The sequence below is a fragment of the Microbacterium amylolyticum genome, assembly GCF_011046975.1.
In the GTDB taxonomy this organism is placed as follows: domain Bacteria; phylum Actinomycetota; class Actinomycetes; order Actinomycetales; family Microbacteriaceae; genus Microbacterium; species Microbacterium amylolyticum.
In genome coordinates this window covers 57672-280769 of record NZ_CP049253.1, presented here as the reverse complement: position 1 = coordinate 280769, position 223098 = coordinate 57672, and the positions used below count along the sequence as shown (strand labels likewise).

Annotated in this window: 231 protein-coding genes, 7 tRNA genes, 1 other RNA gene and 5 pseudogenes (2 of these 244 running past the window's edge); 84 read left to right on the top strand and 160 right to left on the bottom strand. The window is 64.0% G+C overall.

The window, feature by feature from the left end; translation table 11 throughout:
* The 3 genes from valS to G6N81_RS01490 form a co-directional block, all read left to right on the top strand.
* On the top strand, positions 1-482 hold the final stretch of the coding sequence (gene valS, locus G6N81_RS01500) for a valine--tRNA ligase (protein WP_165132145.1). 2083 nt of this gene lie to the left of the window's left edge; only the last 482 of its 2565 coding nucleotides appear in the window; the start codon falls outside the window, past its left edge; the stop codon is at positions 480-482.
* 5 nt (positions 483-487) lie between these two features.
* Positions 488-739, top strand: coding sequence for a hypothetical protein (locus G6N81_RS01495; RefSeq protein ID WP_165132142.1), 252 nt, complete (start codon positions 488-490; stop codon positions 737-739).
* 71 nt (positions 740-810) lie between these two features.
* A complete protein-coding gene (locus G6N81_RS01490) occupies positions 811-2847 on the top strand; it encodes a M3 family metallopeptidase (RefSeq protein ID WP_165132139.1) in 2037 nt (678 codons plus the stop codon).
* 86 nt (positions 2848-2933) lie between these two features.
* Here the strand turns inward: G6N81_RS01490 and clpX are convergent, their stop codons facing one another.
* From clpX to G6N81_RS01460, 6 genes are all read right to left on the bottom strand, one after another.
* Entirely contained in the window at positions 2934-4205 is a 1272-nt protein-coding gene (gene clpX / locus G6N81_RS01485; RefSeq protein WP_165132136.1) for an ATP-dependent Clp protease ATP-binding subunit ClpX, read from the bottom strand.
* Between the two features lie 118 nt (positions 4206-4323).
* The gene (locus G6N81_RS01480) at positions 4324-4980 is read right to left on the bottom strand and encodes an ATP-dependent Clp protease proteolytic subunit (protein WP_165132133.1); all 657 of its coding nucleotides are present in this window, start codon (positions 4978-4980) and stop codon (positions 4324-4326) included.
* Positions 4981-5003: 23 nt separating this feature from the next.
* Positions 5004-5597 carry an ATP-dependent Clp protease proteolytic subunit gene (locus G6N81_RS01475; RefSeq protein ID WP_165132130.1) on the bottom strand — a complete coding sequence of 198 codons (594 nt, stop codon included), beginning with the start codon at positions 5595-5597 and terminating at the stop codon, positions 5004-5006.
* A 148-nt stretch (positions 5598-5745) separates the two neighbouring features.
* Positions 5746-7086 (bottom strand): trigger factor, encoded by a 1341-nt coding sequence (gene tig / locus G6N81_RS01470; RefSeq protein ID WP_165132127.1) that lies wholly within the window; start codon positions 7084-7086, stop codon positions 5746-5748.
* 72 nt (positions 7087-7158) lie between these two features.
* A tRNA-Pro gene (locus G6N81_RS01465) sits at positions 7159-7232 on the bottom strand.
* Between the two features lie 212 nt (positions 7233-7444).
* Positions 7445-7515, bottom strand: a tRNA-Gly gene (locus tag G6N81_RS01460).
* A 287-nt stretch (positions 7516-7802) separates the two neighbouring features.
* Between G6N81_RS01460 and G6N81_RS01455 the strand changes: the two genes are divergently transcribed.
* Entirely contained in the window at positions 7803-8285 is a 483-nt protein-coding gene (locus G6N81_RS01455) for a Dps family protein (protein WP_165132124.1), read from the top strand.
* 53 nt (positions 8286-8338) lie between these two features.
* On the opposite strand, the gene G6N81_RS01450 is transcribed toward G6N81_RS01455, so the two are convergent.
* The 4 genes from G6N81_RS01450 to G6N81_RS01435 are packed head-to-tail and all read right to left on the bottom strand — an operon-like array spanning position 8339 to position 12610.
* Positions 8339-9847 carry an amidohydrolase gene (locus tag G6N81_RS01450; RefSeq protein WP_165132121.1) on the bottom strand — a complete coding sequence of 503 codons (1509 nt, stop codon included), beginning with the start codon at positions 9845-9847 and terminating at the stop codon, positions 8339-8341.
* Between the two features lie 11 nt (positions 9848-9858).
* Complete coding sequence (locus tag G6N81_RS01445; RefSeq protein ID WP_165132118.1) at positions 9859-10848, bottom strand: Fpg/Nei family DNA glycosylase; 990 nt, start codon at positions 10846-10848, stop codon at positions 9859-9861.
* Positions 10849-10852: 4 nt separating this feature from the next.
* Entirely contained in the window at positions 10853-11350 is a 498-nt protein-coding gene (locus tag G6N81_RS01440) for a ribose-5-phosphate isomerase (protein ID WP_165132115.1), read from the bottom strand.
* 45 nt (positions 11351-11395) lie between these two features.
* A complete protein-coding gene (locus G6N81_RS01435; protein WP_241245020.1) occupies positions 11396-12610 on the bottom strand; it encodes a ferrochelatase in 1215 nt (404 codons plus the stop codon).
* A gap of 140 nt (positions 12611-12750) precedes the next feature.
* Here G6N81_RS01435 and pepN point away from each other — a divergent pair, with 140 nt between their 5' ends.
* Both pepN and G6N81_RS01425 read left to right on the top strand, forming a co-directional pair.
* The gene (gene pepN / locus G6N81_RS01430; protein ID WP_165132109.1) at positions 12751-15324 is read left to right on the top strand and encodes an aminopeptidase N; all 2574 of its coding nucleotides are present in this window, start codon (positions 12751-12753) and stop codon (positions 15322-15324) included.
* A complete protein-coding gene (locus tag G6N81_RS01425) occupies positions 15324-15731 on the top strand; it encodes a globin (RefSeq protein WP_165132106.1) in 408 nt (135 codons plus the stop codon). Before pepN ends, G6N81_RS01425 begins: the two co-directional genes overlap by 1 nt.
* A 4-nt stretch (positions 15732-15735) precedes the next feature.
* Here the strand turns inward: G6N81_RS01425 and G6N81_RS01420 are convergent, their stop codons facing one another.
* A complete protein-coding gene (locus G6N81_RS01420) occupies positions 15736-16557 on the bottom strand; it encodes an acyl-CoA thioesterase (RefSeq protein ID WP_165137561.1) in 822 nt (273 codons plus the stop codon).
* 108 nt (positions 16558-16665) lie between these two features.
* Here G6N81_RS01420 and G6N81_RS01415 point away from each other — a divergent pair, with 108 nt between their 5' ends.
* Positions 16666-17331 carry a DUF8185 domain-containing protein gene (locus tag G6N81_RS01415; protein ID WP_165132103.1) on the top strand — a complete coding sequence of 222 codons (666 nt, stop codon included), beginning with the start codon at positions 16666-16668 and terminating at the stop codon, positions 17329-17331.
* Here G6N81_RS01415 and sufU read toward each other — a convergent pair.
* From sufU to G6N81_RS01400, 3 genes are all read right to left on the bottom strand, one after another.
* Positions 17288-17761, bottom strand: coding sequence for a Fe-S cluster assembly sulfur transfer protein SufU (gene sufU, locus G6N81_RS01410; RefSeq protein ID WP_165132100.1), 474 nt, complete (start codon positions 17759-17761; stop codon positions 17288-17290). The two genes, G6N81_RS01415 and sufU, sit on opposite strands and share 44 nt — an antisense overlap.
* Entirely contained in the window at positions 17758-19011 is a 1254-nt protein-coding gene (locus G6N81_RS01405) for a SufS family cysteine desulfurase (RefSeq protein WP_165132097.1), read from the bottom strand. The genes sufU and G6N81_RS01405 overlap by 4 nt, the downstream gene beginning before the upstream one ends.
* A gap of 83 nt (positions 19012-19094) precedes the next feature.
* Entirely contained in the window at positions 19095-19553 is a 459-nt protein-coding gene (locus tag G6N81_RS01400) for an acyl-CoA thioesterase (RefSeq protein WP_241245019.1), read from the bottom strand.
* A gap of 333 nt (positions 19554-19886) precedes the next feature.
* Between G6N81_RS01400 and G6N81_RS01395 the strand changes: the two genes are divergently transcribed.
* Genes G6N81_RS01395 through G6N81_RS01385 form a run of 3 tightly spaced genes read left to right on the top strand, consistent with a single transcriptional unit; the run spans position 19887 to position 23068 of the window.
* The gene (locus G6N81_RS01395; RefSeq protein ID WP_165132091.1) at positions 19887-21200 is read left to right on the top strand and encodes a quaternary amine ABC transporter ATP-binding protein; all 1314 of its coding nucleotides are present in this window, start codon (positions 19887-19889) and stop codon (positions 21198-21200) included.
* Positions 21197-22090: an ABC transporter permease gene (locus G6N81_RS01390; protein WP_165132089.1), complete on the top strand. Its 894-nt coding sequence runs from the start codon at positions 21197-21199 to the stop codon at positions 22088-22090. The genes G6N81_RS01395 and G6N81_RS01390 overlap by 4 nt, the downstream gene beginning before the upstream one ends.
* A gap of 57 nt (positions 22091-22147) precedes the next feature.
* Positions 22148-23068 (top strand): glycine betaine ABC transporter substrate-binding protein, encoded by a 921-nt coding sequence (locus G6N81_RS01385; RefSeq protein ID WP_165137558.1) that lies wholly within the window; start codon positions 22148-22150, stop codon positions 23066-23068.
* Positions 23069-23130: 62 nt separating this feature from the next.
* Here the strand turns inward: G6N81_RS01385 and ettA are convergent, their stop codons facing one another.
* The 3 genes from ettA to msrA all read right to left on the bottom strand — a co-directional run bounded on the left by ettA (position 23131) and on the right by msrA (position 26082).
* Positions 23131-24813: an energy-dependent translational throttle protein EttA gene (ettA, locus tag G6N81_RS01380; protein WP_165132087.1), complete on the bottom strand. Its 1683-nt coding sequence runs from the start codon at positions 24811-24813 to the stop codon at positions 23131-23133.
* Positions 24814-24868: 55 nt separating this feature from the next.
* A complete protein-coding gene (locus G6N81_RS01375; RefSeq protein ID WP_165132085.1) occupies positions 24869-25468 on the bottom strand; it encodes a single-stranded DNA-binding protein in 600 nt (199 codons plus the stop codon).
* Between the two features lie 68 nt (positions 25469-25536).
* The gene (gene msrA / locus G6N81_RS01370; protein ID WP_165137555.1) at positions 25537-26082 is read right to left on the bottom strand and encodes a peptide-methionine (S)-S-oxide reductase MsrA; all 546 of its coding nucleotides are present in this window, start codon (positions 26080-26082) and stop codon (positions 25537-25539) included.
* Between the two features lie 155 nt (positions 26083-26237).
* Between msrA and G6N81_RS01365 the strand changes: the two genes are divergently transcribed.
* The 6 genes from G6N81_RS01365 to G6N81_RS01340 all read left to right on the top strand — a co-directional run bounded on the left by G6N81_RS01365 (position 26238) and on the right by G6N81_RS01340 (position 28270).
* Positions 26238-26310: transfer RNA gene (locus G6N81_RS01365), tRNA-Arg, on the top strand.
* Positions 26311-26389: 79 nt separating this feature from the next.
* Positions 26390-26968, top strand: a complete 579-nt coding sequence (orn, locus tag G6N81_RS01360; RefSeq protein WP_241245018.1) for an oligoribonuclease — start codon at positions 26390-26392, stop codon at positions 26966-26968.
* 36 nt (positions 26969-27004) lie between these two features.
* A tRNA-His gene (locus tag G6N81_RS01355) sits at positions 27005-27077 on the top strand.
* Between the two features lie 58 nt (positions 27078-27135).
* Positions 27136-27477 carry a metallopeptidase family protein gene (locus tag G6N81_RS01350; RefSeq protein WP_165132081.1) on the top strand — a complete coding sequence of 114 codons (342 nt, stop codon included), beginning with the start codon at positions 27136-27138 and terminating at the stop codon, positions 27475-27477.
* Entirely contained in the window at positions 27468-27791 is a 324-nt protein-coding gene (gene clpS, locus G6N81_RS01345; protein ID WP_378731004.1) for an ATP-dependent Clp protease adapter ClpS, read from the top strand. Before G6N81_RS01350 ends, clpS begins: the two co-directional genes overlap by 10 nt.
* Positions 27788-28270, top strand: a complete 483-nt coding sequence (locus tag G6N81_RS01340) for a DUF2017 family protein (RefSeq protein WP_165132079.1) — start codon at positions 27788-27790, stop codon at positions 28268-28270. Before clpS ends, G6N81_RS01340 begins: the two co-directional genes overlap by 4 nt.
* A 19-nt stretch (positions 28271-28289) precedes the next feature.
* Here the strand turns inward: G6N81_RS01340 and G6N81_RS01335 are convergent, their stop codons facing one another.
* The 12 genes from G6N81_RS01335 to gatC all read right to left on the bottom strand — a co-directional run bounded on the left by G6N81_RS01335 (position 28290) and on the right by gatC (position 40576).
* Positions 28290-28736 (bottom strand): nucleoside/nucleotide kinase family protein, encoded by a 447-nt coding sequence (locus G6N81_RS01335; RefSeq protein ID WP_241245016.1) that lies wholly within the window; start codon positions 28734-28736, stop codon positions 28290-28292.
* Positions 28737-28858: 122 nt separating this feature from the next.
* Positions 28859-29185 carry a hypothetical protein gene (locus tag G6N81_RS01330; RefSeq protein ID WP_165132077.1) on the bottom strand — a complete coding sequence of 109 codons (327 nt, stop codon included), beginning with the start codon at positions 29183-29185 and terminating at the stop codon, positions 28859-28861.
* A 17-nt stretch (positions 29186-29202) separates the two neighbouring features.
* Positions 29203-30465, bottom strand: a complete 1263-nt coding sequence (dinB, locus tag G6N81_RS01325) for a DNA polymerase IV (RefSeq protein WP_165132075.1) — start codon at positions 30463-30465, stop codon at positions 29203-29205.
* Between the two features lie 76 nt (positions 30466-30541).
* Positions 30542-31165 (bottom strand): YesL family protein, encoded by a 624-nt coding sequence (locus G6N81_RS01320; RefSeq protein ID WP_165132072.1) that lies wholly within the window; start codon positions 31163-31165, stop codon positions 30542-30544.
* Complete coding sequence (locus tag G6N81_RS01315) at positions 31162-32466, bottom strand: arabinan endo-1,5-alpha-L-arabinosidase (protein ID WP_165132069.1); 1305 nt, start codon at positions 32464-32466, stop codon at positions 31162-31164. Before G6N81_RS01315 ends, G6N81_RS01320 begins: the two co-directional genes overlap by 4 nt.
* Before the next feature lies 1 nt (position 32467).
* Positions 32468-33430, bottom strand: coding sequence for a carbohydrate ABC transporter permease (locus tag G6N81_RS01310; RefSeq protein ID WP_165132066.1), 963 nt, complete (start codon positions 33428-33430; stop codon positions 32468-32470).
* 7 nt (positions 33431-33437) lie between these two features.
* Positions 33438-34382, bottom strand: a complete 945-nt coding sequence (locus G6N81_RS01305; protein WP_206527886.1) for a carbohydrate ABC transporter permease — start codon at positions 34380-34382, stop codon at positions 33438-33440.
* A gap of 58 nt (positions 34383-34440) precedes the next feature.
* A complete protein-coding gene (locus G6N81_RS01300) occupies positions 34441-35763 on the bottom strand; it encodes an ABC transporter substrate-binding protein (protein WP_165132063.1) in 1323 nt (440 codons plus the stop codon).
* A gap of 227 nt (positions 35764-35990) precedes the next feature.
* Positions 35991-36974, bottom strand: a complete 984-nt coding sequence (locus G6N81_RS01295) for a glycoside hydrolase family 3 protein (protein ID WP_206527885.1) — start codon at positions 36972-36974, stop codon at positions 35991-35993.
* 277 nt (positions 36975-37251) lie between these two features.
* Positions 37252-38766, bottom strand: a complete 1515-nt coding sequence (gene gatB / locus G6N81_RS01290; protein WP_165132057.1) for an Asp-tRNA(Asn)/Glu-tRNA(Gln) amidotransferase subunit GatB — start codon at positions 38764-38766, stop codon at positions 37252-37254.
* Entirely contained in the window at positions 38766-40277 is a 1512-nt protein-coding gene (gene gatA / locus G6N81_RS01285; protein WP_165132054.1) for an Asp-tRNA(Asn)/Glu-tRNA(Gln) amidotransferase subunit GatA, read from the bottom strand. The genes gatB and gatA overlap by 1 nt, the downstream gene beginning before the upstream one ends.
* Positions 40277-40576: an Asp-tRNA(Asn)/Glu-tRNA(Gln) amidotransferase subunit GatC gene (gene gatC / locus G6N81_RS01280; RefSeq protein WP_165132051.1), complete on the bottom strand. Its 300-nt coding sequence runs from the start codon at positions 40574-40576 to the stop codon at positions 40277-40279. Before gatC ends, gatA begins: the two co-directional genes overlap by 1 nt.
* Before the next feature lie 298 nt (positions 40577-40874).
* Here gatC and G6N81_RS01275 point away from each other — a divergent pair, with 298 nt between their 5' ends.
* Positions 40875-41312 carry a MarR family winged helix-turn-helix transcriptional regulator gene (locus G6N81_RS01275; protein WP_165132048.1) on the top strand — a complete coding sequence of 146 codons (438 nt, stop codon included), beginning with the start codon at positions 40875-40877 and terminating at the stop codon, positions 41310-41312.
* A gap of 29 nt (positions 41313-41341) precedes the next feature.
* Here G6N81_RS01275 and G6N81_RS01270 read toward each other — a convergent pair whose 3' ends face one another.
* From G6N81_RS01270 to G6N81_RS01240, 7 genes are all read right to left on the bottom strand, one after another.
* On the bottom strand, positions 41342-43054 hold the full coding sequence (locus tag G6N81_RS01270; protein ID WP_241245015.1) for a long-chain-fatty-acid--CoA ligase: 1713 nt from the start codon (positions 43052-43054) through the stop codon (positions 41342-41344).
* 124 nt (positions 43055-43178) lie between these two features.
* Positions 43179-44702 (bottom strand): sodium/proline symporter PutP, encoded by a 1524-nt coding sequence (putP, locus tag G6N81_RS01265; RefSeq protein WP_165132045.1) that lies wholly within the window; start codon positions 44700-44702, stop codon positions 43179-43181.
* A gap of 168 nt (positions 44703-44870) precedes the next feature.
* Positions 44871-47288 carry an NAD-dependent DNA ligase LigA gene (ligA, locus tag G6N81_RS01260; protein WP_165132042.1) on the bottom strand — a complete coding sequence of 806 codons (2418 nt, stop codon included), beginning with the start codon at positions 47286-47288 and terminating at the stop codon, positions 44871-44873.
* A 37-nt stretch (positions 47289-47325) separates the two neighbouring features.
* On the bottom strand, positions 47326-48429 hold the full coding sequence (gene mnmA / locus G6N81_RS01255; protein WP_165132039.1) for a tRNA 2-thiouridine(34) synthase MnmA: 1104 nt from the start codon (positions 48427-48429) through the stop codon (positions 47326-47328).
* A gap of 9 nt (positions 48430-48438) precedes the next feature.
* A complete protein-coding gene (locus G6N81_RS01250; protein WP_165132036.1) occupies positions 48439-49614 on the bottom strand; it encodes a cysteine desulfurase family protein in 1176 nt (391 codons plus the stop codon).
* A 7-nt stretch (positions 49615-49621) separates the two neighbouring features.
* Positions 49622-50581 carry a tetratricopeptide repeat protein gene (locus tag G6N81_RS01245; RefSeq protein WP_165132033.1) on the bottom strand — a complete coding sequence of 320 codons (960 nt, stop codon included), beginning with the start codon at positions 50579-50581 and terminating at the stop codon, positions 49622-49624.
* Between the two features lie 64 nt (positions 50582-50645).
* Complete coding sequence (locus tag G6N81_RS01240; protein ID WP_165132030.1) at positions 50646-52487, bottom strand: DUF8094 domain-containing protein; 1842 nt, start codon at positions 52485-52487, stop codon at positions 50646-50648.
* A 183-nt stretch (positions 52488-52670) separates the two neighbouring features.
* Between G6N81_RS01240 and G6N81_RS01235 the strand changes: the two genes are divergently transcribed.
* Positions 52671-53720 (top strand): AI-2E family transporter, encoded by a 1050-nt coding sequence (locus G6N81_RS01235; RefSeq protein WP_165132027.1) that lies wholly within the window; start codon positions 52671-52673, stop codon positions 53718-53720.
* Between the two features lie 3 nt (positions 53721-53723).
* Here G6N81_RS01235 and G6N81_RS01230 read toward each other — a convergent pair whose 3' ends face one another.
* The 9 genes from G6N81_RS01230 to rpsB all read right to left on the bottom strand — a co-directional run bounded on the left by G6N81_RS01230 (position 53724) and on the right by rpsB (position 60524).
* Positions 53724-54452, bottom strand: coding sequence for an alpha/beta hydrolase (locus G6N81_RS01230; RefSeq protein WP_165132024.1), 729 nt, complete (start codon positions 54450-54452; stop codon positions 53724-53726).
* A 14-nt stretch (positions 54453-54466) separates the two neighbouring features.
* On the bottom strand, positions 54467-54754 hold the full coding sequence (locus G6N81_RS12655; RefSeq protein ID WP_165132021.1) for a hypothetical protein: 288 nt from the start codon (positions 54752-54754) through the stop codon (positions 54467-54469).
* 9 nt (positions 54755-54763) lie between these two features.
* Entirely contained in the window at positions 54764-55555 is a 792-nt protein-coding gene (locus G6N81_RS01220; protein WP_241245014.1) for a lytic transglycosylase domain-containing protein, read from the bottom strand.
* A gap of 55 nt (positions 55556-55610) precedes the next feature.
* Positions 55611-56168 carry a DivIVA domain-containing protein gene (locus G6N81_RS01215; protein WP_165132018.1) on the bottom strand — a complete coding sequence of 186 codons (558 nt, stop codon included), beginning with the start codon at positions 56166-56168 and terminating at the stop codon, positions 55611-55613.
* A 26-nt stretch (positions 56169-56194) separates the two neighbouring features.
* The gene (locus G6N81_RS01210) at positions 56195-57214 is read right to left on the bottom strand and encodes a phosphatidate cytidylyltransferase (protein ID WP_165132015.1); all 1020 of its coding nucleotides are present in this window, start codon (positions 57212-57214) and stop codon (positions 56195-56197) included.
* The gene (gene frr / locus G6N81_RS01205) at positions 57214-57768 is read right to left on the bottom strand and encodes a ribosome recycling factor (protein ID WP_165132012.1); all 555 of its coding nucleotides are present in this window, start codon (positions 57766-57768) and stop codon (positions 57214-57216) included. Before frr ends, G6N81_RS01210 begins: the two co-directional genes overlap by 1 nt.
* Before the next feature lie 83 nt (positions 57769-57851).
* Positions 57852-58601 (bottom strand): UMP kinase, encoded by a 750-nt coding sequence (pyrH, locus tag G6N81_RS01200; protein WP_420901783.1) that lies wholly within the window; start codon positions 58599-58601, stop codon positions 57852-57854.
* 121 nt (positions 58602-58722) lie between these two features.
* The gene (gene tsf, locus G6N81_RS01195) at positions 58723-59550 is read right to left on the bottom strand and encodes a translation elongation factor Ts (protein ID WP_165132006.1); all 828 of its coding nucleotides are present in this window, start codon (positions 59548-59550) and stop codon (positions 58723-58725) included.
* A gap of 122 nt (positions 59551-59672) precedes the next feature.
* A complete protein-coding gene (rpsB, locus tag G6N81_RS01190; RefSeq protein ID WP_165132003.1) occupies positions 59673-60524 on the bottom strand; it encodes a 30S ribosomal protein S2 in 852 nt (283 codons plus the stop codon).
* A gap of 171 nt (positions 60525-60695) precedes the next feature.
* Here rpsB and G6N81_RS12535 point away from each other — a divergent pair, with 171 nt between their 5' ends.
* From G6N81_RS12535 to G6N81_RS01180, 3 genes are read left to right on the top strand one after another with little or no spacing between them, the layout of a single operon-like run.
* Positions 60696-60833, top strand: coding sequence for a hypothetical protein (locus G6N81_RS12535; protein WP_206527883.1), 138 nt, complete (start codon positions 60696-60698; stop codon positions 60831-60833).
* Positions 60830-61327 (top strand): murein hydrolase activator EnvC family protein, encoded by a 498-nt coding sequence (locus G6N81_RS01185; RefSeq protein ID WP_165132000.1) that lies wholly within the window; start codon positions 60830-60832, stop codon positions 61325-61327. The genes G6N81_RS12535 and G6N81_RS01185 overlap by 4 nt, the downstream gene beginning before the upstream one ends.
* A 9-nt stretch (positions 61328-61336) precedes the next feature.
* On the top strand, positions 61337-62239 hold the full coding sequence (locus tag G6N81_RS01180; protein WP_165131997.1) for a tyrosine recombinase XerC: 903 nt from the start codon (positions 61337-61339) through the stop codon (positions 62237-62239).
* Positions 62240-62266: 27 nt separating this feature from the next.
* Here the strand turns inward: G6N81_RS01180 and dprA are convergent, their stop codons facing one another.
* The 7 genes from dprA to rplS all read right to left on the bottom strand — a co-directional run bounded on the left by dprA (position 62267) and on the right by rplS (position 67616).
* Positions 62267-63433, bottom strand: a complete 1167-nt coding sequence (dprA, locus tag G6N81_RS01175) for a DNA-processing protein DprA (RefSeq protein WP_165131994.1) — start codon at positions 63431-63433, stop codon at positions 62267-62269.
* Positions 63430-64965 carry a YifB family Mg chelatase-like AAA ATPase gene (locus G6N81_RS01170; RefSeq protein ID WP_165131991.1) on the bottom strand — a complete coding sequence of 512 codons (1536 nt, stop codon included), beginning with the start codon at positions 64963-64965 and terminating at the stop codon, positions 63430-63432. The genes dprA and G6N81_RS01170 overlap by 4 nt, the downstream gene beginning before the upstream one ends.
* Positions 64962-65324, bottom strand: a complete 363-nt coding sequence (locus tag G6N81_RS01165) for a YraN family protein (RefSeq protein WP_165131988.1) — start codon at positions 65322-65324, stop codon at positions 64962-64964. Before G6N81_RS01165 ends, G6N81_RS01170 begins: the two co-directional genes overlap by 4 nt.
* A 101-nt stretch (positions 65325-65425) precedes the next feature.
* Positions 65426-65749 (bottom strand): DUF2469 family protein, encoded by a 324-nt coding sequence (locus G6N81_RS01160; protein WP_165131985.1) that lies wholly within the window; start codon positions 65747-65749, stop codon positions 65426-65428.
* 38 nt (positions 65750-65787) lie between these two features.
* Positions 65788-66456: a ribonuclease HII gene (locus tag G6N81_RS01155; protein ID WP_165131982.1), complete on the bottom strand. Its 669-nt coding sequence runs from the start codon at positions 66454-66456 to the stop codon at positions 65788-65790.
* On the bottom strand, positions 66453-67190 hold the full coding sequence (gene lepB, locus G6N81_RS01150) for a signal peptidase I (RefSeq protein WP_241245013.1): 738 nt from the start codon (positions 67188-67190) through the stop codon (positions 66453-66455). The genes G6N81_RS01155 and lepB overlap by 4 nt, the downstream gene beginning before the upstream one ends.
* A 78-nt stretch (positions 67191-67268) precedes the next feature.
* Positions 67269-67616 (bottom strand): 50S ribosomal protein L19, encoded by a 348-nt coding sequence (rplS, locus tag G6N81_RS01145; protein ID WP_165131976.1) that lies wholly within the window; start codon positions 67614-67616, stop codon positions 67269-67271.
* Between the two features lie 254 nt (positions 67617-67870).
* On the opposite strand from rplS, the gene map reads away from it, so the two are divergent.
* The 6 genes from map to G6N81_RS01115 all read left to right on the top strand — a co-directional run bounded on the left by map (position 67871) and on the right by G6N81_RS01115 (position 74855).
* Positions 67871-68656: a type I methionyl aminopeptidase gene (map, locus tag G6N81_RS01140; RefSeq protein ID WP_165131973.1), complete on the top strand. Its 786-nt coding sequence runs from the start codon at positions 67871-67873 to the stop codon at positions 68654-68656.
* Positions 68657-68803: 147 nt separating this feature from the next.
* Positions 68804-71383, top strand: a complete 2580-nt coding sequence (gene nirB / locus G6N81_RS01135; protein WP_165131970.1) for a nitrite reductase large subunit NirB — start codon at positions 68804-68806, stop codon at positions 71381-71383.
* Positions 71380-71772 (top strand): nitrite reductase small subunit NirD, encoded by a 393-nt coding sequence (gene nirD / locus G6N81_RS01130; RefSeq protein WP_165131967.1) that lies wholly within the window; start codon positions 71380-71382, stop codon positions 71770-71772. The genes nirB and nirD overlap by 4 nt, the downstream gene beginning before the upstream one ends.
* Position 71773: 1 nt before the next feature.
* Entirely contained in the window at positions 71774-73027 is a 1254-nt protein-coding gene (gene cobA / locus G6N81_RS01125; protein WP_165131964.1) for a uroporphyrinogen-III C-methyltransferase, read from the top strand.
* Positions 73024-74160, top strand: a complete 1137-nt coding sequence (locus G6N81_RS01120) for a uroporphyrinogen-III synthase (RefSeq protein WP_165131961.1) — start codon at positions 73024-73026, stop codon at positions 74158-74160. Before cobA ends, G6N81_RS01120 begins: the two co-directional genes overlap by 4 nt.
* Entirely contained in the window at positions 74157-74855 is a 699-nt protein-coding gene (locus tag G6N81_RS01115; protein ID WP_165131958.1) for a sirohydrochlorin chelatase, read from the top strand. The genes G6N81_RS01120 and G6N81_RS01115 overlap by 4 nt, the downstream gene beginning before the upstream one ends.
* An 18-nt stretch (positions 74856-74873) precedes the next feature.
* Here G6N81_RS01115 and moaA read toward each other — a convergent pair whose 3' ends face one another.
* From moaA to modA, 4 genes are read right to left on the bottom strand one after another with little or no spacing between them, the layout of a single operon-like run.
* Positions 74874-75929: a GTP 3',8-cyclase MoaA gene (gene moaA, locus G6N81_RS01110; protein WP_165131955.1), complete on the bottom strand. Its 1056-nt coding sequence runs from the start codon at positions 75927-75929 to the stop codon at positions 74874-74876.
* Positions 75930-75978: 49 nt separating this feature from the next.
* On the bottom strand, positions 75979-77112 hold the full coding sequence (locus G6N81_RS01105) for an ABC transporter ATP-binding protein (protein WP_165131951.1): 1134 nt from the start codon (positions 77110-77112) through the stop codon (positions 75979-75981).
* Positions 77109-77915: an ABC transporter permease gene (locus tag G6N81_RS01100; RefSeq protein WP_165131948.1), complete on the bottom strand. Its 807-nt coding sequence runs from the start codon at positions 77913-77915 to the stop codon at positions 77109-77111. The genes G6N81_RS01105 and G6N81_RS01100 overlap by 4 nt, the downstream gene beginning before the upstream one ends.
* 38 nt (positions 77916-77953) lie before the next feature.
* On the bottom strand, positions 77954-78688 hold the full coding sequence (gene modA, locus G6N81_RS01095; RefSeq protein WP_165131945.1) for a molybdate ABC transporter substrate-binding protein: 735 nt from the start codon (positions 78686-78688) through the stop codon (positions 77954-77956).
* A 45-nt stretch (positions 78689-78733) separates the two neighbouring features.
* On the opposite strand from modA, the gene G6N81_RS01090 reads away from it, so the two are divergent.
* From G6N81_RS01090 to G6N81_RS01065, 6 genes are read left to right on the top strand one after another with little or no spacing between them, the layout of a single operon-like run.
* The gene (locus tag G6N81_RS01090; protein ID WP_165131942.1) at positions 78734-79807 is read left to right on the top strand and encodes a ThiF family adenylyltransferase; all 1074 of its coding nucleotides are present in this window, start codon (positions 78734-78736) and stop codon (positions 79805-79807) included.
* Positions 79804-81021, top strand: a complete 1218-nt coding sequence (locus G6N81_RS01085; RefSeq protein WP_165131939.1) for a molybdopterin molybdotransferase MoeA — start codon at positions 79804-79806, stop codon at positions 81019-81021. Before G6N81_RS01090 ends, G6N81_RS01085 begins: the two co-directional genes overlap by 4 nt.
* A 17-nt stretch (positions 81022-81038) precedes the next feature.
* Positions 81039-81524, top strand: coding sequence for a cyclic pyranopterin monophosphate synthase MoaC (moaC, locus tag G6N81_RS01080; RefSeq protein ID WP_165131936.1), 486 nt, complete (start codon positions 81039-81041; stop codon positions 81522-81524).
* Between the two features lie 43 nt (positions 81525-81567).
* On the top strand, positions 81568-82131 hold the full coding sequence (gene mobA / locus G6N81_RS01075) for a molybdenum cofactor guanylyltransferase (protein ID WP_165131933.1): 564 nt from the start codon (positions 81568-81570) through the stop codon (positions 82129-82131).
* A complete protein-coding gene (locus tag G6N81_RS01070; RefSeq protein WP_165131930.1) occupies positions 82128-82385 on the top strand; it encodes a DUF6457 domain-containing protein in 258 nt (85 codons plus the stop codon). The genes mobA and G6N81_RS01070 overlap by 4 nt, the downstream gene beginning before the upstream one ends.
* A complete protein-coding gene (locus G6N81_RS01065) occupies positions 82382-82615 on the top strand; it encodes a MoaD/ThiS family protein (RefSeq protein WP_165131927.1) in 234 nt (77 codons plus the stop codon). The genes G6N81_RS01070 and G6N81_RS01065 overlap by 4 nt, the downstream gene beginning before the upstream one ends.
* 38 nt (positions 82616-82653) lie before the next feature.
* Here the strand turns inward: G6N81_RS01065 and G6N81_RS01060 are convergent, their stop codons facing one another.
* From G6N81_RS01060 to trmD, 3 genes are read right to left on the bottom strand one after another with little or no spacing between them, the layout of a single operon-like run.
* The gene (locus tag G6N81_RS01060; RefSeq protein WP_165131924.1) at positions 82654-83082 is read right to left on the bottom strand and encodes a molybdenum cofactor biosynthesis protein MoaE; all 429 of its coding nucleotides are present in this window, start codon (positions 83080-83082) and stop codon (positions 82654-82656) included.
* Entirely contained in the window at positions 83075-83584 is a 510-nt protein-coding gene (locus G6N81_RS01055) for a MogA/MoaB family molybdenum cofactor biosynthesis protein (protein ID WP_165131921.1), read from the bottom strand. The genes G6N81_RS01060 and G6N81_RS01055 overlap by 8 nt, the downstream gene beginning before the upstream one ends.
* A complete protein-coding gene (gene trmD, locus G6N81_RS01050; protein WP_165131918.1) occupies positions 83581-84267 on the bottom strand; it encodes a tRNA (guanosine(37)-N1)-methyltransferase TrmD in 687 nt (228 codons plus the stop codon). The genes G6N81_RS01055 and trmD overlap by 4 nt, the downstream gene beginning before the upstream one ends.
* A gap of 188 nt (positions 84268-84455) precedes the next feature.
* Between trmD and G6N81_RS01045 the strand changes: the two genes are divergently transcribed.
* Genes G6N81_RS01045 through G6N81_RS01030 form a run of 4 tightly spaced genes read left to right on the top strand, consistent with a single transcriptional unit; the run spans position 84456 to position 90197 of the window.
* Complete coding sequence (locus G6N81_RS01045; protein WP_165131915.1) at positions 84456-85865, top strand: MFS transporter; 1410 nt, start codon at positions 84456-84458, stop codon at positions 85863-85865.
* 46 nt (positions 85866-85911) lie between these two features.
* Positions 85912-87450: an FAD-dependent oxidoreductase gene (locus G6N81_RS01040; protein WP_241245095.1), complete on the top strand. Its 1539-nt coding sequence runs from the start codon at positions 85912-85914 to the stop codon at positions 87448-87450.
* A complete protein-coding gene (locus tag G6N81_RS01035) occupies positions 87447-89546 on the top strand; it encodes a molybdopterin oxidoreductase family protein (protein WP_165131909.1) in 2100 nt (699 codons plus the stop codon). The genes G6N81_RS01040 and G6N81_RS01035 overlap by 4 nt, the downstream gene beginning before the upstream one ends.
* A 39-nt stretch (positions 89547-89585) precedes the next feature.
* The gene (locus G6N81_RS01030; RefSeq protein WP_165131906.1) at positions 89586-90197 is read left to right on the top strand and encodes a hypothetical protein; all 612 of its coding nucleotides are present in this window, start codon (positions 89586-89588) and stop codon (positions 90195-90197) included.
* Positions 90198-90207: 10 nt separating this feature from the next.
* On the opposite strand, the gene G6N81_RS01025 is transcribed toward G6N81_RS01030, so the two are convergent.
* From G6N81_RS01025 to G6N81_RS00995, 7 genes are read right to left on the bottom strand one after another with little or no spacing between them, the layout of a single operon-like run.
* Complete coding sequence (locus G6N81_RS01025) at positions 90208-92613, bottom strand: DEAD/DEAH box helicase (RefSeq protein ID WP_165131903.1); 2406 nt, start codon at positions 92611-92613, stop codon at positions 90208-90210.
* A gap of 30 nt (positions 92614-92643) precedes the next feature.
* Complete coding sequence (gene tatC / locus G6N81_RS01020) at positions 92644-93471, bottom strand: twin-arginine translocase subunit TatC (RefSeq protein WP_165131900.1); 828 nt, start codon at positions 93469-93471, stop codon at positions 92644-92646.
* Between the two features lie 6 nt (positions 93472-93477).
* Positions 93478-93735: a twin-arginine translocase TatA/TatE family subunit gene (gene tatA / locus G6N81_RS01015; protein ID WP_206527882.1), complete on the bottom strand. Its 258-nt coding sequence runs from the start codon at positions 93733-93735 to the stop codon at positions 93478-93480.
* A gap of 36 nt (positions 93736-93771) precedes the next feature.
* Positions 93772-95757: a helix-turn-helix transcriptional regulator gene (locus G6N81_RS01010; protein ID WP_165131897.1), complete on the bottom strand. Its 1986-nt coding sequence runs from the start codon at positions 95755-95757 to the stop codon at positions 93772-93774.
* Complete coding sequence (locus G6N81_RS01005; RefSeq protein WP_165131894.1) at positions 95754-96704, bottom strand: hypothetical protein; 951 nt, start codon at positions 96702-96704, stop codon at positions 95754-95756. Before G6N81_RS01005 ends, G6N81_RS01010 begins: the two co-directional genes overlap by 4 nt.
* A 9-nt stretch (positions 96705-96713) precedes the next feature.
* Positions 96714-97745 carry a tRNA (adenine-N1)-methyltransferase gene (locus tag G6N81_RS01000; protein WP_165131891.1) on the bottom strand — a complete coding sequence of 344 codons (1032 nt, stop codon included), beginning with the start codon at positions 97743-97745 and terminating at the stop codon, positions 96714-96716.
* Positions 97742-98392: an HAD family hydrolase gene (locus tag G6N81_RS00995; RefSeq protein ID WP_165137537.1), complete on the bottom strand. Its 651-nt coding sequence runs from the start codon at positions 98390-98392 to the stop codon at positions 97742-97744. The genes G6N81_RS01000 and G6N81_RS00995 overlap by 4 nt, the downstream gene beginning before the upstream one ends.
* A 127-nt stretch (positions 98393-98519) precedes the next feature.
* Between G6N81_RS00995 and G6N81_RS00990 the strand changes: the two genes are divergently transcribed.
* Complete coding sequence (locus G6N81_RS00990; RefSeq protein WP_241245012.1) at positions 98520-99368, top strand: PAC2 family protein; 849 nt, start codon at positions 98520-98522, stop codon at positions 99366-99368.
* Positions 99369-99437: 69 nt separating this feature from the next.
* On the opposite strand, the gene G6N81_RS00985 is transcribed toward G6N81_RS00990, so the two are convergent.
* Genes G6N81_RS00985 through G6N81_RS00970 form a run of 4 tightly spaced genes read right to left on the bottom strand, consistent with a single transcriptional unit; the run spans position 99438 to position 103170 of the window.
* Positions 99438-100280 carry an undecaprenyl-diphosphate phosphatase gene (locus G6N81_RS00985; RefSeq protein WP_165131888.1) on the bottom strand — a complete coding sequence of 281 codons (843 nt, stop codon included), beginning with the start codon at positions 100278-100280 and terminating at the stop codon, positions 99438-99440.
* A 38-nt stretch (positions 100281-100318) separates the two neighbouring features.
* A complete protein-coding gene (locus G6N81_RS00980; RefSeq protein WP_165131885.1) occupies positions 100319-101614 on the bottom strand; it encodes a M20/M25/M40 family metallo-hydrolase in 1296 nt (431 codons plus the stop codon).
* A 36-nt stretch (positions 101615-101650) separates the two neighbouring features.
* The gene (locus tag G6N81_RS00975) at positions 101651-102439 is read right to left on the bottom strand and encodes an ABC transporter permease (protein ID WP_165131882.1); all 789 of its coding nucleotides are present in this window, start codon (positions 102437-102439) and stop codon (positions 101651-101653) included.
* Entirely contained in the window at positions 102436-103170 is a 735-nt protein-coding gene (locus tag G6N81_RS00970; protein ID WP_165131879.1) for an ABC transporter ATP-binding protein, read from the bottom strand. Before G6N81_RS00970 ends, G6N81_RS00975 begins: the two co-directional genes overlap by 4 nt.
* Positions 103171-103309: 139 nt before the next feature.
* On the opposite strand from G6N81_RS00970, the gene G6N81_RS00965 reads away from it, so the two are divergent.
* From G6N81_RS00965 to G6N81_RS12920, 4 genes and pseudogenes are all read left to right on the top strand, one after another.
* Positions 103310-104434, top strand: a complete 1125-nt coding sequence (locus G6N81_RS00965; protein ID WP_165131876.1) for a sensor histidine kinase — start codon at positions 103310-103312, stop codon at positions 104432-104434.
* The gene (locus G6N81_RS00960; RefSeq protein WP_165131873.1) at positions 104431-105078 is read left to right on the top strand and encodes a response regulator; all 648 of its coding nucleotides are present in this window, start codon (positions 104431-104433) and stop codon (positions 105076-105078) included. The genes G6N81_RS00965 and G6N81_RS00960 overlap by 4 nt, the downstream gene beginning before the upstream one ends.
* A gap of 136 nt (positions 105079-105214) precedes the next feature.
* Positions 105215-105717, top strand: a pseudogene (locus G6N81_RS12925) (alanine:cation symporter family protein); the annotation flags it as partial.
* Positions 105718-105787: 70 nt separating this feature from the next.
* Positions 105788-106303 (top strand): alanine:cation symporter family protein, encoded by a 516-nt coding sequence (locus tag G6N81_RS12920; protein WP_378730950.1) that lies wholly within the window; start codon positions 105788-105790, stop codon positions 106301-106303.
* 575 nt (positions 106304-106878) lie between these two features.
* Here the strand turns inward: G6N81_RS12920 and G6N81_RS00950 are convergent.
* From G6N81_RS00950 to G6N81_RS00930, 5 genes are all read right to left on the bottom strand, one after another.
* The gene (locus G6N81_RS00950) at positions 106879-107796 is read right to left on the bottom strand and encodes a DUF1963 domain-containing protein (RefSeq protein WP_165131870.1); all 918 of its coding nucleotides are present in this window, start codon (positions 107794-107796) and stop codon (positions 106879-106881) included.
* Between the two features lie 39 nt (positions 107797-107835).
* Entirely contained in the window at positions 107836-109095 is a 1260-nt protein-coding gene (locus tag G6N81_RS00945) for a hypothetical protein (RefSeq protein ID WP_165131867.1), read from the bottom strand.
* Between the two features lie 243 nt (positions 109096-109338).
* Positions 109339-109815 (bottom strand): peptidase inhibitor family I36 protein, encoded by a 477-nt coding sequence (locus G6N81_RS00940; protein WP_165131864.1) that lies wholly within the window; start codon positions 109813-109815, stop codon positions 109339-109341.
* A gap of 78 nt (positions 109816-109893) precedes the next feature.
* Entirely contained in the window at positions 109894-110889 is a 996-nt protein-coding gene (locus G6N81_RS00935) for a hypothetical protein (protein ID WP_165131861.1), read from the bottom strand.
* Positions 110882-111385 carry an RNA polymerase sigma factor gene (locus tag G6N81_RS00930; RefSeq protein ID WP_165131858.1) on the bottom strand — a complete coding sequence of 168 codons (504 nt, stop codon included), beginning with the start codon at positions 111383-111385 and terminating at the stop codon, positions 110882-110884. The genes G6N81_RS00935 and G6N81_RS00930 overlap by 8 nt, the downstream gene beginning before the upstream one ends.
* Before the next feature lie 239 nt (positions 111386-111624).
* Here G6N81_RS00930 and mobF point away from each other — a divergent pair, with 239 nt between their 5' ends.
* The gene (mobF, locus tag G6N81_RS00925; protein ID WP_165137531.1) at positions 111625-115077 is read left to right on the top strand and encodes a MobF family relaxase; all 3453 of its coding nucleotides are present in this window, start codon (positions 111625-111627) and stop codon (positions 115075-115077) included.
* A gap of 9 nt (positions 115078-115086) precedes the next feature.
* Here the strand turns inward: mobF and G6N81_RS00920 are convergent, their stop codons facing one another.
* The 3 genes from G6N81_RS00920 to G6N81_RS00910 all read right to left on the bottom strand — a co-directional run bounded on the left by G6N81_RS00920 (position 115087) and on the right by G6N81_RS00910 (position 116736).
* Positions 115087-116139: a zeta toxin family protein gene (locus G6N81_RS00920; RefSeq protein WP_165131855.1), complete on the bottom strand. Its 1053-nt coding sequence runs from the start codon at positions 116137-116139 to the stop codon at positions 115087-115089.
* Positions 116136-116423, bottom strand: a complete 288-nt coding sequence (locus tag G6N81_RS00915; RefSeq protein ID WP_165131852.1) for a hypothetical protein — start codon at positions 116421-116423, stop codon at positions 116136-116138. The genes G6N81_RS00920 and G6N81_RS00915 overlap by 4 nt, the downstream gene beginning before the upstream one ends.
* Positions 116424-116514: 91 nt before the next feature.
* Positions 116515-116736, bottom strand: coding sequence for a helix-turn-helix domain-containing protein (locus G6N81_RS00910; protein WP_206527880.1), 222 nt, complete (start codon positions 116734-116736; stop codon positions 116515-116517).
* A 96-nt stretch (positions 116737-116832) separates the two neighbouring features.
* Here G6N81_RS00910 and G6N81_RS00905 point away from each other — a divergent pair, with 96 nt between their 5' ends.
* Complete coding sequence (locus G6N81_RS00905) at positions 116833-117399, top strand: helix-turn-helix domain-containing protein (RefSeq protein WP_165131849.1); 567 nt, start codon at positions 116833-116835, stop codon at positions 117397-117399.
* Positions 117400-117454: 55 nt separating this feature from the next.
* Positions 117455-118627, top strand: coding sequence for a tyrosine-type recombinase/integrase (locus G6N81_RS00900; RefSeq protein ID WP_165131846.1), 1173 nt, complete (start codon positions 117455-117457; stop codon positions 118625-118627).
* Here the strand turns inward: G6N81_RS00900 and G6N81_RS00895 are convergent.
* The 3 genes from G6N81_RS00895 to G6N81_RS00885 form a co-directional block, all read right to left on the bottom strand.
* A tRNA-Leu gene (locus tag G6N81_RS00895) sits at positions 118609-118694 on the bottom strand. The two genes, G6N81_RS00900 and G6N81_RS00895, sit on opposite strands and share 19 nt — an antisense overlap.
* 119 nt (positions 118695-118813) lie before the next feature.
* Positions 118814-119908 carry a VIT1/CCC1 transporter family protein gene (locus G6N81_RS00890; protein WP_165131843.1) on the bottom strand — a complete coding sequence of 365 codons (1095 nt, stop codon included), beginning with the start codon at positions 119906-119908 and terminating at the stop codon, positions 118814-118816.
* A 142-nt stretch (positions 119909-120050) separates the two neighbouring features.
* Positions 120051-121802: a DEAD/DEAH box helicase gene (locus G6N81_RS00885; RefSeq protein ID WP_241245011.1), complete on the bottom strand. Its 1752-nt coding sequence runs from the start codon at positions 121800-121802 to the stop codon at positions 120051-120053.
* A 110-nt stretch (positions 121803-121912) separates the two neighbouring features.
* On the opposite strand from G6N81_RS00885, the gene G6N81_RS00880 reads away from it, so the two are divergent.
* Positions 121913-122740: an SGNH/GDSL hydrolase family protein gene (locus tag G6N81_RS00880; protein ID WP_165131837.1), complete on the top strand. Its 828-nt coding sequence runs from the start codon at positions 121913-121915 to the stop codon at positions 122738-122740.
* 5 nt (positions 122741-122745) lie between these two features.
* Here G6N81_RS00880 and G6N81_RS00875 read toward each other — a convergent pair whose 3' ends face one another.
* Entirely contained in the window at positions 122746-123570 is an 825-nt protein-coding gene (locus G6N81_RS00875; protein ID WP_165131834.1) for a TrmH family RNA methyltransferase, read from the bottom strand.
* A 68-nt stretch (positions 123571-123638) separates the two neighbouring features.
* Here G6N81_RS00875 and G6N81_RS00870 point away from each other — a divergent pair, with 68 nt between their 5' ends.
* The 4 genes from G6N81_RS00870 to G6N81_RS00855 all read left to right on the top strand — a co-directional run bounded on the left by G6N81_RS00870 (position 123639) and on the right by G6N81_RS00855 (position 126811).
* A complete protein-coding gene (locus G6N81_RS00870) occupies positions 123639-124490 on the top strand; it encodes a Sir2 family NAD-dependent protein deacetylase (protein ID WP_165131831.1) in 852 nt (283 codons plus the stop codon).
* 15 nt (positions 124491-124505) lie between these two features.
* Positions 124506-125072 (top strand): histidine phosphatase family protein, encoded by a 567-nt coding sequence (locus G6N81_RS00865; RefSeq protein WP_165131828.1) that lies wholly within the window; start codon positions 124506-124508, stop codon positions 125070-125072.
* A 30-nt stretch (positions 125073-125102) separates the two neighbouring features.
* Entirely contained in the window at positions 125103-126230 is a 1128-nt protein-coding gene (locus tag G6N81_RS00860; RefSeq protein ID WP_241245010.1) for a polysaccharide deacetylase family protein, read from the top strand.
* Between the two features lie 101 nt (positions 126231-126331).
* Positions 126332-126811: an Lrp/AsnC family transcriptional regulator gene (locus G6N81_RS00855; protein WP_165131825.1), complete on the top strand. Its 480-nt coding sequence runs from the start codon at positions 126332-126334 to the stop codon at positions 126809-126811.
* Between the two features lie 9 nt (positions 126812-126820).
* Here G6N81_RS00855 and G6N81_RS00850 read toward each other — a convergent pair whose 3' ends face one another.
* Positions 126821-127696 carry an alpha/beta fold hydrolase gene (locus G6N81_RS00850; protein WP_165131822.1) on the bottom strand — a complete coding sequence of 292 codons (876 nt, stop codon included), beginning with the start codon at positions 127694-127696 and terminating at the stop codon, positions 126821-126823.
* A gap of 307 nt (positions 127697-128003) precedes the next feature.
* Here G6N81_RS00850 and G6N81_RS00845 point away from each other — a divergent pair, with 307 nt between their 5' ends.
* Positions 128004-128735, top strand: a complete 732-nt coding sequence (locus tag G6N81_RS00845) for a 3'-5' exonuclease (RefSeq protein WP_165131819.1) — start codon at positions 128004-128006, stop codon at positions 128733-128735.
* Positions 128736-128759: 24 nt separating this feature from the next.
* On the opposite strand, the gene G6N81_RS00840 is transcribed toward G6N81_RS00845, so the two are convergent.
* The 4 genes from G6N81_RS00840 to smc form a co-directional block, all read right to left on the bottom strand.
* Positions 128760-129623 carry a hypothetical protein gene (locus tag G6N81_RS00840; protein WP_165131816.1) on the bottom strand — a complete coding sequence of 288 codons (864 nt, stop codon included), beginning with the start codon at positions 129621-129623 and terminating at the stop codon, positions 128760-128762.
* Between the two features lie 17 nt (positions 129624-129640).
* Complete coding sequence (locus G6N81_RS00835) at positions 129641-130141, bottom strand: hypothetical protein (protein WP_165131813.1); 501 nt, start codon at positions 130139-130141, stop codon at positions 129641-129643.
* Between the two features lie 87 nt (positions 130142-130228).
* Positions 130229-131365, bottom strand: a complete 1137-nt coding sequence (locus tag G6N81_RS00830; protein ID WP_241245009.1) for a class I SAM-dependent methyltransferase — start codon at positions 131363-131365, stop codon at positions 130229-130231.
* Positions 131362-134901: a chromosome segregation protein SMC gene (gene smc / locus G6N81_RS00825; protein ID WP_165131810.1), complete on the bottom strand. Its 3540-nt coding sequence runs from the start codon at positions 134899-134901 to the stop codon at positions 131362-131364. Before smc ends, G6N81_RS00830 begins: the two co-directional genes overlap by 4 nt.
* A gap of 540 nt (positions 134902-135441) precedes the next feature.
* Between smc and G6N81_RS00820 the strand changes: the two genes are divergently transcribed.
* Positions 135442-135741, top strand: a complete 300-nt coding sequence (locus G6N81_RS00820) for a hypothetical protein (protein ID WP_165131807.1) — start codon at positions 135442-135444, stop codon at positions 135739-135741.
* 88 nt (positions 135742-135829) lie between these two features.
* Positions 135830-136903, top strand: coding sequence for a GNAT family N-acetyltransferase (locus tag G6N81_RS00815; protein WP_165131804.1), 1074 nt, complete (start codon positions 135830-135832; stop codon positions 136901-136903).
* A gap of 6 nt (positions 136904-136909) precedes the next feature.
* On the opposite strand, the gene cofD is transcribed toward G6N81_RS00815, so the two are convergent.
* Together cofD and G6N81_RS00805 are read right to left on the bottom strand one after the other, a co-directional pair.
* Positions 136910-137878, bottom strand: coding sequence for a 2-phospho-L-lactate transferase (gene cofD / locus G6N81_RS00810; protein WP_165131801.1), 969 nt, complete (start codon positions 137876-137878; stop codon positions 136910-136912).
* Positions 137863-138312: an RbsD/FucU domain-containing protein gene (locus tag G6N81_RS00805; RefSeq protein WP_338143998.1), complete on the bottom strand. Its 450-nt coding sequence runs from the start codon at positions 138310-138312 to the stop codon at positions 137863-137865. The genes cofD and G6N81_RS00805 overlap by 16 nt, the downstream gene beginning before the upstream one ends.
* A gap of 163 nt (positions 138313-138475) precedes the next feature.
* Here G6N81_RS00805 and G6N81_RS00800 point away from each other — a divergent pair, with 163 nt between their 5' ends.
* A complete protein-coding gene (locus tag G6N81_RS00800; protein ID WP_165131795.1) occupies positions 138476-138778 on the top strand; it encodes a putative quinol monooxygenase in 303 nt (100 codons plus the stop codon).
* A 66-nt stretch (positions 138779-138844) separates the two neighbouring features.
* Here the strand turns inward: G6N81_RS00800 and mutM are convergent, their stop codons facing one another.
* The 6 genes from mutM to G6N81_RS00770 are packed head-to-tail and all read right to left on the bottom strand — an operon-like array spanning position 138845 to position 144016.
* Positions 138845-139747, bottom strand: coding sequence for a bifunctional DNA-formamidopyrimidine glycosylase/DNA-(apurinic or apyrimidinic site) lyase (gene mutM, locus G6N81_RS00795; RefSeq protein WP_165131792.1), 903 nt, complete (start codon positions 139745-139747; stop codon positions 138845-138847).
* The gene (gene rnc, locus G6N81_RS00790; RefSeq protein ID WP_165131789.1) at positions 139740-140447 is read right to left on the bottom strand and encodes a ribonuclease III; all 708 of its coding nucleotides are present in this window, start codon (positions 140445-140447) and stop codon (positions 139740-139742) included. Before rnc ends, mutM begins: the two co-directional genes overlap by 8 nt.
* 17 nt (positions 140448-140464) lie before the next feature.
* On the bottom strand, positions 140465-140674 hold the full coding sequence (gene rpmF, locus G6N81_RS00785) for a 50S ribosomal protein L32 (RefSeq protein WP_165131786.1): 210 nt from the start codon (positions 140672-140674) through the stop codon (positions 140465-140467).
* A gap of 2 nt (positions 140675-140676) precedes the next feature.
* Positions 140677-141231 carry a YceD family protein gene (locus G6N81_RS00780; RefSeq protein ID WP_378730928.1) on the bottom strand — a complete coding sequence of 185 codons (555 nt, stop codon included), beginning with the start codon at positions 141229-141231 and terminating at the stop codon, positions 140677-140679.
* Between the two features lie 56 nt (positions 141232-141287).
* Positions 141288-141788: a pantetheine-phosphate adenylyltransferase gene (gene coaD / locus G6N81_RS00775; RefSeq protein WP_165131783.1), complete on the bottom strand. Its 501-nt coding sequence runs from the start codon at positions 141786-141788 to the stop codon at positions 141288-141290.
* A 56-nt stretch (positions 141789-141844) separates the two neighbouring features.
* Positions 141845-144016: an ATP-dependent DNA helicase RecG gene (locus G6N81_RS00770; RefSeq protein WP_165131779.1), complete on the bottom strand. Its 2172-nt coding sequence runs from the start codon at positions 144014-144016 to the stop codon at positions 141845-141847.
* An 85-nt stretch (positions 144017-144101) separates the two neighbouring features.
* On the opposite strand from G6N81_RS00770, the gene rsmD reads away from it, so the two are divergent.
* Positions 144102-144659 carry a 16S rRNA (guanine(966)-N(2))-methyltransferase RsmD gene (gene rsmD, locus G6N81_RS00765; RefSeq protein ID WP_165131776.1) on the top strand — a complete coding sequence of 186 codons (558 nt, stop codon included), beginning with the start codon at positions 144102-144104 and terminating at the stop codon, positions 144657-144659.
* Here rsmD and thiL read toward each other — a convergent pair.
* Entirely contained in the window at positions 144656-145642 is a 987-nt protein-coding gene (gene thiL / locus G6N81_RS00760) for a thiamine-phosphate kinase (RefSeq protein ID WP_165131773.1), read from the bottom strand. The two genes, rsmD and thiL, sit on opposite strands and share 4 nt — an antisense overlap.
* An 85-nt stretch (positions 145643-145727) precedes the next feature.
* Between thiL and G6N81_RS00755 the strand changes: the two genes are divergently transcribed.
* The gene (locus G6N81_RS00755) at positions 145728-146234 is read left to right on the top strand and encodes a DUF3515 family protein (RefSeq protein WP_165131770.1); all 507 of its coding nucleotides are present in this window, start codon (positions 145728-145730) and stop codon (positions 146232-146234) included.
* Between the two features lie 33 nt (positions 146235-146267).
* Here the strand turns inward: G6N81_RS00755 and G6N81_RS00750 are convergent, their stop codons facing one another.
* From G6N81_RS00750 to G6N81_RS00715, 8 genes are all read right to left on the bottom strand, one after another.
* On the bottom strand, positions 146268-147353 hold the full coding sequence (locus tag G6N81_RS00750) for a D-alanine--D-alanine ligase family protein (protein ID WP_165131767.1): 1086 nt from the start codon (positions 147351-147353) through the stop codon (positions 146268-146270).
* Positions 147259-148365, bottom strand: a complete 1107-nt coding sequence (locus tag G6N81_RS00745; protein ID WP_165131764.1) for an NAD(P)H-dependent glycerol-3-phosphate dehydrogenase — start codon at positions 148363-148365, stop codon at positions 147259-147261. Before G6N81_RS00745 ends, G6N81_RS00750 begins: the two co-directional genes overlap by 95 nt.
* The gene (locus G6N81_RS00740) at positions 148362-149111 is read right to left on the bottom strand and encodes a lysophospholipid acyltransferase family protein (protein WP_241245008.1); all 750 of its coding nucleotides are present in this window, start codon (positions 149109-149111) and stop codon (positions 148362-148364) included. The genes G6N81_RS00745 and G6N81_RS00740 overlap by 4 nt, the downstream gene beginning before the upstream one ends.
* 2 nt (positions 149112-149113) lie before the next feature.
* Positions 149114-150475: a UDP-N-acetylglucosamine 1-carboxyvinyltransferase gene (gene murA / locus G6N81_RS00735; RefSeq protein WP_165131758.1), complete on the bottom strand. Its 1362-nt coding sequence runs from the start codon at positions 150473-150475 to the stop codon at positions 149114-149116.
* Positions 150476-150551: 76 nt separating this feature from the next.
* The gene (gene leuD / locus G6N81_RS00730) at positions 150552-151148 is read right to left on the bottom strand and encodes a 3-isopropylmalate dehydratase small subunit (RefSeq protein ID WP_165131755.1); all 597 of its coding nucleotides are present in this window, start codon (positions 151146-151148) and stop codon (positions 150552-150554) included.
* A gap of 2 nt (positions 151149-151150) precedes the next feature.
* The gene (leuC, locus tag G6N81_RS00725; RefSeq protein ID WP_165131752.1) at positions 151151-152617 is read right to left on the bottom strand and encodes a 3-isopropylmalate dehydratase large subunit; all 1467 of its coding nucleotides are present in this window, start codon (positions 152615-152617) and stop codon (positions 151151-151153) included.
* 204 nt (positions 152618-152821) lie between these two features.
* Positions 152822-153826 (bottom strand): TerC/Alx family metal homeostasis membrane protein, encoded by a 1005-nt coding sequence (locus G6N81_RS00720; protein WP_165131749.1) that lies wholly within the window; start codon positions 153824-153826, stop codon positions 152822-152824.
* Positions 153827-154039: 213 nt separating this feature from the next.
* A tRNA-Glu gene (locus tag G6N81_RS00715) sits at positions 154040-154112 on the bottom strand.
* A gap of 198 nt (positions 154113-154310) precedes the next feature.
* On the opposite strand from G6N81_RS00715, the gene G6N81_RS00710 reads away from it, so the two are divergent.
* Positions 154311-154955 carry an MBL fold metallo-hydrolase gene (locus G6N81_RS00710; RefSeq protein ID WP_165131727.1) on the top strand — a complete coding sequence of 215 codons (645 nt, stop codon included), beginning with the start codon at positions 154311-154313 and terminating at the stop codon, positions 154953-154955.
* Between the two features lie 6 nt (positions 154956-154961).
* Here G6N81_RS00710 and G6N81_RS00705 read toward each other — a convergent pair whose 3' ends face one another.
* Positions 154962-155381 (bottom strand): LysR substrate-binding domain-containing protein, encoded by a 420-nt coding sequence (locus G6N81_RS00705; protein ID WP_241245094.1) that lies wholly within the window; start codon positions 155379-155381, stop codon positions 154962-154964.
* Positions 155382-155398: 17 nt separating this feature from the next.
* On the opposite strand from G6N81_RS00705, the gene G6N81_RS12915 reads away from it, so the two are divergent.
* Entirely contained in the window at positions 155399-155839 is a 441-nt protein-coding gene (locus tag G6N81_RS12915) for an alpha/beta hydrolase fold domain-containing protein (protein WP_165137514.1), read from the top strand.
* 123 nt (positions 155840-155962) lie between these two features.
* Here the strand turns inward: G6N81_RS12915 and G6N81_RS00695 are convergent, their stop codons facing one another.
* From G6N81_RS00695 to G6N81_RS00685, 3 genes are all read right to left on the bottom strand, one after another.
* Complete coding sequence (locus tag G6N81_RS00695) at positions 155963-156994, bottom strand: CNNM domain-containing protein (RefSeq protein ID WP_165131716.1); 1032 nt, start codon at positions 156992-156994, stop codon at positions 155963-155965.
* Positions 156991-158373: a hemolysin family protein gene (locus tag G6N81_RS00690; RefSeq protein WP_165131693.1), complete on the bottom strand. Its 1383-nt coding sequence runs from the start codon at positions 158371-158373 to the stop codon at positions 156991-156993. The genes G6N81_RS00695 and G6N81_RS00690 overlap by 4 nt, the downstream gene beginning before the upstream one ends.
* A gap of 154 nt (positions 158374-158527) precedes the next feature.
* Positions 158528-159064, bottom strand: a complete 537-nt coding sequence (locus G6N81_RS00685; RefSeq protein ID WP_165131690.1) for a TetR/AcrR family transcriptional regulator — start codon at positions 159062-159064, stop codon at positions 158528-158530.
* A gap of 90 nt (positions 159065-159154) precedes the next feature.
* On the opposite strand from G6N81_RS00685, the gene G6N81_RS00680 reads away from it, so the two are divergent.
* On the top strand, positions 159155-160600 hold the full coding sequence (locus tag G6N81_RS00680) for an MFS transporter (RefSeq protein ID WP_241245006.1): 1446 nt from the start codon (positions 159155-159157) through the stop codon (positions 160598-160600).
* Here the strand turns inward: G6N81_RS00680 and G6N81_RS00675 are convergent.
* Positions 160545-161021, bottom strand: a complete 477-nt coding sequence (locus G6N81_RS00675; protein WP_241245005.1) for an EamA family transporter — start codon at positions 161019-161021, stop codon at positions 160545-160547. The genes G6N81_RS00680 and G6N81_RS00675 overlap by 56 nt on opposite strands.
* A 22-nt stretch (positions 161022-161043) precedes the next feature.
* Here G6N81_RS00675 and G6N81_RS12820 point away from each other — a divergent pair.
* Both G6N81_RS12820 and G6N81_RS00670 read left to right on the top strand, forming a co-directional pair.
* A pseudogene (locus G6N81_RS12820) lies at positions 161044-161097 on the top strand (hypothetical protein); the annotation flags it as partial.
* A gap of 103 nt (positions 161098-161200) precedes the next feature.
* Positions 161201-161635, top strand: a complete 435-nt coding sequence (locus G6N81_RS00670) for a LysR substrate-binding domain-containing protein (protein ID WP_241245004.1) — start codon at positions 161201-161203, stop codon at positions 161633-161635.
* 100 nt (positions 161636-161735) lie between these two features.
* On the opposite strand, the gene G6N81_RS00665 is transcribed toward G6N81_RS00670, so the two are convergent.
* The 8 genes from G6N81_RS00665 to idi are packed head-to-tail and all read right to left on the bottom strand — an operon-like array spanning position 161736 to position 168432.
* Complete coding sequence (locus tag G6N81_RS00665) at positions 161736-162908, bottom strand: ferrochelatase (RefSeq protein WP_165131684.1); 1173 nt, start codon at positions 162906-162908, stop codon at positions 161736-161738.
* Between the two features lie 26 nt (positions 162909-162934).
* Positions 162935-163795: a prenyltransferase gene (locus tag G6N81_RS00660; protein ID WP_165131681.1), complete on the bottom strand. Its 861-nt coding sequence runs from the start codon at positions 163793-163795 to the stop codon at positions 162935-162937.
* On the bottom strand, positions 163785-164084 hold the full coding sequence (locus G6N81_RS00655) for a lycopene cyclase domain-containing protein (protein ID WP_165131678.1): 300 nt from the start codon (positions 164082-164084) through the stop codon (positions 163785-163787). The genes G6N81_RS00660 and G6N81_RS00655 overlap by 11 nt, the downstream gene beginning before the upstream one ends.
* Positions 164081-164410, bottom strand: a complete 330-nt coding sequence (locus tag G6N81_RS00650) for a lycopene cyclase domain-containing protein (protein ID WP_165131675.1) — start codon at positions 164408-164410, stop codon at positions 164081-164083. Before G6N81_RS00650 ends, G6N81_RS00655 begins: the two co-directional genes overlap by 4 nt.
* The gene (gene crtI, locus G6N81_RS00645) at positions 164407-166026 is read right to left on the bottom strand and encodes a phytoene desaturase family protein (RefSeq protein ID WP_165131672.1); all 1620 of its coding nucleotides are present in this window, start codon (positions 166024-166026) and stop codon (positions 164407-164409) included. Before crtI ends, G6N81_RS00650 begins: the two co-directional genes overlap by 4 nt.
* The gene (locus G6N81_RS00640; RefSeq protein ID WP_165131669.1) at positions 165951-166823 is read right to left on the bottom strand and encodes a phytoene/squalene synthase family protein; all 873 of its coding nucleotides are present in this window, start codon (positions 166821-166823) and stop codon (positions 165951-165953) included. Before G6N81_RS00640 ends, crtI begins: the two co-directional genes overlap by 76 nt.
* On the bottom strand, positions 166820-167863 hold the full coding sequence (locus tag G6N81_RS00635; RefSeq protein ID WP_165131666.1) for a polyprenyl synthetase family protein: 1044 nt from the start codon (positions 167861-167863) through the stop codon (positions 166820-166822). Before G6N81_RS00635 ends, G6N81_RS00640 begins: the two co-directional genes overlap by 4 nt.
* Positions 167860-168432: an isopentenyl-diphosphate Delta-isomerase gene (idi, locus tag G6N81_RS00630; protein ID WP_165131663.1), complete on the bottom strand. Its 573-nt coding sequence runs from the start codon at positions 168430-168432 to the stop codon at positions 167860-167862. The genes G6N81_RS00635 and idi overlap by 4 nt, the downstream gene beginning before the upstream one ends.
* Before the next feature lie 80 nt (positions 168433-168512).
* Here idi and G6N81_RS00625 point away from each other — a divergent pair, with 80 nt between their 5' ends.
* Positions 168513-169115 carry a MarR family winged helix-turn-helix transcriptional regulator gene (locus G6N81_RS00625; protein ID WP_241245002.1) on the top strand — a complete coding sequence of 201 codons (603 nt, stop codon included), beginning with the start codon at positions 168513-168515 and terminating at the stop codon, positions 169113-169115.
* On the opposite strand, the gene G6N81_RS00620 is transcribed toward G6N81_RS00625, so the two are convergent.
* Positions 169104-169673 (bottom strand): NUDIX hydrolase, encoded by a 570-nt coding sequence (locus G6N81_RS00620; RefSeq protein WP_165131660.1) that lies wholly within the window; start codon positions 169671-169673, stop codon positions 169104-169106. The two genes, G6N81_RS00625 and G6N81_RS00620, sit on opposite strands and share 12 nt — an antisense overlap.
* A 150-nt stretch (positions 169674-169823) precedes the next feature.
* Between G6N81_RS00620 and G6N81_RS00615 the strand changes: the two genes are divergently transcribed.
* Together G6N81_RS00615 and G6N81_RS00610 are read left to right on the top strand one after the other, a co-directional pair.
* On the top strand, positions 169824-171191 hold the full coding sequence (locus G6N81_RS00615; protein WP_165131657.1) for a DUF308 domain-containing protein: 1368 nt from the start codon (positions 169824-169826) through the stop codon (positions 171189-171191).
* Between the two features lie 64 nt (positions 171192-171255).
* Entirely contained in the window at positions 171256-171648 is a 393-nt protein-coding gene (locus G6N81_RS00610; RefSeq protein ID WP_165131654.1) for a DoxX family protein, read from the top strand.
* 49 nt (positions 171649-171697) lie between these two features.
* Here the strand turns inward: G6N81_RS00610 and ilvC are convergent, their stop codons facing one another.
* The 6 genes from ilvC to G6N81_RS00580 all read right to left on the bottom strand — a co-directional run bounded on the left by ilvC (position 171698) and on the right by G6N81_RS00580 (position 179162).
* Entirely contained in the window at positions 171698-172723 is a 1026-nt protein-coding gene (gene ilvC, locus G6N81_RS00605; protein WP_165131651.1) for a ketol-acid reductoisomerase, read from the bottom strand.
* A gap of 47 nt (positions 172724-172770) precedes the next feature.
* Positions 172771-173277 (bottom strand): acetolactate synthase small subunit, encoded by a 507-nt coding sequence (ilvN, locus tag G6N81_RS00600; protein ID WP_165131648.1) that lies wholly within the window; start codon positions 173275-173277, stop codon positions 172771-172773.
* A 2-nt stretch (positions 173278-173279) separates the two neighbouring features.
* A complete protein-coding gene (locus G6N81_RS00595) occupies positions 173280-175085 on the bottom strand; it encodes an acetolactate synthase large subunit (protein WP_165131631.1) in 1806 nt (601 codons plus the stop codon).
* 52 nt (positions 175086-175137) lie between these two features.
* Complete coding sequence (gene ilvD, locus G6N81_RS00590; protein WP_241245001.1) at positions 175138-176859, bottom strand: dihydroxy-acid dehydratase; 1722 nt, start codon at positions 176857-176859, stop codon at positions 175138-175140.
* A gap of 75 nt (positions 176860-176934) precedes the next feature.
* A complete protein-coding gene (gene otsB, locus G6N81_RS00585) occupies positions 176935-177729 on the bottom strand; it encodes a trehalose-phosphatase (protein WP_165131628.1) in 795 nt (264 codons plus the stop codon).
* Positions 177726-179162 (bottom strand): alpha,alpha-trehalose-phosphate synthase (UDP-forming), encoded by a 1437-nt coding sequence (locus G6N81_RS00580; protein WP_165131608.1) that lies wholly within the window; start codon positions 179160-179162, stop codon positions 177726-177728. Before G6N81_RS00580 ends, otsB begins: the two co-directional genes overlap by 4 nt.
* Positions 179163-179261: 99 nt before the next feature.
* Between G6N81_RS00580 and G6N81_RS00575 the strand changes: the two genes are divergently transcribed.
* Positions 179262-179537 carry a hypothetical protein gene (locus G6N81_RS00575; protein ID WP_165131605.1) on the top strand — a complete coding sequence of 92 codons (276 nt, stop codon included), beginning with the start codon at positions 179262-179264 and terminating at the stop codon, positions 179535-179537.
* A 43-nt stretch (positions 179538-179580) separates the two neighbouring features.
* On the opposite strand, the gene G6N81_RS00570 is transcribed toward G6N81_RS00575, so the two are convergent.
* The 10 genes from G6N81_RS00570 to G6N81_RS00525 form a co-directional block, all read right to left on the bottom strand.
* On the bottom strand, positions 179581-180600 hold the full coding sequence (locus G6N81_RS00570) for a LacI family DNA-binding transcriptional regulator (RefSeq protein WP_165131602.1): 1020 nt from the start codon (positions 180598-180600) through the stop codon (positions 179581-179583).
* Between the two features lie 41 nt (positions 180601-180641).
* The gene (locus G6N81_RS00565; protein WP_165131599.1) at positions 180642-181898 is read right to left on the bottom strand and encodes a D-arabinono-1,4-lactone oxidase; all 1257 of its coding nucleotides are present in this window, start codon (positions 181896-181898) and stop codon (positions 180642-180644) included.
* 70 nt (positions 181899-181968) lie between these two features.
* Complete coding sequence (locus G6N81_RS00560; protein ID WP_165131596.1) at positions 181969-182949, bottom strand: arabinan endo-1,5-alpha-L-arabinosidase; 981 nt, start codon at positions 182947-182949, stop codon at positions 181969-181971.
* A 17-nt stretch (positions 182950-182966) separates the two neighbouring features.
* Positions 182967-184478 carry an arabinosylfuranosidase ArfA gene (gene arfA, locus G6N81_RS00555; RefSeq protein ID WP_165131593.1) on the bottom strand — a complete coding sequence of 504 codons (1512 nt, stop codon included), beginning with the start codon at positions 184476-184478 and terminating at the stop codon, positions 182967-182969.
* Positions 184479-184494: 16 nt separating this feature from the next.
* On the bottom strand, positions 184495-185430 hold the full coding sequence (locus tag G6N81_RS00550) for a carbohydrate ABC transporter permease (protein WP_165131590.1): 936 nt from the start codon (positions 185428-185430) through the stop codon (positions 184495-184497).
* Positions 185430-186347, bottom strand: a complete 918-nt coding sequence (locus G6N81_RS00545; protein WP_165131587.1) for a carbohydrate ABC transporter permease — start codon at positions 186345-186347, stop codon at positions 185430-185432. Before G6N81_RS00545 ends, G6N81_RS00550 begins: the two co-directional genes overlap by 1 nt.
* A 73-nt stretch (positions 186348-186420) precedes the next feature.
* Entirely contained in the window at positions 186421-187749 is a 1329-nt protein-coding gene (locus G6N81_RS00540; RefSeq protein ID WP_165131584.1) for an ABC transporter substrate-binding protein, read from the bottom strand.
* Positions 187750-187899: 150 nt separating this feature from the next.
* The gene (araA, locus tag G6N81_RS00535) at positions 187900-189405 is read right to left on the bottom strand and encodes an L-arabinose isomerase (protein WP_165131581.1); all 1506 of its coding nucleotides are present in this window, start codon (positions 189403-189405) and stop codon (positions 187900-187902) included.
* Between the two features lie 26 nt (positions 189406-189431).
* Positions 189432-190103, bottom strand: coding sequence for an L-ribulose-5-phosphate 4-epimerase (locus G6N81_RS00530; RefSeq protein WP_378732000.1), 672 nt, complete (start codon positions 190101-190103; stop codon positions 189432-189434).
* Between the two features lie 42 nt (positions 190104-190145).
* The gene (locus G6N81_RS00525) at positions 190146-191753 is read right to left on the bottom strand and encodes a xylulokinase (protein ID WP_165137502.1); all 1608 of its coding nucleotides are present in this window, start codon (positions 191751-191753) and stop codon (positions 190146-190148) included.
* A gap of 314 nt (positions 191754-192067) precedes the next feature.
* Between G6N81_RS00525 and G6N81_RS00520 the strand changes: the two genes are divergently transcribed.
* From G6N81_RS00520 to G6N81_RS00510, 3 genes are all read left to right on the top strand, one after another.
* A complete protein-coding gene (locus tag G6N81_RS00520) occupies positions 192068-192244 on the top strand; it encodes a hypothetical protein (protein ID WP_165131575.1) in 177 nt (58 codons plus the stop codon).
* A 91-nt stretch (positions 192245-192335) separates the two neighbouring features.
* Positions 192336-192818, top strand: coding sequence for a hypothetical protein (locus G6N81_RS00515; RefSeq protein WP_165131572.1), 483 nt, complete (start codon positions 192336-192338; stop codon positions 192816-192818).
* Between the two features lie 232 nt (positions 192819-193050).
* Positions 193051-194175, top strand: coding sequence for an HNH endonuclease (locus G6N81_RS00510; RefSeq protein ID WP_206527878.1), 1125 nt, complete (start codon positions 193051-193053; stop codon positions 194173-194175).
* Here the strand turns inward: G6N81_RS00510 and G6N81_RS00505 are convergent.
* A complete protein-coding gene (locus G6N81_RS00505) occupies positions 194142-195194 on the bottom strand; it encodes a DNA cytosine methyltransferase (RefSeq protein ID WP_241245000.1) in 1053 nt (350 codons plus the stop codon). The genes G6N81_RS00510 and G6N81_RS00505 overlap by 34 nt on opposite strands.
* A 289-nt stretch (positions 195195-195483) precedes the next feature.
* Complete coding sequence (locus G6N81_RS00500) at positions 195484-195642, bottom strand: hypothetical protein (protein ID WP_165131566.1); 159 nt, start codon at positions 195640-195642, stop codon at positions 195484-195486.
* Between the two features lie 14 nt (positions 195643-195656).
* On the opposite strand from G6N81_RS00500, the gene G6N81_RS00495 reads away from it, so the two are divergent.
* The 4 genes from G6N81_RS00495 (at position 195657) to G6N81_RS00480 (ending at position 199117) form a co-directional block, all read left to right on the top strand.
* Positions 195657-196040, top strand: a complete 384-nt coding sequence (locus G6N81_RS00495) for a hypothetical protein (RefSeq protein WP_165131563.1) — start codon at positions 195657-195659, stop codon at positions 196038-196040.
* The gene (locus G6N81_RS00490) at positions 196033-196683 is read left to right on the top strand and encodes a YPYG domain-containing protein (protein ID WP_165131560.1); all 651 of its coding nucleotides are present in this window, start codon (positions 196033-196035) and stop codon (positions 196681-196683) included. The genes G6N81_RS00495 and G6N81_RS00490 overlap by 8 nt, the downstream gene beginning before the upstream one ends.
* A 124-nt stretch (positions 196684-196807) precedes the next feature.
* Complete coding sequence (locus G6N81_RS00485; RefSeq protein ID WP_165131557.1) at positions 196808-197878, top strand: tyrosine-type recombinase/integrase; 1071 nt, start codon at positions 196808-196810, stop codon at positions 197876-197878.
* Positions 197879-198016: 138 nt separating this feature from the next.
* Positions 198017-199117, top strand: a complete 1101-nt coding sequence (locus tag G6N81_RS00480; RefSeq protein WP_165131554.1) for an IS1249 family transposase — start codon at positions 198017-198019, stop codon at positions 199115-199117.
* Positions 199118-199232: 115 nt separating this feature from the next.
* Here G6N81_RS00480 and G6N81_RS00475 read toward each other — a convergent pair.
* Positions 199233-199308 (bottom strand) — tRNA-Lys (locus tag G6N81_RS00475).
* 151 nt (positions 199309-199459) lie between these two features.
* Between G6N81_RS00475 and G6N81_RS00470 the strand changes: the two genes are divergently transcribed.
* Positions 199460-200470 (top strand): LacI family DNA-binding transcriptional regulator, encoded by a 1011-nt coding sequence (locus G6N81_RS00470; RefSeq protein WP_241244999.1) that lies wholly within the window; start codon positions 199460-199462, stop codon positions 200468-200470.
* A 123-nt stretch (positions 200471-200593) separates the two neighbouring features.
* Here G6N81_RS00470 and G6N81_RS12640 read toward each other — a convergent pair.
* Positions 200594-200905, bottom strand: a pseudogene (locus tag G6N81_RS12640) (alanine:cation symporter family protein); the annotation flags it as partial.
* A 99-nt stretch (positions 200906-201004) separates the two neighbouring features.
* On the opposite strand from G6N81_RS12640, the gene G6N81_RS00460 reads away from it, so the two are divergent.
* The 5 genes from G6N81_RS00460 to G6N81_RS00440 all read left to right on the top strand — a co-directional run bounded on the left by G6N81_RS00460 (position 201005) and on the right by G6N81_RS00440 (position 205178).
* Entirely contained in the window at positions 201005-201814 is an 810-nt protein-coding gene (locus G6N81_RS00460; protein ID WP_165131551.1) for an inositol monophosphatase family protein, read from the top strand.
* Between the two features lie 89 nt (positions 201815-201903).
* Positions 201904-202329, top strand: coding sequence for a hypothetical protein (locus G6N81_RS00455; RefSeq protein WP_165131548.1), 426 nt, complete (start codon positions 201904-201906; stop codon positions 202327-202329).
* A gap of 157 nt (positions 202330-202486) precedes the next feature.
* Entirely contained in the window at positions 202487-203107 is a 621-nt protein-coding gene (locus G6N81_RS00450) for a GntR family transcriptional regulator (RefSeq protein WP_165131545.1), read from the top strand.
* 38 nt (positions 203108-203145) lie between these two features.
* Positions 203146-204492, top strand: coding sequence for a PQQ-binding-like beta-propeller repeat protein (locus tag G6N81_RS00445; RefSeq protein ID WP_165131542.1), 1347 nt, complete (start codon positions 203146-203148; stop codon positions 204490-204492).
* 29 nt (positions 204493-204521) lie between these two features.
* Positions 204522-205178 (top strand): PepSY domain-containing protein, encoded by a 657-nt coding sequence (locus G6N81_RS00440; RefSeq protein WP_165131539.1) that lies wholly within the window; start codon positions 204522-204524, stop codon positions 205176-205178.
* 154 nt (positions 205179-205332) lie between these two features.
* Here G6N81_RS00440 and ssrA read toward each other — a convergent pair.
* The 3 genes from ssrA to G6N81_RS00425 form a co-directional block, all read right to left on the bottom strand.
* Positions 205333-205702: a transfer-messenger RNA gene (gene ssrA / locus G6N81_RS00435) on the bottom strand.
* 114 nt (positions 205703-205816) lie between these two features.
* A complete protein-coding gene (locus G6N81_RS00430; RefSeq protein ID WP_165131536.1) occupies positions 205817-206026 on the bottom strand; it encodes a helix-hairpin-helix domain-containing protein in 210 nt (69 codons plus the stop codon).
* A gap of 8 nt (positions 206027-206034) precedes the next feature.
* Complete coding sequence (locus tag G6N81_RS00425) at positions 206035-207789, bottom strand: GNAT family N-acetyltransferase (RefSeq protein ID WP_165131533.1); 1755 nt, start codon at positions 207787-207789, stop codon at positions 206035-206037.
* Positions 207790-207838: 49 nt separating this feature from the next.
* Between G6N81_RS00425 and G6N81_RS00420 the strand changes: the two genes are divergently transcribed.
* Positions 207839-208627 carry an alpha/beta fold hydrolase gene (locus G6N81_RS00420; protein ID WP_165131530.1) on the top strand — a complete coding sequence of 263 codons (789 nt, stop codon included), beginning with the start codon at positions 207839-207841 and terminating at the stop codon, positions 208625-208627.
* Positions 208620-209060: an alternative ribosome rescue aminoacyl-tRNA hydrolase ArfB gene (gene arfB, locus G6N81_RS00415; RefSeq protein WP_165131527.1), complete on the top strand. Its 441-nt coding sequence runs from the start codon at positions 208620-208622 to the stop codon at positions 209058-209060. The genes G6N81_RS00420 and arfB overlap by 8 nt, the downstream gene beginning before the upstream one ends.
* Position 209061: 1 nt before the next feature.
* On the opposite strand, the gene G6N81_RS00410 is transcribed toward arfB, so the two are convergent.
* The 4 genes from G6N81_RS00410 to G6N81_RS00395 form a co-directional block, all read right to left on the bottom strand.
* Positions 209062-209430, bottom strand: coding sequence for a hypothetical protein (locus tag G6N81_RS00410; protein WP_165131524.1), 369 nt, complete (start codon positions 209428-209430; stop codon positions 209062-209064).
* 320 nt (positions 209431-209750) lie between these two features.
* Positions 209751-210356 (bottom strand): DUF4166 domain-containing protein, encoded by a 606-nt coding sequence (locus G6N81_RS00405; RefSeq protein ID WP_241244998.1) that lies wholly within the window; start codon positions 210354-210356, stop codon positions 209751-209753.
* Between the two features lie 49 nt (positions 210357-210405).
* A complete protein-coding gene (locus G6N81_RS00400) occupies positions 210406-210555 on the bottom strand; it encodes a dihydrofolate reductase family protein (RefSeq protein ID WP_165131518.1) in 150 nt (49 codons plus the stop codon).
* A gap of 81 nt (positions 210556-210636) precedes the next feature.
* Positions 210637-211200: a dihydrofolate reductase family protein gene (locus G6N81_RS00395; RefSeq protein WP_165131515.1), complete on the bottom strand. Its 564-nt coding sequence runs from the start codon at positions 211198-211200 to the stop codon at positions 210637-210639.
* 100 nt (positions 211201-211300) lie between these two features.
* On the opposite strand from G6N81_RS00395, the gene G6N81_RS00390 reads away from it, so the two are divergent.
* The 4 genes from G6N81_RS00390 to G6N81_RS00375 all read left to right on the top strand — a co-directional run bounded on the left by G6N81_RS00390 (position 211301) and on the right by G6N81_RS00375 (position 214090).
* Entirely contained in the window at positions 211301-211645 is a 345-nt protein-coding gene (locus G6N81_RS00390) for a hypothetical protein (RefSeq protein WP_165131512.1), read from the top strand.
* 3 nt (positions 211646-211648) lie between these two features.
* Positions 211649-212092 (top strand): winged helix-turn-helix transcriptional regulator, encoded by a 444-nt coding sequence (locus G6N81_RS00385; RefSeq protein ID WP_165131509.1) that lies wholly within the window; start codon positions 211649-211651, stop codon positions 212090-212092.
* A 766-nt stretch (positions 212093-212858) separates the two neighbouring features.
* Positions 212859-213104, top strand: a complete 246-nt coding sequence (locus G6N81_RS12630; protein WP_165131506.1) for a hypothetical protein — start codon at positions 212859-212861, stop codon at positions 213102-213104.
* Entirely contained in the window at positions 213101-214090 is a 990-nt protein-coding gene (locus G6N81_RS00375; protein WP_165131503.1) for an SRPBCC domain-containing protein, read from the top strand. The genes G6N81_RS12630 and G6N81_RS00375 overlap by 4 nt, the downstream gene beginning before the upstream one ends.
* 213 nt (positions 214091-214303) lie before the next feature.
* Here G6N81_RS00375 and G6N81_RS00370 read toward each other — a convergent pair whose 3' ends face one another.
* The 15 genes and pseudogenes from G6N81_RS00370 to G6N81_RS00300 all read right to left on the bottom strand — a co-directional run.
* Positions 214304-215056 carry an alpha/beta fold hydrolase gene (locus tag G6N81_RS00370; RefSeq protein WP_210007957.1) on the bottom strand — a complete coding sequence of 251 codons (753 nt, stop codon included), beginning with the start codon at positions 215054-215056 and terminating at the stop codon, positions 214304-214306.
* Between the two features lie 366 nt (positions 215057-215422).
* Entirely contained in the window at positions 215423-216247 is an 825-nt protein-coding gene (locus tag G6N81_RS00365; RefSeq protein ID WP_206527877.1) for an alpha/beta fold hydrolase, read from the bottom strand.
* Positions 216244-216546 (bottom strand): HigA family addiction module antitoxin, encoded by a 303-nt coding sequence (locus tag G6N81_RS00360; protein ID WP_044496365.1) that lies wholly within the window; start codon positions 216544-216546, stop codon positions 216244-216246. Before G6N81_RS00360 ends, G6N81_RS00365 begins: the two co-directional genes overlap by 4 nt.
* Positions 216533-216813 (bottom strand): annotated as a pseudogene (locus G6N81_RS12865) (type II toxin-antitoxin system RelE/ParE family toxin). The gene G6N81_RS00360 and the pseudogene G6N81_RS12865 overlap by 14 nt, the downstream one beginning before the upstream one ends.
* 149 nt (positions 216814-216962) lie before the next feature.
* Positions 216963-217427 carry a P-loop nucleotide/nucleoside kinase family protein gene (locus G6N81_RS00350; RefSeq protein WP_241244997.1) on the bottom strand — a complete coding sequence of 155 codons (465 nt, stop codon included), beginning with the start codon at positions 217425-217427 and terminating at the stop codon, positions 216963-216965.
* A 279-nt stretch (positions 217428-217706) separates the two neighbouring features.
* Entirely contained in the window at positions 217707-218246 is a 540-nt protein-coding gene (locus G6N81_RS00345; RefSeq protein WP_165131494.1) for a GNAT family N-acetyltransferase, read from the bottom strand.
* 144 nt (positions 218247-218390) lie between these two features.
* A complete protein-coding gene (locus G6N81_RS00340; protein ID WP_165131491.1) occupies positions 218391-218873 on the bottom strand; it encodes a hypothetical protein in 483 nt (160 codons plus the stop codon).
* A gap of 92 nt (positions 218874-218965) precedes the next feature.
* A complete protein-coding gene (locus tag G6N81_RS00335) occupies positions 218966-219424 on the bottom strand; it encodes a GNAT family N-acetyltransferase (RefSeq protein ID WP_165131488.1) in 459 nt (152 codons plus the stop codon).
* Positions 219421-219741, bottom strand: a complete 321-nt coding sequence (locus tag G6N81_RS00330; protein ID WP_165131485.1) for a HigA family addiction module antitoxin — start codon at positions 219739-219741, stop codon at positions 219421-219423. The genes G6N81_RS00335 and G6N81_RS00330 overlap by 4 nt, the downstream gene beginning before the upstream one ends.
* Complete coding sequence (locus tag G6N81_RS12815) at positions 219716-219793, bottom strand: hypothetical protein (RefSeq protein WP_277602645.1); 78 nt, start codon at positions 219791-219793, stop codon at positions 219716-219718. Before G6N81_RS12815 ends, G6N81_RS00330 begins: the two co-directional genes overlap by 26 nt.
* A 251-nt stretch (positions 219794-220044) precedes the next feature.
* Positions 220045-220749, bottom strand: coding sequence for a GNAT family N-acetyltransferase (locus tag G6N81_RS00320; RefSeq protein ID WP_129590763.1), 705 nt, complete (start codon positions 220747-220749; stop codon positions 220045-220047).
* Between the two features lie 153 nt (positions 220750-220902).
* Complete coding sequence (locus G6N81_RS00315; protein WP_241244996.1) at positions 220903-221493, bottom strand: uridine kinase family protein; 591 nt, start codon at positions 221491-221493, stop codon at positions 220903-220905.
* Positions 221493-221612: pseudogene (locus G6N81_RS00310) on the bottom strand (HigA family addiction module antitoxin); the annotation flags it as partial. The pseudogene G6N81_RS00310 and the gene G6N81_RS00315, both read right to left, overlap by 1 nt.
* A 235-nt stretch (positions 221613-221847) precedes the next feature.
* Positions 221848-222444 carry an OmpA family protein gene (locus tag G6N81_RS00305; protein ID WP_165131479.1) on the bottom strand — a complete coding sequence of 199 codons (597 nt, stop codon included), beginning with the start codon at positions 222442-222444 and terminating at the stop codon, positions 221848-221850.
* On the bottom strand, positions 222441-223098 hold the 3' portion of the coding sequence (locus G6N81_RS00300; protein ID WP_165131476.1) for a hypothetical protein. The gene runs 77 nt beyond the window's last position; the window shows 658 of its 735 coding nt (coding positions 78-735); its start codon lies beyond the right edge, outside the window; it ends in the stop codon at positions 222441-222443. Before G6N81_RS00300 ends, G6N81_RS00305 begins: the two co-directional genes overlap by 4 nt.

Below are 223098 nucleotides of genomic sequence, written 5' to 3'. Positions count from 1 at the left end.
AGGTATCCGAGTCGTTCTTCTGGACGTTCTGCGATGACTACCTTGAGCTTGTCAAGGAACGCGCTTATTCGGGCGGAGAGGCGGGGGCATCGGCCGCGGTAGCACTGCGGTCCGCCCTGTCGACCCTTCTTCGACTGCTCGCCCCCGTCGTCTCGTTCGCAGCGGAAGAAGCGTGGAGCTGGTTCCAGGACGGTTCGGTGCACGTCTCAGGGTGGCCAGAGCCCACATCGCTCGGCGGCGATCCTGCCATTCTGCAGGCCGCGTCTCAGGCGCTCATCGGAATTCGTCGCGCGAAGACCGAGGCAAAGGCATCCCAGAAGACGCCCGTTGCGACGGCCGAAATCACCGCCCCTGCCGCGCACATCGCTCTGCTTGATCAGGCGCGAGACGATCTGCGCGCCGTTGGGCGCATCTCGGAGCTTCTCCTCAGCGAGGGCGACGAGTTCCAGGTCTCGAAGATCCTTCTCGAGGAACAGGAGTAACCATCATGCAACTCGGAACACGTTGGCAAGCGGGCGGAACTCCGCCAAAGTCGGTTCCCGCCGACCTGCTCGAAGCGATCAGTCGCGTCGAGGCAACGCTCCCGCAGGCGGCCAGCCTCAACGCGGGCGCTCCCATGCCCATGTGGACGCTCACCTGGCTCGAGGGGCGGCCCGTGGTCGAGCTGGACAGCGGCATTGAGCTGTCCGTCGACGCGGAAGGCGCGATCACGGCGTCTCGATTCGACCCGATGGACTGAACTCCCCTCAGATGGCCCTTTCGCGCGCGGCGCGGAGGGGCCATCTGCGTTTCGGACCATAGTCTGCCCTGATGACCAGCTCTCATCCTCTGCTCGCCACAAGCGAGCTGCCGTACGGACTGCCCGACTACTCCGCGATCGATGACGCCGATTACCTTCCAGCGTTCCGTCAGGGCTTTGCTGAGCGCGAAGCCGAGATCGCCGACATCGCGAAAAGCGCCGAGCCCGCAACGTTCGAAAACACCCTGGAGGCTCTCGAGCGCTCCGGTGAGTTGCTCGAGCGGGTTGCGCATGCGTTCTTCACCGTCAGTTCGGCCCATGCCACGCGCGCCATTCAGCAGATCGACGAGGCCGTGGCCCCTCTCATGGCCGCGCACAACGACCGCGTTCTGCTCAACTCGGCGCTGTACGAGCGCATATCATCTGTTGCCCGTCAGCTCGATGATCTCCCGCTGACGGACGAGCAGCGCCGCCTCACGACCCGCTGGCACGAGAAGATGACGCGTGCCGGAGCGGCCCTGGGGGTGGAGGCCAAACAGCGCCTCACGTGGATAAACGGTCGCCTCGCCGAACTCACAACGACCTTTGAAAAGAACCTCCTGGCCGACACCAACGAGCTTGCCGTGCTCTTCGATGACGTCGCCGATCTCGACGGACTTTCGGCGAGTGAGTTGTCCTCGGCACGCGACGCGGCATCAGCGCGTGGCATCGCCGATGGCTATCTGATCACGCTCCCTCTCTTCACCGGGCATCCGCTTCTCGCATCGCTCACACGCGCGCAGTCGCGAGAACGCATCCTCGCCGCCTCACGCGCTCGTGGATCGCGCGGCAACGACAACGACAACTCCGCCGTGCTCTTGGAGATCGTCCGCCTGCGTGCCGAACGCGCCGCGCTGCTGGGATTCGATACGCATGCCGCGTACGTGACTGCCGGCGAGACCGCACAAACGCCAGAAGCCGTCCGCACACGCCTCCGCGAGCTCGCGGCTCCGGCAGCGCGCAATGCCCAGGCCGAGAAGCGTGACCTTGAGGCGATCGCCGGCCGAAGCATCGATGCGCACGACTGGACGTTCTTCACCGAACAGGAGCGCACACGGCGTTTCGACGTCGACGCGGCTGCCCTGCGCCCGTGGTTCGAGGCGGAGCGCGTTCTCTGGGACGGCGTTTTCTACGCCGCGCATCGGCTCTACGGGGTCACCTTCATCGAACGACACGATCTGCCGGGCTATCACCCGTCGGTGCGGTTCTTTGACGTTCTCAACGAGGACGGCTCACCGCAGGGGATGTACGTGCTAGACCTCTTCACCCGCGACACGAAGCGCGGCGGGGCATGGATGAACTCGATCGTGGCGCAGTCCCATCTGCGGGGCACGCTTCCCGTTGTCGTCAACAATCTCAACGTTTCCAAGCCCTCGGGAGACGAACCCGTTCTGCTCACGCACGACGAGGTGGAAACGCTTTTCCACGAGTTCGGACACGCCCTGCACGGTCTGTTTGCCACCGTCACCTACCCGTTCTTCGCCGGCACCGCTGTGGGTCGGGACTTCGTTGAATTCCCGAGCCAGGTGAATGAAATGTGGGTGATGCACGCCGACGTCTTGCCGCACTACGCCAAACACGTCACAACGGGCGAACCTCTCCCCCACGACGTTATCGAGCGGCTGACGAACATGGGCCCGTTCGGCCAGGGATTCGCGACAAGCGAATACCTCGCCGCCGCATGGCTCGATCATTCCTGGCACTCCGTGACACAGGAACAGGCTGAGAAGATCGACGACGTCGCCGCATTCGAGGCGGCAGCCCTCGCCGACATCGGTCTGGACGAACCCGCCATCCCAAGCCGCTACTCGTCGACGTACTTTCAGCACATCTTTGCGGGCGGCTACAGCGCCGCCTACTACTCGTACATCTGGAGCGAGGTTCTCGACGCCGACACCGTTTCCTGGTTCGAAGAAAACGGTGGTCTCACCCGTGAAAACGGAGATCGCTTTCGGCAGCGACTCCTTGGCGTTGGCGGGTCGAAGGACCCTCTTGAGGCGTACCGCGACTTCCGCGGGCGCGACGCGAAAATCGATCCCCTGCTGAAGCGTCGAGGGCTCGAGGCTTAGGAATCAAACAAGCCTCACCTCGCGGAAGGGGTGGTTCTCCCTTCCGCGAGGCGAGGCTTTCGCGTTCGGCACCCGCTTCCGTGACGCTATGCGCTCTTGCGGCGCTGCCGCAACGCAATCGCCGGCGGAGCGCCGTCAACAACGGCCGCTCGTGTGACAACCACCTTGGCCACCTCGTCGTTGGACGGAATCTCGAACATGATTGGTCCGAGGACGTCTTCCAGAATGGCGCGCAGACCGCGCGCACCGGTTTTCCGGTCCACCGCCAAATCAGCGATGGCCAAAAGCGCCTCGTGCTCAAAATCAAGGTCAACGCCATCGATCGCGAACATGCGCTGATACTGCTTGACCAGCGCATTGCGTGGCACCGTCAGAATGTCGATCAGAGCGTCCTGATCGAGAGGCTCCACCGCCGCGATCACAGGAAGGCGGCCGATGAACTCGGGGATCAGGCCAAACTTGTGCAGGTCTTCTGGCCGCACTTCGCTGAAGAAGTTCTCGTTGTCGTTCTTTGACTGCAGCGGTGCTCCGAAACCAACACCGGCTCGCCCAACGCGCGAGGACACGATGTCTTCGAGGCCGGCAAACGCTCCGGCGACAATAAACAGAACATTGGTCGTGTCGATCGAGATGAACTCTTGATGAGGGTGTTTGCGCCCGCCTTGCGGCGGAACCTGCGCCGTCGTTCCCTCAAGAATCTTGAGAAGGGCTTGCTGCACGCCCTCGCCCGACACATCGCGCGTAATCGACGGATTCTCGGCCTTACGCGCGACCTTGTCGATCTCATCGATGTAGATAATCCCCTGTTCGGCGCGCGCAACGTCGTAGTCCGCCGCCTGCAGGAGTTTCAGCAGAATGTTCTCGACGTCCTCGCCGACGTAACCCGCCTCGGTGAGTGCCGTGGCATCGGCAACGGCGAAAGGAACGTTCAGACGTTTCGCCAGCGTTTGCGCGAGGTACGTCTTTCCAGAACCGGTGGGACCGAGCATCAAAATGTTGCTCTTGGCGATCTCGACGTCATCAGCCTTGTCATCGGCTGAGCGCAGTTCATTGCCCACGCGGATGCGCTTGTAGTGGTTGTACACCGCAACAGCCAGCGCACGTTTTGCGACATCTTGGCCGACGACGTACTCCGCCAGGAAATCAAAAATCTCCCGTGGTTTGGGCAAGTCGAATTCAGCGACCTCGTCGTCGTTATGCGACTCCGCCATGCGTTCTTCGATGATCTCGTTGCACAACTCGACGCATTCGTCACAGATGTACACGCCGGGACCGGCGATCAACTGCTGAACCTGCTTCTGGCTTTTGCCGCAGAACGAGCACTTGAACAGGTCGGCGCTTTCGCCGATGCGTGCCATGCGATCACTCCTCCGGGGACGGGGCGTTCTTCCAGGCTAGTGGTTCCCCCCGACAAACGAGGAAGGTGCCCCACCCGACGCGTGCGTGTCGAATGGGGCACCTTCCGAGATAGCGTACTCAGCTCTGCGGAGTGCGCTTACGGCTGTTCAACACCTGGTCAACAAGACCGTACTCAACGGCATCATGCGCCCCGATGATCTTGTCGCGATCGATGTCCTTGTGAATCTCAGCAGCCGACTTGCCGGTGTGCTTGGCCATCGTGTCTTCCAACCACGTGCGCATGCGCATGATCTCAGCAGCTTGGATCTCGATGTCGGACGCCTGGCCGTGACCGGCCTGTCCCACCGAGGGCTGGTGCATGAGGATACGCGCGTTGGGCAGAGCAAGACGCTTACCCGGCGCACCGGCGGCGAGCAGAACAGATGCTGCAGACGCTGCCTGACCGAGAACAACCGTCTGAATCTCGGGCGAGATGTACTGCATCGTGTCGTAAATCGCCGTCATCGCCGTGAAGGAACCGCCAGGCGAGTTGATGTACATGATGATGTCGCGATCGGGATCCTGGCTCTCAAGAACCAAGAGCTGGGCCATCACGTCATCAGCCGAAGCATCGTCAACCTGCACGCCGAGGAAGATCACGCGATCTTCGAACAGCTTGTTGTACGGGTCCTGGCGCTTGAAGCCGTAGGCCGTACGCTCCTCGAACTGCGGGAGGATGTAACGGCTGGAGGGAATCTGGAGACCCTGCGGGGTCTGCGCGTACGGAGTGTGCATCGTCAGAATCGTCCCTCTTCTTCTTAGTTCGACCCGCGGTCGGTTCCGCCGCCGCCAGCGACGTCGGTTGCCGACTCGCGGATGTGATCAACAAAGCCGTACTCGAGCGCCTCTTCCGCCGTGAACCAGTGGTCGCGATCGCCATCTTCGTTGATCTGCTCGATGGTCTTCCCCGTCTGCGCAGCAGTGATCGCTGCGAGGCGGTTCTTCATCGAAACGATCAGCTCTGCCTGCGTCTGGATGTCGCTCGCCGTTCCACCGAAACCGCCGTGCGGCTGGTGCAACAGGACACGGGCGTTGGGCGTGATGTAGCGCTTGCCCTTCGTGCCGCTCGTCAGGAGCAGCTGGCCCATTGAGGCGGCCATGCCGATACCGACGGTGACGATGTCGTTGGGAACAAACTGCATCGTGTCGTAAATTGCCATGCCGGCCGTGATCGAGCCACCGGGCGAGTTGATGTAGAGGAAGATATCCTTTTCGGAATCTTCGGCGGCGAGAAGCAGGATCTTCGCGCAGATCTCATTTGCATTGTCGTCGCGCACCTCCGATCCCAGCCAGATGATGCGGTCTTTCAGCAGCCGATCGAAGACACTCTGTGCCATCAGCGGTTCAGCCATTCTCACTCCATTCGGGTGTGCGTCGAATACGACACTACCGGCGCGTTCACGGCCCCTAGCGCGTGTTCGCCGTGGGCATATCACTGTCCCTATCAACAGCGAGAGGGCCGCGCACCTGATGGTGCACGGCCCTCTCGAATGACGGGTGTTACTTCGCCTCGTCAGACTCCTGCTCGGCGCTGTCGTCAGCTGCTTCTTCGGCGTCGTCGTCCTCTGTGGGCACGAAGCCCGCAAGGTCAACAACGTCGCCGTTGGTGTCGACGACCTCGGCCTTGCCGAGAACGATCGCGATGGCCTTGTTGCGCGCAACGTCGCCCATGATCGCCTGCAGCTGGTTGCCCTGCTGCAGCGCCTGGATGAAGTCCTGCGGGCTCATGCCGTACTGGCTCGATGCCTGGATGAGGTAGTTCGTGAACTCCTCCTGCGACACCTGAACCTCGAGGTCCTTGGCGATGCGGTCGAAGAGCAGCTGCGTGCGGAACTGCTTTTCGCTGGAGGCCCGCACCTCTGCGCGGTGCTCGTCGTCCTCGAGACGGTTCTCCTGCTCGAGGTGGCGGTTGACCTCTTCTTCGATGACCGACTCGGGAACGGGGATTTCGGTAGCCTCGATCAGCTGCTCGACGAGCTTGTCGCGTGCGGCGGAGCCCTGTGTGAAGGTGCTCTTCTGCTTCGCCTGCTCGGCAAGCGACTCACGCAGCTCGGCAAGCGTGTCGAACTCGCTGGCCATCTGTGCGAAGTCGTCGTCAGCCTCGGGAAGCTCGCGCTCCTTGACGGCCTTCACCGTGACCGAAACCTCAGCCTCGGCGCCGGCGTGCTCGCCGCCGACAAGCTTCGAGCGGAACGTCGTTTCCTCACCAGCGGTGAGCGAATCGATCGCATCGTCCGTGCCTTCAAGGAGCTCGCCCGAGCCCAGCTCGTACGACACACCCTCGGCGCGGTCAATCTCGGCGCCGTCGATCTGTGCGATCAGGTCGAGCTCGACGAAGTCGCCCTTGGCTGCGGGACGGTCAACGGGCACGAGCGTGCCGAAGCGAGCACGCAGCTCATCGAGCTCTGCGTCGATCGCGGACTCGTCGACCTCGATCGCGTCAACGGTGACCGTGACGCCCTCGAGCGCGGGAAGATCAAACTCAGGCGCCACATCAACTTCGATGTCGACCTCGAGGTCGCCCGAGAAGTCCTTCTCTTCGGGCCATGCCGTGATGTCGGCCTGCGGGCGACCGAGCAGCTGCAGCTCGTGCTCAGCAACGGCCTCGCGGAAGAACGTGTCAAGGCCCTCGTTGACAGCGTGCTCGATAACGGCGCCGCGACCCATCCGCTGGTCGATCAGGGGAGCCGGAACCTTGCCCTTACGGAAACCGGGGATCTCGACGTTGCCGGCGATGTGCTCGTAAGCGTGCTCGATGCTCGGCTTGAGTTCGTCGGGCGTGACCGTGATGTGCAGCTTGACCCGCGTGGGGCTGAGCTTCTCGACGGTGCTGTTCACCATGCTGGTTCGCTTCTCCTTGTTGCGGACCCGCGGCGGAACTGCGTCGCGGGCGAGGTCTGGGGTGGGCCGTTGTCGGGGCGACAGGATTTGAACCTGCGACCTCCCGCTCCCAAAGCGGGCGCTCTACCAAGCTGAGCTACGCCCCGCGGTATCCACATACGGGAACACGAAACGGCCTCGACGAGTCTAGCTGACGCGACCGGACCTTCTTCACAGCAACCAACAGTCCGCGCCTGTGCATTCCTGGTGAGGACCCCTCCCCCTCGCCGCAGGCGGCACGGGGCCCGCGGGAAAACCCACGGAAAAGGGAACGGGACCTGGGAAGGAGCAAGAGCTCCGACCCAGGTCCCGTCATGCGAGGGGATGACGGGAATCGAACCCGCGTGACCAGTTTGGAAGACTGGGGCTCTACCATTGAGCTACATCCCCGCATGCTGTTCGTGAACAACGAGATGATGCTATCGCATGGTCGCCGACGAGTTCGAATCGACCAGACCCCCTGGCATGTCGCGCTCGGCGAGAACAGCACTGATCGATGCCCCGAAAAGCGCGTTGAGGTGAGCTTCTCCTCACTGAGGCAAGGCTAGGTTTTCCCTGATGATCAGCTGATTCAGTGGAGGCTCTCCTTGGTTGCACTCCGCCAAAACCGGAGTACCGTTGATATCAACCCAGAGGAAGAACACCTCAGGCAGAGACCTCAGCAGATTGGAGCTCCTATGAGCACTTCGACGATCGCCACAACAGCAGCCGACCCGACCGTGGCCGCCGCAGCATCGCAGTTCCTCTCGCCCGTTGTTCTTGGGCTTCAGGGACTGACACTGAACGGCAAGCAGGCGCACTGGCACGTGCGCGGCGCGAACTTCATCGGCGTCCACGAGTTCCTCGACACCCTCGTCGGACACGCTGGGGGCTGGGCAGACGAGGCCGCTGAGCGCATCGTTGCTCTGGGCCTGCCCATCGACGCCCGTGCCCAGAAGGTTGCCGAGAAGGTTCCGTCTACGGGCGCGCCCGCCGGCTTCGCGCAGTCGGACGATGTCATCGCGGGCATCGTCAAGGACATCGACGCGGTCATCGCGGATCTGGACGCCGCGATTGATGGTCTCGACGAGATCGATCTCACCAGCCAGGACATCGTGATCGGCATCAAGGCCGGACTCGAGAAGGACCGCTGGTTCCTGGTCGCTCACGTCGCCGCGTGATCTGACGACACGAAGGGTGGTGCCGGAATTTTCCGGCACCACCCTTCGGCGTTTTAGCCCGTATGTGTGAGGCATCCGGCGATCATGGTGGCCGCCACGGGCATCGCGCGGAGACGCTCCCTGTCAGATGTCAGCGGATCGGCCGCCACAATCGCCAGGTCGGCAACGGTGCCCGGTTCGATGCGCTGAGGATCCCCCGACCCGCCCAACGTCGATGCGGCGAGAGCCGTTCGCGCATCAATCGCCTGCTCCGGCTGCCACGCGGGACGATGATCGTCCGTGCGATACACAGCCGCCGCGATCTGAGCCCACGGGTCGAGAACGGACACCGGCGCATCGGAGCCAAAGAGCAGACTCACACCTGCGTCACGCATCGTCACGAACGGATACGGCATAGCCGGCTGCTGAGACCAGAACGCGTCCGTGAGATCGCGGTCATCCACGAGATGCTGCGGTTGCACGCTGGCTTCAATGCCGAGGCGCGCGAATCGGGGAATGTCTGTTGCGTGGACAAGTTGCGCGTGTTCGATCCGCCCCGGAACCCCCGCGCGGGCGAAGGCGTCGATCGCCGCTGTATTCGCCCGGTCACCGATCGCGTGAATCGTGGTCTCGATGCCGTGAACCGCAGCGCGGACAACCGCGTCCGTCATCTGGTCCGGCGCCGTGTTCAGCGCTCCGTGATGGCGCGGATGTCCGGAATATTCGCCGGAGGTTGCCGCCGTACGCGTGCCGAGAGAGCCATCACCAAAAACCTTCTGCATCCCCATCCGCACAAAGGAGTTGCCCTCCAGAGGGTCACCGGTTCTCAGGCCCTGCGCGATCGCGGTGTCGAGATGCTCGGGATAGACGTTCGAAAAAACCCTGAGCCCATCCCATCCCGCAGCAGCTCGTCGTCGCCAGGGAACGTGGTTCTCGCCGAACTCGAGATCCCAGATGCCGACGACCCCGCGTGCCGCTGCACGTGCCGCGGCGCGGGAATGGGCGGCGTCTGCCGTGAGCGGCTCGACATCGTCAAGGTGGTCGATCAGGGCGAACGCCGCTGTCTCACGGAGCACTCCCCCCGCATCGGGCGTGATTCCCTCTCGTCGAAACGCTGCTGAGTTCATCCACACGCCGTGAACATCGAGGCTCAGCAGGTAGGTAGGAACCTCGCCCGTTGCAGCGTCCAGAACAGCACGCGTCGCCGTCGTGTCCCACAGCGCGTCCCGCCAGCGCGAGAGAATCCGGCGCCCGTCCGGCTGCGGTGCAATCGTCGCGGCGAAGGCAGCGGCCTCTAGTGCGGAACGTGCGTGTTCGACAGAGGGACGTGTCGAGGCGAGCGACCACTGCAAAAAGTGAACGTGATGATCCCACAGCCCGGGGATCAACCAGTTCCCTTCGCCATCCAGAACACGGCCCCGATGACGAATGTTTCCGGCAGGCGCGATATCGGCAATGCACCCGTCGGCGATCCAGACGTCAAAGACACCATCGGCAAGTGCATCGGGGTGTACAAGCAGCTCTCGCCCTTCTCCGGCCACACGCACGTTGGTGATGACGTCCACCCCGTCTCGAATGTCCATAGGGCGTCCTTTCACGTCTGGCAGGTGGGGCACCAGTAAAGCTTGCGCGCCTGCATCTCCTCGAGCACGATCTCCGTGCCACAGACCCGGCACGGAAGCCCGGCTCGGTGGTATACCCAGTGGCGATCGTCCCTGCTCGCCATCGCGGAACGCCAGGCTTCTCCTGTCAGACCGTCCATGGTCATCATCTGTCCCGTGTCGACGCCGATGCGTAACAGGTGAGACCAGTCGCGCCACATCCGACGCAGAACATCCGTGGGGACATTTTTTCCCGGTGTGTGCGGGTTCGTCCCCGCCCGGAAGAGCATCTCCGCGCGGTACACATTGCCGATTCCACTGACAACGGACTGATCCATGAGGAGCTGACCGATCGCGACACTGCGCCGGTGCGCTGAGGCGACGAAACGCGCCTCGCCTTCTGCCTCATCGCCCACGAGCGGATCCGGTCCGAGTCGGGCGAGAACGGCGTCGATCTGCTCCGGCGTTTCCACCGCGCACGCTGTCGGCCCGCGCAAATCGGCGCACGTGGTGTCGGTCATCATTCGCGCCCGGACCTGACCCACAACCGGCGGAGGCCACTCGGAACCGTCGTCGCTAAGTCCCTTGGTCTGTTCAGACATACGCACGTGAACGCGCGTTTTGCGAGGCGCCCCGATCGATGTCAGCGAGTTCTCCCCCGCGTCGTCGTAAATCGGATCGGTGCCGCGCTGGTTCGTCTGCCCCATACGTCCGTTCGCGGACGCGATGGTGGGATCGATCAGGATGTCTCCCGAGAAATCCCATGCGCCGTACAAGCCGAGATGCACGCGCAGCCACCTGTCGCCCTCGAACTCGAGAAACATCTGCTTACCGACCGCCATGGCACGCGTCATCGTACTTCCGTCGATGAGCGCAGCGCCGTCAGCGAAGCGCCCCTGCGGACTCGAAACGCTGATGGCCCGCCCCACGAAGTTCCGCTCGAACTGCCGCGCGATGCGGTGGACGGAATGTCCCTCGGGCACCGAACTAGCTCCGAACGCGCGGGGCGGGGCTGTCGACCAGCTCTCCCGTGCGCTCGTACGCACCCACCTGCTCGATACGTCGGACGTGACGTTCTTCGCCGGGGAACGGCGTCGCCACAAAACGGTCGACGAAGAGGAAGACCTCTTCGACCGAGTGCTGACGGGCGCCGATCGAGATCACGTTTGCGTTGTTGTGCTCACGAGCCAGTTCGGCCGTGGAGACGTTCCACACCAGAGCCGCGCGAATTCCTTCAACCTTGTTCGCCGCAATCTGCTCACCGTTTCCGGAACCGCCGAAGACGATACCCAGCGCTTCCCGCCCGGCGCGCTGATCAGCGACAACGGCCTGAGCCGCACGAATGCAGAATGCGGGATAGTCGTCGAGCGCGTCGTAGTCGACGGGTCCGTGGTCGATGACTTCGTGCCCCTGGGCAACAAGGTGGTCCTGCAGCTCAGTGGAGAAATCGAGGCCGGCGTGGTCGGTGGCAATGTGAAGACGCATGAGAGTGATTCTTCCGTATTCGGAGGTGCCGCGCGGAACGACGTGTCACGGTGCGACGCCGGCGGCGGCCGGCCGGAAATCGATCTGCGAATGCGCGCAGTCGCCTGGCCGCGACACGTCGTACCACGGGCCAAGGTCCGTGAGATGGGGGCGTTCCGCCGCGGGGGTTCCCTGAAGCCGTTCCTCGATGAGATCGACGAGACCGGCCACATACGCGGGGTGGATGCCCGGGGTGGGGGTACGCATAAACGCCAGCCCCGCTTCTTCGGCGCTCTGGCGCGCCTCGGTGTCGAGGTCCCAGAGGACCTCCATGTGATCGCTGACGAAGCCCAGCGGGACAACCGCAACGGCAGTGATGCCCGAGGCCGGGAGCTCGGAAATCACGTCGTTCACATCCGGCTCGAGCCAGGGCTGTGACGGCGGTCCGGAACGCGACTGGTAAACGAGATCCCAGCCGACGCCTTCTGAACCGAGGATCTCCTCGCGGAGGCGAGCCATGATGTACTCGGCGACCGCGCGATGCTGCGCCACGTACGCGCCGCCCTCCCCGAACTCCCTGTCGCGTGGGCCGGAGAGCTCCGCGTCAGCCGTAGGGATCGAATGCGTTGAGAACAGCACGCGGATCTCGTTCCCCGCTCGCCCCTCGGCGAGCCAGTTCTCAACCGCGCTCTTGACCCCCTCGTAGAACGGCTCAATGAATCCCGGGTGGTCGAAAAACAGACGGACCTTGTCGATTGTCACGGGGTCATCGCCATGCCCCAGGCCCGTTCCGCCGTCGTTCTGGCCCAGAACGCGCGCGAAATCCTCGCGGTACTGCCGGTCGCTCGAATACGAGCTGTAGGCACTGGTCGCCATCGCCAGGAGGGTGCGGTGCCCATCAGCGGCGGCCCGCTGCACGGCATCCTCCAGGAACGGATGCCAGTTGCGATTTCCCCAGTAGACAGGGAGCCCCAGGCCACGGCGCGCAATCTCCTGCTCCATCGCTGCCAGCAGCTGACGGTTCTGCTGGTTGATCGGACTGACACCACCGTGCTGGCGATAGTGAGTGGCCACCTCTTCGAGTCGCTCATCGGGAATCCCGCGTCCGCGCGTGACATTTCGCAGATACGGAATCACGTCGTCCTGGCCCTCGGGCCCCCCAAAACTCGCGAGGAGAATCGCGTCATACGACACCGGTTCTTCGACGAACGGGCTTCCGTCAGCGGCGGCGACGGACGAATAAAGGACGGTGCTGTCGGACTTCTGCGCCTCGGTGCTCACCGTTCCATCCTCGCACCAGACACAGGCGGTCGGCTCAGGACACAACCAGCTGAAAGCTCAAGGTCGTAGGCTGTACCAGTTGCCCGGGGCAGGTCACTGCACGGGCGGATCCCCCGATACGACTTTTGGGAGCAGCAACAGTGCCTGGAGAGAACCTCACTCGCCGCGAGGCGGAGGAACGCCGCGCCGTCGTCGATACCCGCAGCTACGAGGTCGCACTCGACCTCACCAAGGGCGCGGAGGTGTTTGGATCGCGCAGTGTCGTTCGATTCGGTGCAACGCCCGGCGCGAGCACGTTTATCGACCTGATCGCGAGCGATGTGCGGGAGGTGACGCTCAACGGTCGCGAAATCGAGCCGTCGACCGTGTACGCGGACTCGCGCATTCGCCTCGATGACCTCGCCGCCGAGAACGAGTTGATCGTCGATGCCGACTGCGCGTACACGAATACGGGCGAAGGACTTCATCGATTCGTCGACCCTGTCGATGACGAGGTCTACCTCTACACGCAGTTCGAGGTACCGGACTCACGTCGCGTCTTCGCCGTGTTCGAACAGCCGGACCTCAAGGCCACGTTCCAGTTCACGGTGACCGCTCCGAAGGAGTGGAAGGTTGTCTCGAACCAGCCAACGCCGGAGCCGATCCCTCACGAAGAGGGCGGAGCCGCCACGTGGGGCTTCGAGCCGACGCCTCGCGTCTCGTCCTACATCACCGCGCTTGTGGCCGGTCCGTACGAGGAGGTGCGTGACGAGCTCATCAACAGCGAGGGACGCACGATTCCCCTCGGCGTTTTCGCACGCAAGAGCCTCTGGCCGTACATGGATTCCGACTACATCTTCGAGAAGACGAAGCAGGGCTTCGCCTACTTCGAGACGAAGTTCGGCGTCGCGTATCCCTTCGCGAAGTACGACCAGCTTTTCGTCCCCGAGTTCAACGCGGGCGCCATGGAAAACGCGGGCGCCGTCACCTTCACGGAGGCCTATGTCTTCCGCAGCAAGGTGACGGACGCCGTGAAGGAACGTCGCGTTGTGACGATCCTCCACGAGCTTGCGCACATGTGGTTCGGCGATCTGGTCACGATGAAGTGGTGGAACGACCTCTGGCTCAACGAGTCCTTCGCGGAGTGGGCATCGACGATCGCCACCGCAGAGGCAACCGAATGGACGGGAGCCTGGACCACGTTCAACGCCATGGAGAAGACCTGGGCGTATAAACAGGACCAGCTGCCGTCGACGCACCCCATCGTCGCAGAGATCAATGACCTCGAAGATGTGCAGGTGAACTTCGATGGCATCACCTATGCCAAGGGCGGCTCCGTCCTGAAGCAGCTTGCCGCGTACGTCGGCATCGATGCCTTCTTCCAGGGCGTGGGAGCCTACTTCCGCAAACACGCCTTCCAGAACACCACCCTCCCCGACCTCCTCATCGAGCTCGAGCGCACAAGCGGCCGAGACCTGAGCACGTGGACGGCCAAGTGGCTCGAAACAGCCGGTGTGAACACTCTCACCCCCGTGATCGATGATGACGTGGATGGAAAGATCACCCGTTTCGCGGTGATGCAGACGGCACCGGCCGACTACCCGACAATCCGCCCGCACCGTATGGGAATCGGTTTTTACGACCGCCGCGGCGGACAATTGGTGTGCACACATCACGTCGAGGTCGACATCGACGGCGATCTCACGGAGGTCTCCGAGCTGAAGGGCCGCCGCCGACCGGACCTGGTTCTGCTCAATGACGGCGACCTGGCGTACGCAAAGATCCGTCTCGATCAGAACAGCCTCGGCACGGCGATTGCGCACTTGGCAGACATCGCCGACCCGCTGGCGCGTTCACTCGTCTGGGGCGCCGCATGGGACATGACGCGCGACGGCGAAATGGCAGCGCGCGACTATATCGACCTCGTTCTGCAGGGAATCGGCTCAGAAACCGAGTCGACAACGATCCGCACCACACTCGCCCAACTGCGGCTCGCGGCCAATGACTACGTCACGCCCGAAACGCGCGACGCCCAGCGCTCGCGCGTTGCGACGGCCCTGTGGAGCCTGCTCCAGCAGGCGGTTCCCGGAAGCGATCTGCAGTTGCAGTTCGCGACGGCCTTCGCCGCTGCCGCATCGCGCCCCGAGCACTGGGAGAACGTTCGCGCGCTCCGGGACGGAACGCTCGTCATCGAGGGGCTGGACATCGACACCGATCTGTCGTGGCAGCTTCTCGTCTCACTTGCTGCGGGCGATGCCGTCTCTCCCGCAGAGATCGATGCTGCTCTGGCGGCTGACAACACCGCGAAGGGCGCCGAGTTTGCGGCACAGGCACGGGCCGCGTTGCCCGGCGTAGACGCCAAACAGGCCGCGTGGGCGTCGCTCATCGATTCCGACGCACTCCCCAACACGGTCGTTCGCGCAACGGCCGCGGGCTTTACCCACCCGGCGACACGAGCCGATCTCGAGCCGTTCGTCTCGCGGTACTTCGACATGGTGATTCCGGTGTGGGAAGGACGCTCCTTCCAGATCGCGTCGTATCTGATCGAACTGCTCTACCCCGCCGAGCTGGGCGGGGCGGCGCTGCGCGACACGACACGCGCGTGGCTCGCCGAGAATGCGACTGCCCCCGCGGCGCTGCGCCGGATCGTGGCAGAAAACCTCGCGGGCGTTGAGCGCGCCCTGACCGCGCAGGCGCGCGACGCGGACGCCGCCGACGAAGACGACGACGCCTAATGGTGCAGATTCAGCCGTCGGGCGACCACCAGACCAGCTTCTATGAGCAGGTCGGTGGGCGACCGACGTTTGCGAAGCTCACTCGCGTCTTTTACCGTGAGGTCGCGGCAGACGAGGTGCTCAAGCCGATGTACCCGGAAGAGGACCTCGGGCCGGCCGAAGAGCGGCTGCTGATGTTCCTCGAACAATACTGGGGCGGGCCGACCACCTATGGCGAGCAGCGCGGGCACCCGCGCCTGCGCATGCGTCACATGCCGTACAAGATCAATCCTGATGCGCGCGATCGCTGGCTCCGCTGCATGCGCGTTGCGGTTGACGAGCTGGAGTTGTCTCCCCTGCACGAGTCCACGCTGTGGGATTATCTCGAACGTGCGGCTCTCGCGATGGTGAATACCTTCGAAGATTGATCTATCAGGGGTAATCCGGCGTGCGCACCATGGTCTCCTGCGCGACGCTCGCCACGAGCTCACCGTTTCGGGAGTAGATGCGTCCGGTATTCATCCCCCGTCCGCCCTGAGACGTTGGCGACTCGGCGGCATAAAGCAACCATTCGTCCACACGCGCCGGCCGGTGCCACCAGAGCGCGTGGTCGAGACTGGCCGTTCGCAGCCCCCGCGTCCGCCACGGAACACCGTTTGCGCGAAGCGTGGCCTCCTGAATCGTGAAGTCGCTCATGTACGCCAAAACGGCGCTGTGCAGCCGCGGGTCGTCTGCCAACGGCTGCCGAATCCGCATCCACGTCGCCTGATCAGGCCGAACCTCATCGACCTCGAAATAGATACTCCCCCCGACGTGCCGAGACTCGATCGGACTCCGTCGCAGGAGCCCCGCCCTCTCCCCGAGAACGTCCTCAGCCGAACGCAGTTCTTCCGGGGCGGTTACGTCTGGCATCGCCAGCTGATGCTCCATGCCCGGATCGATGTCCTGGAACGACGCGATCGCGCTGAATATCGGGGTCGCATTCTGCGATGCCTGGACCCGCCTGCGGGAGAAGGAACGTCCGTCGTGGATACGCTCCACGGAAAAATCGATGGGAATCTCGACACTTCCTGGCCGGAGGAAGTACCCGTGGAGCGAATGAGGAAAGCGATCGTCCGCGACAGTCCTCATCGCTGCGGCGACGCCCTGGGCGACCACCTGTCCGCCGAAAACACGGCCATTCGGCATCGGATGCGAGATGCCCGTGAACGTATCCTCTCCCGTGCGCTGAATGTCAAGCACCCCCAGCAGCATCGCTATCGGATCGCTGGGCAACTCTGCTTCGGCCACGTCGTCTCCTCATCACCGGTCGCGGTGCAATACACGGATATTCCGCATCGTCACGCCACTAGTCTAGAAAGGATGACTGCGCGATTGGTTTTAGCGGATGCCCCGTCGGCCCAGGACGCCCTAACGTTCGCCGGACGAGCGGCCAGAGTGTCCGATGAGGGCGTGCGGCTGCAGGCAGACCGCGGTGTGCTCGCCATGACCGCCGCGGCGCTCGCCCCCAAGGGCCTGCTGGACCGCACGCCGACGATTCTGGCGATGCGTATCCTTCACGCAGACCCCGAGCTGCAGTGTGACCTCGTAGTCACCAGCCTCACCGAGAGCGACGACCCGTCCCAGCTCTCACTCCCGGATCAGGCCATCGCCCCGGCATGGGCAGGAATTGCGCCCCCACGCTCCGGCTGGTCGCGTGCCGGCGAACTCCCGGCGGCGACGCTCGCCAATCGCGCGCAGTGGGGCATTGCGGCCGTTGCGCACCAGGTCCCCACCGATGCAGGAGAAGACGCCGTGCGCGCCATCCGAGGATCGGTCTGGGGAGCGCCCGACGAGGAACTCGACGGTCTGCCGCTCGGCGTGGCCTTTGCGGCGTTCTCCTTCGGTTTCATCGCCGGCGAAGAACAGGCTCAGGTCTCAACGGCAGGACGATGGACGCGAATTTCGTTGACCCGGGGACACATTCTCTCGCGGGGGCCCGCTGTTACCGGGATGACGCAGATTCGTTCGACGGGCCCTGTTCGTTAACGGAGGCTTCTTTGAGGTCGGCTTCGAAGGCGACCCAGGCAAGCATGGCGCACTTGACGCGCATGACGTATTTCGCCGTGTTCTGGAATGCCGCGGCGTCGCCGAGCGCCTCCGAAGGTTCGACCTTGCCTCGTGAGCGCATCATGTCGCGAAACTCATCGATGCGCGCCTGGGCGTCCTCTACGGTCTGACCGAGCAGAAGCCCGCTCATCATCGAAGCCGATGACATCGAGATACTGCACCCGTCGCCGTCCCACTCCAGACCAGACACGTGTCCATCGGTGATGGTGATTCCCATTGTGATCTCGTCACCGCACGACGGGTTCAGTTCGTGGTGGGTAAAAGGGTGCCGGGCCGGGTCGCCCTTGCCCTCGGGGTGCTTCGCGTGATCCAGGATCAACTCCTGGTACATCGCTTCAAGGCCGCTCATCGATCCACTCCAAAAAATGCTCGGACATCGCCCAGCGCGCTTTCGAGCGCGGCGACGTCATCCAACGTCGTGTATACGGATGCACTCGCGCGCGTTGTCGACGGCGTTCCGAGCGCACGGTGAAGAGGCTGCGCACAGTGGTGCCCCGTGCGCACGGTGATGCCCTTATCGTCGAGGAACTGTCCGACATCGTGCGCGTGCACACCCTGCACCATGAAGCTCACAAGCGCCGCACGGTGCTCACCGGCGGCGGGACCGACAAGAGACACCCCGGGGGTGCGTTCGACGACATCAACGAGAGCATGCGCCATCTCGGTTTCGTGCGCGGCAACCGCACCCATGCCGAGCTCGTCCAGATAAGAGATCGCTGCTCCAAAGCCAATTGCTTCTGTCACTGGCTGTGTGCCCGCCTCAAACCGCTGCGGTGCCGGGAGGAACTCGGCCTTCTCCATCGTGACGGTTGTGATCATCGATCCCCCTGTGCGCGCAGGAGGAAGCATGTCGAGAAGCTCAGCGCGTCCGTACAACGCGCCAATGCCCGTCGGCCCGAGGGCCTTATGCGAGGAGAAAGCGGCGAAGTCCACTCCGAGCTCACCGAATTTCACACTCATGTGCGGAACGGATTGGCAGGCGTCGAGAACCGTGACCGCTCCGACGGAGCGCGCAATCTCGACGATGTCGGCGACCGGCGCCACAAAACCCGTGACGTTCGACACGTGGGCGAAGGCGATAACGCGCGTACGCGCAGAAACGACCTGGCGCAGTCCATCGAGTGTCCAGAGTCCGCGCTGATCAACGGGCGCCCAGCGCAAAATTGCACCGGTCTTGGCCGCAAGCCGCTGCCACGGAATGAGATTCGCGTGGTGCTCCGCCTCGGTCACGACGATCTCGTCACCCGCACGAAGAGCGAAACGGTCGTCGCCCAACCCTGCAGAGGAATCCGCCATCCCGAGCGCGATGACGTTGAGGGCGTCGGTTGCGTTCGATGTCCAGACGATCTCGCGCTCGCCGGCGCCGACGAAGCGAGCAACGGCCTCGCGGGCTTCTTCGAAAGCCCAGGTAGCCTCGCCCGTTGCCATACTGGAGCCACGGTGTACGGCGGCGTAGTCTTTCCGCGCAAACTCGGCAGAAGCGTCGATCACCCGGGCCGGACGTTGCGCCGTCGCCCCGGAGTCGAGATAAACCGCGCCAGGGTCCGCGGAAAAATAGGGGAAGTCCGCACGGAGGGCGGATCCGGGAGTCATAGCCATGCCAGCTCTCCTTGAACGTGCGAGGTGTCGACACTCCATCCTCCCCTATCTCGGCGGTGACGGTCGCGTCATGACGGGAGTTCTCAGCGGCGCGTGAACGCGATCGGCTCGCCGAGATATCGCGACCACGCCTCGCGAACAGGATCCGGCAATCGAACGGGCCGCCCCGTTTTCTGAAGAACCAGGACGAGGGTCGACGCGGCACGCGCGAACAGCACCTCTGCCGCGGCATCACGCACCTCATACATCAGCTGGGCAGACGAGCCACCGAGCTTCGAAAACCACATCTGCACATCGAGTGGCTCCTGCAGATAGGGAATCGGAGCGAGATATTCGAACTCATTCCGGACGATCAGAGTGAAGAAGGGACCGAGATCGCCCACCATCAGCTGCGGTGTGAACACCGCAGTGTCACGGCGTCGCTCAAGATCCTCGTGTTCCCAGAAGGCACGAACCCGCGCTTCTTCGAGTAGCTGAGCGAACGTCGCGTTGTTGACGTGTCCGAAGGCGTCCTGGTCTCCCCAGCGGAGGTGCACGGGCACATGAATACGGCATGTCACGGGTGGTTGTGTCCTCACGATTGCATAACGTCCCGCTTGTGCGAAGCACCGCGCGATTGTCGTCCTGATCGCCGGATTCTACGGCACGTGGCCAGGTCCCACGGCCTCACCTCGGCGGCCTGAAGACCGGCAACAGCCCGATGAACGAACATTTTCGGGACCAAGGGCCGTTATTGTGGAGATCATTCGAGGTGCCTTGCGTAACCCGGCTACCTCCCCTCATGAGGCGACGCGTCCGACACGACCCCGTGGGGTTGCCCATCCCGACGATGAGGGTCGAGCGCGCGCATTACGCCCGCGGCATGCGCTCGTCATATGGAGAACGTGACCGAACACGATAATGACGTGCTCGTGCGCGCCGAGGGCCTGTACAAGGTTTTTGGCAAACGCCAGCAAGAATCGGTGGAGAAACTGCGACGCGGAGCGTCGCGGGATGATCTCGACGGGGCAACCGCTGCCGTCATCGATGCCTCCTTCGAGGTGAAGCGCGGCGAGATCTTCGTCGTGATGGGGCTGTCCGGATCGGGCAAGTCGACGCTGATTCGCATGATCAACGGACTGTACGACGCCACAGCGGGCTCGCTCGAGATCGACGGTCAAAACATCATCGACATGCCGGACAAGACGTTGCGCGAGATCCGACGCGACCATGTGGCGATGGTGTTCCAGCACTTCGCGCTACTTCCCCACCGGACGGTTGCCGACAACGTGGCGTACCCGCTGGAGCTTCGCGGCGTGGAAAAATCCGTGCGCCAGGCACGAGCACACGAGATTCTCGATCTTGTCGGCCTCACCGGCTGGGGGCAGAAGCTCCCCAACCAGCTTTCCGGCGGAATGCAGCAGCGCGTTGGCATCGCACGTGCGCTGGCAGCCGACACCGACATTCTGCTCATGGACGAGGCCTTCAGCGCGCTGGATCCGCTGATCCGTCGCGAGATGCAAGATCAGCTGCTTGAGCTCCAGAAGGACCTCGGCAAGACGATTATCTTCATTACGCACGACCTCAACGAGGCCATGTATCTCGGCGACAGAATCGCCGTCATGCGCGATGGCCGAATCGTTCAGGTGGGAACGCCCGAAGACATTCTCACGGACCCCGCGAACGACTATGTCGAGCAGTTCGTCCAGGACGTCGATCGCGCACGCGTGCTTACGGCGGCCAATGTGATGGAAAAAGCGCGTCCCGTCATCAGCGTCAAGGACGGCCCTCGAACAGCACTTCGCGCGATGCGCGATCCATTCCTCGGCGCAGCGTACGTCGTCGACGCCGATCGCCACATTGTTGGCATGATCACCGATCACGATGCCATGCGCCTGGTCCAGAAGGGCGAACGCACCCTGACCTCTCGCATCACGCCGATTTCGTCGGCTGTCGTTCGCGACTCCGACGTACTCATGGATATCTTCGTCCCCGCCGTTGAAGCGCCTCTGCCTCTCGCCGTGATCGACGATGAGGATCGCCTTGTCGGCGTCATCCCGCGCATCACCCTTCTCGCAGCGCTCGGCCCGGGACCGAACGCAACGGAGGAGATCACGCTGCCCACCGCTCCCCTGTCGAACGCGATCATCGACGAGGTTCTCGCCGAACCGGATACCGGCTCGGCCGAAGAAACGGAGATCACACGATGACGACCGACATGCTCCGCATTCCCGTCGGACGGTGGGTGTCGGACGGCTTCGATTGGCTGGCCGACAACGTTTCGTGGCTGTTCGACTTCCTCAAGGTCGTCATGGGCTGGCTCCTGGGCGCGGTTGTCGACGGCCTTCTCGCCGTTCCCTTCCCCGTCCTCATCCTGCTGGCCGCGCTCATCGCGTGGATCGTTCGTTCTTGGCAGCTCGCTGTTGGCACAGTCCTGATGTTCATGCTCATCGTCGCGATGGACAAGTGGGAGCCCGCGATGCAAACGCTGGGTCTCGTCATCGTGGCGACTGTGGTTGCCCTGGCGATCGCGGTTCCGATCGGTATCCTCGCAGCCCGGAACGATGCAGTCAGCTCCTTCATCCGGCCCGTCATGGACTTCATGCAGACGATGCCCGCTCTTGTATGGCTGATCCCTGCCGTGACGTTCTTCTCGATCGGCTTCGTCCCCGGAATGTTCGCCACCGTGATCTTCGCGCTGCCGCCAGGAGTGCGGTTCACGGAGCTCGGAATTCGCGGCGTCGACCAAGAGACCGTCGAGGCCGGAAAAGCCTTTGGTGCAACGCCCGGTCAGATCCTGCGCGGCATTCAGCTCCCCCTCGCAACGCCGACCATCATGGCTGGCGTCAACCAGGTCATCATGCTGGCATTGTCGATGGCCGTCATGGCCGGATTCGTCGGCGCCGATGGTGCGGGAAAGCTGGTGATCGAGGCCCTCGCAACACTCCGTATTGGGACCGGCGTTGAAGCGGGTCTCGCGATCGTTGCGCTGGCGATCTACCTCGACCGTGTCACGGCCGCTCTCGGCACTCCCGCCGACTACCCCCATTCCCTCCTCGGCATGCGGCGCAGCCGCCGTCTCGCGCGCGCCGAGGCATAAAGACCTCCCACCCACAACGCCGCTGATACAGCGGAGAACGAGAGGACACATCGCATGATGACGCGACGCAACACCACGAAGATCGGTGCCATTCTCGGCGCCGGTGCACTCGTCTTCACCCTCGCCTCCTGCGCAACGGATGACGCGCCCGCAGGCCCAGATGACAACGGCACCGCCCCCGGAGCTGCCGGGACGATCACCCTCGGCTTCATTCCCTCCTGGACGGACGGTCTCAGCACCGCCTACCTCCTGGAGAACCAGCTCACGAAGCTCGGCTACAACGTCGAGATGCAGACACTCACCGAGGCGGGCGTTCTCTACACGGCCCTCGCCGGCGGCGACGTCGACATCTACCCCTCGGCGTGGCCTGAGCTGACGCACGCCGAGTACATGACCGAGTACGAGGGGCAGATCGAGGATCTCGGCGCCTACTACCAGGGCGCGAAGCTGACGATCGCCGTTCCTTCGTACACCGACATCGACTCGCTCGAGGACCTGACCGGCAACGCCGACATGTTCGACGGCCAGATCATCGGCATCGAGCCCGGAGCAGGCCTCACGGCTCAGACTGAGAACGTCATGATGCCCGAGTACGACCTGACCGACGACTACGACCTCGTCACTTCGTCGACCGGCGCGATGCTCGCCGAGCTGCGCTCGAAGATGAACAACGAAGAAGACGTCGCGGTCACGCTGTGGCGCCCGTTCTGGGCGTACGGCGAGTTCGATCTGAAGGACCTCGCAGACCCGAAGGGCGCCATGGGCGACCCCGAGGCTCTGCACTTCCTCGGAACCGCCGGCTTCGCTGACGAGTTCCCCGAGGCCGCGGAGTTCATCGCGGGAATCGCCCTCGATGACGAGGCATACGCCTCGCTCGAGGACACCGTTGTGAACCAGTACGGCGAGGGCGAAGAGGCCGAGGCTGTCGCCGCATGGTTGGCGGACAACCCGGGTGCCTTCGAAACGCAGATCGACTAGTCGATAACAAAAAAGGGTCTTCCGGGAGCAGCTTCTCCCGGAAGACCCTTTTTCGTGTGCTCTTAGTCGCGCGTGAGCTTACGGTGCGTCATGCGATGCGGGCGCGCGGCATCGGGGCCGAGGCGCTCGATCTTGTTCTGCTCGTAGGCCTCGAAGTTACCCTCGAACCAGTGCCAGTAAGCCGGCTTCTCGTCCGTGCCCTCGTAGGCAAGGATGTGTGTCGCGATGCGGTCGAGGAACCAGCGATCGTGTGTCACCACCACGGCGCAACCCGGGAACTCGAGCAGCGCGTTCTCAAGAGACTGCAGCGTTTCGACATCGAGGTCGTTGGTGGGCTCGTCGAGCAGGAGCACGTTGCCACCCTGCTTGAGCGTGAGCGCGAGGTTGAGACGGTTGCGCTCACCGCCGGACAGCACACCGGCGCGCTTCTGCTGGTCGGGTCCCTTGAACCCGAACTTCGAGACGTAGGCGCGAGACGGCACTTCGGTCTTGCCGACCATCATCACGTCGAGGCCGTCGGAAACAACCTCCCACAGCGTCTTGTCGGGATCGATACCGCCACGTGTCTGGTCAACGTAGCTGAGCTTGACCGTCTCTCCGATGCGGAGGTCACCGCTGTCAAGCGGTTCGAGGCCGACGATCGTCTTGAACAGCGTAGTCTTACCCGCTCCGTTGGGGCCGATGACGCCGACGATACCGTTGGGCGGAAGACTGAAGGTGAGACCGTCGATGAGGACGCGGCCGTCGAAGCCCTTCTGAATGTTCTTCGCCTCGATCACGATGTTGCCCAGGCGCGGTCCGGCGGGAATCTGAATCTCGTCGAAATCGAGTTTCTTCGTACGCTCGGCCTCGGCAGCCATCTCTTCGTATCGAGCCAGACGGGCCTTCGACTTCGCTTGACGCCCCTTGGTGTTCGAACGCACCCACTCGAGCTCGTCCTTGAGGCGCTTTTGCAGCTTGACATCCTTCTTGCCCTGGACGTTGAGGCGTTCCGCCTTCTTCTCGAGGTATGTCGAGTAGTTACCCTCGTACGGGTACAGCCGACCGCGGTCGACTTCGGCGATCCACTCGGCGACGTGATCGAGGAAATACCGGTCGTGGGTGATCGCGATCACCGCGCCGGGGTACTTCTGCAAGTGCTGCTCCAGCCACAGCACGCTTTCGGCGTCGAGGTGGTTGGTGGGTTCGTCGAGCAGCAGCAGGTCTGGCTTTTCGAGCAGGAGTTTGCAGAGCGCAACACGGCGTTTTTCACCACCGGAGAGGTTTGCGATCTGCGCGTCTCCCGGCGGGGTACGCAGCGCGTCCATCGCCTGGTCCAGCTGCGCGTCCAGATCCCATGCGTCAACCGCGTCGATGGACTCCTGAAGAGTGCCCATCTCGGCCAGAAGGGTGTCGAAATCGGCGTCGGGCTCGGCCATCATCGCCGAGATCTCGTTGAACCGGTCGACCTTTCCCTTGATGTCGCGAACGCCGTCCTGCACGTTCTCCAGCACCGTCTTCGATTCATCGAGCTCGGGCTCCTGCAGAAGGATTCCGACCGTGAAGCCGGGCGTGAGCGCAGCGTCGCCGTTAGACGGCTGATCGAGGCCCGCCATGATCTTCAGGATTGTCGACTTGCCGGCACCGTTCGGGCCGACCATACCGATCTTCGCTCCGGGCAGGAACGACATCGTCACGTCGTCGAGAATCAGCTTGTCGCCCACCTGTTTGCGGGCGCGGACCATTTGGTAAATGTACTCAGCCATGTCACCAAATAGTCTACGGGGCCGACGGATCAAATCCGAGAGAGCGTCCTGCGGATCAGTAGGGAACTTCGTCGGGCACGAAGGCCTCCTGCCCGGGTTCGCGCGCCGACCAGTCTCCGCCCTCCGACGTCACCTGAGGCTCGGACACGTCCGTAGCCGCGGACGTCTGATGTTCGTATCCGGGCGATGTCTCGCCGGGGGCAACGGTGGGCACGAGCGAAGCCACTGCCTCGCGGGACGCCGCAGGCGCCGTCACGATGGGAGCGAACCGCAGATCCAGACCGATCGCGTCGGCTGTCACCTCCGCGTCGGTTCCGCTGCGTTCCCCCGCTTCCCAATCGCGCATCTTCAGCGAGCCGGCAACAACAACGCGTTGCCCTTTGCGAAGCGACGCCGCGGAGTGCTCAGCCAGCTTCTTGAACGCCGAAACGGAGTACGCGTTGACCGATTCTTCGTACCAGTTGCCCGTCTCGGCGTCGCGGCGCCGATTCGACGTCAGCACGCGAAAAGCGATCACGGCGTCGCCGGATTTTGTCTGCCGCTGAACCGGGTCAGTGGCAATGTTGCCGACAATCGTGATGGATTCTGGCATCAGGTGTCCTCTCGTCGCGACGAGGCGCCGTGTGCGCCCGCCGAAGACAGCCTGCAGAAACATCCATGCCACCTGGGCGACAGGTGTTGCCCAGGTGGCACAGTGTCGCGATGATCGCGGGTGTGAATGCCCTACTTCTTCACGTAAGAAGAGAACGCGGCGCGAACTTTGTTGACCTTCGGCACAGCAACGGCGAGGCAGTATCCCTGCCCCGGGTTCTTGCGGAAGAAGTCTTGGTGATGTTCTTCCGCTTCCCAGAACGCCCCGAGCGGCTGGATCGTCGTGACGATGGAGCCTTCCTCAGCGCCGATCGGCGCATCCCACAGCCCGCTTGCCCGCTCACGGGCCGCCTCAAAGAGGGACTTCTGCTCATCGTCCGCGTAGAACATGGCGCCGCGGTACTGCGTTCCCGTGTCAGCGCCCTGCCGGTTGAGCTGGCGGGGATCATGCATGGTAAAAAATGCGTCCAAGATCACATCAGCGGGAATCTCGTCGGGATCAAACGTGACCTTCACCGCTTCTGTGTGCCCCGTCGTTCCCGTGCACACGAGCTCGTAGCTGGGGTGTTCCGCCGAGCCGCCCGTGTACCCCGAAACGACGTCATGAACACCGCGCAGCGCGCGGTACGCGGCGTCAAGGCACCAAAAACATCCACCGGCCACCACAAAAGTCTGCATGTCGTCCTCCCTGTCACTCCTCTGGGCGTATGCCCTCGTCTCAACGCTACGCCTGTCGGCGAGGCCGAGGGCGCGATGGCTGAACACCGTGCCACCGCGGTGCTTTTCTGTCTCTTCCATGATCCTCACCGCGGACCAGATAAGCTGTTCGGCGGCCCCCAGTAGCTCAGTGGACAGAGCAGCGGATTTCTACCCCGTTGGCCGGGTGTTCGAATCACCCCTGGGGGACTGATCGCAGCACGCGGAGAGAAAGAGCGCGAACGTGGGAGCTTTAGAGAACGACAGACTCGTTTGGATCGACTGCGAGATGACGGGGCTCGATCCCTCACGCGATGAAATCGTCGAGATCGCCGTTGTAATCACGGACTTCGACCTCACCATTCTCGATCCCGGGCTTCAGCTCGTGATCAAGGCATCCGATGCGGCGCTCGGGCAGATGAACGACTTCGTCGCAAACATGCACGCGACGAGCGGGCTCGATCGTGAGATCCCCCACGGCATCGCGCTGGCCGAAGCCGAGCAACAGGTGCTCGCCTACATCAAGCGATTCGTTCCGCAGGAGCGCAAGGCGCCGCTGGCCGGAAACACGATCGGCACGGATCGCATGTTCCTTGCGACACATATGCCCGAACTCGATGGGTACCTGCATTACCGCAATGTCGATGTGTCCAGCATCAAGGAGCTGGCCCGCCGATGGATGCCGCGGGTCTACTTCAACGCGCCCGAGAAAAACGGTGGGCATCGTGCACTCGCCGACATTCTCGAGTCAATTCGCGAGCTCCAGTACTACCGTGTCGCCGCCTTTTTGCCTGATCCCGGCCCCACTTCGGAACAAGCTAAAGCAATTTCTGAGAATGTGGTGAACAGCTTCGGCTCTGAGGTGTGACAAGATAGTTCAGTTGCCTCGCACAGCGGGGCCACGGTGGCTATAGCTCAGTCGGTAGAGCGCCTGGTTGTGGTCCAGGAGGTCGCCGGTTCAAGCCCGGTTAGCCACCCGATATGAGTTCGGGAAACTTCTCACACACACCTGAACGACCCTCGTCGCCCCTGTCCATGGAAAGGGAGCGTTTCGAGGCAATCGTTGTGGAGGAGCTCGATCAGCTCCCCGACGAGATGATCGACGGACTCGACAATGTTGTTTTCGTCGTCGAAGATCGTCCTGAGGACGGTTCTCTCGATCTCCTCGGCCTCTACGATGGCTTCGCCCTGACGGAGCGTGGCAGGTACGGCATGGGAGAACTTCCTGACCGCATCATCGTCTACCGCGAGCCCCACCTCGCGCAGTGCGAAACGGAGCAGCGTCTCCGAGACGAGATTCATACGACTCTCGTCCACGAGATCGCTCACTTCTACGGAATCGACGACGACCGACTTCACGAACTCGGATGGGCATGACAGCATCGAACACGACGATGGTGTTCGCCTCGCCCGCCACTGACGAAGAGACGGACAAACTCGCCGCCTCCGACCCCGCCGTCCCCTGGCAGACCGTCGTGTGGGACGATCCCGTTAATCTCATGAGCTACGTTGTGCGCGTCTTTCGCGAGTACTTCGGTTTCTCACACGAAAAGGCCACCCAGCTCATGCTGGCAGTGCACAACGACGGCCACGCCGTTGTCGCGGAAGGGCCGCGCGAGCAGATGGAACTGCACGCACAGGCAATGCACGACTATGGCCTTTCGGCCACGGTAAGGAAGGCACCGCGATGAGCGACCGTCTCGTGATCCTCACCCTGACGCGCATTGAGGCAACCCACCTTCTTGACCTCGTGAACCAGTTCTCGGAACTGGTCACAGAACAACCTGCAGGAGATCCCGGCCTTGGCAGGCTCACCCCCGACGTGTATCCCGACGACGCTCAGGCATCACGGGAGTTTCAACACCTCACGCGGGGCGAACTCCTGGGGCGTCGCTCACACGACGCCAGCATCGTCAAGCGTGACCTCGAACGTATCGAACACGCTGACATGCACGAGGCGCTCACACCGGTCGATGTTCCTATCGACGGAGAGAGCCTCGAACCGTGGCTCCGGACGCTTGCTGCCCTCCGGCTGGTCATCGCCAGCCGCCTGGGGGTAGAAACAGGCGCCGACCACGATGAAGAAGACCCCCGCTTCGGTCTCTACGACTGGCTCGGGTATCGCCTCGAGGGCCTCGTTCAGGTCGCGGAGCAGCAGAACGACAACTGACGCCTCTTCCGGGTGGCGCCTACTCAGGCGCGAGATCGGAAGAGAGCGCCGGGTCGATCCGCATGTCCGCGAGCCCCGCGGGATTGTGCGCGGCGATGTGGGCTGATTCCTGCGCCGCCCACCGGTCCCACTGGGACCGCATCGCGTCGCCATCGCGATCACAGGCCCTTTGGCGACGCACAGCAGGATCCTCGTCCATCCAGATGGACGCGTCGGCAGCGGAAGCCGACGCCGCGGTGAGTGCACCGCAGCCCTCGACGATCAGCGGTATCGTCTCGTCGATGACTGCCGCTTCTTCTCCCCACTCGTCTCGGGTCCAGTCCCAGCGACGATAGGTTGCCCGCTCCCCCGCTGCGTGCAACCGCACGAGCCTCGCGGCCTCCTCTGTCGCATATGAGAGACCATCCCAGCCCGGGTAGATCTCGTCGAGGGAGACAAGTCGCGCGTTGAGACGGCCGGCGAGCATCCGGGCCAGGGTTGTCTTTCCGGCCCCGCTTCTGCCGTCGATCACTACGGTTCGGGCCCCGTGCACAAGCCGAACGGCCGCCTCCAGGACGTCATCCGGAGCGGCCGTTCGGTGGTGTCGTGCTAGCGCTTCTTCTTGAGGCATTTGATGACGTGGCCCAGCGCGCTGCCCGATACACAGACGAACGGCGTCAGCACGAGCAGGAGCGTGATGATGTTCGGGGCGAAACGGAACTCTGACCCACGACGCACGTACGCGCCAACGGGAACGGAAAATCCGCCACCGCCACCCCCTTCATTTCCTGTCGAATCCGCCCCGCCGCCGAAGCCGCTCCAGGCTGCCGCAACGGGGAGAACCTTGACGCCGTCGAGATCCTGCTGCTCGCCGTAGCTCGCTTTCACGCCGAGTGTGCTGGTGATCTTGCCGAGTTCGATCGCGATATGAGGCATGCGTCCACCGTACCGCGTCAGTCACTTGTCTCGGGTGGTCGCGTGTGCGCCGGAAGGTGACGGGCGCGCCGCTGACGGGTTAAGAATGCGGCGCGCGTGACTGCTCCGACGCCGAATCGTTCACTGGCTCGATCCAGCGCTCCGTCCACCTGCCGCCACTCGCCGTCGTCGTCCCACAGGGCTGCGGCGGACATACCGGCGGGCGTAAGCCGTTCTGCGCGCACGCCGATGAGGCGAACGGCCCCGCGAAGTTCCACTCCGTCGAACAGTTCCCGCGCCGCCGTTCCCAGACGTTGGCCGACGTCGGTCGGCTCCGCAAGCTTGCGCGACCGCGTCATCGTGGTGAAGTCACTCAGGCGCACTTTGATCGCGACGCCGTGGGCCTCAACACCGGCGTGACGGAGCCTCACGGCAACGCGATCGGACAGGCGGAGCAGCTCAGCGCGCAAAAGCATGGTGTCAGAGATGTCCTCATCGAACGTTTCCTCATGGGAGATACTCTTCTCGACCCGGGAGGTTTCAATCTGACGGGCGTCCCGCCCACACGCAAGGTCGAGAATGCGGCTGGCCTGCGTCGGTCCGAGAGCACGGGTGAGAACAGCAAGAGGAGTCTCCCGGACATCTCGGATCGTGTGGATCCCCCGGGAGGCGAGCGTCTCGGCAGCCTTCGGTCCGACTCCCCACATCGCCCCCGCCGGGCGCGGATCGAGAAACTCCTGTGTTCGCGCCGCGGGGACAACAAGAAGGCCATTCGGCTTTGACAGCGTCGACGCCATCTTCGCGACGTGTTTCGTGGCAGCAGCGCCGACACTGCACGTGATGCCCACCTCGGCACCAACTTGCTCGCGAATCAACTGGGCGACGCGCGCGGGGCTCCCCCAGAGCCGCCGAACACCCGATACGTCGAGAAAAGCCTCGTCAATCGACAGCGGTTCCACGAATGGAGTGATTCCCCGAAAGACTTCCATGACACGAGCAGAAATCTCGCGATACCGCTCGAAGCGCGGAGGGACGACGATCGCTGCCGGGCATGCACGAAGCGCCTGCGCGATCGGCATCGCGGACCGCACACCATATCGGCGGGCCTCGTACGAGGCGCTCGACACCACCGAGCGCCCGTCCCGGTGAGCGATAACCACGGGTTTACCGGCCAGCGCCGGGTCGTCAAGCACCTCAACAGCCGCATAGAAGGCGTCCATGTCGACGTGCAGAATCGACGCTCCCGTGTCATCGGTGTTCTGCGCTGACACGAGTCTGCCCGAACCGTCTTGGCGCCCCATACAACCATTCTCGCCCGAGACGGGGCGTATCCGCTCCGACCTGCCGAACGCGAACCGCGAGCGAAACGGAGGCGCCTTAGGGGGTCGTCGCCGCGGGGTGGCCCGCATCGATTCGGGCGAGACGGGCATCCACAACGCGGCACGCGAACATCAGCGGAACCGAGAGGCCGACTAGCGGCAACAGCACGGGGGCAATCATGCCAATCGCTGCGGCTGCGACGACGGTCGCCACGATGGCGACGCTCATCAGCGGCGAGGTGAGTGCCAGAAGAAGCCCGTACCGAAGTACGGCCATCGGCCGGTCGTCATAGCGAACAAGCAGCGTGACCACGATGGCAAAAACGGCGATGGTCACGAGCGCGGCAGCAATCGTGAAGACCAGGAGAGCGGCGCCGATCGGCCCGACAATTCCCGGGATCGTGACGGCGTTGAAGGCGACGAGGACAGCGGCGATGCCGAGGGGTAGACCCGTCACGTTCGCGCGAACGAACTCACGGCGATACACGGAAGTAAACGTATGGAACACCCCGTGGTCACGTCCGGAACGGACGACCACCGCACAGGCGGCCGTCGTCGCCGGCATGATGCCGGCGACGACAAGGCCCAGCAGGACTCCGCCGATAAAAAGCAGGTTGACGGCAACGAGCCGGATGACGACGTCGAGCATCGCCATCGTCTTCTCTGCCCATCCTGCCGTCATCGTGCGAACGCTCCTCCCTGAGGAACCCGAGTTCCCCACCAGACGACACCAGATTCGTCGATTCCGCTGAAGGCGAGGACGGGACCCGCGGTTGCGGGATCCCAGCTGCCGAACACGACACCGTCGAGGATATTCGACCCTGTTGCCGTGCTCACGCGAAGTGTTGCACACACCGGAGTTCCGTCCGATCGCATATCGGAATCCACGTGCACGGCTTCCACATCTCGAACGCCCGCATCTTCCGGTGAGAAACGCAACGCGCTCCACGAACCCGCAACGGATTCTGGCGCGGCCAAGGCCTCAGACTCCGCACCGGCGTAGACGTAGGGCGAGACGAGGGGCCATCCGGATGCCGTCCAGTGAATGCGACGAATCTGGGCCTCATGCTGGCGCGGATCATCCGCGAGCCTCACGTGGTGCACCATGAAGGAACTTCCCGCGTGTTCGAACACCGAGTTGTGCCCGGGAGCAATCAGCGCCGCTGCCCCGGGGAGCCGGTGCCCGCCAAGAATTTTCGTCCCGGCAGCCTCCGCCTCCGCACGTGTTCCGACGACAGCGATCGATCGTCCCTCGTGATCGAGATACGGACCGGTCACGTGATCAGCCGCCGCCACGCGCACGCTATAGGTGTCGGCAAGCGAATCGTAGGAGGCGAAGAGGACGAACCTGTCTTCTTCTGCCCGGTAGACGATATACGCACCTTCGACGGCGCCATCGACGCTGCGCGGACGCTTCGCAATGAGGGTGCCGGGGCCGGGGCCGACGCGCAAGCCTGTCTCGCGGGACAACTCGGCGATATAGATCCCGCCGAAGAAGGACCCATAGGCCATCCACGGTGTTCCGTCGCGATCGAAGACAATAGCGGCATCGATCGCGTTGTGATCGTCCGAATCATGCTGGGTGGCAACGACGATCCCCTGGTCGGTCCACGGACCTCCCAGACTCGTCGCGGTTGCGAGACCGATCGCTGATGTGCGTGAACCGAAGGTCGATGCCGAATAGTACATGTGCCACAGCGCACCATCGGCACAGGGCCATCGCACAACGTCGGGAGCCCAGAGCCCCTCTGCGCCCGACCATTCGGCGGCCGGTCCCGGCACTCCGTCGAGGGCCGTCCCCAGGAACGACCACTCGACGAGGTCGGGCGATGTGCGAACGTGCACCCCGGAGGGGAACCCGGGCCCCGTCGACGCCGCATCGGTCGAGAACATGTACCACGTTCCGTCATCGTCGCGCACGACGGTCGGGTCGTGTGCGTTGCGCAGTCCCCACGTTGTCGGATCTGCCGTCATCTTTTGCATGTCAGCCCTTCGCGCCCGTGAGTGCGATGGACTCGATGATCTGGCGCTGGAAGATGATGAACACGACGAGAACCGGAATGAGGGCAATCGTCGACGCCGTCATGATCAGCGGATAGTCCGTCTGAATCGCGTACTGAGTGTTGAACGTGCCGATGACGATCTGCAACGTCTGCTTCTCGGGCGAGTTCAGGTAGATGATCGGGGCCAGATAGTCGTTCCACACCGCCATGAACCAGAGGATGAACTGCGCAGCGATCGCCGGACGAATGGCCGGGAAGATCAGCGTAAAGAAAATCCGAGAGTACCCTGCGCCGTCAATTTTCGCCGCCTCAATGATCGAGTCCGGAACTGAATTGAGGTACTGCTTCAGGAAGAACACCATCACGATGTTTCCGAAGATGCCGGGCAAGATCAGCGGCCAGAGCGTATCAACGAGGCCCGCGTCGGCGAACATCTTGAACTGCGGGAGCATAATCGTGGGGAACGGGACCATGATCGCCGCGAGCAACGTCAAGAAGATCGCGTTTTTAAAAGGAAGACGAAGCTTCGCGAAGGCGAATGCCGCCAGCGCGGAGCTCACCGTTCCGACAACGGTGACGCTGATCGAGACGATCGCGCTGTTCATGATGCCGGTGGCGAGGGGGCCCGCGCTCCACACGCGGATGAAGTTCTCCCACACGATCGGATCAGGAATCCACTGCGGCGGAAGTGAGAAAACGGCTTCTCGCGTTTTCACCGCGGTGCTCAGCGTCCACAGGAGTGGGGCGATCATCACGATGCCGCCAAGCGACAGGAAGATCGTCACGATCGCATTGGTGATGCGCGTTGTTCGCTTGCGGTTTCCGACGGGAGCGAAGGGGCGTCGACCATTCTGGGTCAATATGCTCCGAGTTGGCCGTCGCGGGCCCCCACTGTCGGGTCCGGGAACAACGACGGTCACGGTGTTCTGCGTTGTTGTGCTCATTGTTGCCTCACTCAATCGAGAACTCGGACCGTCGGTTCATCCGGAACTGGATCGCCGTCACGACGAACACCAGAATTCCAAGAACGACCGACATGGCTGTTGCGTACCCCATCTGCGAGTACTGGAAGGCCTTCTGCCAGATGTACCAAACGATGGATGCGGTCGAGAACTCTGGTCCACCCTCAGGTGTCATGATGTTGATCTCGATGAAGATCTGGGATCCGCCGATGATGCTCGTCACGACGAGGAAGAACGTCACGGGGCGGAGCATCGGCACCGTGATGTGCCAGAACTGACTCACCGGGTTCGCACCATCGATCGATGCCGCTTCATAAAGGTGGCGGGGAACCGACTGCAGAGCTGCGAGATACAGCAGCATCGCGAATCCGAGGCCCTTCCATACCGACATGATGATGATGGCGGGCTTGGCCGTCGACGCGTCTTGGAGCCAGTTCGGGCCCTCGATGCCGAAGATCGCCAGTGTCTGGTTCACGAGGCCGAAATCACCGTTGTATGCCCATTGCCAGAGGATCGCGACAGCGGCCAGGGAGGAAATAACGGGAACGTAGTACACAGTGCGGAAGAACGTCGTTCCCCGCATCTTTCTGTTGAGTGCGAGTGCGAGGACAAGCGACAGCAACAGGCCGATCGGAATGCCGATCATCATGTAGAGGGTGTTGCCCATCGCTTGCCAGAAATACCGGTCATTCGCCATCGCGACGAAGTTGTCCAGGCCAATGAACTGCGGATCCGAGAGGCCGTTCCATCGTGTGAACGACGCATACACCGCGTACAACATCGGGTACCCGATAAAGAGCACGAACCCGATCACGGGCAACGCGATAAACGCGGCCGCGGCCATATGCTCGCGACGGTGAAGTCGCGAGCGGCGTGTGGCGGGGGTGGGTGGGGCCGCGGGAGCTTGCAGGGCCGCGGGAGTCATTATCGCCATGTCACCTCCAGAGGTGCTGCGGGTGGTGGGGGCGCCAAAGGGACCCCCACCACCAAGATCAACCGTTGTTGGCTTCGGCGTTCGCGCGGTCAAGAAGCTCCTGCATGCGCGGCTTGACGTCGGTGAGGTACTCCTCCGCTGTCATGTCGCCATCGAGCACGGGGTCGATGTTGCGCCACAGTTCGTCGTACCACTCAGCGTCCGAGGTGGTTGCCGGGGGCAGCGCGCGACCGTACTGGGTCGCGACGTCGAGGAATTCCTTCTTGTTGTCCGGCGGAAGGGTCGACGAGGTCGACCACACGTCTGCCATGTCAAGGAGGTTCGGAATCTGCACACCGGCGTCGACAAGCGACTGCTGCGCGGTCTCATCGGTGCTGAGGTGAATCGCGAGCTGCGTGGCGAGTTCCGGGTTGTTTGCGGTCTCGCTGACCGCAATTCCGAGCGAACCCACCCAGGTTGCGGTTTCGCCGGTCTTGCCTGCGGGATACGGGATCAGGTCCCAGTCGAAATCGAGCTGTTCGTAGGTCGGAACATCCCACGGGCCGACGGGGAAGAAACCGATCTGGCCCTGCATCCAGCGCTGGTAGGTGTCGAGGGTATCGGCTTCGCTCTTCGACGGGGTGACGTCGTGCACGATGCTCATGTCCGCGAAGTACTGGAGCGCCTCGATGAACTCGGGGCTGTCAACGGTGACTTCGGTACGGTCCTCGTTGAGCCAGTCCCCGCCGTTGGACCAGACGAATGACTGCAGGTTCCAGGCGACATTCAGCCCGGTGCCCCACTGGTCCGTCTTGCCATCGCCGTTCGTGTCCCGCGTGAGCTCCTTTGCGACATCGATGAACTCGTCCCACGTGTAGGGAACATCCGTGTCCGGGAGCGGGATACCCGCCTCTTCGAACATCGTGCGGTTGTAGCCGAACGAGAAAGGTCCGATGTCCTTGGGCATCGCGTACAGCGCGCCCTGGCCCATCAGCTCGCCGTCGAAACGGTAGCTGTCAACGCCGTATGCCCAGACATTGTCCAGGTCGACATCCGCCTCGACCGATTCCGAAATGTCGCGGATAACGCCGGCGCGAACGTAGTTCTGCACGCTTCCGGGGTCGACGTAGAAGACATCGGGAATCTGACGTCCGCTGATCGACGCGCGAAGCTTGGTCGCGTATTCGTCGGGCGTGGTCATGATGATATTGACCTTGGCGTCGTGAAGTTCCTCGAACTCGGCGATAGCAGCTTCGTATGCCGCCTGTTCAGCGTCGTTGCCGCGGAACATGAACGTGATCTCGTTTTCTCCCTGTGCGGACGTTCCTGCGCCGCCGCAAGCGGTCAGGGTGGCTCCGGCGACCGCGACGGCGCCGATCGTGGCGATGATGCGTGACTTCATGGTTGCTGTTTTCCTCTCGGGTACGGGACAGCTATGTCCAGCCCTTGGCCATTAGCCCGGCCTCTACATCGTTGTAGGCAACGTTGCAAAATGTAGTTTGACTGTTTCGCTCCCCACTTGTCAACGCGAAAAGCGAAGTCGTGACAAACATGACAACGGTGAACGCTCCGAGCGCCGTTGGCAGCGCCTCCCACAACAGCTGATGCACCGTCACACGACTGTGTGGGTTAGTGGCTCCCGACCCCCGCAGATGCGCGCAAAGCAAGCACTCGCGTCGCCGCTTCCTCCACGCGCGCCTCCGAAAGGTCTCCGTTCTCGACGGCAACGACGATGCCGTCGATCATCTCCGACGCGGTCTCACGCGTCGAACCGGCGATCATCAGCACCACATCGGCTCCAGCAGCAACCGCGCGTACCCCGTTGGCGACAGGATCGGCGAGGTCTGGCTCCCCTGACGCCAACAGCATGCCTAAGTCATCCGTGATCGCGACGCCCTCGAACCCCAGATCCTCACGCAGGATGCGGTACCACTCGGGCGCCAGTGACGCCGGCTCGTCCGCAACAGCGGTAAACCGCAGGTGCCCCGTCATCACCAACTCGGCTCCGGCATCGATCCCGGCGGCGAAGGGAACCGCATCCCCCGCGCGCCATTCCTCGTACGTCAGATCGGTTTCCGGAATCAGGTGATGCGAATCCCCTTCCGCCGCACCATGCCCGGGGAAATGCTTCAGCGTGGTCGCGACGATGCCGCTCTCACCCGCGACGGCGGCAGACACGTGCGCGGCGACGGTCTCCGGATCCGTTCCGTATGAACGGCGATAGATGAACGAACCCTCACCCCGCGGAACGTCCGCAACAACGCCGAAGTTCACAGAAATACCGGACGCGGCAAGAAGAGCCGCCCGCCCCGCGAACGCGGACTCGGTCTCTTCGGAGCTGGCGTTCTTCAGCGTCAACGCCGAAGCGAAGTTGTCCCACGGGAGCCGCGCAACATCACCGCCCTCCTGATCGATCGCGATCAGAGGAGGCGGCGCGGCAACGGCGCTCATCGCCGCCGTGATTTCACGCATCTGCGCATCACTTCCAGGGATGTTCCCTCCCATGAGAATCATCCCGCCGGGCACGTCCGCGACGTAGTCCGCGAGGAAACCGGCATTGGTTCCCTCCACAGCGCCCATCACGATGGAAGCAGCTCGCTCCCGGAGCGTCATCTGAGCGACCAGATCCGCAGCAGGAGAGGATTCCGGGGACAAGGACGGAGCGGGAGACGGCGACACGGACGGAGCGGGCGCCGGCGCCGGCGACAAAGACGCGGCAGAAGGGCTCGGAACGGCAATCGGATTCTCGGCACTCGCGGCGCATCCGCCGAGAACGAGTACTCCGAGCACTGCACCAGAAATGGCCTGCGTGAGCCTTTTCACAGCGAGCACCGCCGCGCAGAAGCACACGCCGTGCCCCGACCCGGCGCGAGACGAGGCACGGCGATGATCATGCCCCCGCGCGCTCGAGGATCAGCTCACGGACCCGGGCCGCGTCCGCCTGACCCTTCATCGCCTTCATGACGGCACCGATGATTGCACCCGCCGCCTGCACCTTGCCTGCCTGGATCTTCGCCATGACATCGGGCTGCGACTGCAGCGCCTCGTCGATCGCCGCGATGAGGGCACCGTCGTCCGAAACAACGGCAAGTCCGCGCGCATCGATAACATCCTGCGGCGTGCCCTCGCCGGCGATAACGCCCTCGAGAACCTGACGAGCAAGCTTGTCAGTCAGCGTGCCTTCGTCAACGAGCTTCTGCAACGCCGCGACGTGCTCGGCGCTGACGAGGTCGGCCGCCTCGCGGCCCTGTGCATTTGCCGTTCGAGCGATTTCACCCGTCCACCACTTCCGCGCGGCAGCGGGCGTCGCACCAGCGGCAATCGTCGCCTCAACGGCATCGACGAGCCCACCGTTTGCAACGTCCTGGAACTCCAGGTCCGTGAATCCCCACTCGCCCTTCAAACGCCGACGCTTAGCGGCGGGCCCCTCCGGCAGCTTCGCGCGAAGACTCTCGATCAACTCGTTGCTCGGAGCAACCGGGAGCAGGTCAGGCTCCGGGAAGTAGCGATAGTCGTCCGCATCGCTCTTCGGGCGACCGGGCGATGTCTCACCCGTGTCTTCGTGCCAGTGACGCGTCTCCTGGGTGATCGTGCCTCCCTCGGACAAAATCACTGCCTGACGGCGGATCTCGTAGCGCACGGCACGCTCGACGGAGCGCATCGAGTTGACGTTCTTCGTCTCGGTGCGCGTGCCGAGCTTCTCTGCGCCACGGGGACGCAGCGAGACGTTCGCATCACAGCGGATGTTGCCGCGCTCCATGCGCGCTTCACTAATGCCCAACGAGCGCGCAATGTCCCTAATCGTTCCGAGGTACGCCTTCGCGATCTCCGGCGCACGGTGCTCGGTTCCGAAGATCGGCTTCGTCACGATTTCTACGAGCGGAACGCCGGCACGGTTGTAGTCGACCAGAGAACTCGACGCACCCTGGATGCGTCCCGCTGAGCCGCCAACGTGTGTGAGCTTTCCGGCGTCTTCTTCCATGTGAGCGCGCTCAATGGGAACCGTGATGATCTCACCGTCCTCGAGCTCGACCTCCACAGCACCCTCGAACGCAATGGGCTCGTCGTACTGGCTGATCTGGTAATTCTTGCCCAGGTCGGGGTAGAAGTAGTTTTTTCGCGCGAAGCGGCTCGCGGGTGCGATCGAACAGCCAAGGGCAAGGCCCAGGCTGATCGACGAGAGAACGGCTTCACGGTTGACCACCGGCATCGAGCCCGGAAGGCCGAGGTCGACGGGCGCGATCAGCGTGTTGGGCGCTGCCGCATGAAACTCTTCGTTCGCGGGGTTGCCAGCGGACGAGAACATCTTCGTCCGTGTGTTCAACTCAACGTGCACCTCGAGGCCGATGACCGGCTCGAAGAGCTCGAGTGCCTTGTCATAGTCCATGAGCTTCGCAGCAGACATCAGCGTGCCCCTCCCTGGAGAACCGGAGCCTGATCGAGGAGCGGACCGCCCCAGGAGTCAACAAGAATCGTCTCGAGTGCCGCGCCGACCCGGTACAGGCGGGCGTCTTCGTACGCGGGTGCCAGGAACTGGATACCCACCGGCAATCCGTCGTCGGACGCGAGACCCGACGGGAGAGAGATTCCGGGCACACCCGCGAGGTTCGCCGGGATCGTCGTGAGGTCGTTTGCGTACATCGCGAGCGGATCAGACAGCTTCTCGCCCAGCTTGAACGCCGTTGTTGGCGCCGACGGGGTGGCGATAACGTCCACCGATGCAAACGCGGAAGCGAAGTCCCGCTGGATCAGCGTACGGACCTTTTGCGCGCTGCCATAGTAGGCGTCGTAGTAGCCGGCGGACAGCGCGTATGTGCCGAGGATGATGCGTCGCTTGACCTCGGGGCCGAAGCCCGCGTCGCGCGTTGCGGCCATCACGTCTTCGACGGTTCCGGGCACGTCGGCGCGAAGACCGAAGCGCACGGAGTCGAACTTGGCGAGGTTGCTCGATGCTTCCGCCGGCAAAATCAGGTAGTACGCAGCAACGGCGTATTCGAAGTGCGGAGCGCTGATCTCAACGATTTCCGCCCCCTGCTGCTCCAGGATCGCGAGCGACTGATGGAATGACTCGGCCACGCCGGGCTGGAACGCGGCATCGGGAAGCTCCCGCACAACGCCCACCTTTAGACCATTGAGGACCTCTCCGGTTGCCCCCTCGCGCGCAGCCTGAGCGAACGAGGGCCAGTTGTTTGTCAGCGATGTTGCATCGTGCGGGTCGTGCCCCGCGATCACATCATGAAACAGCCCCGCGTCAAGAACCGTGCGGGCAACGGGCCCGATCTGGTCGAGGCTTGAGGCCAAAGCGATCGCACCGTAGCGGCTCACGCCGCCATACGTCGGCTTCAGGCCCACTGTTCCGGTGACGTGCGCAGGCTGACGAATAGAACCGCCCGTGTCCGAGCCGAAGGCCAGCGGCGCCTCGAACGCAGCGACGGCGGCAGCCGAACCGCCGCCCGATCCGCCGGGAATCCGGTCGAGGTCCCACGGGTTACGCGTCGGACCGTAGGCCGAATGCTCGGTGGATGACCCCATGGCGAACTCGTCCATGTTGGTCTTGCCCAGCGGGATCAGACCGGCCGCGCGCGCCTTCTTCACGACGGTGGCGTCGTAGGGCGACATGTAGCCCTCGAGAATTTTCGAGCCCGAGGTTGACGGCATGTCGGTTGTGACCAGAACGTCTTTCACGGCGACGGGAACGCCCGCGAGTTCATGAAGCACCTCGCCCGCCGCACGACGTTCATCGATCTTCGTCGCTTCGGCCACGGCGTGATCACTCACGTGAAGGAAGGCATTGACGCTACTGTCCACATCGGCGATGCGGTCGATGTGCGCCTGCGTGGCTTCTGCGCTCGAAACCTCGCGGGTGGCGAGCTTGGCGGCGAGTTCCGCCGCGGTCAGCCGGATGATATCGCTCATTACTGCTCCTCCCCCAGGATCGCCGAGACGCGGAACCTGTTGTCCTCAGCGTCCGGCGCGTTCATCAGCGTCTGCTCAATCGTGAGCATGTCGCCAGGAACGTCCTCGCGGAAGACGTTCTGCAGGGGAATCGGGTGGCTCGTCGCGGCGACATCAGCGGTAGCAACCTCGCTTACCTTGGCGATGCTCGACACGATCGCGTCGAGCTCTCCGGTAAGGCTGGTCACTTCCTCTTCCGACAGCTGGATCCGGGCGAGCACGCCGAGATGGCGCACAAGATCAGGGGTGATTTCAGACACCCCCTCATCCTAGTCCGGGGCACCATCAGAACCGTGTGGAAACGAGCGTTGCCCTCAGCTGGGGCATCGCAATTGACCGGCCACTTCCCGGTGAGAGCTCTTGCCCTCACCACATTTTCCACACGGCGGCGGCTCGCTCGGACCATAGGGCCCCACCTGGGCGGGTCCCCCAATGCGTATCAAGGCGGCATTGAACCACCGATAGAACCCGCCCTCGTCACGGATCCGCTCCCTCAGGGATTTCTTCTGCTCCATAACCCTTAGTGTACTAATTATCAGCGCGCGATACACTGGCAGCGTGACGGACCCGAGAGACGATCTCCTCAAACTGGACAATCAACTCTGCTTCGCGATCGTGACAGCGGCCCGCCGTATCGTGACGGTGTATCGGCCAATTCTCGAACCACTCGGCCTCACCCACCCGCAGTACTTGGTGATGCTCGCGCTCTGGGAGGCGTCGCCGCGGTCCCTGAGCGAACTCGCCACGGCCCTCGCGCTCGAACCCGCGACGGCATCCCCGCTCGTCAAGCGGCTCGAAGCACAAGGACTCGTTCTCCGAGAGCGGCGCGCGGAGGACGAACGGCGCCTCGACATCACGCTGACAGAGGAGGGACGCGCCCTGCGCACCCGCGCGCTGGACGTGCCGGGCGAGGTAATGAAGGCTACGGGGCTCTCCCCTGCCGATCTGGCGGAAATCCGAGACGTGCTTGCGCCGTTTTCCTTCGGGGAGTCCTGAGGCCCTGACGCGGCCGTGCTATCGAACTATCACGACGCGTCGCGCGCGAGAAGTTGCTCTTTCACCTGACGCCGTAGCACCTTGCCAATCATCGATTTCGGAAGCTCATCGACAATGAAGAGCCTGCGCGGCGCCTTGTACGGCGTCAGCACCTGCTTGACGAACCCGCGCACTTCCTCCGGGTCGAAAGCGGGACTCCCGTCGAGAACAACAGCCGCAACGACTTCCTCCCCATCCGGTGATGGCAGGCCAACAACGGCGGCGTCCGCGATCGCGGGGTGCTGTCGGAGCGCCATTTCCACCTCGGTGGGCGCCACATTGAAACCACCGGTGATGATGAGTTCCTTGATCCGATCAACAACCGTGAAGAAGCCCTCATCGTCCATTTCGACAACGTCGCCCGTGCGGAACCAACCGTCGACGAACACCTGCTCCGTCTCTTCCGGTCGACCGTAGTACCCCGAAAACACCTGGGGCCCGCGCACGAGAAGCTCACCGGGTTGCCCCACGCCCACATCGCGCGTGGGCTCCTCAGGGTCGACCACGCGAACTTCCGTTCCCGGAACGGGAAGGCCAATCGATCCGGCTCGGCGCTTGTCGGAGACGGGGTTCACCATGAGAACCGGTGAACATTCGGACAGTCCGTATCCCTCGACGAGAATGCCGCCGGTGAGTTGCTCCCACGGCGTCACGAGCGCATCGTCCAATGCCATTGCGCCAGACACGCCGATCCCCGTTCCGGCAATCGACATCCCTTTCTCCTGGGCTCGGCGCATGAGCCGGTCCGCGATGGGAGGCACGAGGGGAAGCACCGTTGCCGGACGCTTCTTCGTCGCCTTCAGGACCATGTCGGGGTCGAACTTCGGGAACAACACCAATCGTGCTGCCTGCGACATCGCGAAAGTCAGACAGAGCGTCAGCCCATACGCGTGGAACATCGGCAAAACCGCGTAGAACACCGTTCCCTCCCCCCGCGTCACTTGCGGAATCCAGGCGCGTGCCTGCATGGCGTTCGCGAGCAGGTTGCGGTGCGTCAGACTCGCCCCCTTCGGGGTACCCGTTGTGCCGCTGGTGTACTGGATCACGGCGATGTCATCGGTGTCGGGCGAGGCAACGTCCGAGCCCAACGGCTCAGACGAGACAACAGCTTCCCACGAGACTCCACCAACGACGTCCTCGGTGAGCTGGTCCCGCAGATCGACGAGTTTCCGAAACGGAAGCTTCAGCGCCACCTGCATTGCAGCAGGCATGCCCTTCGTCACGTCGACAGCGATGAGATTCTCAACGACCAGATCATCCGGGAAGTCTTGGATCGTGCTGGCAACCTTGCTCCAGACGATCGCATGCCGCGCACCGTGGTCCTCGAACTGCTTTCGGAGCTCCCGCGGGGTATAGAGCGGGTTGTGTTCAACGACGATCGCACCGAGCCGCAAAACCGCGTAGAACGCGATGATGTGCTGCGAGCAGTTCGGAAGGACGATGGCAACGGTGTCCCCCTTCTTCACACCACGCTGACGAAGGCCGTTCGCCGCTCGTTCGATCGCATCGATCAGTTCCGCGTAGGTCGTCACGCGTCCGAAGAACTCCAGCGCGGGGGCGTCAGGATGCTCCGCAGCAGAATCCGCGACCAAATCCATCAGCGACCCGGAAATCGGTGCGAGGTCGTGGGGAACGCCGTCAGCGTAGGAGGACACCCAGGGGCGGGGCGGGGCAAACACGAAGCCGTCGTTCTCAGTTGTCACGTGCCCAGTCTACGGAGCGGGTCATGAGCACCCGACCGCGTCATCTACGCTCACCATGCCCGATGACAGAGCCGCCCCCGACCGGAACCCGGTCGGGGGCGGCTCATTTACTGCGGGAGCTGTGTTAGCTCGTCTTCTTCTGAAGAGCCTCGATCACGATCGAACCCGTGTCGGTGAACTCCTTCTGGATGTCCTGGTCATCCTGCGTGTCGGGCTTGTATGTCGCCAAGCTCACAACAACCGCAAGCAACAGGTTGATGAGGAACCCGGGAACGATCTCGTAGAGATCGAAGATTCCGCCAGAGAGCATCTTGCCCCAGATCCACGCTGTCGCAGCGCCTGCGATCAGGCCAACGATGGCACCGATGTTCGTCAGCTTGCGCCAGAACAGCGCGAGGATCACAAGCGGTCCGAACGCGGCGCCGAATCCGGCCCACGCGAATCCGACGAGCTCCAGAACGGTCGCGTCCGAGTCCAGCGCGATCAGAATCGCGATGCCCGCTGTCAGGAGCACGGCGGCACGGCCGAGCCACACCAGCACCGACTCCTTGATGCGCTGCTTGAACACGAGGCGCGCGACGTCCTCGATGAGAGCGGACGACGACACGATGAGCTGGCTCGAAATCGTCGACATGATCGCCGCAAGCACCGCCGCAAGCACGAGGCCGGCGATCAGGGGGTGCATGAGGTTCTGCGCGAGCACGAGAACCACTGTTTCGGCGTCGGGAAGGTCGATCCCCTTGATGTGGAACCAGGCGATACCGATCAGACCCGTGCACACACCGCCGAGGAGCGAGAGGATCATCCAGCCCATCCCAATGCGGCGGGCCACCTTTGCGTCGCGAGCACTGCGCAGTGCCATAAAGCGGACGATGATGTGCGGCTGACCGAAGTATCCCAGTCCCCACGCGAGCGAGGAGATAATGCCCAGAATTGTGACAGCCGTCAGTCCGCCGCCGAACCAGTCGAGGTTTCCGGCGCCAACCGTGGTGATGCCCTCGGCGACCAGAGCCAGATCGCCGATCGAGATGATCGCCAGAACGGGCACGATCAGTAGCGCCGCGAAAATCATGAGGCCCTGCACGAAGTCGGTGTAGGTCGCACCGAGGAATCCGCCGAAGAGCGTGTACAGCAGCGTGACGCCACCGACCAACAACATTCCGGTGAGGTAGTCACCGTTAAACGCGCTCTCGAAGTACTTGCCTCCGGCGACCATTCCGCTCGAGACGTACAGCGTGAAGAACACCAGGATGACGACGCCCGCGACGATGCGGAGGACGTGGGAGTTGTCGCGCGTGCGGTTCTCGAGGAAGCTCGGAACGGTGATGGAGTTCTTCGACACTTCGGAGTAGGCACGCAGGCGCGGGGCGACGAGCTTCCAGTTGAGGTAGGCGCCGATCGTGAGACCGATCGCGATCCATGCCTCGATCAGGCCCGTGGCGTAGAGAGCACCGGGCAGGCCCATCACGAGCCAGCCGGACATGTCCGACGCGCCGGCACTCAGGGCGGCCACGGCGGGCGGCAGGCGACGCCCGCCGAGCATGTAGTCCTCGTGGTTCTTCGTCTTCAGCGTCGCGTAAACGCCGATTCCGATCATGGCCACGAAATACGCAACGAGTGCGATGATGAAATAAGTTTGTGGCGACATCTTTAGGTATGGTCCTCCGCCCCGGCGGGCAACGAGCGCCAATTCGGCGCCATCGACCGAAGTCGACGTCCGCCACCATGGGGCATGTGGTCTGGCCCGCGGCATTCCCGCGGGACCTCATCACGCTACACAGGTTTTTTCCAGGTACGCAAGCCGCAGCGTTCAACGTTATGGGGTCGTGCCCGCGCCTTCCAGCGCGTGTGGCCCCTCGGTGACCAGAACGCGAAACTGTTCTGCGTTCAGAACGGGGATGCCGAGGTCTTCGGCCTTCGCCAGCTTTGAGCCAGCCCCCGGTCCCGCCGCCACGAAATCCGTCTTCTTACTGACGCTTCCGGCCGCTTTACCACCGGCACGAATAATGGCCTCTTTCGCTCCGTCCCGGGTAAAGCCGTCAAGGGAACCGGTCGCGACCACCGTGAGTCCGTCGAGGACGCCACCCGCTGACGTTGCTTGGCCGGGGCCAGGGTGCCCCTCGGTCAGAAACGTCACGCCGGCATCGCGCCACGACGCAACGATGTCGCGGTGCCAGTCGACATCGAACCACTCGAGAAGTGAGCGCGCGATGATCTCGCCAACGCCGTCAACAGCCGCAACCTCTTCGACGCTCGCCGAGACAATCGCATCGAGCGAACCAAAGTGATCGGCAACAGCGCGCGCGGCAACCGGCCCAACGTGACGGATGTTGAGCGACACGATCTGGCGCCACAGCTCTTTCGACTTTGCTTTCTCGAGTTCCTCGAGCAGTTTGATCGCTTGCGCGGACGGATGGACGATCTGGTGATCCTTGCGGATTCCCGCCTTTCGCCGTTCCGACGGCGTGGCGCTCTCCCAGCCAGGAGGGTAAACCAGCTCGACGCGCTGGAACGGAGCACGACGAACGGGCTCGCCGGTTTTGTCGTTGACGCGGTCTTCGCCCGTTTCGGGGTCGCGAACGACGACCTCAATCGGCACAAGCTGTTCCAGCGTGAGATCGAACAGACCCGCTTCCGTTCGGAGAACCGGCCCGAGTTCAGCTCCCGTTGCGGTTGATCGCGCGGGCTGGGTGAGCGCTGCTGCCGTGACCTCACCGAGCGCCTCAATATCGAGAGCCCCCCGAGAACCGATGTGTTCGACTCGTCCCCTGACCTGTGCCGGGCAGTCTTTTCCGTTGGGACAGCGGAGATCGATATCGCCATCTTTCATCGGACGAAGCGTCGTTCCGCACTCGGGGCAGGAGGCTGGCATCACGAACGCGCGCTCCGTTCCGTCGCGCAGCTCGGCGACGGGACCGAGAATTTCCGGAATGACGTCGCCCGCTTTGCGCAGCACGACCATGTCCCCGATCAGAACGCCCTTGTCGACAACAACGTCGCGATTGTGCAGCGTTGCGCGCGAGACAACGCTCCCGGCAACGAGCTTGGGCTCCATCACGGCATACGGCGTTGCACGACCCGTTCGTCCGACGCCCACCTGGATGTCAAGGAGGCGGGTTTGCACTTCCTCGGGAGGGTACTTGTAGGCGATCGCCCATCGTGGTGCGCGGCTGGTGGCGCCGAGCTCATCGTGAAGAGCCAGTTCATCGACCTTGACGACGATTCCGTCGAGCTCGTGTTCAACGGCATGGCGATTCTCACCGAAGTGCGCAACGAAGGACAGAACGTGTTCCTCGTCCTCGCAGACGCGGTAGTGCGGGCTCGTGGGCAGCCCCCACTCCGACAGGAGGCTATACACCTCGCTCTGGGAGGCCACCGGCGGGTTCTGCCATGCACCGATCCCGTGCACGTAGAGACGCAGAGAACGAACCCGCGCCTCTCCCGCCTCGCGTTCTAAGCCATCCTTCTTCTCAAGTTGCTGCCGCAAGCCACCGGATGCCGCGTTGCGGGGGTTGGCAAAGGCAGGAAAACGCCGCTCGGCCGAGAGCCGAGCCTTATCCTCATCGAACGACTTCTTGGCCGCGGAGCGGACGCGATCGAAGCGCTCGCGTGATTCGACGAACGCGCGCTCGCGGAGCGCCGCTTGGAGCGCGTTGAGCTCGTGGAACTGCTCGACGGGAATGAAAACCTCGCCACGGACCTCAACGATTTCGGGGTGCCCGTTGCCGGCGAGGCGACGAGGGATGCCCGAAATGCGCAGGGCGTTCTCGGTGACGAGCTCGCCAACGTGTCCGTCACCACGGGTGGCTGCGGAGGTGAGAACGCCCCGCTCGTAGCGAAGGTTGATCGCCAGCCCGTCGATCTTGAGCTCCGTCAGCCACCGCACATCCCGGCCCGCGGCGGCGCTGGCGTGTGCACACCAGGCCCGCAGCTCTTCCGGGGAGAACACGTTGTCAAGACTGAGCATGCGCTCGGCGTGAGTAATGGTGTCGAGGCCGGTTTGCTCGGCCCCTCCCACCGTCTGCGTTGGTGAGTCTTGGCTGGCGAGCACCGGGAAGATGGCCTCGAGATGGGACAGACGCGCGAGCCAGCGGTCATAGGTTTCATCATCGACACGAGAGACGTCCTGCCCGTAATAGGCTTCCCGCGCCGCGTCGATGCGCTCCGTGAGCGCGTCGGCCTCAGCACGGGCCTCGTCGAGACGGAGATCAGGGGCGTCAGGAGCGTCTGTCACGGGAGCAAGTCTAGATTCGACCCCTGACATTCACCCGTCATGCCGTCGCGGGAACCGCACTCTCCGTACGATCGATCGTGCACTGTCCGAGAACGCGAGTTCCAATGTAAATGACGGCGGTCTGCCCGGTTGCGACGCCTTCCAGCGGCTCATCCGGCGTCACGATCATCTCGTTATCCGCCACGATGCAGCGTGCGGGAACAGGGTCAGCGTGGGCGCGGATCTGCACCTCGCAACGGAACTCCTCATCGGGGCTTTCGGGCGCAGCTCCTGCCCAGGAGAATCGTCCGCCCGCGATCAGGGAGACCGCCAGCGCTTCTTTCGGCCCGACAACGACCTCGTTATTCACGGGTCGGACCTCAAGCACGAATCGTGGCTTTCCATCCGGCGCCGGAACGCCCAGCTTCAGACCACGTCGTTGCCCGACCGTGAAGGCGTGAGCACCGTCGTGGGAACCGACGACCTCTCCCGAACGATCGACGATCGCACCGGGCTCGGCGCCCATCTTCTCAGCGAGGTAGCCGCGCGTGTCACCGTCGGGAATGAAGCAGATGTCGTAGCTGTCCGGCTTCTTGGCAACGGTCAGCCCCCGCTCGGCGGCTTCCGCCCGAACCAGGTCTTTCGACGGTGTCTCTCCGAGGGGGAAGTACGTGTGCGCGAGCTGATCAGCTGTCAGAACGCCCAGCACATACGACTGGTCCTTCGCCTGTTCACTCGACCTGTGCAGCTCAAGGCCGCGCTCGCCCTCAACGAGCGTTGCGTAGTGTCCCGTGCAGACCGCGTCGAAACCGAGCTCCAGCGCACGCTCAAGGAGCGCCGCGAACTTGATCTTCTCGTTGCACCGCATACAGGGATTAGGCGTGCGTCCCGCCCGGTACTCATTCACGAAATCATCGATGACATCGTCACGGAAACGCTCGGAGAAATCCCACACGTAGAACGGAATGCCGATCTTGTCGGACACACGCCTGGCATCCATCGCGTCTTCCACTGTGCAGCATCCGCGGCTCCCGGTGCGCAGAGTCCCGCCAGCCCGCGACAGCGCAAGATGAACTCCGACCACCTCGTGCCCCGCGTCCACCGCTCGCGCAGCGGCGACCGCCGAATCGACTCCGCCACTCATTGCCGCTAAAACACGCATAAGTCCAGCCTAAACGCGCGATCTGGACGCAGGCCCGACGCGACGGTACGCCTCGAGGATCGCCCCGGCGGCCGTATCGATGTCGCTCTCGGTGGTATCCGAGCCCATCGTGAGGCGCAGCACTTGCCGCGAGGCTTCATCGCCGAGTCCCATCGCCCGGACAACATGCGAGGCCTCGGTAACGCCCGCCTGGCATGCTGATCCTGTTGACGCACTGACCCCCGCAAGATCCAGCAGATACAGAACGGATTCGCCCTGCGCGCCCGCAAGATGCAGGTGAACGTTCGCGTGAACCCGTCGTTCCGGATCGCCGAGAAGACGAATACCCGGCTCCGCCGCCAACCGCTTCAGCAGCCGCGCCCGGAGCGCGGCATGACGCCGCGCGAGATCCTGCCGCTCGGCCTCCGCGCACTCCAGGGCCACCGCGAGGGCCGTTGCTCCCGCGACGTCCTGTGTTCCCGCGCGCAGTCCGCGTTGTTGCCCTCCCCCGTGTTGGAGGGCAGCGAGGCGCGCGTATCGGGAAACAACAAGCGCCCCCGTACCAACCGGCGCCCCCAGCTTGTGGCCGCTCACGCTGAGCGCGACAAGCCCGGAGTGTCCCTCTGCTGATCCACGCCACGAACGGAAGGCGAGGGGAACGTGCCCGGCCGCGGAAACGGCATCCAGATGCAGGGGTACGTTGCCTGCCGCGGCGACCTCGGCGATCCGCTCGACATCGTTGACCGTTCCCACCTCGTTGTTCGCCACAAGCGCGGTGAGAAACGCCGTGTCTCCTGCCGCCAGCACCGTCGCGACGGCGTCCGGATCGATTCGGGCGTCCATGTCGATCGGGACGGGCGCGATACGCGCGCCCTCGCGTTCTGCGAGCCAATCAACGGATTCCATCGTCGCGTGATGTTCTCCGTCGGGGAGCGCGATTGCACGGCGATCGTCTGTCCGTGACCACCACAGCCCCTTCACCGCCAGGTTGATGGACTCGGTGCCTCCGGACGTGAACACCACTTCAATCGGGTCGCACTCCGCAACCGCCGCGACTCGATCACGTGCGTCCTCCAGGAGCCGGCGGGCACGCTGACCATCGGCGTGCACCGATGACGGGTTGGCGGCTACCTGAGCCTCCAGCCACGCCATACGAGCCTGTGCGCGCAGAGGAGTCGTCGCGCCGTGATCGAGGTAGACGCTCATACCCGCGTCAGAAGAGCAGGCTGGTCAGGCGCGCCCGCGCAGAAACAACGCGCGGGTCAGTAGTTCCGACGACGCCGAACAGCTCCACCAGGCGGTCTTTCACAACAGCGCGCTCATCACCGAAAACACGACTGAAAAGGTCCAGCAACCGGTCGAATGCGTCGTCGACATGCCCACCGATCACATCGAGATCAGCAACCGCCAGCTGGGCGTCGACGTTGTCCGGTCCGTCCGCCGCGGCCTGGCGAACCGCGGCGAGATCGGCTCCCGTCGTGCGCTTGAGCAGGTGCACCTGCGCGAGACCGGCCTTCGCCTCGTCATCGCGCGGATTTTCCTTGAGGCCCTTTTCGTAGGCTGCGATCGCCGCGTCGTAGTCGCCTCGTTCGATCGCGTCGTAAGCCTCCTGCTGGAGGGGCGACAACGCAGGTTCTTCCGGGGCAGCCTGCTCATCATCGCCCGCAGCAACGTCCAGAGTTCCCGTGATGCCGGCCTGCTGGCCGAGCTGCAGGATCTGGCCGAACAACTCGACGAGCTGTTCCTCAGAGTATTGCTGATCCGGAACGGGAACAGGACGCTGACCGATGACACCGATTGTCATGGGCCACCCGTTCTGCTGGAACATCTGAGCGACCTGCGGAGCGCGCGTGGCGTCGACGCGGGCCAGCGCGATCCGGCCGTTCATCGAGCGCGCAACCTTCTCGAGAAGAGCCCCCTGTTCGACCGTCTCCGGGACCTGCGGCGCCCACAGCTGCACAACGACCGGCACGCGTACGGACAGCTCCATCACCTGACCGAAGCTGTCGTCACCAACGGCCATGACCACATCGGCTCCCTGAGCGCCGGCCGGCCCGGGCGTAACAGCCTGGCCGGGACGCGCAGCACCTGGCGCCTGCGTCTGCGGTCGGTTGCGAAGGGAGGATAGATCAACAGCGCCGCGGAGAGCGGAGCCGAGAGAGGCGTCAGACATCGATCACCTTTCGTGGTCGCGGATGGGAATCAGTCCATTCTCTCGCGGGTTCGCCCAGACGGCGTCATTCCGAGTCGTCTGGCTCTTCGAGAAGCGCGGCACCGGCCAGCGACTGGGAGTACCCGAGAAGGCGAATCTTCTCCTCGGAACCCCCAGCAGGAACGAAGAAGAACAACTCATTCGTGTAGCTGGTCGTCACGCCGATTTCCGTGCTCTCGACACCGACGAAGTGCTGTGTCTCGGCGCGCGGGATCATAATCTCGGCGTCCTCATGAATCGCGCGAACGGTTTCGGAATCTCCAACGGCGACAGCGACGATCGCGCCGCTGTCGAACGTTGCAAGCGAGACGGGATCCGTGGATACGGCTCGTTGGTCGAAGGTGAGCTCCGCTGTTCCTTCCGCTGATTCGCCGTCTTCCGGCTCGAACAGCTCGCGGTGAACCTCATCGCGGCGCTCCTGAAGACGGGGCAGGAAGAAGTCGCTGTCCAGATCAAAAAGCTCCGCGAACTCACTCTCCTCACCGGAGCCCATCACGTCTGCGTACGCAGCTGCGAGGTCCTGAGGAGCAACCTCGAGGAACGACGAGTCGGGCGGAACGAGCGCGCCGCCCATCCACCGTGGAGCCAATGCCGGGAACTCGACATCGGGGCCAATGCGCGCGAGGTATGTGACCTTGTAGGTATCCCACGGCGAGGCCTGCGTAATCGTCAGAACGGTCGGAACCGATGATTCTTCATCGCTCACAACGACAAGAGCTGTGCGGGGCCATCCATCGTTTGCCTGCGGAAGCACAATCGACACGGGCTCGTCCGGAATCGATACCGGTGTCTCTTCGTAGTCCTCGACATCACGACGCAGTTCGTATGTCACCGTTCGCATGGCCAGCGCGTCAGCTGTCATGCGAGACGCAGCCAGGCTCACATCGTTCTCCGCGTCGGCAGAATCAAGCGTGGCGCGAATGTCCGCAACGATTCGTTCTGCCTGGGGGTCGGTCAGGGCCGGAACCACATCTTCTACGATGCCCGCTTCCAACTGCTCTGTTGGCTCGGGCGAAGGGTCCTGAGCCATATCTGGCCACGCGTTTGGCGTGCATCCCGCCAGGAGCGCGCCCGTGAGGGCGATCGCGGGAATCGCGACGACAAAACGCCGACGAGATCGCGACGAACGACCCGCGCTCTTGTCTGCCTGCGCAGCCGTGTCGTTCGCTCTCACGCTGAGCGCCTCCGTGGCGGGGAGTTTCGGTCCCTTGCGGCGGGGGCCGCGCCGACGACGCAAGTTCACAAAACCGCCAATCCAGAAGCCGAGCCCGACGATGAGGGCCAGTCCGCCCAGTGCAATGAGGGGTCCTGCCCACGGCTTCGTGACCTCGTGCTGGTGCGTCGTCGTGATCAGGGAGAACGCGGGACCTTCTCCATCCGTCGCAACGAGAACGCTCATCCCCTCCGGGAGGTCTGTTCGCGGCTGGATCGTGCCTTCGGCCGTTTCTTCATCGCTCCACAGGTCTGAGCCGCGAGGATCGACCGTCGTGCGCTCACCGTCCCACGTCTCGGTGGGCTCCACCGCGGATACGTTAACGCGCGACTCGCCCTCCTCCTCGTTCACATCTTCTGCGTCGAGCAGCGTGAGGTGGTTGAAGCGCGCATCGGACAGCCAGGCAAGGATGTCAACTGTGCGCCCGTAGGACAACGAGATGTCCTCGTCGGCTTCCGCGCTCACCGTCAGATCCGCGTCGGTGTGCTCGGTAAGCACCGCGGCGTCGATAACGGTGTACGGAAGCTCCGCATCAGCCGGCCGGATCTCGTTCGTTACCGTCTCGGGACCGCTCAGCGACATGAGCTGCACGGCGCCAACACCGATCAACGCCACTGCGGCGAGGAACGACACGACCGCCCATACGAATCGCACGAATAACTCTCCTTGCATCTGTCACGACGATATTCGACCGCCATGCGGGGCCAAACACGGCCCCTGAGTGTAACGCTAGGGTAACGACGCCAGCTGGGAGATGACGGCGTTGGCCGCTGTCCCGCGATAGCCTCACAATCACGCGCCGCAGTTGCACGCGCTCATGTTTCGACCGGGAGAGCTATGAAGATCCACAATCCGTTCCGGCTCGGCTTCACTGCCGCCCTGGGCGTGGGCCTCGCGATCCTTCTCATCCAGAGTATCGAAGCCTTGTCCACTGTGTTGCTGTACGTCGGAACGGCCATGTTCCTCTCCCTCGGCCTCGACCCCGTCGTCTCATGGCTGGAGCGGCGCCGCATCCCCCGCTGGGCGGCCGTGATGATTGCCATCGTTGGCGTTCTCACGGTATTCGCCGGCATTCTCCTGATCGTTCTCCCCGTCCTCGTCGATCAGGTCACACTGCTGGTCAGGCGGGTGACGTATCTCCTGAATCGTTCGGCGTGGCAGAGCGATGTGGAGACCTGGCTGAGCACGACCTTCCCCGCGCTCGACATCCCGACCGTGTTTGACGCAATCAACGATTGGCTCACGGATAATCTCTTCTCCATCAGTGAGAGCCTGGTGGGGGCGACTCTCAGTGTCGCTGGCGGTCTCTTTGGCGCGCTGATCATCCTGATCCTCACGATCTACTTGACGGCATCAACCCCGACGCTGAAGAACGCGATCTATCAGATCATCCCCGCGTCCAAGCGCGAGCGGTTCGCATACATTGCTGAGCAGATCACGGACTCAGTCGGTTACTACGTGATGGGACAGGTCACCCTCGCGGCAACGAACGGCGCGCTCAGCGCAATCTTCTTGTCGATTATTGGGGCACCGTTCCCCATGGTGCTCGCTGTTGTCGCCTTCCTCGGTTCGATGATTCCGCTGGTCGGCACGATCACGGGGTCGACGATCATCGTTCTTGTGTGCCTGATCCCCGATGTTGGCACCGTCTCAACGGCCCTCATCGCCGCGGTGTACTACCTGATCTATATGCAAATCGAAGCATACGTTCTGACACCGCGCATCATGAGCCGAGCTGTCTCGGTGCCGGGTGGCGTTGTCGTCGTCGCCGCGCTCTCCGGCGGTGCCCTCCTCGGGCTCCTGGGCGCGCTCATTGCGATCCCCGTCGCCGCGAGCATCCTGATCGTCTACCGTCAGGTCGTCATTCCGCGAATGAACGAAAAGTAGGCGCTACGCCGGCCACTGTGTGGGAAGCGGCACCGCTGCGGGGTTCACCGCACGAGTGATCTCGTTCAGAACGCGGCGCGTCTGCGACTCACCAACCCAGAGGTGCTTACCGCCGTCCACGGCGATCAACGATGCTTTGGGAACCACCGCAAAGCGCTCGCGCGCCTGGTCGGGTTGCAGATAGTCATCGTGCTCGGGAATAAGCGCAATCAGCGGACGAGAATCGTCCGCCCATGCCGCAAGCTCTTCCTCCGATGTCCTGTGCAGGGGCGGCGAGAGCAGGATCGCTCCCGCGATCGGGTGCTGTCGCCCGTGCTTCAGGGTGAGCTCGGTGCCGAAAGACCAGCCGACGAGCCACGGAGCAGGAAGTCCACGGTCGGTGACGAACTGCATGGCGGCGGCCACGTCTGCTTCCTCCGCAATGCCCTCGCCGAAAGCACCCTCACTCGTTCCCCGCGGCGATGTGACACCGCGAAGATTAAAACGCAGCACCGCAAGGTCAGCAAGAGCCGGAAGCCGCGCTGCCGCCTTGCGAATGATATGGGAATCCATGAAGCCGCCGTGTGTCGGCAACGGGTGGAGCATCACGAGGGTTGCTACCGGAGCGCGTTCTGTCGGCACGGAGAGCTCGCCCACGAGCGTGAGCCCGTCCGACGTGCGCAACTCAATGTCTTCACGCTGCGCGGGGAGAAGTGTCGCTCCGCGAATCTCCGTTGTCTCGTTGGCAGACATGTTCTTGCCTCTCCTCAGAAGATGTTCCAGCAGTGCGTGTGCCAGTGACGCCGCGCAGCGAGATCCGCCTGCGCGCCAAGAACGCCGTCCTCACGCCACGTCACAACGTGAGATGTGCCGGCCTCAACTGAGCGTGAGCACCCTGGACAGGTGTATGCCTTTTCCGAGCGTCCTGGTCCAACCGGTTGCACCGTCCAGGTCGACCCGCGGCGCGACTCGCTACGCTTCCACCCCGATAGCAGGCGGTCGAACGATTCGTCGGATGTGCGAGACGGCTGGCGGCGTCGTCGTGACTTAGCCATTCGTCTCTTTTACCACCAGTGGTTGGCGATCCAGAAGTTATACGCGTTGGCCCAGCTGCCGTAGCGCGCGATGGCGTAGCCATTGCCCCAGACAAGATTATCGATGGGGTTGTAGCCGTCGCCGGGGACCTTGCTGCACGGATAGGCCTGGACAAGGCCGCACGCGCCAGAGGTCGGGTTGGTGGCACCGGGGTTCCAGCCGCTTTCCTTCGACACGATGTAGTCGACGTAACCCCAGTCGGACTCCGCGATTCCCGCAGCGGCCATCCACTCGGAGGGCCCGCCGCCACCGTCGTACACGGGGGGCTGAACGGGTGCAGGAGCCGGGGCTGGCTCGGGAGCCGCGCCCTGGTCGTCGGCCGGAGCGCCTCCGCCCTGGATATCCGCCACAACGGCGGGAGCTGGTTCGGGCTCGGGCTCGGGTGTGTTCAGAACCGCGGTGTAGCTGACCGATGCGAGAGAACCGAGGGAGGTGCTGTTCGACGTGGCTGCGAAGACCTGTGCGTCGGCGGCTGCCGCCTCATAGGTCGACTGCTCGGGCTGCTCCGGGAACTGCTGCGATGCCTGTGTCAGATGCGGCGCCAAGGCCGGTGCGATCGTTGCTCCCAGAAAGGCGAGTGCCGCAAAACCGGCAACCGCACCCACAACGACACGACGCGCTCCCCCTCCCTGGGGGGACGACCGGCGTTGCGCAGAGCGGGTGGACCGGCGATCACGGCGTACCTCGGCGATAGCCGAACGCTCAATCGCCCGTGCCGCGCGGCGGGTCATGGGCTGGGGCTTCTCGTTCGCAAGAGTCACAGTGCGCACCAGTCTACCTGATCTGTTACCGGACCGTGACCTAGCGGAGGGTGATCTAGCGAACTGCCAGAATCACCCGCACGGCCGCATCCAAAAGCGCGTCGACCTGCTCCTCGCGGTATCCCCCGCGCTGCGGGCGAAACGCTGCTGTTCTCAGCTGTTCGGCCGCAAGGGGTGTTCCATGGGCGAGGTACGCGGTAATGCGATCAGCGACGGCATCGACCTCACGCACGGAGTAGCCGGTGCGCAGCACCCCCACGCGCGCGAAACGATGAGCAGCGGGGCGCGATAACCGGACGAGAATCTCTTGCGCGGATTCGCGCGCATCATCGATCCAGGCGTCCGTTCCCCTCATCGCCACGGCGAATTCACGCTCGCGCACCGCAAACGCATCCTCGAGTCGTGCAAGCGCTGCATCGACGGCGCGCACCTCGTATCCCCGCTTCATCAGAGGAAACGCGACCGTGCGAATCACCTCGCTCGTGACCTCCTGCGTTTCCCCTTGAAAGGACCGCCGCGCGCGGGCAAGGAAGGAATCAACGACGGCTGGCTCATAACCCAGCTGACCGCGCGGGGCGTGGGAGAAAAGAGCGAAGCTGGAATGAGCAGTCATAGGAGAACCGTCGATCGGCGCCGCGGTTATGCGGCGAGTGGTGAAAGAAGGTGGAAGAGAGCGAGAGCGACAACCGCCGACGGCAGGATGCTGTCCAAGCGATCCAGGACGCCACCGTGGCCAGGGAGCCAGGAACTCATGTCTTTGATCCCCAGGTCGCGCTTGAGCATCGACTCTCCGAGATCTCCGAGCGTCGCGGTTCCCATGAGGACGGCGCCGAAGATCACGCCAGCCCACCACGGGACCCCGAGCATGAGCTCCGTAACGAGCGCACCGGCGATCATCGAGACAACGGCCGCGCCCGCGAAGCCCTCCCAGGTCTTACCGGGACTGATGCGAGGCGCCAGCTTCGTCTTACCGAAGGTGAGTCCTGTTGCGTACGCCGCGGTATCCGCTGTGACGACGACGATGAGAAAACTGATCACCCACAGCTCGCCCTGCTCTTGTCGCAGAACAACAAGCGCGGCGCTTGCGAGAAGGGGAACGTAGAGCTGGACGAAGCATCCAACGAGAATGTCGCTGAAAATTGACGCGTAGATCCGGCCGTCTCTCGCCACCATCTGCACGAGGATGCGCCACACGACGATGACGACAAGGGAGACGAACAGTGCCGCCCAGTGCACCGCCGAGCCGAACCAGAACGCCGCCCCGGTGATGGCGAACGACCCGATCACTTGCGGGATCAGATCGATCCGCCGGCCCCTGGCCTGCAGGGCACGCGTGAGTTCGAAAACGCCGAGCGCCGCGATCAGCATCGCGACGATCGCGAAAACCCATTTCACGAAGAGCAGCGATGCGAGAACGATCACACCAGCGAGAATGCCGACACCGATCGCCGCGAAAAGATCACGGCCGGTGCGATTCTTGATTCTCTCGTTCGTGGCCTCGATCTGATCACGCGCGTATTGCGCCTTCTGACCGATTTCACCGCGAGCGGCTTCGATTCGATCGTGCAACGAGGCAGTGTGATCTGCGTCGAGGTGACGAAGGGAATCGTTGGACGGTTCGTCCGAACGGTCCTGTTCCGGGGCCGCGTCGGTGACCATTAGACCTCGAGAAGCTCGGCTTCCTTGTGCTTGAGCGCCTCATCGATCTGGTCGACGTGAGCCTTGGTGAGAGAGTCGAGTTCCTTTTCGCCGCGGGCGATCTCGTCCTCGCCGATCTCATCCTTCAGCGCATCGAGGTCGTCTTTCGTCTGGCGACGGATGCCACGCACGCGAACCTTCGCGTCCTCCCCCTTGGACCGAGTGAGCTTGACGTACTCCTTGCGTCGCTCCTCGGTGAGCTCCGGCATCGTCACGCGGACGATAGTGCCGTCGTTGGTGGGGTTCGCGCCGAGGTTCGGCATGTCGCGGATAGCATCCTCGATGGCCTTCAGAGCCGTCTTGTCATAGGGCGTGACAACGATCGTCCGGGCTTCGGGGTTCGCCAGCGCCGCCAGCTGCTGCAGCGGTGTCGGCGTGCCGTAGTAGTCGACCATGAGGCGCTGGAAGAGCTGCGGGTTTGCGCGGCCCGTGCGCACCGTCGCAAAGTCTTCTTTGGCCGCTTCAACGGCACGGTCCATGCGACTGGTTGCTTCTGCCAGAACTTCGGCGATCACGGGTGACTCCATTCGTCGTAGGTGCTCTGAAATTCTACCGACGCGGCAGGGAGTTCCTGTTCCCGCCGCGCCACGCGGCTACGTCACGTCGTGACGAGCGTGCCCATCTCTTCGCCACGCAGTGCCTTTGTGACGTTACCCGCGGGCTCCATGCCGAACACACGCATACTCATCCCGTTGTCCATGCACAGGCTGAACGCGGTCGAATCAACGACCTTCAGGCCCTTGACGAGCGCATCGTTGTACGTCACGTGATGAAGCTTGGTCGCTGATGGGTCGGTCCGCGGGTCGGCCGTATACACGCCATCGACACCGTTTTTCGCGACGAGGACCTCGGTTGCCCGCACCTCAAGGGCACGCTGAGCCGCCACAGTGTCCGTCGAGAAATACGGAAGCCCGGCGCCGGCACCGAAGATGACAACGCGGCCCTTCTCCATGTGGCGCACGGCGCGAAGCGGAAGGTACGGCTCAGCAACCTGGCGCATCTCGATGGCCGACTGCACGCGAGTCTCTGTTCCTGCCTGCTCAAGGAAGTCCTGCAGCGCGAGCGCGTTCATCACGGTTCCCAACATGCCCATATAGTCAGCACGCGAACGCTCAAGGCCGCTCTTGGACAGTTCGGCGCCGCGGAAGAAGTTCCCGCCTCCGACGACAACGGCCACCTCAACTTCCTGAGCCGCCTCAGCGATCTCCTGGGCGATGGTGCTGACAACACCCGGGTTAACCCCGAGCTGTCCGCCTCCGAATGCCTCTCCGGAAAGCTTGAGCAAGACGCGGCGTCGGGGGGCTGTGGGGTGGTTGGTCACGATGATGTGTTCCTCTCGGAGCCGGATGGGCACTGCGATTAACGCTAGCGCAGGCCTGCCCTGTTCATCCTGTACGCACCCGAGACGAGATACACAGAAGGGCCCGAGATCCCTCTGGATCCCGAGCCCTTCTGATGTGGAGTGAAGCTTATGCGCCGACCTTGAAGCGTGCGAAGCCCGTGAGCGTGATGCCCGCGTCGTCCGCAACCTTCTGGATCGACAGCTTGTTGTCCTTGGCGTATGCCTGGTCCAGAAGAACCACCTGCTTGAAGAACGCGTTAACGCGTCCCTCGACGATCTTGGGCAGAGCGGCCTCCGGCTTGCCCTCGTTACGAGAGATCTCGGTAACGATCTCGCGCTCCTTGTCGACAACGTCCGAGGAGACCTCGTCGCGCGTCAGGAACTGCGGAGCGGCGAACGAGATGTGCTGCGCGATCGAACGCGCGGTCTCGGCGTCATCACCCGAGTAAGCAACAACAACACCCACCTGCGGGGGCAGGTCCTTGCTGGTCTTGTGGAGGTAGATCTGGAAGGCGTCGCCCGTGAGCGTGCGAGCACCACGGAGCTCGATCTTCTCTCCGAGGATCGCAGCCTCGTCGGCAATGAGCTGCTCAACGGTCTTACCGTTGGCGTCAGCTGCAAGAGCAGCCGTGACTCCATCGGCTCCCGCTGCGGCAACAGCCGCGAGGACCGTGTCCGCAAGAGCGACGAACTTGTCGTTCTTTGCAACGAAGTCGGTCTCGCATGCGAGCTCGATCAGTGTTGCGGCACCATCGTTCTCGACGGCGGCAACGAGGCCCTCCGTCGCGGCGCGGTCAGCACGCTTTGCGTTGCCCTTTGCGCCCTTGAGGCGAAGAATCTCGACGGCCTTCTCGACGTTACCGTCGGCCTCTTCGAGAGCCTTCTTCGTGTCGACCATGCCCGTGCCGAGCTGCTCGCGCAGAGCCTTGAGGTCGGCGATGCTGAAGTTTGCCATGTGCGGCTTCCCTTTGCTGTCGGTTGTGAACCGGAGATTACGTGATGAGGGTGTCGACGAGGTTCACTCGTCGTGAACGCTCCGAGGGCGGGAGCCGATTGCGGCTCCCGCCCTCGGAAAGATCACTCTGCTGCGGGAGCCTCGGCGGCTGCTGCCTCCTCGACGGGAGCCTCAGCGGCTGCGTCTTCGGCGGGAGCCTCAGCAGCGGCCTCGTCGGCCGAAGCGCCGCCCTCGAGGAGCTCGCGCTCCCACTCGGGAAGAACCTCGGCGTCGCCCTCGGGGTTGTGCTTCTGCTGCAGGCCCTCGGCAGCGGCGTCGGCGATGATGCGCGTCAGCAGCGCAACCGAACGGATCGCGTCGTCGTTGCCCGGGATCGGGTAAGCCAGGTCGTCGGGGTCGACGTTCGTGTCGAGGATGCCGATAACGGGGATGCCCAGCTTGCGTGCCTCGTCAATGGCGAGGTGCTCGCGCTTGGCGTCAACAACCCACAGCGCCGACGGCGTCTTCGTGAGGTTGCGGATACCGCCGAGCGACTTGTGAAGCTTGATGAGCTCGCGCTTCTTGAGCAGCAGCTCCTTCTTCGTGAAGCCCGATGCAGCGGGGTTCTCGAAGTCGAGCTCCTCGAGCTCCTTCATACGAGCCAGACGCTTCGACACCGTCTGGAAGTTGGTGAGGAGGCCACCGAGCCAACGCTCGTTGACGTAGGGCTGCCCCACGCGCGTCGCCTGCTCAGCGAGCACTTCCTGGGCCTGCTTCTTCGTTCCGACGAAGAGGATGGTGCCGCCGCGGGCAACCGTCTCCTTGACGAAGTCGTAGGCGCTGTCGATGTAACCCAGCGACTGCTGCAGGTCGATGATGTGGATTCCGCTGCGCTCCGTGAGGATGAAGCGCTTCACCTTCGGGTTCCAGCGACGGGTCTGGTGTCCGAAGTGGACGCCGCTGTCGAGCAGCTGGCGAATTGTAACGACGGCCATGGTCGTATCTCCTTCTTGTGGCGCGCTCTGCGCGCCGTTCGGTTGATGTGTCGACCGGCGGTCGACTGTCCTGGTGCCCCGGCGCTCTCCCGCCCTCAGCAGAGGGACCGGTAGGAGTGCAACCACGATAGGAATCGTTAAGGGCACGCGAAGTCATCCCCTTCGCAGAGGATGCGGGTCGACTATACCAGGCGAGAGCCGGATGTTCCTGCGCCCGGTCACCCCTCGCGTCTGCACATCGTGGATGACGGGAAGCTTGTCCACATTCGCTTCTCTCGCGCTGCGCTGTGGGTCATTCTCGACGCATGACTCCGCTGCGCACAGCACTCGCATCACTCACCGCGATCGCCGTTGTCTTGCTCTCCTCAGGCGTGGCAAGCGCGGCTCTCGGCGTCGAAGAGCCACGGTGGATTTGGCCGGGTGGTGTGGCGTCTGTGCTCCGAGAGTTCGAGCGACCTCCTCACCCGTACGGCCCCGGACACCGCGGTATCGATATCCCCGTCACAGGCGGCGTCGCGTTGGCGCCAGCGGACGGTGTTGTCGCCTTCTCCGGATTCGTCGTCGACCGCTCCCTTCTGACGATCGATCACGGTGGCGGGCTGGTCTCCACTCTCGAGCCAGTTGACGATCCTCCGCCAGCGGGAACTGCTGTGTCACAGGGCCAGGTACTCGGACCCGTGTCAGCTGGCGGACATGTCGGTGACGACACCCTTCATCTCGGCGCGCGTTTGGACGGCGAGTACATCGACCCGCTCGCCTTGCTCGGCGTGCTGGAACGTCCCGTCCTGTTGCCATGCTGTTGACTAAAGAGCATGAGGATCGAGCAGGCGGCTTCGACGTTTGCCGGGCACCTGACGGATGTTCGGCGGCTCTCGGCCGCCACCGTCAGGGCGTATCGCGCCGACCTCGCCGATCTCACAACTGTCACGGGGGATATCGATCTGCGCTCCGTTGACCTCGACGTGCTCCGGGAGTGGCTCTGGCGCGCCAACCGGCGCGGGGATGCCCGCTCAACGCTCGCGCGGCGGACGTCGTCCGTTCGCAGTTTCTTCCGCTGGGCGAACGACGAGGGCCTTGTCGATTCCGATCCCACGCTGCGCCTCGTCACACCGAAAAAGGGAAGCACTCTTCCTCGCGTCGCAAACGCCACGTCGATCGCATCGGCGTTCGATGAGCTTGCGGCAACCGCGATGGACGGAGACACCGTCGCTCTGCGAGATCTGGCCCTGCTCGAGCTCCTCTACGGTGCCGGTATTCGCGTCGCGGAGCTGTGCTCACTCGACATGACGGATGTTGACCGTGATCGAGCGACCGTTCGCGTCAACGGAAAAGGGTCGAAGGAACGCGTTGTTCCCTTTGGAACACCGGCGGGGCGCGCATTGGAGGCCTACCTCGTGCGCGGGCGGCCCGCTCTCATTGATCGTGCCGAACGACCGGGTTCCGCCATGTTCCTCGGCGTCCGCGGAGCGCGCATCGGCCCGCGAGCGGTGTACGACGTCGTCTCCCGCGTCATTGGGCCGATTATCGGCGCATCGAGCGTCGGCCCGCACGCGCTTCGCCATTCGGCGGCGACGCACCTGCTCGACGGCGGAGCGGATCTGCGTGCTGTGCAGGAGATCCTCGGTCACGCAAGCCTTGGCACGACTCAGGTATACACACACGTCTCGAGCGAGCGCCTCACTGCCGCCTATCGCTCTGCGCATCCCCGCGCCTGAGGCGGCACACCGATCGGCCTCAGTCGCCTACCCCGCCTCCCATCCCCCGTTCCGTTCGACGGCCGCGCCGGACAGTGCCAATAGGCCGAGCGCGCCGATCACGCTCCCCTCGGCAAGGCCGCTGAGTCGCGCAATTTCCGCGATGGATCGCGGCGTGCGTCGCGCGAGCGCATCCGACACACGCGTGAGCTCAGGGTCACCCCGCGTCTCAAGGGGATGGTCGACGCCGAGACCGAGCAGTTCGCGAACATCATCGGGGCTCGTGATGCACACCGCGCCGTACTCTCGGAGGAGGCGGTGGCATCCCGCCGATGTCGAACTCGTGACGGGGCCCGGAACTGCGCCGAGGGGGCGGCCCAGCGTGGCTGCGTGGTTCGCTGTGTTGAGCGAGCCGCTACGCACCCCGGCTTCGACAACAACGGTTGCGGCGCTCGCCGCCGCAATCAAGCGATTTCTGGCGAGAAAGCGCCACTTCGTCGGCGCTGCCCCCGGCGGCCGCTCAGCCACGATGGCACCCGTCTCTGCGATCCGCTGCAGCATCTCGGCGTGGCCTGCCGGGTAAACACGGTCGACTCCCCCGGCGACGAAAGCAACAGTGGGTGAGGATGTGCGCAGGGCGGCTCGATGAGCCGCCCCATCCACTCCGTACGCCGCACCCGAAATGATGATCGCGCCGTCTGCCGCCAGTTCGCTCGCGATATCCGTGGTGACGAGTTCACCGTAGGGCGTTGCCGCGCGGGCGCCAACCACCCCGACGGAAGCGCCTCCGCGCCCCAGAACTGCGGCGTCGCCTCGCACCCAGAGCCCGACCGGAGCATGCGCCCCCAGAGCGTCGGTGGCGGCGCACCAGCCGGCATCGCCGGGAATCACAAACTGCAGGTCGCGACGCACCCCCTGCCGCAACGCGGCCTCCACAAGGCCAGCATCCCAGCGCGGGCGCCACCGGGCCGTTGCGTCCGCGAGAGCAACGGAGTCCGCTGGTCGCCGGGTGGCACGCGCTGCTGCTTCGAGGGCGTCCTCCGCCCCGAGGCTCGCAATCAGCTCGCCCGCGACGCCGTCTCCCGGCTCGGTCAGAACGGACCAGGCTGCCCGGGCCAATCGCTCCGCGCTTTTCTGTCCTCCGAACCAAGCTTCAGCCGCATGACGGACCTCAGCGGTGAGAAGCTCCCGAACCGCCAGGCCGATATCTCTCATTGCGACACTCCTTTCTTGAGGAACAACGCCCGGCCGACGTCGAGGGCATCCGGCGCATCATGTCCGGCGAGGTCGGCCACGGTCCACGCCACACGGGTCACACGGTCGTAGGAGCGCAACGTGAGCATTCCGTTGTTGAGGGCCGCGTCAAGGCTCTGCCGCGGCGTCCCGCTGAGGGCATACGGGCCGTTTCTCAGCCAAGGGCCGGAGACGTCCGCATTCGTTCGCCACGGTGTGTCTTGCAGCCGTCGCGCCGCTCGTTCACGTGCCTCGCGCACCTGCTCTCGTGCTGCGGCGGTTGTTAGCGTCGGCGCTGCTTCTGCGTCGAGGCGGACAACGCGCTGGAGCCGAAGATCGATGTCGACACGGTCCAGAAGGGGACCGGAGATCTTTCCGGCGTACCGGCGCACCTCTGCCGGGGAGCAGGTACATGTGCCGCCCGCTACACCGAACTCACCGCACGGACACGGATTCATCGCAAGCACCAGCTGGAATCGCGCGGGGAAACGCGCGACGAACCCGGACCGGTGAATTTCGATCTCGCCGTGTTCGAGGGGCTGGCGAAGGGCATCCAGCACCGAGCGCGGCGCCTCGGCGACTTCGTCGACAAACAGAACGCCTCGGGATGCGCGCGCAATCGCGCCGGGCGACGCTCGCTTGGACCCACCACCCACGAGCGCCGTCAACGTTGCCGAATGGTGCGGTGCCTCGAACGGAGGTGTTCGGCTGAGCGACGCGATGCGTTGACCAGACAGCGAACGAACTGACGCCACTTCGAGCGCCGCGTCATCGTCCAGATCGGGAAGGATCCCCGGCAGGCGCCGAGCGAGCATCGTCTTGCCTGCTCCCGGAGGCCCCGACATCAGCAGGTGGTGACCGCCGGCCGCGGCCACCAGCAGAGCCTCAACCGCTTGTGGCTGGCCGACAACGTCGCCGAGGTCGGGAAGGCGTTCCTGCTGTTCCTGATCGGTGACGGTGACAGAGGGAGACTCAAGCGGAGCGATCACCTGCTCGTCAACGTCTGCGCCATGAAACCTCGCCGCATCAGCGAGCGTCGATACTCCCGTGACATCGGCGCCCGTCACCAGCTCCGCCTCGGCACGGTTTTCCTCGGGAACGACAACGCGGTCGCGGCCCGCGCGCACGGCCGCCAGGACCGCCGGCAGAACACCGGCGACGGCGCGAACGCGGCCATCGAGGCCCAACTCACCAATGTGCACGGTGCGCGCGAGCGACTCAGGATCCACACGGCCCTCTGTCGCCAACCCGGCCAGGGCGATGGCCAGATCGAACGAAGACCCCTGTTTGGGAAGGCTCGCCGGAGAAAGATTCACGGTGAGCCGGCGATCCGGTAACGCCAGCCCGCTGTTCTCCGCGGCATTCGACACACGACGTGCCGCCTCGCCCAGCGCCTTGTCCGGCATCCCGATGATCCGAAAGTCCGGCTTGTGCTGCGTGATATCAGCTTCGACTTCGATCATTTCGCCGCGCAGACCTGTCAGGGCAACCGCCCACGTCCGCACAACGATCACGACAGACCTGGCAGATGCTCGATCCGCGCCGTTCCGGGATCGCCGCCCATGACCGCGATGCCGTCGACCCGTAACCTCAATGAGCGCGCAACGCTCGGATGGGCCTTCGCCCAGGCGTAGCCGAGGCGCCACAGGCGATCCAGTTTGGTCACGTCGACGGCTTCAAGAGGATGACCGTAGCGACGCGAGGTGCGCGTTTTTACCTCGACGATCGCGAGAATGTCACCCCGCGCCGCGACGATGTCGATTTCGCCATCGTCGCAGCGCCAATTGCGGTCGAGCAGACGGTATCCGTGCTGAACGAGATGCTCAGCGGCACGCTGTTCACCCGCGCGCCCAAGGGTCGTGTTGTGAGGCATACGCCCCACGCTGACGCACAGCGACGGGGCGCGTTTTTCGGCACCCGCGGAATCCTGCGGCGCGCGGGGATGAATCGTGCATCCCCGTCACAGTGAACGCGTTACTTACCCAGCGAGAGGTCTTCTGGAAGCTCGAAGTCGCGCGGTGAGAGCTCTTCGATGTTCACGTCCTTGAACGTCAGAACACGAACGGAGGTGACGAAACGGTCCGCGCGATAGATGTCCCACACCCAGACGTCCTTCATCGTGAGCTCGAAATAGAAGTCGTGCTCGGTGTCGTGGCGCACGACGTTGACCTCGTTAGCGAGGTAGAAGCGGCGCTCTGTCTCGATCACATATTGGAACTGCCCAACAACATCGCGGTACTCCCGATACAGGGCCAGCTCGAGCTCGCGATCAAAATCGTCGAAGACGTCGTCATCCATGGTTACTCCATCCTACGAACGTTCACGGGTATGCGGTGTCAGAACAGTGACGCCGGTGGCGAAATCACCCAGGAGTGACGGTGGTGAGGTGTTAACCCGAATTCGGCGATCGCCGCCCGGTGCGCGGCGCTGCCGTATCCCTTATTTCTGTTCCATGCGTACGGAGAAAAGTCAGGGTGGAGCTCGGTCATCAGCTCGTCTCGCGCCACCTTTGCAGCGATCGATGCCGCTGATATCGACGCGCAATCCCTGTCGCCTTTGATAACGCTGCGCACGTCGATCCGTCCCAGCGACGTCGCGGCCACGCGCGAAACATAGTCGTGGTTGCCATCGAGCAGAACGATGCCATCAGCCGCGTCGTAGCCCTGCTGGCGAAGGTGGGCAAGAGCGCGTGTTGCTGCGAGCCCCAGAGCGCCCAGAATGCCGACGTCATCGACTTCGCCCGGTGTTGCCCATCCGAGAGCTGTTCCTCGGACCCAGGCGGCAGCGCGCTCAGCGAGTTCGGGGCGCTTCTTTTCGCTGATGAGCTTCGAATCACGCAGGCCATCAGGAATTCCCGCGTCCGCGGTCGCCGAATCGATCACACAGGCGCCAACGGTGACGGGGCCGGCCAACGCACCTCGGCCCACCTCATCCAGCCCGAAAATCAACGACGACTCGCCGAACAGCCGCCGCTCCAGCTCGAGCGTGGGAACGGCGGCACTCACGATGCCGGAGGAGCCGGAACGTGCGAGAACGTATCCGTTTCATCAGCAATCACACCGAAGCGCCCCAGCGGCCAGGTGAGAAGGAATACCCGACCGACCACATTGTCGAGCGGCACGAAGCCACCCCCGGGGAGGTCGGTGTGAAACCGTGAGTCCTGAGAACGATTGCGGTTGTCCCCCAGCACCCAGATGGCGTCGTCGGGCACGGTGACATCGAAGGATGACGCTGATGCGGCAGCGCCCTCGGGCAGAAGACGAAGGTAGTCGCCTTCGTCAACGGATTCGCCGTTGATCTCGAGATGACCGTCCGCGTCGCAGCACACGACATGGTCGCCTGGCATTCCGATGATGCGCTTAACGAGGTGCTCTTCCGAATCTGCCGCTGACAGACCGATAGCCGTCAGCGCTCCGTCAATGGCAGAACGGATCGGACCCCGATCGTCTGAGGTGACGCCGCCGAGCCATCCACCGGGATCCTCAAAAACGACGATCTGGCCGCGCTCGTAGTCGTTCCACCGCACGGTGAGCTGGTCGACCAGAATGCGATCGTCCGTCATGAGGGTGTCTTCCATCGAGGCGGAAGGAATGTAGAAGGAGCGCACGAGGAACGTCTTGATCAGAAGCGAGATCACAATCGCGATCGCGACAATCACAACAACATCTCGAGCGAACGCCAGAACTCCGCGCGTGGCGGGGCGGCGCTCGGCTTCCGCCTCACCCTGATCAATCGTCATCTGACTCAGCATCCCATACGGCAGGAACGCCCCACCGCAGATGCGATGGGGCGTTCCTGAGAGTAAAACGTGAGAACGTCAGTTCTCGCGCTTCTCGCGGATCTTCGCAGCCTTACCGCGCAGCGAACGAAGGTAGTAGAGCTTCGCCCGACGCACGTCTCCACGCGAAACGACCTCGATCTTGTCGATGATCGGCGAGTGCACCGGGAAGACGCGCTCGACGCCGACCTGGAAGCTGATCTTGCGGACCGTGAAGGTCTCGCGCACGCCATCGCGCTGGCGACCGATAACGACACCCTGGAAAACCTGGATACGCGAGCGGTTGCCCTCGACGATGTTGACGTGCACCTTGACGGTGTCGCCGGGACCGAACGCGGGGATGTCGGTGCGCAGCGATGCTGCGTCGACGGCATCGATGATGTTCATTTTGTGTCGCTTCCTGCGGCCGCCACAGGCCGTCCGCTCTAAAAAAGGGAGAGTCAATCGTGCGCGTGAGGTGATCTCGAAACGAGAAAGGCCTTCGACTCCCCTGTGGCAGAGGCGAAACCGGAACACCAACGGGCGAACAGGTCACGGCACAGCCCTTTATTCTGCCACATCGTTCGGGCACGGATCGCCATGCCTGTTCAGCCTCCACGCGAACGCGTCCGACACAATGGATCGCAAACGAAGGGATTCTCATGATCGAACTGCGCACTCCGGCCGAGATCGAGGAGATGAAGCCGGCGGGCCGTTTCGTCGCCGAGACCCTGGCGACGCTCCGCGACGAGGCGAGAGTAGGAACCAACCTTCTCGCCCTCGACCGCCGCGCCCACGACCTCATCCGACGCGCCGGCGCCGAGTCTTGTTATCTCGACTATGCGCCGTCATTCGGCTCCGGCCCATTCGGAAAGGTGCTCTGCACCTCGATTAACGATGCCGTGCTGCACGGCCGCCCTTTCGACTATGCGCTGAAGGATGGCGATCTCGTCACTCTCGACTTTGCCGTTTCCGTCAACGGATGGGTGTCCGACTCAGCGATCTCGTTCGTCGTCGGCACTCCGCGTGACGAAGACCTGCGCCTGATCGAAACAACCGAGCGCGCTCTGGCAAAGGGCATCGAAGCAGCACAGACCGGAAATCGCGTCGGTGATATCTCCGCGGCAATCGCCGAGGTTGCGTATGGCGAAGGCCTCTCGATCAACACCGACTTCGGCGGCCACGGCGTTGGTCGCACGATGCACGGCGATCCACACGTTCCGAACGACGGCCGCGCTGGTCGCGGTTTTCCGCTGAAGCCCGGACTGGTCATCGCCATCGAGCCGTGGTTCCTCCACACAACCGACAAGCTCGTGACGGACGACAACGATGGCTGGACGCTGCGGAGCGCCGATGGCTCACGTGGGGCGCACAGCGAGCACACGATCGCGATTACCGAGAACGGTCCGATCATTCTCACCGATCGCTCCTTCCTTGGCGTGAAGTAACGCCTGTCACATCACAGAACCTTCACTTCCTCCTCGCGAGGTTGTGAGGGTTTTGTTGTGTCAGGGAAACGTCTGCGCCGCTCCAGGCGAAACACCGTGCCCCTACCGTCGAGTTCACGATCGTGTCCTCTCAGGCAGGAGCCGCCCATGCCCAGCGATACCCCCACCGCACCTCGCGTCGTCGTCATCGGCGCCGGAATGGTTGCCCACCGATTCATTGAGAGCCTGCTCACACGCTCCGACGCCGCGTGGGAGATCACCGTCATCGGCGACGAGCACCGCTTTCCTTACGACCGCGTCGGCCTGACGTCGTTCTTTGACAACGCGTCACCAGACGAGCTCACTCTTGAACGCACCCACATGGAGGATCCGCGCGTCGGATTCCTTCCGGGAGACCGCGCCATCCGCATTGATCGGGATCGGCAGGTTGTCGTGACCGAGTCGCGGACGGAAGTTCCGTACGACACGCTCGTCCTCGCGACCGGTTCCTTCGCGGCGCGGCCGGCCGTTGATGGCGCGAATCTTCCCGGGTGCTTCGTCTATCGCACAATCGACGATCTGGAGAAGCTCACGGCATTCGTCGAGCGCCGCCGCGCCGAACTGGGACGCCCCCTCATCGGTCGCGTTGTCGGCGGTGGTCTTCTCGGCCTCGAGGCGGCGGGCGCGCTCCAGGGACTCGATGTTGACGCCACCGTTATCCAATCAAGCACCCACTTGATGTCTGCCCAGATCGACCGGGCTGCCGGAGAGATGCTGGGTCGCCTGATTACCGACAAGGGAATCGCGGTACGCACAGAATCGCGCACCACACGCCTGGACCCGGATCCCACCGGACAGGTGGCCGGCCTCGAGTTTGCCGACGGCTCCTACGAGGCCGCCGATGTCGTGATCTTCACCGTGGGTGTGCGCCCGAACGATTCGCTGGCCCGCAAGGCGCAGCTCGCGTGTGCGCCGCGCGGCGGCGTCACCATCGATGCCTCCTGCCGCACGGAGGATGCTGCAATCTTCGCGATCGGCGAAGTCGCGAGCTTCGACGACAAGTGCGTCGGCCTTGTCGCTCCCGGAAACGCCATGGCTGAGGTTGCTGCCGACCGGATTCTCGGCGGCGAAGCGACGTTCCCCGGCTTCGACGAGTCAACGAAGTTGAAGCTGTCTGGCGTCGATGTGGCGAGCTTCGGCGACGCCATGGGAACAACGCCGAATGCCCTCGATGTTGTGTATGCGGACCCCGTCAGCGGGACATATAAGAAGCTTGTCCTGAGCGACGATGCCTCGACCCTGCTCGGAGGCATCCTCGTTGGGGATGCGTCCGCCTATGGCTCGCTGCGGCCTCTCGTAGGTCATGCGCTTGGCGCGGATCCGGCGGCGTACCTCATGCCAGCCGATGGTGTGGAGGCGCCGTCGAGCGACCTCCCGGACGAGGCGATCGTTTGCTCCTGTTCGTCCGTGACGGCCGGCCGGATTCGCAGCGCCGTGCATGACGACGGCTGCGCCGACGCGGGCGAGGTGAAGGCCTGCACGAAGGCCGGAGCAACCTGCGGCAGCTGTTTCGTCACCGTCAAGAAGATAGTCGGCAAAGAGTTGTCGGCGCTTGGCAAGACCGTGTCGAACGCCATGTGTGAGCACTTCAACATGTCGCGTCGCCAGCTCTTCGACGCCGTTCTTGTCTCGGAACTGAAAACCTTCAGCTCGATCATTGAGCGGTTCGGAGCGGGCCGCGGATGCGACGTCTGCAAGCCCACCGTTGCCAGCATCCTGTCGGGGCTCGTCGGAGAACACGTTCTCGAGGGTGAGAACGCGACACTTCAGGACACGAACGACCACGTCATGGCGAACATGCAGAAAGACGGTTCGTACTCAGTTGTTCCCCGCATGGCCGGAGGCGAGGTGACACCCGAGGGGCTGATCGTCATCGGACAGGTCGCGAAGCGCTACGGGCTGTACACCAAGCTCACGGGTGGTCAGCGAATCGATATGTTCGGCGCACGTCTCGAACAACTCCCCGAGATCTGGAAGGAGCTTGTTGACGCGGGCTTCGAATCCGGGCAGGCATATGGCAAGTCGCTGCGAACGGTGAAGTCGTGCGTCGGATCGACCTGGTGCCGTTACGGCGTGCTCGATTCCGTTGGCATGGCTGTCACCCTCGAGCTTCGCTACCGCGGTCTTCGCGCCCCTCACAAACTGAAGCTCGGTGTGTCCGGGTGTGCACGCGAATGCGCGGAGGCACGCGGCAAGGACGTGGGGGTGATCGCCACCGAGAACGGCTGGAACATGTACGTCGGCGGTAACGGTGGATTCACGCCACGCCATGCACAGCTCCTCGCGGAGGGACTCGACGACGCCGCCCTGTTGCAGGCCATCGACCGTTTCTTCATCTACTACATCCGCACCGCCGACCGTCTGCAGCGCACGGCGCCCTGGTTCGAAGAACTCGAGGGCGGAATCGACGGTCTGCGTGCCGTGATTTTCGATGATTCTCTCGGCATCTGTGCCGATCTGGATGCGGCGATGGAAAAGCACGTTGACACCTATCAGGACGAGTGGGCCGCAACGCTCAAGGACCCCGAGAAGCTGAAGCGCTTCCACTCGTTCGTGAACGCACCAGACACCCCTGACCCATCTCTCGGCTACGTCGAGGAGCGCGGACAGGTTCGCCCCGCGTCGCTCGCCGAGCGCGAAAACGGATCCGTGCTCATCGCCGGAACAACTCTGGAGGTCCGCACATGACAAACATCTCCCCGCCCACCGCGCCTGCCACCACTTCTAGCTGGGTGCGCGTCTGCGCTCTCGACGATCTCGAGGTGGAACGCGGCAGAGCCGCCTTGCTCGGATCGACGCAGATTGCCCTTGTGCGGCTCATCGACGGCACGGTGCGCGCTGTGTCGAACTATGACCCATACGGCCAGGCAAACGTGCTCAGCCGCGGTATCGTCGGCAGCAAGTCGCTCGCCGACGGCTCTGAAGCGCCGACGATCGCCTCTCCCCTTCACAAACAAGCATGGGATCTGCGAACCGGTGCTGTTGTGGAGACACAGGGAAAGGACGAGATCTCGATCCCGGTGTTTCCCGTAGCTGTCGACGACGGACAGGTGCTGGTCAGGTGGCAGGAGGCGTGACATGACAACGATGCTCGGAATCGGGCTCGACGGAAGGCGCGTCGTGCTGGTCGGAGGGGGTTCCGTCACGGCCCGACGTCTGCGCCGATTCGTCGACGACGGAGCGGATCTGCTGGTTGTCGCCCCGGAACTCTCGCCAGAGGTCGCCCAACTGGTCGACGACCACTACATCATGTGGCGTGACCGCCCTGTTGCGGCCGACGATCTCGTCGGTGCTTGGCTGGTTCACACCGCAACTGGTTCGGCGGACGTCGATGCGCAGGTCGTCGCATGGTGCGACGCGCAGAGCACGTTCTGCATTAACGCGGGGGGCGGTTCACACGGCTCCGCGCGGATGACCGCGCAAACGCGCGCTGGAGACGTTCTTGTCGGCGTCACAAGCGACGCCGGCGTCGACCCGCGCCGCACCGCTCGCGTCAGCGAATCCATTCGTGCCCTTCTCGAATCCGGACAGGTCTCGTTGCGGCGCGTACGAGAATCGGCTGCCGGTCACGTTGCGCTCGTCGGGGGTGGCCCTGGCCCCGTTGATCTCCTCACGTTGCGTGCTCGCCGTCTGCTCGCCGAAGCCGATGTGGTTGTGGCCGACCGTCTCGGAGCCACCGCCGTTCTGGACGAGTTGGATCCTGATGTCGAGGTGATCCATGTCGGAAAAGCCCCCGACCACCATCCCGTTCCCCAGGAACGCATCAACGAGATCATCGTCGAGCATGCTGCGGCCGGTAAGCGCGTTGTCCGCCTCAAGGGCGGTGACCCCTTCGTTTACGGCCGCGGCGGCGAAGAGGTGACCGCGTGTTTGAGCGCTGGTGTCCCCGTCGAGGTTGTCCCGGGAACGACCAGTGCAATCTCCGTTCCGCAGGCGGCGGGTATCCCCGTCACACATCGCGGGACCGCCTCAAGCCTGCACCTCATCAACGGCCAGTCCGGCGTGACACCGGCAACACTCGCGTCAATGAAGGACGATTCCGTGACCACCGTGCTGCTCATGGGCGTGAAGTCGTTCCCCGCAATTGCCGAGCGAGCCCTCGCCGCTGGGGTCCCCGCCGATCGCCCTGTTGCCTTCGTCGAATCGGGTCATACCGAGCACCAGCGCACAACGCGCACAACGCTCGCCGCTGCCGCGGAAGCCGCCCGGCGGGCCGGCGTACGTAATCCCGCCGTGATCGTCGTTGGCGAGGTGGCGAAGGTCGACCTCCTCTTGCCGGCAACACAAGACCCCGCACCGGCTTCGGTCTGGTCGCAGGACCTCACGGGATGACTGCCGAAAACACACGCCCGAAACTGTCCAGCGCCCTCGACGGGTGCACCATCGTCATCGCCGTTGACCGGCGAGCGGGAGAGCTCGCAGCAGCCCTCGAACGCCATGGCGCAACGGTTCGTCAAGCACCGGCGCTCACGATCATTCCCCACATTGACGACGACGCACTTCTCGGCGCAACACGTGCCCTCATCGCGTCTCCGCCCGATGTGGTGGTTGCCACAACCGGTGTGGGCTTTCGCGGATGGATTGAGGCCGCCCATGAGGCCGATCTCGCGGATCAGCTTCAGGCAGCCCTCGAAAACGCCCAGATCGTTGCCCGCGGCCCCAAGGCACGCGGCGCCGTTCAACAAGCGGGGTTCACGGTCGATTGGGTGGCGGAATCAGAAACAGCGCGCGAACTGGGCGAGTTTCTCCTCGCTGAGAGCGTGAACGGCAAGCGAGTCGCTGTTCAACACCACGGCTCGGGCGCGGATGGCCTTGATGAGCTGTTCACCTCTCACGGGGCCGATGTTGTCAGCCTGACCGTTTACCGGTGGGGGCCGCCGCCGAACCCCGATGTTGTCCGCCATTCCGTGATTCAGGCAGCTGCTGGCGACGTCGATGCCGTGATGTTCACGTCGGCGCCAGGGACAAGCGAATGGCTTGCCGAGGCGGAGCGTGCGGGGGTCATCGGCGATATCCGACGGCGCGCGGAAAAGGGCCGCCTTGTCATGGCAGCTGTTGGCCCGATCACGGTCACCCCTCTCGACAATGCCGACATTCCGGCGATCGTTGCGGAGCGCGGCCGACTGGGGTCCCTCGTCCGCAGCGTTGTGACGCACTTCGGAGGCGGGAGCGCCCCCGGGCTCGACACTGTGCGCGGGCGCATCGAGATGCGCAGTTCTGGCGTTGTTCTCGCGGGCACGTATATTCCGCTCTCGCCGACGAGCACCGCCATCATTGGTGCGCTTTTCGACGCGGGCGGCGCCGTGATTCCACGACGTGACCTGCACGGAGTCTTGCCGCGGTCGAGCCGCAACACGCACGCCGTGGAGATGGCAATCGCGCGGCTTCGTGAATCCATGGGCTTCCCGGATATCGTAAAAACGGTCGTCAAGCGCGGCTATCGCCTGAATGTGGAGGACCTGTGACCGCACGCCCGACCCTCATCTGCTGCTCACACGGCACCGATTCGCCCGAGGGACGCGCCACCATCACAGCGCTCGTCACGCGGGCAGCTGAGCTGTTGGAAAACGTCCCCTTTCGCGAAACATACGTGGACGTCCAGCACCCGCAGGTGGATGAGGTCACGGCGTCCGTCGATGGTCCCGCGGTGATCGTTCCTCTTCTCCTGTCTCCGGGGTTTCACACGGCTGTCGATATCGGTCGCGCCGCCGCCTCCCGTTCGGACGTCGTCGCGACACGGACCCTCGGGCCTCACCCGCTCCTCATCGAGCTTCTGGCAGATCGTGTGCACGCCGCGGGTCTCACACCGGGCGACCACGTTGTCCTGGCGGCTTCCGGTTCGTCGCGTCCCGAAGCGGCCGCGCGCGTGCGGGACGTCCGCGATGCCTGCGCTCTGGCGATCGACGCGCCCATCACCGTCGGGTACGCCTACGGGGCAACGCCGAAAGTGGCGGACGCCGTCGCCGCCGCCCGCGAGGCCGGTGCCGCCAGGGTCATTGCCGCAAGCTATGTCCTCGCACCCGGGCACTTCGCCGGACTTGTGTCACGAGCGGGTGCGGATATCACCACGCCTCCGCTCGGCGCGGACGAACGCATCGCGCGCATCATCGCTGAGCGGTACGCAGAAGGCGTTGCTGAGCTCGCATCCCTCAGCGCATAGGGGCGGAAAGCACCGCGCCTATCCCCCGATAGCGTTCATGCCGCGGGCCGGCTGCAGGAAGCTCTCGTCACCAACAGCGTGACCGGGGAGCTTTCCCCATATCGCGCGCCGAATGAGCGCTTCGACGTCCGCGTCGCTCCCGCCGCCGCGCAGAATCGGGATCAGGTCGTACTCGGTGTTCGAGAACAGGCAGTTCCTGATCTGACCGTCGGCCGTGAGCCGCATGCGATCGCAGGCGCCGCAGAACGGCGCTGTGACGGACGCAATCACGCCGACGACATGCCGAGAGCCGTCAAGCCTCCACGTCTCGGCCGGTGCCCCGCCACGGCCCGGAATCTCCTCGAGTGTCCATCGCTCTGACAGCGATGCCAGAATCTCTTCCCGCGTCACCATCGCCGAGCGCGACCAGGTATGACCGGCGTCGAGCGGCATCTGCTCGATGAACCGCATTTGTGCACCATGATCCACCGCGAACTGCACGAGGTCGACCAGCTCATCATCGTTCACGCCGCGCATTGCAACGGCGTTGAGCTTCAGAGGAGCCAACCCGGATTCGGCCGCGGCGCGGATCCCGCGGAGAACATCGTCCAGGCGATCGCGACGCGTGAGCGCGTGAAAACGCTCACGGCGGATGGTGTCGATCGAAATGTTCAGCCGGCTCAGCCCGGCGTCGATGAGCGTGGGAAGAACGCGGTCGAGGCCGATCCCGTTCGTGGTCATCGCCACATCGATATCGTCACCGACCCCAGAAACGCGCTGAACGACGTCGACGATATCGCGACGGAGCAGCGGCTCGCCGCCCGTGAGCCGGAACGTGGTAATGCCGCTCTGTGCCGAGACCCGCGCAATGCGCTCAATCTCGTCTGTTGTCAAGATGCTCTGCCGGGCAAGCCACTCATTCCCCTGCTCCGGCATGCAGTACGTGCAGCGGAGGGAGCAGCGATCGGTGAGCGAGATTCGCAGATCACGGTGAACTCGGCCATAGCGATCGGTGATGGGGCCCGTCCGTGGCATGTCTGCCGGCGTGGAGGGCGCGGCCGGTCGCTGCTTAATCGCTACATTCACCGCCGCCATTAACCCAGCCTATTCCAGCAGCAGGCAACAGAGTTCCGCGCGCGACATCTCACGACGCAGGAATGAAGCGCACGTGTTGGGGATCGATGAACACACGAACGGGATCACCCGGGTGAAGACGCAAAACGGCAGCCTGCGCCGACGGAACGTCGACGACCAGCTCTGGTTGCGACACATACACTCGCGCGCCTCCCGGCGCGGGTTCCAGGCGCTCAACCCGCGCCAACCACTGGCCCGTTTCGGCTTCTTCGGCCTCAATGTCGTTGCGGGCCAGCTGCAGGGCTCCCGTCCACGTCGGGTCCTCCGCTCGGGCGATCCGCGCATCAGCCGGGCGGAACACGGCAACGATCGGGTGTCCGTCAGCGGGCCGCGGACCGCCCTCTGCCGAGGAAATCCGCACGGGAACGCCGAACGATCGCCCCGTCCACATTCCCTCCTTCGCCGTCCCCCGCAACCGGTTGAGGCCGGCAGCCGATGCAACAAAGCGCGTTGCCGGTTGGGCGAGAACATGCGAGACATCCCCGCGCTGGGTCACCTCTCCGTTTTCGATGACGGCCATTCGGTGCGCCAGCGCGGCCGCGTCGAAAGCATCGTGTGTGACGACGACCGCGGTCGTATGCGTGGCTCGGAGCTGCTCGCGCAGCAACGTGCGGATGTCAGACGCCGTCTCGGTGTCGAGGGCGGTCAGGGGCTCGTCCAGCAGGAGCAGACGCGGCCCGGTGGCCAATGCCCGCGCCAGGGCAACGCGCTGCTGCTGTCCACCGGACAGCTCCCCCGGCCGATGGTCGCCCGCACCGTCGACGCCAACGCGCCACAGCCATTCGTCGGCGTCAGCGTGCGCCCTGGCCCGCGTGGCGCCGTGAGTTCGCAGCCCGAAGGCGATGTTCTGTCTCACCGTCATATGCGGGAAGAGCAGGGGCCTTTGGTCCAGCATGACGACGCCGAGCCGGCGAGGATCCGGCCTGTGGCGAGGTGTCACGCGCACGTCGCCGACAACGAACTCCCCATCCGTGATCGGGATCTCGCCGGCAAGCGCGCGCAAAAGCGTGGACTTTCCGGCTCCGCTCGGTCCCATGACCGCGATGACTTCGCCCGGCCTGGCCGCGACCATGACGTCCAGCCGAAACCCGGTCGGGCGTTCCACGATCACGCGACCCTGTACGCCATAGTCTTGCCGATTCATCGCACGCTCCCCGGTCTCCAGGCTCGGACGACGAGCAGGATCATCAGGACCGTCGCCAGGAGCAAAAGTGCCAAAGCAACCGCGGTCCCCTCTTCCACTCCTGCTCCGTTAAATGCCGTGTAGATCGCAAGGGGCATCGTTTGGGTCACACCGGGCGCATTGCCGGCGAACAGCGCGGTTGCGCCGAACTCGCCAACAGCGCGGGCGAAGCTCAGGATGACGCCGGCAACGATGCCGTTCGCCGCAAGGGGAAGCGTGACGAACGTGAGGGTGCGCCATTTTCCCGCCCCGAGCGCGGCGGCCGTACGCTCGAAATCCGTTCCTGCGGTGCGAACAGAGCCCTCAACGGCGATCACAAGAAACGGCAACGCCACGAAAATCTGTGCGATCACAACAGCGGCCGTTGTGAACGGGAGTCCGAGGCCATGTTCGTCGAGCCATGCGCCAACCGGACTCGTCCGGCCAAACAGGTACAGCAGCGCAACACCTCCCACCATCGGAGGAAGAACAAGAGGAACCGTCACAAGCACCCGCAAAACGGCGGCGACCCCGCGGCGAGCGCGCGCGATGATGATGGCCAGCGGAATGCCGACGATAACGCAGCAGATGGTGGCGATTCCCGCGGTGATGAGCGAGAGCCGGAGTGCGTCGAGGGCCGCGGGTGAGGTGATGTCTTCCCAGAGCGTCGCCCAGTTTGCTCGGCTGATCAGCGCGATGAGCGGCAACGCGAGAAGGGCGAGCGCGATGGTCGCGGGAAGAGCGAGCGCGCGCGGGAAGGAGCCGCGTTGGGTGGTGCCGGCCATGTCGGTCACGATGCGTGGTTTCCTTCCTGCTGCCCCCATCATGGCGTCTGGAAGCCGAGCTGCGCGAGTTCGGCCTGTGCGACATCCGTCAACAGGAAGTCAATGAACGCTGATGCGGCTGCCGGATGGCTGCTGTCCGACACGATGGCGACCGGGTAATTGTTGATGATGGCGTCCAGCCGATCGTCCTCGATCGTGATGAGTCCGCGGGTAGCCGCCTCAGTGCGGTAGACGAGGCCGGCATCGGCATCACCTGAGGCGACTTTTGTGGCTACGGCTGTGACGTTTTGCTCGCGGCTGGCGGGTGTCACGGTGATATCGGCTGCGGCGAGCGCACTCTGAGCGGCGGCTCCGCATGGCACGGCTTCTGCGCACAGCACAACGTCGAGGTCGGGGCGAGCGAGGTCCTCCAGTGTTGTCACGGGAACGGAGGGGTCTGCGAGCGCGATGACGAGGGAGTTGGAGGCGATGATGACGGTGTCATGCGTGAATTCGGCGATTCTGTCCATGGTCGCGTCATCGGCGAAGGCGACGACGTCGACGGGAGCGCCCTCGGATACCTGAGTGGCGAGAACGCTGGATCCGTCGTAGACGATTGGCGCGATGTCGATGTCGGGATGTTCCTGTTCGAACAGGGGGACGATCTGTTCGAGCGCGCCGCGCAGGGACGCCGCCGCCGAAATGCGGAGGCTGTTGTCGTTCGCGGCGCATCCCGTCAGGGCGACCACGGTAACAGCGGCGCAGGCGGCGAGAAGGAATGGACGGTGGCGCATCCCCTCATCTGACCACACCCCGTGTGCGCGCAGTACTCTCGTGGCATGGATCCCCTCGTTCCCCCTGTTGCTGCGCTGAGCCCCGCTGAGGCTGAGCGCACATCGCGTCACGCCACTCTCTACCCGCTCGGGGAACTCGGTCAGCGTCGTCTCGCGGGTGCCCGTGTGACGATCGTTGGCGCGGGTGGGCTCGGCTCACCTGCTGTTCTCGCTCTCGCAGCGGCGGGAGTTGGCCACCTCACGGTGATCGACGACGACACGGTCGATGCGTCCAACCTTCAGCGTCAGGTCCTGCACCGGGTGGCTGATGTGGGGGCTCCGAAGGTCGCGAGTGCCGTGCGCGCGGCGGCGGAACTCGCGCCGGAATGTGACGTTGTGGCGGTGCAGGAACGGATCACCCCGGCAAACGCCGAACGTCTGCTCTCCGGTTCCGATGTTGTTCTCGATGGAACGGATAGCTTCGCGAGTCGCGCGGCTGTTGCTGCCGCGGCGGAGCGCCTGGGTGTCCCGCTCGTGTGGGGCGTTGTGCAGGAGTTCCATGCGCAGGTGACGGTGTTTTGGCCCGGTGCTCCGGCGGGGGTCCCGGCGACGCGCCTCTCGGATCTGCATCCGGTGGATGCTGTCGGGAATGTTCCGTCGTGCGCTGAGGTCGGAGTTCTCGGACCCCTGGTGATGCAGATTGGCTCGATGATGGCGACGCAGGCTGTGTTATTGATCACGGGCGTTGGCGATCCGCTTCTGGGGCGCGTGGTTCTTGTCGATGCCCTGCGCTCGACCGTGCGCGAGGTTCCTCTGCACGCCGCCGCGGCGACTGGTGAGCGGACACAGTCCCTGCCGCGCGCGGACACCATCGACCCCGCGACGACCTATGTCGATGTGCGCGATGCCGACGAGTGGGCGACGGGCGTGATCCCCGGCGCGGTGCTTCTCTCTCTTCCGGACCTGGCCGCGGCGACAGATGCGCAGTGGGAGGGGACGGTTGTGACCGTCTGCCAGAGCGGCGTCCGCTCCGACCGGGCCGCACGGATCCTTCGTGATCGCGGCGCCCGCGCGACGAGTCTGCCTGGGGGAATGGATGCGTGGGATGGCGCCGTCGTTCTTCCGGAGGGCACGCGATGATCACGGTGGAGGAGCATCTCGCCCGCGTTCTCGACGCCGCCCCCGTTCTCTCACCCGAATCCGTCGCGGTCGCGGATGCTGGGGGCCGAACTCTCGCAAGCCCCGTTCTGTCGCGCCTCGACATTCCCGCGTTCGATAACTCGGCGATGGACGGCTTCGCGGTGCGCTTCGCCGACGTGTCCGGCGCTTCCCCGGAGGCGCCCATCGCGCTGCGCGTTGTCGGCGACGTGCCGGCAGGCAGTAGCGCGAATCCGCCGCTGGGCGAGGGCGATGCCGTTCGCATCATGACGGGCGCACCCGTTCCGTCGGGAGCAGACACGATCGTCCCCTTCGAAGCGACAATCGGTGGCCTCGGCGATTCAACGACGCAGGCGGTCGTGCGTCTCGCGCCGCGAGCGATCGGCGCCCATATTCGGCGCAGAGCGGAAGATCTCTCGGCAGCCGACACCGTGCTGGAGGCCGGCACGCTGCTCGGTCCCTTCCACCTCGCCGCCGCCGCGGCGTCCGGGGCAGGGTCCCTCCGCGTCACACGTCGACCGCGGCTACTCGTCGCATCGACGGGGTCTGAGCTGGTTTCGCCCGGCACCATTCCGGGCCCGGGACAAATTCCCGATTCCAACGGCACCTTGATCGCGCAGCTCGCGGAACAGGCAGGAGCCGATGTGTCGCGTGTCACGCATGTCGGTGATGACCCGGCTGAGCTGATCCGTCTCATCGAGGACTCCTCAGAAGCAGACGTCATCATCACCTCGGGCGGTGTCAGCGCCGGCGCGTACGAGCCCGTCAAGCTCGCGCTCGCCGATCAGATCGATTTCGTCACCGTCGCCATGCAACCGGGCAAGCCCCAGGCTTTCGGGGTTCTCCCGTCCGGCGCGTTGTTCTTCGGATTGCCCGGAAACCCTGTGAGCGTTGCGGTGTCGTTCGAGAACTTTGTGCGTCCGGCGCTGCTGACGATGCAGGGCCGGTCAACGATTCACCGACCAAAACTGCGACTTCCTGCGGCCGAAGCGTGGCGCGCTCCCACCGGACGTCGCCAGTACATACCGATCGTCGTGGACAAAACCGGCGCATGGACCGTTCGCCCGGCATCGGCTGGGGGCTCTGGTTCGCACCTCGTCGGAGGGCTGGGCAAAGCCGAGGGGTATGCCGTCGTGCCCACGGATGTCGACGGCGTGACGGCCGGGGACATGGTCGACGTGCTGCTGATGATGTGACCTGCCATGCTGGACGAATGAGCACCTTCACGCATCTCGATCAGGCCGGACACGCTCGGATGGTCGATGTCACCGAGAAGATTCCGACCGTTCGCTCGGCAACGGCGCGCGGCTTCGTCCGATGCGCGTCCGACACCGTCGCTGCGCTCGCCGACAGCACGGTGCCAAAGGGGGATGTGCTCGCGGTGGCGCGCATCGCAGGCATCCAGGGCGCGAAGAAGACGCCCGATCTGCTCCCCCTCGCTCACGTGATCGGCGTGCATGGCGCTTCCGTCGATCTTGCCGTGACGGATGCTGGCGTCGACATCACGGCAACCGTCCGCACCGCCGACCGCACCGGTGTCGAAATGGAAGCACTCACTGCCGTCACGGTCGCCGCGCTGACGGTGGTCGACATGGTCAAGGGCATCGACCGCTCGGCGTCGATCGAGAACGTCCGTATCGTGAAGAAAACGGGTGGCCGATCGGGCGATTGGGAACGTCCTGGTGAGGCAAACGCGTGACGAAACGCTGCTCCCTCTGCGCCGCGCACCCCGTGTACCGCCCATGACAACCGCCGGTGTGATTCTTGCTGGTGGTCACGCCTCCCGCGTGGGCGGGGTGGATAAGGCGATGTTCCGCATCGACAACGTTCCGCTGCTCACCCGTGCGATCACCGCTCTTTCCAGTTGCTCCGAGATCATCGTCGTCGGGCCCACCCGTGACGTCGCATCGGCGCCGTCGACCTGGATCGTCGAAGATCCCCCCGTGAGCGGTCCGGTAGCAGCGCTGGCGGCCGCACTCGCGCACACCAGCGCCGACGACATCATCGTCCTTCCCGCGGATCTGGCGGACGCGGAGGAGGCGGTACGTCACCTCACGGGCCACAACGATGGCACGGACGGTGTGGTCCTCGTTGACCCCTCTGGCCGGGCCCAGTGGCTCACCGCACGCTACCGACGCTCGGCGCTGAGACAGGCGCTGGCCGCCACGCCGCACAGCGGCGACCGCGCCCCGTCGCTCCGTCGTGTCGTATCGCTCCTCACTCTGACGGAACGCCCCGCGCCGTGGCGCGCAACCCGCGACGTCGATACGTGGGAGGATCTGCAAGAACTGGGAGGAACCACATGACGAACCCCACGCATCTGCCACCAGAGGCACTCGATTCGTGGACGCGCGCCGCCTGCGACGAGCTCGGACTCGACAGGTCAGACGTCGATATCGCCCTCATTCTCGACCTCGCCCGCGACGTCGCTCATGGCGTCGCCCGCCCCGCAGCGCCGGTGACGGCGTATCTTGCTGGCCTCGCCGCGGGACGAGGGACGATGACCCCGGAGGACGCCGTTCGCCGTGTGTCCTCTCGCGCCACACAGTGGTCGTCATGACACAGGTGCGTTTTTTCGCCGCCGCCGAAGAAGCGGCCGGACGTGCGAACGAACATCGCGCGGAGCAGCGGCTACTGGCGCTTCGTCAGGCGCTGGTTCACGACTATCCCGCTCTTGCCGGAATTCTCCCGCGCTGCGCGGTTCTCGTTGATGGCGTCCGTCACGATGGAGACACGGATCTCACGGGCGCAGAGACCGTGGACATTCTGCCGCCGTTCGCCGGCGGATAATGCCCTCGGGCCCCTCTCTTCGGTGATCGCCGACCGCCCTAGCCGCCGAGGCCCTTCCAGGTGGCATCGCCGCTCTGTTCAATCTGGCGCTTCCAGACGGGAAGCTCGCGCTTGATGTCCTCAATGACCTGACGACAAGCCTCGAACGCCTCGGCCCGATGGGGCGCGGCCACAGCGATCACCACCGCTGCCTCGCCAACGTCCAGCCTGCCGACCCGATGGCTGACGGCGATGATAGCTCCCGTGCGATCGGCAGCGCGCTGGGCGAGACCCCGGAGAACCTGTTCGGCATCAGGGTGAGACGAGTACTCCAGTGCCTGCACCGCGCCGACCGCTTCGGGGTCATGGTTCCGCACACGGCCAACAAAACTCGTCTCGGCTCCCATCCGCGGGTCATCGACCGCCGCGAGATGCGCGGCAAGGTCAATCGGTTCCGCGCTGATCCTGGCACGCCGAACATCATCCATGGTCTTCTCCCCTGAGCTGGGACAGCACGTGGTCCGCGATTCGGAGAATCACCGAGATTCCATCGCGAACGGCGCCGGTCGATCCCGGAAGGTTCACGATCAGAGTCTTGTGCGCAATTCCCGCGACACCGCGCGAGAGAAGCCCTCCCGGCGCCGCGGACGCGCCGAGGCGACGCAGTTCCTCGGGAATCCCGGGAATCTGGGTCTCGATAACGCGCGCCGTCCCCTCGGGGGTGAGGTCTCGCGGCGAGATGCCGGTTCCCCCCGTTGTGACAATGAGCTCGACTCCTTCCGCGATGGCGGCGCGCACGGCGTGTTCTACGCCATCCGCGCCATCCGGGATGATCGTCGCGTCGTCGCACCGCCACCCGCCGTCCCGCAGCGCGGAAACGGCCAGCGGCCCCCCGCGATCCTCACGCAGCCCCGAAAAACACCGGTCGCTCACCGTAATGACGGCCGCGCTGCGCGCTCGCGGCGCCTCGGGGAGAACCGATTCCGTCACGCGCTTCCCCCGAGCAGATCGGGGCGACGCTCTCGCGTTCGTTCCATCGCCTGTTCTCGTCGCCACTCGGCGATCTTGCCGTGATGCCCGCTGAGGAGAACGTCGGGAACGTCGATTCCGCGCCACTGCGCCGGCTTTGTGTAAATCGGATACTCCAGCATCCCGAGCTCATGCGATTCCTCGACAAGGCTCTCCGGGTTACCGACAACACCCGGGATCAGCCGGCCAATGGCTTCGATCATCGCCATCGACGCGACCTCACCACCATTGAGCACATAGTCGCCGATGCTGACCAGGCGCACGCGTCCCCGCGCCGCGAAATGATCGATAACGCGCTGGTCGATTCCCTCGTACCGTCCACAGGCGAAAACAAGCTGCTCTTCCTGCGCCAGCTCGCGCGCAATGGTCTGCGTGAAGACGTGGCCGGAGGGCGTGGGAACAACGAGAACCGCATCTTCGCCCAGGATCTCGTCGAGCGCCTCCCCCCACGGCTCGGGTTTCATGACCATCCCCGCACCGCCGCCGTAGGGTGTGTCATCAACCGTGCGGTGACGATCGTGTGTCCAGTCACGCAGGTCGTGCACCCGCAGATCGAGAAGATTCTTCTCACGAGCTTTGCCGATCAGCGATACATCGAGCACGTCAAAAAACGCGGGGAAGATCGTGACGATGTCAATACGCATCCGTCGATTCTATTCGCGGTCGCCGATGCGCCGATGTGTTTCGAGTTCGTTTCGGCACGTTCCCGGGCTCCGCCGACAGTGCGTGAAGGAAAAGTGACGCGGGCGTCACCTCCGAGGAGATCGGCCCGAAACACCGAGGACGTAGCTTCACTGGTACATCAGATCGTCATCTCACCAGGAGAGCTGCCATGGCAACGCCTTTGAGCACCACGAGCACCACCCCCGAGAGCACCAACACGTCCCCCGCAACAGGCATCACGACGCGGCCCGGGCGTTGGATCGACGGTTGGAACGCGGAGGACACCTCACAGTGGGAAAACGGCGGCCGCAAGATCGCCAGCCGCAACTTGCGCTGGTCGATTTTCGCCGAGTTCCTCGGCTTCGTCATCTGGCAGCTGTGGAGCATCGTCGTCGTCATGCTGCCTGCCGCCGGTTTCGCGATCACGAGTAGCGAGCAGTTCTGGCTCATCTCTATCCCGACGCTCGTCGGAGCTACCCTGCGCTTCCCCTACACCTTCGCTGTTGCCCGCTTCGGTGGGCGCAACTGGACCATCGTCTCGGCCGGGTTGCTCCTCTTCCCGGCAATTCTGCTCGGAATCGTCGTGCAGTTCCCCGACACCCCCTTCGGAATCCTCGTGCTGATCGCGGCCCTCGGCGGCGTCGGCGGCGGTAACTTTGCCAGCTCAATGGCGAACATCACATACTTCTTCCCGCAGAAGGAGAAGGGATGGGCTCTCGGGCTCAACGCCGCAGGAGGAAACCTCGGCGCCTCCGTTGCCCAGTTCGCTGTTCCCGTTGTCGTCACGCTTGGCGCCGTCGGAACGCTGAACCTCAGCCTGGCCGGTTTTGTCTGGGTGCCATTCATCCTGCTCGCGATGTTCGGAGCCTGGAAGTACATGGACAACCTGTCGACGGCCAAGACAGACTTCGCCGGTGTCTCGGCGGCGATGCGCGAACCGCACCTCTGGATCATGTCGATTCTCTACATCGGCACGTTCGGATCGTTTATCGGTTTCGCCAGCATCTTCCCGAAGCTCATCTCCGACCAGTTCCCGGAATTCTCCACCTTCTCGATCGGGGCCGCGAGCGTTTCTCTGGCCTTCCTCGGCGCCCTCATCGGCTCGCTCGCCCGACCGTACGGCGGCAAGCTCGCTGACCGCATCGGCGGTGCTCGCATGACAATCGCCTCGTTTGGCGTGATGATTCTGGCGACCGTCAGCGTGATCTTGACGCTGCCGCTGCAGAACTTCTGGATCTTCCTCGGCCTGTTCCTGCTGCTGTTCGTGGCAACGGGCGTGGGTAACGGAGCCACCTACCGCATGATTCCGTCGATCTTCGCCGCGCGCGGCGCCGCAACGGCCGGTGAAGACCACGCCGTTTCCACGCAGCGCCAAGCGGCTGCAGCGACGGGAATCATCTCGGCCGTTGGCGCCTACGGCGGGTTCTTGATCCCCCAGGTTCTCAACTTCTCGCAGTCGACAACCGGTGCGTATAACTCCGCTTTCTGGGGCTTTGTCGCCGCGTATGCCACACTCGCTGTCTTGACGGCCGTGATCTACCTGGTTCCGCGGAAGAACCTCGACGGACGCATTGTCTGAGATCGTTCAACAACACACTTCTCGAAAGGATGATGCACCCGTGACGATGAGGATCGTGCTGGTTGGTTTTGGGCCCGTCGGAGTGAGGTTCGCCGAGGAGATCCTCCCCGAGGTACAGGCGGGACGCGTCGAGCTGACGATCGTCGGTGCGGAACAGCACGATCCCTACAACCGGATCATGATCGCCGAATACGCGGCCGGGGATGTCAGCCGCGACGGGCTGATCGTTGCGGACCCGGAAGAGTTTCGCTCCGCCGGCGCTCGCGTGATCCAGGGCGATGCCGTCACCGCAATCGACCGCGAAACACACGAGGTCGTGCTATCGGGCGGTGAGCGCATCGCCTACGACCGCGTTGTTCTGGCGACAGGAGCGCGATCGAACGTTCCGTCACTCGACGGCCTGATGAGCGTCTCCCCTGACGCGTCGGGCCTCGACGCACAGCTCACCGACGGGGTCACCGTCCTGCGCTCGCTCGAGGACGCCGAACGCGTGAAGGCGGTAATCGAGCAGGGCGGACGCGTTGTGGTCCTCGGCGCGGGAATCCTCGGCATCGAGCTGGCGCTTTTGCTGGCCGATGCGGGGGCGATCCCGTCGATCAGCCACTTCGGCCCGATTCCGATGCCGCGTCAACTCGATCGCGGCGCGGCCCATGTGCTCGTTGAGCAGATGACCCGCGCCGGCGTCACGGTTGTTCCGCACACGCGAGCCGAGGCGATCATCGCGCACGACATCGACGGACGCCGCACTTTTCGCGCTCTCGTCTCGAGCGACGGAAAGCGCCTTGAGGGGGATCTCCTCGTGCTCTCGTGTGGAGTTCAGCCCCGGGCGGAGCTCGCCGTCGAGGCCGGTCTGCGTGTTGGCCGCGGTGTTCTCGTCGATGAACAGCTGAGGTCGTGGTCAGATCCGAGCATTCACGCGATCGGTGATGTGGCGCATGTTCAAGACCCGGAACGTTTTGGTGACGAGCGTTCCGTACCCGGCGGTCCCAGCGGCCTCGTCGGTCCTGGCTGGCGTCAAGCCGAGTGGTTGGCCGCGTCGATCACCGCAGAAATATCCGGACAGGCGTGTGAGCCCTACCGCGAGGACGTCCCCGGGATTGTTCTGCTGAAGGCCAGCCAGATTGATCTGGTCACGGCGGGAGACGTGCAGGTGGATCCCTTTGCTCCCACACCGGCCGGTGAACGCGCCCCCGAGGTGGCGATGTGGGCGGATCCGCAGCACGGGACGTACGTCAAAATGTCCACAACGGACGGTGTGCTCGACGCGTTCGTCGCCGTGGGTCAGCCGCGCGCGGCTGCCGAGCTGAGCGTCCTGTATCAGCGACGGGGCGAACTGCCCAGCGATCGCTCGCTTCTGCTCCGCCTCGATGCCGCCGACGAGACACTGCCGCGCGCCGAAGGCCGCGACGCGACCGTCTGCATGTGCAACGCGGTCACGGCAGGACAGATCGAAGACGCGGTTGCGGAGCACGAGTGCACAACGGTCGAAGAGGTCGGAAGCTGCACCCGCGCGGGAACGGGGTGTGGCGGGTGCCGCGTGCGTATCTCCGAGCTGCTGGCGCAGCGTGAGGTGGCCTCCGCATGACATCGCAGCCCCTCACCGCCCCGACAGCCGACACCCACTGCCCGTACTGCGCGCTGCAGTGCGCCATGACACTCACTGCAACGCCGGGAGAACGTCTGCCCGTGGAGGTCTCTGGGCGCGAGTTCCCCACCAACCGCGGCGGCCTCTGCAAAAAGGGGTGGACGTCCGCCGAGCTTCTCTCTCGGGGAGACCGTCTCACCTCTCCCCTCGTCAAACAGCCCGATGGCTCTTTCGCTGAGGCCTCATGGGATGAGGTGCTCGATCGCATCGCGACCACGGCAACCCGTATTCAGGCGGACAGCGGCCGGGATGCCGTGGGAATCTTCGGCGGCGGCGGTCTCACCAACGAGAAGTCCTACCAACTGGGGAAGTTCGCACGCATCGCCCTGCGCACCAGCCGCATCGATTACAACGGTCGCTTCTGCATGTCGTCCGCTGCCGCTGCCGCGAACCGCTCCTTCGGACTGGACCGTGGTCTTCCGTTTCCTCTCGCGGATCTCGGAACGGCCGAGGCGATCCTCGTGCTCGGGTCGAACATGGGCGACACCATGCCGCCGTTTGTTCAGCACTTGCAGGGCGCGCGCGCTCGCGGCGGGCTCATCGTGGTCGATCCCCGCATGTCGACAACCGCGCGGCTCACAAACGATGGAGCCGGTACCCACATCGCGCCCGTCGCCGGAACGGATCTTGCGCTCTTGCTCGGCCTCAGCCATATCGTGCTCAACGAGGGCCTCGCCGATGAACGTTACCTCGAGGAGCGGACAACGGGACTCGCCGGCTTCAAGAGGTCGGTTGCGCAGTGGTGGCCGGCACGCACCGAGTCCGTTACGGGTGTCCCGTCCCAGACGCTCCGCGACGTTGCGCACCGCCTCGCGGCGGCGAAGAACGCCTATATCCTGACGGGCCGCGGCGTTGAACAGCACTCCGACGGCACTGACACTGCAACGGCAGCGATCAATCTCGCGCTTCTTCTCGGCCTCGTGGGGCGAGAAGGCTCCGGCTACGGCACCCTGACGGGCCAGGGAAACGGACAGGGCGGACGAGAGCACGGACAAAAATCGGATCAGCTTCCCGGGTATCGCAAGATCACGGATCCCGCCGCTCGCGCCCATGTTGCTCGCGTCTGGGGTGTTGTGCCGGAAATCATCCCCGGGCCCGGTCTCCCCGCCGTGCAGCTGCTGCAATCGTGCGGCGAAGTGGGCGGCGTTCGAATGTTGCTCGTGCACGGATCGAACGTCGTCGTGTCGGCGCCAGACGTCTCACAGGTGCGCGAATCGCTGTCAAAGCTCGACCTTCTCGTCGTCAGTGACTTCTTCCTGTCGGAAACGGCGCAGATGGCGGACATCGTCCTTCCCGTTCTGCAATGGGCAGAAGAAGAGGGAACGATGACGAACTTGGAAGGCCGGGTGATCCGGCGCCGGAAGGCGGTAACTCCTCCCGACGGTGCGCGCAGCGAGCTGTGGATCTTGCGTGAGCTCGCACAGCGTCTCGAGGCGCCAGGAACGTGGTCGCTTGATCCGTCCGAAGTTTTCGATGAACTCGCACGCGCGTCGGCCGGCGGCTTGTCGGACTACTCCGGGCTCTCCCACGCGCTCCTCGACACTGGAATCGCCGCGCACTGGCCGTACGCCGCTGGGTCCGATGGCACGCCTCGTCTGTTTCAGGAGCGCTTCGCGCACGCCGATGGCCGGGCACGTCTCGTCGCCGTCCGCGCACATCCTCCGGAGGCTCCGCGCGGAGCCGATCTGAACCTCATCACGGGGCGATTGCTCGAGCACTATCAATCGGGGGCTCAAACGCGCCGCGTTGCGGAGCTCAACGATGCGAACTCGGAAATCGTCGCCCAGATTCATCCCGTCACGGCGCAGGATCGCGGTATCGCGGACGGAGGAAGGGTGCGGGTAGCGAACGCACGCGGCGTTGTCGAAGCGCGTGTGAAGGTCACGCGGGATATTCGGCCCGACACGGTGTTCCTTCCGTTTCATTTCGCGGGTGACGAGAGCGCGAACTTGCTCACAAGCGCGAAAACGGATCCCATCAGTTCGATGCCCGAGTTCAAGAATGCCGTTGTCACGGTCGAGGCTCTCACCCCCTGACAGCGCACACGATGGTCAGGGCAGCAATAGGCTGATCGCATGGACGTCGAGCAGCTACTTCCCGGAGGTGAGCTGTTTCTGCCCGCCCTCGTCGGAGCGGGCGTCGGCCTTGTTGCTCTTCTGGCCGGAGCGATCGGCGTCGCCGTCCTCTGGGCCAGGCACCGTGGGGCTCCGGACGAGCGGGAACCGGGCGGACTTCCGCCCGCTCTCGCGGAACAGCTCTCCCGGCTGCAGGTGCTCCGCGGGATATACCTCGCCCGGGAACGATTCCCCGCCGCAGCTCGCGTGGCTCGGGCCATCGCTGAACTCACCGAGAACGTCACGGTGCTGTTTCGCCGCCTCGACGCGCACGGGGGTGACATCGGGCGCGCAGAACACGAGTACGCACCTGCTCTTGCGCGGCTGACGGCGGCTCTCGACACCGATTATCTGCTGGACATTCTCGCGCACCCCCAGCTGTGGGACGATCGTGATCGCCGCATCGCCGAGGTGGAGGACGTGCTCGCCGCCGTGACGGAACAAGCCGGCGAGCACGTCCGTACGCTCACGTCCACGAGCGCGATCCGCGTTGAAATGGGGCTGGACGGGCTGGGAGCGCGCGCCGAACTTCGCGCATGGGAACGCGAGTTCCGCCGCCGCAACGACACCTGACCTCCGCGGATCAGAGGCCCGTGTACGCGACGATCCCTCGACGAACCGCATCGAGGGCACGCCGCGCCGTTCGCGCCAGCTCTCCCTCGGCGACGAGCGAGATCTGATCGAGCAGGTCGATCGTCTGCTTCGCCCAGCGCACGAAGTCACCCGCGGCCATATCGGCCGATCCGAGAACGCGATCCAGCGTCTGTCCGCGTGCCCACAGGTGCATCGCGTGCGCAAGCCCGGCCGCAACAGGAGACGTCCCCGGCAGGCGGTGGTCCTGTTCCAGATCATCCAGTTCTGCCCAGAGGCGTTCGGTGTGATCGAGCGCCTCACGGAAGTCGCCGCGCGGCATCGGGAAGTCACCGTTCTGTTCGTCACGCCGCGGCTCGTACACGAGGGCACAAGCGATCGCCGCGAGAGACGCCGCATCGAGGTTCCGCCAGAGATCGCGGCGGATTGCCTCAGCAACCAGCAGGTCGCGATCGCCGTAGATCCGCTTCATCGTGCGGCCGTTGTCGGTCAGCTGCGCTGTATCCCCGTCGATCCGGACGTAGTCCAGTGCGACGAGAACGTCGACAATGCGATCGAACTGGCGCGCAACTGTTCCCGTGCGGCTCTCGATTTGGCGACGCATCGTGTCACTGGATCGCTTGAGCTTGAAGTAACGCTCCCCCCAGCGCGCGTGCTGCTCACGGTCTGCGCACTCATGGCAGGAGTGGCGTTTCATGCGCTTTTTGAGGCTCGCCATCTTGTTCCGGCGCTCTTCCTGGCGCGCCTTCGACGCCGAGATGTCCTTGCGGTCTTTCTTCTCGAGATCGCTGAGCTCACGGCGCAGGCCGGCGTACTCAACAAAGTCGCCCTTGTCGCACGCCATGGATCTCAGGTACCCGGCGAGCGACTCTTCCGTCTGCTTCACCTCACGCGCCATCCCCACAACGGCTCGGTCAGCTTGGAACTGTGCGAACGAGCTCTCCAGAATTTCTCGTGCCTGCTGCCGACCGAACTGATCGATCAGGTTGACGGCCATGTTGTACGTCGGGCGGAACGAGGAATTCAGCGGATAGGTGCGGCGTGACGCCAGCGATGCCACCGCATGCGGGTCAAGACCGTCCGTCCAGTGAACAACCGAATGGCCCTCAACATCGATTCCGCGGCGGCCCGCGCGGCCGGTGAGCTGGGTGTATTCGCCCGGTGTAATGGGAACCCGTGCCTCGCCATTGAACTTCTCGAGCTTCTCGAGAACAACGGTTCGCGCCGGCATATTGATGCCGAGCGCGAGCGTCTCGGTCGCGAACACGGCCTTGACGAGCTTGCGCCGGAAAAGCTCTTCGACAACCTCTTTAAACGCCGGGAGGAGCCCCGCATGGTGCGAGGCTATCCCGCGTTCGAGGTTGTCGATCCACTCGTAGTAGCCGAGAACACTCAGGTCCTCGTCTTGGAGCGCCGCCGTGCGCTGTTCCACGATGGCGCGAATCTTCTGCCGCTCATCGCGATCCGTCAACCGGATACCGCTGCGGCGAACCTGTTGTACGGCCTGATCACACCCCACCCGGCTAAAGATGAAGAAGATCGCGGGGAGAAGGTTCTGCCGCTGGAGGAGCTCAACCGCCATTGCACGATCGAGACGTCCTCCCGCGCGCGGCGGACGCTGGTAACGCTGCCGGCTTCGGCGCGATCCGCCGCCACCGCCGGAAGGCAGACCCCTGCCCATCTGGAGCAGCTCACGGTTGACCGCGTTATCGCGTGCGCCCCCCTCATCGAAAAGAGGAAGCAAATCGCCTCGCGCCAGAACATGCTGTTCCAACGGAACCGGACGCGTTTCTGAAACGATGACCGCAGTATCGCCCCGCACGGTGCCGAGCCAGTCACCGAACTCCTCAGCGTTCGACACGGTTGCCGAGAGCGAGACGAGACGTACGCGCTCGGGAAGGTGAATGATCACTTCTTCCCAGACCGCACCGCGGAATCGATCGGCGAGATAGTGCACCTCGTCCATCACGACGTATCGAAGATCGTCGAGCGCGCTCGAGCCCGCGTAGATCATGTTGCGCAGCACCTCGGTTGTCATGACGACGACGCGGGCGTGGGCGTTGATATTGGTATCGCCGGTGAGCAGCCCGACATTGTCGGGGCCGTAGACCTCCTGAAGCTCCCGGAACTTCTGGTTCGACAGCGCCTTCATCGGCGTCGTGTAAAACGCCTTGTCTGTTGACGTTCGCATCGCAAGGTGAATCGCGAACTCACCGACGATCGTCTTCCCGGCGCCGGTGGGGGCAGCAACGAGAACGCTCGAGCCGTCCTCCAGAGCGCGGCACGCCTCGACCTGAAAAGGATCGAGGTCAAACCGCATCGACTGGGCGAAAAGGCTCGAGACGGGGTGACGCGGCTCTTGCGCCTCGGAGTCGTGCTCGGCGGGCGAAAGTTCCATGACCCCATCCTGCCTGAGAGCGGCAGAGAATCAGGCGTACTCGACGAACAGATCGGGGTTCTTCTTCTTTTTCCGCGCGTCGATGAGCAGGCACACCAGACCGGCGAGCATGTACAGCACGAACATGATCGCGGAAACGATGAAGAAGGTGAACATGTCTGCGGGCGGAGAGGCGAACATTCCGAAGATGAGGCAGAGGACCAGAACCCAGCGCCAGGACATCAACACGCGCTTCGCACGGATCACATCGGCCAGGTTCAGCGCGACCACGAACACGGGCGAGACGAAGCCGATGCCGATCACGACGAGGGTGCGAAACACGAAGTTGTAGTACTCGTTCGCCGTAAACATCTGGGCGACCTGCGTGACGGAGTCCGGGAAGAACGTCGACATGATCGTGATGATGTTTGGCAGAAGGAAGATCGCCAGAACAACACCGCCGAAGAACAAGGGAATCGCCGCGGCCATAAAGCCGAACGAGTACCAAAACTCTTTCCGGGTGAGTCCGGGTGTGACGAAGCGCCAGATCTGCCAAAGCCAGACGGGCGCAGAAATCACGAGCCCGGCGACGAATGCGATACGCAGACGCATGTCGAACGGCCCGGTGACCGTGGTAAACGTCAGCTTCGTGAAGTTCGGGTCATCCAGGCGTTCGGCGACACGTTCGATCGGAAACGTCAGCCATTCGATGATCCACGTGGTCAAAAATGCCGCGATGATCATGCCGACGACGAGGCCGATAACGCCGATGGTGAGACGCTTGCGCAACTCTTTCAGGTGCCCCGTGAGCGTCATCTTGCGCTCATGCGGCAGATGCGACTCCTCGGCGGCTCCCCCGGTCTTTCGGGGACGTGCCACGGCCGGTTATGGCTTGGGTTCTGAGGGCGGGGTGTCGCTCGTCGGTTGCGCAGCAGACTCGCCAGACGCCGACGTGTCGGTCGCGGACCCCTCAGCCTTTGCTGACGCATCCTCTTCCTTCATCTGCTTCATCTCACCCTTGAAGGCGCGCGCGGACTGTCCCATGCTTTTCGCCAACGCGGGAAGCCGTGCAGCGCCAAAAATCAGCAGAATAATCAGCAGAATAAGGAGGATCTGCCACGGTCCCATGTTTCCGAAGGGCATGCTTACTCCGTCGTTTGCGGTCGAGTGGTGGCTAGTTTAGAACGTCTCGCTGAAGTTCGCCCCAGCGACGGCCCACGATCTTGCGAGGTCACGGGCCTCACGCGGTGCGAGGACCTCGAGTTTGCCTCCCTCACGGGACGCTAGGCGCTTGACCACCCCAATGTCAGCAACGGGAATCCGTGCGATTGTGGACGCGCCGTCGGTCGTGAGCTGAGCATGGGCGAGATAGTCGGCCAAAACGACGCGCATCTCGGTCGGAAAGCGCAGCGTGACAATGGTGTCGTCCGCCGTTGGCGTGAACAGTTCGGCCGTGATGTCGTCGGCGCGGCGCGCGTGATCATCTGTCACGACCAGGTCCGCCATGCGCTCGAGAAGAAACGTTCGCGGTGCCTCACGCAGATGACACCAACCCTGCAGGTACCATTCCCCTTCAGACTGCAGAAGTCGCGCTGGATCGACCGTGCGGCGCATCGGCTTTCCCTCCGGCCGCCGATATGCGAATCGCACCTGGCGGCGCTCAGCAATGGCCCGAGCAAGTTCGGCTCGCAGCGGATCCTGGTCATCGTCAACAACGATCGACATCCCCGCCGGGGCGGTCGATCCCCGCGTCAGCTTCCGTCGAAGAGCATCGATCTGCTCGGCGTCCGCAATTCCCGGCAAGGATCTCAGAAGCTGAAGCCCCGCGATGAGTGCCGCGGTTTCCCGGGTCGTAAATCGCTGTACGCGTTCGATACCCACCGTGTGCGTGAGGCTGATCCTGTCGTCGCGCTCGAAGAGGTCCCAGTCGAGGTCGAACATCTCGCTGGGATAGCCATCGTCAGAGGGGGCGCCCACGAGGGTCAGGGTCGACACCATCCCGCGCATCTCGCGTTCCGTGACATCGAATTGCTCGGCCGCCGTTGCGACCGAGACCTCTCCCCGCTCGATCAGCCAGGGAACGAGGGTGAGGTAGATGCGCACACGTTCGACGGACACCAGCGCCGCGCGCCGTGTCGTCTGTACCGGAACGTCGTGCAGCGGGATCTCTGCGCTTCCTGTGTGCACGTCGATCGCTTCTCGCAGGCGCTCCGCAACGAGCGATGCCAGAGATGCCGGTGAGATGACCGTCGCTTCAGGGCCGTATGACGCGATCTCGCCCGCAAAGATGTACGGGTCGACGCACGGCACGACGATACGGCCGTTGTCGTCGATCTCTGCCGCCCGTCTCCGCAGCCGCATGTCGGCTTCGGAACCGGGAACGACCGCAACAACGGCCCGCTGGCGGTCGGCAACGGCATGAAGCTCGGCGAGAGCCTCTTCGGCGCGTTCTTCGGGATCGTCCAGAACGTACCTCGTGCCCGTGAGAACAACATCGCCGACGATTCGTGCGAGCAGAAACGTGCGGTCTCCCCCGGCATCGGTATCCCACGCGTCAAGGTGCCAGCGCCCGTCGAAAAAGACGAGGGCACGTGGCTGAACCGTGCGGCGACGCATGTGATCGATTCCGGGGCGCAGGTAGTCAAACTGCACCTCGACGCGCCTCTCGATCGCCTGTTCAAGCGGCGCGAAAGAGGCCTCGCGAGCATCGAGCCGGGGACGCACACCAAGGATCGGTTCGTCGACGTCGAGCCCCAGAGCACGAATCTTCCGCATTCCCGCTCGCGCCTCGCGGGACATCGTCGCCTCACCCCAGGCATCCGCCGCCAGGCTGAGAAGAGCCAGTTCGACGGCCGTGAACTCGAGATCCTCCGGGAGCGCGCTGTCGTGCCGCGGGATGCGGTACCGCGCCTCGCGCATGTCGCGCGGATTGCTGACGTTTCCGACAAGTTCCAGCGGCATGCCCAGGCTCGTGAGCGCTTCTTTGTCGCGCTCGAACATCCGCTCCAAGGTCGCCTCGTCGCGGCCTTCGAGGATCCGTTCTGAGTATCCCGAAACCGAGGCGTAGATTTGCGCGCGGGTGAGCCCCATCTCGGTGCCCAAAAGGGCAACCGTGAGATTCATGAGCCGTTCTTCGGCAGGAATCCGCGCCATACGCGTTGTCACATAGCCGGCATGTCGGATGTTCCGAGAATGTCGATCACGTAGACGAGTGCGCCGTGATCAGCATCGGGAACGACCGTCATCACCTGCGAGCCGGCGGTGGCGCCAATCACAGCGCCGCGCACGTCCTCCGGCAGGTTTTCGACGGGAGACACCTGCAGGGCTTCGTCAGCCCAGGTCGACGACACAACACGTCCGGTGTCCCACTGAACCGTCAGAATCTGGCCGATGAAGACCTCATCAGCGCCCAGTTCATCACCATCGCCCTTGAGGAGCGTTTGTGTTCGGGTCTCCGACGGGGCAGCCCCACGGGGAACCGTGACACCCGGGACACCAGCGGGCGTACGAATCACCGACGGCATTCCGTGGCCGGCGTTGTACACGGGAGAGCCATCCGCCGACGCGGGGAGCACGCGGTTGATGTCGACAACCGCAATCGTGTGAGCCGGGTCGATGAGCTGTCCCGTTGCCTGCATCGCCGACATGGACAGCGCTTCTGAACCGCCCTCGGCGCCGAGCGCTGCGACAACGCGCGATCCTTCGCTTGCGCACAGAAAGGCGTCTTCCAGGCCGGGCACCTCGGCGATCAGCGCGCCGAGGTTCGACACTCGCCAGTCTTCGTCCGTGTACCCCGTAAACGGCACGGCAACACCCGTCACACCATCGAAAAGTGTGAGGTCGAAGTACACCGCCTGGTCGAGTGACTCGATAACAGCCCCGCTGCCCGTCACCACGTCCATATGCTCGGGCGATGCCGCCACAAACGGCTTCGGGAAGGACGCCGTTGGCGGTGTTCCTACCTGGTCAGACACCTCGAACGCACTTAGAAGCGTCGGGGATGTGTTTGCCACGCGGCCACATGATTCGGGAGTAACGGCGGCCGAAGAGCACCCGACGAGGGCGAGGGCGGACATGCCGATCACGGAGGCTACTGCTGTCGTCTTGCGCACCGCGTCAGTCTAGGGGATGTCGCTCTGCGCAGCTGACGCGCCCTCAGCATCGGCTTGGCGAGCCGCTGCCGCCTCGCGCGCGCCGCCTGCGGCCTTCTCGGCCTCACGAATGCGCTTTCTCAGATTCTTATCCGTGATCTCACGATCACCGACGGCTCCGGGCGTCCACACTTCCTGATCGTGGTCGGTGTAACTGCGTTTCGACGCACGACGCTTGACCTCGGGCGGCACGGCGCCGGGTGCCAGCTTGCGCGCCGAGATGAGAAAGCCCGTGTGCCCGACCATCCGGTGATCCGGGCGGACGCTCAGGCCGTCAACGTTCCATCCACGCACCATGGTCTCGGAGGCCTCCGGCTCGGTGAAGCTCCCCATGTCACGGAGGAATTCTGATGTGCGGCTGAGCTGTGTCGCCGTGGCGACGTAACACAGCACGACGCCGCCGGGAGCGAGCGCATCGCTGACGGCGGGCAACACCTCCCAGGGCGCGAGCATGTCGAGCACGACTCGGTCGACGGTGCCATCGGTGATGTCACGGGGCAGTGCGTCGGCAAGATCACCGAAGTGAATCTCCCACTGCTCGGGGAGGCCACCGAAGAACGTCTCGACGTTGGCGCGGGCAACCTCGGCGAATTCCTCGCGGCGCTCGAACGAGTGCAGAAACCCATTCTCGCCGACGGCTCGCAGAAGGGACATCGACAGCGCGCCCGACCCGACGCCCGCTTCGACGACAACAGCCCCGGGGAAGATATCCGCCTGGGTGACGATCTGACCGGCGTCTTTCGGATACACGATGGCCGCACCGCGGGGCATCGACATCACGAAGTCGCGCAAGAGCGGTCGAAGCGCGAGGTACTCGTGGTCATGCGTGTTGCGCACAACCGAACCGTCGGGCTGGCCAACGATATCGGCATGGAGCAGAACGCCCTGGTGCGTGTGAAGTTCACCGCCGTCACGGAGCGTGATGGTGTGCAGTTTGCCCTTGGGTCCGGTCAGCTGCACACGGTCGCCGTAGCGGAACGGCCCGCGGGGAATCATGGTCATCGGATGACGTCCTCTGCCTGACGCACGCGCGTGAACAACGCGGCGATGTCTGATGCGTTCGTGTCAGCGAGGCTCGGCCAGAGAGCATCGGCGCCCACCCCGTCAAGGCTTACGAAGTGCGGAACGCCGAGCGTCACGGCCCCCGAGTCGATTGCCGAACGCAGACCCGTCGGAGAGTCTTCGATCGCAACACAGTCACGAATATCGACGCCCAGCGCTGCGGCGCCGGCGAGATAGGGATCAGGGAACGGTTTCGGGCGCGCAACATCGTCTCCGCCGAGAACAGCGTCGAATGCGTCGAATGTGAACAGATCAGCAACGCGCTGCGCCATCCGGCGTCGCGACATGGTCACGATCGCCGTTTTCACTCCCGCGGCGCGAAGCGAGCGGAGGAGCTCCTGGGCGCCGGGCCGGAAGGGAAGACCGCTCTCTGCCATCTGCCGAAGAACCTCGTCGGTGAGGTATTCCACGATGTCCGGGATGTCCATCTGCACACCCGCGCTCTGCAGAATGGCGCCTGAGGTCTCCAAGGAGTTGCCCACCAGCTGCAGCGCGTCTTCGTGCGTCCACGTGCCGCCGAAGCGTTCAACAAGCGGCGTTTCCGCGGCGATCCAATACGGCTCGCTGTCGATGATGGTCCCGTCCATGTCCCAGAGAACCGCCCGGGGGAAACCGAGGGGCAGGTCGCAGGACGCATCGTTTGGAGTCACCGCACAAGCCTAGATCAGCCCGATGGGTCTACCCTGGTCAGATACGTGAACGGGAGGGAGCTCGGTGGATTTCAGCACGCAGCAGGCGCTCGGACCGAGAATCGCCGTCGCCGCGTTCGACGGCTGGAATGATGCGGGCGAAGCCGCATCCTCGGCGGTGAAGCGAATCCGTGAGGAGTACCCGAGCGCAGAAATCGCATCGGTCGACCCCGAGCTGTTCTTTGACTTTCAGTACACGCGCCCAACGGTGCGTAGCGGCGCCGATGGACGCCGTCTGCTCGAGTGGCCGGAAGCGACATTGCATCGACCTCGCGATCCCCGCGGTTTCTGGACCTTGAAGGGCGTCGAACCTGCACGCGCGTGGCGCGCGTTCACGGCTGATTTCATCGACGCCATGCTTGCTGACGATGTCACGGGCCTCGTCACCATCGGCGCAATGATGAGCGATGTCCCGCACACGCGGCCGATCGCCGTCCATTGTTCCAGCGACGACGATCTCTTGCGTACGAACCTCGATATCGACCGTAGTCGCTACGAGGGCCAGATCGGCATTCTCGGCGTGCTCGCGGCGGCTGCGCAGGATGCCGGCATTCCGACCGTTTCGATGTGGGCGAGTATTCCCCACTACGTTGCGGGGGCGACGCCGTCACCAAAAGCCACTCTGGCGCTGCTCGAGAAGCTCTCGGAGATTTCGGGACACGAGATCGGCCTCGGATCGCTGCCCGCGGATGCCGCTGCATGGGAGGCGACGGTCGATGCCGCTGCAGCCGAAGACGACGAGATGACCGACTACATCCGTCAGCTCGAGGAGACGCGTGATACGTGGGACTCCCCCGAGGCCAAAGGCGATGCCATCGCGCGCGCATTCGAACGGTATCTCCGCGACGACAAGGGCCCAGGCAAGGGCCGATAGTGATGACGGCGGGGTCTGGCTCGCTCTCAGCCAGACCCCGCCGTCATCTTCCGATCGCTCTCCCGCGAATCAGGCTCCGCCATACGGCGTCAGGACGCCAATGGCCAGAAGAACCATGATGACCGAGCCGATGACGACGCGGTAGATCACGAACGGCATGAAGCTGCCGCGCTCCAGGTAGCGCATGAGGTAAGCGATGACCAGCCAACCGACGACTCCGGCAACGACGGTCGCGATGATGACGCCTGTCCACCCATAGGGGCCGACGGAACCTTCCTGCAGACCGTGGCGTAGTTCGAACAATCCTGATCCCATGACAGCGGGGATGGCAAGGAGGAAGGCGAACTCCGCGGCGGACTTGCGATCGTAGCCCAGGCCGCGCGCCATCGAGATCGTCGCGCCGGAGCGCGAAACGCCCGGTACCAGAGCGAGCGCCTGCGCGATTCCGATCGTCAGACCGTGCGGGTAAGTGACATCGTCTATCACGCGCCGACGAGACGCAAAACGGTCAATCATACCGAGGATGATGCCGAAGCCGATGAGAACGGCGGCAACGATCCACAGGTTGCGGAACGCATCTCGGATGTACTCCTGCAGCGTGAATCCGAGAATACCGATCGGAATCGAGCCGAGAATCACCAGCCAGCCGAGCCGTGCGTCCGGATCGCTCATCGGGATCTTCCCGGCAACCGCCAGGCCCCAGTTCTTGATGATCCGCCAGATCTTCGGGCCGAAGTAGACGAGAACAGCGATTTCCGTGCCGATCTGGGTAATCGCCGTAAACGTCGCTCCGGGGTCGGCGGCTGATGGCAGGAATTCGCCAACGACGCGCAGGTGAGCGCTGGAGGACACAGGGAGGAATTCCGTCAGCCCTTGAACCAGGCCGAGGATGATCGCCTCGAAGATCTGCATATACGGTTGTCAATCTCTCGTAACGGACAGGGAAAAGCTCAGTACGAGCGGATGAGGTCGGCCAGGACCTTTTGGCCGAAGACCAAAGCATCCAGCGGGACACGCTCATCGACGCCATGGAACATGCCGGTGAAGTCGAGTTCACGGGGAAGTTTCAGCGGAGCGAAACCGTATCCGGCGATTCCCAGCTCGGCGAGCGACTTGTTGTCGGTACCGGCGCCGAGCAGATACGGCAGAACGGGAACACCGGGGTCATGACGGCCGAGCGCTGCCACCATGGCATCAACCAGCTCGCCCTCGAACGGAATCTCCAGGCCGATGTCACGGTGGAACATCCCGATCTCGATGTCGTCGCCAACGATCTGCTGAATCTCGGCCAGCACGCGATCTTCCTGCCCCGGCAACACCCGCACGTCAACAGTTGCGGTGGCCGCATCGGGAATCACATTGTGCTTATAGCCGGCGGCGAGGCCCGTGGGGTTGGTTGTGGTGCGCCAGGAGGAGGCCAGAAACGCCTCGGCGGGACCGGCGGCTGTAGCAACCTGGTCCGGATCCGACGGATCGGCGCCGCAGATCTCACTCATCCCGGCGAGAAGCTGGGTTGTTGTCCGAGTCAGCTCGACTGGCCAGTTTGTGCGGCCCAGCCGAGTAACCGCATCAGTCAGCCGGGTGATGGCGTTATCGGGGTGCACGCGGCTTCCGTGCCCCGCGCGTCCGCGCGCCGTGAGCGTGATCCACATGAGGGCTTTTTCCCCCACCTGCAACAGATAGGCCGACTGCTCCCCCACCGGGATGGAGTAGCCGCCCACCTCGCTAATCGCTTCCGTTGCTCCGTCGAACCACTCCGGGCGGTCGGCAACAACACGGGCCGATCCCTCGACTCCGCCGTTCTCCTCGTCACTGAAAAACGCCAGGATAAGGTCACGCTCGGGCTTCTCTCCCGCACGCAGCAGCTCCGCCACGGCCGTGAGAATCATCGCGTTCATGTTCTTCATGTCAACGGCGCCGCGTCCCCAGAGCATCCCGTCCTGGATCACCCCGGCAAACGGGTCGACCGACCAGTCTTCCGCAACGGCGGGAACCACGTCGAGATGCCCGTGGAGGACGAGAGCCGGTTTGTGGGGGTTCGCTCCAGCGACGCGCGCCACAACGTTCGTCCGGCGCGGAACGGGTTCGTACGTCTGCGTCTCCAGCCCGAGGGCCTCAAGGTAGGTGACAACGTAGGCGGCGGCTTCGCGTTCACCTTTTGCGTTGCCGCCGCCATAGTTCGTCGTGTCGTACCGGATGAGGTCCCGTGCGACGCGGACGACCTCGGGCAGCTGGGCGTCAGACATGCGCCCCACGCTACCCGCTTGCCCTGGGATGATCCGTCACCGGGACCAGCGGAAGAAGCGGATGGCGCACAGCGCTCCGATCACCGTCGCTGCGGCGAGCGCTGTGAGTGTCTGCCAGGGCACTGTTTCGCCGATCCATGCGCTCTGGAGGGCGGTGGCTCCGGCGCCGAACGGCGTCCACTCGCCGATGATCCGGATCTGGTCGGGCAGCGCATCGGCGCCGCCGAAGAGCCCACCGAGCGCGCCGAACAGGAAGAAAGCGACCAATCCGATGGCAACGGAGGCGTTGGGCGTTGGCGCGAATGCCGCGACCATCATGCCGACGGCGTACATCGCGGCGCAGATCAGCAGGAACACGCCAATCGTGGCGAGGAGACGTTCGGGGCCGATCAGCCCGAACATCGCCGCGGAGATGCCGAGCGCAATGCCGACCCCGAGAAGCGTTTGGACAACCGAGGTCATGACCTGGGCGACAAGCACCATGGCGGGCCTGGCTGGTGTTGCGGCCAGACGCTTCAGAAGGCCCTCCTTGCGGTACGTCGCGAGGAAAGAGGGCATGTTGACAACGCCAATCAGCGCCACGACCATCACCAGCATGAGCGGCAGAACGTACACCTCGAGAACCGACCGCCCGCCCGCAAACGGGAGCGTCTCCTCGCTGGTGGAGAAGCCCTGCACGACGAGAAACAGGCTCGGCATCCCGATGGGAACGACAAGGCCAGCTGTATCACGCATGACGCTCTTGATCTCAGACAGGGTCAGCTGCGCCCAGGCTCCGATCCCGGGTGGTTTCTGACGGGGAATGTCGTATCCGGTGGTGGTCATGATGTTTCTCCCGTGTCGCGCGTTCCCTGACGCAGGGCGAGAAACGCTTCTTCCAGATCTTCTGCTCCGGTCTGCTCGCGCAGAGCTTCCGGGCTTCCCTCTGTGAGGATGCGGCCGGCGTCGAGCATGATCACGCGCCGGCAGAGCCGAGCCACCTCGTCCATCGAGTGGCTGACGAGCAGAATCGTCACGCCATCGGCCTGCAGCTGTTCAATCAGCCGCCAGATTCCCCTGCGCCCTTCGGGGTCAAGGCCGGTTGTGAGCTCGTCCAGGATGAGAACCCGCGGCCGCCCAATGAGGGCGACGCCGACGGACAATCGCTGCTGTTGTCCGCCCGAGAGCCGTTGCGCGTGGGTTCCGCGTACCGCCGTCAGGCCGAGGCGCTCAATCAGAGCGTCCGGGTCTTCGCCGCTTCGGTAGAAGGAGCGGTGCAGGCGCAGGTTCTCCCTGACCGACAGCGCGTGGTGCAGCATCGAGTTCTGCAGCTGCATGCCGAGAACTCCGCGAACCCGATCGCGATCGGCGATGGGGTCGAGGCCCAGCACGCGAACGGACCCGCTTGTCGGTTTGCGGAGGCCGCCGATCGTTTCGACGAGGGTTGTCTTGCCGGCACCGTTGTGGCCCAAGATGCCGAGGGTTTCGCCCTCGCGCACCGCAAGGTCGACGCCGCGCAGAACGGGCCGGCCGCGGTATGACCTGGTGAGCCCTTGCACCTCAATGGCGGGGATCATGATGGGGGTTCCTCTCGTGTGTGTTTGGTTCCCCCATCGTCCGTTCCGCGCCCCGTGGCGTGCGCGTGCCGCCGGTCATGACCTCCGACCATGACTTCTGGCAGGGGCGGGCTGTTGCGTTCCTCGATAGCGTTGCTGTGTGAGACGCCTTCATTCCGGTCTGATCGTCGTGGGCCTCGTGATGCTGCTGTGCGTCGCGATTGCTCTCCCCGTCATCGTGCTGATGGCGCAGGGTAGCGCTGTGACGCTCGGCCCACCGTGGGTCTGGGTCGCGGTGTTTTGCGGCTTCCTCGCCGGGTACTTCTTCACGACAATCCTGTCTGGGCATCCGTCGCGCGCGCTTACCCTGACGACCTTCTCCATCCAGCAGGCGTGTGCGCTCGCCGCCGTCCTGCTGCTCGATGGCGGCATGGGATTCGTCGCCGTGATTCTCGTGTTCGGCGCCGCACTGAGCTGCTATGTTCTGCCCGCCTGGGGCACGGGGCTCGTCATCGCTCTCAACACCGCAACGATTTTCGTGGCGACATCCGAGAGCTCGCTGGAGAACCAGGCGCTCAACTCGGTGTTTTACCTGGCGATCCAGCTCGTTTCGGTGATGACGGTGTTCACCTGGCGATCACAAGAGCGGGCAAAACGAAAGTTACAGAGCGCACACATCGAGTTGGCAGCCACGAACGCCCTCCTCGAACAGTCGACGCGCGCGGAGGAACGGCTACGGATCTCGCGCGATCTGCACGATGTCGTCGGCCACCAGCTCACGGCCCTCGCCCTCGAACTCGAAATCGCTTCGCATCAAACGGCGGAACCGGCGCGCGAGCACGTTCTTGGTGCACGGGCGATCGCGAAGGATCTCCTCCGCGATGTTCGCGACGTCGTTTCCCAGCTGCGCGAGGAGCGCGGATCACTGGAGAACGCCCTGCGGGCGGCGATCGATGGAGTGTCAACGCCGGAAGTCATTCTGACGGTTGATCCAGACGTTCCATCATCCGACGCAAGCACAACGGCGCTCGTCCGGGCGACGCAGGAGATCGTCACCAACGCTGTTCGCCACGCAGAATCGGCGACAACACTGACGCTCACACTGACACAAGAAGGAAGGTCGATCGTTCTACGCGCCGTTGACGACGGGTGGGGGCCGACTCGCTTCGACATCGGAAACGGTCTCCGCGGTATGCGCGAGCGCGCGGAGTCGTTGGGCGGTACCGCCAGCTTTGGGCGAGGAACACGCGGCGGTTTCGAGGTTCGGGTGGAGGTGCCCGTATGAGCGTTCGGGTGATCATCGTCGACGATCAGACACTTGTCCGTCAAGGAATCCGCGGTCTCCTCGGGATCAGCGACGAGGTGGACGTTGTTGCGGAAGCCTCTGACGGGGCGGAAGCGCTGGAGAAGATCGCCGAGGTTTCCCCCGATGTGGTTCTCCTCGACCTTCGCATGCCGGGGATGGACGGTATCGCGACGCTCGAAGCGATGCGTGCGGCGGACATTACCGTGCCTGTCCTCGTCCTCACGACCTTCGACGATGCCGAGCTCGTTCTCGGCGCCATGCGCGCGGGAGCTCGCGGCTACCTGCTCAAGGATGTCACCCTCGAGCAGCTCGTCGGGGGGATCCGCACCGTCGCCAGCGGGGGAACCTTGCTCCAGCCCGCGATGACGGAACGTCTGATCAAGGCCGTCTCCACGGCACCCGATCCGGCGGACTCCGGAGGGCCGATCGAGCGCCTCACCGAGCGAGAGACCGATGTTCTGCACCTCATCGCCGGCGGCTACAGCAATCGCGAAATTGCTCAGATGTTGCATCTGGCCGAAGGAACCGTCAAGAACCACGTATCGATGGTCCTCATGAAGTTGCAGGCCCGCGACCGCACACAGGCGGTTCTCCGCGCCCTCCACGCAGGGGTGTTGGGGTAGGAGAACCATTCGGCCTCACGACACCCGCGCCCCCGTCTCCGACACGGTCGTCAGAGGCACGCTCAGCAGACCAACCTGCCGCACATTGGTCAGTTGCTGAGTCGACAGCTTCACCTGGAGACGGTCACTCATCCCGATGTTGGTGGTTTTCGGCATCATCTTCACGGTCTCGACGAAGTTCATCCAGTTGCGCTACTTCGGCCGCATGTGGCGGGTGATCGGCGGTGTGGCCGTGGCCATCACGCTCGGCGGCCCCGGGGCCGTGTTCTGGATGTGGATGATCGCGCTGGTCGGCATGGCGACGAGCCTTGTCGAGTGCACACTCGCGCAGACCTACAAGCGCCGTTTGCCCGACGGATCCTTCCGCGGCGGACCGGCCACCTACATCCGGCACGGGCTGGGTAAGAGCTTCAACTGGCTCGTCGTGATCTATGCCAGCTGCCTCCTGGCCTCCTTCGCCCTCGGCTTCAACGCGTTCCAGGCCAACACCATCGCGGGGGCTGCCGAAACAGCCTCGGCGTCGACCGGTGGATCACCGGAATCGTCATGGCTGCGATCGCCGGCTTCATCGTCTACGGAAGCATCCAGCGCATCGCAAAGGTCGCCGACGTCATCATGCCCATCATGGCGTTCGTCTACCTTCTCCTGGCACTCATCGTCATCGCCATCAACGTCACCGAAGTGCCCGCGATGCTCGGCGACGGCGTTCATGATCCTCTTGAGCGGGGTCTACCAGCCCGGGAACGAGGACGCCGACGGCATCGTGGTCACTCAGAACGCTCTGACAGCCGGCCGTGGCGAGTGGACGATGTACGTGCTCACCCTCGCGATTCTGCTGTTCTCGTTCAGCTCGATTATGTACAACTACTACCTCGGTGAAACAGCCCTGCGAGAGCTCATTCCGAGCAAAATCGCCACGCACATCCTGCGGTGGGCGGTTATCGCGATCGTGCTCGTGGGGGCAATCGCTCCCGGAGCCACTGCGGTGTTCTTCTTCTCCGACCCGCTCATGGGGCTGCTGGCGCTTGCCAACCTCACCGCGATCCTCATGCTGCTGCCCACCGCTCTGGGCGTCGTCAAGGACTACACCGAGCAACTCAAATCCGGCGTCGATAAGCCCGTCTTCGATCCGGCGAAGTTCCCCGGCCTCAACCTCGACGCCACGGCGTGGGAGGACGCCGCGGTCAATACGGACGCGGCACCGGCTCGTCGGCGCCGGAAGTAGAAGACACGGGGTGGGCCTCGGTCCACCCCGCAAAAACAAATGAACCCCCAGTATCCGGGGGTTCATTTGTTTTGGATATCTTGCGACATCACGTGTGTGCGCGAGGGGGGACTTGAACTGACCTCGCCCCCCTCGCGCCGTGAATCCCGGCAGGGCGTTCTGCCGCGTAAAATCAACGATCTGGGGCATGTGACCTGTGGATGACTCCACCGCGATACCCCGACCTACAGGTTCCTTAGCACTTTCCTTAGCACTTTTCGCGACGCGACCCGGGCGCAGGGCGGTCAGCAAGGAACGGACCCCTGATGCAGCAGCGAGAGCTTCACATCGTCGGCGAAGAACCTGACCGCGGTCTTGGGGCGAGTTCAGCGAGGCAGCGGTCGAACAGCTCGCGAGCACAGCGTCAACGTGACCGCACTCGCGAAACGGTTCGGCGTTCACCGGGGCACGGTGTGGGCCAAGACCCGGTGACGACGTGCGTACCGAACGGATGCAGGTTCGGGCGGAGTTACAGCGCAGCCGTCGTGGTGTTGAGTGACCGCTCGTTCCTGCACGAACCTCGGCCACTTCAGTCCTCAGTGGTCGGTGCGGATCATGCACCATGCCTGGTTGAAGCGGCGCTCGGTCAGGTCGCTAGCGCGCATCCAGACCTCAAAGTTCCCGGCATCGCCGAACCAGCCCTCGAAGTGCGTCCAACTCTCCACCGACAGCACGAGCACATGCGAGTCGATGTCATCGCGTAACGGACGAACCTCGTGGAGAATATCGTGGGCGTACTCGGTGCCGGAGTCACTGTGCCCGTAGAGATGCGAGACGGGGAACACCGGCTCGTTCACCTTCTCAACGCCGCGACGCCATGCCGTCCACGCCGCGTTGGTCTCCTCCTCGACCCGCTCGGCCGCGTCGAAAACCGTCTCGTCGGCGTCTACGAAGTCGACGGCGGAAGGAACGCTGAACCCGGCCGCGAGAAGCACCGGCTGGCATACCTCCTGCGGCACGTCGAGGTCGTCAGGGGCGTCGACCAGAGGCGGAACAGTCTCCTCATCGAACGGGACGTGGCGGACGAGCCAGCCGCCGGTGCCGTCGTCTTCGGGGTTGCCGTAGGTGCCCAAGTGGTGGAACACCTCCAGGTACCCGGTCTCGGGCAGGCGGGGAGCGGATTCAGGCCAGTCCGACTCGATGAAGTCGGGCGACTCGATGAGCGCCTGCGCTTCGCTCAGCAGGATCGTGGCTATGTGCGCGAGCGGCTCACCATCGCGGTTGTGAGGCCATTCGATCGGTCCTAGTGCCGGGCCGCCGAGCCAGGAGAGCTCGCCGAGTTCGGCCCGTTCGGCGAGGATGCGATCCTTGCCCGCCTCGTACTGGTCGAGCAGCAGCAGCGAGAACTTCACCTCGTCGGCGAGAAACCCGGCCCCGATCTGGGGTGAGTTCAGCCAGGCGACGATCCGCTCACGCGACGCGGCAGTGACGGGGGTGCGGGGCAGTTGGGTCATGGTCGTATCCTTCCGAACGGGCCGACTCCGTGGGCGAGGCTAGAACGTTACGCCGCAGTGCTTGAGCAGGGCGAAGCCGATCTCATGCTGCTTGGAGAAGCTGAGCTTGTGGACAGTCTGGCGCATCGTGCTGTTTCCGGACTTGATACCGAACTTGCTGACGTTCTTCTTCGCCATCCAGCTGTTGACGCACTTCTGGTGGACTTCCTTGGGGATGCTCACGAGGTTGTTGCGGTTATGCACCCAACGTGCGTCCCAGCCGCGTTTGCTGATGTTGGACTGCTCGACGATGTGGTGCCACTGGTTGCCCTTGGGTGTGGACCCGGCGATGTCCTTCTTGAAGGCCGCGAAGGTCTTGTATCCGCCCTTCGTCGTGGCTTTCACTCCCGCCTTGATCGTCTGGGTCGCAAGCGCCTTAGCGCCTTGACGCAGGAGGGCGGGCAGGAGCGCGCGAGCGATCGCAGCCAGGCCGACAACAACGAGCGGGATGGGGTCGGAAACGACCGGGAACTGCGCACCTGTCGTATCGACAACCTGCGTCAAAGTGTTCCCATCGACCTCGTAGTGGGTCGGCAAGGATGCGCCGGTAGCGTCTGCCGACCATGCCGACTGGAACGCGCCGACAACCTCCCAACCAGCAGGCACATCGAAATCTCCGGCCAGTTCCTCTTCGGTCGCGATCTCATCATCGCTTGCAAGGACGGGCTCCGGCTCCGGACCTTCAGCGTCCTCGGGCGGGAGCACCTCTGCGAGATCGACAGCGGCATCCTCGGTGCTCTCCGATGCAGGCGCGAGAACAAAGACGGTTCCGGTGTCGCTCTGTTCCAGGATCGCGCCCTGAGGGAGATCGACTTCGTAGGAGTAGCGGTGCTCAGGGTCATCGCTGTAGTCCTCGTCGGCGACGGTCAATACCCGTGCGACGCCATCCCCGGCCGCTTCCACGACAACATCCAGCCCTGGACCCGCATCCGCGAAGACAACAGTTCCGTCCGCGGTCGTCTCGCCCGCGACGCTATCAGCGGCGGGAAGGACGATGTTCGGGTAACCCTCACCAAGCAGCAGGACGTCGCCGTCGATCGCGACGCCCGAATCGGTGACGAAGACACCGTCCTCCTCGGAGAACGGGGCGCTCCCGGACAGTGTGGCATTCTGCTGATCCGCGATGCTGAGAGCAGTCGCGGACGCCTCATCCACGGATGCGGTGTCTTCGGCGTGGGCAGGGGATGCAATGAGGAGGGCGCTCACGACGGCTGCTGCTGTCGTGAGCGCGATGGGTCGGAGCTTGCGCAAAGCTGTCACAATGGGCACCTTTCAGGTGTCGGTGTTGAGCGGGAAGGCTCTGGCTTCCTGGGAAGCTCGGCCATGACCTTGGATGCACCGGAGAGGTGACCGCGGTCATTCTTGACGTTGTTCGGGAAAGGTCATGTGTGACATCGACAGCACATGAACTTGCGCCCAGCGCCTTCAGCGGCCGATCAGCTCATCCCGCTGAGCCCCAGCCCGTGCTTCAGGATGTCGCGCTGAGCAATAGTGCGCGAAGCGTCACGCACACGTGATCTTCGTAATGCCGCTGGTGTTCGAGTTGCCTTTGCCTGCGGTCAGGGTGTTCTTCAGCGTGCTGCCGTTGTAGGCCTTGACGGTGCCCGAGGTGCGGTTGTTCTTGATGGAACGTGGGGACCCGATGATGCTGAAGGAGGTGTGGGTTGCGGGGCAGGAGGAGTAGGTGAGCTTGTTGCCGCCGTAGCCCGCCTTCCCGTAAGCGCAGTATTTCCCGGCCGCGCAGTTGTCCCGCGCCGCCGACGCCGTCGCTGCCCGCGCGCTGATCGTTCCCGCCTTGATGCTGTCCTCCCGGGCGATGGTGAGGATGATCGCCCCATCATCCCAGGTCACCTCGTTCCATCCGGTCTGCACGCCGCCGTGCTCGTCGATGACGTCCTCCACTTGCTCTTGCATCGGAGTTATGGATGGTGTTGCGGCCGAAGCTTCGGCCGGGGTGACGAGCGGGACGAGCGCGAGCACGACGGTGAGAAGGGTACGGGGGTGGTGCATGGATCGGGTATCCGTTCTGTCGGTGAAGGTGTAGCAGGGGTCGGGAAGTCAGCGTTCCCAGGCGGTGTAGTCGATGACGGCCGGGGATGCGATGTCGGTGCGGTCGGAGCCGATGTAGAGGGTCTCGGTTGCGAGGATCTGCCCGCTGCTCGGGGAGATGATCAGCCGGTCTTCGAACTGCTCGGGGTCACGGTCCGTCGCACTGAACACGATCCCGACCCGGCCCAGCCGATCCGTTGTGGAGCCTGACACCTGGATGCCGCCCAGCGTGTTCAAGTACCCGATGAGCGCCGCTTCCTGCTCGGGGGTCAGGAGGGTGTTCGACACGATCGTGCTGATCTCGCGGATCGCCTGACCCCCGGTGAGCGTGTCCGCGCCGGTCAGCGTGGCCAGGTAGGCGGCCACGTCACCGACGCCGGTGGGAGGTGCTTCATCTACCGGGGTGTCCCAGTCGCCGGGGAGGAACACCTCGTCCACGAGAACCGTGCCAGGTTCGGGCAGAGTGTCATCGTTCTGACCGGGGAACGGATCGGCGGTGACGAGCCGGTAGCGGACACTCCCGTCGGGTAGGAAAGTCGTCTCGCTCCACTGCGGCTCCACCACCGAGGACTCGATCATGCCGTCCTCACCGATCGAGGTGTTCAACGCCCAGCTCTGCGCCCGGATCGTCATGCCGGGAGGCTGCCCCTTGCGACGCATGTTCTCCATCTCTTTCAACAGCTCAGGGGCCGACTGCGAGACCGACGCCAGTTCGAGAAGAGGCGGGGTCGCCGCTACCGCCGGAGCGGGACGCAGGACACTCGTCGCCGCGAACACGACAACGAACAGCAGAACGAGGAACGCGCCCCCGGCGGCCAATGGCATGGGCCGCCACACCTGACGACGGGGGGAAGAGATCGAGTTGCTTCGTGACGAGCGCGCGAGAGCCGCTTCCCGTGCCTCGTAGGCGGCGAGTTCGCGCAAACCGAGCGCGGAGAGCGGGTCACCGCGTTTCACGGTCCCGGGGTCTGCGGCGCGAAGCAGGCTGCTCAGGAGATCATTCACGAGTGGGCACCTCCCTACCGGCTCGATCTTGTATGTCGCTCAGCGCGGTGCGCAGGAGACGTCTGGCTCGCATCAGCCTGGCCCGAACGGCAGCGCTGTTGACGTCGAGTACTGCGGCGATCTCCCTCGCGGTGAGCCGCTCCCAGTAGGTCATCTTCAGTACTTCCCGGTGCATCAGCGGGAGACGTTCGACCGCGTCCCGCACATCCGCGTACAGGTCATCGGAGACCGGGATGCTCAACGCGAAATCTTCGTTGAGCTGGCGCTGCAACTCAGCACGCCTCCCGCGCCGCCGATACTCGTCCCCGATCAGGTGCCGTACCACCCCGTACAGCCACGGCACACTGAGCGGTTCGCCTGCCTGGTAGCGCTGCCACGCGAGGTGGAACTCTTCCGTCGCGACCTCCTCGGCATCCTGGACGGAGCCGAGGCGACGTTCGGCAACGCCGACGACGAAGGAATAGTTCTCCTTGAAGAACGTCGAGAACTTCTTCACGCCACTCCCTCTCCTCACAGACCACCCGAACGGCAGACGTGAACACCTTCCATGATCTCCGTTGCTTCGGAGCGACGAAGTGTGACATCAACACCCGATCGAAACAACCACCCGGTGCGCTCCCCTCAGCGACGTGTCCACGATGCCCTGAGACATCGCAGTGTTCATCTGAATGGACGTACGCTACCGTTGTAGATACAGAGTTCTCCTATTTAGAGAACATCAAGGTGGTGGTCCTTATGCATGGCGGCGTGATCCTGTTCCGGGGAACCGGAGCCGATGCGCGCCGCTATGTCGAGGCTGACCGTTCCCGCGCCGATGACTACTACCTCGGCGACGACGCCTCTGTCGCGCAGTTCACGACCCTCGACAGTGAGGGCAACGTCACCGCTGCTCTCGGGCTCGATCCGGAGACCTACGCCGGATGGGTGGACTGGGTGAACCCGGTCGCGGGCGAGTCGATGGGCATACCGCGACTGCCCGGCCAGGGGCGGCAGGGGTCGCCGCGGTTCGCGGAGATGGTCGTCAACACCCCCAAGTCGTTGTCGATCGCCGCCGCGCTGCACCCGAAGGTCTCCGATGCCCTTGACCGTGCGCAGCAGGATGCTGTGGCGGAGATTCAGCGGTGGGTCGCCCAGCACTCCGTAACTCGTGTCGGGCCTCGTGGCAGGCAGGAGGTCGTGCCCGCGCGTGAGGTGCAGACGGTGGCGGTGTCGCATCGCACGTCGCGTGCGGGTGATCCGCATCGGCATATCCATTTCCAGATCGGCACCCGCGTGCAGGCGGCCGGGAAATGGCGTGCGCTCGATACGGCGGCGTTGTTCAAGCAGCAGGGCGCGATCCGTGCTCTCGGCACCGCCGTCATCGCCGCGCACCCCGAGCTCGCCGAAGTGCTCGACCGGCACGGCCTCACTCTCGACACGATGACCGGGGAGGTGGTCGAGCTCGAACGGTTCAACCCGATGATGAGCAAGCGCGGCGAGCAGGTGCGCAAGCATCTGGAACGGTTCGAGGCCTGGTGGGAGGCGGCGCATCCGGGCGAGACGATGGGGCCGGTCGTCTCCGCCCGTCTCGCGGCGAAAGCCTGGGCGCATGAGCGCCCCGCGAAGAAGCCCACCACCCTGCGCGAAGAACAGGCGTGGATCGCGGAGTTGCGGGAGGCCGGCTACGATCCCGACACGTTGCAACGCCCCGCCCCGCGTGCACGGGTATCGCTCGACGACCTGGCGGTGCAGACCGTTGCGAGTCGTGCGCTGGACCGGTGCGCTGCGGGTGGGTCGGCGTGGACGCGGCACACGGTGCAGGAGCACGCGACTCGCATCATGACCGACGACGGCGTGCACGCCACCCCTGCCGAGATACGCGAGTTCGTCAACATTGCAACGGGGTTGGCGTTGGAGGATTGCTTCTCGATCCTCTCTCCCGGCGCACCGACTCCCGAGCATGTTGCGCACCTCACGAGCGTGCGGGTGGTGCAGGCCGAGACCGAGCTGCGCGACTTCCTGGCCGCACGGGTGCCGAAGCGCGAGCCGCGTCACCCCGACCTGCACGAGACCGCGCACGTGCACGGCCTGGATGCCGGGCAGACGATCGCGGCTGCGGCGGTGGCGTCGCGTGATCCGCTCGTGGTTGTGGAGGGTGCGGCCGGTGCGGGCAAGACTACGATGCTCGGTGCTGCAATCGAGGTCGCAGCGCAGCACGGTCGGGCGGCGCGGGTTGTTGCGCCGACGTTGCGCGCCGCGCAGGTCGCGCACGAGGAACTCGGCGTGCCTGCGACGAGTGTCGCAGCGCTCGTGCACGTCCACGGGTGGCGGTGGAACGATGACGGCGTCTGGACGCGCCTCGTCCCAGGCGATACCGACCCGGAGACGGGCCGCACCTACCGTGGCCCTACCGAGACGGCGCGGCTGGTGCGGGGTGAGCGGGTGATCGTGGACGAGGCTGGGATGCTCGACCAGGACACCGCCCTCGCCCTCCTCACCATCACCGCCGAAGCGAAAGCGACCGTTGCCCTTGTCGGGGATCGTGCGCTGCTTCCCGCGGTCGGGCGTGGCGGGGTGCTCGATATGGCCGCGCAGATTCGGGGGCGCACGTTCGATATGGCCGAGGTGCACCGCTTCACCGACCCTGCCTACGCCGACCTCACCTTGCGAATGCGCGACGGCACCGACCCCGGCGATGTGTTCGACCGACTCGCCCAGCAGGGCCTCGTGCGGCTCCACTCGAACAGCGAGGACGCGCACGCCCATGTCGCCGAACAGCGGGAGGATGGGGAGGCGGTGACGGTGAGCACGAACGATGAGGCCCGCACCGTCAATGCCGCTATCCGCGAGGAGCGGGTCGCTCAGGGTGTCGTCGACGATACCCGCACCGTCAACGGCAGCGACGACCTCGCCATTGGTGCGGGTGATGTGATTCAGACGCGTCAGAACGATTCCGGTATCGGGGTGGCGAACCCGCAGCAGCGGATCGTGCAACGGGTCGAGGACGACGGTGCGCTCCGCGTCCGCGAACACGGGAACGGGCTCAAGCAGCAGCACACCGTGCGCTTGCCCGCCGAGTACGTGGCCGAGCACGCGCACCTGTCCTATGCGGCGACCTCCTACGGGGTGCAGGGCGCGACCGTGGCCGGAGCGCACACGCTCCTCACCGACGCCACCAGTGCCGCGAGCGTCTACGTCGGCATGACAAGGGGCCGCGAGACGAACCTGCTGCACGTCGTCGCGGAGAGCGAGGCGGATGCGCAGGCGCAGTTCATTGAGGCGATGGCACGCGACCGCGCCGACCGCGGCCTCACCACCGCCACGCAGCGTGCCACGGAGGCCGTGGCCGGGCTGACCGACGACGGCCCAATGCGGTTCGTCAACGAGGAGATCGCCGCGCTCATGCACCGCGCCCAGACCGCCGAGGTGCAGGCGCAACGGTGGCAGCGGGTCGGCACCGCCCTCGCCGACCTCCGCGAACGCGAGACAGTCGTGCGAGAACGGGCACGCGCGGCCGAGGAGGCGGCGAAGCAGCGAGTCGTTGAGGTGCGTGCCGAGGTCGCTACCCCGTTCGTCTCAGCGGCGGAGGCAGCGCTGAGCGACTGGCACGACGCCGACACCGCCGCGCAAAGGGCAAGCGATCAAGTACAGGCGGCGTCTTGGTTCGGGAAGCGTCGCGCCCGCACCGACCACGAAACCGCGCAGGCCCGCGCTCAGCAGGCACGCCAGCACCTCACGGACGAGTGGGGCGGCCCGCCGAAGTGGAACGAGCAGAGCGAGGCGTGGGTGCAGCGCGTGACCGGCCCGCTCGTGGACGGGCACCCCCGCGTGATCGACGCCGAGCACGAGCACCGGCAAGCGCGCGACACTCTGATCGGTCGGCCCGAGCAGGCGCAGATGGCTCGGTTGGCCGCGTACGCGCGCGTGTTCGGTACCGACAACGTGCTCCGCAATCGGGAGAGCTATCTCAGCGCCAATCCCGCCCGGCAGGGGGCGCGGGCGGCACAGGCCGCGAAGCAGGCACGGGAGGAAGCCGACGTGCTCGCTACCCTCACCCCGGCCGAGGCGACAGCGCGGATCGAACAGACCCGCGCCGAACAGGCCGCTTGCGAGGCCCAGCGTGTCGAGCGGGAACGCGCCCGCCAGGACATCGGGCGGGAGCACCGCAGCACCACGCCTCGCCGCGATGGGCCGGGCCTGAGCCTCTAAACGGGCGCGTTACCGTCCGAGGGACGGCGGCTCGTGGCGGCTGGTCGGGCCGGGGTGTTCCGGCCAGTCCGGTAGCTCAGGCGGTGCTGCGGGCCGCCTTGGGGGTGGCAGCAGTCCGGCTGGGAACACTCGTTCCAGATGCTTCCGCCGTGCGCGCTGTTCCCGTTCCAGTTGACCGAGCGGTGCGCCGAGCGTCTGGCTGAGGGTGCGGATCATGGTCTGCGCGTCGCGTTGGAGGCGGACATAGGCCGGTGCAGTCTCCGACCCGAGGTAGCCGGGGCGTGCCTGGGCTTTGGCGAAGACGGCAGCATAGCCCTGCAACCAGTCGAACGCCTCACGTACGTCCAGGGGGCGGTGCTGTTCCCGGCGCAGTGCGGCTGCCGCCTCAGCGGGCCGCTGCCATTCCCCGGCATCGGTGCGGGAGTTGTCGAACAGGAGTCGTTCGCGGGAGAAGACCTGCACTCGTTGGACGTGCGGGAGCGCTTCGAGCGCGGCCACGACATCCGCCGACCCTGCCAGCGCGCTTTCGTGGGCTTGGGGTGGTGTCCAGCGGCCCACGGCCGGGTATCCGGCGTCGAGGGAACGCATCTCCGCCGACAGTCTGGATACCGCCGCCGGGGTCGCCACGGCGACGACCTCGACCCGGTACCCGGCCGTAGCGAACCGGGTTGCGGTGGCGGTGACCATGCCCGCGTCGCGGAACGTGCCCTCCAACAGCACCGAGTACCGATGCGCGAGCGCGTGATCCAGGGCCGGGCTGACGAGGCCGCCGGAGACGGGGGCGGTTGCGGCGGGCATTTCGAGCGGTGCGTGATCGGCCAGGCGCGCATAGTCGGGGTGGTACTCACGCAGATCATCGCCGGTGATCTCGACCAGATCATCGGCGGCGTGCTCGCGGAGGATCACCTGTTGCGCGCGGGTCTTGCCCGCTGCCGGTTGCCCTCCAAGGAGCACCAGCACCGGAGCCGCTTGATCGGGTGCGTGTCCGGTGAAGAGTTCGTCGCGGGCGTCAGCGTCGAAGACCTGGGCGAGCCAGGCGTCGGAGCCGACCGGTTCGGTCACTCGGTGCCGGTGAGGGCGAGCTTTTCCAGCCGCCACACTTCATCTTGCGCGATGAGCCCGGCCCGGTCGTCGGCATCCAGCGCCCGCACCTGCTGCTTGACCAGGCGGCGGCGCGCGGCCCAGTGGTCGCGCTCGGCATCGTCGGCGGCAGTGTTCTTGCAGGTGAGCAGGATCGCGGAGAGCACCGAGGCGGTGTGCCGGGCGATGTCGTAGAGCATCGCGTCGGAGACGTGATCGAAGTCCGCCCGTGCCTGTGGCGGCTGGGTCAGGATCGTGTCACTCATGCGCTCCTCCGTTCCTCTCTGCTAAGAGTTTACCGCTGTGGGCTGATCGTGCCCAGGGCGGTGGTGCCGAATCGGCACGCCCGGCAACGTCTCATCCATCATCGGGGCGGGTGTCGGCGAACAGGGCGAGGAACTTCTCGCGCGGGATCACGATGCGACGGCCGAGCTTGACCGAGGGGATCGTGCCCTCGTTGATGCTCGTGGTGATCGTGCGGGGGTCGACCCCGAGCGCCTCGGCAGCTTCTTTCCGGGTGATGACCAGGCTGCGCCGCCTGCGCAGGTCTTCCATGTCAAGAGTGCTCTGCCGCATCATCACACCATCCGTTCCAATTACGCGCGCGAGGAGAGGTTCCCCCTATCATCCGCGCCAGGGATTGCATTGTCAAACGTCGCGGTTTAGTTTTCCTATATGGAGAACAAACGACTGCGGGGAAACCCCGCCGGGCTCACGAACAACTACGTCGCGCACAACGTCAGGAACGCGCGTCAGTCCATCGGCATGGACTTGCGCACGCTCTCGCAGAAGCTCACCGAGGCGGGTCGGAAACTCTCGGTGTCCGGGGTGAGCAAGGTAGAGCTGGGCGACCGGCGCGTGGACGTGGACGACCTCACCGCGATCGCTTACGCCCTCGGCACCACCCCCGCCGCGCTCCTCTCGCCATCGGAGGGCGAGTCCGCGTTCACCGGCGTACCCGCCGGGCACACACCAGAGGAAGTGCGGGCATGGCTGGCCGGTGACACGGCCCTCACGCACGCCGCGCTCGTGGGGTATTGGCAGAGGCAGGCGCAGGACGCCTTGTACGAGGTCGAGACTGCGAAGCTCAAGCTCGAAGCCTACGCAGAGAGCGAGAACGCGATGGCCGCGTTCGGCCCCCACTACCAGGAGCGCGTCGAGCGCTTCCGGAAACGTCTTCAGCACGTCAACCTGCGCCTGCTGCAGCTCGACCCCGATGCCAGGCCGTTCGGCGAAAGCTAACCCCGACTACCCATACGAGAGGAGATGACGACGATGAAGCAGCCCGACCAGTCCAGTGACGGGGGGTGAGAAGCAGCAGCGGCGTTCGCGTTCCCGGCAGCCCGGTTCGATCCAGGACTACGACACCGACAAGGGCAAGCGGTGGCGGTTCCAAATCTATGTTCTGAAAGATCCCGAGTACCCCGAGATGGGATCGCGGCGTCTGACCCGTTCCGGATTCATGAGCACCGACGAGGCCAACGATGCGTTGCAGGAGGCGTTGAAGCAGCGCAAGCAGAACGAGAAGTTCGGCAACAAGGTACCCACCCTTGGTGTCTACGCGGACGAGTGGGCGGCAGGGCTCAAGCTCGCGGCGTCCACGATCAAGGGGTACAAGAAGATCATCCGCAACCACATCCGCCCGCACCTCGGCATGATCCGGCTCGACAAGCTCACCGCCACGAGGATCGCCCGCCACTACCGCGACTTGGAGCAGTCAGGGCGCAAGGACACCTATGGCAAGGGCAAACCGCTCTCGGCCAACAGCGTGCATAAGGTGCATGTCGTGCTCGGCGCGATCCTCGACGCCGCGATCGACGACGGGCACCTGACGGTGAACCCAACGAAGAAGAAGCGCACCGTCAAAGCCCCGACCACGAGCGAGGTGCGAGCGCAGAAACCCGAGATCGTCACCTGGACAAGCGAACAACTCGCCCTCTTCCTCACCTGGAACGAAGAGGAGCTGAAAGACGAGCTGTTCCCGCTCTGGCGGCTCATCGCCTACACCGGCATGAGGCGCAGCGAAGCCCTCGCCCTGAAGTGGAGCGACCTCAACACCAAGCGCATGACGGTCAGCATCCGCCGCGCGGTCGATACCGACGACTGGGCGAAGACGAAACCCCCGAAGACCGGCAACGCGCGCGTGATCGACGTGGACGAGGACACCCTGAAAGTGCTCGCCTCCTACAAGGTCGCCCGCGCGGAACTCTCATTCACGCTCGCCAAGGCCGACGCCTACGTCTTCGGCGACGACGACGGGAAGCTGCGCTCACTCGACGATCACGACGACGATGAACATCTACGCCCACGTCCCCCCGACCGTGCAGCGATCGGCCGTGACCCGCTTCGCCGCCCACCTGGGCAAGGCTTAGCACTTTTTCTAGCACTTCCGACGCGAAAGACCCCCAACCCGAGAGATAAAATCCCAGGTCAGGGGCCATTTCATTCGCGTGCGCGAGGGGGGACTTGAACCCCCACGCCCTAATACGGGCACTAGCACCTCAAGCTAGCGCGTCTACCTATTCCGCCACCCGCGCATCTGGGTGATTGCGTTCCACTTGGCTTTACGCCTTGTTTCCCGCAACGAGAGACTACATTACCAGCGCCTCGGGGCGGCTACGAACCGGGCCAACTCCCGGGCGTGGCGCGCCAGGCGCTACCCCATGTCAACACCGAAGATCATGCCCAGAACGTAGGTCACACCGGCCGCGCCGAACCCGATCGCGAGCTGGCGTAGTGCGCGCGGAAGCGGCGAGGCGCCCGAAAGCAGGCCCACGGTTGCACCGGTGAGGAGCAGAGCGAGTCCCACCACGATAAGCGCGGCAAGAATCGCCGTCACCCCGCTCATCCCGAAGATCCACGGCAAAACGGGCAGAAGGGCTCCCGTTCCGAAGAAGAGGAAACTCGAAGCCGCCGCGCGCCATGCGCCGCCCACTTCCTCGTAGGAGTTGTCCCCCACCGCCTGGGTGGGCAGACGTCCGGCGTGGGCTGCACGGATCGTGGCACGGGCCTTCGCCTGCGCGGTGTCGTCGCTCATCCCGCGCGTTCGATAGACGAGGGCGAGTTCGTTCTGGTCAATGTCGAGATCGGGCAGTCCAGCGTCGGCGTACGTACTCTCGCGCGTCGATTCGAGCAGCTCTCGCTGCGAGCGCACCGAGACGAACTCGCCCGCCGCCATCGACAGTGCTCCCGCCAGCAGACCCGCTATTCCGCTCACCAGCACGAACTGTGGCGCGACACCGGTGGCTCCGATACCGAGCACGAGGGCAAGGTTCGATACCAGCCCGTCGTTCGCACCGAACACGGCCGCGCGGAAGGTGCCGGAAAAGCTCCGGCGGCTTCGTGCTGCGAGGCCGCGCACGACCTCGTGATGCACCTTCTCATCGGCGCGCATCGCGGGAGTCGCATACGGATCGTCGTCGTACGGCGATCGTGCCTCGGCGCGCTGAGCAAGCGCGAGAGCGAAGACCGACCCGAACCGGGAGGCGAAGAAGGCCGTCACACGCGTGGTGAAGCTCGCGGGTGGGAGCCGCTTGGGTTCCTCCCCGAGAAGCGTGAGCCAGTGCTGCTCGTGGCGTTTCTCCGCCTGCTCAAGCTCCAGCAGAATCTCGCGCTCCTCGCCGTCTTTTCGGCGCGCGAGGCGGCGGTACACGGCGGCTTCAGCACGCTCGTCGGCAAGGTACTGCGCCCACTTGCGGCGCTCGCGGGGCGTTGCCTCGGCAGGTTCAAGGTCGGGGGCAGCGGATGGCACGGCGGGCTCCTCGGCTGGTGCGTGTCGTCCCGCGCTTCACGACGCGGGGTCACCTCGAATCTACGGCCAGCGGACCCCGAAGAGCGCGCCGTTCCGCCGCATTCGGAGCATTTCGGGCCCCCGAATGCGGTGCGAAAACGCCCTAGCTGTGCAGGCGTTTGCGCAAGAAATCGATTCGGCTCTGCAACTGTGCGACCGTCGCTTGGGCAACGGCGGGGCCGCCGCACGAGCGGCGGAGCCACGCATGAACCTGTCCGTGCGCATCGCCCGTCTGACGCGCGTACACGCCCACGAGGCTGTTGAGAAGCTGACGCTGCTCCTTCAGAGTGCGGTGCAGCGGGGCGGGAAGCGAAGACTCGACGCCGTCTTTTTCTTCGCGGGCTTCACGCACACGGCGATGACGCGACTGCCTCGCCTGTCGCTGCATGAGCAGATCGTGAACGGCTTCGGGCTCAAGCAGCCCGGGCAGGCCGATGAACTCCAGTTCTTCTTCCGACCCCGGTTCGGCGAGCTGTCCGAACTGCTGCCCATCGAAGACAACGGAGTCGAAGTGCGCCGTTGACCCGAGGGCCTCGAAGGTGAATTCTTCTTCTGTGAGCTCGTCGCTTGCCTTCTCTTCGCGCTCGGCGGCGTCGAGGAGCGAGTCGTCGAGTCCGTCGGCGTCTTTTTCGCCGCGATCGAGAACGTGATCCCGCTGCTTCTCAAGTTCATGGGCCAGCGCCATGAGCACCGGCACCTGTGGCAGGAAAACGCTGGCGGCCTCGCCCTTGCGGCGAGCGCGCACAAAACGTCCGATGGCCTGGGCAAAGAACAGTGGCGTCGACGAGCTCGTGGCGTATACGCCGACGGCGAGCCGGGGAACGTCCACTCCCTCGGACACCATGCGCACGGCGACCATCCATCGGGTGGTGTTCTCAGAGAACTGCTCAATGCGCCGTGATGCCTCACTCTCATCGCTCAAGACGATCGTGGGGCGCTGACCGGTGATCTCATGAAGAATCGCCGCGTACGCCCGAGCATTGGTCTGGTCAGTGGCGATCACGAGGCCACCCGCGTCCGGAATGTGGGCGCGGATTTCGGTGAGGCGCTGATCAGCGCTCTTCAACACCGCGGGCATCCATTCGCCGCGTGGGTCGAGAGCCGTTCGCCACGCCTGGCTGGTGATGTCCTTCGTGTTGTCTTGGCCGAGATTCGCTTCGAGTTCGTCCCCCATGCGGGTGCGCCACTTCATGTGCCCTGTGTAGACGTGGAAGAGAACAGGCCGGACAACGCCGTCAGCGAGGGCGCGGTCGTAGCCGTAGCTGTAGTCGGTGATCGATGTGCGCGCGCCCTTTTCATCGGGTGTGTATTCCACGAAGGGGATGGGGGCATCGTCGCTGCGGAATGGCGTTCCACTCAGCAGGAGGCGGCGTTTGGCGGGGGCATAGGCATCACGGATCGCGTCGCCCCAGCTGAGGGCATCACCACCGTGGTGCACCTCGTCCAGGATCACGAGCGTGCGGGCCTGTTCGACGAGCCTCCTGTGCACCTCAGATTTGACCGCGATCTGCGCGTAGGTGACAACGGCGCCGTGATAGTGCCGCGACAGCACGGGAAGGCTGTTTTTGAAATCGGGGTCGAGGCGGATCGAGACGCGGCTCGCGGCATCGGCCCACTGCGTTTTGAGGTGCTCCGTGGGGCAGACAACGACGATTCGGTCGATCTCACCACGATCGCGCAGTTCACGGGCCACCGTGAGCGCGTACGTGGTTTTTCCTGCGCCGGGGGTCGCCGCAACGAGGAAGTTCTTCTGGTCGGCATCGAAGAACCTATCGAGTGCTTCCTGCTGCCACGCGCGCAGTCGACCAGCGGTACCCCTCGGGGCCCTCTGCGGATACGACGGACTCAGAACCACGAGGGACCACGATAGTCGCGTCCCCCGACATCGCTCCGGTGTGACTCTCAGGCGGTGGACGCACTCGGTATCACGAGATATATTCCGAGGGCGGAACATCTGGAGGACCGATGAACTCGACCGAGGCACGCACACCCTTCGTCCCGAACGATGATGCTCACCCCTGGCGACGGATGGTATCCGTTGGCGATTCCTTCACGGAGGGGCTAGGAGACCCGGAAGAGTCATCACCGGGGGGACACCGCGGCTGGGCCGATCGCGTCGCCGAGGTGCTGGCATCGCAGGTGGACGGCTTCGCCTATGCCAACCTCGCGGTGCGGGGAAAGCTGATCCGGCAGATTCACGACGAGCAGATCGAGGCCGCTGTGTCTCTCAAGCCCGATCTGGTGACTCTCGGGGCTGGGGGCAATGACGTCATCCGGCCCGGAACCGACCCCGACGAGATCGCCACACTTTTCGATGAAACCGTCACCCGTTTGAGCGCCGATGGCGCCGCCGTCGTCGTATTCACGGGCTTCGACGTTGCCTGGAACCCGGTGTTCCGCCCGTTCCGCGGCAAGATTGCGATCTACAACGAGAACGTCCGAGCGATCGCCGATAAACACGATGCGATCGTTGCCGATCTGTGGGCGCTGAAGGAGATCCAGGATCCGCGTTTCTGGGCAACCGACCGCCTGCATCTGAACACGCTGGGACACCACGAGGTCGCACGGATGGTCCTCCGCGCGCTCAACGTGCCCAACGGCCTTCAGCCGATGCGGCCCGATCCCACCCCGCAGCGGACATGGCGCGCGGCCCGCGGCGATGATCTCGTGTGGGCGCGCACTCACCTGGTCCCGTGGGTGCTTCGGCGCCTGCGCCATCAGTCATCCGGCGATGGCGTTCTTCCGAAGCGTCCCGATGTCGTGCCGGTCATCGGCGGCGATAGCGGAGTCTGATCCACTCAGGCCGGTGGGTGCTGAAGCGCCCACAGCGCAACCGCAGACGCGGAGGCCACGTTGAGAGAATCAACGCCTCCCGCCATCGGGATGATCACCTTCGTGTCGGCGGATTCCTGCGCCCAGCGGCTGAGGCCCGGCCCTTCGGAGCCCATTGCAAACGCCACCCGCTCCGGGCGCTCGGCCGCGAAGCGATCGAGGGGAACCGCGTCCTCCGCCAGCGCCATCGCGGCAATGTGAAACCCTGACGCATGCAGAACCTCTGCGGCCCCGTCGCCGCCTTTTGTGCGCCATTCGGGAAGTCGCGTCCACGGCACCTGAAAAACCGTTCCCATCGACACGCGCACACTGCGCCGGTACAGCGGATCGGCGCAGCGCGGCGTCACAAGAACAGCATCAGCTCCCAGGCCCGCGGCTCCGCGAAAGGCCGCGCCAACGTTGGTGTGGTCGACGATGTCCTCCAGAACGAGCACGGTTCGCGCGTCACGCAGCACCTCGGCAACGGAGGGAAGCGCCGGGCGGTGCATCGCCGCAAGAATGCCGCGGTGCACGGTGTATCCGGTGACCTGTTCGGCCACCGCGTCCGGCACGACGAAAACCGGAATGTCGCTGTCGCCGACCAGCTCCTCGACGTCGTCAAGCCATTTCTCCGCCGTCAGAACGGATCTCGGCGCATGCCCCGCCGCAATCGCGCGGCCGAGCACCTTGGCGGATTCAGCCATGTACAGCCCCCCCTGGGGCTCTAGAACACGGCGCAGGGCGACGTCGGTGAGGTTGCGGTAATCGGCCAGTTGCGGGTCCGCGGGATCGTCGATGTGCACACGCTGCATGGCCCCATCCTCTCGCAGCGTCCTCCGAAGAGAATCCGGAGCACACGCTCGGCCGTAAGATCGGTCGCGTGACGTTCGCCGAGACATCCGACACCCAGGTGCGCCGACAGATCGACCGCGCGGTCGAAGCTCTGTCCGGTCGTCGGCTTGCGGTGCTGACGGGTGCTGGTGTCTCCACCGATTCCGGCATTCCCGACTATCGGGGCGAGGGGGCGCCTCGGCGCTCCCCCATGACCGCACAGATGTTCTTGGCGGATCCGGCCGCGCGCACCCGCTACTGGGTGGGTTCGCACTTCGGCTGGCAGGCATTCTCGGCCGCTCAGCCGAACGCCGGCCACACCTCGCTCGCCCGCCTGGAGCGCACGGGGCATACGACGGGTGTGGTGACGCAGAACGTCGATGGCCTCCACCTGCGGGCTGGGTCGAACCGCGTGGTTGAGCTCCACGGAACCATGCGCCGCGTTCTCTGCACCGAGTGCGGGCAGGTGTTCGATCGGCGCGATATCGGTTCACGCATCGAGCGCGAGAATCCGTGGATCACGGTCCCCGAGAATGTTCCGCTGGGGCCGGACGGCGATGTTGCGCCCGACGCCGACCTCGATTTTCGTATTCCCGATTGCACGGTCTGCGGCGGGCTCCTCAAACCCGAGGTGGTGTTCTTCGGCGAGTACATTCCCACCGAGCGCTTCCGTGAAGCGGAGCAGGTTGTTCTGGCGGCCGATGCCCTCGTGATCGCGGGTTCCTCCCTCGTCGTTAACAGCGGCATTCGCCTCGTCGAACGTGCACGACGGCGCCGACTTCCGATTGTCGTCATCAATCGTGGGACGACGAAGGGCGATCAGCGGGCGACGGTAAAGGTGGAGGGCGGAACCAGCGAGGTTCTCGCCGCCCTGGCCGAGGAGCTTCCGCCCCTCTCATAACGCTAGGCTCGTCGCGTGACTGTGATTGCTCTGCTCCGCCATGGCCAGACCGAATGGAACCGCGCCCGACGGGTACAGGGGCGTAGCGACATTCCCCTCAACGAAACGGGTCGCGCACAGGCGGCGGCCGCCGCAGAAGCCCTCCGCGGAGGCGAGTACACCCGGATCACCGCGAGCCCCCTGCTCAGGGCGAAGGAAACCGCCGAGATTATCGGACAGAGCCTCGGCCTCGGAGAGCCCGCCCTGTTCGATGGGCTCATGGAACGCTGTTATGGCGAGGCGGAGGGCATGGACGTGTCAACGTACTGGGAAACCTACGCCGGCGGCAAGGTTGTTCCCGGCGCCGAAACGGACGATGAGGTTCTCGCCCGTGCGGTCCAGACACTGATTGACATTGCCGCAGGCGGTCCAGAAGACGAGCACGTGATCGCTGTGGCGCACGGCGGGCTGATTCGGCGCGTTCTCGAGCACGCTTCGGACGGCCGGTATCCGTTGCCGAATGAACGAATCGAAAACGGGTCCCAGCAGATCATCGAGGTCACCGGCTCCGAGTTCCGCGTGCTGTCGTACGTCGGCGTCTAGGGCCGTCCGGCCGCACCACGGGGCACCCGCATGATGAGCCGATCTCAGCGCGTCACTCGGCAGCGCCGCCGCCGTCTGCTGCGCACGATCACCGTAGCGCTCGTCGCGATCGTCGTCGTCATCGTCGTGCTCGTCTGGCGCGGATCGGCAACGTCGACAGATGCGCCGGTCGGACACGATCCGACATCCGCAGTGCCTTCCCCGACTCCGACGTCGAACGAAACCCCTGCGCCGGACGAACCACAGGATGCCGGCGCGTGTTCCGTCACGCTGTCTGCTGAGGGCATCACCGATCAGACCACGACACACGAAAACGGCGCACTGTTTTCGCCCCTCCCCCAGCCTGTTCGCGACGACGTCGTGTTCGCCGGCTGGTACCAGACCGAACTGGCGGCAGAAGGACTCGACAGGTCACAGCGCGTCGGTCTCGCGACGCGAGTCGCGTGCGAGGACGGCGCGCTCACCCTCCATGGCGCATGGCTCAGCAGCGACGAAGTGACCGATGCCGCGGTGGGAGTGCCCGTTTTGATGTATCACCAATTCACGGATCAGCCCGAGGGCATCGACGATCCGTTACGCCTGAACTGGGCGTACGCCGGAGACGTCGACGATCACATGCGATACCTGGCGGAGAACGACTTCTACCTCCCCAGCTGGGAAGAGCTCGACGCCTTCATCGACGGGGCTCTCTACCTGCCTCCGGAATCTGTGATCGTCACCGATGATGACGCGCACGCGAGCTGGTTCGACCTCGCCGTTCCGATCGTGAACAGGTACGAGATCCTCTCAACGAGTTTCGTCATCACGAAGTGGCGCGATGAGCCCACACCTTCGCCCTACGTTCTGCAGCGATCGCACACGCATGACATGCACGAAGCGGGCGCAAACGGCGAGGGCAGAATGGTCAATTGGTCGCCGGAAGAGATCGCTGCCGATCTCGAGACCTCCGCCGCCATCCTCGGGGCGAAAGAGGTTGTCGCGTATCCGTTCGGCCACTACGACGAGCGTACGAAAGAAGGCATGCGCCTCGCCGGATTCGAATTGGGTCTGACAATCGAACCGGGCCGCGTGTACGCCGGAGCAGACAAGTTGGCCCTGCCGCGGGTACGGATCGACTACGGCATGGACGTCGACGCGCTCGCCGCGCTCGTGGGGTAGGTCACCTCCTTCGAGCAGCAGGGTCGTATCGCGCAGTGTGCGCAACACAGGCTGATCACATTGATCGGCGGTATCCCCGCGCCCTGGTAGGATTTTGCATTATGACCTCCCTCGATCAAGTCGACCTCGAGCTGATTGCCGCACTCAGCGACGATCCGCGCGTTACGGTCGTCGCGCTGGCTGAACGGCTGCGCCTCTCGCGCAACACGGTGCAGGCTCGGATGTCCCGACTTGATAAGGCGGGGGTTTTCCAGTCGTTCGAGCGATCGATTTCGCCGACCGCCCTTGGCTTCCCTCTGCAGGCATTCGTGTCGATCGGCGTGGACCAGGCGTCGCTGCCGCAGATCACCGAGGAACTCCGGCGCGTTCCCGAGGTCGTGCAGGTGCACGGTGTCTCCGGCCAGGTCGATCTTCTTGCTCTCGTAGCGTGCCGCGACGCACGACACCTGTTCGACGTTGACGCTCGGATTCTGAGCGTCTCAGGCGTCGACCGCACCGAGACGCAGCTCGTGATGAGCGAAGCGATTTCCTACCGTGTCTCCGGGCTGATGGAACTCGCTCGACGCGAGAACCGCCGCTAACAGCGGCGTCTACGCGAGAAAGTCGCGAATCGCGGCCGCAGCTTCGGCAGGCTTTTCGTAGTGGATCAGGTGCCCCACATCGTCGATCTCGACAAGCGTCGCGTCGGGAAACATCGTGGCAAGCCGGCGCTCCGCAGCAATGGGCGTGATGTCGTCGCGCACGGCGGCCACTAACATGGTCGGCTGCGGCATCTCGGGCGCATACGCGCGCACATCATGCGAGACGCTCGTCACAAACGCCTCGTGCAGGGATGCCCTGTCGGCGAATCCCGAGAAAAAGCGATCGTGCTGATTGTGGATCCAGCGGCGCAGCCCGGCGTCACGCGTCTTTGCCATCGCCACGCTCATCACCCGGACGATGAGGCGCGAACGCAGCAACCAGGTGCCGATCCGCGGGGGAAGATTCGCCGACGCCCAGTAATAGAACTGCGCCAACCGCGTCAGAACCGCCCGCGGCCCCTGCAATGCCGGGGCGCCGATGGGATTGACCAGCACAACTCGCGGCGTCGGAAGGCCCTCGACCACCGCGGCCGCTACGACAATCGATCCGAACGAGTGACCGAGGATCACAGCGCCCGGCGCGACACTCGCGGCGAACTCCCGAAGCCACGCGGTGAAGGCGGCAAGGTCATGCGGCCGATTCAAGCGACCGGTTTCGCCGAACCCCGGAAGATCAGGCATGATCCATCGGACGTCGGGCATGTGGGCGACGATCGGTTCAAGGCCATGATGGTCTCCACGAAAACCGTGAACGGCGAGAATCGTCAGCGGCGCGTCGGCCGGCCCGTACTCCCAAAACACCGTGTCGGATCCGGCGACAGTCACAACGCGACGAGACACCGGAATCGCCGCGAGTTGCTGGGCGTACGGAGAAGGCACTGGCACCAGGCGAGTCTAATGGCGCGGCGCGGCGCTTCCGCCCGAGACCCCGGTGTGGCAGACGTCGAATGTCAGGGAAGGCGAATACCGTCAGAGTATGAGGACGTCGTGGCCGGATCCACCGCCGCTCTTCGGGATGGATGAAATCGGACATCCCGGCGAGAAGACAACGTGGACGCCACGGGCACCCCGCGCGGCTCGCACTCGGAGCACCTCCCCGCAAGAGCTGCAGCTCAGCGGTGCTGCGGTGCTGTTCGATTCCGATTCCCTCAACGCCCTCGACTCTCCCCCTCTGCCTCCCGAGGAGTCCCCCATGGCTTTCGACGAAATCATCGCGCAGTATGCGCCGGTCGCGGGTCAGCCGCTCAGCCGAGTGGCGGTGTTCGACCTCGAAACCACCGGAATCGACGTTGTTCGCGATCGCATCGTCACGGCGTACGTCGGCGTTCTCGACGAGCACGGAAACGTCATCGACGAGCGCTCCTGGCTGGCCGACCCCGGCATTGATATCCCCGAGGCTGCCTCGGCCGTTCACGGTATCTCCACGGAGCGCGCGCGTACGGAGGGGCGCCCGGCCGCAGACGTCGTCACCGAGATCGTCGATGCCCTTCGCGCACTCCTCGAATGCGGTATCCCCGTCGTCGCGTACAACGCATCGTTCGATTTTTCGGTGCTGAAGAACGAGGCGATTCGCCACGACATCACTCCGATCGAGCGCCCGATGCCCGTCTTTGACCCGCTCGTGGTGGACAAGCAACACGATCGCTTTCGCCGCGGCAAGCGCACTCTGGATCTCGTTGCCGCCCACTACGGCGTGCCGCTCGAGGACGCACACGAGGCGTCGGCCGACGCGATTGCTGCGGGTCGCGTTGCTTTGGCGATCGCCGGACGTTATTCGAAGGATCTCCCGGACTCTGCCGCGGAGCTTCACGCGCTACAGATCATTTGGGCGAAGGAACAGGCCACAAGCCTCACGGAATACCTCGTGAAGGTGGGCCGGATGCAGCCGGGCGAGTCCGTCAACGGCTCCTGGCCCGTCAAGTAACGCCTCAGAAGCGGACCGCTGCGTTTAGCAACCGGGACCGGCTGGGTCTTCCACACACGTTCGCTCGACGAGCAGCGCTTCGACCTCATACACCCGCACGTCGACTGCGGCCGGGCTCGAAACTACCTCACCGGCAATCGGAAACACACCCCACGGGCCGAAATCGGCGATCGCGGAGTACGCCACCGTCACCGACACCTCGAAGGTTCTGGCCTCGCGGTACGCATGGCTCGTTGACGTGGCCGTCAGCTGTTCCTGGCCCAGCTCGTCCCATGTCGGCGCCGTCGCGCCAGCGAAACCCGTTGTCCCATCGCCGTAGTCGAGCCAGATCGATTCCGGCGTGAAGGTGAGCGTGACCGGAGCGCCAAACAGCGACCCCGTCACAGAGTGCGCGTGAACGGGAACAGCGACGTTCATCGGTGCTCCGCGCACGGCAACACCGTGCGGTTCGATGACGGGAACAACGGGCACCGGAGCAAACACCGCCACGTCCGTCTCCGTGATGACGGGAGGGATGGGCGGCGGAGCTGCTTCCTCGACCGGGGCGGGAACGGGAGCCGGCTCAGCCGGATCGAGCGGCAAACACGGCGGACGCCACAGCTCAGGCGTTGCGCACACGTCCGTCGGCCCGTCGTCTTCCTGCTCCCCTGGAACGCCAGGGACTCCGGGCAGCAACGGTCCGGGAACCGCAGGCGGGGCAGGGATCGCGCCCGGGTTCGGGCCCGGCGCGGGGGCGACGGGCGGGCCACCACCCTCCCGCTCGTCACCAATGACGATCTCCGGGCCACCACCCGCGTCGCATCTCCCGGTCGCGACCTCAAGTCGGGAGCAGGAAGAGCTGCGATGATCTCCAGCCGTCTCTGTGAAATCAGCAGCTACGAGGCTCACAGCTAGCACGAACTCACCTAACATTTCGGTTCAGCCCGCTCCGTCATGCTCGTAATCCGGAGTTCGCCATCGACGGAAACAAACTCGATCTCCGCCTGGTACAAGGGTTCCTCGCGCGCGCTCTCCGGTTCGCCGTCTGGAAGCTTGATCCACGTATCAGAGTCATCGTGACATGCATGCGCGGTGACTGATGCTGAACCACCAATTAGCGAGAAATCTACCCCGTCAAACGACGTCACGATGGATTCTCCTGAAAGCTCAATCCCACGCTCGCGGTATTCCTGCATTGCTTGTGCTTCTCGAGCTCGAAAGTCCCCAGCGAGATATTCGAGCGCCAACTCATCGCCGTATGGCATCGTCGCCTCGATGAACGCGCGATAGGTTTCCTCTGCCGCGGCAAAGGCACTTTCCTCGGTCCACTCCACCGGCGCATCGTTCTGCGGCTCTTCGCTCGCGCACGATGCGAGCAGGGCTGATGCGAGCACAAGGCTGGAAGACGCGACGAGGATTTTGCGCATGCCCAGAACCGTAGACGAAATCACGCCGGGACGTTGAAGTTATCCACAAGCGAAGCCACACCCGCGAATCTGCCTCGCGCGGCACATCTACCGGCCCGTCGTCGCCGTGATCGTGAAGGTGCGATTGCGCGCGATCTGCCGGGTGGGCCCGACGATGCTTTCGAGCTGAGGGCGGTAGCGCAGGTGGCTGTTCCACACCGTCCACAGCTCACCTCCGGGGCGTAAAACGCGGGCGGCGTCGGCGAAGAGCCGCGGTGCGATCGCATCCGTCACGGCTGCTCCCGAGTGAAACGGTGGGTTCAGCAGGACGAGGTCAGCGGAGGCGTCGGGCTGCTGCGCGAGACCATCGTCACGAACCACGGTCACGCGATCGTCGACACCGTTCGCCGTCATCGTTTCTCGCGCGGAGGCAACGGCTGCCGCCGAGCGATCGGAAGCGATCACCCGCGTGCCGGGGCGGGCCAGCGCATAGGCCGCGGCAAGCGCGCCCGTTCCGCACCCCAGGTCGATCGCGTCGCGGGTGTGCGGGATCTGGCCGAGGTGCTCGAGAAGAAAGCGTGTGCCGATATCGAGGGATGTTCCGGCGAAGGCGGCCCCGTGAGCGACGAGAGTGAGCCCCACGTCATCATGCCGGCGAGTGCGCGGCCACGTCCGCTCCGACGCCGGTCGCGTTGGCCGCGACGCATGCAGCACGCGCGATTTCGACGCGCCCCTGCTCGCGTGCACGGCGGTGAAGTGGGCGGCCAGCGTCTCGTTCATCGATGGCGTCATGTGCTTCACGCGGCCGCCCGCAACAACGCGCACGTCATCGCGTGCTGACGCGGCGATAACAGCCGAGATTTCATCGAGTGCGTCGAGCCCGCGCGGAAGCACCAGTAGAACGAGCGTGGCATCGCGAACAAGCGTGTCATCGAGATCGTGCCAGGTGATCCTCGCCGGATCCGCGCCAAGCACCTCCGCGTTGCGAACAAGCGCCCGCTCCCCCGTGATCAGGTCCTGATGCAAACGCACGCGCACATCGGGCAGCGCCGCAAGGAGAGAGAGCGTCAGCGCTCCGTAGCGATCGCCGATCACGACGATGTCGCGGGTATCAACCGCGAACGGTTCCGCTTCACGAAGAATCAGTCGATCACTCTGATCAGCGGCCACCAGATCGTGCGCCTCGACGTCTGGCCACCGTCTCAGCGTGGGCGCAACAGCATCGTAGGCTTCGGCGAGGGTCACGACGCAGACCGCTCGACAATGCGCTGACCGACCACGGCCGACACTCCGTCTTGTCGCATCGAAACGCCGTACAGCGCATCCGCGATCTCCATCGTGCGCTTCTGGTGAGTGATCACCAACAACTGGCTGTTCTCCCGTAGCTTCTCGAAGACGCCGAGCAGCCGGCCGAGGTTTGCATCGTCGAGCGCAGCCTCGACCTCGTCAAGGATGTAAAAGGGACTGGGCCTGGCCTGGAAGATTGCCGTCAACAAGGCGACGGCCGCGAGAGAACGCTCACCACCCGACAGCAATGACAACCGTTCGATTTTCTTTCCGACGGGTCGAACGGACACTTCAATACCCGTTGTGAGCATGTCGTCGGGGTTCGTCAGCGAAATCGAACCAGCCCCTCCAGGGAACAGAATCGGAAAGATCTCGCCGAACGCCTGCTTCGTGTCTTCGAAAGCGTCGGCAAAGATTCGCTGCATCCGCTCGTCAAGATCTCCGATGATCGACTGCAGGTCTTTGCGGGTGCGCACCAGATCATCCAGCTGCTCGGTGAGGAAGCTGTGGCGCTGTTCGAGTGCGGCGAATTCCTCCAGCGCGAGCGGGTTCACTCGGCCCAGTTGGCTGAGCTTGCGTTCGGCGGTACGTAGGCGCTTTTCCTGTTCCGCGCGAACATAGGGAACGCTCTCCGGCTCGCCGTCGAGCTCGTCATCATCTCGCGTCTGCTCTGCGAGCACGTCATCAAGAGGAACGGGCTGATCCGGACCATATTCCGCCAGCAGAATATCTTCGCTGATCCCCAGCTCCGACTGAACGCGTTCGGTGATGCTGACAAGGTGCAGCTTCTTCTCGTGCACCTGCAATTCCACACCGTGTACGGCCTGGGTAATACCGGCGAGCCGCTCGCGAATCGTCGTCTCCTGGTCGCGCAGGCCGCGAAGCTCCTGTGATACCGAGCTACGCGTCTTCTCCGCCTCGGATAGCGCGATCCGAGCCTGAGAAACGGAACGATCTACCGAATCAAGGATAGCCGGAAGCTGTTCTGCGACGCCCTCGGCGATATCGCGTTGCCGCTGCCGAAGCACGGCGCGACGCGCTGCCTGTTCCGCGGCACGCTGTTCGCGTTCGCGCTGGTTTTCGAGTCCGGCCGCGTGCGCCTCGGCCGCACGCACCCGCTCGCGCGTGGTCTCAACGTCCAGCCGCGCCGCCATCTCGTCTTCACGAGCTTTTTCGAGCGCCTCCTGCAGACCCTCGCGTGCGGAGACGTCCAAGCTCGGCCGCGGCAGCTGCTGCATCGCAGCAAGTTCGGCCGCTGCGCGCGTAGCGCGGGCCTCAGAATCGGTGACGGCTTCCTGCGCACGAACGAGATCGTTGCTCAGCCGTTCGCACTCGGCAACTGCTGCTTCGTGGCGCACGGTGACGCGGTTCACGCGCTCGGCTTCTTGCGCCAGCCGTGCATCATGTCCGCGAAGAGCTTCGAGCGCGTTGCGCTGGACGGCGCGTGTCTCCTGCACGCGCCGTTGGCACATCTGTCGCTCCTGTGCGAGCCTCTCGACCTCACCACTGACCTGCTCGAGGAGGGCGGCGGCATCGTCCCGCTCTGCCTGGAGCGCCAAGCGAGACGTTCCTCCGCCGGAACCTGCCCGCACGGTGCGCAGGGTCGCCACCTCACCGTTGCGGGTCACGACGATCGCGCTCGAGCGCCAGCCCTCGGGAAGGCCGTCGAAGATGGCGGGCGCATCGGCGAGCTCCGACACGATGAGAACGGACGCGAGCACGCCCTTGATTCCGGAGGGCGCGCTGACAACATCGATTGCGCGATCGGCGCCGGACACGGCGGGAACCGCATCACCCTGTTCGGCCTCGGCAATCACAACGTCAACGGCGCCGGCGTCACCGGTTGTTGCCGCCAGACGATAGGCATCATCGCGACGAGCCACGAGCACGCCCTCCGCGAGTGGCCCGAGCACTGCTTCGATCGCCTGTTCAAAGCCGGCTCGCACCTGGACCGATTCGCTGACCAATCCCATGACGCCGTCGTCGTCCCGGGCAATGATCGATCCCGCCGCGTTCGTCACGTCGAGGGCCGAGCCGAGCGCCGCGACCTTGGCGGTGAGCGCATCCGCCTCGCGCTCGGCCTCGCGATGCGCGCCGCGCACCTCTTCGAGCGCCTTCTCCGCCGCGGACACGTCGCGCTGTGCCCGTTCATAGTCACTCTGATGATGGGCGGCGCGTTCTTCTGACGCTTCGGCAGCCTCGAGAGCGGAAACGTCGGCCTCCGCCTGCGCACGACGATCATTCGCGGCATCGAGCGCCTGCTGCTGGCGGACAACGGCACCTCGCACCGCGTCAAGGGTTTGCTGAGCCGCTTCTGCCGAGCCGCGAAGCGTGTTGAGCTTCATGTCGTGCTCGGACACCAGCGCACTCTGCCTGGCGATCTCGGCATCAAGAGCGTCAAGATCAGTGCGAACGCTGCCGACGGCGCGTGAGGCCGCTTGCGCCGCGTCCTGCGCATCGCCGATCCCATCTTTGAGGCGCGTGACCTCTTCACGAGCGGCGTCGATTGCCTGCTGCGACACCGTCACAACGGCCTGATGATCGTCCGCGTCGGCGCCGAGCAGGCTCAGGCGTTGATTCGCGAGCGTGAAGAGGCCGCGGATACGCTCCTGCGCCTGTTCCAGGCCGAAAAGCACTCTCTGAGCCTCGTCCACGGCACGCGCGGTCTGCGAGCGCTCCAGATGCGCGATGCGCGCTCGCACGGTCGCCACCTGATCTTCAAGCGCGATCCGTTCCGTGTGACGTTCGCGCTCACCGCGCGCGAACTCTTCCAGAGCGGCCTTCAGCTGCAGGACGTCATCGGCGTAAATGCGCGACTTCGCATCGCGAACAACCGCGGCAATCGTCTGAGCCTGGCGGGCAATCTCGGCCTGACGTCCGAGCGGCTTCAGTTGCCGCCGCACCTCCCCCGCGAGGTCGCTCAACCGTGCAAGATTCTGCTCCATCGCGTCGAGCTTGCGCACGGTCTTTTCCTTGCGGCGACGGTGCTTCAAGATTCCGGCAGCTTCTTCGATGAACCCGCGGCGCTCTTCCGGCGTCGCGCGCAGTACCGTGTCGAGCCGCCCCTGGCCAACGATGACGTGCATCTCTCGGCCCAGTCCGGAGTCGCTCAGCAATTCCTGCACATCGAGCAGGCGACACGTTTCACCGTTGATCGCATATTCGCTCTGGCCGCTACGAAAAAGCGTTCGGCGAATCGAGACCTCGCTGTAGTCAATCGGCAGGGCGCCGTCGGCGTTGTCGATTGTCAACTGCACCTCGGCACGGCCCAGAGGACCGCGCGTTGCGGTGCCCGCAAAGATGACGTCCTCCATTTTTCCGCCGCGAAGGCTCTTCGCCCCCTGCTCACCCATCACCCAGGCAAGCCCGTCGACGACGTTGGATTTACCGGAGCCGTTCGGGCCGACGATCGCCGTGACGCCGGGCTCGAGCACGAAGGTTGTTGGTTTCGCGAACGATTTGAACCCCTTGAGAGTCAGGCTCTTTAGGTGCATGCCTTCGGCCCTCCTCTCGTGCACGGGTGGATGCTCCCTGAACATTAGCTAGCGGCCGCCGGGAACCCCCGGAAACACACGGGACACGCCGTTTCCTGGAAGAAACCTTGACGCCACGCCCGGGATGTCGCTATGTTCATCAGGCAACTAACCGTCCCGGGTCGATCACCCGCAGAGGTCGAGAGGAGGAAGACCATGATGATCATCACAAAGAATGTCACCTGGACTTCCGGCCCCGCTCAGCGCGCATGCACCACGGGAATGGGATATCCGGGAATGGGATATCGACGTAACGCATAGTTCGTCGCTGTTTCAGCAGGATCCTCCGGGAAGCCTGCTTCGGGCTACGGCTCGTTTCCGCTCGCTTCTGATCCCCTGAAGCCAGCTAGGTCTCGGCATTCGCGCCCACGTCTTTGTGACGCCATCGGGCCCTCTCGCACCGCGCATTAGGCGCTCCATCGGTGCTCCCTTTTTGCACGCATTCACGGTGGAAAACTCCCTTCTCTCTGCACGTCCTCCGTCAATTAACGAAAGCGAATCATGATCGCCACTCAACATCCTCCGTCTCTCTCGCGGCCGTCCGTTCAGCAGATCGGCCACGCCGCGGAGCGTCTTCTCGCAGACTCCGTGCCCCGCACACGGTTCGTCGACCGTGTCGCAATGAGGATCGGCCTCGCACTGCTCATCTGGGGCGCCCGCTCCACCCGGACGGCCGCGCCCCGGAAACCCCGCAACCGCATCGACGCTAACCTTGCCCGCGAGGTTCGGCGCGACATCGAGCGGAACGAAGCACACCAGATCATCCTCCGCGGAACCCTCGGCGGTTCGCTCGGACGATGAACGCCCCACGCAACATCGACACCTCCATCCCTGGCACGGGTGCGGGCTTCGCGGCTCGCACCCGTGCCCCGGCACGAACAAGAACCTCATGAACATCACGATTCACCCTCTGCACGTTCCCGACTCCCTCGACGCACCCGATGCCGCCGACTTCCTCGCCATGGTTGCCTGCGGCAACGATCAGTGGAGCCGCGATTCGGGACTCGACGGTCTGCTCGACGAGGACCCTCTTGACCTGCTCACCCAGTGGCACAACACGGTGGATTACACAAAGGTGGGGCTCCTCGCCCGCGCCGGCGACGATGCCATCGGCTTTGGAGCGGTCGAATACGGCAACGAAACGGACCACACCGCCGAGGTGTGGGTCGAGCTGAGCGCCGCCGCAGAAAAGACGGATGCGCACGATCTGATCCTGTCCCGGCTGGAGAGCATTGCGCGCGAACACGGCCGCACAACGCTGTCGCTGTACTCCGTTCACCCCGTTGACCAGCATGCCGAACGCCTTCCGTCCCCGACCGGCTCCGGATCGATTCCGCGAGATGACCGCGCCGAGCGCCTGCTCCGCAATGGGTTCTGCCTACAGCAGGTCGAGCGGCTCAGCTCTTTCGACCTCACGGGGTCCTTCGACGAGGTTCAGCATCTCCTCGACGAGGCGCTGCGCGCGGCTGGCCCCGACTATCGCGTTGTCAGCTGGATCGGCCGCACGCCGGACGAATACGTCGATGGCTACGCCGCGATTCTGCAGCGACTGTCAACAGATATCCCCTCGGGTGATCTGGAGATCGAAGCCCAGCGGTGGGATGCCGCGCGTGTCCGCCGACGCGAAGATCGTCTCGAGCGGGCGGGTCGCGAGATCGGCGTTGCGCTGGTGATTCACACTCCGACCGGCGACGTGGCGGCGTTCAACGACCTGGTCGCGGCAGCCGACCGTTCCCGACCAACGGAACAGTACGGCACGCTCGTCACGCCGGAGCACCGCGGACACAAGCTGGGGTCGATCGTCAAGTGCGCTGGTCTGATCCAGTGGCGCAGCGCGATGCCGCAGTGCCCGTCCATCATCACCTGGAACGCGGAAGAGAACCGGTTCATGCTCGACGTCAACGAGCGTGTGGGTTTTCGTCCCGTCGCGTGCTCGGGTGCGTGGGAGAAGAAGCTCGTCTGATGCCGATCAGCGCTCGACGGTGGCGGCAAGGGCGAGGGCGTCAGCGGCCACCTGCGCACTCGTGTCCGCATCTCGCATCCAGAGCGGAACCGCGCGCGTTTCGATCCCGATGTCTCGCAGCGCAGGCACCGCGTCCGCGTCTGTTGTGTCGACGAGCCAGCCGTCCAGCAGACCGTCTGCCGAACGCGCTCCATAGTGTTCGGCAACCGCCCGGGCGCTCGTGTCAATCCCCACCGCGGTGAGACAGGCATCGGCCATACCGCGAACGACGGCACCATCGATAATTCCGGACACTCCGACGACCGGAGCGTGTGCCTCTCGCAGGAGTTCGCGCATCCCGGGAACGGCAAGAATAGGACCAACAGACACAACGGGATTCGACGGGGCAACGAGAATCACATCGGCGTCAGTGATCGCCGCGCGCGCGGCGTCAGACGGGGTTGCGGACGCAATGTTCTGCTGCGAGAAACCCCGCGCCGGAATCTGCGACCGGTGCCGCACCCACCACTCCTGGAAGTGAATCGGCCCGTCGTCAACCTCGACGATCGTGTCGATTTCCTGGTCGGTAGCCGGCACAAGAACAGCGCCCAGATCCCACCGTGCGCCGAGACGCGCATAAACGTCGCTGACCGATGCGCCCGCTCGCAGCCACGCCGTTCGTGCGATGTGCGTGCCGAGATCGAGATCGCCGAGCGTGAACCACTCTGGCGCGGTCCCCCACTGCGCGAGCTCCGCCGAAACTCGCTCAGACTCCTCCGCGCGACCCCAGCCGCGCTCTGTGTCGTTCACGCCCGCGAGCGCGTACAGGAGGCTGTCGTGATCGGGAGCGATACGCAGCCCCGACACCCACCAGTCGTCTGCCGTGTTCACGACAACTGAGATCTCGTCGAGCCCGCCGCGCCTGCGAACGAGCTCCCGAAGGCCAAGGACGAAGCGGGCGCAGCCAACGCCGCCACCGATCACCGTGATGCGCATTCCGAAATCGTCGCACATGAGCTGGTGCGGCGTCGCCAACGGCGCTGACAGGAGAGGCGAGGTGAGAAGTTCACGCCGCAGCGAAGAATCGCGTTGGCATACGGTGTGGTCTCCCCGGTGCGGATCACGAGCTTCGCGTGCGGAAAGCGCGCCTTAATTTCTTCGCGTGCCACGCGCTCGATGGGGGTGCCGGGCAGCGCGGCTTCGACAAGCGCTTCCGGCACCGAGCCCCGTGCTTCCTCCGCGATCGTGGGCGCTTCGACGACGACGGCCACGTTCTGCAGCGCTTCAACGGTTTCACCCGCGAGCACCTGTGCCATGACGGCGACCGACTGACGGCCGAGCTCTGTGGGGTTCTGCGCGGTCGTGGCGTGCAGGGTGCCCTGTGTCACGGCGGCGAATCCATCGGAGGTTCCGTCGAATCTGACGACCATAACGTGGTCACCGGCGCGTGCACCCAGTGCCTGGATGGCTCCGTCAGCGCGTCGGTGTCGCGGCCGCTACCTTCGTAGCGCTTTGCGCAGCCACGTGGTGGATCTCACGAGTGTGGAACGCCTTCTTGCTATAACGCAACTCCACGAGAGTAGAGTCCGCGCCATGACCTTCGCGAACATTGGCACGCTCGGCGCACATCCGGGTAAACGGGATGAACTCATCAGGATCCTCACGCGTCCGAACAACGCGTTGATCGAGGCAGGGTGCCGGATATACGAGGTGGGCGCACACGAGGACGACCCCAACACCGTCTTCGTCATCGAGCTGTGGGATTCTGCTGCCGCGCATCGGGCCTCACTCGAACTGCCGAGCGTGCGCGCCGCCATCGTAGAAGCGATGCCGCTCTTGTCAGGCGAGATGGGCGGCAATCACTTCGACGTTGTTGGCTCACCCCTTCGCCGTTAACGAGCTCGCGCTCCGCACGCGAACATCACGACACGCAAGTCAAACGATCGCCGACCGCACAGGTAGCTAACGCCGACGCTGACAGCGACGACAGAAGTGTGACGAGCGATTCGTGAATGCCACGCGCACGATGGGCGTGGCGCACCGCGGACACGGCTGTCCCCCTCGGCCGTATGCATTCAACGAGTGCGCGAAATACCCCGCCTGCCCGTTCACGTTCACGTATTGCGCGTCGAAGCTGGTTCCGCCCTCCGCCAGGGCCTTGTCGAGCACGGAGCGAACCTCGTCGAGGATGCGCGCGCCCGCGCGCGTCGACAGCCGAGCCCCCGGCGCTTCCGGGTGGACCCGAGCCGCCCACAACGTCTCGTCGGCGTAGATGTTTCCGATGCCGCTGACGATCGTCTGATCGAGCAGCAGTCGTTTGACGGCAGATGACCGCTTTTGCAGATTCCGCACGAAGGCCCCGTCATCGAAAGCAGGGTCCAGGGGATCACGTGCGATGTGCGCCGCTTGCAACGCCACGACGGCCTCCGGCGCGCCAAAACCGCCGGCAGCGCCGTCGGGCGTCGGCACGAGGCGATCGATCGCGAGCGAACCGAAGGTGCGCTGATCGGCGAAAACAACGGCGAGTTCGCCGTGCATCGGATGCTCGATGGTGAAACGGATGCGCTCGTGCCGCTCGGTGGCGGCGCCGGGAACACGCAGCAGCATCTGACCGCTCATCCCCAGGTGGGCGATGATCGCCTCGTTATCGCCGAGGGAGAACCAGAGGAACTTTCCGCGGCGGACCGCGGCGGAAAGGCCGCGGCCCACGAGCCTGCGCTCGAAGTCCTCCGCCAGCAATCCGTCCCTCGGGACGTGACGGGTGAGGGCACGCTCGTCACGCACCTCGACAGCACGGATCGTTGCACCGACGATGGCGGGCGCCAGCCCGGCGCGCACCACCTCGACTTCCGGAAGCTCAGGCACCCGAACCCGGCGCGTGAGCCGCCTGCCAGAGATGACGTGCCGCCGCCATCTCTGCCTGCTTTTTACTGGTGCCGCTGCCCGTTCCCGTGAACTCGGCGATCGTCACGGTGGCGGTGAAAACGCGCCCGTGATCCGGACCCTCGCTCGCGATCACGTATGAGGGAGCGGGCTCGCCCAGGCGCGCAGCAAGCTCTTGAATGCTCGTCTTCGGATCAACAGCCGCGCCGTAGCGGCCAGGATCATCGATCAGCGGACCAACCAGGCGCAGAACAAGGTCGTCTGCGGCTTTTCGACCCGCCGAGAGGAAAGTGGCTCCGAAAAGCGCTTCCATCACATCGGCAAGGATCGAGTCCTTGTTGCGACCGCCGGTCTGCTCCTCCCCCTTGCCGAGCGAGATGTGCTGCCCAAGACCGATCGTGCGGGCGACATCAGCGAGAGCAACAGTGGAGACCACGCCGGCGCGGCGCTTGGCCAGGGAGCCCTCGGGCTCGTCAGGAAAGCGCTCGTACAGAGCAGCCGTGATGGCAAGCCCCAGAACCGAATCGCCGAGAAACTCTAGCCGTTCGTTGTGCGGGATCTGCCCGTTTTCGTATGCGTAGGAGCGGTGCGTCAGCGCTAATGCGAGAAGCTCGGCGTCAATCTCGACGCCGAGCTTCTCGGTAAGCGATGACTGCGCGCTCTCAGAGGTGCGCACTGCCATGCGAGGTGGGTGACGACTTAGGCGTCAGCGACCTTGCGGCCCTTGTACTCGAGGTACAGCTCGGTGCCCTGCGAGTCGGTGACAACCTTCGCCTGGTGAGGACGGCTGTAAACGACCTTGCCGTTCTCAATCGTCTTCACGAGGGCCGGGGCCTTTGCCTTCCACTGCGAACGGCGCGAACGCGTGTTCGAGCGGGATACCCGGCGCTTCGGAGGGTTACCTGCCATGGCTACTTCTCTTCTCTAGTCTTGACGGCGTCAGACGCCGACTCGGTTTCAGTGAGTTTATGGAGCGCAGCCCAACGAGGATCGATGGGCTCCTGCGCCACGCCGGATTCGTCGGAACGCAACTCACCCGTGGCTGGATCAAGGCCGGGGCAATCCGGCCGACAGACCGGCTGAAACGGAAGCGTGAGAACTATCGCTTCCCTGACAAGAGTTTCAAGATCCACGTGGTCGTCTTGAAGCTCATAGTCAGAAGTTTCCTGTCCAGGGTACTCGAAAAGCTCCTGGAACTCGACTTCGACCGGCTGGGAGATCGCCTTCAGGCACCGGCTGCACTCCCCCTCGAAGTCGGTGTACGCCGTTCCGCTGACGAGAACGCCCTCATGAACGGATTCGAGGCGCACGTCGATTCTGATTTCGCGGTCCTTCTGGACCGCGACGATCCCCTGCCCCCAACGCTCTGGCGCGGGAATCGTGAGCTCGTGCTCACGCATCTCGCCCGGCTGACGGACGATATCTCGCACTCGCAGCACGAACGGTCCAGAAAGTCGATTCTTCACATCACTAGCGTACGTGTGCCCACCTGATCAGGCACAGAGTCCGGGGAAACGCGCCGCTAGAAATCGCTGGGCGTCGACTGGGCGAGGTATCGGGCAACGGCGGACGGAACATACGGCGAGACATCGCCGCCGAGACCGGCCACCTGTCGAACAAGTGAGCTGGAAACGACCGAGTTGGCAGGGTCAGCAAGCAGGAACACCGTCTCGATCCCCGCAAGATGATTGTTCACCACGGCCATGGGCGTCTCGTACGACACGTCCTGCTGACCGCGAATACCCTTCACGAGAACCCCGGCGCCCACTTCCTGCGCGTAGTCAACGAGCAGGCCTACGCTCCAGGACCCCACCGTGACCTTTCCGGAGAACCCGGCCTCAGCGATCGACTGCTCCAGCAGCTGGAGCCGGAGGGGAAGCGGAAGCATGCCCTCTTTGTCAGGATTGTGTACGACGAGAACATGAATCTCGTCGTACAATGCTGCGGCGCGGCGGATGATGTCGAGGTGTCCGAGAGTCGGGGGGTCGAACGATCCCGGGACAACGGCAATCCGGTTGCTCATGATCGACAGCGTACCGGCAGAAAAATACGCGTGGCTCGGATCTTCCGAGTTACCACTCAGTTCTTCCGGAGTGCCGCACGTTCCTCGCTCGAGACACGCGCGGCCAGCAGCACGGCCAGCTCGGGATGACCCTCCAGGGTGGGGTCCTCATCAAGGATGCCCTGCGCGATTCCGCGTGCTTGCTGGATCAGCGAGGCATCCTTGACAACGCGCAGGAGCTTCAGCGATGACCGCATGCCGGACTGGGTGTCGCCGAGAACATCTCCCTCGCCGCGCAGCTCAAGGTCCACTTCAGCCAGCTCGAACCCGTCGAGTGTCGCCGCAACCGCATCAACGCGGTCCCGTGCCGGTGAGGCGATGAGCGCCTCCGTGACAAGAAGACAGAGCCCGGGCACCTCACCACGCCCGACACGGCCGCGCAGCTGATGCAGCTGAGACACGCCGAAGCGATCGGCATCGAGAATCACCATCGTGGAGGCGTTGGGCACGTCAACGCCGACCTCGATCACGGTAGTTGCCACGATCACGTCGATATCACCGCGGGCGAACGACTGCATGATCGTGTCCTTCTCATCGCCCGGCATCCGGCCGTGCAAGATGGCGATCCGCAGATGACTCGTCGATGTCTGATGCCCGAGCAGCTCGGCAACCTGAACCACGCCGAAGCGGGGGCCCTTCGGTCCGCCCTCTGGCGGCGCTTCGAGCACTGTGCCGTCGTCCTGAACGGCCGAGCCGTCGCCCTCCGTATCGATTGCGGCGCACACGACGAACACCTGGTGCCCGTTGGCCACCTCCTCCGCGGTTCTTTCCCACACCCGGTGAAACCACGCGGGCTTTTCCGCGATCGGCGCGACATACGTTTCGATGCCAGCGCGTCCGGCCGGCATCGTGCGAATCGTTGAGACATCAAGGTCGCCGAAAACGGTCATCGCCACGGTGCGGGGAATCGGAGTCGCCGTGAGGACGAGAACGTGAGGGTGTGTGCCCTTCGCCCGCAGCGTTTCGCGCTGTTCCACGCCGAAGCGATGCTGCTCATCGACAACAACGAATCCGAGGTCGGCAAACGTGGTCTTGTCGCTGAGGAGGGCATGCGTTCCCACCACGATGCGTGCCTGACCGGATGCGACGCGCAGGGACGCCCGTCGCCGGTCGGCAGCGGCCATCTGCCCGGTGAGCAGCGTCGGGATCACTTCCGCCGCGATATCAGGGCCGAGCATTTTCGTGATCGACCGAATATGCTGACCGGCCAGGACCTCCGTCGGTGCAATGAGAGCGCACTGTCCGCCCGTCTCAATCGCCTGCAACATGGCGCGGAGCGCAACGAGCGTCTTGCCTGAGCCGACCTCACCCTGCACAAGACGATTCATCGGGGAATCGGAAACCAGGTCAGCCGCGAGTTGAGCGCCGACCGTCTCTTGATCAGGCGTGAGCGTAAACGACAGCGCACGATCGAAGCGTTCAAGCAGACCACCGGGCTGAGCCGGCCGCGGCGTCGCCGCCGCCGACTTCACGAGGAGACGTTGCTGAAGCAGCGCGGTCTGCATGACGAGCGCCTCGTGCATTCGCAGCGTGTGCCGCGCATGTCGATGATCGATCTCGGTGCGGGGGCGGTGGATCTTCTCGAGAGCCTCGCGCGCGGGAAGCATCTTCTGCTGCGCACGCATCTCGTCGGACAGCGGGTCGGGCACGGGGCCAAGCTGGTCAAGAACCGTCGCGATCAGCTTCGACACCTCCCAGGACCGCACCGTGGACGTGGCGGGGTACAGCGGAATGGGGAGGTCGGCGAACTCGGTGGCGCTGCGGACGGCATCGCCATCATCTTCGAACAGCTGATAGTCGGGGTGCGAGAACTGCAGCTCGTCGCGGTACATACCGACCTTGCCGGAGAACACGCCGCGCCTGCCCTGCGTGAGTTCCTTCAGCCGCCACTCCTGGCCGAAGAACGTGAGCGACATTTCGTCCTGCCCGTCGCCGATGATGACCTCGACGATTTTTCCGCGACGGTTGCGCATCGATCGGACGCTGGCGCTGCGCACTTCGGCAACAATCGTCGCCGGCTCTCCGACGGGCAGCTCGCTGATCGGGGTTAACTCGCCACGGACGGCGTACCGCCGCGGAAAGTGCGCAACGAGGTCGCCGACGGTTTCCATGCCGAATCCGCGTTGGAGTTGCTTCGCGGGCTTCTCCCCCACCGCGGTGGCCAGCGAGGTCTCGAGCGTGAACGACATGGTTCGAGCATAGTTTCGACCCCCGACCAACGATTCCGCATCGCCGCATCCGCGCACCGGAAAACACGGACCGTAGGCTGGAGGCGTGACGAGGATCATTTCCGGAGACGCGGGCGGCACACGACTCGACGTCCCGCCCAGCGGAACACGGCCAACGAGTGACCGGGTCCGCGAATCGCTGTTCGGCGCCCTGGAAACCACGGGGATGCTTGACGACACAGCGGTTCTCGACCTCTATGCGGGATCGGGTGCGCTCGGACTGGAGGCTCTCAGCCGCGGAGCGGCCACGGCGGATCTGGTCGAAAAAGGTCAGAAAGCAGCGCAAATCGTTCGCGGCAATGCCGCGCGTGTGCAGAAGGCGACAGGGCGCGAGGCACGGACGCATGCGGTCGCCGTCCAGGTTTTTCTTCGCAGCACGGCCCGAACATACGACCTCGTCTTCATTGACCCGCCGTACGATCTGCCTCCCGATCAGCTCGCGGCAGATCTCGCGCTGGTCGCAACGGTGCTCGCGTCCGACGGTCTCGTTATCGTCGAACGAGCACAGCGCTCAGGCTCACCAGACTGGGGTGCCGCAGGACTCGTGGCCTACCGCGATAAGTCTTACGGAGACACCGCCCTCTGGTGGGGTGAGCTGCCCTAGACCTGGCCGTTCCAGTCGCTGTACGGGTCCCAGCCTGTTTCGCCCGTGTACGGCTCACCATCGACCAAAACCGGTGACGGCTGGGCGGCAACAACACGGCCGATCGCGCGGAACCCCGGGGCGAGGTCATCCGTGGAGAACGTCGCGAGGAGAGCGTGGTCCTCGCCGCCGCGGAGCGCGCGCGCCAGGTCACCGCTGCTGCCGAGTGCGGCGCTCTCAAAATCGATCGTGACACCGGATGACTCCGCCAGCCGCGACGCGTCGAGCGCCAGGCCATCGGACACGTCCATCATGGCCGTCGCGCCCGCCATCGCGGCCACCGGCCCGAGGCCGAGCGGCGGCTTTGGGCGCAGCTGCATCTCGATCGCGCGCAGCTCACCGCTTTCGAGCTGGTCACGGTCAATCGGCGTTGCATGCCCGTCCACGTCGCAGAAGCGGGTGAACAGCACCTCGAGACCGCGCGCGGCAACGCCCATTTCCCCCGCGATCGCAACAACGTCTCCGACGCCCGCGCCGGCCCGACGCACCGGCTCACGGCCATCCATGTCGCCCAGAGCCGTCACGGCGACCATGAGCGTCGCCGACTGCGTCAGATCGCCTCCCACCACACCGCATCCGGGAGCGAGCGCCTCGCATGCTTCTCGCAGCCCGTCCGCCATCGCCTCAACGAATCCGATTTCCGTATCGTTCGGCATCGCGAGGGCAACAATAAGCGCCGTCGGAGTCGCCCCCATCGCGGCAATGTCCGCAAGGTTCACCGCCGCGGCCTTCCACCCCAGGTCGTATCCCGTTGTCCATGCGAGGCGAAAGTCCGGCCCATCGATGAGTGTGTCCGTTGTGGCCACAACGCGCCCCGAGCTGGCGATAACCGCGGCATCGTCGCCGATCGCAATCTCTGCGGCAGAGGCTCGACCGGTTCGCACCGCGATGCGCGCGAGAATCTCGCGTTCCGACAACTGACCGATCGGGGTGGAATCATGCATCCCCTCAGAGTAGTGCCGCAGGTTGGCGAGACATCAGCGCGCCGATCTCAGGCCGCGCAAAGCGGACGATGAATACGCTGGGGACGTGCTTCGTCGAATCCTGCCCGCTGGTGCCATTGCCACTTTTGCCCTTGCGCTCGCGGCATGCACCCCAACGATCAACCTCGAAGCAGCACCCCATGCGAACACTGTCGAGTGTTCCGAGGCGAACGTGCGCATCCCCGATGCATTCGGCGACACCCAGCGCGTGTGGACAAACGCTCAGTCAACGGCAGCCTGGGGCGAGCCGACCGCCATTATCTATACCTGTGGCCTCGACGAACCCGCTCCGACCACCCTGCAGTGCGTGCGCATGCAGGGTGTCGACTGGATCGTCGACCCCGAAGAAGACTCGGCATACATGCGCATCACCACGTACGGCCGGTCCCCCGCGATCCAGATGTACATCGACGCATCGGCGATCAGCCCGGACGCCGTTCTCCCCGGCATGGCTGCCGCTGCGCTGCAGCTGCCGCAGACCGGGGAATGCGTCGACCTTCAAGACGCCACCCCCGTCGACGAAGACGCCGATCTGCTCATCCCCGGAAGCTAGAGAACCGGCGGCCGAACAGACCGGAAAGCGACCTCAGCGGCGACCGAGCTCGATGAGTTCCGTGATCAAATCAGCGTAGCTCAGCCCGGATGCCACCCAGCATTTCGGGTACATCGAAATCGGCGTGAATCCCGGCATCGTGTTGAGCTCGTTCACCACGACATCGCCGCCGGTCGTGAGAAAGACATCGACGCGCGCAAGTCCGCGCCCCTCGACCGCTTCGAAGGCACGAGCGGCAACGTCGCGAATCCGTGCCGTCTCGTCGTCCGTGAGCTCTGCCGGGCACACGACGTCGGCGCCATCTCCCCCGAGGTACTTGCCCTCGAAGTCATAGAATTCGCGCGTTGTCAGCACGATCTCACCGGGCAGGGAGGTGCGGGGCATCGAATCGCCACGCCCTTCGAGAACCGCGACCTCAATCTCGCGACCGACGATCGCCGTTTCGACGAGAACCTTGGTGTCTTCCGCCAGGGCAACGCGCATTGCCTCGTCAAGCTCCGAGGCGTCATGCGCTTTCGACACACCAACGCTCGAACCCGCTCGTGCCGGCTTCACGAACACCGGATACCCCAGCTGGTCCACGTCGGAACGAACGCTGTCTGTGTCGTCTGCCCATGCCCGGGCACGCACCGTAATCGACGGTGAAACGGAGATATCAGCAGCCTCGAGTGCCACCTTCATGAAGTGCTTGTCCATACACATCGCGGAGTCGAGGATGCCGCCGCCCGCATACGGAATCTCGAGGATGTCGAAGAAGCCCTGGATCGTGCCGTCCTCGCCGTGCAAACCGTGCAGAATCGGCAACACAACGTCGACGGTTCCGAGGTTGTCGATGCCTCCGTCTGCGCGCTGAACACGAAGCTCCCGCGGCCCGCCGGGCATCGGCCAGATGATGCGCGTGCCGTTGTCGACCACCTCGGGCATCTTGGCCGCGTTCAGCAGGAATCGAGCCGGATCATCCTCTTCGAGAATAAAGACCCCGTCACGCGTCATCCCCACCGGAATCACGCGATAGCGATCACGATCAATGGCGCCGAGAACCCCGCCCGCCGTCGCCGAAGAGATCTCGTGCTCGCTGGAACGCCCGCCGAAGAGCACCGCCACGGTCGCTATTGCCATACTGCGTCTCCTCCTGGGGAGTGTCGTCGTCTGTCGTGAGGTGCGGAGCAATATCGCGCGGATCCATCGTGCCATCGAGCACCATCTTGACCTGCTGCACGATGGGCATCTCAATGCCCTGCGCACGAGCAAGTTCGAGGATCGGGGCGACAGAGCTGATGCCCTCCGCTGTCTGTTCCATCCGCGAGACGACGTCGGGAAGAGCATAGCCCTGTCCAAGAAGTCGACCGGCCGTGTTGTTGCGGCTGAGCGGGGATTGGCACGTCGCAATAAGATCGCCGAGCCCGGCGAGCCCTTGCAGCGTCTCCGGTTGCGCACCATGGGCGACCGCAAAGTCGGTGATCTCGACGAGACCGCGCGTAATGATCGATGCCTTGGTGTTCTCGCCGTGCCCGACACCATCGACGATGCCGATGGCGAGCGCGATGAGGTTCTTCAGAACACCGCCGAACTCCGCACCGATGACATCGGTGCCAACAAAGCTCCGGAAGTAAGGGTTCGAAGATGCACGAGCCACGGCCTCTGCCGTCGCTCCGCTGACGGACGCAACAACGGCCGCCGTCGGCTGTTCCTTGGCGATTTCCAGGGCGAGGTTCGGACCACTCACGACAGCGATACGAGCAGGATCGCAACGCAGCGCGTCGGCCATGACCTCGCTCATGCGCAGGCCCGTCTTCTTCTCAACACCCTTCATGAGGCTGATGATCGGCGCATCAGACTGCGCAATGAGCGGACGGATCTGCTTCAGGGTGTCGCGCGCCGATGAGCTGGGAACCGAGACATAAATCTGCTCGCTCCCGCTGACCGCACGCGTGAGATCCGGCGTTGCACGCATGCCCCCGGGCAGGTTGATGCCCGAGAGATACTGCGAGTTGCGGCCCGCCTCATCGATCTCGCGCGCCAGTTCTGCTCTGCGCGCCCACATCGTCACGTCGGCGCCGCCATCGGCCAGAATCTTGCCGAATGTTGTTCCCCAGCTGCCCGCACCGAGAACAGTGACGCGAAGACTCATATGCGACCCGTCTCGTTCTGTCCGTGCTGCGTCGGGTCCCAGCGCTGGTCCGGGGCCTTCTCGCCACGGAGCTCTTCCAGGAGCTGCGTCACAGCGCTCATCACACGTTCGGTCGCTTCGTTCATCACGCCCTTCTCGTTCTCACGCCCGACCAGATCAGATAGGTCGACGGGCGGGCCGAAGAGGAAGGTGACGGGACGACGCGGCGGGAAGAACTTGATTTTGCCGTAGCGGGGCATGAATGCCTGCTCGCCCCAGTGGGCGACCGGAATCAGCGGAATGTTGCCGGCCAGGGCCAAACGCACCGCGCCCGACTTTCCGCGCATCGGCCACAGATCGGGATCACGAGTCAGCGTCCCCTCGGGGTAGACGATGACGCCGCGCTCGTGTGTCACGATGTCGTTCGCCTGTGCCAGCGCCTGCGATGCACCATTTTTGCCACGGCCAGTGCGGGACACCGGAACCATCCCGGTTGCGCGAAGCGCCGCGCCAACGACGGGGATCCGGAACAGGCTTTCCTTCGCCATGAACCGAGGCGCCCGTCCCAGCCGCCACGTGGCGACTGCCACCGTCAGCGGATCGATCTCGCTGTGGTGGTTCGGCGCGAGAATGTACGCGCCGTCGCGCGGAAGGTGTTCCTCACCGCGAATACGGATCTTCGCGAACCACCCGACGGCCGGAATAATGATCGCCGCGAGAATCCAGAACAGACTCGGGCGGGTTTTTTCCCGCGAGGCCCGTGCCACGATCAACCGACGATGTCGAAGTCGGCGCCGAGCGCCGTCAGCTTGTCGAAGAACTTCTCATAACCACGGCGGATGATTCCGACGTTCGAGACACGAGACGTTCCCTCGGCCGCGAGCGCCGCGATCACGTAGGCGTAACCACCGCGCAAATCGGGAACAACGATGTCCGCCCCGCGAAGCGGCGTCGGGCCCGTGATCACGGCCGCCTGCTCGAGCTCACGGCGCGCCACACGCCGGTACTCACCGTCAAGGCCCTGTGCGTGCACAACGATGTCGGCACCCATCTTGTTGAGAGCCTCGGTGAACCCCAGACGGTTCTCGTACACCGTTTCGTGCACGATCGACGTTCCGGTGGACTGCGTCAGTGCCACGATCAGCGGCTGCTGCCAGTCGGTCATGAAGCCGGGGTGAACGTCGGTTTCGACCATGACGGGCTTCAACGGTGTCGCCGCGCGACGGAACGTGATGCCCTCGTCGGTGATGTCAAAGGAGCCACCGACCTTGCGGAAGACATTGAGGAAGGTCAGCATCTCGTACTGCCGGGCGCCCTTGACGAAAATCTCTCCGTCGGTTGCCAGAGCAGCGCAGGCCCACGAGGCGGCCTCGTTGCGGTCGAACAGGCTGCGGTGGTCGTAGCCGTGAAGCTGGTCGACGCCCTCGATGAAGATGACACGGTTGGGCTCATACGAGATGATCGCGCCCATCTTCTGCAGAACGCCGATCAGGTCCATGATCTCGGGCTCAATCGCCGCGTTGCGCAGCTCTGTGACGCCCTTCGCCCGGACAGCGGTCAGCAAAACCTGTTCCGTTGCGCCAACGCTCGGGTACGGTAGCTCGATGTTCGCGCCGTGAAGACCCTCCGGAGCCGAGAGGCGGATGCCGTTGGGCTCCTTGTCGACAGTCGCACCGAAGTTGCGCAGCGCCTCGAGGTGGAAATCGATCGGACGATCACCGATGCGGCAGCCACCCAGATCCGGGATAAACGCCTGACCGAGCAGGTGGAGCAGAGGACCGCAGAAGAGGATCGGAATCCGGCTCGAGCCAGCGTGTGCATCGATCTCTTCGAAGCCCGCCGACTCCGCGCCGGAGGGGTCCAGAAGCAGGGAGCCCGCCTCGTCCCCCTCGGACACGGTCACACCGTGTACCTCGAGCAAGGACCGCACGACCTCGACGTCACGAATCTCGGGGACGTCACGCAGCGTCGATGGTGTCGAGCCGAGCAGCGATGCCACCATCGCCTTGGTCGCGAGGTTTTTCGCTCCCTTGACATCGACCTGGCCGCGAAGCGGTCGTCCGCCGCGAATCTCCAGAACATCGCCGAGTGGCGACGCAAGCGTCTTATCGTTCGTGCCTACGAGCGTCATTCCTGAGAACCCTCACTTCACCCTTGGGGCGGGATACCGCCTAAGCGGCCACCCCAAGGATGGAGTGACCAAGGGCTCACGGAACCGGAAGGGTCCGCGGCCGCCACGCTTCGCGACGGGCCTCGAACTGCGAAATCTTGTCTTCGTTACGCAGCGTGAGCCCGATGTCATCGAGCCCTTCGAGGAGCCGCCACCTAGTGTAATCGTCGATATCGAAAGCCGCCGTGAAGTCGCCGACCGTGGCGGTTCGCGCCACGAGATCCACCGTCATTGACATACCGGGGTTCGCCTCAATGGCCGCCCAGATCTTCTTCACATCATCTTCGGCAACAACACCGGCGACGAGGCCCTGCTTGCCCGAGTTTCCGCGGAAAATGTCGGCAAAACGCGAGCTCAGAACAACTTTGAAGCCGTAGTCGCGGAGCGCCCAGACGGCGTGTTCGCGGCTGGAACCGGTGCCGAAATCAGGCCCCGCAACAAGGATCGAGGCGTTCCTGTAAGGCTCCTGGTTAAGCACGAAATCGTCCTGCTGACGCCACGACGAAAACAGCGCATCTTCGAAGCCCGTCTTCGTCACGCGCTTGAGGTACACGGCCGGGATGATCTGGTCGGTGTCGACATTCGAACGCTTGAGCGGTGCAGCGACGCCCGTGTGGGTGGTGAACTTGTCCATGATCAGGCTCCTGCCCCTTCGAATTCAGCTCCGGCGGAAACGCCCAGGTCGGAGGGGCTCGACAATGTTCCCCGCACGGCCGTGGCCGCCGCCACGAGCGGCGACACCAGATGAGTGCGCCCTCCCTTGCCCTGACGACCCTCGAAGTTGCGGTTGCTGGTGGACGCGCAACGCTCCCCCGGGGCCAGCTGGTCGGGGTTCATTCCGAGGCACATGGAGCATCCGGCGAAGCGCCATTCGGCGCCGAAATCGGTCACGATCTTGTCGATGCCCTCGGCCTCGGCCTGCAATCGCACGCGCGCGGAACCGGGAACAACCATGACGCGCACGCCATCGGCTTTTGTGCGCCCCTCGATGATCGAGGCAAAGGCCCGAAGGTCTTCAATGCGGCTGTTCGTGCACGACCCCATGAAGACGGCGTCGACAGGAACCGACTTCATCGGTGTGCCGGGCTCAAGATCCATGTACTCGTAGGCACGCTCAGCAGCTGCGCGCTCGTTGGGGTCCGTGAATGAATCAGGCAGAGGAACCGATTCGCTCAGGGAAACGCCCTGTGCCGGATTCGTTCCCCACGTGACGAAGGGCTCAAGTTCATTCGCGTCGATGTAAACCTCCGCGTCGAAAACAGCGCCCTCATCCGTGGGGAGCGTCTTCCAGTACGCGACGGCGTCGTCCCAGTCCTGGCCCTGTGGGGCGTGGTCACGGCCCTTGACGTACTCAAACGTCGTCTCGTCGGGCGCGACCATCCCCGCGCGGGCGCCGGCTTCGATCGACATGTTGCAGACCGTCATGCGCCCCTCCATGGAGAGCGCGCGGATGGCGGAGCCACGGAACTCGAGCACGTACCCCTGGCCGCCACCGGTTCCGATCTTGGCGATCACGGCGAGAACGATGTCCTTCGCGGTGACGCCCGGCTTCAGATCACCCTCAACCGTAATGGCCATCGTTTTAAACGGCTTGAGCGGAAGCGTCTGCGTCGCCATGACGTGTTCGACTTCACTTGTTCCGATGCCGAACGCGAGAGCGCCGAACGCACCGTGCGTCGATGTGTGGCTGTCGCCGCAGACGACCGTGATCCCCGGCATGGACAGGCCCAGCTGGGGTCCGACAACATGCACGATTCCCTGCTCGGCATCGCCGAGAGAGTGCAGGCGCACGCCGTATTCCTTGGCGTTCTTGCGCAGGGTGTCGACCTGTGTGCGACTCGTCAGATCAGCGATCGGCTTATCGATGTTGAGCGTCGGAGTGTTGTGGTCCTCCGTGCCGATCGTCAGATCGACACGTCGCAGAGGCCGATTCTCCGTGCGCAACCCATCGAATGCCTGGGGGCTGGTGACCTCGTGAATGAGGTGAAGGTCGATGTAGATCAGGTCCGGCTGGCCATCTTCGCCGCGGACGACGATGTGGTCGTCCCACAGCTTCTCAGCCAGGGTGCGCGGGTGATCCGGAACGTGAATATCGGCGGTCATGCTCTGGTTATCTCTTCCTCGTCTCGAGCGGTGTCGGCCATCGACAGACTCCGCGACGGGAGGGCCTAGAGCGAAATCCCGTCGCGGCACCTAAGAAGAAGTCGATTGCACCGCACAACAACAACGGTAACAGAATGCTCAGCAGCGACCACACGCGTGCGATCGCTGCTGAGCAGGATGCGCATCCTCAATCGAGACGGGACATCATTTCTGAGTTGATTCGCGAGAAAGTGCCTTCTTCTTCTCGGCCGCGTTGACGACGATACTGGCGATCGTCGAGATCGCGATTGCGCCAAAGATCACGCCAAGCGAGGTCCAGTTGCTCACCTCAGGCGCCCATTCGACGTGCTCCCCGCCGTTGATGAAGGGCAGCTCGTTGACATGCAGAGCGTGGAAGAAGAGCTTTGCGCCAATGAAGGCGAGGATGAAAGCCACGCCGTACTTCAGGAAGCGCAGCTTGTCGAGCAGGTCCCCCAGGAGGAAGTAGAGCTGGCGCAGCCCCATGAGCGCGAACAGGTTCGCGGCGAACACGAGGAACGGCTCCTGGGTGATGCCGTAGATGGCGGGAATCGAGTCGACCGCGAAGACGAGGTCGGTGATGCCGATCGTGATGAAGACGATGAGCATCGGCGTCAACATGGTGCGGCCATTGACCTTGGTGCGCAGCTTGTTGCCGTCGTATTCGTTGTGGATCGGGATGAATCGTCCGAGGAGACGCACGATGAACGACTCCTGCTTACGGTCGTCTTCATGCTTCGTGTCGAACAGCTGTCGCGCGGCCGTGTAGACGAGGAATGCGCCGAAGATGTAGAAGATCCAGCTGAGGTTCTCGATGAGAACTGCCCCAAGGGCGATGAAGATCGCGCGCAGAATCAGCGCGATGATGATGCCCACCATGAGCACCTCCTGCTGATACTTCCGCGGCACCGAGAACTGCGTCATGATCAGCACGAACACGAACAGGTTGTCGATCGAGAGGCTCTTCTCTGTGAGCCATCCGGCCGTGAACTCGATGGCGTGTTCGCTATCTCCCATGAGGAACAGCACAACCGCGAACAACAGGGCGAGGCCGATATAGAAGGAGACCCACACCGTGGATTCCTTTGTCGAAGGAACGTGCGGGCGTTTGAGAATCAGCAGGAGGTCGCCGATCAGGATCACCGTCATGATGGTGAGCGTGGAGACCTGGAACCAGAGGGGAATGTCCAACGGGCGCCTTTCGGGGTAGGAGAAAACCTCGAAAGTCTCTCCCCCGCTCTCGCGGCACGCCCCCGGAGCCGCTTCGATGGTGCTCGTGGTGACGGGGTGCGCAGTTGGTGGGATACTCCCTCTCGCCCGGCCAGCGTAGCGCACCTTCCCGCAGAGACCGCCGGAAACGCAAAGAAGCCCGGAACGCGTGGTTCCGGGCTTCTTCTGACGGTGTGACCCCAGCGGGATTCGAACCCGCGTTACCGGCGTGAGAGGCCGGCGTACTAGGCCGCTATACGATGGGGCCGTCAGTCATCTTTCGATCTTTTCACTTGTTTGCTGTCCCGTTTGCGACAACTCAATAACTATAGAACGGATCATGGCGCAGCAACAAATCGAGGCACGGCCGATCGGTGCCCGGGCGTGTCTCCCAGATGAGAATCATATTCGGAATCCCGCTTCAGCGAAAGCCCATGACGCCCGCGTTTGATGGCAGGCTCGATCCATGCGCATCACGAAGAACGAACACGCGTATCTCACGGTAGAACACACGGACGAAACCCTCGTCATCGATCCCGGCGCCTTCTGCGCGGAGCTCGGTGCCCTCGCGGACGTCACGGCGATTGTCATCACCCACGAACATCCCGATCACTGGACGCCCGAGCATCTCCTTACGCTTCGACAGCAGTTCCCGGACGCACCGATCTTCACCACGGCAGCAACGGCGGCCGCCGCGCCCGTGGAAACGACCGTCGTCCACGCCGGTGACGATCGGCAGATCGGGGCGTTCTCGCTTCGGTTCTTCGGCGGAACACACAATGAGATCCATGCCTCGATCCCCCGTGTCGACAACGTCGGCGTGCTGGTCAACGAAACCCTGTACTACCCCGGCGACTCCTACGCGGTTCCGTCCGGTGTGGAGGTCCCCGTACTCGCGGCCCCCAACGGTGCGCCATGGCTGAAGATCGGTGAGGCGATGGACTTCGTTCTCGCCGTACGCCCCCGAGAAGCGTTCGGAACACACGACAAACCTCTGTCAGAGGTCGGCCTGGGCATGCACCGACAACGGCTGGCATGGGCCACAGAACAGCACGGCGGCATCTTCCACGACCTGGACGTCGGCGACGCGCTCACTGTCGCGAGCCCGTAGGCGGGATCACGATTCAGCACGAGACCGGCGATAGTGCTCGCGCGCAACAGCAATGAAGAGCGCGACGTCGCGCGATGTCTCGTCGGCCCGCCACCACACGTCAATCAGCACCGGTGGCACATCGTCGATGGGAACGTACACAAGCCCTGGCCGCGAGAAATGCGTTGCCGCCGATGCAGCAGCGATGTTCACGCCGACACCGGCGGCACAGAGTTCGATGATCCCCTCGATATCGTCTGACGTTGCGACAACGCGAGGATGCGAACCGTCGGGGCGGGGATCCACCAGCCACCCGTCGTGAACGTCCCGGCTCGCGCCCGTCAGCATCACGAATCCTTCGTTGTTCGTTTCGTCGATGCTGACGTGTTCACGATCGGCGAGAGGGTGGTCCCGACGGACGACGAGAACACGAGGCTCCTCGGCCAGGCGCTCGCGGCTGGCGGATCGGAAGCCGGCGTGTATTCACCCCCGGCGTTCCTGCGGCTGAGAGCTTCGGGCGTCTCACGAGCGCAGGATTCGCGGTCGCCGCTATCGACTATCGCCTGACGGGCGAAGCGATCTTTCCGGCACAGCTCGACGATGTCCGTGCGGCGCTGAGCTGGGTCCAAGACCAGGGCACGGCACAGGGAATCGACCCGTCCCGTATCGTCCTCTGGGGCGAATCCGCTGGCGGTCACCTGGCGGCGCTTGCCGGCCTCGACAACCAGGCCGGCGTGCGCGGAGTGGTCGACTGGTACGGCCCAGCAGATCTCGCGTCGTTTCCGGCGCCCGACGCGCAGACCGAACGCCCCACTCGTGAGGAACAGCTCATCGGCGGCCCCGTCGAGACACATCGTCCGACGGCGATCGAGGCGAGCACGGCGTTCGCGCGGAGATGCACCTGATTGCCGGGGCGGGGCATTTGTGGCAGGACGTGAAAGATCTCGACACGGTCTTCCGTCCGAGCATCGCGTTCGCACGGGACGTCACCGCGTAACCGTCGCGAGGCGAGGCGCCGGTTGCTGAACCTATTCGCCCGTAGCACTCCTGGATCGATCAACCTTCGGCAGAATGTGCCGGAGGATATCGGTGACCGAGACCACTCCGACAAGTTCTTCGCCATCGACGACCACGGCGAGTTGCTCGTGCTCGTCACGCATCAGTCTGAACGCTTCTCCCGCCGACATGCTCTGGTCCAGGGAGAGCGCGGGTCGCGTGATCTCCGCAATCCCCATGCTCCGCTCCCGAAGAAGAGTGTCGCGTACGTGCACAACGGCAAAGGAATCCGAGGTGCGCGGCGCGACGACAATGCGCATATGCCCGGTCCGCGCTGCGGCATCCTGCACATCGGCGACGGTCGCGTCGGGCTCGACTCGCGTCGGCTCGATCTCGCGACGGATGAGGTCCACGAGCTGCGCACGCTGGACATCAAGGATCTCCGCGAGCTGCGCGTGCACATTGGCGTCAATCGTTCCCGCCCGCCCCGACTGCTCAACGAGCTGGCGGATCGTATCGATGTCTTGCCCGCCCACGGCCGCCCGCTCAACGGGGGTCACTCCTGTCGCCAAAACGAGCTTGTTCGCCATGCGATTGATCCACAACAGCAGGGGACGGAGGAGTCGTTCGAGGCCCCGTGCCGGAAAAGCGATGATCTTGGCCGCCAGCTCGGGATAGGCGATGGCCCAGGACTTCGGCGCCATCTCACCAACGACCAGGTGCAGGAACGTGACGACGAACAGCGCCAGGACGAAGGCCACAACATCTGCCAGGCGCAACGGGAGGCCGAGCGTCTCGAGCGGCACAAGTAGCCACGCGTCAACAGCGGGCTTGGTGACCGCGCCCAGCGCGAACGTACACGCCGTGATCCCCAGCTGCGCCACGGCGAGCATCAGGGTGAGGTCGTTCATCCCGCGCAAAGCCGACCGAGCAGATGCGCGCGTTTCGGCTTCCTGCTCGAGGCGATGCCGCCGCGCCCCAAGAAGAGAGAACTCGATCACGACGAAAAAGGCACTCGCGGCAATCAAACCGATCGTCGCAACGATCACGATCCACGGGTTCATCGTGCGTCTCCCTCAGTGTCTTCGGGCGCCTCATCCTCGACGATGCGCAAGCGCACCTTGCCGGGTACCCGCCGCACGAGGTCGAGGATCATGACCTCCAGATAGCGGCGGACGGGGGTTTCGGCAACATAGTCGATCGGCTCAAGCGGAAGAGGGATGCGGAGCTGATCGCCCGCACGCGGAAGAGCCTTTTTCTCGGCGATCACGAGGCCCGAAAGCGTTTCGAAATCCCCGGGAGGAAGGTCATGTCCGATGATGCGGCGGAGCTCATCCACGTGGAGGTCACCGTCCATCAACCAGGCGTCGCCACCGATCGACAGCGTCTGTTCATGAGCACGCACATCGTGTTCGTCCTCAAGCTCGCCAACCAGTTCCTCCGCGAGATCCTCCGCGGTGAGAATGCCGGCGAAGCCTCCGTACTCGTCGATAACGCACGCGAGCTGCTGTTTGGCGTGCCGAAGCTGGTGAAGTGCCTCCGGCAGGCTCATGAGCGTGGGGATGATCACGGGTTCGCGCATCAGGTCCGCCGCTGTGTCGCTCGGCCCGGGAGTGCGACGAAGAAGAGCGGTGAGCTCAACGACACCAACAGGCTGACCCGATGGGTCAAGTACCGGGTATCGAGAGTGCCCAGCGGCCATCGTCCGGCGAAGCTCAGCAACAGGGAGATCCGCCGGAACGAAATCCACCCGTGAACGCGGCACCATGGCGTGTTCGACATCTTGCTCCGGGAACTCGATCACGCGATCCAGAATCAGGGAGAGCTCGCCGGGCAAATGACCGCTGTCACGCGATTCCGCCACAGCCCTGCGCAGCTCCTCAGGCGAGGCGTTCGTCTCGATGTCGTGCACCGGTTCGATACGCAAGAGCGCAAGAAGCGCGTTTGCCGACTTGTCGAACACCCAGATAAGCCATCCGAACATCGCGAGGTACACGAGTGTGGGTCGGCTGAGTTGCCGCGCCAAGGGTTCCGGGCTCGCGATCGCGAGGTTCTTCGGATAGAGCTCGCCGAAGATCATCTGGACAATGGTCGCCGCGGCGAGCGCGAGAACCGTACCGACGGTGACGCTGACGGCAACGGGAATGCCCGTTCCGCCGAGAAGCGTTCCGAGCGAGGCTCCGATCATCGGCTGGGCGACAAAGCCAACCAGCAGGCCGGTGACGGTGATACCGAGTTGCGCCCCCGACAGCATGAAGGACGTCCGGCGGGTGACTTTCAGCGCACGGGCTGCCGCCTCGTCGCCCGATGCTGCCAGCGCACGCAACCGAGAGCGGTCGACGGACATATAGGCGAACTCTTGTGCGACGAAGAAGCCATTGGCTGCGACGATCGCGAGGGTGGTGAGTATTCCCAGGATGAGGATGAGAGCCGCGATGATCATGCGCCACCCGCCTCGTTGCGATGATGGCGCTGTCTCGTGGACGGCGGCCTAAAACTCGGAGGTTCGTCGGTATGGCCCACCGGCGGTCTCACGCTCCTTCTGTTCGATGTTGTGTTGACGAAAGACTACACGGCAGATCTGCCGCCGGAATCCCTCACGGGGTGATCGCGTAGGCCGCGACCATCTCGGCGAGAATGTCCAGGTTTCGCCGAGCAGCCACGCTGTCGCGCGTCGCCAGCCAGACGGAGCTGACCCCGAGCATGGCCGACGTGGTGACCTCGGCTAGCTCCTCGATAGGAATCGAATACGTCATGCCCGTGCGTTCCGCCGCGTGGCGCAGGTGTTGCAGCGTCGCCGCCAGATACACGCGGTGCTCGATCGATGAGTAGTCCGACAGCGCTGAATCTCGCAATGCCAGAACGCTGAGTTCGGCAAGCACGAGCTGCTCCCCGGGGTCTTTTTCCACCTGCTGCCAATATCGGTCCATCAGCAATGCGATGCACTCTCGCGGAGACATCGACGGTGTGATCTCGTCACGCACGTCCTGAACCGGAGCTTCGGCGTCGCGTTCCATGAGCAGGACGAACAGCTCTTGCTTGGAGCGAAAGCAGTAGTGGAAGGCGCCTTGTGCGACACCCGCCTCTTCACAGATGCGACGGGTGGTTGCCGCGCGCACGCCGTCGCGCTTCATCACGGCCAGGGCGGCATCGGCGAGTTGCTCGCGCCGAATCTCCGCGCTGACATACGGCAGTGGGTTGCGCTCTCAGCACTTTCTCTTCCTGTGCTCCTGCTCAGCATCGACCTCACGGTGCTCTCGATCGCCGTGCCGGCGCTCAGCCGCGATCTCGAGCCGAGCGGAACGCAGCTGCTGTGGATCATCGATGTCTACGGCCTCGTGCTTGCCGGATCACTTCTTCTGATGGGTTCACTGGGTGATCGCATCGGACGGCGACTACTGCTGCTCGTCGGCGCAGCGGCGTTCGGGGCTGCATCCGTTTTGGCTGCATTCTCGGGCAGCGCCGAGGTCCTCATCGCTGCCCGCGCCATCATGGGACTCGCCGGGGCGACGCTGATGCCGTCGACCCTTGCCCTGATTCGCAACATCTTCCACGATCCCCTGCAGCGTCGCACCGCCGTCGCGATCTGGACCTCGTGCTTCGCTGCCGGCATGGGCCTCGGCCCCCTCCTGGGCGGTGCCTTGCTGGCTCACTTCGCCTGGGGCGCTCTGTTCCTGATCAATGTGCCGATCATGGTTCTTCTGCTCATCGCCGGGCCGTTCCTTCTTCCCGAATCGAAGAACCCGGACCCGGGCCCGTTCGACGTGCTGTCCGCCGTCCTCGTGACCACCGGCCTGGTTGCCGTTGTCTACGGTTTCAAGACCGCTGCCACGAACTCCTGGCAGGACGGATCGTGGATCGGAATCGCCGTCGGCTTCGTAGTCTTGGCCGCCGTCCTCCTCCGGCTCTTGCGCGCCCAGAACCCGCTGATCGACGTCCGTCTGTTCCGCGCCGCTCCGTTTACGACCTCCGTACTCGCGAACGCTCTCGGCGTTTTCGCTCAGACGTCGCTCCTGTTCTTCTTTCCGCAGTACGTGCAGGTCGTTCTGGAAAAGAGCCCGCTGGAAGCCGGTCTGTGGGCACTGCCCGTTGCGGTCGGATCTCTCCTTGGCGCTCTCTCGGCGCCGCTGTTCGCACGCGTGATCCCGGTCCCGTGGATCGTCGGAGGAGGATTCGCGCTGGCCGCAGCTGGCTTCGTCGCGATGAGCATGCTCGGCACCTCCGCCATTCTCGGAATCGCCGTCTTCGGCGGTTTCTTCCTCGGAGTAGGTGTCGGCGTTGCCGACCCGCTGACAAACGACGTCATTCTTGGCTCGGTTCCCCCACACAAGGCGGGCGCCGCAGCGGGAATCGGAGAGACGGGATACGAGGTGGGCGGCGCGCTCGGCATCGCGACGCTCGGAGCCGTCGGTATGTCGCTCTACCGTGACAATCTCACCTCTTCCGCTCCCGAAGGCATGTCCGCAGACGCTGTTGACGCAGCTTCCGAAACTCTCGGCGCCTCGCAAATCGTCGCCGACAGCCTCCCGGAAGAAATCGGCGCGGGGTTCCAGGCCATGGCGAACGAGGCCTTCACCGCCGCGATGAGCGATGTGTTCCTGATCGGAGCCGCGATCATGGCCGCAACAGCTGTCGCGGCAACGATCGTTCTCCGTCGGACGATGCGCTAGAGGCCGAGGGTGCGATGGCGGTGACGGGAAGCCGACCGATTCCTCGAAACCACAGCGTGTATGCGAGAAGTCCGCCAACGAGGCCGAGCCAGACATACCCCGCCACCGCCGGTAGCGAGATCTCGGCGGGTACGCCATCGATGAGCAGCGCGGGAACAATGAGCAACGTCCCGCCGGCGGCCAGCTGCCAGCTCGCGAACCCGACCGCCGAGACTCCGGGTGGTCGCCCCCAGCGCTTCGTAAGAACCACGCCCACTCCCATCGAGGCGGCGCCGGCGATCCCTGCCACCACGCCCACCGAGTCGAGGGCGGCTCCCGGGCCCAGCACCACCATCGCGACGCCGCCGACGCCAGCGACTCCCCACCCCAAACGCCACGTCGACAGCCGCTCGGACAGAACAATCACGACGAGCAGCGCCACGAGCGTCGATGCGCTGCGCTACGTGCTCGCCGTCGCGGAAGAACGCAACTTCACGCGTGCGGCTGCCCGATGTCACGTCGTGCAATCGGCATTGAGTCACCAAATCGCGTCGCTGGAGCGCGAGCTCGGCTTCCGGCCTGCGGCGGCGGGAGCATCCACACGTCACGGTCACGATGCGCGTGGGAAGCAGCGACGAATTCATCGCAGAGATCGCCGCAGGAGCACTCGACGTGGCGTTCCTGGGTTTACCAGAATCGGCGACCCCCGAGGGAGTGTCCTCACGCGTTCTCGCCAGAGATCGCCTGGTCGCCGCCGTGAGCCACACGCATCCGTTCGCGGACAGGGAACGGCTCACGCTGGCGGAGGTCGCCCACGAGTCCTTTATCGACTTCCTCGCGGGGAGCCCCGGGCGCGCTCAATCCGACATCACCTTCGCGGGAGCGGGTCTGACACGCGAGGTGCGCCTCGAAACCATGAGCGCGGAGCTCATGCTCGATCTCGTCGCAGAAAATCACGGAATAGCCCTGCTGTCACCGCGCGTTCTGGTCGATCGGCACGAGACTCGTGCCATACCCGTTGTCGATGGGCCAACGCGGGCCGAGCATCTCGCGTGAAGTCGGTTCAATCCGAGCTCCGCGGCCTCAGCATTCGTTGCCGTCGCCTGTCCTGACGCAGCCGACTAGTGGCGGCCGGCTGCGCCAGGTGAACGATGTCCTACGGAGCTACTCCCGCCGCCGCAGGCCGGAAGCCGAGTCGCGCGTTCTCACAGCAGCCCGGGCGGCACACATCGAACCACGGCCCCAGTTCAGTCCGCCGCGGCCGCTCGTTCTGCGGAACCGCCGCGATGCGCTCCTCGACGAGGTCGATCAGTCCTGACACGAACTGGGGGTCGATGCCGGGCGTTGGCGTCCGTATCGCACGCAGACCTGCCTCTTCTGCCGCCTCCATGGCCTCGTTATCGAGGTCCCACATCACTTCCATGTGGTCACTGACAAATCCGACCGGCACGATGACCACGCTCGACGCCCCCTCTGCGGGAAGCTCAGCGATTCGATCACAGATATCCGGTTCGAGCCACGGCTGGGAGGCGGGCCCTGAGCGCGACTGGAAGACGAGCTCCCACTCCACATCTTCCGCCAGCGGTTCGGAAGCACGCACCGCGTGCATCACGGCCTCGGCGACAGCGCGATGCTGCGCCTCGTATGCGCCGCCTGGACCGAAGTCGATGTCGCGCGGGCCCGAGCGCTCAGCGTCGGCCTGCGGGATGCTGTGCGTCGTAAACAGCACGGTGACGGCGCTGGCGTCGGCAGAACCTCGCAACTCCCGGATTGCTTCGACAACCCCCGGGACGAATGCGTCGATAAAACCGGGGTGATCAAAGAACTGACGGATCTTGTCGACCTCGACCGTATCGCCGAGGCCTGATTCCTCAACCGCGCGGGACAGATCCTCTCGATACTGCCGGCAGCTGGAGTACGAGCTGTATGCGCTCGTGGCCAACGCGAGCAGGCGGGTGTGTCCGTCTCGGGCCGCCTCTGCGACGGTGTCGGTCAGGTACGGCGCCCAATTTCGGTTGCCCCAGTACACGGGAAGCGCAATGCCGCGCCGGGCCAGTTCTGCTTCGAGCGCCTCTTTCAGCGCACGGTTCTGCGCGTTGATCGGGCTGACACCGCCGAAGTGCCGGTAGTGATGCGCCACTTCCTCCAGGCGCTCATCGGGGATCCCACGACCGCGAGTGACATTGCGGAGAAACGGCAGAACGTCGTCCTGCCCTTCCGGCCCGCCGAACCCGGCGAGAAGGAGTGCGTCGTAGGACTGTCCTTCGCTGGCGTACGGGGCACCGCTGGCCGATGCCGGTGACGCGAACGGAACGGTGGTGTCTTTCATGATGACCTCCCGAGGTCGAAGCGGGATCAGATCGCGCCGATGGCGACGACGATGAGAAGAAGAGTGAGGAGGAACCCACACACGAAATTGATGCCGAGAAACAGCCGCCATCCGCGGTTTGCACGCGCGGAATCGGCGTCCGAGATGCGGAAGAACGGCGCAGCAGCGCACACATACGGAACCACGAGGAATGCTGCCCATGCCGCCGGTGGCCCCGCGAACACGAGGAACGCCGCAGCCGCCAGCCACATCAGAATCGCAAAGCGCACCGTGCGAGCAGCGCCGAAGCGGGTGGCGATCGAGGAGATTCCCGCTTCACGATCGGGCAGAACATCCTGAACAGCCCCGAAAGCATGGCTCGCAATTCCCCAGGCGAAGAATGCCGCGAGGGCCGCCACAACCGTGAGGGAGAAATCTCCTCCGGCTGCTGCCACACCGTACACAGCCGGGGCGACGAAATGGGTACTCGATGTGATCGAGTCGACAAGCGGGATTTCCTTGGCCCGAAAAGGCGGTGCAGAGTATGCGACCACCGCGAACATCGCAATCGCCAGGGGAATGAGAGCAAGCGGCGGTGCGAGAACACCCAGGGCAACGATGAACGGGGCGCAGCTCACGCCGGAGGCCACGAGCACCATGCGATGCTTCGCGGGCGCCAGAAGTGCGCCCTCAACGCCGCCCTTTCGCGGGTTCGCGATATCGGAGGCGTAGTCGAAAACATCGTTGATGCCATACATCGCCAGGTTGTACGGCACGAGGAAGAAAACGACGCCAACGATGAAGAGGGGGTCGACGATTCCGCCGGCCAGCAGGTAGGCCGCGGCAAAGGGATACGCCGTGTTGATCCAGCTCAGCGGGCGGGATGCGGCGACAAGATCACGAATCATCCCGGCTCCGGAGACGAGACCACAGCGCAGGAAGAAGAATGGCAGCCGCCAGCGGGTAGGCGAGATCTTCGATCGGCACGAGCCCGATTTTGATCCCGGTGAGATGAGGATCTGCGTAGACGAAGAGTCCCGCAGCGATCATCAGGTTGTCGAACACGATCGTCAACGCCAACAGCACGAGAAGCGTCAGCGCGGCTCCCCGGAGCAGACGATCTCCGCGTCGCGCCAAGAAAAACGCGGCGATGGCGGCGACCCCGACGAATACCGCGGAAACGAGCGCGTAGGTCATGAGCGCTTCCTCCGACGTTCAGCGACGATGCGTTCCGCCCCGCAGAACGTCACCATCGTCACCTCACAAAAGAACAGCAGGAACACCAGCTCTTCCACCGGAAGCTCCGGAGCAAGAAGAAGGCCCGTCATGTACGGCGTCTCACCCCGCGCAAAAATTCCTGTGGCGATTCCGACCAGATCCCAGGCGATAAAGAAGGCCGCACCGATCACCAGCACGGCAAGAGCGGCGCGGGGTGACTTCCCGAGGAACAAGCGAAACCGAAGGTCGACGGCCACAACGCACGCCGCGCAGATGAGCAGCGTTGCGAGATAGAGCACACTCATTGCGGCTCCTCGAGCGGGCCAGCGCTGCGATCGTCTCGCATCTGCTTCACGACCAGCTCCGCGCTGATCAGGCACATCGGCAAACCGATCCCCGGAATGGTGGTCGCACCGGCGTAGAGGAGGCCATCCACCCGCGAAGAGGTGTTGCGCCCGCGAAGCATCGCGCTCTGGCGAAGGGTGTGCGCGGGGCCAAGAGCACCGCCTCGCCATGCACCGAATTCACGAGAAAAGTCTGCCGGACCAACGGATCGCCTCACGACAATGCGCTCTCGGAGATCCGCGATTCCTGCCCACGAGGAAATCTGGTCGATCGCGCGATCCACGGCGGCTTCGACCGCCGTCGATCCTGCACCGTCCATTCCACCCGATCCGATCTCGGTGTCGGCGGGAACAGGAACAAGGACGAAGAGATTCTCGTGGCCCGGAGGTGCAACGCTGTCGGTCGCGCTCGGGCGGCACACATACAGCGATGCCGGGTCGGGAATGTGGGGATGGTCGCCGTAGATGGCGTCGAAACCTTCTTCCCACTGCTTCGTGAAGAACAACGAGTGGTGCGCGAGCTCCGGCAACTCACCGCGCACCCCCAACATCGCCAAAACGGCGCCCGGCCCCGGGTCGCGCTTATCCCACCACGCGTCGTTGCGGTCGCGCTGCTCCGGCTCCAGCAGTTCGCGCTCCGTCACGCGCAGGTCAGCCGTGGAGACAACGACATCGGCGGGGAGAAACTCGCTCTCCCCCGACGGCGTCGACACCTCGACGCCCACCGTTTTTCGCCCCTCGACAACAATGCGACGAGCGGGTGTCGACGTCCGGATCCACACGCCCTGGCGTTCAGCGAGGCGAACGATGGCCGAGATCACCTCGCCGAATCCACCGCGCGGGTAGAACACCCCCTGACCAACGTCCATATGGCTCATGAGGTGATACATACTCGGCGCCGCCTGCGGGGAGGTTCCGAGAAAAACCGCGGGATAGCCGAGAACCTGGCGCAGGCGATCATCATCGGTGTGCCGCTGAATGAACCTGTCTAGCGGCTCGGTCAGCAAGCGAGTCAGACGCGGAAGCCCCTTGACGACATCGGCCGCCAACAGCGGGGCGAACGACCGGAAAGTGGTGTACAGAAAGTACTCGGTCGCGAGCTTGTACGTCGTTTCGGCTGACGCGAGATAGGCGTCGATTCCCTTCGCGTTGTCGGGATCGAGCGCAACGAGCGCATCTCGGGCTCCGGTGGCTGGCAGATCGAACGCGTCGTCCGTCCCCTCAAAGAACACGCGGTAGGCAGGATCGAGGGGAACGAGTTCGAGTTCCTTCTCGCTTGTCGTGCCGAGCATGCGGAAGAAGTGATCGAACACTTCCGGCATCAGGTACCACGAGGGGCCCGTATCGAACGTGAACCCCTCGTGTTGCCAGGTCCCCGCGCGACCGCCGAGCTGCTCACGCGCCTCAACGAGAGTGACATCGTGCCCATCCTTTGCGAGGAGGGCAGCCGTTGCGAGACCGGAGATCCCGCCGCCAATGACAACAACCCGCTGGCCAGGACTCACAGTGTGCTCCGTCCGAGTGCGGCTCGAGCGAGGACACGTGCCTTTTGCGCGGACGGCACCGAAACGCGGCATACGAGAAGCTCGTCGGCAGGAGTTGATCGAATCTGATGGTTCAACCGCGCGAACAGCCCGGCAGCAGCCAGCGTGGCACGCCGCGCACGCGGCGGGAGTCGAACGATCGCCGCTCGAGCGATCGTCAGGTCGGCGTCGATGTCATCGGCTACCGCATGTTTGTCGGCCTCCGTGAACCGTGCCAAGTCGACACCGGGCAAATAGCACCGTCCCAGGCGCGTCGCATCATCCGCGATATCTCGCAAGAAGTTCACTTTCTGGAAGGCGGCGCCGAGGCGCCGCGCGCCCTCTTCGAGATCCTCATCCAGGGGAACGGTTCGGTCTTCCTGCAGAAAGGCACGCAGGCACATCAGACCAACGACCTCAGCGGATCCGTGAATGTAGCGGCGGTACGACGGCTCATCGAATTCGCCATCCCCGTCGATATCGGTGCGCATCGAGGCGAAGAACGGACGGATGAGCTTCTCCGTGATACCAACTTCTCTGGCTGTTCGGGCGAACGCGTGCACAACGAGGTCGGTGCTGTAACCGCGAGCGACAGCCGCCAGCGTTTCTTCTTCAAGGCTGTCAAGCAGTTCGCGCGTCTCTTCGTCGCTGAGACCGGCTTCGGCGCCGGTTCCGTCGACCAACTCGTCAGCGACGCGCACGAGCGCATAGATCACCGCGATGTGCATGCGGACGTCCGGAGCCAGGAGTTTGCTGGCGAGCCGAAACGAGGTGGAGTACGAGCCGATCACGCGATCGGATGCCTCTCGTGCCGTTCGCGTGTAGAGGGCGAGGCCGTCGATCCGGGTCATGCGCCGCGCTCCACACAAGCATCCGCGAACGTCTCAAGCTCGGACTGAAAGTCGCTGGTGAAACCGGAATCCGCGATCACGGTGCCCACCTGTGCCCGCCGCTCATTGATCTCTTCTTCCACCGCGTCGAGAGCTCCAGATTCCACGATGACCGCCCGAATTAGCTGGGCGCCGCTCTCATCGAGATCAGCGCTGCCGAAGAGATGTTCCACTCCCGCCCAGCCCGGGTGCTGCTTCGCGAGAGCGATCAGCAGAGTTGCTTTGCCCTCGCGGAGATCTCCGAGCGTCGACTTTCCGGTTTTGGCTTCATCACCGAAGGCACCGAGAACGTCGTCGCGGAGTTGATACATCACGCCGAGCTGCGTGCCGATGTTCGTCAGCGTTGTGACAGCCGACTCGTCGTCGACGCCGGCAAGGAGAGCGCCGGCGCGCAGCGGTGCACAAAAGGAGTACGCCGCCGTCTTGTGCGCCATCATCTGTCGAATCCCCTCAGGCGTCACGCTGAGGGTGCCAACGGCAAACCCCACGTCGGCGTGTTCCCCGGCGGCCGTCATCTCGAGCGCTTCATCGACAATGTCGTGAAGTGCCGGTGTCGCCGGAGTCGCCGTACGGGCAATCAACGCGTGGACGGCGCTGAGCAGAAGGTCACCTGCCAGGAGCGCCGAACCCCGGCTCCATTCGGCGGCTCGGTCAGTGCCGACGCCTGTCGCCAGTGCGTCCGCGACGTACTCCCCCGCAAGGTTGGGCGCACCGCGCCGGCGAAGGTCGCCGTCAAGGAGATCGTCGTGCACAAGGAGCGCAGTGTGAAGGAGCTCAAAAGCAGCTGCGACGTCAACTGCCGCGGGATCGTGGCCGCCGAAATGGGTGTGGGCAAGGAGAACCAGGCGTGGACGCACCAGCTTGCCGCCCCGGCACGCTGCGCTGATCCGTTGCCACAGAACCTCGTGGGATTCGCCAAACTGGCGCGCACGCGCGAGGCGCTCTTCGAAGAACCGGTCGAGGGCGGCCTCCACGCCGACAGTTTCGAGCACGAGAGTCATGTCGCTGTCCTCTCGCGCTGCCACGCGCTCGCCCGAATGACGCCATCCGCCCCGGAGAGGTCCTGCGCCTGGAGCACGAGCCACGGGCTGAAAGCCCAGGGCGCGGCGGTCAGTGCCGCGGCAAGATCTTCCGGCTTGACCCAGCGCGTTTCCATCACCTCATCCGCAGAGGGCACGATGTCACCCGCGTGCCGAGCAAGATACACAGGACAAATCTCGTTCTCAACGATTCCACTTGCGTCCACAGCACGGTATCGGAAGTCCGGCAGTGCCAGCGTGATCGCATCGACGAACGTGCCGAGCTCCTGCTGCGCACGACGCTCAACCGCATCAGGGACGGCCTCGAATGGCTCGGGGTGGCCACAGAAGGAATTTGTCCATGTGCCAGGCCAGGTGCGCTTCGTCATGGCGCGGCGGGTGATCAAGACACGGCCATCGTCATCGAGCAGATGACACGAGAAAGCCAGGTGAAGTGGCGTCGACGTGGTGTGCACGTCGCGTTTGTCTGCAACGCCAAGGGCGGCGCCCTGATCGTCGAGCAGAACGACCCGTTCGCGGGTTGCGGTCATGGTGAGCTCTCCCTGTGATAATCGCTAGCTATACTAGTCACTAGCCAAGCGAAAGACCAACGAGCGTAGGGTCAATCCTGATGAGCCCCAAGATCCCCCCACAGTTCACATCGCCACTGACGATGTTGGATCCGCGCGTGCTCGATCCGGACGAAACGCTTGTCCAACGCTCCCACCTCTCAGACGCTGATATCAGCCAGTCCGTGGAAGTTCTTGAAGCGATGCATCGCTGGCGGGAGGCAGAGCAGGCGATGAGTGAAGCGTCTCGTCGCTACATGAAGCTCGGCGACACGGACATGCGCGCGCTCCGTTTCCTCATCACCTCGCGGAGCCAGCGCGTCGACGTCACACCGAGCGCACTCGCGGCACACCTGCGAATATCAACCGCGTCAACCACGAAGATGCTCGATCGGCTGGCCAAAGCCGGGCACATCGTGCGCCAACCCCATCCGCACGATCGACGCCGTCTGACGATCGAAATCACGGACGAGACGAGAAACGCGGCGCGAGCGAGCGTCGGACGATCACATGCGCGACGCTTTGATGTCGTCGCCGCCCTCTCCCCGGCAGAGCGCGCCGCGATCGTCGCTTTCTTCAACGCTCTCACCGCGACAACGGAGGACGGCCTGGTCTCGGATGAGGGTTCTCTCCCGGACGACACCGCTGAAGATTTACGTCACTGAGGACAACGCCGCCTTGGCGCGGCTGCGCAACGAGAGATAACGGCGTTCCGCGTTGCCGGGAATCTGCTCCGGAAGCGCATCAATGTCGAACCAACGCACGGCATCGGACTCATCGCTGACAACAAGCCTGGCGCCCGGATCCGCGATCACCGCGACGCCGAAATCCAGGTGTGAAGCGCACCGTCCAAAACTCGCGCTCAGCGCGTGGTGATCGAGGTCGTGCGCCACAAAGGCGTCCTCGCCGAGAACCAGCCCCGTCTCCTCTCGCAGCTCACGCAGGGCGGCCGCCAGAATCGTTTCGTCTTCGCCCTCGATATGCCCACCCGGTTGCACCCAGAACTGCCCCTTGCCATGAAAGACCAGAAGGGTCTTCGTGAGCGTTGCATCGAACACGATGCAGGACGCCGTCGCATGGTCAGCGCCGTCACCGCGGTACAGCGGCGGCTCCGCCTGAAGAAAGCGACGCGTAAACGACGCGTGCATCTCACGATCGCTGGCATCCGCCGGCACCCATTCCCGCACGATACGGGCGGCGTCAGTTGCAAGAGCAGGCGGCATACGTCGACCCTATGCCTGAAACTCCCGCTTCTCCACACGGCAACGGAGGCTCCGACATCTGCGGCGCGCCGGAGAACGGCGCCCCGTCTCCCCGTTCGCGCCCCCTCCCCCCGGTACCTTTGAAGGGAACCATAGGGAGAGGGAAATTTCATGAGCGATAACAACACCAACGAACCTCAGTCACCGGACGAGACTCCGCCGCTGCAGCCGGAGAACTCCGACGCGACGCCGACACAGCCCGGTGAGCCGCTCTCCGGCGAAGCGGAGACGGCGCCAACACATCAGCCCGCGCCACCGGCACCTCCCGTTCCGCCCTATGTGGCACCCGAGCAGACGGACGCCGCGCCGCCCTCGTACGCCACGCCCGAACAGGCCGCTTCGTCATACGCGGCTCCCGACCAGAGCTACCCGCAGCAGCCGGGCGGATACGCCGCACCTCCTGCGCCGGGATACCCCGTCCCGCCCGCGCCCGGATATCCCGCCGCAACGCCGGACACTCCTCGCGGAAAGGGCCTGGCCCTCACGGCTCTCCTTCTCGCGATCGCAGCGATGATCTTCGGCATCTTGTCGTTCTGGTGGCCGGCAATCTTCCTCGGAACGGTCGTCGGAATCTCCGCGATCGTCTTCGCCATCATTGCTCTCGTCAAGAAACAATCCAAGGGGATGAGCATCACGGCCCTCATCCTCGCGCCCATCGCGGCCATCGTGTCGGGAATTGTCCTTTTGATCAGTGGGTTCCTCTTGATCGGGCAGCTCGTGGATGAAAGCCCCGGATTCGTCGAAGACATTCTGTGCGCCGAACTCACTGAGGAAGAGTGCGAAGAAATGCAGCGGGGCCTCGATGATCTCGGGGTGGGCGGATCCTCCGAACCTCAGGAACCGGTCGAACAGCCAGAAGAGACATCGGCTTTCGAAGCGGAGCCTCTGATCATCACCAGTACCTCGATCTCCGAGGCGTGGGAGATCGAAGATGGCTCAATGGTTTATGACTACGCCGTGTGGATTACTAACCCGAACACCGACGTGTTCTGGAACTCCGCATCGATCGATATCGAAGGGTACGACGCAGACGGAAACTACGTCGACTACGACTGGTCTTACCAGGCGCTGTTTCCGGGAGAGAACCTCGTCAGCGGGACATTCACCCTGATCCCGGACGGCATCGAGGTCAACGAGATCGAGGTCACGCTGCCCGACACGTCGTCGGCATCGGCACTCCCGGACGGTGTCACAGGAATCGACGACCTGATCGTCATCGATGAAGCAACGATCGGCGAGTCCGACGGCGTCGCCGTGGCCAATGTTTCCGTGTCACGGGTGGGTGACGCATATGTCGACGACGTCTTGCTCATCGTGAACCTCTGGGATGGCGATGACCTGGTTCTCACCGCCGGTGACTATGCGAGCGATGTGCTGACGGAGGGAACGCTCGATCTGGAGATCGGCCTGCTCTCCTCCGACGTCGATATCTCGGGCCTGGACGCCACGTACAACGTCATCGTGGGCTTCGTCGGCTAACCCCGGCTCCACATTCTTCGCCCGCGGCGCCCCTCAGGGCGTCGCGGGCGATTACGCTCATGGCATGTCGAAGCCTCGCACCATCGCCCGCATCCTCCTGGGCTCTGCTCTGACCATCGCCGGCCTCTCCCACCTCACCACCAAGCGAGAAGAGTTTCGAGCGCAGGTTCCGGATTTCGTTCCGCTCCACCCCGACACAACCGTTGTCGCATCGGGAGTCGCCGAGATCGGCTTAGGTAAAGCCCTGCTCTTTGCGCCGAAAAAGTGCCGTCGATCGGTCGGTTGGATCGCCGCGATCTTCTTCGTCGCCATCTTCCCCGGCAATCTTTCGCAGTGGATCCACCAGCGCGACGGGTTCGGGCTCGACACCGACGCGAAGCGATTCGGACGGCTGTTCTTCCAGCCCGCGCTCATCGCGTGGGCTCTGTTTGCGACGGGACGCTCTCGCCGGTCATAAACACAACGGGCCGCACCAAAAGGTGCGGCCCGTTGTGTTTACGCGAAGATCAACGCGCGGCAGTGCCCTCAACGTAGTCGTCGTCGCTGTTCTTCCACGAGAACAGCGAGCGGAGCTCGCGACCGGTGACCTCGATCGGGTGCTGCTCCTCCTCGGCACGAAGCTTCGTGAACTCGGGAGCGCCCGCGTCCTGATCAGCAATGAAGCGCTCAGCGAAAGCACCCGACTGGATGTCGGCGAGAACGGCCTTCATGTTCTCCTTGACCTTCGCGTCGATCACGCGGGGGCCGGAAACGTAGTCGCCGTACTCAGCGGTGTCGGAGATGCTCCAACGCTGCTTGGCGATTCCGCCCTCCCACATGAGGTCCACGATCAGCTTCAGCTCGTGGAGAACCTCGAAGTAGGCGATCTCGGGCTGGTAACCGGCCTCGGTGAGGGTCTCGAAGCCCGCCTGCACGAGGTGGCTCATGCCACCGCAGAGAACGGCCTGCTCACCGAACAGGTCGGTTTCGGTCTCTTCCGTGAACGTGGTCTTGATGACGCCCGCGCGCGTTCCGCCAACGCCTGCGGCGTACGAAAGCGCGAGATCCCAGGCCGAGCCAGAGGCGTCCTTCTCAACGGCGATGATGTCGGGAATGCCACGGCCAGCCGCAAATTCGCGACGGACGGTGTGCCCGGGTGCCTTCGGAGCGATGAGGATGACGTCAACGCCCTCGGGCGCCTCGATCAGACCGAAGCGAATGTTGAAGCCGTGCGCGAAAGCCAGCGCCTTGCCCGGTGCGAGGTTGGGCTTGATGCTCTCTTCATAGATCCCGCGCTGGTGCTGGTCGGGCGCGAGGATCATGATGACGTCAGCCCATGCCGTTGCATCGGCGACCGTCAGCACCTCGAAGCCCTCGTCAGAGGCCTTCTGCGCCGTCTTGGATCCCTCACGCAGCGCGATCTTGACCTCGACACCCGAATCACGAAGGTTCTGCGCGTGGGCGTGGCCCTGCGAGCCGTAGCCAACGATTGCAACCTTCTTGCCCTGGATGATCGACAGATCAGCGTCTGCGTCATAGAGGATCTCTGCCATAGGAGTGCTCCTTGAATCGATGATAAAGAGAAGTAGGAGAAGTGTTTTTAGCGCAGGACGCGCTCGGAGATCGACTTCGGTCCGCGGCCCAGTGCCAGCAGACCCGACTGCGAAATCTCCTTGATACCAAACGGCTCGATCGCCCGCTGGAACGAATCGACCTTGCCCTGATCACCCGTGATTTCGATGACGACCGAATCGGGCGAATAGTCCACGACGTGGGCCCGGAACAGGTTGACGACCTCGAGCACGTTTCCGCGGCTCGTGTTGTCCGCACGCACCTTGACCAGCATGTGCTGGCGCTGCACGGAAGCGGCCGGATCAAGTTCAACGATCTTCACCACGTTGATGAGCTTGTTGAGCTGCTTCGTCACCTGCTCAAGCGGGTGGGATGCCACGTCGACGACAACCGTGATGCGGGACAGGCCCGGTACCTCGGTGACACCGACGGCGAGCGAGTGGATGTTGAATCCGCGGCGCGCGAACAGCCCGGCGACGCGTGTCAACAGGCCCGGTGTGTCCTCAACAAGAAGGCTCAGAACGTGCTTCGACATGATCATGCCTCCTCATCGAATGCCGGTGCGTGTTCTCGCGCGTACTGGATGTAGCTGTTGGACACACCCTGCGGAACCATCGGCCACACCATTGCATCGCTGGAAACAACGAAGTCGATCACAACGGGACGATCATTCGTCTCCAGCGCCAGCCGAATCGCGTCGTCGATCTGGTCTTCGCGCTCGACGCGAATACCGAGGCAACCGTACGCCTCTGCGAGCTTCACGAAATCTGGAACGCGCTTGGAATCGTGGCCCGTGTTCAGGTCGGTGTGCGAATAGCGGCCGTCGTAGAAGAGCGTCTGCCACTGGCGCACCATGCCGAGCGAGGAGTTGTTGATGATCGCCACTTTGATGGGGATGTTGTTGAGAACACAGGTGGCGAGTTCCTGATTGGTCATCTGGAAGCAACCATCGCCGTCGATCGCCCACACGTGGCGATCCGGCTGTGCAACCTTTGCCCCCATCGCAGCGGGCACAGAATAGCCCATTGTTCCGGCGCCGCCGGAGTTCAGCCACGCGTTGGGGCGCTCGTACTTGATGAACTGCGCCGACCACATCTGGTGCTGTCCAACGCCGGATGCGTACACGCCCTCCGGGCCAGTGAGCTCACCGATGCGCTGGATGACCTGCTGCGGAGCGAGCTGGCCGTCTGTTGTCGGCGCGAATCCGAGCGGATACTGATCCCGCAGCCCGTTAAGGTACTGCCACCACTCGGCGAAGTCAGGACGGTGAGCCGCCGTCGACGAGCGGTACGCCGTCTCGAGGTCGACCAGCACCTCTTTCACATCACCGACGATCGGAACCTCAGCCGCACGGATCTTTCCGATTTCCGCCGGGTCGATATCAACGTGAACGACCTTGGCCTTCGGTGCGAAGAGCTCAGCCTTACCGGTGACACGGTCGTCAAAGCGTGCGCCAAGAGCGATGATGAGATCAGCCTCTTGGAGAGCGAGAACGGCAGGAACTGCGCCGTGCATTCCCGGCATTCCGAGGTGCTGCTGATGAGAGTCGGGGAAAGCGCCCCGGGCCATCAGCGTCGTCACGACGGGCGTCGACGTCGCTTCTGCGAAAGTCTTCAGCTCTTCCGAAGCCCGCCCACGAACGACACCGCCTCCGACATAGAGCACGGGCTGCTTGGCCTCGGCCAGCAAATTGGCTGCGGCCTGGATCTGCTTTCCGTGCGCCTTCGTGACCGGACGGTAGCCGGGCAGATCGAACTTCGGCGGCCATACAAACGGCACCTCGTTCTGCTGCGCGTCCTTGGTGATGTCAACGAGCACCGGTCCGGGACGGCCGGTCTTCGCGATCTCAAACGCCTGCGCAATGGCCTGAGGAATGTCCTCAGCCTTGCGAACAAGGAACGAGTGCTTCGTCACGGGCATCGTGATTCCGACGATGTCCGCTTCCTGGAACGCATCGGTTCCCATCAGCGTCGAGAACACCTGACCCGTGATCGCAACGAACGGCACGGAGTCCATGTATGCGTCGGCGATGGCCGTGACGAGATTCGTTGCACCAGGGCCCGATGTCGCGATCGCGACACCGACTTCGCCTGATGCGGACGCGTAGCCTTCTGCAGCGTGACCGGCACCCTGTTCGTGACGAACGAGAATATGGTTCAGCGAGTTGTCGCCCATCAGCGCGTCATACGCGGGCAGGATGGCGCCGCCGGGGAGGCCGAACACATCCTTGACGCCGAGAAGCTCAAGCGAGCGAACAACGGCCTCGGCACCCGTGATGACGGGCGTGCTGGAGTGGCGAGCGGGGGGCCGAGGAACGGCCCCGGTGGTGGGATCTGCGGGCATGATACTTCCCTGATCTGTTCGAGCGAACGGCAGTCGTAGAAGCGGAGGCGTGTCAGCCGGTGACAGCGCCCTGAGCGGCGGACCGCACGAGCTTCGAGTACTTGGCGAGAACGCCGCGGGTGTAGCGCGGAGGCAACGACTCCCAGCCTTCGCGGCGGGAGGCGAGCTCAGCCTCGTCGACGAGTAGGTCGAGAGAGCGAGCGGCGACATTGACCCTGATCAGATCACCATCGCGCACGAACGCGATGGGACCTGCGTCCACCGCTTCCGGAGCGATATGGCCGATGCACAGGCCGGTTGTGCCGCCGGAGAATCGACCATCCGTCAACAGTAGTACATCCTTGCCAAGGCCAGCGCCCTTGATGGCAGCCGTGATGGCGAGCATCTCGCGCATCCCGGGCCCACCCTTAGGACCCTCGTAACGGATCACAACGACATCGCCCTTGTTGATCTCGCCGTTGGTGAGAGCGTCCATGGCGGCGCGCTCGCGTTCAAACACGCGCGCGGGTCCCTCGAACACCTCAGCGTCGAAGCCGGCGGTCTTCACCACGGCACCCTCGGGAGCAAGGGAACCATCAAGAATCGTCAGTCCACCGGTTGCGTGGATGGGGTTGTCGAGCGAACGAACTACCTCACCATCGAGCGGCGCGATGTCGAGATCAGCCAGGTTCTCGGCGACCGTCTTTCCCGTGACGGTCATCGCGTCGCCGTGCAGCAGGCCCGCGTCAAGCAGCGCCTTCATCACAACGGGCATGCCGCCAACGCGGTCGAAGTCCTGGGCCACAAACTGGCCGAACGGCTTCACATCAGCCAGGTGCGGAGAGCGCTGCCCGATGCGGGTGAAATCGTCGAGGGTGAGGTCAACGCCGGCCTCGCGAGCAATGGCCAGCAGGTGCAGAACGGCGTTTGTCGAACCACCGAGAACCATCGCCACGGTCACGGCGTTTTCGAACGCCTTCTTCGTGAGGATGTCTTTTGTCGTGATCCCCTTGCGGAGCATCTCAACGACAGCCTCACCAGAGCGGTGCGCGTACATGTCGCGGCGACGGTCGGCCGACAGCGGCGTGGACGAGCCGGGAAGGCTCATGCCGAGCGCTTCGGCAACGCAGGCCATCGTGTTGGCGGTGTACATGCCGCCGCACGCGCCCTCGCCCGGAGCGAACCCGCACTCGATCTTTTTCAGATCGGACTCGGACATCTGGCCGGCCTTACAGGCACCCACGGCTTCGAAGGAGTCAATGATCGTGATGGTCTTCTCAGTGCCATCGTCGAGCTTGACCCAGCCGGGCGCGATCGAACCGGCGTACAGGAAGACGCTGGCGAGCTCGAGACGCGCGGCAGCCATGAGCATTCCGGGCAACGACTTGTCGCAGCCCGCCAGCAGCACGGTTCCGTCAAGGCGCTCGCCCATCACGACCGTTTCGACGCTGTCGGCAATGACCTCGCGGCTCACGAGCGAGAAGTGCATTCCCTCGTGGCCCATGGAGATGCCGTCAGAGACGCTAATCGTGCCGAACTGCAACGGGTAGCCGCCTCCGCGGTGTACGCCTTCCTTCGACCCCTGCGCGAGGCGATCGAGAGAAAGGTTGCACGGTGTGATCTCGTTCCAGCTGGACGCGATGCCGATCTGAGGCTTGTCCCAGTCGTCATCGCCCATGCCGACGGCACGAAGCATTCCGCGCGAGGTCGTCGCCTCGATGCCATCCGTTACTACACGACTGCGCGGCTTGATATCGATGCCGGTCGTGGGTTCGGTTCCTGCGTTGTCACTCACTCTCGCATCCTATTCCCAGAGTCGCAGTGCTCCGAACCGGTCCGCATCCTGCAAACCATCGAGCGTGTCACGCCATCAGGTTGATCGAATCCGCGCCAAAGCCGTGAGCACGGCGGCGAGTGTCGGCGTGTCGTCAACAACGTAGGAGGCGACCGTTTCGCCCGCCCCAACATGGATTCCCATGTCGCCGTCTTCGAGCGAACGTATCGCGTCCTCGTCCGTAACATCGTCGCCGGCGAAGAGGACGGCGTCGGCGCCAACGGCTTCACGCAGCTCAGCGATAGCGGTGTCCTTACCCTCGTGACGCCACGCGAATTCGACAACGTTCTTGCCGTCCCGCCTACGCCACGATGGCGCGCGCTTTGCCACGATCGTGTCAACAGCGTCGCGGGCGGTTGCCTCATCTTCTGCGTGAGCGCGCCGAGTATGCAGTGCAAAGCCGAAGGCCTTGTGCTCAATCCACGCACCGTCGACTCCGTGAACAGCCGCTTCGGCGTCCGTCGCCAGTTCCGCGGCCTGGCGCGCCTCGCGCTCGGCTCCATCACTCATCGCCCGCAACCGCGGGGCAGCTCCCGCGGGGCGCCAGTGCTCCGCACCGTGAGAGCCGGCAAGCCACACCTGAGAATCGTCGGTATGTTCTGCGATCACCCTCAGGTCGGCAAGCGAGCGTCCGGAGACGAACGCGACCGTAGTCTGTGGGGAGGCCACCAGCGCCTGCACAGCGGCTTTCGCTTCTGGCGTTGCCCGAGCTGTCATCGGCTCGTCAACCAGCGGCGAAAGCGTTCCATCGAAATCCAGCGCAACGAGAAGCCGCGGCGCCTGGGCGAGGAGCGCGATCGCCTCGCCGAATCCCTCCGGAATCGAACTCATGCGTTGTCCGCTTCTGCCTTGTCTGCCCGTTCCTTGCGCAGCGCGTCGACGTCGGCGAGGAAGGAACGCCCCCACTTCTCCACATCGTGATCCATGACCTTCTTCCGCATGGTCTTCATCCGACGTGCCTGTTCTGCTTTCGGCATGTTGATCGCCCGCATGATCGTGTCTTTCGTGCCGTCGATGTCATGAGGATTCACGAGCAAAGCGCTTCCGAGCTCGTCAGCGGCGCCAGCAAACTCGCTGAGAACGAGAACGCCAGTGTTGTCGGCGCGAACGGCCACGTACTCCTTCGCAACGAGGTTCATTCCGTCACGCAACGCCGTGACGAGCATCACATCGGCAGCGAGGTACAGTGCCACCATTTCTTCGCGGGGGAAGCCCTGATGAAGATACCGGATCGCGGTGTACTCCACCGACGAATAATCGCCATTCGTGCGCGCCACCGTCTTCTCAATTTCGTCGCGCAAGTCCTGATACGCCTCAACACCGGGCCGCGAGGGGCTCGCTACCTGCACCAGCGTTGCCGCCGAGGCGGTGAGGCGGCCATCGGCGAGGAGCTCGCTATGCGCCTTCAACCGGTGACGGATGCCCTTGGTGTAGTCAAGACGGTCAACACCGAGAAGGAGAGTGTCGGTTCCCACCTGTTCGCGCAATGCCTTTGCCCTCGCGATGATCGCGGGATCCTTCGACAGGGCGATGAACTGCTCGGCGTCAATCGAGATCGGATAGTGCTTCGCGATGACGAGTCGTGTTTCGCCCTCGCCATCCGGGACCTGAACGGTGTCGGATTTTGTCGGGTAGCTGAGCAACCGCCGGATAGAGCGCTGGAAGTTGCCCGCATCGGCGAGCCGCTGGAATCCGACAACATCGGCGCCGAGAAGGCCCTCGAGAACCTGTTTGCGCCACGGGAGCTGGGCGAACAAGGCGTATGCGGGAAACGGAATGTGGTGGAAGTAGCCGATGGTGACGTCGGGACGAAGCTCGCGAAGGAACTTCGGGACCAGCTGCAGCTGATAGTCCTGCACCCATACGACGCCACCCTCGTTGGCGACCTCGGCGGCCGCCTCGGCAAAGCGTCGGTTCACGCGGACATATGCGTCCCACCACGAGCGCTTGTAGACCGGGGCGGCGATGACATCGTGGTAGAGCGGCCAAATCGTGCCGTTGGAGAAACCCTCGTAGTAGTCCTGAAGGTCAGCAGGGCTGAGCTTGACCGGTACAAGGAGATTTCCATCGAACTCGAAGGGATCAACCTCGAGGTCAGCTTTCCCGCCCCATCCGACCCAGGCGCCATCGAGGTTCTGCATCACCTGCTCTAGCGCGGTAACAAGTCCACCGGGTGAACGGCGCCACGACGGTTCGCCGTCGGGCCCCTCTACGCGGTCAACAGGAAGGCGGTTGGCAACGACGACCAGATCTGCTCGCGACATGTTTCCTCCGTCTCTTCGGCCAGCCTAGTGACGCACATACCCCGAGGGCAATGCGCGCTCTTCTCGGCTGGAGGCCCGAGAAGCGGTAGCGTGGACGTCATGCGCAGATACCTGCTGGGAACCGGACTCATCAGCGCCGTCACGAACGGCTTGGCGCTGTTGAAGGGGTCAGAGTCACGTGACTTCACATGGCGTGTCGCTCTGGCATGGCTGAGCTGGGGCATCACATTCGCGATGTCGATCGGGATGATCCTCGACATTCGGCGAGCGGAGCGCGGCGGCACGGTTCCTGCCGATTCACCCATCGCTGGACAGGAGGCCAAGTACTCGCGCGTCGCGGCTCCGGCATCGACGAAGAAGAAAAAGCGACGCTAAACCGAGCTCTTGTCATGATCAGCGGGAACGCTGGTCACGGCAATCAGTCACGCGCTCCCGGCGCCACCGCGGACTCCCGTTCGATCACACGGAAGGCTGCCAGTTCCTGACGCGGAGGCAAGTCAGCGTTCGCGATCCGTTCGACAAGCGCGTCAACGGCGCGTTGCGCGATCCATTCCCGTCCGGGATCCACCGTCGTCAGCGCGGGGAGTGAGTATGCCGATTCATCGATGTTGTCGAAACCAATCACCGCGACGTCGTCAGGAACCCGCCGGCCCGACTCTTCGAGCGCGCGAATTGCGCCGAACGCCAGGGTGTCGTTGAGGGCGAACAGCGCATCGAACTCGACGCCACGCTCCAGCAGCTCACGAGCGGATTCCAGACCATCAACGCGGTGCCACTCCCCCGCTGGCGCAACGAGCTGCTCGTCGTATGCGATGCCGCGTGCATCGAGCGCGTCCCGGTACCCCTTGAGGCGGAGACCGGCAGAACCGATCACCTCTCCCTCGTGGGCACCCACCAAAGCGATGCGGCGACGGCCCGTATCCAGCAGAAAATCGGTTGCAGCGCGCGCGGCTTCCGTATTGCGCATCGTGACGTGATCACAGTTCGCACCGAAGATCCGCTCACCGAGAAGCACGAGCGGGTATCCCACATCGAGCAGGTGTGCGTCGGACTGGCTCATCTCAAGCGGGCTGAAGAGCACTCCATCGGTCTGCTGGAGGCGCGGCGTGCGCAGCAGGGCGATTTCACGCTCACGCGTGCCACCGGTCTGTTCAACCTGCACCGTCAGGCTCGCCTTTTCAGCTGCCTCGATCACGGCCGCAGCCAGCTCGGCGAAGTACGCGAGCGACAAATCGGGAACCGCCAGCGCAATCACGCCCGTCCGCCCCGAGCGCAGATTTCGCGCGGTCTGGTTCGGCGTGTACCCGAGCTCAGTAATCACTTGCTCGACCTTTTCGCGCGTTATCGGTCGAATGTGCGGGTAGTCGTTGATGACGTTTGACACCGTCTTGATCGACACACCGGCAGCTTGCGCCACGTCCTTGAGCGTCACCGCCATCAGATTCTCCCACCCATTGTTACAACGTTATAACTCGTAGCCTAGAGGCCAACTCGTTCGAGATAGGCATTTCGGAAGATGCCGCGCGGGTCGAGTCGCTGCTGCAGCTCCCGGAAATCCTCCCACCGGTCGTAGCGCGAGCGCACTTCATCACCCGGCATCGTAAAGATCTTGCCCCAGTGAGGGCGGGCGCCCAGCGGAGCGACGATCGCCTCGATGCGCGGAAGGAGCTCGCGAACGGCGGGCTCATCTCGATGCCAGGTGAAGTGGATTCCCACGCTGTCGCGACCGTGCGCAGGGCTGAGCCACAGGTCGTCTGCCTTCATCGTCCGAATCTCACACACATGCAGAAGTGGCGCAATCGATGACGACAACGTCTGGAGGGCGTCAATCGCCTCGGCTGCGCGTTCTCGTGGAAGCAGGTATTCACTCTGCAGTTCTTCTCCCACGGAAGGGGTGAAAGCCAAGCGGAAGTGCGGGAGGCGCTCGAACCACGGTCCGGGAACGTCGTTCTGCTCGCTGCAGGCATCGGGGAAAACTCCGGGAATCGGATGACGTGGCCCATCGGCCGGACGTGCTCCGATGCGCTCAATCAGCGCCGTGTCGATCTCGCCGTGGGGAACACGTCGCTTGACCCAGAGCTGCCGCGCCACATCCGTGCTTTCGAAGGCCGTGAAAATGCTCACGCTGTCGCCCAGCGCCGTCACCTCATCGAAGCGCGCAAGAACATCGGCCCAGCGCGGCGCATCAAAGACCCGCTGAGCAACCTCGTAGTCGGGTTCCGTATCAAGCTCAAGATGCGTCACCACACCCAACGCCCCCAGATGCACCACGGCGCCAGGAAAATCATCATCTCCGCGCCGCAATTCGCGAACATCGCCGTCGGCCGTGACGAGCGTCATCGCGCGAACGGCAGCGGAGAGGTTAGCGATGCGATCTCCGGACCCGTGGGTGCCCGTCGCAACTGCCCCCGCAACCGAGATATGCGGAAGTGACGCGAGGTTGCCCAAGGCCCGTCCCGCGCGCTGGAGCTGTGGAGCAATATCGCCGTACCGTGTCCCCGCTGACACGCGAACCGCATCGCCCACCACATCGATCTCGCGCGGCATTTCTGCCAGCGAGATCAGGGTTCCTGTTGTGTCAGCGATGTCATTGAAGCAGTGTCGCGTACCGATCACGCTCGCTCGGCGCGCCTCGGCGAGAACGGCGCTCAGCTCCTCTTGGGTTTTCGGAGCAGCAAGGCGTTCCGCGCGATAGACGAGATTGCCCGCCCAGTTGCGTTCATCTGTCGTCGTCATCGTCGTCCTCTCGCGCTTCAGGGGCGCCGTTCCCGACACCCCTGAGGCATTTGTATCACTGGAACCAGCGTCACCAGGAGACCGACGGCCAGCCGTCGCTATCCCACGAGAGCTGCCGGAAGGCGAGCTCATGTGCGCCGTTGTGCTCGGCGTTGTAGAAGTGGAAGGCGAGCGTGTCCCCCCAGACGGACTGGCCGCCCGGACCGATACGGTCTCCCTCGGTTTCCAGAAGCGGCGTTCCCCCGCCTTCAAGGAGCGGAACGCCGTCACGATCAAGGTAGGGACCCGTCACGTCAGAAGCGCGTCCCACAGCCATGTTGTATGTGCTGTCCGTTCCCCGACAACACGAGTCACGCGAGTAGATCATGTAATAGTCGCCGCCACGCTCGAAGACGTTAGCCGCCTCGATCGCGTTGGGCGGATCGACCCGATCTGCCACCGTGAACTGTTCCGCGCCGTCAACGGGCTTTCCCGAAGGCCATTCGATTTCGACCATCTGAATCCCGCCCCAGAACGAGCCGAACACCAGCCATGGCGTCCCATCCGTGTCTTCGACAACTCCCGGGTCGATCGCGTTGAACCAGTCACCAGAAGATGACTGCACAACCACCCCGTGATCAACCCATTCATAGTCGTCGGCCGCAGGATCGAGGCTCGTGTTGGTGGCGACGCCGATTGCCGAGGTGTTCTGCCCGAACGTCGACCCGGAATAGTAGAGGTACCAGGTGTCGTCGTGGTGATACAGCTCGGGCGCCCAGACGTTGTCGACGCCTGGCACCTCTTCGCGCAGCCACTCCGGCTTCTTTTCCCACACGGCACCGGAGTACGTCCAGTTCTTCCCGTCGAGCGATGTCCGGATCTGCACGTTGCCGTCTGAGATCGTCCCGTTGCCGGTCGAATAGACGAACCAGGCATCGCCGTCCTGCGCAAGAACCGGGTCGTGAACGAGGAGATCACCGGTCAGCACGTCTGCCGGTGTCGCATCCGCGCACGCTGAGAGCGCGAAGGCGGAGGCCGCCGCGACAACAAGTGTCGCGGCGGCCTTCGTCATGCGTGGGTGCCGCACTGTCACGCGAGCCCAAGTGCCGTCCACGACACAGGAGGCAGGGTGACCGTCAGCGTTCCGCCGTCGATGCGTGCCGAGTCGTTCGGCTTCGTCGACACGCGCTCGCGGTCTTCGAGCGTGTTCTTCGCGTAGATGTCCTCATCGTGGATCATGTGCGTTTCCGCAATCGCGACGTCTCCGAGACCGGCGATGTCGATCGTGACCTCGATGCTTTCCGTCTGCGAGCGGTTCACAAGGAAAACAGCGGCCTCGCCCGTCTCCGCATCGCGCGTGGCAACGGAGTCGACCAGCGACACCTCGCCGTACTCCTTGGTGGAGTACGTCGGCGCGTCGAGCTTGAGCTCAAGCGCCTCGCCCTTCGCCAGACGCGAGGTAATCGCGAACGGGAAGAACGTCGTCTGGCGCCAGGCGGGGCCGCCGGGCTCGGTCATGATCGGGCCGATCACGTTGACCAGCTGCGCGAGCGAGGCGCTCGTCACGCGGTCCGCGTGCTTGAGAAGCGAGATCATCAGGTTGCCGAAAACGACCGCGTCAACAACCGAGTAGATGTCTTCGAGCAGACGCGGCGCAACCGGGTAGTTGTCGAGCCCCTCGATGCGGTCCACATCACGGAAACGTGCCTGATACCAGACGTTCCACTCGTCGAAGGAGATGTTGATCTTCTTCTTCGATCCCTTGACGGCGCCGACGTGGTCGGCCGTCGCCACAACGGTGTCGATAAACCAGTCCATGTCGGTCGCGCTGGCGAGGAAGGACGCAGTGTCGCCGTCCTTCTCTTCGTAGTACGCGTGGCACGAGATGTAGTCGACATCGTCATATGCGTGGTGAAGAACCTGACGCTCCCACTCGCCGAAGGTCGGCATGTGAGCGCTCGAAGAACCACACAGAACGAGCTCGATCGATTCGTCGAGCTGACGCATCGCCTTCGCCGTCTGGGATGCGATCTTGCCGTAGTCATCGGCTGAACGGTGACCGAGCTGCCACGGGCCATCCATTTCGTTCCCGAGGCACCAGATCTTGACGGCGAAGGGGTCCTTCTTGCCGTTATCGATGCGCTTCTGCGACAGGAACGTTCCGCCCGGAAGGTTCGTGTACTCGAGCAGATCGAGCGCCTCGAGCGTTCCGCGCGTTCCCAGGTTGACGGCGAGCATCATCTCGCTACCAACCTTGTCGAGCCACGACGAGAACTCGTGCATGCCGATTTCGTTCGTCTCGGTCGAGTGCCACGCCAAGTCGAGGCGACGAGGACGCTGCTCGCGCGGTCCGACGCTGTCTTCCCAGCGGAAGCCAGAGACAAAGTTGCCGCCAGGGTAACGGATCGTCGACACGCCCATCTCGCGGACGAGCTCAATGACGTCCTGACGGAAGCCCTCGGCGTCAGCCTGCTCGTGGCCGGGTTCGTAGATGCCGTCGTAAACATGGCGTCCGAGGTGCTCGACGAATCCGCCGAACAGGTTTCGCTTAATCTCACCGACCGTGAAGTGGGGATCGATCGTCATACGTGCGGTAGGCACAGTTTCTCCTTGGTTGTTACTTAATGCTTCCGATGGCGAGCCCGCCCTGCCAGTACCGCTGCAACAGCAGGAATGACAGGAGGAGCGGGACCACTGAGATGAAGGCACCCGATGTGATGAGGTTCCACACCTGTTCGCCGCCGGCGCCGGCGTTCGACAGAGCGGTCCAACGGTTTAGTCCGACGGTGACGGGCAAGAGATCGGGATCTGTAAGGACTGCAAGTGGGAGGAAGAAGTTGTTCCACTGCTGCACAACAGCGAGGAGGAACACCGTCACAATCGCCGGGCGGAGCAGAGGCAGGGACACCTGCCAGAACGTTCGCCACTCCCCCGCGCCATCGATGCGGGAGGCCTCGAGCATTTCGTCGGGCACCGCATCCTGGGTGTAGATACGCATGAGGTAAACGCCGAAGGGGTTCAGCAGGCTGGGCAGAATCACGGCCCATGGGGTGTTAATCAGCCCGACTTCGCTCAGCAGCACGAACGTGGGGACGACGAGCGCCGTGAGCGGAACCATGACCGAGCCGAGGACAACGCCGAAAACGGCGCCGCGGCCACGAAACGAGTACTTCGCGAACCCGTATCCAGCAAGCACCGCGAGAATCGTGGCACCGAGGCCTCCTGCCAAGGCATAAAGAAACGAGTTCCCCAGCCAGCGCCAGTAGATTCCGCCGTCGTGCATGAACAAGCCCTGCACGTTGGTGGCGAAGTTGGTGATGTCGGCGAACCAGAACGCGGGGCTCCCGAACAGCTCACCCGTCGACTTCGTCGATGCGACGAACAGCCACCACAGCGGAATGAAGAAGTAGAAAGCGAGGATGAGCAGGAAAACGTGGGAGCCAATGCGGCGGCCGCCCAAGCGATTAGCACGTCCTGCGCCACGGTTGATCCTGCTCGACAGTCCCGTCGTTGTTGTGTGGGAGTCGATGGGCGTGTTGGTCGTCAGAGCCATTATTTCAGTCCGCTCTGCTTGCGCGTGAAGAACAGGAAGATGAACGACCCGATAAACACGAGGATTCCGAGGGAGAACGCGATCGCCGAGGCATAGTTGAACTGGCTGTACTGGAACGCAAGCGCGTATGCGTACATGTTCGGGGTGTAGGCCGAGTCAATCGCGCCGGCCGCCATGCTGCGGAGCACAACGGGTTCGGTGAAGAACTGGAGCGTGCCGATAAGAGCGAAGGTGATGACCATGACCATCGAACTCGAAATCATCGGAACCTTGATGCGCATCGCGATGTGGAACCCGTTCGCACCGTCGATGCGCGCCGCTTCGTAAATCGCGGGATCAACAGAGCGAAGCGCCGCGTACACGATGATCATGTAGTAGCCGGCCCACTGCCATGTGACGATGTTCACGAGGCTGCCGAAGATCGCACTCGACGAGAGGAAGTCTGGTGCGGCCATGCCGAACCATTCGAAGATCGTCGATGCCGGTCCGAACCGCGGGCTGTAGAGGAAGCTCCACATCAACGCGCCCACGACAACGGGGATCGCGTAGGGCGCGAAGATCAGCAGTCGTGAGATCTTCGACAGCGTTGTTGCGAGTGTGTCGAGCACAAGCGCCGCGGTGATCGCAACGATCAACTGTGCGGGAATCATCACGAGGCCGAAGGCCGCGACGCGTCCTATACCACCGATGAACAGCGGGTCCGTAAAGGCCCGCACATAGTTGCCGAGACCCGCGAATTGTGATCCGCCCGCGAGCGTTGATGAGAACAGACTCATCCACGCCGCATAGCCGAGCGGAACGATAAAGAAGAGAGCGAAAATCGCGAGGAACGGCGTCACGTAGAACCAGCCGTATCGCTGGCGCTTGCGCTGCAAGCTGATGCGCGGCCTCGTGGGGGCTGCCGTCGTAGTCGTCATGGAGTCTCCGTCGACCGGTCACATCGGGCCAGCCGCGCGCATATCGCGACCGGCCCGACGTTCAGGGGGTGTGTCAGTTCAGGAGCTCGAAGCCCTGCTGCGTTGCGTACTGCTCAAGGCTGTCCTGCAGCGTGTCGAGCGCCTCATCGGCGTTCTGCTGGCCTTCGACCATCGCGTACAGCTCTTCCGTGAGCTGGTCGTACGCGTAGTTCTGGAACGGGCTGAACGTGAAGCCCTCGTACCCGGCTGCGGCTTCGAGGAACACGTCCTCGTTGATCTTCTGGCCGGCGAAGAAGGGGTATTCCTTCTGCGCAAACTCATCGGACTCAAGAACCGGGGTCCAGAGCGGGAACAGCGCTGCCTGGTCGACGCCGATCTCCCATGCTTCTTCTGTGCCAAAGATTTCCTTCGCCACGAGCGCGGCCAGCTCGGGCTTGTCCGACTGCGACGTCACGCCGAAGGACGAGCCACCCCAGTTAATCTGGACCGGGTTCGCAGTGTCCCACTGCGGGACCGGTGCCGCACGCCACACGGCGTCCTCGTCGGCGTCAGCGAGGCCACCGAGGTATCCCGGGCCCCATGCTGCAGCGATGTAGACGGCGTAGGTGCCGTTGACGAGGTTCGTGTTGTAGTCAGCGGTGAAGGCGTCGTCCGTTGCGACGAGGTCGCGCTCGACGAGGTCCTGCCAGTAGGCGAGAACCTCCTTCGCGCCGTCGTCGTTGACCTCGATGCCGATCTCCTGCGGGTTCGCGCTGTCGTAAACGAACGGCGTGCTTCCGGCCTGCGCGAACAGGGCCTGGTTGAAGGCGCGACCGTTGGTCGGGAAGTCGGCGAGAACGCCGGGAGCGCCCGCATCCTTGAGTGCCTGTGCGGCGTCAGCAAACTCGTCCCACGTTTCGGGAACCTCGATGCCGTACTCGTCGAAGATATCCGCGCGGTAGATCATGCCCATGGGGCCACCGTCGACAGGAATGGCGTACACAGCGTCACCGCTGGATGCGTCTTCCCATGCACCGTCGGTGTAGTTGGTGCGAACGTCGTTCGCTCCGTACTCACTCAGGTCAACAAGGGCATCACGAATCGCGAAGCTCGAAAGCACCTCGAACTCGAGCTGCAGAACGTCGGGCGCGCCCGAACCGGCTTCGATCGCCGTCGAGAACTTCGAGTACTGATCGTTGCCCTGACCAGCGTTGGTCCAGCAGATCTGCACATCATCGTGAGTCTCGTTGAAGAGGTCAACGACCTGAGCGAACGCGGGGTACCACGCCCAGACAGTCACCTGTTCGGCGTCTGTCTTCGTGATGGTGTTCGTGCAGGAAGCTTGGGTATCACCCGAGCATCCCGTCAGTGCTACTGCCGCGACGGCGACTGCTGCACCGCTCGCGAGAAGTCGGTTCTTCATATCGTGTGCTGTCCTTTCGACACCCTCGTCTGTAGGGATCTACAACGTTGTAGGTAATCGTTGTAAATCTATCCTACGCATCTCCGAGATACTGTCAAGGCTCCACCCATGGGGCGGAGCCTTGACAGTATCTCGGTCGGTTCTTTCAGATCAGAGACCGCCGTTGATGTGGTGGTAGACCTGGTTCCACTTCAGCTCATTGTGGAAACCGTGAACCGTCGTCGACTCGTCGATTGTGACGAGTTCAATACCAGCCATCGCGGCGAAGTCACGGAACACGTCGATGCCGATGGCATTCGACATCACCGTGTGATGGGCCGCGCCAGCCGCCATCCAGCACGCAGCGCTGGTGGGGAGGTTCGGCGCGGGCTTCCAGACAGCACGGCCGACGGGAAGGTTCGGCAAATCCGGCGTTTCGACGTTCTCGACAACGTTTGCCACCAGGCGGAAACGGGTGCGGATGTCGCTCATAGCGACAACGATCGCCGGGCCCGGGTCAGCGGTGAACACGAGGCGGACGGGGTCGTCCTTGCCGCCAATGCCGAGCGGGTGGATCTCAACGCGTGCCTTCTTTGACGACAGCGACGGGGCCACCTCCAGCATGTGAGCGCCCAGGATCTGGCCCTCACCCGGAGTGAGGTCGTAGGTGTAGTCCTCCATGAGGCTGGCGCCTCCGGGCAGGCCCCTACCCATCACGCCGGCAACGTGGACGAGAACGGCCGTCTTCCAGTCCCCCTCGCCGCCGAAGCCGTAGCCCTCGGCCATCAGGCGCTGCACGGCGATGCCGGGAAGCTGTTTCAGCGTCCCGAGGTCCTCGAAGTTATCGGTGAAAGCACCGAAACCGCCCTCGGTCAGGAAGGTGCGCAAGCCCACCTCAATTGCCGCGGCGTCGCGCAGCGACTGGTGACGCTCGCCGCCCTTCTGCAGCTCAGGGACAACCTCGTACTGCGCCTCGTACTCAGCAACGAGTGCGTCGATCTGAGCATCGGTCGCGGCATCGACCTTTTCGATGAGTTCATTGACGCCCCAGGTGTTCACCTGAACGCCCAGCTTGATCTCGGCCTCGGTCTTGTCGCCCTCGGTCACGGCGACGAAGCGCATGTTGTCGCCGAAGCGAGCAACCTTAAGGTTCTTCGCCGCGTGCAGACCGGCGGCGGCGCGCACCCATGTTGCGGTTTCAGAGATCACGCGCGGGTCACTCACGTGTCCGACAACGGTCTTGCGGGCGTTGCCCAGCCGGCTGAGGATGTACGCGTATTCGCGGTCACCGTGCGCAGCCTGGTTGAGGTTCATGAAATCGAAGTCGATGGTGTCCCATGGGAGTTCGACGTTCGCCTGGGTGTGCAGGTGAAGAAGCGGCTTCACGAGCTCTTCGAGGCCCGCGATCCACATCTTCGCGGGGCTGAACGTGTGCATCCAGGTGATGACGCCGAGCACGTTGTCATCAGCGTTCGCGTCGAGCATGGCCCGGCGGATCGATGCTGAGTCCTTCAGAACCGGCTTCCACACGATGTTCGCGGGGACCTCGGCGGCGTCGTCGAGTCCGCGTGCAACCGCCTGCGACTGCTCCGCAACCTGCTTGAGGGTTTCTTCGCCGTAGAGATCCTGGCTTCCCGTGAGGAACCAGATCTCTTTGTCGGCATATGCCTTCGTCATGGGTGTTCCTTTCGTGGCCGCGAGCGTCAGTGCTGGCCGTAAACGTTCTGGTAGCGGTCGAAGAGGGAGTCGACGTACTGCTGCGGAATAGCGACCGGATCGCCAAGCTGGCGAGAGATGTGCACCGTGCGGGCAACCTCTTCCAGCAGAACGGCCGCTTTGACGGCGTCCTTCGCGTCCTTGCCGATGGTGAAGGGTCCGTGGTTCTTCATCAGAACGGCGCGCGAACGGTGGCCCGAGAGCGTTTCGACAATTCCGCGGCCGATCGAGTCATCACCGATGATCGCGAAGGGACCAACGGGGATCGCTCCGCCGAACTCGTCGCCCATCATCGTCAGAACGCAGGGAATCTCCTCGCCGCGCGCGGCCCAGGCTGTCGCGTACGTCGAGTGTGTGTGCACAACGCCGTTCACCTCGGGCATGTGCTCGTAGACGTACGCGTGCGCGGCGGTGTCTGACGACGGATTGCGCGTGCCCTCGATGAGTTCACCCTTGAGGTCGGTGACAACCATCGCCTCGGCGTCCAGTTCGTCATACGAAACGCCCGAGGGCTTGATGACGAGCACATCGGGATGTCCGTCGACACCCTTGACGCGCTCGGACACGTTGCCAGCTGTCCAGACGACAAGCTCCCAGCGGGGTAGCTCATCGTGCAGATCGGCAACTCTCTTCTTGGCGGCGTCAACCGCCTCCCGCATTGCGGCGGGAACTTCGGTGACAGCAGGCATGGGTGCTTCCTCTCAGCGGGTTGTCGCGACGGCGGTGCGCTCGATGGCGAGGCCATCGGCCCACCGATCAAGGTATGCCGCGTGGTCGGCAATGTCGTCGGCGGTCGGGGTGACGCGGCTCGTTTCGGAGCCGGCAAAGATCGTCTCGTCGAGCCAGGCGTGGAGGGGCTGATCGGACGCAGAGAGGGTGTAGGCGGCCAGAACGGCCATTCCCCACGCGCCGCCCTCGGATGCCGTCTCACCGACGACAACAGGAGCGCCCAGCGCGGCCGCCAGCAGTCGCTGAGCGACGCCTGCGGTGCGGAAGACTCCGCCGTGGGCGTGCATCTCGTCGATCTGGACTCCCTCGTCGGCGAGGGCACGCATCCCGAGGCTGAGCGTGGCAAAAGATCCGCGCACCTGCGCGCGCATGAGACCCGCAAGCGACAGCGTCGACGACGGCGTACGCACGATGAGCGGGCGTCCCTCGGGGAGGCCGGCGATCGGCTCACCCGAGAGGTGGTTGTAGGCGAGGATTCCATCGTCGGCACCAGGCGTGAGTGCCCCGCTGAGCAGGGCGCCGAAGACGTCATCGGCGGACGCCGAGGAGCCGAGGGCGACCGCGAACTCGCGGAACACACCTGCCCAGGCGCCGAGCTCACTGGCCCCGTTGTTGCAGTGCACCATCGCGACGAGGTCACCCGCGGGTGTCGTCACAATGTCGATCTCTTCATGACGAGTGGTCAGAGGCTTCTCCAGAACAACCATGCTGAAGAAGCTCGTTCCCGCGCTGACGTTTCCGGTGCGAGGCAAAACGGCGTTCGTCGCCACCATGCCGGTTCCCGCGTCGCCCTCGGGGGCGGCAGCAATCGCACCGGCCTGAAGTGAGCCCGTCGTGTCGAGAAGAGCAGCGCCCGCTTCCGTCAGGACACCGGCGCTCTCCCCCGCACGCTTGACGACAGGAAGAACGTTCGCGAGCGTGAGGTGTGGGGCGCCGGCTTCAGCAAGAAGAGCGTCCGTTTTGGCCAGGCGCGCAGCGTCATAGGTGCCCGTTGCGGGGTCAATCGGGAAGACACCGGAGGCATCACCGACGCCGAGCACCCGCTCGCCGGTGAGCTTCTCGTGCACATAGCCGGCGAGTGTATTGATGTGCGAGATGCTCGCAACGTGCTCTTCCCGGCCCAGAACGGCCTCGAAGAGGTGGGCAACCGACCAACGCAGGGGGATGTTGAAGTCGAGCTCACCAGACAGCTTCGCGGCGGCGCGTTCGGTGTTGACGTTGCGCCAGGTGCGGAAAGGAACGAGAAGGTCGCCCTGAGCGTCGAACGCGAGGTAACCGTGCATCATCGCCGAGACGCCGATGGCACCGACCTTTTCGAGCGTCATACCGTGCGCGGCGGTGACGTTGGCAGCGAGGTCCGCGTACGCCGCTCGGAGGCCCTCGTGGACCTGCTCGATCGGGTAGCTCCACAGGCCGTCAACGAGCGAGTTCTCCCACTCGTAGCCGCCCGACGCGAGCGTGGTGCCCGTGTGATCCGTCAGACATGCCTTGATGCGGGTCGAGCCAAGCTCGATACCCAGTGCCGTCTGTCCGCCGCGAATTGCGTCAGCGAAGTTCTCCGTCTGCCCCATTGCAACCATCCGTTCGTCTCGCGACGGAGCTGATCCGTCTGCCGCCAGCATACATGTTAGCGCTCACAATTGTGTGAGAAATGAAACGACGAAGGCCCCGGATCATGGAGATCCGGGGCCTTCTCAGTGGTGCACCCCCAGGGACTTGAACCCTGAACCCACTGGTAAGGGTTGGTGCGTCCCGGCGTGCCCCTGCGTTGACTTTCTGCGGGTGCGTCCCCGCACGGGTCGCGTCGGGCACGGCTGGGCAACGATCAAAACCACGAGTAAATCCAGAGACGGACAGTCAGCACCCAAGCGCAAGGTCACGTACCGTGTTCTTCGTGACGGACTACTCCGACGATCTCGACGCCGCCGCGCAACCCATCTGCCCCGCTTGCGGCGTCACGGCGTACCCCGAGGGCGGCGCGGACGTGTGCAGGGAATACGGGTGGCGGATCGAATGGCCCCCGGCAACGCATCCTGGGGACGGTGACGGGATCGTGGATTTCCCGGGATAACCCTCCGTGACCAACGCGATGCGGTGCTCGCCGAGTATCGGGGGCATCTGCCGCCCCGGATGCGGCTCGATAGGTTGGCACAGTGGAACTCATGCTCACAGTCATCACCGCCGCGCTCTATGTCGTCGGTCTCGTCCTCACCGGGTGGGGGCTCTTCAACGCCGTCATCTCCACGCAACGGGACATCATCAAAGCGAAGGACCGAATCCCCCAGCTCCAACGCCTCGAGGCGAAGCAGCGTGCGGAGACTAAACAGCTCGAGCAGAAGCGGGACGCCGACCGAGCCGCGAAGGTAGAAGTTAACGGAGGCGCCCAGCTCACGCCCGAAGAGCATGAGGCGTGGCACGCTCAGTGGAAACCCGTGTTCGCCGAGATGCACATCCGTCACGACTCTGAGCATGGCGAACACGGCTTCGTGCGGGCGACCCTTGAGAACCTACCCCATCTCGCGCAGCACGAGAGCCAATGGCTGCTGCAACGCATTCTCGACTCCAACCGCTGGAACCTTGTGCTCGTCGGGAGCGGGCTCGTCGTGACGACCATCGCGAGCATCTCAAGCCTCTTCCTCCCTTGACACGACGAATGCGCCCCTCATTCTGACGGAGAAACTGACATGCGCCACCTGGACGGTCGCACAGTCGGACCATCATCCCGCCGGGTTGCGTATCGAGCAGGTTGAGAGCGCGCCGCGCAGGATCTTCGGCTGACCTCCAATATGATCGGGTCGATATCACCGTGACTGGCCGGAGGAGACTCGATTGCACATTGGCTTTCGGACGTCTGGCGGTCGTGGCGAGTACGAAGTCGTGGGAAGCGATTCGGCTTACACCGCGATCAGCCTCGAAGCCTGGACGTTCCAGTTGAGGTGGCCGGACGGCATCGTCCGAGACACTGACCTCTGGCTTGATCCGGGCGAGAGCGGCAAACCTCGGCTCCGGTCGCTGCGCCCGCAAGCGTTTCAGATCGGGCGCATGCTTGCTTCGATGCTGATGCTCCCCGATCCGCGCCGGAACTTCAACGGAACGTTCAGCGGCCTACCTGTTGCTCGACACAAGGGATATGTGCTCACGCGTCTCGGGTTCGGTCCCGACACGGAGTTCACGGGGATCAATGATGTGGTCACTATCGACCCTGTCTTCGTCGACATCGACAATCAGAATGAGAAAGTGACTATCGGCATACGCAACCGCTGGGCGCGGATCGAAGCCGTCTATGAGCATCTCGACGCGTTGCCCACAAACGTGCGATCTCTTGTCGTTGAGCACCGAGCGTTCATGGCGAGTGGTGACCCGGTCGACACTCACCTCAGCTCGATAGTGCGCAAGCTTCAAGGAGCACTCATCGGTGCCGCATCGGGGTGGCAACCGGACACTGATCCGTTATTGGGACTGGAAGCAATCTTGGGCATTGTTCCCAGCCCGGGCCCGTCGCTTCCTCCACCCGACGAAATTGGCGAGGATGAGCCGACTGTCAGCGCGCGATCCGCTCACGAGTACAGGCTGGCAAAGATCCGAGGGGTATCAGGACGGAGGTTCAGTACCGACATCCGCGCAGCGTACGGGAACCGCTGCGCATTCTGCGGTGCTGTCTACGGCGGAGTAGCCTCGGTGCGCTCGGGAGTTGATGCTGCACACATTCTGGCATGGAGTAAGTACGACCTCGACGTTGTTCCCAACGGCATCAGCCTCTGCAAGCTCCACCACTGGGCTTTTGATGCAGCGCTATTGGTGCCAGTTTATGAAGGAAGCGCCTGCACGCTTAAATTCACAGAGCTGGCCATTGCGAACTTCGCAGCTGCGACGCTCGCCAAGATCGGACAGCACAAGTTTGTCGTTCCCGAAGAGTGGCTCCCGGAAGAGCCGGCGCTTTGGCCCAGCAAGAAATACCTCGACGTGCTTTACGCGGATTTGGCCATAGAGTTCGCCGCGTAGCGATCGTCGATCAGCAGTTCACCGAGTTGCTCGATGATGCGATGCCCGATCCATTCCACAACCGGCACCGACACAGCATTGCCGCAAGCATGGTAGCGGGCAGAGTCCAACGTGTTAATGCTGGCGATTTCCTTTACAGGCATCGTCCAACCGTCAGGGAAGCCCTGCAACCGCTCGGTCTCCAGCGGAGTCAGCCGACGGACTCGTCCCTCGGGGTAGGAGACGTAGTTTCGGGACCAGTCCGTTCCTGTGTGACGTGCTGACTCGGCGTAGAGGCAGTGTGCGAGCTTCTTGACGAATCCTCGCTGAGGATCTCCAACGCTGATCGCAAAGGGGGAAACAGATTTCTGCCCATTCGGTCGGCTCTTCTCAGAATTCCGGTCGCCGCGTTCGGACTCAAAAAGTATCGATCCGGCGGCGTCTGTTCCTCTAAGAGATCCGACAATGAAGACTCGACTTCGGCTTTGGGGGATGCCGAAGTGTCGACTGTCAAGTACTCTCCACGCGACGCCATACCCGATGTCGGCCAGCGTCCGAAGGATGATTGCGAAATCTCGTCCATCGTGGGAAGAGAGGAGTGCCGCAACGTTTTCGAGGACGACAACTTCGGGGCGACGCGCTTCAATGAGCTTCGCAAAGTCGTAGAAGAGTCCTGACTGCTTGCCTCGGAGCCCACTCCTGGGACCCATTCGAGCGAGGCTGATGTCTTGGCAGGGGAATCCTCCGACCCAGATGTCGGCTTCCGGGATGTCATCTGGCTTTACCTCCGTAATGTCTTCTGCACGCGGAACGTTCGGCCAGTGCTTGGCCAGGATGTCGAGACAGAAGTCCTTCTTCTCGCACTGCCAGACGGTCTCCATGCCGGCATTCTCGAAACCGAGGTCGAAGCCACCGATGCCTGCGAAAAAGCTGGCAACTCGAAGCCTTGGTCCGCCGCCGACAGTCTTGACTGGCAGGACCTGGGGTGCCGTCATCGTCATCACAGCCACGTGCTCACCGTCTTCGTCTTCTATGGGCATGTCATCCGACTCTAGTTTGAGCCACCGACATCGGCTCATCCGGGAGACTCGCCGCGACGCCGGGGACCACCAAGCCTACCTGCTGCGAAGGGGCACGGACCCGATACTAAAGTACAGTGACCAACCCGCCGAACGGCATCTCGAACGCCTCAGCGACGTGGATCGTGAGGCTCTTGCTGAGCATCCTGGGGATGGGGACGGGATTATCGACTTCCCCGGCTGACACCGCGCACGCGAAAACCGCCCCTCTCGGGGAGCCGGCAAAGGCTCACCCAAGAGGGGCGATTGTTTATTCGGTGTCGTCTGGTCGGGCCGTGTGTAGCGTGCCGTCTTCATTGTTGAAGAGCAGGTGCTTGTAATCCGCCCCGTCCGGGAGCGCTTCGATGTTCACGCCACCCGGTGCATACGTCGGTCGCGCCTGGTAGTCCTCAGGGATGCCGGCCGACACGATCGATAGCGCCGATGCGAGGCCGTGAGGACCGCGGACACCAGCGCACCGCCGACCGCGAGAGCAGTGCCGGTGATCGCGTCACCCGTGATGGGGAGGACGATCGCCCCCAGAGGGATGACGCTGGAAAGCGCCTGTGTCGCGGACCGGACGAAGCCACGCTTCGCGGGCACCTCCCACAGCCGTTCGGCCCCATGAGGAAGCGCCAGGAGCGCAGAGCGAACGAGTGGGCAGCACATCTGCTCATCGGCATGAGCGCTTACCGTGCATCTGAGGAACTCCGGGACGGTCACGTACCCTCGATCGCATTCGATCTCGACGTCACACCAGAGCTTGTCCACGCATACCAGCAGTTGCTCGCCCGAGCATCTCTCATCCCGCAGGAGACCCATGTCTGAGAAGAAACCTTTCTGGAAGAAGCCGATCGCTTGGGGCATCGCAACTGCGGTAGTTCTCGCCGGCATTATCTCGGCAGGGGTGGCAAGCGAGAACGATGGTTCAGAATCATCTGTGGCAGCGGATTCCACCATCGAAGTGCCGGTCGTTGCAGGGCTACCGGGCGACGAAGCACGCGACCTCCTTCGCGACGCCGGGTTTAGCGTCAGCGGCGACGGAGGAGATGAGACGCCCGTCGCCTACGCCAATTGGGACGCCACCGGCACCACACCTGCGGGGACTGCGGAGGAAGGTTCAGCAGTGACGCTGCATCTCGTTCGCGCCGATGAACGCCTTGCCGCCGAGAAGGAGGCGCAGGAAGCTGAGCGAGAGAAAGAGCGAGAAGAGCGTGATGCGCAGCCAGTGGACGGCACGATCGCTCAGTCACTTTGCGAACAGACAGCAGACCGTGAGTTCCCCTATGGCGTGAAGCTCCACTGGATCATGGACAAGCTCGCCGACGAGCAGACCGATGACGGCTGGTACCTCAAGGTCGGCGCAACCGTCACGAACGAATTCGGCGCTGAACAGTCCGGCGTGAACGTCGAATGCCACGTGGGCGGAACGGTCGGCAACCCCGTCATGGAGAGCTTCCTGGCGTACTGACATGAAAAGAACGACCTACAACCGCACTCCGCAGAATCAGGCCATGTCATGACCCGCCCACCCCCTAGAGCTCGCAACGTGGGGACGCATCCGCCGAACGACCATCGGCGGACGGCACACAGCCGTGGCTTACTTCCGCGACTGGGACGGCGTCACACGACCCATCCAGCGCGTCGGGAAAACCGGAGCCGAAGCTGAGCGGCGACTCATCAAGGCGATGAAGGAGCGTGCCACCCCATCCAGCGATGTCCTCTCCCGAGACTCAACGTTCACCGCCCTCGCCACCGCATGGCTAATCACCGTCGACGAGTCCGACCGCGCAGACAGCACCAAGGCTCGATACAGAGATCTCACCGAACGGGTACTCACCCCGCCGCTCAAGGAGGTACGGCTTCGCGAGCTGTCGGTTCCGCTGCTCGATCGCGTCTTGCAGAAGGCGCGATCCAAGGTCGGCCCATCAACTGTCAAGACCGCACGCACGGTGCTGGTGCAGATGTGCGCGTACGCCCTCAGGAAAGGCGCCCTGGACTCAAACCTCGGCGAAGGCACCGAGACCGTCCAGATCAAAAAGAAGGCCGAGACGGCCCTCACAGTCGACGACGTGAAAGCCATCCGCGCGCTGCTCGTGGCCCGCGACGAATCACCCGACAAGCAAGGGCGGCGCCGGTACACACGCATCTCCGACGTCGCTGACTTCTATGCAGGCACCGGAGCGCGCACGAACGAGGTCTTGGCGCTCGGCTGGGATTGGGTGGACCTCGACGCTAAGACAGCATTCCTCGAGCGCACACTCGTCGAGATCAACGGGAAGGTGAAGATCCAGGACAAACCCAAGTCCGACGATTCGAGACGCAAGGTCGCTCTTCCCCAGTACGTCGTCGACATGCTGATGCGCCGACGCATCCAGGCGACCACAGGTCTCGTGTTCCCATCGTCACGGGGTACGCCTCAGCAGGACGGAAACCTGATGCGGATGTGGTCGGCAGCGCTCGCCAAGACGCCATACGAGGATGTGACGCCAACCACCTTCCGCAAGGCCGTCGCAACCCTCCTCGCAGCGGAGGTGGGGGCAGAAGCGGCGGCGTCTCAGCTCGGGCATCACGACGTTTCTGTGACCAAAAAGCATTACATCAGGCGAGAAAATCTTGGTCCGTCCGAGGCTCGGGAGGTGCTCGGTGCCCTGTTCGCGCCCTGACCAAAACCACGAGTAAACCCAGAGATCGTCCTGAGTTCTCATTTGCGGGTTATCGGCCAAAAGGAGTGGATGACTTCGTGATCTAGCCGCGTAATCGCGCGGTAGAACGAGAACAGTCATGGTCTGCGAGGCTTACTCGTGGACCTTCCGACGAACTCGACGACCTGTCTGGTATGCGGCAGCAAGCTGGTCAAGAACGGGAAACACCGCTCCGGAACCCAACGCTGGCGTTGCCCGTCCTGCGGATCCTCGAGCGTGCGCCGCCGACCCGACGTGACCGCCCGCGAACAGCTCCGCGCCTTCGCTTGCTGGCTCGTCGGGAAACTCACCCAAGCCGAGATCGATGGAACGGCCACCGGGCGCTCGTTCCGCCGCCGGACCGCGTGGTGCTGGGACATCTCCCCGCGACTGGGCCCGGTCGAGACGACCTATCACGCGGTCCTCGTCGATGGCATCCACATCGGCTCCTGGTGCCTGCTCATCGCTCTCAGCGACACCGGACACGTCCTCGCCTGGCAATGGTGCGCGCGAGAGAACACCGCGGCCTGGAAAGCACTGTTCGAGCAGATCCCCGCGCCCGGCATCGTCATCTCCGACGGCGGCAGCGGCCTCCCGTCCGCACTGCGACAGGCCTGGCCCGAGACAAAGCATCAACGCTGCCTGTTCCACCTGCAGATGAACATCACCCGTCACCTCACCCGCAACCCCAGAACCCCGGCAGGGCGCGCGCTACGGCGCCTGGTGATGGACCTCAGTTCCGTCCGCGACGCGGACGCCGCGATCCAGTGGCAGCTGCTCCTGGAGCAGTGGTGGCAGTCATTCGGTCACCTCACCACCGAACGGACCCTGTTCCGCAACGGCCAGTTCGGATTCACCCATGACCGACTCCGGAAAGCCTGGTTGCTGGTCCGCCTGGTCGTTCGGAAGAACCTCATCTTCACCCACATCACCTACGGCAACCCGCGCACCACCAGCCCGCTCGAGGGACTGAACGCACAGATCCGCGATCTGTTGCGTCGACACCGCGGGATGAGCGAGGAACACCGCCGCCGCGCGGTCGAGTGGTTCCTCACCCTGCACGAGCTCCCGCTCGAACACGCTCTCGACCTCGCCAAGCCGATCGAACCCGTCACCGCTCCGGCACCGGTCGAGGAACCGATCGGACCGGCGCTCTATGACACCGGGCTCGACGCGGGCGAGGGGCTCTGGACCCGAGCAGGGTGGGCGGGACGCGGGTGACACGCCAGACCCATCCACTCTTTCTGGCCGGTAACCCTCATTTGCTCGGCGCTACTTTCGGGCACAAAAAAGGCCCCGGATCCCAGTGTTTCCACGGGCTCCGGGGCCTTCTCAGTGGTGCACCCCCAGGGACTTGAACCCTGAACCCACTGATTAAGAGTCAGTTGCTCTGCCGATTGAGCTAGAGGTGCATGTTCCGGAGCTTTGCTTGCCGCAACAGAGAAATACATTACGCATTCTCACGCCGTCAGACAAACTGTCGTGCCGCCTGGCGTGTCTGAAGAAGCACTGGATGACGCCTGCGGTCCGCTGGAAGCGGCTGCGCTCGCTACTGTTGTGCACATGCCTCGAAACCGCCCTCCCTCGATGGCGGATGTTGCCGCCGCCGCGGGCGTCTCGCATCAGACGGTATCCCGGGTGCTCAACGATCATGCCCACGTTCGTCCCGATACTCGTGACCGCGTGATGGCGGCGATCGAGACACTCGGCTACCGCCGAAACCAGGCGGCACGAACACTGGTCACGGCGCGAAGCGCGACGATCGGCGTGATGACAACCGCGACGACGCACGTCGGTCCGTCGAGCACGGTGCTCGCGATCGAGGAGGCAGCGCGTGCGCAGGGGTATTTCGTTTCGCTCGGATCGCTCCAAGCACACGACGCCGCATCCGCGCGAGCAATTCTGGAGCAATTCATGGACCAGGGCGTCGACGGGGTCATCGTCGTCGCACCCATCGTCGATGTCGCGCGCCTCATCGACGATGTCGATCTCCCGATCCCGATCGTCGTTGTCGCTGCCCGCGGGGACGCGCCGCCAGCAACGGATGTCCGATATGTGCACGTCGATCAGCGCGGAGGAGCAGCGCGCGCCACAGAACACCTTCTCTCCCTCGGCCACGAGAAAATCGTGCACCTGGAAGGCGCGGACGGTTGGTACGACGCGATTGAACGCGCGGCCGGCTTCCGAGAGGCGATGTCCACCGCCGGGCGCACGGCGGTGTCCCTCCCCGCACACGGCTGGGGCGCACACAACGGTCACGCAATCGGTTCGGCAGTCATCGACGAGGTTCGATCCGGAGCGACAGCGATCTTTGCGGCGAACGACTACCTCGCCCTGGGAGTCACCCGCGCTCTGTGGGAATCAGACATCCGCGTTCCCGACGACGTTTCGGTCGTCGGCTTCGACGACATTGACGGTTCGGGATTCTTCCTGCCGCCGCTGACGACGGTCAGCCAACCGTTCCGTGCGCTGGGAGAGGCGGCCGTTCATGGCCTCCTGTCCCCCGGCGACGCTCAGTCCACGCCGATCGCCGCTGAGCTGATTGTCCGCGGAAGCAGCGCCCCGCGCATCTGAGGCCCGACGCCCACCCGACACGAGAACAGCTCGCGCGTGAACACGGGGTCCAGACCCGCTCGGCGCTGCTTCCGCGGACGCGCCGGCGTTCGGCGCGGATCCCAGCCCGGCTTCGTTCGAGAACATGCCTCGCTGAACGCCCGTGAGGATAATCCGCCAGACGGTCGCACCGAGAATCTCGTTAAAACCGAATGCCTGCGTGAAGATCGACGAAACCGCCGCAGCAATCTGCTGTCACTCGATCGCGACGACGGCAAGACCGAGCAACAAGTAGGCGAGCGCCATGGCGGGCGGAACCGCCTGGGTCACGGACGCGATGCGGCGAACGCCTCCGAAGACAACGAGCGCGGTGAGCGCGGCAAGAACGACCGCAGCGACCCACGCCCCCCGGCTATAAAGACGTCGCTCATCGCTGTGAGCGACCCTGCTAGGGATTCCATCGGATCAGTATTGCGCGAAGCTGAGCAAATGTGACACTCGAAACGGCGTCGATGTTCGCACGGGAGTCATGAAGTTCGTCGCTACGCTTATTCAATGGCCACTCCACCGCCCTTCCGTCCCGGCAGCGACGACGACCTCGCGCTCGCCCTGCGCCTGGCAGACGCCGCGGATGCCGAGACAATGCGTCGGTTCGGCGCCGTCGACCTCGACATCTCTCGCAAGGCTGACCGCTCGCATGTGACCGAGGCGGATCTTGCCGCTGAGCGAGCGATCCGCGCGGTAATCACTGCTGAGCGGCCGGATGACGGGATCTTTGGCGAAGAGTTCGGCGAGTCGGCCCCCGGCGCTCGGCGCTGGATTCTCGACCCGATTGATGGAACGGCCAATTACCTGCGCGGGGTGCCCGCCTGGGGCACGATGATCGCACTGGAAGTTGATGGCGTTATTCGTCTCGGCGTCGTCAGCATGCCGGCGTTTGAGCGCCGCTGGTGGGCGGCAGAGGGCCAGGGCGCCTGGACCAATAGTGCGGCGGGAGACCGGCGCATCCAGGTCTCAGATGTCGATCGCCTCGAAGACGCCTCGCTGAGCTTCCAATCGATCGCTCAGTGGCGCGATGCCGGCCACCTGGACGCGCTCCTGACTCTGCAGGATCGCGTGTGGCGTGACAGGGCCTATGGCGACGTGTGGTCGTACATGCTGTTGGCGGAGGGCCGCGTGGACATCGTGGGCGAATTCGACGTGAAGGAATACGACATCGCAGCGGCAGCGGCCATCGTGCGCGAAGCGGGGGGCAGCTTCACGTCGTTCGAGGGCCGCAACGAGCTGACCTCTCTCTCTGCGCTCGCCTCCAACGGTGTTCTGCACGATGACCTCGTGAACCTTCTGCAGGGAGCCGATCGGTGACACCGCGCAGGCGGGTATATGCGGTGGCAGCTGTCTCCGTATGCCTCGCCGCGCTCACGGCGTGCGGCGGCCTCTCACAGGCGGATCCGGTGCCCACGGAGACACCAACGGAGCCGGCCGTGCTCGGGTGCGACACGATCATCCCCGCGACGCTGTACTCCGATCTCTCCGACCTCGGGTGGTCGGCCATCGAAGAACCGCTTCGTATCGGTGAACACCTTCTCGAAGACGGGATTCAGTGTGTCTGGGGCGACTACTCCAGTGGCACTGACATCGCACAGATGTATGGATGGGCGCCGGTCGGCTCCGAGCAATCCCGCGAACTGCAGGACTATCTCGAACAACAAGGGTGGATTCGTGAGGAGGAGGGCGAGACGGTCTACCTCACGGAGAATCCCGACTACGCCCTGTACGTGAGCGAAGATGGGTACGGCATGACCTTTCGCTTCACAGAAGGCTCCGTAGCCGTTGCCGACACAAAGAGCGGCTTACAGCTCGTGATCTGGAGAGGCTAAACCTCCCCGCGTCTGGACCTGCCGGTGCTGAGTGTTTCCCGTGACTGTCGACAATCAGGCGTCTGTTCGCCTCGATCCTCCCGGGCGTTCTTAGCATCGTGAAGTCGGTCGGTTGCATCGTGCGCCGGCCAGTGTTTTCGTGCGAAGAGGTCTGTTCATGTTGCACCCCGTCTCCTCCGCCACCGTTCGCCTCGCTGACACGGTGTTCGAGCGGATGGCGAACGCCATCATCGATGAGTCCCTCGCGCCAGGCCAGCGTCTCCGTGACGGCGAGCTTGCGCAGTCGATGGGCGTGTCTCGCATGCCCGTTCGTGAAGCTCTGCAACGGCTCGAACGCATCGGGCTTGTCGAGATGTCCCCCAGCCGGTTCACGCGTGTGACGATCGTCACCCCCGAGATGGCACAGGGCACGCTCGAGTTTGCCGGTTACTACGCCTCATCGACCATCCGGATGGCATGCCTTCGGATGAGCACACAGCAGCGCACAGAGGCCACGTCCGCTATTGATGCGATCATCGCGGACGTCAAGAATCACGCCAGTCCGCTCGCTGCGCGACGCGCATTCCACCGCATGATTCTCGACATCGCCGCCAACCCGTTCGTCGATACCATTTCGCGCGACACCGACATCGCTCTTGCGCGAAACCTTCAGTATGTGAAGCTTCCGTTGAGCGATCCCAACGAACTCGTTGACAGCTACGAGGCTCTGAGTCGTGCGCTCACCGCGGGTGACACGGATGCGGCAGAACGAATCGTTCGATCACAGTTCGCTTTGTGATCTAACGCGCGGCTCCCCGCCGCGCTAGTGTGCGGTTCATGGGAGCCGTTCGCGGACGAGTTCTTCTGGGAATCGGCGTCGTTGTGCTGACGATGTCGGCCGCTTCCTGCGCCGAGGCTCCGAGCAGCGGCCTCCCCGACCCGACCGTTGCGCCACGCGCAACTCTCTCCTCCGAGGCAACCCCGGACACGCCACGGTTCTCAGGCGATGCCCTCCCCGATCTTGTTCTGGAGGAGATCCCCGTACCGGAGGGATCGATCGTGAACAGGGTGATTCGGGCAACGATCTCCGGCGATGTGCTCGTAGTTGCCGGCTCTGATGACCGCGGGCGGAGGACCGTCGAAGCAATCGATGTCTCCGATGACGTCGATGACGACGAACCACTCCCCCCGCCCCTCCCCAGCGCCGAGGTGACGCCCGACAGCGTTCTTCCCGACGGTGTTTTGTGGCAGCGGCGCTCGGCGTTCGAGCCCGTCATCCTGACCGACGAGAGCGTCGGGAGCTTCTTCTCCGCCGACGGCTGGCTGGCGAACACAGCCATCGGCGGCGTTCATGTCGAACGCTTCTACGCCGTCCCGTGCGAGATCGAAACAACTCCCGGCATCGAGGTCGCGTGGTGCGACGAAGATGACATTTTTCATACGCGTGCGCTCGGCATTGTCGGTATCGATGCACAAGATCTCAACACGGTCTTGTGGGAAAACACACCGATCCCCAGCGTCGAAAAGGATGATCCCGCGGCGGAATCGCTGTTGGCAGCCACGCTCGACGTGGTCGATGTCGCGCGGGGAACGGTGCTCCTAAACGTTCAGAGCGGCGGTATTCGCACCGTGGCCGTTGCGGCCGACGACGGCGAGACCCGCTGGGAGGCCGACGGTGCAAGCGCGGTTCGGATAGCCGGTGAGGTCGTCATCGCCACCCGGGAGGGAGAACTCGTCGGCCTCGACCTCGAAACCGGCGACGAGCGGTGGGTGCTTGACGGCCATGACACCTGGCACGCGACGGGACGCTCCTCTCTGGCTCTCGCCCAGCACCGAGAAGGAGCTTCTCTTATTGATGCCACGGACGGACGCGTGCTCTCGCACCTTCCGGGCGCGGCTCTTCTGGGAACGGATGTGTCCATGTGGCTAGGACGCGACGGCGCGCTGATGTCGGTAGGAACCGATGGGAACGCCGTTCCCGCACCGGAACCGACCGACGATGCGGTGCTGAGCGCCGTTGCGGGTTCTTACGGCTGGCTGGAAACGGACGACGGCCATTTCTTCGCAACAGACCGAACAGGGCACCCGCGCACGATTCCGATGCCGGGCACGGACCTGGTCGTATCGAATCACCTGGTCATCGCCCATGACGATGCTGGATTCCGCGCGTGGCGGGTCGGGTGACCGCGAGCAGGAGGCACAAAATAGTACTCATGACGATCGCACGCTTGCTCCGCGGGAGCGCCATCACGTCCGTTGCTCTCGCCACAGCCCTCAGCTTCACGTCGTGCGGCCAGGCCGGTATCGAAGCCGGAGAAGAAGTGACGACAAGCGAAAATCTCCCTTCGTCCGAGAGAACGACTCGCCCCGTTCCGTCGACAGAACCAACCGACCCCGCCACGCCGGCTGACGAGAGGAGTACGCCCGAATCACCAGCGGAAACGACGGGTCCTGAAACCAATGAGGAACCGTTTCCCGCGATTCTTCAAGCAATTGGCATCGCCGAATCTGGCACAGGCGGGAAGGCATACGAAATCGATGACGAAGACCGCGACGGAATCCGCGAGATCGACGTTGCGGTCGGTGACCGCTCTGTAGAGGTCACGGTCGATGCCGCGGAGGGTCGTGTTGTTCGCACCGAGGATGATGGCGGCCTCAGTGATAACGACGCTCAGGGGCTGGCACAAGCGACGGTGACGCTCGCTGAGGCAATCGCGATCGCCCTGACCGCCCACGACGGCGTCATCGACGACGCCGAACTGGATGATGACGACGGACGCTGGTACTGGGATATCTCGATCGACCTCACCGGAGGCGGATCGATCGATGTCCTCGTCGACACAGTCACGGGTGAAGTCACCGTCGACTGAATAGACGCCGCGCCCTTCGCCGTTGCTGCGCTCCAGAGCGTGCCCGGAACGCATCCAAGCTCCGTTCTTGAGAGCGGTTCGGCGGCACGAAAATAACCCCCTCGATCCCAACGGAGAGTAGGGAACAAGGGGGTTAGCCACAGGTGCGTAGCGATCGTGGAGCTGGGGGGAATTGAACCCCCGTCCAGCGCTGGTTCACTGGGGTTTCTCCGGGCGCAGTCTGTTGAGACGTTCTCATCGGCTCCGACCTTTAGAACAGACACATAGGTCGACAAGCCCAGTCGAGAAAAAGTCCCACGACGCGTCTCGACGCCACGTCGTAGCAAGATCCCTAAATGACGCCAGGGTCCGTGTCGGGATCAACCACGGTCTGACGGACTATCGGGCTCGCTTATGCAGCGAGGGCGAAGTCAGTGCGCTTGGATTCGGCACTTGTGTTTTTGCAGAGATCGTTAACGAGATAACCCTGCATCCTCGGCCCGCTTTCCTCAGATCAGCAGGCGCTGTCGAAACCGATCAGCCCCGTAGATCCTTCGGTTGAAGGGAACCGCATACGCACACTGTTGATTTTTCATCTCGGAACATGCCCGAGCACTTCAGACTACATCACAGCGGCGGGCAACGTCCACCTCAGCCCCTCATGGCCGAGGTTCTTCGCTATCGGCGAGAGCTTCCTTCAAAATGCGCACCGCCTTCGGTCCGACGCCGTGAAGCTCAAGCAACTCATCCACCCCGTACGCGGCCACCTCGTCGAGCGTTGTGATACCCGCCGCGAGAAGCGCGCTATTGGCGGGTCGGCCGATGAACGGAAGGTCGCCTATGTGACGTGGAACATCGCGTGTCGACATCGTTCCTCCTAAAGCTGCTTCTTGAATCCGACGTGACTGGCTTCGTAGCCATGCCCCGTATAAAAGGGTCGTGCGCGCTCACGAGCCTCGTCCGTGGCCACCTGCGCCAGCGTGGCCCCGCGCGCCCGGCCGTAATCGTGCGCCCATTCCAACATGCGCGATCCCAGCCCTTCACCGCGAACATCCGCGCGCACCCGGAAACCCTCGATCTGGAGGCGTGTCGCCCCGCTACGCACAAGGCCGGGAATGACCGTGAGCTGCATCGTCCCCACCAACGCGTCGCTTTCGTCACGCACCACCGCAAGAAAATGCGATCCGTCGCGGGAGACCAGGTCATAGGCAGCCTCGTAGGCGGCGCTCTCCCCCGTCTCGCGTGTGCGTCGAAGCTCGTCATCCGGCAGCAAATCGATCACGGCGCGCACATCGGCACGTATTGCCCGCTGCACACGGAATATCCGCTCCCCGAGCCGCAACCGACCACGTGCACTCTCCCGCGCCAGCTGGCGCATACGGGCCACCAGCAGATCGAGCCATTTCCCGACGTTGGTTCTCGCTTCCGGCGTATCGGGATACCGGCACCGCAAGTGCACACCGGAACCGTCGAGGACGAACCACAGCATGACGCCGTCGGTGCGGATACGCGCGCCGACATACTGGGCCTCAAGCCCCACAGAGTCAACATGCACGGGCAACCGGCGCAGATCGAGCCAAGAAATCGCGAACATCCCCGGCGCCTCGGGCATCCCGCCCCATGGCTCCAAAACATCTTCGAGCGACACCGACCCGAGCCGCACCGCCTCTTTCACCGCGGACGCGCACGCTTTCGGATCGGGATCACGGGATTCGATCACGGAGTTCGTGATGAACCAGCCCACCGAGTCATGCCACGTGGCGTCGTATCGGCTGTGCACGGGGAAAACGGCACGAAGCGAAGCACCGGCGAGCTCTTGCGTGACCTGCGTCATCGCGGACACGGCGAGAGAGAGCGTCGATGTTCCTTCTTCCTGCGCTTGAACGCTGAACGCCGCGCTGTCGTCAACGTCAAAGACGTCGCGGACCTCAACGCGCTCCGGATGAGGTTCCTCAGATCCGAGCGGCAGCGGGAAACGTGGCATGACATCGCCGCCGGCTTCGAGGATTTCTCTCCAGCGCCCGCGAAGATCCTCCGGCGCATCCGGACGCTCTCGGAGCGCAGCCGTGTGGTCTGCGAACGGCAATACTGGGGGATATTCGACCCCCGGCTCCGCCAGAGCACGCAAGAGATCACGCGCAATCACGAGCATCGACCACATGTCGACATGGGCATGGTCTGCCCCGATGACCACGGTGCTATCGGTCGCGGTCTCGAGAACACACAACCGGTGCGAGGGCCGGGAATACGAGGTGCAGAAACGATCCAGCACGCTGCCGAGCGCCTCGTTGACAGCCTCTCCCGGCGCAATCGGGTGTTCCTCCCACGTTCCCTCAGCGACCTGAATCTCTTCGAGCACAGGGATCCCCGCGTCATCCGGGCGAAACGCTGTTCGAAGTGTTCCGTGCCGGGAGATGACCGACATCCACGCCGCAGACAATGCCTCCCGGTCCACGGGGTCCGGCAGCCGCAAGGAAAGAGCCATCCACGAACCGGGGCGGTCCCCCGCTGACACGTGCCGACGCTGGTCGAACGACACGGGCAACGACTGCCCCGATTCGCCGGGAGCGAGGTGATATCCCCAGAGACGACCGAAAGGGAGTCGCATGTGGGCGACGTTGGTGAGCCGCATGGCGCTACCCTAGTGCCACCCGTTTACGAACCGTGACGCAAGGAGCCTGATGCCACCGTTCGCCGTTCCCGGAGCTACTCTCGCAACCGAGTTCAGCGACGAGCAGGGATTCCCCGTTGTCCAGCTCCATGGCCTGACATCGAGCCGACAGCGCGACCGCATTCTCGACCTTGATCTCGGGCGTGGGCTCTCCGGCACGCGACTGCTCCGCTACGACGCGCGCGGCCACGGCGAATCGACCGGCAGAGCTGTGGCATCAGACTACGTCTGGCCCGTGCTCGCCGACGATCTGCTCCGGCTTCTCGACCATCGCTTTCCCGGCGAAAAGGTCCACGGCGTCGGGCCATCCATGGGCGCGGCCACGCTTCTTCACGCCGCTATCCGCGACCCCGAGCGCTTTTCCGGGCTGACGCTGATGGTCCCGCCGACGGCATGGGAAACGCGCTCGGCTCAATCGACCACCTACCTTCGTGCCGCGGACCTCATCGAGAGCATCGGCATACGCGCTTATCTGACCGCCACCGGGACAACACCACCACCTGCGACAACGGGCAAACCCGAAACGCTTCCCGATGTGTCGGCGGAACTCTTGCCGTCCCTGTTCCGCGGTGCCGCTCAGAGCAACCTGCCTGATCGAGCGGACATCGCACTGATCGACGTTCCCGTCTCAGTGCTCGCGTGGACAGACGACCCGTCCCATCCGCTGTCGACGGCAGAAGCGCTCGTCGACATGCTTCCGCATGCCCAGTTGTCCGTGGCGCGCACGCCTCAGGACGTTGCCACCTGGCCGCAGGTACTCGCCGACGATGTGGACAGGGCACACTCGATACGTGGATGATCTCATCGTGCCGGCAGGCCCCGGCGCGCCCCGGGGGCTCCGAGTGCCGGCGAGCGAGCTCATCGAACAGTTCTCGCGCTCATCCGGGCCCGGCGGTCAGGGTGTCAACACTGCTGACTCCCGCGTCCAGCTGAGCCTCGACCTGGGGACGACGGTGGCCGTGAGCGATGCCCAGCGCGCACGAGTGCTTGAGCGCTTAGCAGAGCGCTTGTCTGGCACCGTTCTCACGATCACGGCGTCCGAGCACCGATCACAACGACGAAACCGAACAGCCGCACGGGAACGTCTGGCGACTCTTCTCCGCGAGGCACTCATGCCGGAAGCGCTGCGCCGGGCGACACGCCCCACGCGCGGATCACGCCGACGTCGTCTCGAAGACAAGCGCAGGCGATCCGAGACCAAGCGTGACCGGCGGCGTCCTGGTCACGACTGAGTCAGCCGCAGAAGGTCGTCAGCGATTCCCGAGCCTGTTCGATCGCTTCAATCGACTCGGGCGACTGGAGGTTGTTCGCCTCGGCCAGACGACTCGCATTGCTGCGGATCATCTCACCTACCTGCCCGCCCACATCGTCTGCGAGGTCCTCAAGCGTACCGACAAGTCCGTCTCGCGCAGCCTGAACCTGCTGCTCCGTGGCGTCACCGCGCTCGAGCAGACCTTGGTACTGGTCGTACGCATCGTCGAACGTTGCGCAGATCTTTTCGACGGGAACCCCCACGGCCTCCCCAGCGAACTGCGACACCTGAGAGCATCCGGCGGCGAGGGATCCGACGGCGAGGATCGAGACAAGAGCAAGTCGACGCATGCGCCGACAATAGCGAGGAACCCTTTGAGAAGCGTCTGACCGCGTGTGAGCCTCGTGCCCGAATCGCAGGTCGACGTCAGGTGATCACGCCGCGTCGCTGAGCGATTCTCGCAACGCCGAGTCGAGATCGGGACGCCGGAACTCGTATCCGGCGTGCTCCAGGCATGTGTGCCGTTCCCGCCTCGCGGCGAGCGCGCGAAACCGGCCACCAGCCGTCGTGTTGAGCGCCGCCGAGACCGATCTTCGCCAACTTCTTCAGCGGTGCAAGCACGCCGCCGTGCCCCAGCACGATTGCCGACCGGAGGGCGACACAACACGTGTCAGGAGTCCTTCTCGATTCGGTAGGTGAAGTATCCGGAGTATCCGTAAATGCGTCCGATGAGTGGAAGCGTCATCACGAGATCGACATGGTGCCGGCCGGAGGCGTCATCGAAACGCTCGACAAGGCGAACGCGTGGTGACAGGAACCGCGGCATGCGCAACCGGAGCGTGCGCAAGCGAACTCCCGTTGCATAACTCTCCATCTGCAACGCCCCGCCCTCGACACCAATGTCAAAGCTGACGGCGATGAGCCATGGCTCGCCGATATGGTCGACGATGCGACCGTGGGAGCCGAGCGAAACGGTATCCGTCATCCTCCAGGTGCCGGCCGGTAGCTCGATGATTCGATCGGCCACTGCCCTGCCCGCGATCGTTCGATTGAAAATCCGAAACGGCACATTGCTGTGCATCTGCGACGACAGAACACCAGCGGCTTCGAACGGCCGCAGGAGGTACGACACCCAGCGCCGCGCTGGCCCGAAACTGTCGAACTCCCCCGTGCCGACTCCGACATGACCGTCAGGAATCGTTGAGAAGTAGCTCTGAATGGCGGGATGAAGCAGGGCACGCCGGTCACCGAGAGCACGTTCGTAGGGGGAGGCCACCATTCGACCCTATCGTCGCGGTGGAGCGCTGGTCCTGCGGCGGCCGGCGTCATACCGTGGCAGGAACGCGGTACCGGATCAGGACGCCGCCCGAATCAATCGGTCGAGTTTCGATCAGTTCCAGCGGGCGCGCAATAGCGCGTTCTGTGAAGTGCGGGTTGCCCGCGCCAAGGATCACCGGTGCGATGCCGAGGAGCATCTCATCGACTACGTGTCTCCCTTTGGTACCGTTCCGCAGTTTTCGATGACGCTACCGCGCACCGGACGCTCACTTCAGCGTTCAGGCGCGGGTGTATCGCAGCATCGCTGTTCCGTCGTCGAAGATCCGGTGCTCGCGCAGGTGCATCGCCTGCTGCGCACCATCGGGCAGGGCGCGAAGCCCGCCGCCCACGAAACGCGGAACGACGAAGAGGTGGTACTCGTCGACCAGCCCCGCGGTGATCGCTTCCGCGGCGGCCGTCGGCCCGAATATCTCCACCGCACCGGGCGCGCCGTCGACGATGGCGGAGAGGTCTCTCAGCGTGAGCCGCGGAACGAGACGGGTGCCATCCGACACGATGTCCGATTCCGTGAGTGTGGACGAGACGACCACGCGTTCGGTGTCTCGCCAACGCCGAGCGAACTCGTGCTCCGCCTCGGTCCAGGTCGCGCCCTCCGGCGGCTTCTCCCAGTAGGTCATCAACTGGTATGTCTTCCGTCCCAGCACCTCGGTTGACACGGTCGACATCCGGTCGAGGTGTACCGCGAAAACCTCATCGCTCGGCGCGCTCCACAGGAAGTCCCCGTCGGCATCGGCGACGTAGCCATCGATGGACAAGGATGTGGCATAGATCAGTGTCCCCATGACGCCCTCCGTCGGTCTGTGCTGTGGCCATCCTGCCGTGATCGTCCCGTGCTCACCAGGGTGAATCTCATCCCTGGAGTCGCAATGAGCGCGGTCGCGCGTGCGCGCACATCCGGGTGACGAGTCAGGATGGACCAAACTGCTTGTGTTTCACGATCGCGACTTCTTGGCGGCTGGCTTCGTTGCCCATCCGGGCTCCACCGTGACGGATCGCGCGCAGCTGTCGGCCCCCGTCGAAACGCAGGAGGCGACCTACGTCACGCTATCGCTGCACGGTCCGGCAGAAGATGCCGACGGCCGCGGAAATCCCGAAACAGCGCTCACGGCACCGGGGTGGCGTCGGAAACATCTCGTCAGCGGGCACTGGCCGATGTTGTCCGCTCCGGAAGAGACGGCGGATCTTCTCGCCGCGGAAGTGCGCCACTACACCACCCGCGCGGCGTAGATCATGGCTGTCACCAACCGATCGGGCTGCCCGATCAATCTCGCCATCGAACTCTTCGGCGACCGATGGTCGCTCCTTATTCTGCGTGACATGATCTTCGCCAACCGCCGACATTTTCGGGAGCTCCTGCGGGAGTCAGACGAGAAGATGACGAGCAGCATCCTCGCGGATCGTCTGGAACGACTTGTCGAAGCGGGCATCCTCACCCGGGACGACGACCCCAGCCACAAGCAAAAGGCTCTCTACACCCTGACGAACAAAGGCATAGATCTCGTCCCTGTGCTCGCCACAATCGGCATATGGGGAGCATCGCACTGTCCCGCTGACCCAGAGAAAACGGCCGCAACTCGTGATCTGGACTACCAGACGCCGGAAAGCTGGTCGCGGCTGATGTCGTCGCTACGCGCGACCCACGGCATACCGACGTCCTCAGGAGCCGGCGCCTGACCTCACCGCTACCGCGAAAAACTACTCCGCCCAATCGCGCCGCAGGAGACCATAGACCCAGGAATCGGACACATCCCCGCGGACAATACAGTCTTCGCGGAGCGTCCCTTCGCGCACGAATCGGCGCATTCCGAGGAGTCACTGAAGCCGGTGCGACCTGACTACTATGGCATCCAGGCCCGGTCACGGCTTGCTCTCGCCGTCAAGAGCCTCTCGGTCATTCGCCCGCAACCACTCGTGGCCCCACGTCCATCTGCGGCCTCCGCCGTTTGCGTCCAGAAGGATGGCCAGCCTGCCGAAGTTCGACCTCCCGGGCAACTAACTTTTGAGTCAGGGCGATTTTTGAGTCAGCGTTCGTGCCGAGCAATCGCCCGCCGAACAATTAGAACTTGCCCCGAGAGCAGGCCCTTCGAGGCCGCCTGCCTGCTCCGCTCACACACCAAAAGGAAGGCAGCGGGCCCTTCGGAAGCTCCGCAGGGGCCCGATCAAAGTCCCAACTCAGCGGGACAAACGCTTTGCAACTGATGCTAGATCGGAACTCGTCTGCCAAGCCAGATCCGAAGCGGCGAAGGTAAAACTCTTGGTCAGAAGGCCTTTTTTAGACATTGAACCTGAATTCAACCGAGTTCCGGCACATACCAACCTCTCATAACCCGGCGACTCCCCCGAAGCGTCGTCCCTCTCCTGACCCTGCGAATACCAAGCCTGACGAGCGAGGAAGCAACCCAGGTTGACAACTCGCCACTTAGCAACATAGGTTGACGGCATGGAGTCTCCACGGATCGCAGCAGTAGCAGCCGATACCAGCGACCCGAAAGCAGGATTGCGGGCCGTAGCGTCGTTACGCGTGCTCGCGGACACCTTGGAACTTCGGCAGGTCGAGGCCGCGTTGCGTTCGGGCATGAGTTGGCAGGAGATCGCCGACGCGCTCGGAGTGACGCGACAAGCCGCCCACAAGAAGCATTCCAAAAGAATTGACCCCGCGATCTCGCCATCCAGGAGGAACAGATGAACAGACTCGTCCGCGCCGCTCAGACCAGCCAAGCGCTTTCCCTGGCCGCCATGGAGGAAGCATCCCGGCTCGGGCTCCGCGAAGCCGACATCGACCACCTGTTCCTCGCATTGGTCATCAACGACCAATCCGCCGGCCGCGCACTGCGCGAGCTGGGTATCGACCTTGATAGCGCCCGTCTCGCCGTGGAGGCACAACGTGATGCACAGCTGACCTCACTCGGCATCGAGGCGTCGTTCCCCGAGGCCGGGCGCATCGTGTTCCATGAGACGGATGGGTACGAGTGGACTCGTCGCGCTCGGGACCTCATCGCGAAGTCCAGCAGCAAAGGCAAGCCAGGCGACGCTGCCGCCGTTCTCCGGGAACTCGTCGCAGAACCCAGCGGCCTTATCACCGGTATCCTCGGCCGCCTTGGCACGACATCCGATGCTCTCATCGAACGCCTCGATCGGGCCGACTCGCCCTCTATGAAGTCCATGCCCGTCTCAGCAAAAGTGAAGGGGCGGACCACGGGAACGACTGAGAATTTCATATCCGCACCACTGGACGAAGTGTGGGCGTTCCTCACAGATCCCGCACGTATCCCCGAGTGGGAGCCGAGCATCGGCACTCTCGACCAGACCAGTCAAGAAGCGAAGCCGGGTACGGTCTGGGAGGGCACGGCACCCGCAACCTATCCAGACGGCAAGCCTGTGAAGATCAAACCTCAGTTTCGTCGACGCAGTGTTGAGCTCATCGCAATTCACCGACCGGACAGGATCGCATGGAGCTTCGGCTATCCCGACGTCGCGCAGAGCACTTCGGTTCTGACTGAATTCGCCTTGGCGAACGCGACCGGTGGCACACAGCTGCGGATCACTAGGTCTTGGTCGCGACGCCGAGGGTGGCGAGGACTTGTCGCATGGCCGCTGCGTCCCATCCAGAAGTTCCTGGTGTGGATCACCCTGTTCCAGACTGGCAGCGCGATCAGCCGAACATTTCGCTAGCCCCATGCTGCGGCGACTCGCCTGCTGGTCGCACGTAGATCGAGTGCCCGGATCTCCCTGTGGGAGATCCGGGCACTCGAATCAGATGTTGAGGCGGAACGCGACTAAACGTTGAACCGGAACTCGACCGCGTCGCCACGGCTGGGAACGCATGCACGCCTCACCGGGCCAGACCGGTCTCAGGGCTACGGTCCCTCATCGCGCATGGCCGACTCAGCTGCCTTTCCGCTGGTCATCCAGCACCTGTTCCATCTCATCCGAAACCTCGTCCAGGAGGACCTGGAAGCCGGGCTCCTCGAGGGGGAAGTGGCCGCAGCCAGGAAGCATCACGACCCGGGTCTTGCCGTGAAGCCGACCAAGGTAGTCGAGGCTGAGCTCCGGCGTAGTCCAACGATCCTCCACCGGATGCAACAGCACGACCGGTGGTCCTTGGTATTGCTCGGGTGGAACAGCCGGACCTGCCTCGAGGAAGGAGCGGTACCAGCCCACCGGCATCGCGCCACCACCGCCGCGCCGGTCGGTGAGCACTGCATGACTGAGGTCAGGGTCGTTCGAAATCGCAGACATAGGGGTCAGCAGGCGGACCGGGATCCGTAGATTCGCCGCTGGCCCCCGAGCGAACCGCAGCAGTGGCAATCCCAGCCGCGCTATCCACGGGGCTCGCACGATGGCGGCCGCGATGCCCGGCCGAGTCGGGTCGAGCAGGCAGGTCGCGATGACCCGCTTGGCCAGTCCGGTCACTGCAGCGGTGTCGACCGCGAGGGCACCACCCATGCTCGCCCCGACGACGACAAGTGGCCGCTCGTCATGCTCGCGACCCACGAGATCGACGAGCACCTGCTGCCAGTCGCCATAACTGACGCTGCGGCGTCCACGCCGCACCCGGACCGTTCGCCCGTAACCGGGCAGATCGACCACCGTAACCCGAGCGCCCAGGCGACTCAGGTGTGCAGCGTAGGGCCACATCGCCGCCGCGTTCCCTCCCGCCCCATGGACCAGCAGCATTCGGACCGGAGCCGCCGGGGCGCCCACGTGCTCGATGTGCAGGTCCCACGAACCACCCCCGTCCGGCGCATCCCACCTCCACGACGAGGCCACCCGCCGCACTGGTGCAGGGGTGAGGCGCGCGAAAGGCTCGTACCGGCGGTCCGTGGTGTCAAGTCGACCAGCTCGTGCCGGTGGCACCTTCGCTCGACTCTTCGAAAGCGCCCCATTCATACCCGCAATGTTACGGGAGTGCCCGGTGTCAGGGACTGATGCGCAGGTAGGTGGGTCAGAAGCCTGTATTAGACATTGAACCTGAATTCAACCGAGTTCCGGTACGGACCAACCTCAGCGGCCGCTGGGTCGCAACGGCCCGGTCTGATCGCGGGACAGCCAGTGATGGAGCACATCGGTCCACTCGCCGAAGGCGTCAAGGTGGGCGTCATGGCTGCCGTCGGCCAGATCTACTCTCTCCGTTTCGGGCCTGCGCCGGACCAGTTCGTCCTTATCGGCATCGCTGAACATCCCTTGCTTTGCGAAGACCGCGAGCGTCGGAACCTGCAGAGCCTCCCACTCCTGCCAGCGCGGCTCATGGACGGCCTCGATCGTGCGCTGCATGACCGAGGCATCGAAGCGCGGCACCAGGCCATCATCGGTCTGAAGAAGGTCGGCCACCCAAGCATTGACGATCGCGTCGTCACCGAGGAACCCCCGCGCGGCAGCTTCGTCTTCGAACGGCACCGGCCAGGACTCGAAGTAGCTGCCGAGTCCGGCAGCCTCTCCCGGATCGCCGTTGCCCGCCACGTGCCCTTCCAGCATCACGAGCCCCTCGACCAGGTCTGGCCTCGCCGCCGCGACAAGGAACGCGGTGTGGGCTCCCATCGACTGCCCGACAAGCGTCGCCCGCCGCCCAGGGACGAGTTCCTCAATCACTGCGACGACGTCTCCGACGAAGGCATCGCGCGACAGATCATCGGGAAGCCGCGTGCTCGCGCCGTGCCCCCGCTGGTCCACGAGCAGGACCCGATGGTGCTGCAACGCTCGCGCCGTGCGCAGCAACTCCCGCGAGCTCCCGGCAAGCCCGTGCAGCAGCACGACGACAGGGCCGTCGCCGCCGAGGTCGGTGACCGCGATGCAGACGCCTCCGGGGCGTTGCACGACGCAGCTGGTCACGCGACCTGTAGCGGCGCGATCGCCGCGATCTGCTCACCCGCTGCGTCCTCGGCGCGGTCGAGCTCATAGTGGCTCTGCAGGTTGATCCAGAACTCGGCCGACGTGCCGAAGTACCTCGCGAGCCGCAGCGCCGTGTCTGCGGTGATCCCCCGCTTGCCGTGCACGATCTCGTTGATCCGACGGGGCGGGACGCCGATCGACACGGCGAGCTTGTTCTGTGTGATGCCGAAGCCCTCGATGAAGTCCTCCATGAGGACCTCACCCGGGTGAATCGGCTCGATCCTGTCAGTGGTAGTCAACGATCTGCACCTCCTCTGGTCCAGCGTCGGTCCACACGAAGCAGATCCGCCACTGGTCTTTGATCCCGATGTGCGCTGACCGGCTCGATCACCATTCAGCGCCTCGAGCCGATTACCGGGTGGGACGCGAAGGTCATCGAGCACCGCCGCAGATCCCACCTGGCGTAGCTTGCGCAACACGACTCGATGGATCCTCGGATCGATCGAGCGCACGCGCTCACGACGCCACAGCCGTTCGGTCTCCTTGCTACCGAACGATCTGATCACGCGACCGGGGTATACCGCGGGCCGATAATAGCGCTAGACGTTGAACCTGAACTCGGCCGAGCCTCGCACGGACCAACCTCTGGAATTCGGCGACTGATGCACCCGACAGGCGGGGATCTCGTGGCACCGGGCTCTTCCTGGTTGACAGATCACACCACAAGCACGGTCACCGGTCCCTCATCAGGAGTCGGAGGCTCGAAGTGATCGAAGTACCTTGCGGCGGTCGCCGTATCCAGAGCGAAATCGTCGCTGTGTGAGCGTCTGCGCGAGGCCACACGCCGTAAACACGTCTCACGGTCAGTCGAAAGGTAGATCGTCTCAGGAACCACCCCGAACGGTTCCAGCACATGCCTCCATTTCTCCCTCATGGCACGCGACCAGAAGGAGAAGTCGAGCACGACCTCACGTCCATCTTCGACGAGATCCACGAGACGACGTCGGAGCTCGATCTCGATCTCGCGATGCGCTTCATCTGTCAGCGGCATGTGTCGGATGCCCCTGCCCCAGGCCTCTTGATCGAACGAGAGCCGAACGAATCCGTCTGCCTCCATCCGACGAGCGACGGTCGACTTGCCTGACCCCGCCGGTCCGCACATGAAGACGACCCGACCCATGGGTATCAGTCTACGGACATACCCCTGGCCGACTTGTTCGACCGCACCGATGGCGTGTCCACGGGAAGCGGCTCGCGCCCGAAGACCAATCCGCGTCAGGACGAGCCTGCCCGAACCCGTCCAGGCGCGAGCGGCATGCTCAACTCGGACGCATGGAGGCAGTAATCCATCTCCCCGACGTCGATATCCACGACGCTCGCGCAGCCGTGTTCCCCGTGCGGATGGGAGTTCCGCTACACGTTGAACCGGAACTCGACCGAGTTCCAGCACACTCCAACCTCACGCAGTGGACATCGGTAGCACGTCAGTGTCGGGGATCGGATCGGAGCGTAGTCGACCGTACGTCGCGACGTCGATGCGGTCGCCGGTGATCAGGAACTTGCCGCGTTCGGTCCCTTCACGGACGAAGCCAGCGGCATGGGCCACAGCCTCCGAAGCGGGATTATTCGTGCGATGCCCGAGCTCAAGCCGTTCCAGTCCACCGCTTTCGAGCGCCCAGTTAGCGACTGTCGCTGCGGCGCGCGAGGTCCACCCCCGACCACGCCCATCCGCGTGCATCCAATAGGAGAACCACCCATTTCGGTTCGCCTCGTCGACGCCGATGTTCACGAGACCGAGGAGTCGATCGTCGATACAGATGGCCCACGGCAACTGCGCAGATGCGGCCGAGAGCAAACGGGATACGTACCGTTCTGCATCTTCGAGCGTCGTCACATCACCCTGTCGCTGCATGTCGATGTTCGAGGCGAACGCCTGGTGCACATAGCCGGCATCCTCCGGACAGAGGGTTCGAAGGACTGGTGAGACCGATTGCGTCATGAGGCCCACCGTACAGAAACTCGTCGACACCGAAATCTCCCGGGCCCTATGACCGAGTGGCCCTCACATCCCGAAGCAGGAACACCTGTAGAAGACGACGAGTCCCCGCCGAACACGAAGATCGGCGGGGCCCGCAGGGTCAGCTCAACTCACATTGAAGCGGAATTCCACCACGTCCCCGTCCCGCCGCCGTTCAGCACGGCTGAGCATCGTCCGCGCAAGAACAGCACCGGTCAAGCCCGCCATAACCGCGATGCCGATGAACATGTACAAGTAGCCAGCACCACCGGTCACGGCAGCCACAACTCCGAAGGCGAGCCACAGCACCGCCGCCCCGGCACTCGCGCCGACGGTCCCGATGAGGACGCGCGACGCGCTCGGTCGTCCGAGTTGCCGGTCACGCAACCAGATCGCGGTCACCCCGCCCGCGCATGCTGTCAGGCCCGTCCCGATACCGAGACCCGCGCCCAGAGCGATCCAATAGAAGAAGCCTCCCCAGCCAGCCTGTGCGCGGTAGTCCGCGTTCCCGGTGAGGTACAGCGCAAGCCCGCAAAAGAGCCCGAGCATCGCTGATGCAACAATCGCCAACCCGAGGGTTGCCCGATAACGCCGCCAGATCATGCTCACGCGCTCAATCCCAATCCATACCGCTAACTGTGACGGAACTCCACCGAGTTCCGGCACGGACCAACCTCGGTCGTTCGGGCTCCGCAAACCTTTCAGAGCTCCGCTCTCATGGCGATCGAGCCATTCACGACGAAACCGGCCTTTTCGTAGATGCCTCTTCCGTCGTCCGTGGCCATCAACTCGGCGCGCCGCACACCGGTCTGGCGCGCCCATTCCAGCACAGCCTCGAACGCCGCCGAGCCGTGTCCGTTGCCACGATATGACGGAAAGGTGCAGACATTGTTGATGAGGATGTCGCGCCCGGTCGGGCACGTCGGGGACGGTGCTGCGTCACGAATCGCACCGACGGCCGAAGCCACGACCACGCCATCACCCTCGACCACGAAGATCCCGAAATCAGGGTGGTCCAGTCGCGCCTCGAACCAGTCATGAACCGCAGCGCGCCAGGATCCTCCGGATGCATCAACGCCCATCGCAGCGAACATCTCGGCTCGCAAATCCACAAGCGCCGCAACGTCTGCCGCCATCGCGCGACGAACCCGCATGGTCATGCAACCTTCAGCGGCGTGATCGCCGCGACCTTCTCGCGCAGCGTCCGCCGCAAAATACGCAGTTCATAGTTCGACTGCAGGTTCATCCAGAACTCCGCGGACGTGCCGAAGTATCGTGCCAATCTGATGGCCGTGTCCGCAGTGATCCCCCGCTTGCCGTGGACGATCTCGTTGATCCGACGCGGCGGAACGCCGATCGACACCGCCAGCTTGTTCTGCGTGATCCCGAAGCCCTCGATGAAGTCTTCCATCAGGATCTCCCCTGGATGGATCGGCTCGATCAGGTCGGCCTCAGTGATAGTCGACGAGTTCGACATCTTCTGCACCTCCATCTATCCACACAAAGCAGAGCCGCCACTGCGCGTTCACTCGGATGCTGTGCTGACCGCGACGGTCGCCGGCCAGTTGCTCCAGACGATCCTTGGCGGGATCCGGAGGACTCCAGTGTATGACGGAGCCCGTCAATAACGCTAGACGTTAAAACGGAATTCCACCACATTCCGTAGCTGAATAACCTCTACGTCGCGGGTGACTCGTGGGTAGTCGTAGCCCGGTCACGTGCGTTCGTCGGATCGCACCATCAGTCCCTCGAGTCGCGTCGTTGGCAAACGGCCGGTCACCTATCGCTTCAGCGTGACTGCCACTTGTACGCCGAGTTGGGTGAAACCCAATCGCTGTGCGAGTCGGCGGGATGCCTCGTTTCCCTGACGACTGCGCCACTGTGCGACCAGACCGATCCCCAACGCCTCCTGCGTCGCTACAGCTGCGGTGGCATAGGCGAAGCCCGCCCCTCGGTGCGCCGGACTTGCGAGGACCGCCATCTGGGCGAGCTCCGAACGCCAGCGTTTGAAGCCTGCGACCGCAGCAGGGCTCCCGGCCGGAGCCATCGCGGTCCACTGGCGTTCTGTTTCCTCGATGCCGCTCTCTTGCCACTCGGATGCGCTCACTTGACTCCGCAGGGTGGCCATATCCTCCGGCCCGGAGGCACAAGCACCGATCCGCGTCAGCCGTGGACTGCTGTCGGCGAAGAGAAGGTCAGCGCTACCGATGGGGTCAGCGCCTGCAGGAAGCATCCTCGCGAGAGCGGCTGCATCAAGGAGCGACTCTGGGGGTGCGTGACGAAGCAGCTCCACGTGTTCCGGAGGTGCAGCCGCGAAACCGTACCCTTCGACACGCACGACAACGACAGCCTCGATATCCGCCCGTTCAACGAAGACCCACTCATCCTTGCGGATGTCCTGGGCAGGCACACCGATCACGCTCGCCCACCCCGACACAATCCGACGCCGAGCGGTGTCAGAGAGTGGCTCGGAAACGGAGTTCATCTGTCCACTCTAGGGTGTTTGCAGTTGAACACTTGCGGGCCGAGCGAGTCTGTCTGGAAAGACCACGAGCAGCCCCTGAACCGCCCCCTGCGCTGAGCTCGAGGGGGCTATACGTTAAAGCGGAACTCCACCGCATTCCGGCACTGAGAACCATTACGCGACGTACAGTGCCTCAGCGCTTTCTCGCGGCGAGAAGCTGCGATCGAACTCGATCTCGTTCGGCACCCACACCTCGCGCCACAACCGCGAATGGTCACGACCGAGCGCCTCGTCCCGGCGCATACCGCGTTCTTGCGCGGTCTCGAGATCGACGTCGACCCAGATCTTCAGATCCAGTGCCGGGATCGCTTCGGGGTGGAAGAGTCCGATGAGATCCACCAGGAGAACATCCCCTGTGGGTACCGGCTCAGGCTCCCCGAGCGCGCGAAGCGTCCAGTCGAAGCGCCGAAAGGTGCCGTCACGTTCATCACGGAACGGCCTGAGCACCTCGTCGACGAGCCGACCACGTTCGACCCCGGCCCAGTCGCGCGACCGATGATGCGATCGCGACGGATCCAGGAAGTCGTCCCCCCGCAGTCTGACCATCGTCGACTCGCCCTCGGCGATGCTCCGGACCAAGGTGCTCTTCCCCGAACCCGCATACCCGGACACCCCGACCACGATCGGCCGCCCAAGGCTCCGGTGCGTTCGCGCAATGAGGGCCTTCGTTTGCTCGACGCTCGACAACGTATCCGCTCGAGCCATCACGCGACCTCCAGCGGCGTGATCGCGGCGACCTGGTCACGCAGTGCCCGGCGCTCGAGCCGCAGCTCGTAGTTCGACTGAAGGTTCATCCAAAGCTCCTCAGAGGTGCCAATGTGTCGCTGCCGCAGCTAGCTGAGCTCATCATCAGCACAGCAGCCGAGCCCAGCAATATGCTGCCTCCTCTCATCGTTTGGGTCCTTTCAGCAGATGTATTCAGCAGTGAGGGTTCGCTTGGAATTCGCGAGATCCACCAGGGTAGTCGGGAGGGCAAGGCAAAGCCGCACTACGGGCCGATAGTCTCAATACCCGCCGCATAGTAAGGCCTACAGATGGGCTCTAGGACCCAGATCGGGCTCAGTCGCCCGGGCGGATCTCCACCCGACGGTTCGCTGCATAGGTGGATGAATCCTCCGGATCTTCGGTCACAGCCGGCTCGGTTTCGCCAAACCCTTCGACCGTCATCTGCAGATCAGGGCGTTCCTTCGCCAGAGCATCTGCTACCGCCTGGGCGCGGTTCTCCGAGAGCTCCTGGTTATCGAAGTCGAACAGGTCCCGATTCACCGGGTTGGAGTCGGTATGACCGTGAACCGCAATCGAAGCGCCCTCTGGGATCTCTTCCACCAGTGCAGCGATCGTCTCCCCGGCGTTCTCCGGAAGGTCCCATTTGTTCGGGCTGAAGAGAATATCCGTCTCTAACGTGATGCCTTCTTCGGCGTCCCATTCTTCGCCCCCGAGGTGGGTGATCCACATCTGCGGATCATGATGGGTAGTCCACATTCGCAACAGGTCTTCTGAGAGGCTGGACTCCCACTCTGCATTCAGCTGATCGGGGATCTCTTTGTCCCCCACCGCCGGTCCCTGCTCAACAGCGGAAGCGGTAGAGACTGCGGTAACCGAGAACCCCAGGATCAGGAGACCGGATAAGCCTGAACGCACCAAGGACCGGTTCATCGGATGACCTCCACATCCTCAAAGGGAGGCAGATCCAGCTGTGGCAGCTCAACGTCGATCACGTCGATCTCATCCTCCGGTGCAGGCAGGAAGCCCCACCAGACGAAAGGCTCGCCGGAGGTCATCTCGGCATCCTCAACGTCACGAGCCCACTGAACATGACCATCGAGGCCTGGGCTGCGGTGAGGGCGGATCACCTCGTATTTGACGTAATGCTGTCGGTCGATCAGCTGAGGAGCCAACTCCAGATTACGCCAGTCCTGCCCACTGGTCTCGAGATTGTGCAGCGCGTAGTAATCCAGTGTCTCACCGTCATACTCCGGGTAAAACACCAGGGCTAAACGCATCACCTTGTCCTGCACCTCCACCGGGTAGACGTCCAGGGTGATCTCGCCACCGGGCGCACCCGGGGTGGGGTACGTCAGAGTGGAGTCGGGTTCGCCGAGCTCAAGCTCTTCAATGAAGTCCAGCCGCACTTCCTCAATCGAGTCATCGCTCTCAAGGCCTTCGGCATCCCCGTCGTCGTCAGAGTCAGTACCCTCGGAAGCGTCCGTCGCAGTTTCAGCGGATTGATCGTCCTCGGCTGGCTCAGGTGCCACCTCGGTCTCTAGTGAAGACTCTGCAGTTTCTGCTCCTGATTCTTCCTCGGCTGTA

Excerpts from the sequence above, each read along its gene's own strand:
- G6N81_RS01495 (WP_165132142.1), top strand. The coding sequence starts at position 488 with ATGCAACTCGGAACACGTTGGCAAGCGGGCGGAACTCCGCCAAAGTCG.
- G6N81_RS01490 (WP_165132139.1), top strand. The coding sequence starts at position 811 with ATGACCAGCTCTCATCCTCTGCTCGCCACAAGCGAGCTGCCGTACGGA.
- clpX (WP_165132136.1), bottom strand. The coding sequence starts at position 4,205 with ATGGCACGCATCGGCGAAAGCGCCGACCTGTTCAAGTGCTCGTTCTGC.
- G6N81_RS01480 (WP_165132133.1), bottom strand. The coding sequence starts at position 4,980 with ATGCACACTCCGTACGCGCAGACCCCGCAGGGTCTCCAGATTCCCTCC.
- G6N81_RS01475 (WP_165132130.1), bottom strand. The coding sequence starts at position 5,597 with ATGGCTGAACCGCTGATGGCACAGAGTGTCTTCGATCGGCTGCTGAAA.
- tig (WP_165132127.1), bottom strand. The coding sequence starts at position 7,086 with ATGGTGAACAGCACCGTCGAGAAGCTCAGCCCCACGCGGGTCAAGCTG.
- G6N81_RS01455 (WP_165132124.1), top strand. The coding sequence starts at position 7,803 with ATGAGCACTTCGACGATCGCCACAACAGCAGCCGACCCGACCGTGGCC.
- G6N81_RS01450 (WP_165132121.1), bottom strand. The coding sequence starts at position 9,847 with ATGGACATTCGAGACGGGGTGGACGTCATCACCAACGTGCGTGTGGCC.
- G6N81_RS01440 (WP_165132115.1), bottom strand. The coding sequence starts at position 11,350 with ATGCGTCTTCACATTGCCACCGACCACGCCGGCCTCGATTTCTCCACT.
- G6N81_RS01425 (WP_165132106.1), top strand. The coding sequence starts at position 15,324 with ATGGTGCAGATTCAGCCGTCGGGCGACCACCAGACCAGCTTCTATGAG.
- G6N81_RS01420 (WP_165137561.1), bottom strand. The coding sequence starts at position 16,557 with ATGCTGCTGGGGGTGCTTGACATTCAGCGCACGGGAGAGGATACGTTC.
- G6N81_RS01415 (WP_165132103.1), top strand. The coding sequence starts at position 16,666 with ATGACTGCGCGATTGGTTTTAGCGGATGCCCCGTCGGCCCAGGACGCC.
- sufU (WP_165132100.1), bottom strand. The coding sequence starts at position 17,761 with ATGAGCGGCCTTGAAGCGATGTACCAGGAGTTGATCCTGGATCACGCG.
- G6N81_RS01405 (WP_165132097.1), bottom strand. The coding sequence starts at position 19,011 with ATGGCTATGACTCCCGGATCCGCCCTCCGTGCGGACTTCCCCTATTTT.
- G6N81_RS01395 (WP_165132091.1), top strand. The coding sequence starts at position 19,887 with ATGGAGAACGTGACCGAACACGATAATGACGTGCTCGTGCGCGCCGAG.
- G6N81_RS01390 (WP_165132089.1), top strand. The coding sequence starts at position 21,197 with ATGACGACCGACATGCTCCGCATTCCCGTCGGACGGTGGGTGTCGGAC.
- G6N81_RS01385 (WP_165137558.1), top strand. The coding sequence starts at position 22,148 with ATGACGCGACGCAACACCACGAAGATCGGTGCCATTCTCGGCGCCGGT.
- ettA (WP_165132087.1), bottom strand. The coding sequence starts at position 24,813 with ATGGCTGAGTACATTTACCAAATGGTCCGCGCCCGCAAACAGGTGGGC.
- G6N81_RS01375 (WP_165132085.1), bottom strand. The coding sequence starts at position 25,468 with ATGTTTCTGCAGGCTGTCTTCGGCGGGCGCACACGGCGCCTCGTCGCG.
- msrA (WP_165137555.1), bottom strand. The coding sequence starts at position 26,082 with ATGCAGACTTTTGTGGTGGCCGGTGGATGTTTTTGGTGCCTTGACGCC.
- orn (WP_241245018.1), top strand. The coding sequence starts at position 26,390 with ATGACGGGGCTCGATCCCTCACGCGATGAAATCGTCGAGATCGCCGTT.
- G6N81_RS01350 (WP_165132081.1), top strand. The coding sequence starts at position 27,136 with ATGGAAAGGGAGCGTTTCGAGGCAATCGTTGTGGAGGAGCTCGATCAG.
- clpS (WP_378731004.1), top strand. The coding sequence starts at position 27,468 with ATGGGCATGACAGCATCGAACACGACGATGGTGTTCGCCTCGCCCGCC.
- G6N81_RS01340 (WP_165132079.1), top strand. The coding sequence starts at position 27,788 with ATGAGCGACCGTCTCGTGATCCTCACCCTGACGCGCATTGAGGCAACC.
- G6N81_RS01335 (WP_241245016.1), bottom strand. The coding sequence starts at position 28,736 with ATGCTCGCCGGCCGTCTCAACGCGCGACTTGTCTCCCTCGACGAGATC.
- G6N81_RS01330 (WP_165132077.1), bottom strand. The coding sequence starts at position 29,185 with ATGCCTCATATCGCGATCGAACTCGGCAAGATCACCAGCACACTCGGC.
- dinB (WP_165132075.1), bottom strand. The coding sequence starts at position 30,465 with ATGGGGCGCCAAGACGGTTCGGGCAGACTCGTGTCAGCGCAGAACACC.
- G6N81_RS01320 (WP_165132072.1), bottom strand. The coding sequence starts at position 31,165 with ATGACGGCAGGATGGGCAGAGAAGACGATGGCGATGCTCGACGTCGTC.
- G6N81_RS01315 (WP_165132069.1), bottom strand. The coding sequence starts at position 32,466 with ATGCAAAAGATGACGGCAGATCCGACAACGTGGGGACTGCGCAACGCA.
- G6N81_RS01310 (WP_165132066.1), bottom strand. The coding sequence starts at position 33,430 with ATGAGCACAACAACGCAGAACACCGTGACCGTCGTTGTTCCCGGACCC.
- G6N81_RS01305 (WP_206527886.1), bottom strand. The coding sequence starts at position 34,382 with ATGGCGATAATGACTCCCGCGGCCCTGCAAGCTCCCGCGGCCCCACCC.
- G6N81_RS01300 (WP_165132063.1), bottom strand. The coding sequence starts at position 35,763 with ATGAAGTCACGCATCATCGCCACGATCGGCGCCGTCGCGGTCGCCGGA.
- G6N81_RS01295 (WP_206527885.1), bottom strand. The coding sequence starts at position 36,974 with ATGACGCTCCGGGAGCGAGCTGCTTCCATCGTGATGGGCGCTGTGGAG.
- gatB (WP_165132057.1), bottom strand. The coding sequence starts at position 38,766 with ATGTCTGCTGCGAAGCTCATGGACTATGACAAGGCACTCGAGCTCTTC.
- gatA (WP_165132054.1), bottom strand. The coding sequence starts at position 40,277 with ATGAGCGATATCATCCGGCTGACCGCGGCGGAACTCGCCGCCAAGCTC.
- putP (WP_165132045.1), bottom strand. The coding sequence starts at position 44,702 with ATGTCGCCACAAACTTATTTCATCATCGCACTCGTTGCGTATTTCGTG.
- mnmA (WP_165132039.1), bottom strand. The coding sequence starts at position 48,429 with ATGCGTGTTTTAGCGGCAATGAGTGGCGGAGTCGATTCGGCGGTCGCC.
- G6N81_RS01250 (WP_165132036.1), bottom strand. The coding sequence starts at position 49,614 with ATGAGCGTCTACCTCGATCACGGCGCGACGACTCCTCTGCGCGCACAG.
- G6N81_RS01245 (WP_165132033.1), bottom strand. The coding sequence starts at position 50,581 with ATGTCTGACGCCTCTCTCGGCTCCGCTCTCCGCGGCGCTGTTGATCTA.
- G6N81_RS01235 (WP_165132027.1), top strand. The coding sequence starts at position 52,671 with ATGAAGATCCACAATCCGTTCCGGCTCGGCTTCACTGCCGCCCTGGGC.
- G6N81_RS01230 (WP_165132024.1), bottom strand. The coding sequence starts at position 54,452 with ATGTCTGCCAACGAGACAACGGAGATTCGCGGAGCGACACTTCTCCCC.
- G6N81_RS12655 (WP_165132021.1), bottom strand. The coding sequence starts at position 54,754 with ATGGCTAAGTCACGACGACGCCGCCAGCCGTCTCGCACATCCGACGAA.
- G6N81_RS01215 (WP_165132018.1), bottom strand. The coding sequence starts at position 56,168 with ATGACTGCTCATTCCAGCTTCGCTCTTTTCTCCCACGCCCCGCGCGGT.
- G6N81_RS01210 (WP_165132015.1), bottom strand. The coding sequence starts at position 57,214 with ATGGTCACCGACGCGGCCCCGGAACAGGACCGTTCGGACGAACCGTCC.
- tsf (WP_165132006.1), bottom strand. The coding sequence starts at position 59,550 with ATGGCAAACTTCAGCATCGCCGACCTCAAGGCTCTGCGCGAGCAGCTC.
- rpsB (WP_165132003.1), bottom strand. The coding sequence starts at position 60,524 with ATGGCCGTCGTTACAATTCGCCAGCTGCTCGACAGCGGCGTCCACTTC.
- G6N81_RS12535 (WP_206527883.1), top strand. The coding sequence starts at position 60,696 with ATGCGGGTCGACTATACCAGGCGAGAGCCGGATGTTCCTGCGCCCGGT.
- G6N81_RS01185 (WP_165132000.1), top strand. The coding sequence starts at position 60,830 with ATGACTCCGCTGCGCACAGCACTCGCATCACTCACCGCGATCGCCGTT.
- G6N81_RS01180 (WP_165131997.1), top strand. The coding sequence starts at position 61,337 with ATGAGGATCGAGCAGGCGGCTTCGACGTTTGCCGGGCACCTGACGGAT.
- dprA (WP_165131994.1), bottom strand. The coding sequence starts at position 63,433 with ATGAGAGATATCGGCCTGGCGGTTCGGGAGCTTCTCACCGCTGAGGTC.
- G6N81_RS01165 (WP_165131988.1), bottom strand. The coding sequence starts at position 65,324 with ATGCCTCACAACACGACCCTTGGGCGCGCGGGTGAACAGCGTGCCGCT.
- G6N81_RS01160 (WP_165131985.1), bottom strand. The coding sequence starts at position 65,749 with ATGGATGACGACGTCTTCGACGATTTTGATCGCGAGCTCGAGCTGGCC.
- lepB (WP_241245013.1), bottom strand. The coding sequence starts at position 67,190 with ATGACGATTGATCAGGGTGAGGCGGAAGCCGAGCGCCGCCCCGCCACG.
- rplS (WP_165131976.1), bottom strand. The coding sequence starts at position 67,616 with ATGAACATCATCGATGCCGTCGACGCAGCATCGCTGCGCACCGACATC.
- map (WP_165131973.1), top strand. The coding sequence starts at position 67,871 with ATGATCGAACTGCGCACTCCGGCCGAGATCGAGGAGATGAAGCCGGCG.
- nirB (WP_165131970.1), top strand. The coding sequence starts at position 68,804 with ATGCCCAGCGATACCCCCACCGCACCTCGCGTCGTCGTCATCGGCGCC.
- nirD (WP_165131967.1), top strand. The coding sequence starts at position 71,380 with ATGACAAACATCTCCCCGCCCACCGCGCCTGCCACCACTTCTAGCTGG.
- cobA (WP_165131964.1), top strand. The coding sequence starts at position 71,774 with ATGACAACGATGCTCGGAATCGGGCTCGACGGAAGGCGCGTCGTGCTG.
- G6N81_RS01120 (WP_165131961.1), top strand. The coding sequence starts at position 73,024 with ATGACTGCCGAAAACACACGCCCGAAACTGTCCAGCGCCCTCGACGGG.
- moaA (WP_165131955.1), bottom strand. The coding sequence starts at position 75,929 with ATGGCGGCGGTGAATGTAGCGATTAAGCAGCGACCGGCCGCGCCCTCC.
- G6N81_RS01105 (WP_165131951.1), bottom strand. The coding sequence starts at position 77,112 with ATGAATCGGCAAGACTATGGCGTACAGGGTCGCGTGATCGTGGAACGC.
- G6N81_RS01100 (WP_165131948.1), bottom strand. The coding sequence starts at position 77,915 with ATGGCCGGCACCACCCAACGCGGCTCCTTCCCGCGCGCGCTCGCTCTT.
- modA (WP_165131945.1), bottom strand. The coding sequence starts at position 78,688 with ATGCGCCACCGTCCATTCCTTCTCGCCGCCTGCGCCGCTGTTACCGTG.
- G6N81_RS01090 (WP_165131942.1), top strand. The coding sequence starts at position 78,734 with ATGGATCCCCTCGTTCCCCCTGTTGCTGCGCTGAGCCCCGCTGAGGCT.
- G6N81_RS01085 (WP_165131939.1), top strand. The coding sequence starts at position 79,804 with ATGATCACGGTGGAGGAGCATCTCGCCCGCGTTCTCGACGCCGCCCCC.
- moaC (WP_165131936.1), top strand. The coding sequence starts at position 81,039 with ATGAGCACCTTCACGCATCTCGATCAGGCCGGACACGCTCGGATGGTC.
- mobA (WP_165131933.1), top strand. The coding sequence starts at position 81,568 with ATGACAACCGCCGGTGTGATTCTTGCTGGTGGTCACGCCTCCCGCGTG.
- G6N81_RS01070 (WP_165131930.1), top strand. The coding sequence starts at position 82,128 with ATGACGAACCCCACGCATCTGCCACCAGAGGCACTCGATTCGTGGACG.
- G6N81_RS01065 (WP_165131927.1), top strand. The coding sequence starts at position 82,382 with ATGACACAGGTGCGTTTTTTCGCCGCCGCCGAAGAAGCGGCCGGACGT.
- G6N81_RS01060 (WP_165131924.1), bottom strand. The coding sequence starts at position 83,082 with ATGGATGATGTTCGGCGTGCCAGGATCAGCGCGGAACCGATTGACCTT.
- trmD (WP_165131918.1), bottom strand. The coding sequence starts at position 84,267 with ATGCGTATTGACATCGTCACGATCTTCCCCGCGTTTTTTGACGTGCTC.
- G6N81_RS01045 (WP_165131915.1), top strand. The coding sequence starts at position 84,456 with ATGGCAACGCCTTTGAGCACCACGAGCACCACCCCCGAGAGCACCAAC.
- G6N81_RS01040 (WP_241245095.1), top strand. The coding sequence starts at position 85,912 with ATGAGGATCGTGCTGGTTGGTTTTGGGCCCGTCGGAGTGAGGTTCGCC.
- G6N81_RS01035 (WP_165131909.1), top strand. The coding sequence starts at position 87,447 with ATGACATCGCAGCCCCTCACCGCCCCGACAGCCGACACCCACTGCCCG.
- G6N81_RS01030 (WP_165131906.1), top strand. The coding sequence starts at position 89,586 with ATGGACGTCGAGCAGCTACTTCCCGGAGGTGAGCTGTTTCTGCCCGCC.
- G6N81_RS01025 (WP_165131903.1), bottom strand. The coding sequence starts at position 92,613 with ATGGAACTTTCGCCCGCCGAGCACGACTCCGAGGCGCAAGAGCCGCGT.
- tatA (WP_206527882.1), bottom strand. The coding sequence starts at position 93,735 with ATGCCCTTCGGAAACATGGGACCGTGGCAGATCCTCCTTATTCTGCTG.
- G6N81_RS01000 (WP_165131891.1), bottom strand. The coding sequence starts at position 97,745 with ATGACCATGATTCCCCGCGGGCCGTTCCGCTACGGCGACCGTGTGCAG.
- G6N81_RS00995 (WP_165137537.1), bottom strand. The coding sequence starts at position 98,392 with ATGGACGGGACCATCATCGACAGCGAGCCGTATTGGATCGCCGCGGAA.
- G6N81_RS00985 (WP_165131888.1), bottom strand. The coding sequence starts at position 100,280 with ATGCAGATCTTCGAGGCGATCATCCTCGGCCTGGTTCAAGGGCTGACG.
- G6N81_RS00980 (WP_165131885.1), bottom strand. The coding sequence starts at position 101,614 with ATGTCTGACGCCCAGCTGCCCGAGGTCGTCCGCGTCGCACGGGACCTC.
- G6N81_RS00975 (WP_165131882.1), bottom strand. The coding sequence starts at position 102,439 with ATGACCACCACCGGATACGACATTCCCCGTCAGAAACCACCCGGGATC.
- G6N81_RS00970 (WP_165131879.1), bottom strand. The coding sequence starts at position 103,170 with ATGATCCCCGCCATTGAGGTGCAAGGGCTCACCAGGTCATACCGCGGC.
- G6N81_RS00960 (WP_165131873.1), top strand. The coding sequence starts at position 104,431 with ATGAGCGTTCGGGTGATCATCGTCGACGATCAGACACTTGTCCGTCAA.
- G6N81_RS12920 (WP_378730950.1), top strand. The coding sequence starts at position 105,788 with ATGATCCTCTTGAGCGGGGTCTACCAGCCCGGGAACGAGGACGCCGAC.
- G6N81_RS00950 (WP_165131870.1), bottom strand. The coding sequence starts at position 107,796 with ATGACCCAACTGCCCCGCACCCCCGTCACTGCCGCGTCGCGTGAGCGG.
- mobF (WP_165137531.1), top strand. The coding sequence starts at position 111,625 with ATGCATGGCGGCGTGATCCTGTTCCGGGGAACCGGAGCCGATGCGCGC.
- G6N81_RS00915 (WP_165131852.1), bottom strand. The coding sequence starts at position 116,423 with ATGAGTGACACGATCCTGACCCAGCCGCCACAGGCACGGGCGGACTTC.
- G6N81_RS00910 (WP_206527880.1), bottom strand. The coding sequence starts at position 116,736 with ATGATGCGGCAGAGCACTCTTGACATGGAAGACCTGCGCAGGCGGCGC.
- G6N81_RS00905 (WP_165131849.1), top strand. The coding sequence starts at position 116,833 with ATGGAGAACAAACGACTGCGGGGAAACCCCGCCGGGCTCACGAACAAC.
- G6N81_RS00880 (WP_165131837.1), top strand. The coding sequence starts at position 121,913 with ATGAACTCGACCGAGGCACGCACACCCTTCGTCCCGAACGATGATGCT.
- G6N81_RS00875 (WP_165131834.1), bottom strand. The coding sequence starts at position 123,570 with ATGCAGCGTGTGCACATCGACGATCCCGCGGACCCGCAACTGGCCGAT.
- G6N81_RS00860 (WP_241245010.1), top strand. The coding sequence starts at position 125,103 with ATGATGAGCCGATCTCAGCGCGTCACTCGGCAGCGCCGCCGCCGTCTG.
- G6N81_RS00855 (WP_165131825.1), top strand. The coding sequence starts at position 126,332 with ATGACCTCCCTCGATCAAGTCGACCTCGAGCTGATTGCCGCACTCAGC.
- G6N81_RS00845 (WP_165131819.1), top strand. The coding sequence starts at position 128,004 with ATGGCTTTCGACGAAATCATCGCGCAGTATGCGCCGGTCGCGGGTCAG.
- G6N81_RS00835 (WP_165131813.1), bottom strand. The coding sequence starts at position 130,141 with ATGCGCAAAATCCTCGTCGCGTCTTCCAGCCTTGTGCTCGCATCAGCC.
- smc (WP_165131810.1), bottom strand. The coding sequence starts at position 134,901 with ATGCACCTAAAGAGCCTGACTCTCAAGGGGTTCAAATCGTTCGCGAAA.
- G6N81_RS00820 (WP_165131807.1), top strand. The coding sequence starts at position 135,442 with ATGATCGCCACTCAACATCCTCCGTCTCTCTCGCGGCCGTCCGTTCAG.
- G6N81_RS00815 (WP_165131804.1), top strand. The coding sequence starts at position 135,830 with ATGAACATCACGATTCACCCTCTGCACGTTCCCGACTCCCTCGACGCA.
- cofD (WP_165131801.1), bottom strand. The coding sequence starts at position 137,878 with ATGCGCATCACGGTGATCGGTGGCGGCGTTGGCTGCGCCCGCTTCGTC.
- G6N81_RS00805 (WP_338143998.1), bottom strand. The coding sequence starts at position 138,312 with ATGGTCGTCAGATTCGACGGAACCTCCGATGGATTCGCCGCCGTGACA.
- G6N81_RS00800 (WP_165131795.1), top strand. The coding sequence starts at position 138,476 with ATGACCTTCGCGAACATTGGCACGCTCGGCGCACATCCGGGTAAACGG.
- rnc (WP_165131789.1), bottom strand. The coding sequence starts at position 140,447 with ATGGCAGTGCGCACCTCTGAGAGCGCGCAGTCATCGCTTACCGAGAAG.
- rpmF (WP_165131786.1), bottom strand. The coding sequence starts at position 140,674 with ATGGCAGGTAACCCTCCGAAGCGCCGGGTATCCCGCTCGAACACGCGT.
- coaD (WP_165131783.1), bottom strand. The coding sequence starts at position 141,788 with ATGAGCAACCGGATTGCCGTTGTCCCGGGATCGTTCGACCCCCCGACT.
- G6N81_RS00770 (WP_165131779.1), bottom strand. The coding sequence starts at position 144,016 with ATGTCGTTCACGCTCGAGACCTCGCTGGCCACCGCGGTGGGGGAGAAG.
- thiL (WP_165131773.1), bottom strand. The coding sequence starts at position 145,642 with ATGCATGATTCCACCCCGATCGGTCAGTTGTCGGAACGCGAGATTCTC.
- G6N81_RS00750 (WP_165131767.1), bottom strand. The coding sequence starts at position 147,353 with ATGGCAATAGCGACCGTGGCGGTGCTCTTCGGCGGGCGTTCCAGCGAG.
- G6N81_RS00745 (WP_165131764.1), bottom strand. The coding sequence starts at position 148,365 with ATGAGTCTTCGCGTCACTGTTCTCGGTGCGGGCAGCTGGGGAACAACA.
- murA (WP_165131758.1), bottom strand. The coding sequence starts at position 150,475 with ATGACGCTCGTAGGCACGAACGATAAGACGCTTGCGTCGCCACTCGGC.
- leuD (WP_165131755.1), bottom strand. The coding sequence starts at position 151,148 with ATGGACAAGTTCACCACCCACACGGGCGTCGCTGCACCGCTCAAGCGT.
- leuC (WP_165131752.1), bottom strand. The coding sequence starts at position 152,617 with ATGACCGCCGATATTCACGTTCCGGATCACCCGCGCACCCTGGCTGAG.
- G6N81_RS00710 (WP_165131727.1), top strand. The coding sequence starts at position 154,311 with ATGCGCATCACGAAGAACGAACACGCGTATCTCACGGTAGAACACACG.
- G6N81_RS00695 (WP_165131716.1), bottom strand. The coding sequence starts at position 156,994 with ATGAACCCGTGGATCGTGATCGTTGCGACGATCGGTTTGATTGCCGCG.
- G6N81_RS00690 (WP_165131693.1), bottom strand. The coding sequence starts at position 158,373 with ATGATCATCGCGGCTCTCATCCTCATCCTGGGAATACTCACCACCCTC.
- G6N81_RS00685 (WP_165131690.1), bottom strand. The coding sequence starts at position 159,064 with ATGAAGCGCGACGGCGTGCGCGCGGCAACCACCCGTCGCATCTGTGAA.
- G6N81_RS00665 (WP_165131684.1), bottom strand. The coding sequence starts at position 162,908 with ATGAAAGACACCACCGTTCCGTTCGCGTCACCGGCATCGGCCAGCGGT.
- G6N81_RS00660 (WP_165131681.1), bottom strand. The coding sequence starts at position 163,795 with ATGATTCGTGATCTTGTCGCCGCATCCCGCCCGCTGAGCTGGATCAAC.
- G6N81_RS00655 (WP_165131678.1), bottom strand. The coding sequence starts at position 164,084 with ATGACCTACGCGCTCGTTTCCGCGGTATTCGTCGGGGTCGCCGCCATC.
- G6N81_RS00650 (WP_165131675.1), bottom strand. The coding sequence starts at position 164,410 with ATGAGTGTGCTCTATCTCGCAACGCTGCTCATCTGCGCGGCGTGCGTT.
- crtI (WP_165131672.1), bottom strand. The coding sequence starts at position 166,026 with ATGCCGCGTTTCGGTGCCGTCCGCGCAAAAGGCACGTGTCCTCGCTCG.
- G6N81_RS00640 (WP_165131669.1), bottom strand. The coding sequence starts at position 166,823 with ATGACCCGGATCGACGGCCTCGCCCTCTACACGCGAACGGCACGAGAG.
- G6N81_RS00635 (WP_165131666.1), bottom strand. The coding sequence starts at position 167,863 with ATGACTCTCGTGCTCGAAACTGTCGGCGTGGAGGCCGCCCTCGACCGG.
- idi (WP_165131663.1), bottom strand. The coding sequence starts at position 168,432 with ATGACCGCAACCCGCGAACGGGTCGTTCTGCTCGACGATCAGGGCGCC.
- G6N81_RS00625 (WP_241245002.1), top strand. The coding sequence starts at position 168,513 with ATGAGCCCCAAGATCCCCCCACAGTTCACATCGCCACTGACGATGTTG.
- G6N81_RS00620 (WP_165131660.1), bottom strand. The coding sequence starts at position 169,673 with ATGCCGCCTGCTCTTGCAACTGACGCCGCCCGTATCGTGCGGGAATGG.
- G6N81_RS00615 (WP_165131657.1), top strand. The coding sequence starts at position 169,824 with ATGAGCGATAACAACACCAACGAACCTCAGTCACCGGACGAGACTCCG.
- G6N81_RS00610 (WP_165131654.1), top strand. The coding sequence starts at position 171,256 with ATGTCGAAGCCTCGCACCATCGCCCGCATCCTCCTGGGCTCTGCTCTG.
- ilvC (WP_165131651.1), bottom strand. The coding sequence starts at position 172,723 with ATGGCAGAGATCCTCTATGACGCAGACGCTGATCTGTCGATCATCCAG.
- ilvN (WP_165131648.1), bottom strand. The coding sequence starts at position 173,277 with ATGTCGAAGCACGTTCTGAGCCTTCTTGTTGAGGACACACCGGGCCTG.
- G6N81_RS00595 (WP_165131631.1), bottom strand. The coding sequence starts at position 175,085 with ATGCCCGCAGATCCCACCACCGGGGCCGTTCCTCGGCCCCCCGCTCGC.
- otsB (WP_165131628.1), bottom strand. The coding sequence starts at position 177,729 with ATGAGTTCGATTCCGGAGGGATTCGGCGAGGCGATCGCGCTCCTCGCC.
- G6N81_RS00580 (WP_165131608.1), bottom strand. The coding sequence starts at position 179,162 with ATGTCGCGAGCAGATCTGGTCGTCGTTGCCAACCGCCTTCCTGTTGAC.
- G6N81_RS00575 (WP_165131605.1), top strand. The coding sequence starts at position 179,262 with ATGCGCAGATACCTGCTGGGAACCGGACTCATCAGCGCCGTCACGAAC.
- G6N81_RS00570 (WP_165131602.1), bottom strand. The coding sequence starts at position 180,600 with ATGGCGGTGACGCTCAAGGACGTGGCGCAAGCTGCCGGTGTGTCGATC.
- G6N81_RS00565 (WP_165131599.1), bottom strand. The coding sequence starts at position 181,898 with ATGACGACGACAGATGAACGCAACTGGGCGGGCAATCTCGTCTATCGC.
- G6N81_RS00560 (WP_165131596.1), bottom strand. The coding sequence starts at position 182,949 with ATGACGAAGGCCGCCGCGACACTTGTTGTCGCGGCGGCCTCCGCCTTC.
- G6N81_RS00550 (WP_165131590.1), bottom strand. The coding sequence starts at position 185,430 with ATGGCTCTGACGACCAACACGCCCATCGACTCCCACACAACAACGACG.
- G6N81_RS00545 (WP_165131587.1), bottom strand. The coding sequence starts at position 186,347 with ATGACGACTACGACGGCAGCCCCCACGAGGCCGCGCATCAGCTTGCAG.
- G6N81_RS00540 (WP_165131584.1), bottom strand. The coding sequence starts at position 187,749 with ATGAAGAACCGACTTCTCGCGAGCGGTGCAGCAGTCGCCGTCGCGGCA.
- araA (WP_165131581.1), bottom strand. The coding sequence starts at position 189,405 with ATGACGAAGGCATATGCCGACAAAGAGATCTGGTTCCTCACGGGAAGC.
- G6N81_RS00530 (WP_378732000.1), bottom strand. The coding sequence starts at position 190,103 with ATGCGGGAGGCGGTTGACGCCGCCAAGAAGAGAGTTGCCGATCTGCAC.
- G6N81_RS00525 (WP_165137502.1), bottom strand. The coding sequence starts at position 191,753 with ATGGTTGCAATGGGGCAGACGGAGAACTTCGCTGACGCAATTCGCGGC.
- G6N81_RS00515 (WP_165131572.1), top strand. The coding sequence starts at position 192,336 with ATGCTCACAGTCATCACCGCCGCGCTCTATGTCGTCGGTCTCGTCCTC.
- G6N81_RS00505 (WP_241245000.1), bottom strand. The coding sequence starts at position 195,194 with ATGCCCATAGAAGACGAAGACGGTGAGCACGTGGCTGTGATGACGATG.
- G6N81_RS00495 (WP_165131563.1), top strand. The coding sequence starts at position 195,657 with ATGCGAGGCCGTGAGGACCGCGGACACCAGCGCACCGCCGACCGCGAG.
- G6N81_RS00490 (WP_165131560.1), top strand. The coding sequence starts at position 196,033 with ATGTCTGAGAAGAAACCTTTCTGGAAGAAGCCGATCGCTTGGGGCATC.
- G6N81_RS00470 (WP_241244999.1), top strand. The coding sequence starts at position 199,460 with ATGCCTCGAAACCGCCCTCCCTCGATGGCGGATGTTGCCGCCGCCGCG.
- G6N81_RS00460 (WP_165131551.1), top strand. The coding sequence starts at position 201,005 with ATGGCCACTCCACCGCCCTTCCGTCCCGGCAGCGACGACGACCTCGCG.
- G6N81_RS00450 (WP_165131545.1), top strand. The coding sequence starts at position 202,487 with ATGTTGCACCCCGTCTCCTCCGCCACCGTTCGCCTCGCTGACACGGTG.
- G6N81_RS00445 (WP_165131542.1), top strand. The coding sequence starts at position 203,146 with ATGGGAGCCGTTCGCGGACGAGTTCTTCTGGGAATCGGCGTCGTTGTG.
- G6N81_RS00440 (WP_165131539.1), top strand. The coding sequence starts at position 204,522 with ATGACGATCGCACGCTTGCTCCGCGGGAGCGCCATCACGTCCGTTGCT.
- G6N81_RS00430 (WP_165131536.1), bottom strand. The coding sequence starts at position 206,026 with ATGTCGACACGCGATGTTCCACGTCACATAGGCGACCTTCCGTTCATC.
- G6N81_RS00425 (WP_165131533.1), bottom strand. The coding sequence starts at position 207,789 with ATGCGGCTCACCAACGTCGCCCACATGCGACTCCCTTTCGGTCGTCTC.
- G6N81_RS00420 (WP_165131530.1), top strand. The coding sequence starts at position 207,839 with ATGCCACCGTTCGCCGTTCCCGGAGCTACTCTCGCAACCGAGTTCAGC.
- G6N81_RS00410 (WP_165131524.1), bottom strand. The coding sequence starts at position 209,430 with ATGCGTCGACTTGCTCTTGTCTCGATCCTCGCCGTCGGATCCCTCGCC.
- G6N81_RS00400 (WP_165131518.1), bottom strand. The coding sequence starts at position 210,555 with ATGCTCCTCGGCATCGCACCGGTGATCCTTGGCGCGGGCAACCCGCAC.
- G6N81_RS00395 (WP_165131515.1), bottom strand. The coding sequence starts at position 211,200 with ATGGGGACACTGATCTATGCCACATCCTTGTCCATCGATGGCTACGTC.
- G6N81_RS00385 (WP_165131509.1), top strand. The coding sequence starts at position 211,649 with ATGGCTGTCACCAACCGATCGGGCTGCCCGATCAATCTCGCCATCGAA.
- G6N81_RS12630 (WP_165131506.1), top strand. The coding sequence starts at position 212,859 with ATGGAGTCTCCACGGATCGCAGCAGTAGCAGCCGATACCAGCGACCCG.
- G6N81_RS00375 (WP_165131503.1), top strand. The coding sequence starts at position 213,101 with ATGAACAGACTCGTCCGCGCCGCTCAGACCAGCCAAGCGCTTTCCCTG.
- G6N81_RS00370 (WP_210007957.1), bottom strand. The coding sequence starts at position 215,056 with ATGTGGCCCTACGCTGCACACCTGAGTCGCCTGGGCGCTCGGGTTACG.
- G6N81_RS00350 (WP_241244997.1), bottom strand. The coding sequence starts at position 217,427 with ATGGGTCGGGTCGTCTTCATGTGCGGACCGGCGGGGTCAGGCAAGTCG.
- G6N81_RS00345 (WP_165131494.1), bottom strand. The coding sequence starts at position 218,246 with ATGACGCAATCGGTCTCACCAGTCCTTCGAACCCTCTGTCCGGAGGAT.
- G6N81_RS00335 (WP_165131488.1), bottom strand. The coding sequence starts at position 219,424 with ATGACCATGCGGGTTCGTCGCGCGATGGCGGCAGACGTTGCGGCGCTT.
- G6N81_RS00330 (WP_165131485.1), bottom strand. The coding sequence starts at position 219,741 with ATGTCGAACTCGTCGACTATCACTGAGGCCGACCTGATCGAGCCGATC.
- G6N81_RS00320 (WP_129590763.1), bottom strand. The coding sequence starts at position 220,749 with ATGAACTCCGTTTCCGAGCCACTCTCTGACACCGCTCGGCGTCGGATT.
- G6N81_RS00315 (WP_241244996.1), bottom strand. The coding sequence starts at position 221,493 with ATGGCTCGAGCGGATACGTTGTCGAGCGTCGAGCAAACGAAGGCCCTC.
- G6N81_RS00305 (WP_165131479.1), bottom strand. The coding sequence starts at position 222,444 with ATGAACCGGTCCTTGGTGCGTTCAGGCTTATCCGGTCTCCTGATCCTG.